The sequence below is a fragment of the Cellulomonas sp. URHD0024 genome, from assembly GCF_000426185.1.
Classification (GTDB): Bacteria; Actinomycetota; Actinomycetes; order Actinomycetales; family Cellulomonadaceae; genus Cellulomonas.
This window is the reverse complement of sequence record NZ_AUEW01000001.1, coordinates 1-230,686: the sequence shown is the minus strand read 5'-3', so window position 1 is coordinate 230,686 and position 230,686 is coordinate 1. Positions and strand designations below refer to the sequence as shown.

The following is a 230,686-nucleotide window of genomic DNA, read 5'->3' as shown; positions in this document are numbered from 1 at the left end:
CGGCGTGCAGCAGGGAACGCAGCGAGTCGCTCATGCGCCCTCACCGTCGAGCGACGCACCTTCCTCGATGTGGCGACGCAGCCGTTCGGCGACCGGGTCCTGCCGCGTGTTGGCCCAGTGTGCGTAGATCATCGTGATCGCGAACGTGCTCACGAACTGGCCGAGCCCGAGCAGCAGGCCGACCGTGATGTTGCCCCAGACCTTCTGGGACATGAAGTCGTGCGCGTAGTCCGCCAGCAGCACGTACAGGAAGTACCAGGCAAGGAACAAGGCGGTCATGGGGAACACGAAGCGACGGAACCGCCGTTTGAGCGCCTGGAACTCCGCGCTGTTCTGTACTCGTTCGTAGTCGGTCTCTGCCTGTCCGAGCATGTCGGTCACGAGTGGCTCCCCGAAAGGCCCCGCGGCTCCGTCGCCGCTGCGTGACGGCAGCTCCTTTGCCGTCGGTGGGCCACACTTTTGCGCACATCACCTCACCCCGCACGGCGGGAGCGAACAGAAGCACGCGCGTCACGCTCGGCGCGGTTCAGTGCCCGGCTTCGTGCCAGGAGCCTCCGACTCCCACCGTCACATCGAGCGGCACGTCCAGCGGTCCGTCGGTCGCTCCGTCGCCGGCCGCAGCCATCTGCTCCCGGACCAGCGCCTCTACCTCGTCACGCTCCCCCGGGGCGACCTCGAGCACGAGCTCGTCGTGCACCTGGAGCACCATGCGCGACGACAGTCCGCGTCGGGTGATCTCCCGGTCCACGCCGAGCATCGCCACCTTGATCAGGTCGGCAGCGCTGCCCTGGATCGGTGCGTTCAAGGCCATCCGCTCGGCCATGTCGCGACGCTGCCGGTTGTCGCTGGTCAGGTCCGGCAGGTAGCGGCGGCGGCCCAGGATCGTGGCCGTGTAGCCGGTCGTCCGCGCGACCTTGACCACGCCCTCCAGGTAGTCGCGGACGCCACCGAACCGCTCGAAGTAGTCGCGCATGAGCGACGAGGCCTCGGAGACCTCGATGGAGAGCTGCTGAGACAAGCCGTACGCCGACAGCCCGTACGCCAGGCCGTAGCTCATCGCCTTGATCTTGGAACGCATCGCGGGAGTGACCTCGCTGGTGGGCACGCCGAACACGTGCGCGCCGACGAAACAGTGCAGGTCCTCGCCGGACCGGAACGCCTCGATCAGGCCTTCGTCGCCCGACAGGTGCGCCATGATCCGCATCTCGATCTGCGAGTAGTCGGCGGTCAGCAGCGTCTCGTACCCGGAGCCGACGACGAAGGCGCGCCGGATCTGACGGCCGGCCTCCGTGCGGATCGGGATGTTCTGGAGGTTGGGGTCCGCCGACGACAGCCGACCGGTCGCAGCGATCGTCTGCTGGAACGTCGTATGGATCCGCCCGTCCGGCGCGATCGACCGCAGCAGCCCCTCGACGGTCTGGCGCAGGCGGATCGCGTCACGGTGGGCGAGCAGGTGCTCGAGGAACGGGTGCTGGGTGCGCGCGAACAGGTCCGTCAGGGCGTTGGCGTCGGTGGTGTAGCCCGTCTTGTTCTTCTTGGTCTTCGGCATGCCGAGCTGGTCGAACAGGACCTCCTGGAGCTGCTTGGGCGAGCCCAGGTTCACCTCGCGACCGATCACCGCGTACGCGTCGGCGGCCGCTTCCTGCACCTGCGCGTCGAACGACTTCTCCAGGCTGCTCAGGTAGGGCTGGTCGATCGCGATCCCCGTGCTCTCCATGCGCGCGAGCACATCGACGAGCGGCAGCTCGAGGTCGGCGAGCAGCCTCGTCGCGCCGCGGTCGGCGATCTCGCCGCCCAGCACGTCGTACAGGTCGCGAACGGCCGCAGCGCGCACTGCGGCCCGCCGACCCTCGTCGGTGCCGTCGATCTCGAGGTCGAGGAGCCCCTGCCCGCCGTCGTTGGCGTCGGTGGCCCCGAGCTCGCGGCGCAGGTACCCGATCGCGAGGTCCGCCAGGTCGTACGCGCGCCGGTCCGGCTGGCACAGGTAGGCGGCGAGCTCTGTGTCGAACACGATGCCGGCGACCGGGAGCCCGCGGCCCGCCAAGGCGTGCCAGGCGTCCTTCGACGCGTGCACGACCTTCGGCGCAGACGCGTCGACGAGCCAGGCCGCAAGCGCAACCTCGTCGACGGGGTCGATCTGCTGCAGGTCGAACGCGGCGGCGTCCCCATCCAGGTCCGCGAGGGCCACACCCCAGGCGTCCCCGCGCGCCGGCGCACCCGAACCGCGGATGTCGAGCCCGAGCGGCTGACCGGTCCGGGCGGACAGCCACGAGCCGAGCTCCCCGACGCCGAGCACGGTGAGGTTCAGGTCGGCAGCCGCGACAGCGGTCGCCGAGTTCTCGCCCTCGTCGGGAAGCATCGCGAACAGCCGGTCCCGGATCGCGCGGAACTCGAGCTCTTCGAGGATCGCGTGCAGCGCGTGCCGGTCCCACGGGCGGGCGGCGAGGTCCTCGGGACCCAACGGCAGCTCGACGTCGGTGAGCAGCTTGTTGATCCGGCGGTTCAGTGCCACCTGCTCGAGGTTGTCCCGCAAGGACTCGCCTGCCTTGCCCGGCACCTCGGCGGCGTTCGCCAGGATCCCCGGCAGCCCGTCGTACTGTCCGATCCACTTGGCCGCAGTCTTGGGCCCCACCCCGGGGATGCCGGGCAGGTTGTCGCTCGACTCCCCCACCAGGGCGGCAAGGTCGGGGTACCGCTCGGGCGGCACGCCGTACTTGGCCTCGACCGCCGCGGGCGTCATGCGCGCGAGCTCCGAGACACCCTTGACCGGGTACAGGACCGTGACGTCCTCGTTGACGAGCTGGAAGGCGTCCCGGTCACCCGAGCAGATGAGCACCTGCATGCCCTGCGCGCGTGCCTGGACCGACAACGTCGCGAGGATGTCGTCGGCCTCGAACTGCGGCTTGGACAGGTACGGGATGTGCATGGTGTCGAGCACGCGCTGGATCACGTCGACCTGGCCGCGGAACGGCGCCGGGGTCGCGTCGCGGTTGCCCTTGTACTCCTCGTAGACCTCGGTCCGGAACGTGGTCCGGCCGGCGTCGAACGCCACCGCCACGTGCGTCGGCGCCTCGTCCCGCAGCAGGTTCGCGATCATGGAGAAGAATCCGAAGACGGCATTGGTCGGCTCACCTGCCGACGTCGCGAACTTGTCCACCGGGAGCGCGAAGAACGCCCGGTACGCCATCGAGTGACCGTCGATGAGAAGGAGTCGGGCGGGGGTGACAGGGCTGACCGGCGGGTTCGCTGGCAATACGTCGCTCACGGGTGCCAACCTATCTGGCATGACCGACACCGACGCCCTCGCCTCCACCCCGTCCATCGCGGGCACACTGCTCGAGCGCATGGGCATCGAGGTGACCGAGGTGTCGGCCACCCGTGCGGTCGGCACGATGCCCGTCCAGGGCAACACGCAGCCGTACGGGCTCCTGCACGGCGGCGCCTCGGCGGCCCTCGCCGAGACGCTCGGCTCCTACGCGGCACAGGCGCACGCAGGGCCTGGACGCGCGGCGGTCGGCATCGAGATCAACGCGACGCACCACCGGTCGGCCCGCTCAGGCATCGTGACGGGGACCGCCACCGCGGTCCACCTCGGGGGCCGGCTGGCCACCTACCAGGTCGTGGTCGAGGACGACGGCGGCCGCTTGCTCTGCACCGCGCGGTTGACCTGCATGGTGATCGAGCTGCGCGACTGATCGGCGGCCTTCGCCGCGGGCGCAGGAGCTTCGTCGGCGACCTGCCGTGCACCGCGGACCTGGCGGCGACGGGCGATGAGGTCCTCGAGCCGGCGGGCCGTGCCCGGGACGTGATCCGTCGCCAGCCGGCGCTGCAGCACGGCGGTCGAGACGGCCCGGTGCGATGCGGCAGGTGCGAATCCGATCCTCGCGAGGAACCGCTGCATCCCACGAGCGCCCGGCAGCGGCGACGAGTAGAGCTCGGTGGCACCCGCCTCCTCCGCCATCGCCACCGCGGCGAGCAGCATGGCGCGCCCCAGACCCCGTCGACGGGCATCGGGCCGGACGTAGACGGCTTCGATGTCCATCGCGACGACGTCGGTGAACGGACCAGGTCCGACGATCCGCGCCAGCATCAGCCCGGCCGGTTCGCCGTCCAGCTGCGCGAGCAGGACACGACCGCCCGGCATGCCGAGCAGGGTGCCGAGCTGGTCGTGAAGGCGCGCACTGTCGTCCGTGCAGAGCTGCGATCCGACGCCCGCCTCCTGGCGCGCGGTCAGAACGAGCGCGACAAGGCTGTCGAGGTCGCCCGGTTGGGCTCCACGTACTTGCGCACCGATTCGCACGGCAGTCAGACCTCCGGACGGGACGAGGGGGATCCGGTCGGGGTGACGACATCCCTGCCCGCGATGGCGTCGTTGTCGATCATGGACCACTGCGGACAGCGGTGCCTAGTCCCAGGAGACGTGACGTGTCCCTCGGACGAGTGCATTTCTTGGACATGTGACCAGATCCGGTGTGCTATGGCGAGGGCACCGGTCGTTCAGGGCTCGGACGCCTCCCGTTCAGGAAACCCCGCCCCGTCAGATCGGGCAACCGGGCGCACGGCCTCCCCGAGCCGCTCCTCAGTCGCCGCCCGCACGGCCGGGCTCGACCTCAGACCCGGGCACCAGGCCGACGTCCGTGATGCCCAGCTCGTCGGCCAGGAACAGGAACGCGCGCGCGTACGGATGGTCGGCCACGTCCGAGCGGACCTGGTCCCAGTCGACCTGCTCGCGAAGCCCGCGCACGATGGCCAGCGGGCGGGCGAAGTCGCACGCGTGCTCCCCGAGCACGCGCAGCTTCGCGGAGACGATGTCGGTGGCGCCCAGGACCGGCATGCGCACGGCCAGCACCTCCAGGACGTCACTGCGTGCCAGCAGCTCGGCCGTGACGGGCTCCCCCACCATGCGGAACAGGACGTCCACGAGCTGTCCTTGGTGGTACGCCTTGAACAGCCAGTTCTCGGCAGGCTCGGACACCTGCAGCCCCTTGGCCGCGATCGCCGCCTTCGCTCGGTCGACGTCCCGTTCCATGACCGCGAAGTCGGCGTCGTGGCTGGGCTCGGGCGCTCCGCGCGCCCAGGCCGCGTAGCCGCCGACGAGGGCGAACGGGATCTCGGCGTCCGTGAGCGCGACCGCCGCCAGGCGAAGGCCGTCCTGAAGCGCGGCTCGGTCGTCCCTCGGCGTCATGGCACGCAGGTCTACACCCCGACGCGCGAGCCTGCAGGTCGGCGGGTTGAATCGGCGTCGTGCGCATCGCCACCTTCAACATCCTGCACGGCCGGTCGCTCGACGACGGCCACGTCGACCTGGACCGCTTCGCCCAGGCGGTGCGCGGCCTCGACGCCGACGTGCTCGCGTTGCAAGAGGTCGACCGCGACCAGCCTCGCTCGCACGGCGCAGACCTGACGCACGTCGCGGCCGACGCGATGGGCGCTCCCGAGCACCGGTTCGCGGCCGTCCTGCACGGTGAGCCGGGCCTGTGGTCGGCTCCCACCGGCGACCAGCAGCCCCGGTCCGCCGCCTACGGGATCTCGCTGCTGAGCCGCCTGCCCGTGCTGGGCTGGCAGGTGCTCGACCTACCGCTGCGGCGCCGCCGGGCGCCCGTCCGGTGGCCCGGGAACCGCTGGCCGACCCTCGTGCGCGACGAGCCCCGCGCGGCCCTCGTCGCGACCGTGCAGGCACCGCACGGCGACCTCACCGTCGTCGCGACCCACCTGTCGTTCATCCCCGGTCACAACCTGCGACAGCTCACCTACCTCGCCGGCCGCGCCCGCGAGCTCCCCCGTCCGCTCGTGCTGGTGGGCGACCTGAACCTCGACGCGGAGCAGGCCACTCGCGCGTCGGGCTTCACATCCCTGGCGACCGTCCCGACCTACCCCGTCGCTCGCCCGACGAAACAGCTCGACCACGTGCTCGCCTACGGGGACGTCCGGGCCTCGGGGCTCGCGCGCTCGATCGACACGGGCATCTCCGACCACCGCGCCCTCGTCGTCGACCTGCACACCCCGTAGACGCGACGAAGGCCGACGCAGATCGCTCCGCGCCGGCCCCCGTCGAGCTCACCCCGCGTCAGGCGGAGCCGCCACCGACCTGCTCGATGACCGCGTCGGCCACCTCACGCATGGTCAGGCGGCGGTCCATCGAGGTCTTCTGGATCCATCGGAACGACTCCGGCTCCGTGAGCCCCATCTTGGTCATCAGCAGGCCCTTGGCGCGGTCCACCCGCTTGCGCGTCTCGAACCGCTCGGCCAGGTCTGCGACCTCCGACTCGAGCGCCGCGATCTGCGCGTACCGCGAGATGGCGATCTCGACGGCCGGCAGCAGGTCCGCCGGGCTGAACGGCTTGATGACGTAGGCCATGGCGCCGGCCTCGTTGGCGCGCTCGACGAGCTCCTTCTGCGAGAACGCCGTCAGGAGCACCACCGGCGCCAGGTGCGCCTTGCCGATGCGCTCGGCCGCCGAGATCCCGTCGAGGATCGGCATCTTGACGTCCATCACGACGACATCGGGCTTGAGCTCCGTCACCAGCTGCACCGCGTGCTCACCGTCGCCGGCCTCGCCGACGACATCGAAGCCTGCGTCCCGCAGCGTCTCGACGACGTCCATCCGGATCAGGGCCTCGTCCTCGGCCACCACCGCCCGGCGCGCCGCGCGCTTCGGTGCGGGTGTCCGCTCGGCCTCGGCGTCGGTCGAGCTGAGGTCGAGGGCGGCCTGGGTGGGATCGGGATTGGCGTCGGTGCTCACGGGGACAGAGTAGTGGGAGCAACCCGTGCGTTCGCAGTACCTCGACCTGTGAGCCAGCGCACCTGCGTCCTCACAGTCGTGCGCGGCCGGTATCCTGCTGCACGGCCCCGATAGCCCAACCGGCAGAGGCGTTCGGCTCAAACCCGATCCAGTGTGGGTTCGAATCCCACTCGGGGCACCGCATTTCCGCAGGTCATAGCGTTGCGGTTCCTCGTGGTACCTACGTGGTACATCGGCGCCACGACAAGCGCCACGGCCCCTAGGCAGATCCGGCGGCCTGAACGTTTCCCTGGCCACCCACGGGGCGCGCGAGAGCCTGAGCCCGCAGGGCGGTGCTTGAGGACGGGTGTACTCGGTATGAATCCTTTTGGCATCTTTACTACGGGTTCGCGTCAGGCGAGAAGCTTCCAGGCAGTGCCGGCCGTGCCCGGTGCGACGCCTGCCGTCCACCACTGCGCCTGGTACGTGTGCCCCAGGTAGGCGACCTTCTCACCACCGACGTAGACCGTGTCGGCGCTCCACGCGGGGTTGGTGCCGCCAGCCACGGGCGCCGGCACCTCGGACCACGGGCCGCCGGCGCCGCCCGGCGCCTGGTTGCGGGTCCACCACATCGCGCGGTACTTCTTGCCGTTGTAGACGACCACGTCGCCGACGGTGAACACGCGCGAAGGCGTCCAGAGGGCGGTGCCGTCGGCGGCTGTCGCGAGCTCCTCCCAGGAGCCGTACGCCGTGGAGCCGGGCAATTCGCTCGAGGTCCACCACTGCGCCCGGAACACCCGGGCGCCGTAGGTCACCGTGTCACCCGTGGTGTAGGCCTTCCCGGAGATCCACGCAGCCGGTCCCGGAGGCACGCCCTGCCCGCCGAGTCCCAGGTCACAGCGGATGCGGCCGCTGTACAGCGCGTGGCCCTCGCCGGGCGTGCCCGCGCCTGTGCCCCACAGGCCGTCGTCTGACCAGACGACCTCCTTGGTCCCGCCCACGCAGGTCGAGCTCGGCGCCAGGGCGAAGCCTTCGATGTTGTCGACAGGCAGGCTGGCCGGCTTGCCAAATGCCGTCTCCGGAACGATCGTGCCGGTCGCGCTGACCTTGAGCACCGTCGACACGACGCCGCAGGTGTTGTCGCACGTTGCCCAGATGCGCTGGGCGTCGGCGTCGAACTGCACGTCCATGACGCGCCCCATGCCCGTGTCGACGACCGCGACCCGGTGGAACGTGTGGTCGCTGTTGAGCGCGTAGGCGTAGAGCTTTCCGTCGTTCTCCAACGCCGCGAAGTACAAGCCCGTGCCGTGCAGCGGGTAGGTGCTCGGCTTGTAGGTGAGGCCGGTGGAGGCGTCGACGAACCCGTAGCCGACCAAGTAGCTGTCCGGGACGAAGGTGACGCCCTCGAACCCCAGGTTCGCCTCGGTCTTGCTGCCCGCGTGGAGCTCGGGGAACTCGGTGGTCAGGTTCCACTGGTCGGTCGCGACCAGCCGAGTGCCCGACTGCGTCGGGTCGATACGCAGGACCGAGTTCAGCGGGATCGTGTTCGCCGCGTTGTTGCGCTCGGTCGTGACGTACAGGGCTCCGTCCGGGCCCACGGTCAGTCCTTCGGAGTCGGGCTGGTTCGTCGCCGTGTCCGTGCTTCCGGGGAAGAAGATCTGCTTGCCGGCAGCCCAGCCGTTGGTGGTGTCGGGAACCCAGAGGCCACCCTGCTTCACCAGGCGGTAGACCCAGCTCTTGTTCTTCACCGAGTAGAGGACATCGGCGTTGCTGGGGTCGAAGACCAGGCCGCTGATGTCACGGCCTTCCGGACCGGTCGACGTGATCCACGCGCACTGCGTGTCCGCGATGGTCACGTCGCCGGAACCGGGCCACGCGCCGGGGACGAGCGCGCCCGCCGGCAGGGCACCCGCCGGGTCCGGAGCCTCGGGCTGGCACAGCAGCGTCGTCCCGCCGCCGGGGCCGGGGCCCGGGTCGGTCACCGGCGTCTGGCAGGCCGTCGCGTTCGACGCGCCGAAGCTCTTGGTGGTCAGGGAGACGAACACGCCCGAGCCGTCGGGGCACCGCGCGTACGAGGCGGCGCCCAGGGGGTTCGTCTCGTCGGTGCCGGCCTGCCCGGCCGTGTAGGTGACGGAGTCGACGAGCGTCCCGGCCGTCCCGTTCGGGCCGTCCGGCAGGTAGACCTTCACGCCGTCACCGCCGCTGCCCAGGCCCTTGGTCGACCCGAGGTAGACGAAGCCGCGCGCCGGGATGGTCGTCGTCGGGCTGCCGTCGGGCAGCTTCGCCGAGAGGGCGGTCGCCGCGGTGGCCAGACCGCTGTCGATCTGGAGCCAGCCGGCGATGCTGACATCAGCCGCGCCGCTGTTGTACAGCTCGACCGCGTCACCGACGGGCGTGGCGCCGTTGTCCGACGAGACCTCGTTGATCCGCACCTGGGTCCAGCTCGCGACCGGCGGCGCCGCCGGTGCGAAGCGGCTGCTGCCGGGCGATCCGATGTCGCCGGTCGTCGACGCGCGGGAACCCTCGACGTCACCGACGGCCGAGAGCTGCCACTGTGACGCGTCGTTGGCGCCCAGAGCGGCCTGGCTGGCCGGCACGCCTGCGGCGCCCGCCGTGCGCGGACCCTTGACGGCCCCTGTCCCCTGGTCGTTGTAGGTCAGTCGGTCGGCGAGGTCGGCGACGGCGTCCGGGCCGTCGAAGATGTTGATCTCGTCTGCGCGGCCCAGGTTCGTGGTGTTCCCGCCGAGGATCTTCACGCCTGCACCGAGACCCCAGTCAGCGCGGAAGGTCGAGTCCGCGGACTCGGTGAGGATCGCGGACTCACCGACCGCGAGCGTGCCCAGTGCACCGAGGGGCACGGTCCCGGGCGCCTTGCTGTCGTCGTCGAACGACCAGCCGGCGAGGCTCACGGGGGCCGCGCCGAGGTTCGTGATCTCGACGTACTCGCCCGAGGACAGGACCGGGCTGTACATCCACTCGGTGACCCTGACGTTCGGCGGTGCGTCCGCCTGTGCGGCGGTGGGAACCGCGACGGCCAGTGCGCTCACGGGGGCCAGCAGAGCGAGGGTCGCGACGACGCGCGAGATGCCAGGTTTCACGGTGCAGAGTGTGACGACGGCCCGTATACGGACGACGACCGCACGGCCAACGAGGGACGAACACGGGTCGTCACCAGTTTGTTCGTCGCTCGCCGGCGCAACTGCCGAGGGCGAAGTCGCCCGTCCGCGCCCGACTCGGACGCGGACGGGCGACGGCGCCCAGCCGGACGTCGCTTCAGCGGTTGGTGATGGTGATGGGGACGAGCTTCTCGGTCGTCTGACCATCGATGCCTACGGCGTCGATCTTCAGCTGGTAGGACCCGTTGGGGTAGTCACGGGTGTCCAGCACGAGCGTGGGTCGCTTGCCGTGCTGGCTGCTGCCGGGTGCCTGGGAGTTGTCGGTGATCCAGGTACCGCCCTGGTTGAGCTCGATGGAGGTGTAGCGCGGCTCGGTGTCGAGTGTGACCCGGACCGTCTGACGGCCTCGCAGGATGGCGCCGTCCGTGATGTTGACGTTCTGGATGACCGGCGCGGCGGGCGATGGTGCTGCCGGGTCGAGCCGAAGCGCGTCCCGGATGGTGAAGAAGAGGTCGGTCTGGTCCGTCAGCCCCACGACGTTCCCGGCCCGCGGACCGTACGCGGCGATCCGCACCTGCGTGCCCGTGTGATCCTGCGACCCGCCGGTGTCAGCCGTGCCGTAGGCGACGGTCATCGGCTTGCCGTCGGCGGTGAGCAGCGTCCGGGTCAGGCCGGGGGTCAGGGTGTTCGGGTAGACGATCTGGCTGGAGTGACCGTGGTCGGCGGTGACGACGACGAGGGTGTTGCCGTCGTGCTTCGCGTAGTTGAGTGCGACCTGCACGGCCTCGTCGAGGTCCACGGTCTCGCCGATCTGACCGCAGGGGTTGGCGGCGTGATCCTGCTTGTCGATGCTCGCGCCCTCCACCTGCAGGAAGAAGCCCTTCTTTCCACCCTTGAGCAGGTCGATCGCCTTGGTCGTCATCGCGGCGAGGGTGGGCGACGTGGCGACGTAGGCAGGGTTCGGCGTGCAGGTGACCGCGGGCTCGGTGCCACCGGTGTGGGTCGCCAGCGGACCCACCCAGCGCGTCGCCATGTTGCCCGGCGCGAAGAGGCCGAGTACGGGCGCGGACTGGTCGGCCCGGGTGACGCCCGCGAGCGCGCCGGCGTCCGTGACCACCTGGTAGCCACGGTCCTTCGCCTGCTGGAGCAGGGTCCTGCCCGCCCACGGTCCGGCGATTGCCGACTCGTTGAAGGACGTCGCGCCGCCGCCGAGGGTGACGTCGGCGCGGTTGCCGATGAGCTGCTCGGTGATCGAGCCGAGCCCGCCGTTCTGCAGGGCGTTGGTGGGGCACTGGGCGCTCGTCTGTGAGGGCGCGTAACAGCTGCGGCTGGTCACGTGAGCGATCTGGACCGCGGGCGTCGCGTCCTGGAGCTCTGCCGTGGACACGTTGCCCGTACGCAGGCCGTTGGCCCGGGCGATCTCGATCAGCGTCCGCTGCGGGGCTCCGGCGATGTCGACGGAGATGGCGCCGTTGTACGTCTTGGTTCCGGTCGCCCACCCGGAGCCCGAGGCTGCCGAGTCGGTCACGTAGTCCGGCTTGCCGTCCGTCTTGTCCAGCGCGTACGTCGTGTACTGGCCCGTCAAGGGCAGGGCGTCGATGCCCGCGAACCTTCCCGCGGCGCCGAGCGCGTAGTTCCGGGCGACGGTGATCTCCGAGTCGCCCATGCCGTCGCCGATCAGCAGGATGACGTTCTTCGCCGGTCCGCCGCGCAGCTCGCTCCTCACGGCGGACGTCTGGTCGCCGGTCAACCGTCGCGCGTCACCGTTCGCGGTCAGGCCACCCCCGGCAGCCCACGCGCCCGCAGCGCCCAGCACCAGCGCACCCGCGACGACGGCGACACCAAACGGTCGAACTGCTCGTGTTCTCCCCATCGAGCTCTCTCCTTGTCTGCTCCCTGAACGGCGATACGCCGCACTGCCAGTGCACAAGGCAGAGATGGCCAGCAGGTGAGAACCGGGTGAAAAGTCCGGATGCCGTCGGTACGGCGTGTCTTTCAGCAGCGAGCGTGCCGACGTGATCCGCGACCTGGCCGGCAGACGGACTCTGTCCGCCGTAGCCCGACGTGGCGAGCGCGGTGCGTCTCGTGCACACCGGGCAGCCCTGCTGCGCCCGGCCGTCTGGCGCATGGTCGACGGCTCGAGGAAGACCCGTGTTCGTCATGGCCTCGCGACGTCCTGCGTCGAACCCGGTCGCCCGCCCTGTTCGCGCGGTTGGAGAGGCGCGGCCAACGGATCAATGCCGGCTGGCACACCTCAGGACCGTCGTCGAGCCGCTTCTTGCAGAACCCCGGCAGACCAACGCGTCAGGCGACGTAGGCGAGCAAGACCGGCGACTCGAGGCCCGACCAGGTTCCCGTCAGGGTGTTCCGATGATCGGCGGCAGTCGCCCGCCGGACGAGACGACGGCAGACCACGATGCGTAGGGCCCCGGACAGGTCCATGACGGTCGTCGAGCCGTCCGAGGAGACGCTCAGGTCGAAGGTCGTCGGGATGTCGCCCGAGCGGGAGCCGCTGGCCGTCACGCGCACCGTCGGTTCCCGTGGGGCGTCGGCGCCCTCGACGAACTCTTCGGCTTGGTCGACACCGGCCAGCAGGACCGATGCGAGCACGCCGGCGTAGACGGGGTCCCCGGTCGCGTCATAGATCCAGCGTCGGCCCAGCACCGAGTGCTCCATGGTGCAGACGAGGAACTGTTCAGCGCCCTCCAGCGGGGCGCCGCGATACGTCAGCGGAACCTGAAGGAGGTGCCCGTCGGCGGTCGACAGGACATGCGTCTCAAGACCCACCTCGCCGTCCGGGTCGTCGAACCGGTACGCACCGACCAGCGCGAGATCCGGCTCCCCCCACGGCCGAGCAGGAACCCAGTCGGCGAGCAGCTCCGCCTTGGTCGGACGAATGGTCGCGCGGTGGATCAGGGCCATCGGGCGACCTTAACGTGACGCGTCGTAGAGACGGGACGCCCAAGGGTGTCGACTGCCGGCCACGAGGTGCGGCGGGGAAGGTCGACGTGACCGCAAGGAGTCCGAGAGGCGCCCGGCGCTGCACGGTGGCAGGCTCTGTTGAGCGTTCAGCAGCGCGGCGCCCCTGGCCCTCCCCGAGGTGGTGAGCCCGTGCGAGCGATGGTCTATCGAGGTCCGTACAAGGTCCGCGTCGAGGACAAGGACGTCCCGCGCATCGAACACCCGAACGACGCGATCGTCCGCGTCACCCTGGCCGCGATCTGCGGCTCCGACCTGCACCTCTACCACGGCATGATGCCCGACACCCGCGTCGGGCACACGTTCGGGCACGAGTTCATCGGCGTCGTCGACAAGGTCGGCCCGTCCGTGCAGAACCTGTCGGTCGGCGACCGTGTCATGGTCCCCTTCAACGTGTACTGCGGGTCGTGCTTCTTCTGCGCACGCGGCCTGTACTCCAACTGCCACAACGTCAACCCCAACGCGACCGCCGTGGGCGGCATCTACGGCTACTCGCACTCGACGGGCGGCTACGACGGCGGACAGGCCGAATACGTACGGGTGCCGTTCGCCGACGTCGGGCCTCAGCGCATCCCGGAGTGGATGGACGACGAGGACGCGGTGCTTCTGACCGACGCGCTCTCCACCGGGTACTTCGGGGCGCAGCTCGGCGACATCCACGAGGGTGATGTCGTCGTCGTCCTGGGTTCCGGTCCCGTCGGCCTGTTCGCCGCGAGATCGGCGTGGCTCATGGGAGCCGGGCGGGTCATCGTCGTCGACCACCTCGACTACCGGCTGGAGAAGGCCAGGACCTTCGCGTACGCCGAGACGATCAACTTCGCCGAGCACGACGACCTGGTCGTCCTGCTCAAGAAGATGACGGACCACCTCGGCGCCGACGTCGTCATCGACGCGGTCGGCGCCGAGGCGGACGGGAACCTGCTGCAGCACGTCACCAGCGCGAAGCTCAAGCTGCAGGGCGGCTCGCCGGTCGCGCTCAACTGGGCCATCGACTCGGTGCGCAAGGGCGGCACGGTTTCGGTGATGGGCGCCTACGGCCCGATGTTCAGCGCCGTGAAGTTCGGTGACGCCATGAACAAGGGGCTCACGATCCGCACGAACCAGGCGCCGGTGAAGCGGCAGTGGCCGCGACTCTTCGAACACATCCGCAACGGCTACCTCAAGCCGTCCGACATCGTCACCCATCGGATCCCGCTCGAGCACATCGCCGAGGGATACCACATGTTCTCCGCCAAGCTCGACGGCTGCATCAAGACGCTCGTCGTCCCGGACGCGGCCTGAGGAGGGACGCCATGACCTACACATCGCAGAAGCCGCCCCTGGCGGAGTCGACCGAGCAGCTGCGGGCGCGCATCCCCGGCTGGGGCGCGGACCTCGCCCCCGCCGACCGCCCGGCCGTGCCGCGCGAGAGGTTCGACCTGGACACCGGTGCCCATTGGGACTTCCCGGACGCGCAGGAAGAACTCATCCCCCGGGAGCGGTCGATCGAGCACGCGTTCCTGACGCCCGTGTTCGGCACGGCCCAACCCCTGCGAGGACTGTCCGGCGCCGTGCGCGCTCACGCGTACAAGCGGTACAGCGAGGCCCGCGCAGCCCACTGGCTGCTGCTGGTGCTCGCGGACCGGATCGACGCCATGGAGCACCACGCGTCCTCGCTGCTCACCCTGCGCCCCGACAACCCGATCACCGAGACCGGGGTGCTCAGCGAGTTCCGTCGGCACGGGCTGCGCTCTCGCAGGGAGGGCCACCGCGTCGATCGCGTGCACCAGCCACTCGACCCCGTCCTCGTCGGCGGCCCATGGGTGGTCGCCGTCATCGGAGGCGTTGCCGCCGCGACACTCGTGGGGCGAGCCGTCCGGGCTCGGGTACGTCAGTGAACCCGGAGGCGGGACGACCCCGTGGTTCGGTGGACGGGACCGCGGAGATGTACCCGACGCTCGCTGCAGGTCCACCTACCGGCCTGGTGGAGCTGACCCTGCAGGCTCCGCCATGACGTGAGCAGCCTCTCCCCGGCCCGATCACGCGCGCAGCGGACGCGGCGTCGGCCGTCGCCGTGACGGGGGTGGTCGGCAGCGACGCAGCACGAGGTCGCGTCGCTGCCGACCCGGTGCGTCAGGCACCCTCCGCGACGGAGTAGATCTCGTCCGCGACGAGGCCATGGGCCTCGCGGTGCACGGCCGAGGCCGTCTCGGCATCCGGGGCCTCGACGAGGCAGAAGATCTTGCCCGCCGCCTCGTCGACCCAGTACCGCACGTAGTTGACGCCGTACGCCTCCTGAGTCGCCAGGTCGGCCTGGTGGGCGGACGCGACGTCGCCTGCCGAGACTCCGCCCTCGATGGTGTGGGCGTCCATGAACAGTGCCATTGAGTTCACCTTCCGGTGCTCGTTCTCGCGAGCCCACGGTGAGCTCGACATGAGTTGAGACGAGACCTCGGGCCGACCGGTTCACCCTTTTTGTGTCGAGACCAACGAGTTCACCCGTCCCGCCGGGCACGACGTGGTCCGCCTTCTTGCTCTCGACGAGACGCCGGGCGCGGTCGTCGACATCCGGCGGCGGACCGAATCGCCCCGAACGAGTGGTGTCGATTGCGCCACGACCAGCGCCCTTACTCGGTACGGTCGTCGCACGAGGGGTGGGACGCAGGACGCCCCGAGGTCCGCTCGCGCCGCTCGCCACCAGGGGGACAGATGCTCGGCAGCACGCAGGAGCCGGGACACGGGAACCGTGCAAGGCGGAGCGCCCTGATTGCTGTCGCAGTGGTGGTCCCGCTCTGCCTCGTCGGCGCCGCCGCCTACCGTGTCACGAGCGTGACGGGCGCGAAGGGCGACTTGACGCAGGACCAGACGGTGCGACCGGCCGATCTCGCTCACGAGGCGACCGTGGCGTGTCCTCGGGGTGGGGCGGCAGCCGCATCGGCAGCCGAACTGGTGCGCCGGGGGCTTGCGTTCCCACTGACGATGAACGTTCCGCCGGCACGGTCCGTCGAGGACCCGATCAGCGCCTCGGACATCGCGTCGCTGCAAGCGAGCGGGACGAAGGAGATCGCCGAGCTGTTCACCGGAGCCGAGGCGACCGTGCACCAGGGTCTGCTCGAGGAGTCCTTGAAGAGCGCTACCGCTGGCGACACGAACTTTCGAGCGCTCGGCGGCGACATCTCACAGTTCACCTGCACGGCGTTCACGACGGACGGCGATGGGGCCACGCTCAAGGGCACGGCGGTGGGGTGGTCCAAGATGGCGAACATCTCGCCCTCCGGGGTCCCGATCTACAACCAGCCCAGCAACAAGCTCCTCGTCCGCGCAACGGTGACCACCGACGCCACAGGGAAGCAGCGGATCTCCGAGATGGCGTGGGACTTCGCGCCGGGCAGCGAGCCCTGACCCAGTCAGACGCGGCGCCTGGCCGTCGTCGCGATCGACGACTTCGTCAGCGGGTCGGCGGGGCATGCACCTGTCGGTCCGCCTGAGCTCTCGGGTCCGTCGGGTGAAGGGCCGACAGGAGCCCGGTGAGCTCGACGCCCCAGGCATGAGCGCGCTCGGTCTCGCCTTCCCGCAGCGGGCCCTTGGTCCCCATGACCCAGAAGCACTCGGCCTCGGCCGTCAGCTGGAACCCGGCGCGGCGCAGTGCCCGCATCGCGCCGATGGCCGCGGAACCAGGGACGTGGGGCGAGTGGATACGGGTGTCGAACGTCGCTGCGTACACCGCGCGCTCGGGGCGCTCGAGGGACGCGACCCACTCGCGCACACCCGTCGTCGACTCTGCGGGGGTCACGCCGGACTGCGCCTGGGCGTCAGCTCGGGTGGCTGGCCTGCTCATGCCGAACGCCTGCGTCGGTCCTCCGACCACGAGCAGGTCGAGCTCGGGAGGCACCCGGTGCGGGGCCCCCGCGACGTCGAGCAGGGCGACGTCCGGCATACGGCTGAACATCCCCTCCCACACCGCGCGGGCGATCTCCGCCGTGTTACCGAAGGACGACTCGTACACCACGAGTGCTCGCATCGTCGACACCTCCCCTAGCTGGACCTGGCCCCCACAATTCGCCCATCTCGGACGACAGCAAAGGGCCGAAAGGCCCGGAAATCGACGCCGAGGGCCAGGTGCTCACAGGACGCCCCTGGCGTGCGCGGGCAGCCGTTCCCGTCGCCGTCGAGATGGGCGTCGCCATGAAGGACCCCGTCCCCACCGAGGGCGTGTCGCGCGCACGCACCGACGCGCCCTCGCCCCGACGAATCGACACGCCGAGTAGGACCGGGCCGTGATGCGGTGACGGCCGTCGACCTCCTCGGCACCGGCGACCCTCAGGTTCGGTGCGAGGGCTGCTGGACGTCTGACCCGAGCGCTTCGTCCGTTCGACGGCGGCGATGGCAGAATTGCGCACTTCCGACGAAGGGTAGGGCGTGAGCGGTCAGTCGGGTGCCTCCCGAGCGGTCTTCGTCGACCCCTCCGGCCGTCGTGGACGGACGGTCCGGCGGATCATGTGGACCCTCGGCGCGCTCGCCGCCGCCTATGCCGTTCTGGTCGTCGCGGCGCTGGTGATCCCGGTCGGGATGAACCGCCTGGCCGTGCCCGGTCTCGGTCCCCTGCTCCCTGGCCCTGCGGCCCCCGCTCTCGGCGGACCGGCAGGGGGCGACGAGGGTTCCCTCGTGCCCGCTTCGCCGCCGCCGACAGTCACGCCGAGCCCGTCGGCATCGGTACCGGCGCGGGCCCCAGCGGGGACGGCGCGGACCGTCGTCGGGACCCCCGCGCCCCCGCCTCCAGCCATCCCCGCTGCCGACGCTGCGACCGCCCCCGCACCGACTCCCGTCCAGGCTTCCACTCCCGGTTCGTCCGCCGCCGCGCCCGGTTCGTCCGGCACGGCGCCCGGGCAGAGCGGCCACCGGCCAGGAAACGCACCGACCGCCAAGCCTGAACCCGCGTCGACACACGCCGCCACGCCGACCCCCCGACCGAACAAGCGCTGACGGCATGTTGGACCAGGACATGAGCATGGCCTCGTCGCCCGTGCGCCGGCGCGGGGCCCACGTCCACTACGTGACGCGCCACCCGGCCGTGGCGCACTGGGTGCTGCTGGCGGCGATGCTCGCCACGCTGCTGCTGGCGCTCGGACTCCAGACGCTCTCCTCGAGCACGTGGCAGCCGGGCACGGCAACGACGCCCCCGGCACGCGTTGTCGGTTCGACGCCGTCGGGCGGGCCGGTCCTCGTCGCCGACGACGGCACCCTGGTCGGCGTGCCGCTGCAGGAGCGGACCGTCGCGTTGACGTTCGACGACGGTCCGGACCCTCGTTGGACCCCGCAGATCCTCGACATCCTCGCCCGAGAGCACGTCCCCGCGACGTTCTTCATCGTCGGTTCACGTGCGGTCGAGGAGTCCGAGCTGCTTCATCAGGTCGTCGCTGCCGGGCACGAGCTCGGTGAACACACGTGGTCGCACGCCGACCTCGCCAAGGTGCCCTCCTGGCGGGCCAACCTCGAGCTCTCCCTCGGGCAGCTCGGCGTCGCCGGCGGGGCCGGGATCAGCACGTCACTCCTGCGCCCGCCGTACTCCTCGTCGCCTCAAGCACTCGACGCCCCCGAGCTGAAGGCCGCCCAGCACGCGGCCGACGCCGGCTACCTGGTCGTGCTCGCGGACCGAGACACCAAGGACTGGGCTCGGCCCGGCGTGGCTCAGATCGTCGCCGCCGGCTCCCCCAAGGGAACCGGGGGCCACATCGTCCTGCTGCACGACGGCGGCGGGAACCGGTCTCAGACAGTGGCTGCCCTCCCGGCGCTCATCGAGAGCTACCGCGCTGCTGGCTACCGCTTCACGACTGTCTCTGAAGGGCTGGGCCTCCCCGTCGGCGCGACCCGTCCCGCCGCGGCGATCCCCGCTCTGCAGGGGCAGGTGCTCGGTTTCGCGGTGCACGCGTCGGGCTGGTTGGTGACGGCGGTGAGCTGGGCCGTTCTCGGGTTCGGGATCCTGTCGCTCCTGCGGACGGTCCTCGTCGTCGGCCTCGCGCCCCGACACGTCCGGTTGTCCGCCCTTCGCGTCGCCGGAGAGCCTTGGCTGCCACCGGTGACGGTGCTGGTCCCCGCGTACAACGAGGCAGTAGGGATCGAGCGGGCTGTGCGCTCGCTCGTCGCGTCCGACCATCCCCAGCTCGAGGTGGTGGTCATCGACGACGGGTCCACGGACGGGACCGGGGACGTCGTCGAACACCTGGGCCTGCCTGGCGTCCGGCTCATCCGACAAGCCAATGCCGGCAAGGCGGCCGCCCTGCGAACAGGCACCCGATCGGCGTCGCACGACATCCTGGTGATGCTCGACGGGGACACCGTGTTCGAGCCGGACACCATCCGCCTGCTCATCCAGCCGTTGCGGGACCCGGCGGTCGGAGCGGTGAGCGGCAATACCAAGGTGGGCAACCGGACGGGCCTGCTCGGGCGCTGGCAGCACCTCGAATACGTCACGGGCTTCAACCTGGATCGCCGCCTGCAGGACATGCTCGGCTGCATCACGACCGTGCCGGGGGCTGCGGGAGCGTTCCGCCGCCAGGCGGTCGAGTCGGCTGGCGAACTCAGCTCGGAGACGCTCGCCGAGGACACCGACCTCACGATGGGCGTGCTGCGGGCCGGGTACCGGGTGGTCCACGAGGAGCGAGCACGCGCCTGGACCGAGGCGCCGAGCAGCGTCAACGACCTGTGGCGCCAGCGGTACCGCTGGAGCTACGGGACGATGCAGTGCATCTGGAAGCACCGCCGCGCCGCATGGGACTCCACCAGCGGCGGGCGCAGGCTGGGGCTGGTGGGGATCCCGTACATGCTGCTCTTCCAGGTCCTGCTACCGCTGCTGGCCCCTGCGATCGACCTCTTCGCGCTCTACGGGCTCCTCACCGGAGACGCCGGAAAAGTGCTGACGGTGTGGCTCGCGTTCGCCCTGCTCCAGCTGGCTACGACCGCCTACGCGCTCCGCCTGGACCATGAGAGCCTCAAGCCGCTGTGGAGCCTGCCGCTCCAGCAGGTGTTCTACCGACAGCTCATCTACCTGGTCGTCATCCAGTCGATCGCCAGTGCTGTCGCGGGCGCGCGGCTGCCCTGGCACAAGCTGCACCGTTCCGGCGACGTCGTCGTGCCGTCCTGACAACCGGATCCTCAGACGCGTGCCCCGGGCTGTCCCCGCCTACAGCCGCACGGCCGACGGTGGCGACGGGCGCTCTCGATCACGGTGCGGTGAAGCCGATCGCCTTGTGCGTGCCGTCGCAGTAGGGCTTGATCGCGGATGCGCCGCAGCGGCACAGTGCGACGGTCTCGCGACGTCGCGGAAGGGCCACACCGTCCGCGTCCGCGATCGTCACCTCACCGCGCACGAGCAGCGGACCGTCCGGGCACGCCTCGATGGTGGGGAGCCGCCGTCGGCCGTCGGGGCGGCCGTCCGCCGATGTCATGCGGTCCGCAGCGAGCTGACGCCCGCTTCCCACGCCGACAGGAGGTGGTGGCCGACGAGGTCGTCCAGGTACAGGCAGGTCGCGGCTCCGAAGAGGATGTCGTGCAGCAGCTCGGGTTCGAGCTGGGCCAGCGAACCTGCGAGGTCGCGTCCCGCGATCTGCTCGTGCACGGCGTCCGCCTCGACGTGTTCGTCGAAGTACCACGTCGTGTCCTGGTCGAACCCGTGCCGCCGGAACCCGTCGCCGTAGAGCCGGTTCGGCAGGGACGACGTCATCTCGAACGCCGCGAGGTGACCGGCGGTCGCGCCACGCCACCTGCGGTGCATGCCGAACAGCGACATCACGTTGACCGCTGCCAGGGTGACGGCCGGGATCTGCTCGACGTACGTCCCGTAGTCGGCGTCGAGGCCCGCACCCCGCATCGTCCGCGCGAACAGCTCGCAGTGCATCCGTCCGGCGTCTCCGCCGCCGTACTCGTCGGCCTGGATCTCGACGAGGGCTGCCTTCGAACGACCCACCAGGCGCGGGATCGCCCAGGTGTGCGGGTCCGCCTCCTTCAGCTGGTACACCGAGCGTTGCACCAGGAGCTCGCGAAGCTGTTCCAGCGTCGCCCGACGTGCGACGTACCTGGCCACGCTCGGACCCGGGCCCGGCGCCGTGAGTGTGAACAGCGCGGCGGCCACTGCCGAGCGCTCGGGCGAGACGTCCGACGGCACGGCGACGCGCGACGCGAGGTCCTCCTCCATGGCTCGCTCGACGACTCCCCGTGCGAGCAGCACGTCGGGGTGCCACTCCCAGTCGTCGTCGACTCCCTCGAAGCCCCGGTAGAAGAGCTCGTACATGATGTAGAGCGCGAGCTGGACATCCTCGTCCGCCAGCACGTCCGTGGAGCGCTCGATCGCCGATCTCGCCGGGGCGGCGAGGTCACAGCCCACGTTCTCGCGCACTTGAGAGGACAGGAGCTCGATCACTGCGAGGCTCAGCGGCCCCCGGGGGCTAGGTAGTTTCACGACGGCCTCTCACATGCCGCGTCCGCCCGCCCCGTCGCTGGAGGGGTGACGCCCTTCGTCCAGGGTCACACGTGCGGCAGACGGCGCAACCCGGCACGTTCCGCCAGGGCGAGGCGCCGATCCGGGCGCGAAGGGGGCAGGCCGGGCTGGGGGCGCGCGCCGTGGCAACGAAATCTAGGATGGTGGCGAGTCGAGGAGCGGCCGCCACCACCGCGGGGACCCGGGTCGAACGCATCGGGACCACGCCGGCGCACCGAGGAGCGACGCGATGCCGCAACGAGATCCTGGACCGAGCGTGAAGGACAAGAGGCTCTACGAGTCCCTGCGCGACGAGGGCAACAGCAAGGAGAAGTCGGCGCGGATCGCCAACGCCGCCGCGGCGTCGAGCCGCAGTGAGGTCGGGAAGAAGGGCGGCACCTCCGGCTCCTACGACGACTGGTCCGTGCAGGACCTGCGCAAGCGCGCGGCGGAGATCGGGATCAGCGGGCGGTCGTCCATGAAGAAGGCGGAGCTGGTCAGGGCGCTCCGCTCCCACTGACCGCCGGAGGTTCGGCGTGACCCGACCCTGACCTTCCAACGACCCGGGAGAACCATGACCACCGACGCCCAACGACCGAACGACGACGACACTCCTCCCCTGCCGGAGTCCAAGCCCTCGGAGGGCGGCGAGCCTCCGCCCGGCGACAACCAGGACGTCGCGGCCGAGAAGATCTACCCGACGGACCCCACCGGCGCGGATCCACGCGACGCCGACGGCGACGGCGACTGACCAAAGCGCGCAGTCGTTCTGCGCACCTGTGTGCGGCGGCCTCCCTCGTGCGATAGACATTCCCCGACCGCGGTTGCTGGCCGGCGGAGACGTCGAGCCACGTCCGGGACGCCGAGGGGCGTCCTGGCCGAGTGACGAACAGTGCCGCGAACCCCTCGATGGAGGTCCGCCATGACTACCCCTGTGCGACGCCTGGCCGTCGCCTTCCTGAGCGCTGCTCTCCTGGTCGGCGTGTGCGCGTCGGCCGGATCGGCCGCGTCCTACGCGCTGCCCCCGGCGAACGGGCAGTTCGACTACCAGATCGGCGGCGCCTACACGCCGTCGTCGACCGTCAAGATCGTCGACCGCGACCGGCTCGACGCGCCCGCGGCCGGCAAGTACAACGTCTGCTATGTCAACGCCTTCCAGACCCAGCCCGACGACGCGAACTGGTGGAAGACGAACCACAACGACCTGCTCCTGAAGAAGGCGAACGGGTCGTACGTCGTCGACAGCGCCTGGAACGAGATGCTGCTCGACACCTCGACGGCTGCCAAGCGCACGGCGCTGCTGGCGGTCGTCGGCGGCTGGATCGACGGCTGCAAGGCGAGCGGGTTCAACGCGATCGAGCCCGACAACCTCGACAGCTACGACCGCAGCGGCAAGCGGCTGACCCAGCAGAACAACATCGACTTCGTCAAGCTCTTGGCGACTCGGGCGCACGCCGACGGCCTGGCGATCGCACAGAAGAACGACTCGTCGATCGCGCCCAAGGGCAGGTCCATCGGGTTCGACTTCGCGATCGTCGAGGAGTGCCAGGTCTACGACGAGTGCGGCGACTTCACCGGCGTGTACGGCACCCAGGTGTACGAGATCGAGTACACCGACAACGGCGGCACGTCGAACTTCACCACGGCGTGCAACGCCCGTGGCGCGACGACGAGCGTGATCTACCGCGACCGCGACGTCGTGCCCAAGGGCACGAGCGGGTACGTGTACAAGTACTGCTGACGCTCCTGAGGCGGGCGGGTCACGACGACCCGCCCGCTGGAGCGCATGGACTACGGGTGACGACTCACCCGTAGTCGCGACGGTAGCGCGCGTCGACCTGGCGCGACAGCTGCTGACGCACGTCCTCGAGCGCTACGCCGTGCTTGTGCGCGATGGCCACCAGGATGCCTTCGCAGATCGCGTCGAACTCGCCGCCGAACGAGCGACCGCTCGCCGTCAGCCAGCGCTGGTCGGCGGCGTGCCGGACGTACTCGCCCACGGCGGCGTCCTCGGTGCGCAGGACGGTGCCGCCGTCGCCGAGGAGTGGAGTGCCGTCCGGGTTCTCGATCCCGGGGCCGGTCTGCCTTGCCCGGGGTGCGGCCGGCGCGACAGGCGGCTGCGCGACCGGGGCCGGGCCGACAGGAGGCTGCGCGACCGGAGGCTGCGCGACCGGACGCTGCGCGATCGGAGGCTGCGGAACCTGAGGCTGGGCGACCGGGGCCTGCGCGACCGGGGGCGCGACCTGGGTCCACGGCATCGCGGGCTGGTACGGCGGCTCGGCACTGGGCAGCGTCGGCTGCTGGGGAGCCGGTGCCGGCGGGACCGTCCCGGCCTCGTGCTGACGAAGCTGCTCGGTCGCGACGTCGAGCCTGGCCCGGTAGCTCTCGATGATGGCGAGCTGCTCGTCGAGCGGCACCTCGGGGTCGCCACTGAGGAAGTCCTGGTTGTACGACTCCCCAGCACGCACCAGCCGCTGCGAGAGTCGATGGATCTCGTCGCGCAGCTTCGCGGGGTTGACCGCCGTGCTCAAGTGCGCGGGCGACGTGTCGGACCTGAGTTCCATAGCCACCCTCCTTGATCGCTGACCGTGTCTCTCCGGTACATCGACGGATAGGACGGACAACATGAGCAGTGCCGCCGTGGTAATTCGGGTAGTTCTCGAATCAATCGTTCGGACAGCGCTTGCCGGAGCTCGGGACGCTGATCAGCACCTCGCGCGACCCGCGCAACGCCCGCCGATTACCGCGAACACGACGTCGACCAGCGCATCCACCAGTAACCTCGTCGCTGAACGCGCACGGTTCCGCGCGGGTGTCGAGGCACGTCGCCTCGAGTCCCTGACGCTTGGCGCCAGCGACGTGCCGTCGCTGACCCCGAGGAGGCTCTGTGGCCGTCAGACCGGACCGGCCCGGTCTCGTCCGGGTGTGGTCGTCGTCGGCCGACGCCCCGCGGATGCGACAGCCCACCGACGTGCTCCTGCTCGTCGCCGCGCTCGCCGTGGTAGGGCTGCTCACCCTGGCGGCGCCGGGGCCGTCAGGTGCGGACCGCGCGTTCGACGAGCTGCTCGCCTGGCTCGAGCCGGTGTTCGGCTGGCTGTGGAGCATCGCCTATGCCCTTCTGGCGGTGTGGGCGGTGTTCGTCGTCCTCCTCGCACTGTTGAGTCGCGGTCGGCGTCGCCTGCTCGTCGACCAGGCCACGGCCTCCGCCATCGCGTTCGCAGGTGCGGTCGGGGTCGGTGCCCTGGCCGGCACCGACGCCTCCGACTCCGTGGACGCACTCGGGTCGTCAGGTCCGCCCGTGATCTACCTCGCCACCCGGGTCGCGGTCCTCACGGCGGTGCTTGTGACCGCCTCACCGCATCTCGCGCGGCCCTGGCGGTGGGCGGGACGCATCGTCGTCGGCCTCGGCGCCGTGGCGGCCGTCGGCCTGGAGACGACGCACCTGCTCGGGGCGAGCGCGGCCATCGCCGTCGGGATCGCTGCCGCCGCGATCGCCCATCTCCTGCTCGGTTCCCCCCAGGGACGTCTGACCACGGCACAGGTGGAGGTCGCGCTCGCGGACCTCGGCGTGCACGCGACCGAGGTGACGTCGGTCGCGAGCATGGACACCGGGACGTACCTGCTCGTCGGGCGTACCGACGCCGGTGCCCAGATCATGGTCCGGGTCTACGGGCGGGACGCGTGGGACAGCCAGGTCGTCGGGTCGCTGTGGGCCGCCCTGACCCGTCGTGGCGAACGCGCCCATGTGGGGAGCAGCCGACGGTCCCGGGTCGAGCACGAGGCTCTGATGACCCTCCTCGCCGCGCAGGCGGGCGTCGCGACCCTCGACGTGGTCGCGGTCGGCCTCGCGGAGCAGGGCGACGCGCTGCTGGTCTCGCGAGCACCCCGCGCGTCGCTCGCCGAGCTCGGTGCGCACCAGCCGGACCTCCTCGACGACGAGCTGCTCGGTTCGATGTGGCGCGCCGTGCTCACACTGAACGACGCGGGGATCGCCCACGGACGGATCGACGGCCGGCGGGTCGTCCTACGTTCCGACGGAACGGTCGCCCTCGCGGACTTCGACGCCGCAGAGTCCGCGGCCGACGCCGGGGACCTGCGCACCGACCGAGCCCAGCTGCTCGTGGCGACAGCCCTGGCGGTCGGTCCGGACCGCGCGATCGCGGCGGCCGTCGCCGCCCTGGGTACCGACGGTCTTGCTGCGGTCCTGCCCTACCTGCAGCCGGCCGCGCTCGAGCGCGGGACACGGGCCGAGGTTCGGGCGGGCACCTGGTCGCTCGACGAGCTGCGCGGGGCCGCCGTCGCCGTAGCAGGGATCGAGGAGCCGCCGCTGGAGCGCCTGCGGCGAGTGACGCCCCGGTCGATCGGCTCGCTCCTCCTCGTCGCCCTCGCGGTCTACGTGGTGATCACGCTGCTCGCGGGAGCCGACCTCGCAAGCGTGGCAGCAGCGCTCAAGTCGGCGGAGGTCGGGTGGGTCGTCGCTGCGCTCGCGCTCTCCCCGTTCATCCAGACGGCGTCCGCTGTGTCGACCATCGGGGCGGCCGCCGCCCGGCTGCGCTACTTCCCGGTGCTGATGCTGCAGTACGCCGTCCAGTTCTTCGCCTTGGTGCTCCCGGCGACCGCCGCCCGGCTCGCGCTGCTCGTGCGCTTCTTCCAGAAGTTCGGGGTTCCCGCCGCCGCAGCACTGTCGTTCAGTCTGCTCGACAGCGTCAGCGGGTTCGTCGTGCAGGTCGCGCTCATCGTGATCATCCTCGTCAGCGGCCTGCCGGGGTTCACCTCGAGCATCGTGACGGGGTCCAGGAGCTCGGGCAGCGACTCGGACGGCACGTCGCTGCTCGCCGTCCTGGTGGCGTTGGTCCTGGTCGGAGTGGTCGTCGTCCTGGTCGTGCCTCGGTTGCGACGCCGCCTCGCCGAGCTGATCCCGCGGCTCCGCGCGGGGCTCGTCGGCCAGGTGCAGGGGGTGCGTGGCGCGGTCGGTGTCCTGCGCAAGCCGGTCAAGGTCGCGGAGATGTTCGGCGGGAACCTGGGCGCGCAGCTCCTGCAGGCGGGCGTCCTCGGCCTGTGCCTGCACGCGTACGGGCAGAGCGCCCACTTCTCCCAGCTGATCCTCATCAACACGGCTGTGAGCCTGTTCGCGGGCCTGATGCCGATCCCCGGCGGGATGGGCGTCGCCGAGGCTGGCTTCACCGTCGGACTGCAGGCCATCGGCATCCCGAGCCCGATCGCCATCTCGACGGCCATCACCTACCGGCTCGTCACCTTCTACCTTCCGCCGATCTGGGGGGCGGCAGCGATGCGGTGGCTGCGCCGCCAGGACTACGTCTGAGTGCTCTGCGACCGCAGGGGTGTTTCCGACCTTGCGCCCGCGGTCGGTTGGGGTGCATACCTGACAGGACGGGCGTCGGGAGGCGACATGGTCGAGTCGGTGGACGCACCCGAGACGACCCCGACACGGCAGTGGGCGCTCGCAGCGGTCGGCGTCCTGGCCCTCGCCGTCGCGGCCGGGCTCGCGGCCTATGCCCGCGTCCACCCCGGGAACGGTGCGGCCCTGACGACGTTCGGATTCAGCGGCATGCTGCAGATGAAGGTGTGGCTGTCGACCGCGGCGGTGCTCCTCGTGGTGGTCCAGGTGCTCAGCGCGCTCGCGATGTGGGGGCGCCTGCCCGGGGTGCCTGCGTCGGCGGCGTGGCCGGCACCGGTGCACCGCTGGACGGGTACGGCGGCATTCCTGCTGACCCTGCCGGTGATGTTCCACTGCGTGTGGTCGCTCGGCTTCGCTGAGGGCGACGCTCGTACCGTTGTCCACTCGGTCGCGGGCTGTGCGCTGTACGGGGTCTTCGCGGCGAAGATGCTCGCGCTGCGGCTCCCTTCGCTGCCCCGCGGGACGGTCCCGGTGCTCGGCGGCCTGCTCGTGGCCCTCGTCCTCGTCGTGTGGTTCACCTCGGCGCTGTGGTTCTTCACCAGCTCCGGTTACGCGCTGGTCTGAGGGGGACGACCGTGGACGGACCGACGCGACGGGCGGTGCTGGAGGGCACCGGCGTGGTGGTCGCCGCGGGAGTCGTCGGCTTCGTCGGGTTCCAGGCCGCCGCTCCGGCGGTCGGCACCGGACCCGTGGGATACCCGGGATCGACCAACGACCAGGGTCGCGACGACCACGCGGGCGGCTCGGGTCCCGGCTCCGCGGGCGCCCTGGCCGAACTGTCCGACGTCCCGGACGGGGGCGGCCTCGTGGTCACCGACGAGAAGGTGGTCCTCACGCGCGACGGTTCGACCGTGCACGCGTTCACAGCCGTGTGCACCCACCAGGGCTGCCTCGTCCGGGAGGTGCGCGGCGGCGAGATCCACTGCCCGTGCCACGGCAGCACGTTCGACGCCACGACCGGGGTGGTCGTCCAGGGACCGGCCACACGCGCGCTGGAGGCCGTCGACGTCGTCGTGCGTGACGAGAAGGTGATCAGGACATGAGGCGACGCCTCGCCGACCGCCTGCCGACGCTGCTCTGGCTCGCCGGGGTGGGCCTCGTCCTCGGCGCGCTGCTCGCCGGCCTGCACGGCTGATCGGCAACGACCTCGACGTGCATCCGGTCGAGGGCGGTGCCACGCTCGATGCACCACGGTCGGCTCGAGACGGGGGCACGGACCGGGCACTGCCGCCGGAGCCCGCATTCGACCGACGGGACGTGGAGGGCAACGTGGCTGACGTCGAGCACCTGGTAGTCATGGGCGTCGCGGGATCGGGCAAGACGACCGTCGCGCGGATCCTCGCCGATCGCCTGCACCGGCCCCTGGGCGAGGCCGACGAGTTCCATCCCCCGGCGAACGTCGCGAAGATGGCCGCCGGCACACCGCTCGTCGACGAGGACCGGTGGCCCTGGCTGCGCGCCATCCGCGACTGGCTCACAGCGCACGCCCGCGACGGGCAGAGCACGGTCGTCACGTGCTCCGCGCTCAAGGTGGCGTATCGCGACGTGCTGCGGGAGGCCGAGGGACACGTGCGCTTCGCCCACCTCGTGGCCCCCGAGGCTCTGATCGAGGACCGCATGGAGGCTCGCACCGGCCACTTCATGCCGCCCGAGCTGCTGCCCTCGCAGTACCGGACGCTGGAGCCCCTCAGCGACGCGGAGGACGGGTTCGTCGTCCCGGTCGACGCGCCGCCCGACGACGTGGCGCAGCGGGTGCTGGGCGCGCTCGCCCTCCAGCGCGAGGTCCGGCCGTGATCGCCGTGGGTGCCGGCGCCCTCGCCGCGAAGGCACCCGACGTCAGCGAGACCCGGCTCATCATCGCCGCGCTCATCGGGATCGCGACGATCGTCCTGCTCATCGTCGTGCTGAAGCTCCACCCCTTCCTGGCCCTGACGATCGGGTCGGGCGTCCTCGCCGTCGCGGCGGGGATCCCCTACCCGGACGCGTTCACCAGCTTCAGCGCGGGGCTGGGGACGACCGTCGCGGGGGTCGGCGTCCTCATCGCGCTCGGCGCGATCATCGGCAAGCTGCTGATCGACAGCGGCGGGGCCGACGAGATCGTCGACACGATCCTCGGGCACACCACGGTGGGACGCCTGCCGTGGGCGATGGCGCTCATCGCCTTCATCATCGGCATCCCGTTGTTCTTCGAGGTCGGCGTGGTGCTGCTCATCCCGATCGTCATGCTCGTCGCACGACGGTCGAGGGTCTCGGTCATCCTGGTCGGCATCCCCGCGCTCGCCGGGCTGTCCGCGCTGCACGGTCTGGTCCCGCCCCACCCCGGCCCGCTCATCGCGATCGACGCGCTCAACGCCAACCTGGGCCTCACCCTCGGCCTCGGGCTGCTCGTCGCGATCCCCACGGTCGCGATCAGCGGGCCACTCCTCGCCAAGCCGATGAACCGTTGGGTCCCGCTGCCCCCACCCGAGTCGATCCTCGGCGAGGCCCGCCAGGACGAGGGGACGCGCCGACCGGCGTTCGCGACGGCGCTCATGGTCGTGCTGCTTCCCGTGGTGCTCATGCTCTCCCGGACGATCGCGGAGAGCCTCGGAGCGGACAAGACCGGCACCGGGAAGGTGTTCGTGTTCCTCGGCACGCCGCTCGTCGCGCTGCTGATCACGTCATTGGTGGCGCTCGTCGCCTTCGGGACCGCGCTCGGACGCAGCCGCGAGGAGGTCAGCGTGCTGGTCGGGGCTTCGTTCATGCCGATCGCGGGAATCCTGCTCATCGTCGGCGCGGGCGGCGGGTTCAAGCAGACCCTCGTCGACTCCGGCATCGGCGACGTCCTCGGCCAGAAGCTTGCCGACGCCCCCATCTCCCCGCTGCTGGCGGGCTGGCTCGTGGCCGTCCTCATCCGCCTGGCCACCGGGTCGGCGACGGTCGCCACCATCACCGCCGCCGGCATCGTCGCACCGCTGGCCGCCGACCTGTCCGCGACCCACGTCGCGCTTCTCGTGCTCGCCATCGGTGCTGGTTCGGTGTTCTTCAGCCACGTCAACGACGCCGGGTTCTGGCTCGTCAAGGAGTACTTCGGCATGACGGTCGGCCAGACGTTCCGCACGTGGTCCGTGATGGAGACCGTCCTGTCCGTGACCGCGCTCATCCTGGTGCTGCTGCTGGGACTCGTGGTGTGATCCCGGGAGCCTGACGGTCGAACGACCGGCTGGCCCTGGCCGACGTCCGCGCGTCGGGTTGGGCCGCAAACCGGCGGCTGCGAGCATGTCGCCGTGACGAACGTCGAACGCTGGGAGCGCGCAGCCGAGTGGCCTCTCGTCGGGGCGGCGCTCCTGTTTCTCGTCGCCTATGCGATGCCGGTTGTCGACCCAGGCCTCTCGGCACAGGTACTCGGGGCCTGCTCGCTCGTGGTGAAGGTGACGTGGGCGGTCTTCGTCGTCGACTACGTGGCCCGGTTGGTGCTCAGCACCGAGAGGCGTGCGTTCGTCCGACACAACCTTCTCGACCTGGCTGTGCTGGCTCTGCCCGTTCTGCGTCCCCTACGCCTCCTACGCCTTCTGGCCTTCCTGGCGATCCTGAACCGCGCCGGGGCGAACAGCCTGCGCGGTCGGGTGGTCGTCTACGTTCTCGGCGGGACCGTCCTGCTGGTCGTCTGCGGCGCGCTCGCAATCACGGATGCCGAGCGGAACCAGCCCGGCGCCACCATCGAGCACATCGGGGACGGGCTGTGGTGGGCAGTCTCGACCATGACAACCGTCGGCTACGGCGACCGCTACCCCGTGACGACGACCGGACGGTTCATCGCGGTGGCGCTGATGGTCGGCGGGATCGCCCTCCTCGGCGTGGTCACGGCGACACTTGCCACCTGGCTCGTCCAGCGCGTCGCCGAGGTCAGCGACGAGGAGCAGGCGGCAACGCGCGCCCAGGTCGATGCTCTTGTCACGGAGGTCAGAGAACTGCGCGAGCTCCTGACGAACGGCGCGCCAGCGACGACGTCGACGACCAGCGAAGATCGGGCCTCCGGCTGAGCCGTGCAGCGGCCACGTCAGATCCGGCCGCCTGAGGCCGACTCCCCCGCGACCTTCTGGCTGAGGTAGATCGGGAAGATCGAGGCCAGAACCAGCACGGCGGCGACCACGTTGACCACAGGCCCCTGGTTCGGGCGCGAGAGGTTCTGGAAGATCCAGATCGGCAGTGTCGTGACGCCCGGCGGGGCGGTGAACAGCGTGACGACGATCTCGTCGAAGGACAGGCCGAACGCCAGCAGCGCGCCGGCGACCAGGGCCCCGCGCATCAGCGGGAAGGTCACCAACCGGAACGTCGTGAAGGTGTCGGCGCCGAGGTCCATCGACGCCTCCTCCGGGCTTGTGCCCATCCGACGCAGCCGGGCCAGGACGTTGTTGTAGACGACCACGATGCAGAACGTCGCGTGCGCGATGACGATGGTCCAGAACGACAGCTCCAGGCCGAGGAACGTGCGGAACCCCGTACGGAAGGCGAGAGCGGTGACGATGCCGGGCAGGGCGATCGGCAGCACGACCAGGAGCGACACCGTGTGCCGGCCGAAGAACGTGTACCGACCCAGCGCGAACGCGAGCAGCATGCCCAGCACCAGCGCGACGGACGTGGCGACGATGCCCACCTCGATCGAGGTCAGGACGGCCGACCGGACGCTGTGGTTGCCGAAGGTGAGCGACCACCAGTGGGTGGTGAACGACGTGGGGGGCCAGGCGAACACCGTGCTGGCGTTGAACGAGTTGATGACGATGACGCCCAGGGGCACGTAGATGAACGCCAGCCCGAACAGCATCATGAGGCCGAAGGTCCAGCGCGCGCGGCGGGAGTTCCTCACAGGTTGTCCAAGGCGCCGGTGCGACGGACCAGCATCAGGTAGATCACCATGATCACCACGGGGATCAGGGCGATGGCAGCCGCGAACGGCAGGCTGCTCGTGTAGTTCTGGTAGACGATGTTGCCGAGCATCTGGGTGCGCCCGCCGACGATCTGCACGGTGATGTAGTCCCCCAGGCTCAGCGAGAAGGTAAAGACCGAGCCGGCGACGATCGACGGGTAGACCAGCGGGACGACGACGCTGCGGACGGTGCGGGCCGGGTGGGCGCCGAGGTCGCCGGATGCGTCGATCAGGCTGTCGGGCAACCGGTCGAGGCCCGCGTAGACGGGCAGGATCATGTAGGGCAGCCACAGGTACGTGAGCGTGAGGATCGTCGCCGTGACGCCGTAGCCGGGCCCGTCCAGCCCGACCGGCTGGAGCATCCACGCGAGGACCCCGGTGTCCGGCTGGACCATGGCCTGCCACGCGTAGATCTTCACCAGATAGGACGCCCACAGCGGCGTCACGACGAGCGCGACGAGCAGCCCTCGCCAGCGCGGTTGGGCCACCTTGGCCATGAAGAACGCCATCGGGAAGCCCAGCAGCGTGCAGAGCACGGTCACCGCCACCGCGATGCCGACGGTCCTGATCGTCGCGTACCGGTAGGCAGGGTCGGCCAGGACGTCCTGGACGTTCTGCAGCGTGAACGTGCGGACGACCTCGTTGGTGAACTCGTCGACCGAGAAGAACGCGGTGGCCAGCAGCGCCAGCAGCGCCGAGAGGTAGACCAGGACGAGCCAGGTCGTCGGCAGGACCAGGAGCCCGAGCAGGCGCAGCCGCGGCCGCCGGAAGAGCGCGGCCGAGAGCCGGCGTCCGCCCGAGGACGCCGGCTTCTCGAGAGTGCTGGTCACGCTCCGCGCCGCCAGGTCAGCCGTTCTTGACGCTGCTCCACGCCTTGCCCCACTCGGAGTACGGGATGCACTTCGCATCCGTGCGGCCGTCCAGGCAGTCGCTCTGCGGCGTCGACCAGAACCAGATCTTCTTGAAGTAGCTCTCGTCCTGCGCGTGGAACGTGTCGCAGTGCGTCGGCTCGGTGGTCAGCGCGCACGCCTTGACGTTGGCCGGAGCCTCGCCGAACCACTCCGCGATCTGCGCCTGGACGTCGGGGTTGGTCACCCAGTTCATCCACTGGTAGGCGCAGTTCGGGTGCGGCGACTTCGCGTCGACCATCCACGTGTCGGCCCAGCCGGTCGCGCCCTCCTTGGGCAGGACCGACTCGACCGGGGCGTTGTCGGCCTTCGCCAGGTTGATGATGATCTGCCAGGTCGAGCCGACCTCGGTGCTGCCGTTCTCGAGCGCCTTCTGCGCGTCGGCGTAGCTTGCCCAGTAGCTGCCGACGTGCGGCTGCTGCGCGGTGAGCAGCGCGACGGCGGCGTCGAACTGCGTCTTGTCGAGCGCGTACGGGTTGGTGATCTTGAGGTCGGGCTGCGTCGACATCAGGTAGACGGCCGCGGCGGCGATCCCGTCGGTCGGCGAGTCGTAGTCGGTGATCTTGCCGGAGTACGGCGACGTCGGGTCGAACACGACGCTCCACGAGTCGGGTGCCGGCGTCGCCTTGTCCGTGCGGTAGCCGAGCAGCTGGGCGCCCCAGCCGTGCGGCATCCCGTACGCGACGTCGTTCACGGAGTTCCAGGTCTGCATCTTCTGGAAGTCCGGCACGTCCGCGTAGTTGGTGAGCAGCTCGGTGTTCACGGGCGCGACCTTGCCCGCGTAGATCATCCGCAGCGACGAGTCCCCCGACGCCGACACGACGTCGAAGTCGCCCGTGCCCATCTTCTCGAACATGGTGTCCGACGTGTCCGCCACCTGCACGTTCGCCGTGCACCCGGTCGTCGACTCGAAGGGCGTGACCCAGTCGACCGCCGGGTCCGTGGATCCGTCCTCGGCGTAGCCCGCCCAGGCGAGGATGTTGACCTCGCCCTCCCCGTCGCCGAGCGAGGCCATGGCCTGCATCGCCGGTGGTGTCGCCCGACCGGATCCGGTGCCGCTCGAGCCGCCGCTCGAGCATGCGGCCAGGGACAGGCCGACAACCGCGCCGGCGGCCGCCAGCGTCAGCAGACGTGTGTGCCTCATCGTCGTCTCCTTCGATCTCACAGGCTCACGGCAGGGGGGCCTCTGCCGCGGTGGTCACCACCTCGAACTCGTGCTCCCGGCTCCAGACGAGCTGGACGCGGGCGCCGCGCATCTCCTGGACCTCCATGGAGGTGCTCCGCTCGTTCTGCTGCAGCGCAACGAGGGTCGTGCCGGCGTCCAGGTCCACGAGGAGCCTCGTCGCCGAGCCGACGTACACCACCTCGCGGACCGTGCCCGGTGCGCAGTGCTCGCCGGGGCCGGGCTGCGCGCCCGCTGCGACGATGCGGATCTTCTCGGGACGCACCGACCAGGTGCCGTCGCGGCCCAGCACCTGCGCGGCCACGCCGCCCTGCAACAGGTTCGAGGTGCCGACGAAGCCCGCGACGAATTTCGTGGCGGGCTTCTCGTAGACCTCGGCCGGCGACCCGACCTGCTCGATCCGCCCGCCCGCGAAGACGGCGATCCGGTCGGACATCGTCAGCGCCTCCTCCTGGTCGTGCGTGACGAAGAGGAACGTGATCCCGACCTGGCGCTGGATGGCCTTGAGCTCGACCTGCATCTGCTCGCGCAGCTTGAGGTCCAGCGCGCCGAGGGGCTCGTCCAGAAGGAGCACCCGAGGCCGGTTGACCAGCGCACGGGCGAGCGCGACACGCTGCCGCTGACCGCCCGAGAGCTGCGCCGGCTTGCGGGCGCCGTAGCCGCCGAGCTGCACGCTCTCCAGCGCCTCGAGCGCCCGGGCGTTGCGCTCCTTGCGCGCGACCTTCTTGACCCGGAGCCCGTACGCGACGTTGTCCTGAACCGTCATGTGCGGGAAGAGCGCGTAGTCCTGGAAGACCGTGTTCACGTCCCGCTCGAACGGTGGCCGCCGGGTCACGTCGACGCCCGCAAGCTCGACGGTGCCACCGCTCGGCAGCTCGAACCCGGCAATCATGCGCAGGACCGTCGTCTTGCCCGAGCCGGAAGGCCCGAGCAGCGTCATGAACTCCCCGTCGCGCACGTCGAGGTCGACGCCGTCCACGGCGACCACCTCGCCGAACTCCTTGCGCACTCCGCGCAGCCGTACCGCGACCTCTGCCGTAGCGGTCGTGTCCGTCATCGACCAGCCCCTCTCCCGGTGGCTGATACCTGCGCTGACCGCTGATATCGCGGCCGTTTGGTCGGAACATAGCGGAAATCCGTTGCGCAAGCGGGAATCTGCATTGCAAATCTGTTGCAGTCCCGTCGGGGACTGGGCGCCCGGGGGCTGAGCGGTCCGGTCGACGTCAGGCCGACCCGCGCTCCACGAGCACGCCCGTCTGCGTCAGCTGCCCGCGTGACCGGGGGGTGTCACGACGCGACGGCCTGCTGTTCGTCGTCCAGCGGTCCCGCCTGGCGCGGCCGGAAGCCGAGCAGCGCCTCCGCCCGGCTCGTGTCGATCGGGACGCTCAACCCGGGGAACTCGCGGTCGCGCGGCACGTTCGGCGCGTAGCGGTCGAGAAGGTCCTCGGTGGGGGTCGAGAGCACGGTGTGCGCCGCGGCGAGCTGCAGCACGTGCGCGCCCGTGTACTCGCCGACCACCGCGAGCCGGAACGCCTCGGCGCCGTCGACCGTGCTGAGCCAGCCCCAGCCCTCGCCCGCTCCACGGTCGACGAACTCGGCCGCCCTGGCCGCCATCACCGGTCCCTGTCCGGGCGCGATCATCAGCGGAAGCCGTAGGGCGGCCCCGGACGCCCCGAACCGTCGGCAGACCGTCCGCACGGTGATCTCGTCGACGTGCTTCGACAACGAGTACGGGTCGGCGAGGTCCGCGGCGGTGTCCTCGTCGAGCGGGTAGCGCGCGGGACGAGGGCGGTCCGGGTGGAAGATCAGGCCGGTCGCGTTGATGCTTCCTGCGACGACCAGTCGTCGGACGCCCGCCTCGGCCGCCGTCCAGAGCACCGTGAACGTGGCGAGGGTGTTGTTGCCGAACAGGTCTGTCGCCGACGGGTACAGCGGATCGGCGATCGCCGCGAGGTGCACGACCGCCTCGACGTCCTCGAGGGCGCCCGCGACGTCGTGCCGGACGCACGCATCGCCCCGGACCACCCGGACACCCTCGTGCGGCGTCGCATCCGGAAGCGTGAGCGTGGTGACGTCGAGGCCGTGGGCCAGCAGGTGCGGCACCACCGCAGAGCCCACCTTCCCCTCGGCTCCCGTGACCAGGACGCGGGTCATCGACGACGCTCCTCGGGCCACGGCGACCCTTGCCCCGACGGTGCCCGGCGGTGGCGCGCGGGGTCTGAGGCGGCCCGCGACCAGGACAGGTGCACGCCGGGCGGGTCGTCGGCCTCGCGGGACAGCGGCGCGGCCTCATCCGCGACTGTGAACCGGTTCACCTGCCTAGGACTACAGCGCGCCGCTCGCGCTGTCCACGCGACGCGACGTGCCCCCGACGCGTTCGTCGTCGGCCCTGCAGCTCGACGACCGAGTCCGTGTCCAGACGTCACATCGTGGTGAGCAGTCGTGCGCAGAACTCGATGAGGTCGTGGTTGCCGTCCAGGACGTCGCGCTCGGTCATGGTGTACGGCTCCTCGCCCGGCACACCGACGTCCTCGATCGCCAGCCCCGCGGCTGTCCCTGACCGCGCGGCGCGTCGTACGGCGATGGAGTACCCGATCCCAGGTGGCCGAGGTGGCAGCGGCACTCCGGCGACGTGGTGCGCGTACTCGATGTCGTCGTGGGTCCAGACGTTGGCTCCCCCCGCGCCCGTCGCCGCGCCGATCGACACGACCTGGCCGATGCCGTGGTCGGCGATCCCCGCGGTGAAGATGTCGCCGCTGGAGAACGTGGTCGGGTCGACGACGACCACCACCGGGCCGCGGTAGGCCACGGGACGGCCGTTGCACCGCTCGGGGTCCGAGATGGGCAGGTGCTGCGAGTACACCTCGCCCAGGTCGATCGCGGTCCGCACCGACGCCGCCCAGTCGGCGAGGTCCGCACCGTTGCCGTCGGCGTCGGCGAGCGCGGCGATCGTCGCAGTGGCACGCAGCGCGAAGCGGACGGGCTCGACCGTCTTCGTCGTGAACAGCTGCAGGAGGCGTTCCGCGACCTCGATCACCCCGCCGGGGTTGGAGCGGACGTCGATGATCAGGCCTCGGCTCGGCAGTGCGCGCACGACCCGGTCGATCTCGTCGAGGAACTCGTCGCTGTGGCCGACGTCGAACGTCCACAGGCGCAGGTAGCCGACGACTCCGTGGCTGGTCGGGACCTCGCGGGCAGAGATCGCGTCCGGCAGCGCGGTCGGCATCCAGGACGACGCCCGAGCGACGAGGTCGGGCCCGGCCAGGTCCTGCTGCCAGAGCCCCGGCTGGAAGAGCAGCTTGCGCGCCCGTCGCGCGGTCTCGCTGGTGGAGTCGACCGCGCGGCGCGTGCGCAGCTCCACCGCGTCGGGCGCGGTCGACGCCGTCGCCGGCGCGATCGCGTGCCACTCGAACCGGATCGTCCGGTCCGCTGCGTCCCCTGCGGCGGGGTCTCGGTAGCCGATGTCCACCCACAGCTCGTCGGGTCGAGGCAGGAACCCGAGGGGACGTTGCGTCATGGTCTCCAGGGCACGGGCGCGTCGGGCGTCGGGCCGGCCGCCGGTCAGGGTGTCGGCGTACAGGTCCACGGCGCGCGAGAAGGGGACGCCGTTCCACGTCGTCACGCGGACTCCGGGCGCGAAGCCGTCGCAGGGCTCGCTGACCTTGGTCACCACGTACGTCGGCGTGCGGTAGTCGCCGTAGACCTCGACGAGGAACGGCAGGGTCGCCACCAACGACGGCCGTCGGAGGTCCGTGCCCCGCACGTAGAGCTGGGTGTGCTGGTCGCGGAGCCGGTTGATCGCGAGCGTGAGCTCGCGCAGGAACTCGGCCGGGCCGAGGTACGGGATCTGGCGACGCAACGCCAGCAGGGCACGCACGGGGTCGTACCCGTACAGCGCCTTCTTCTGGTCGTAGTGGACGTAGACGTCGGTCAGGAGCCGGCTCCACAGGTCGACCAGGTCGTGCCGCTGCGGGACGGTCAGCTCGACGGGCGGCTCGGACCGATCGTCGGCCAGACCCGGCACCTGCCGGAGCGGGCGGCCCCGCCGAGCCTGCCGGGTCATCTCGGGCAGCTCATTCACAGCCCGAACTCCTGCCTCAGGTGCGAGAGGATCCCCTTCTGGATCGGGTTGGCGTCGAGTGCGTCGAAGTAGGCGCCGTCGTGCTCGATCGGCGGCACGGGCGGGATGTGCACCGACCCGGGGTCCTTGGGCGGCCCTGCCCGTCCGGTGCGCCGCGCGTCGGGCATGTCGAGGAACAGCTCGAGGGTGGCGTCGTCGGCGAACCGTGGACCCGCCATGGCTCGTGCGGAGGCGTCGGCGATCGCACCCGACGGGTCGGCCTGCACGGTGGTGAGCGCGCCCATGATGGCGTCCCACGACCAGGCGCGGGTGGCGTCGGTCGGGTCCGGCACCGCCACGAGCTTGCGGCGCCGCCGGACCGTCATCGAGAAGCTGCCCGGTGCGCCGGCGGCGAGCATCAGGTCCTCGTCGCCGTACCGCGGCACCCCACCCACGACGACGAGCTCGACGTGCTGCTCCGTCGCCGCGAGGATCTGGCTCCAGGCATCGCCGGGACCGTGTCCGCGCAGGACGGTGACGTCGGCGTAGCTGCCGGGGGCCAGCCGTCCGATCTGCCTCCCCCAGCACCGCGCGAGGAGGTCGCCGGGGTTGGACGTGACCATCTGGACGATGTCACGGTCGCTGAGGGAGTAGCCGAAGTGGTGGGCGGCGACCCGCGCGACCTTCATCTCCCCCAGCAGGTTGCGGGTGCCCGACGGGCCCCAGTCGGAGCCGAGACACACGCGCACCCCGCGGGACCTGGCATCGTCGATCAGGGTGGTGTCCCGGTACAGGACGAGATTCGACAGCGGCGACCAGACGACTCCCCCGGCCTCCGGCTGCGGCCACTGGAGCCAGTCCTCCGGTGTCAGGGCGCAGCAGTGGATGCCGATGAACGTCGGCAGGAGCCCGTCGTCGCCTCCGAGGTCCGTGAAGTCGCGGCGGACGCGGGAGTCCTTCTGGCCTTCGGCACAGTGGTAGATGAACCCGGCGCCGCTCTCCATCCGGCGCACCGCCGTGACCAGGGCGTCGCCGGTCTTGGTCACGACCGAGGTGTAGATCAGGTCGTCCCCGACCTTGCCGTCCCGCCCGGCCCGTTCGTCGTCGACGCTCCGCATGACGATCTGGTAGCCGCGGTTCGACGACGGCCACCCCTGAGCGGACGTCGCCCCACCGGCCATCTCGCGCACCTGCACGTAGCCCAGGAGGGCTTCCGGACACGCCTTGGCGTACGTCCAGGCCGGTTCGGTCACGGACTCGGTGTACGTGTCGGCCTGCGTCCAGTGCTTGTTGTGCAACCACGGTTCTGTCCGATGCGGCTCCGACCACAGCGGGAGGACGTTGTAGGCCAGGTGGTTGTGCATGTCGATGAAGCCCGGCAGCACGAACGAGTCGCCCACGTCGACGCGCGGCGCATCGGCGAAGCCGTCGATCTCCCGGTCGTCGAACGTCACGTCGGCGACGGCGTCGTCGCGGATCCAGACCCGGCCGCGGCGTGGCGGCGCCGGCACGTCGCCCACCATCGGGGCGACCTGACCAGAGATCACGAGCTGTGACACCGGCCGCCCCCTAGAGCACGGGCCAGGTGCGGAACCGGGTCGGCACCGTGACGGTGATCGTCGCCCGCTTGTGCTGAGCGTCCACGCCGGTCCGGGCCGCCCACGCGTCGAGGTCGCCCATCCAGGCAGGCAGTCCGGGTGGCAGGTCGACGTCGGGGATGGGCGCCAGGTCCTCGGGCGTGATCGTCGACCCGTAGTGCCGCAGCGGTACTGGGACGTCCGGCGTGACGACCCCGTGCAGGGCGTCCAGGCCCTCGTTCCACGACCGGCAGAGCCGGAGGAACGCCTCTGCCTTCGTGATCGACCCGGACGCGCTGGCGGACTCGGGATACGTCGGGTGCTTGATGGTGATGTACGCAGCCTGGCTGGACGCTCCGGTCGGGGTCGCCCGCCAGGCCTGGTACGCCTGGTCGGCCAGCTGACCGAGGGTGATGATCGCCTCGACCTGCTGACCCTTCACGATCGCGTCGATCCACCGATTCCGGTAGCGCGTGATCCCCGGGTCCCCGATGTGCCGCGCCCCGCCGCCCTGGCCGTACACCGAGTACAGGAACGTGTTGACGAAGACGTAGCTGCGCGTGATGCCGAGCCGCGCCAGGAATCCCTGGGCGCGCTGGCCCGCCTCGCCGACCAGGATCCTGCGCGTGATCGTCTCGTGGGCGGCCGGATCCTGGCCGATCACCAGGACACGCGCGGATCCGTCCGTGCGGCCGCGATGGAAGATCGGGCCCCACTCGACCCGGAAGGAGTCGGCCGGGTACACCGACTCGCCCGGATAGCTCAGCACCAGCGACCGGAAGCGGCCTCGATATCCCGGGTCGAACTCGCGCGTCATCGCACTCTCCTCCCGCTGTGCCCATGATCGCCCTGTGGGTCATCGGTCCACCAGACCCGGGCGTTCAAGGTGAAGAACGGGGAGGACGGCCCGAAATACCCGACCACGTCACGTCGTCGACGCGGGCGGGACCTCCCATGCTCGAGGGCTCAGATCCGGTCGCGCGTTCTCGTAGTCGCTCGCGAGGAGAGGCGACGAGATGATCATGTCCGCCGTGGCGACGTTGCACGCCATCGGGACGTTCCACACGGTCGCGATGCGGAGCAACGCCTTGACGTCGGGGTCGTGCGGCTGCGGCTCGAGCGGGTCCCAGAAGAAGATCAGCATGGAGATGCCGCCCTCGGCGATCCGAGCGCCGATCTGCTGGTCGCCGCCCACCGGCCCGGACAGGAACCGGTGCACGGGGAGCCCGAGCTCGTACTCGAGCATCGTGCCGGTCGTACCCGTGGCGTAGAGCGTGTGCTGCGAGAGCGTTCCGCGGTTGTACTCCGCCCACCGCAGCAGCTCCACCTTCTTGTTGTCGTGCGCGACGAGCGCGATGTGGTGCTGAGTGCTGATTCCGTCCATGCCGGCCTCCGTGGTCGAGACCAGTCTGCCCGCACGGTCCACCGCCCGTCGCGGGGGGGCCCTTCGGCCCTGTCGGCCGGTGCGCGCCGGGCGAACGCTGGAGGGAACCCCGCATCGTCGCGGGGTGCCCGTCACCGGGCGACTACTCAGCGAGGAGTGCGCACCATGGAGACCATGAGGGCCGGCGTCGTCCGGTCGTTCACCACGGATCTCGACGTCGCGGAGGTCGCCATCCCGGCGATCGAACCGCACGAGGCACTCGTCCGGGTCGACTACTCAGGGGTGTGCCACACCGACCTGCACGCCGCCCGTGGAGACTGGCCGGTCAAGCCCACGCCGCCGTTCATCCCAGGGCATGAGGGCGTCGGGCACGTCGTAGCGGTCGGTGACCTCGTCACGCGGGTCGCCGTCGGGGACCGGGTGGGGAACGCCTGGCTCTGGTCGGCCTGTGGCGAGTGCGAGTACTGCGAGACCGGGTGGGAGACCTTGTGCCCGAACCAGCGCAACAGCGGGTACTCGGTCGACGGGTCGTTCGGTCAGTACATGGTCGTGGACTCGCGGTACTGCCCGATCATCCCGGCGGGCGTCGACCCGGCGGGCGCGGCGCCCGTCCTGTGCGCGGGGGTCACGGTCTACAAGGGGCTCAAGATGACCGACACGCACCCCGGTGAGTGGGTGCTGATCTCGGGGATCGGCGGGCTCGGTCACCTCGCGGTGCAGTACGCGGTCGCCATGGGTCGCCGCGTCGCGGCCATCGACATCGACGACACCAAGCTGGCGCTGGCCACCAAGCACGGCGCCGAGGTCGTCGTGAACGCCGCCCTCGAGGCGGACCCGGCTGCACGGTTGCAGGAGCTCACGGGTGGCGTGCACGGCGCACTGGTGACCGCGGTCAACGCCCACGCTTTCCCGCAGGCGGTCGGTGCCCTGCGGCGAGGCGGCACGGTGTCGCTCGTCGGCCTGCCGCCGGACCAGTTCCCGCTCGACATCTTCACGACGGTGCTGCTCGGGCTGACGGTGCGTGGATCGATCGTCGGGACGCGCAAGGACATGACCGAGGCGCTCGACTTCTACGCCCGTGGCCTGATCCACCCGACGTACGCGATCCGACCGCTCGACGACATCAACGGCATCTTCGCGGAGATGCTGCGCGGTGAGATCGACGGCCGCGTCGTGATGGACCTGCGCTCGTGAGGTTGCGCCGGGGGCCGTCGCGCCCCCGGCAGCACCGCACCGAACCGCGGACGCCGGGAGGTCCCGCAGTCAGGTGTCGACGGCGGTGAGCCGTGGTGGCATGCCGAGCGCGACGCTAGTGCGACTCCCGGGAGACCTTGCTTCCGCTCGAACCCTGCAGGAAGTCGAGGTCCGCGCCGGTGTCCGCGCCCATGACGTGGTCGACGTACAGGCGCTCCCAGCCTCGCTTCGGGTTCGCGTACCCCGCGGTCGTCGCCGCGTTCGGCGTGCGACGGTCGAGCACCTCCTGGGGCACGTCCAGGACGAGCCGACGGTTCGGGACGTCCAGGACGATGAAGTCGCCGGTCTCGACGATGCCTAGCGCACCGCCTGCCGCGGCCTCGGGCGTCACGTGCAGCACCACGGTGCCGTACGCGGTACCGCTCATGCGCCCGTCGCAGACGCGGACCATGTCGCGCACCCCCTGGGCGAGGAGCTTCTTCGGGAGCGGCATGTTGGCCACCTCCGGCATGCCGGGATAGCCCCTCGGCCCACAGCCGCGCAGCACGAGCACCGAGCTCTCGTCGACGTCCAGGTCAGGGTCGTCGATGCGCGCGTGCATGTCCTCGATCGTGTCGAAGACGACGGCCCTGCCGCGGTGCGTGAGCAGGTGGGGGGAGGCGGCGGCCGGCTTGATGATCGCGCCGCCCGGCGCGAGGTTGCCACGCAGCACGGCGATCCCGGCGTCCGGGATCAGCGGCTGGTCGCGCGCCGCGATGACGTCGTGGTCCCAGACCCGCGCCGAGTCCAGGTGCTCGACCAGCGGGCGTCCGGTGACGGTCAGCGCGGACGGGTCGAGGAGGTCCCTGACCTCGCGCAGGACCGACAGCAGCCCCCCGGCGCGCTGGAAGTCGTCCACCAGGAAGCGGCCGGCAGGCTGGAGGTTGACCAGCAGCGGCACGCCGGACCCGATCCTGTCGAAGTCGTCGAGCGTCAGGTCGATGCCGAGGCGGCCGGCGATCGCGAGCAGGTGCACGACCGCGTTGGTGGAGCCGCCGAGCGCGGCCAGCGCGACGATCGCGTTGTGGAACGAGGCCTCGGTGAGGATGCTGCTCGGACCGCGCCCGGCCAGGATCATCTCGACGACGAGGCGTCCGGACGCGTGCGCGCTCTCGAGCAGGCGGCTGTCGACGGCGCTGGTTCCGGCCAGACCCGGAATCGACATGCCCAGTGCCTCGGTGACGAGCGCCATCGTCGAGGCGGTGCCCATCGTGTTGCAGTGGCCCTTGCTCGAGATCATCGACGACTCGCTCTTCAGGAACTGCTCCTGGCTGAGGGTGCCGGCGCGCACCTCCTCGCTCAGACGCCACACGTCCGTGCCGCAGCCCAGGGCAACGCCCTGGAACGTGCCGGTCTTCATCGGGCCGCCGGGTACGACGAGCGCGGGAAGGTCGACGGAGGCCGCGGCCATCAGGAGCGCGGGGATCGTCTTGTCGCAGCCACCGAGGAGCACGACGCCGTCGATCGGGTTCGCCCGGATCATCTCCTCGGTCGCCATCGCGGCCATGTTGCGCCACAGCATCGCGGTCGGACGCACCTGGGTCTCGCCGAGAGACACCACGGGGAGGTTCAGCGGGATGCCGCCAGCCTCGAAGATGCCGGCTTTCACGCTCTGCATGACCTCGTCGAGGTGTGCGTTGCAGGGCGTGAGGTCGGAGGCGGAGTTGGCGATCGCGATGTGGGGCCGACCGTCGAAGGCGTTGTCGGGGAGGCCGCGGCGCATCCACGCCCGGTGGATGTACGCGTTGCGGTCCGACCCCGCGTACCACTCGGCACTTCGGCGCGGCGAGCCGGACTCCGCATGGGTTGACGTTGCCACGGCGCCTTCTTCCGCTTAATGGAACATACGTCTAGCATGTGGAACCTCATGCACGGTACACGCCCGGCCCCCAGTGCGGAACAGACCGGCGACGACAAGCTCGTCGGCTCCGATCGTGTCCTCGCCGTGCTCGTCGAGCTTGCCCGGCATCCCGACGGCGCAAGCCTTGACGAACTCGCCCGTGCTGTCGCGAGCGCCAAACCGACGGTCCATCGCGCGCTCGCCTCGCTGTGCAAGGCGGGCCTGGCCGGGAAGGACGGACGCGGCCGGTATCTCCTCGGCGACGAGTTCCTGCGCATGGCTTTCGCGAACCATGAGGCACGGCCTGATCATGTCCGTGTTCAGCCGATCCTGCACCGCCTCACGGAACGCTTCGGTGAGACCTCGCACTACGCGGTGCTCGACGGAGAGCACGTCGTCTACCGCGCGAAGGTCGACCCCCCGATGGGCGCGATGCGCCTGACCTCGACGGTCGGCGGTCGCAACCCCGCTCACGCGACCGCGGTCGGCAAGATGCTGCTGGCGATCCGGCTGCGCGACCTCCGTGCTGTCACGGAGTGGGTCGGCGATCGCGAGCTCGCTCGGCCGACGCCGCGGACCGCGACCACGGCCAGCGAGCTGAACGAGCACCTCGAGCTCGTGCGGCGGCGCGGCTACAGCGTCGACGACCAGGAGAACGAGCCAGGCGTCACCTGTGTCGCCCTTCCGGTCTACCTCTCGTCGCCGAGCGAGCCGTCCGGCGCGATCAGCATCAGCGGCCTGGCCTACCGCACGCCGCTTGCGGCCCTGGTCGGGGGTCTGCCCGAGATCCGTCGCATCATCGACGGCCGGTTCGACGAGGTGGGAGCGTGACAGCCTTCACCGCGCACCCCGCGACCGTCGGCCACTATGTGCTCGCCGAAGGCCCCGTCTGGTCTGCCGAGTCGCGCGCGCTGATCTGGGTCGATGTCGAGCGCGGTGAGGTCTTCGAGGGGGCAATCGCCGGAGACGAGGTCGTCGAACGCCGCCGACTGACGTTCGACGGCACCGTGGGCGCCGCGGTTCCCGGTCCCGACGGCAGCCTGCTCGTCGCCGCCCACGATCGCCTCGTCGTCGTGGAGTCCGACGGAACGCGGACCGCGGGGCCGCTCGTCGTCGACGACCCAGCCAGTCGCACCAACGACGGAGCCTGCGATCCCGGGGGCCGCTTCCTCGTCGGCACGATGCGCTACGACGAGGTCGGTGGCGGAGACCGGCTGCTTCGCATCGAGGACGACGGCGCAACACTGACCCTGGACACCGACCTGAGCATCTCGAACGGCATCGCCTGGTCGCCCGACGGCAGCGCGATGTACAACGCCGACACGATGCGCGGCACCATCTGGACGCGGCGCTACGACGCAGCAACCGGCACCGTCGGCGAGCGCCGCGAGCTCGTGACGATCGACGGGTATCCCGACGGGATCTGTGTGGACGCCGGTGGCAACATCTGGGTCGCGATGTGGGGTGCCGGCGAGGTGCACTCCTACTCGCCGGCAGGTGCGCGGCGCGACACCGTCCGGCTCCCCGCCCCGCACGTGTCCAGCGTCGCGTTCGCCGGCAGCGCGCTGGACCGACTGGTCATCACCACGGCGTCCCGCGACCTCGACGACATCGGCAGGGCGCAGTTTCCCCATGCCGGGCGCATCTTCCTCGCGGACGTCGGCGTTGCCGGCGCTCCCACCCATCGCTGGTCGGGCTCATGGAGCCCCTACCGCCCTCAATCCCCGCTCTGAACCGGAGAAGCTGTGCACCTCATGCGAATCGGCGCCGTCGGCGCGAAAGAGCCTGTCGCCCGTATCGACGGGGGTACCTACGTCGACCTGTCCGACGTCGTCGGCGCGCCGATCGCGAGGCCGCACCAGATGCTTTGCCTCATCGACGGGCTGGGCATCCAGCGCCGGACCGTCCTCGGACCACGCTGACCGTGCGCGCCTTCGTTCTCACCGGGCCTCGCGAGTTCGAGGTGCAGGACGTTCCGCCGCCCGTCGCCGGGCCCGGAGGCGTCGTCGTCGACGTGCAACGAGCGGGGGTCTGCGGCACCGACGTCGAGTTCTTCACCGGCGAGATGCAGTACCTGCACGAAGGCCTCGCGGAGTTTCCCCTTCGGCTCGGCCACGAGTGGATGGGCACCGTCTCGGCCGTCGGCGACGGCGTCGACCGACGCTGGCTGGGCCGCCGGGTCACCGGCGACACGATGCTCGGCTGCGACTCGTGCCGCCGGTGTCGCGCCGGGCACCAGCACGTCTGCGCGTCCCGGTTCGAGGTCGGCATCCGGGGTGGCTTCGCCGGGGCGCTCGCCGAGCAGCTCGCCGTACCGGCCACGTCGCTGCACGCCCTGCCCGACTCGGTGGACGACACGCTCGGCGCGCTCGTCGAGCCGGGTGGCAACGCGCTGCGCTCGGTGTGGGGCGCGGACCTGTCCGAGGGCGACCGGCTCCTCGTGCTCGGTCCGGGCACGATCGGGCTGCTCGCCGCGACGTTCGCCCGCTCCGTCGGCGCCGAGGTGCACCTCATGGGCCGATCGGGGCGATCGATCGAGTACGCCCGCACTCTCGGCTTCGACGGCGTCTGGACCGAGGACGCACTCCCTGACCTTCCCTGGGACGCCGTCATCGACTGCTCGAACGCCCCATCGCTTCCGGCCCGCGCGCTCGAGCTGGTGGAGCCCGCCGGACGCGTCGTCTACGTCGGACTGGCCGGCAGCCCTAGCCTCATCGACACCCGGACCCTGGCCCTGGCGGACGTCACTGCCGTCGGCGTGCTCAGCGCCTCACCGGGGCTCGCGGGCACCATCGAGCTCTACGCCGACGGTTCCGCCGACCCCAGGCACCTCGTCGCAGCGACCGTCGGTATGGACGGAGTCGGGGCCGTTCTGGCGGGGAATCGGCCCCAGGGGGCCGGCCTCGGCCCGAAGATCCACGTCGATCCGCGTCTCTGACTCTCGAGCGAAGGGAAGGGTGCTCGACGCCAACGTCGTGGCGCTGGTTCGCGTGAGCCGGGCGACACTGCCGCACCCGCGGAGGTCGCAGCATGCGGCCTCCGCGAACACGTCCGGCGTGGTCGCCACCGTCGGTGTCCCGGGTGCGGCCTCTCCCCCGTCGTAGTTCGTGGCGTGCAGCACCGTGACACCGTCGCGGGGCGCGGCGTCGCGATCGACCCGTTCGTTGTCAGCACCTCCGTCGAGACGGCAATCGTCAGCCTCGAGACGACCGCCGGCACAGGGCCGGACGGCCCTGGTACCGCAGGTCAGCGAGCCGACAACCTTCGTGGTGTAGCACCACGCCAAGAGAATCGGGGAACCCCGTGCTGACCGCCGTGACCGCCTGGACCATCCTCTCGTCGACGGAGTCGCCGCCCGGACCAGGCTCCGGGGGTGAGGCGAACCTCGTCCTCCCGGACCTCGGCTCGGTGAGCGTGATGGGCGGGGTCTCGGGACGGCTGCTGCTGGGTCTCGGCCTTGTCGTCTGCCTGCTCGGCCTGGGCTTCGGGATGCTCGCGTTCGTCCAGCTGCGTCGGCTTCCCGTGCACCGCTCGATGCTCGAGGTGTCGGAGCTGATCTACTCGACGTGCAAGGCGTACCTCGCCAAGCAGGGTCGGTTCCTCATGATGCTGTGGGCGTTCATCGCCGCGGTGATCGTCGTCTACTACCGGTTCCTCATCGACTTCCCCTGGGGCCGGGTCGCGATCGTCATCGCGTTCAGCCTCCTGGGCATGGCCGGCTCCTACGCGGTCGCGTGGTTCGGCATCCGGGTCAACACGTTCGCCAACTCGCGCACCGCGTTCGCCGCGCTGCGGGGCGGCCCGCTGCCCGTGCACCGGATCCCACTGAAGTCCGGCATGTCGATCGGCATGGTGCTGATCAGCCTCGAGCTGCTCATGATGCTGGTCATCCTGGTGTTCCTCCCCCGGGAGATCGCGGGCGCCTGCTTCATCGGCTTCGCGATCGGCGAGTCGCTGGGTGCGGCGGCACTGCGCATCGCCGGCGGCATCTTCACCAAGATCGCGGACATCGGCTCCGACCTCATGAAGATCGCGTTCAAGATCAAGGAGGACGACGCCCGCAACCCCGGCGTCATCGCCGACTGCACGGGCGACAACGCGGGCGACTCCGTCGGTCCGAGCGCCGACGGCTTCGAGACGTACGGCGTGACCGGCGTCGCCCTGGTGACGTTCGTGCTGCTGGGCGTCCACGACCCCGCCGTCCAGGCGACGCTCCTCGTGTGGATGTTCGTGATGCGGGCGGTCATGATCATCGCGTCCGCGGTGTCCTACCTGGTCAACGACGCCTGGGTGCGGCGCCAGTACCGGAACGCGACCCGCATGAACTTCGAGACGCCCCTGACGTCCCTGGTGTGGGTCACGTCGGGGGTCTGCATCGCGGCGACCTACGCGACGACCTACCTGATCCTCGGCTCGGGCCCCACCGCCGGCCACTGGTGGGTCTTCGCGACGATCGTCGCGTGCGGCACGCTCGCCGGTGCCGTCATCCCGGAGCTGGTCAAGGCGTTCACGTCGACCGGCAGCCGCCACGTCCGCGAGGTCGTGATGAGCTCGCGCGAAGGTGGGCCGTCGCTCAACATCCTCTCGGGCCTCGTCGCGGGCAACTTCTCGGCGTACTGGCTCGGCGTCACGATCGTCGGCCTGATGGGCGGCGCCTACCTGCTGTCCGGGATCGGGTTGTCGACGCTCATGCTCGCGCCCGCGGTCTTCGCGTTCGGCCTGCTCGCCTTCGGCTTCCTGGGCATGGGACCGGTGACGATCGCCGTCGACTCGTACGGCCCCGTGACCGACAACGCGCAGAGCGTGTACGAGCTGTCGATGATCGAGGAGATCGACGGCATCGAGGAGTCGCTGGCCACGGACCACGCCTTCCTCCCGCAGTGGGACCGCGCCAAGACGATGCTCGAGGAGAACGACGGCGCCGGGAACACGTTCAAGGCCACCGCCAAGCCGGTGCTCATCGGCACGGCGGTGGTCGGTGCCACGACCATGATCTTCTCGATCATCATGGGCCTCACCGACGGCCTGACCACGGGTCTGCAGAACCTGTCCCTGCTGCATCCCCCGTTCCTGCTCGGACTGGTCATGGGCGGCGCGGTGATCTTCTGGTTCACCGGAGCCTCGATCCAGGCCGTGACCACGGGCGCCTACCGGGCCGTCGAGTTCATCCGCACCACGATCCGGCTCGACGGCGTGACGAAGGCCAGCGAAGCGGACTCCAGACGCGTCGTCGAGATCTGCACGCAGTACGCGCAGCAGGGGATGCTGACGATGTTCCTGGGCGTGTTCTTCGCGACGCTTGCCTTCGCGTTCGTCGAGCCGTACTTCTTCATCGGCTACCTGATCTCGATCGCGATCTTCGGGCTCTACCAGGCGTTCTTCATGGCGAACGCCGGCGGGGCGTGGGACAACGCGAAGAAGATCGTCGAGATCGACCTGCACGCCAAGGGCACTGCGCTGCACGAGGCGACGATCATCGGCGACACGGTCGGCGACCCGTTCAAGGACACCTCCTCGGTCGCCCTGAACCCCGTGATCAAGTTCACGACGCTGTTCGGCCTGCTCGCGGTGCAGCTCTCGGTCCAGCTGGCCGACGACGGACGGCACACCCTCGTCACGTGGCTGGCCGCACTCTTCTTCGTGGCCTCTCTCGTCTTCGTCTACCGGTCGTTCTACGGCATGCGGATCCAGGCGACGCTCTCGGACGGCGAGCTGCCTGCCGAGCCCACCGACGACGGCGACGAGACGCCCGACGCCGCGCCTGCGACGACCGGCGCGCAGCGGCTCGTCGAGACGACGACGGGTGGTGACCGGTGAAGATCGCGATCAACTACCCGGACGCCCACGTCGGTTCCGACGGGCACGTGTCGGACCACGACGCCGGCTCGACGCTCGTTCGACGGCTCCTGCGGATCTTCCCCGGCTCGCTCCTGATCGGCGACGTGCCCCGCAGCTGCGTGGGCTTCGCCGTCCGTCCGCTCGAGCTCGTCGATCCTGCGGAGCACGTCGTGGTCAACATGGCGGCGCTGGAGTCGATGAGCATCTGGCGTGCGCTCGCCCGTTCGGGGCGCGAGCCGCGGGTGATGAACTTCGTCTGGAAGAACACGTCGAGCATCACCCATCCCGTCGAGCGGGCCGCGGTCGCGCTCTCGTGCGCGCTCTTCCCCACGTTCGCCAACTCCGAGCGCACCGCCGGGGAGGTGCACGAGATCGTCGATCGCTGGACCATCCCGGCCCTGGCCGAGAAGGCGGACGTGGCGTGGGTGAACCTCGGCATCCGCCTCGACCACGTGCTGCCGCGTCGCGACGCGGACGTCCCCGTGGTCCTCTACCCGGCGATCTACCTCTCCGAGCGCAAGCAGCCACAGGTGTTCCTCGACGTGGTCGAACGCCTCGCCCGACGCACTCCCCTGCGCGTCGAGGCACGACTGCACGAGTCGCACCTCGCGTCGGAGACGGCCATGCGGCTGTCGCTGCGCGACTGGGCCTGGGTCGGCCCGCTGACCGCGACCCGGGAGGACTACTGGGCCGCCCTGGCGCGGACCACCGCCTTCCTTGCGACGGCGACCGAGGAGTCCTACGGCCTGGAGTACATCGAGGCGCTCGTCGCGGGTGCGGTCGGCGTGCTCCCGGACCGCCCGTGGGCGAGGGCGATCCTGCCGACGTCCTACCCGTTCCTCTACCGCACGACCGCGGAGGCCGAGGCGATGCTGTACCGCGCCGTCACCGAGCCCGACGCCTGTCGCCGGGAGGCCGACGTGGCCGCCGGCGGCAGCTTCGCGCAGTGGCTGCGCGCACGGCACAGCGACGACCAGTTCGACGCGGCCGTGGTGGACCAGGTGGAGCGTTGGTTCGGCGCGTGAGCGCCGCGCAGGATCAGGCCTGAGCCTCGACCAGCTCACCGGCCTCGTCGGTGAGCTGGTCGTCCGAGGAGCGCGTCGGGCGGCCGGCCACGAGCGCGTAGGCGGCGCCGACGACGAGCGCGCCGCCCACGAGGTTGCCAAGACCGACGAACAGCAGGTTGTGGCCGAACGCTGCGGCCGTCGCACCGGGGACGCCACCGAGCAGGCCGAGCGAGAAGGTCGTCATGTTGGCGACCACGTGCTCGAAGCCTGACGTGATGAAGGCGAGCAGGCACCAGAAGATCACGATGAGCTTGGCGGTCTCGCTGCGCAGGCGCGCTGCCGACCAGATCGCGAGGCAGACGAGCATGTTGCAGAGCACCCCCCGCCAGAACAGCTCGCTGCTCGACTCGTGGCTCTTCGCCTCGATCATCCCGGCGAGCATCCTGCCGCCAGGCGTCTCGCTCGAGAGCACCCCGGACGCGTGCACCATCGCCGCGAAGGCCACCGCACCGACGAGGTTGCCGACGAACGAGAAGGCGAGCGTCCGTCCCCCGGCGACCCAGCCGATGGTCTTGCGGATCGCGCCCTGCGTGAGCGTCATCATGTTGGAGGTGGCCAGCTCACCGCCCGCGGCGAACACGAGCGTGAGCGCCACGCCGAACACCAGACCCTGGACCAGCTTCGTCACCGGCGACCCGGCGAGGGCGAGCCCCCCGGCGGCCGAGAACATCAGGACCACGGCAACCCCGATGAAGGCGCCCGCCAGAGCGGCCTGCACGAGATACGCCCACGGCCGGCGGGTCATCCCCACCTTGGCGGCGGCGTAGTCCGCCTGGTGGTCCATGGCTTCGTCGATTGTCAGCACCCTTGAACCGTGCCATGCAGGGGCGGACCGGCGGCAGGGACCATCGGTACCCGTTCGGCGGGAATCGTGGCGCCCACAGATCCCCAGCAACCAGGCCGGACCACCGTCAGCCGCTCTTGACCGCGAGGCTCAGGGAGCGCGAGTAGCTCCCCCAGGGGTTCGCGGCCTTGATGGTCACGGAGGTGGTTCCGACCGTCGTCGCCGTCCCTGAGATCACGCCCGTCGACGAGCTCAACGTCAGGCCGGGCGGCAGCGCACCGGCCGCGACGGAGAACGTCAGCGGAGCGGTTCCCGTGGTGGCCAGCTTGAAGGAGTACGGGACCGAGACGACCGGTGCCGTCAGGGCGGTCGTGGTGATCGTCGGGACGGTGCCCGCGGTGACGGCCATGGTGTAGCCGACGGTGGACGACCCCCACGGGTTGGCCACCTTCAGGGTGAAGGTGGCCGTCCCGGCAGTCGTCGGGGTCCCGGCGAGGACGCCGGTGGTGGCGCTCAGGGTCAGTCCTGCAGGCAGGGCGCCCGCGGCGACCGAGAAGGTGATCGGCCCCGTGCCCGAGGCGGTGACGGGGAACGAGTACGCGATCTTGGTCAACGCAGCCTTGGGTGCTGCCGACGTGATCTTGGGGCTCACGCCGGCGGTCACGGCCACCGAGTACGCGGCGGAGCGGGACCCGAAAGCGTTCGACGCCTGGATCGAGAACGCGCTCGTCTGGACGGTCGTCGGCGTGCCGGAGATGACTCCGGTGGCGGCGTTCAGCGTCAGCCCGGCCGGAAGCGAACCGGCGGAGACGGAGAACGTCACGGGTCCCGTTCCCGTGGCCTTCACGGTGAACGAGTACGGCACCTTCGTCAGGGCAGCCGGCGGGTTCCCGCTCGTGAGGGTCGGCGCGATCCCGTAGGTGTAGGCGCCGCTGAATCGCAAGGCGGGTCCCGGAGCGCCGTCCGGGCGGGTCGAGCTGACGACGACGTCCACGACACCGGGTGAGTGCGCGGGCGTCAGGACGTTCACCTTCCCGTTGCCGGCGGGTCCGACGAGCTTGGCTGTGGACGTGTCGAACGTGACTCCGGTGACGGCGAACGGAGCGCGGCTGAGAGTCGGGGACTCCAGCCACGCCGTCGTGCCGTCACCGAGCTGCCCGTTCACGTTCTTGCCCCAGGCCCACACCCTGCCGTCAGTCGTGAGAGCCAGCCCGCACTGGGTGCACGCCGTCCCGGCGACCGCGTCGACGTCCACCGGTGCGGGGACGCGGGTGGGGGCCTCGTACACTCCCCCGTCGTCGAAGCGGCCGCAGTCCTCGACCCCGAGTCCTCGTCCGCACTCGCGCCGGCCCCACCGGTACACGTCCCCGTTCGACAGGGTCGCGACGCCACCTTCCTTGGCGAGGGAGGCGGTCCTCACCGTCTCGCCGGCAGCCAACGGAATCGGGACGCGGGCGACCCCGGCACCGTGGGTCGTCTCGCCGTACAGGTCGTCACCCCAGGACCACAGGGTGCCGTCCCTGGCGATGGCCAACGCTGCCAACGGTCCCGCGGCGACGCTGGCCGCACTGAAGCCGGCTGGGGTCGCGAGGCGCTTCGGGGTCGAGTTCTGCGGGCGCACACACTCCTCCCAGAACTCGCAGAGTGTCGTCACGTCGACTCCCCACGACCACACGGCCCCGGTGCTGTCCACCGCGAGCGACGTGTCGCCCGCGGCACTGACGTTGACGATGCTGGTCCCGGTCGGGAAGGGGACGGCGACGGGTACGGCCCGGTCGATGGTGGTGCCGTCGCCGAGCTGGTTCTTCGCGTTCGTCCCCCAGGCCCACACGGTTCCGTTGGTCGCCAGCGCCAGGGTGTGACCGGTGCCTGCTCCGGCGCTGCGAACGGTGACACCGGCAGGCAGGGGAACAGCCACCTTGGTCGAGCGGACACCGGACGTCGTCGCCGGGTCGGCGGCGACCTGCCAGACGGCGCCGTCCGTCCCGACGAACGAGGTCAGCGAACCAGGAACCAGGTGGGCAACCTTGACCCCGGCGGGCAACGAGAGGGCGACACGCGACGGCACCAGCGGGTCGACGTCGGTCCCTCGGTCGGACAGGACGTCCCGAGCCCCGGTCCCCCACGCCCAGACGTACCCGTCGGCTGTCATCCCGAGGCTCCCAGCCCCCGTCGTGGTCAGCTCGACGAATCTGGGTGACGGCGTGCTGACGGTGGTGTTCACGCCACCCTCCTGCACGCCCACGGACGGCGTGGTGGGTGCGGACAAGCCGGTCCCGTTGACCCGCAGGACGACGTCGACCGTCTCGGTCGCGTAGGCGTTCTTCGTCGCGAGGACGATGTCGAAGCGACCGGTCGCCGTCGGGGTCCCGGTGAGCGTGCCCGTCGTCGCGTCCAGCGCCAACCCCGGCGGCAGCGACCCGGATGCGACCCCATACGTCACAGGGGCGGACCCGGCTGCCAGGAAGGTGTAGCCGTACGGCACACCGACGGCCGCCGAGGGCGGTGCGGGCGTCGAGATCCGCGGCGCGACGCCCACGACGTACCCGAACGACCGGGTGGCCGAACCGCCGGGACCGGTGACCGTCAGCGCGAACGACCCCGTGCCTGGCGTCGTCGGCGTCCCTCGGACCTCGACGTACCCCGAGTCAGACCAGGTCTCGGGCTGGACGACCCCGACGGTCAGCCCGTCGGGCAGCGTCCCGCCGTGGACTGAGACGTCGACGGTGCCGCCCGAGGTCAGGGCGATCCGGTCGCTGTACCCGCGCCCCGCCGCAGCGGGTGCGAGAGACTTCGCCTCCAGTGTCGGGGGCACCAGCGTCACGACGCTCGTCGCGAAGGTGACGCTGCCGTTCGCGTTCGTCGCCGTGACGGTGCCGGACCCGCCCCCCGCGGCAGTCGCCGTCCCCGAGAAGGTGCCGGTCGAGCTGCTGAACGTGATGCCCGGCGGCAGATCGTCGGCGAGCTGCAGCGTGAACGTGACCGGTGTGGTGCTGATCGTCGGGATCGTGTACGAGAACGGCGTCCCGACGGTCACCGGTGGCACGACGGTCGATGTCACGTCCGGCGGTGGGGTGCTCGTGTAGGTGTAGGCACTCGGGACCACGCCTGCGGGGCCGGAAGCACCGGTGGCGGTCCTCGTGTCGAGACGCAGGTCAGCCGTCCCGGTCCGTCCGATGCTCGGCGCCTTGCCCGTGAACCGGGTCGGGCTCACCTGAGTCAGGTTCTGCACGACGGCCCCGCCGAGGCTGACCTGCGCGAGCTGCAGAGGGGCTCGGACGGCGACCGGCGACGTCCGTGAGACGGTCGTGCCGTCGCCCAGCTGACCGGCGTCGTTCGCACCCCATCCGGAGGCTGACCCGTCTCCGGAGACGACGGTCGTGGTGCCCGTACCCGCGCCGACCTGCGCGTCCGGGACGTTCCGCAGCACGGCCGTCGGTGTCGCCGAGCGGGCGATCCCCGGGCGGCCCAGCTGGCCGGACCGGTTGTCTCCCCACGTCCACAGGTCGCCGTTGGTCATGAGCGCGACGATGTGGCTGCCACTTCCGACGAGCTGGGACGGCTGCAGCCGTCCCTCGGTGAACGGGATGCTCGTGGCGACCGACGATCGGGTGTAGGTCCCGAGCCCGAGCTGGCCCTGGTCGTTGCGGCCCAGCGCCCAGACGTTGGGGGTGGTCACGATGAAGGTGCTGTCCCCGGCGACGAACACGTCGTCGTATCCACCCCGTGGGCTGCCGGCGAAGAGGATCGTCGCCGTGGACTCCTGCGCTCCGACGGCCGTCCCGAGCTGCCCGAAGGAGTTGTCGCCCCAGCCGTAGACGAGGTACGGGAAGGAGAGTGCGATCACGTGGCGTGATCCGGCGACGATCTTGTCGAACGGGCCGTAGGGCCGGACGGCCGTCACCACGGTCGGCGCTCCCCGGAGCTCTCGGTCGCCGAGTCCGAGCTGGCCCGCGCCGTTCGCACCCCAGGAGAACACGTCGTCGACCGTGCCGGCGACGGCGAACTGGTCGCCGGCCGTGATCTGGGTGACGCCGGTGAGCTGCGGGATCATCTGGGGACTGCTGACGGCCGGCCCGATCGAGCCGAGCCCGAGCTGGCCGGACTCGTCGGCACCCCAGGACCACACGGTCCCGTCCTCGGCCAGCGCCATCGAGAAGCTCAGGCCGGCGGCGACAGCCTTGAACCGGAGGCCGGCGGGCAGGCCGACCCGCACCGGGAGCGTCGTGTCGGCGTTCGTGCCGGTACCGAGCTGGCCGAGATCGTTCTTGCCCCAGGCGTAGACCGTCCCGTCCTGCGCGAGCCCGAGGGTGTGCCGACCGCCGGAGTCGATCGCCTTCCAGCCGAATGCCGGTGCGTCGATCTGAAGGGTCGTGCCACCGGTCACCGCGCCGCTCGCCGGGGTGATCGTCACCGGGTCGATCAGGGTGTCCGCCGCGGACGCCGGCGGTGGCGCGACGAGTCCCACGATCGCGAGCAGAGCAACGGCCAGAACCCACGTCAGCTTTGCTCGCACGGCTGCCCCCGAGTCATCAGCGAATGCTGCGACCCTACTGAGGATGCAGGGTCGACAGGTCCGAGATGTCCGATTTCACCCCCTGCGGAATCCTGACTGCCCTGGATGAGCTGCCGTGCCGCGGGCTCTCAGCCGGCCTCCTCAGGGCGGTCCGCGATGGCGAGCTCGTCGGCGTGCGGGACGTAGCCCTCGACGTGCCGCTCGTCCGGGCCGACGTACTCCGAGAGCGGACGGATGAGTGCGTTGGAGGCCGCCTGCTCGAGGATGTGGGCGGTCCAGCCGGTGATCCGCGACGCGACGAAGATCGGCGTGAAAGTGGGCGTGTCGAAGCCGATCAGGTCGTAGGCCGGCCCGGAGGGGTAGTCGAGGTTCGGGTAGATCCCCTTGCGCGCGACGAACTCGTCCTCCAACGCCGTGTAGAGGTCGAGGACGTCCTGGCGGCCGAAGTGCGACACGAGGCTGTCGAGGGCGGCCTTCATGGTGGGGACCCGGGAGTCGCCGCGCTTGTAGACGCGGTGCCCGAAGCCCATGATCTTGCGCTTCTCTCCCAGGGCCGCGTCGAGCCACGCGGGGACGGCCGCGGCGTCGCCGATCTCCTCGAACGTGCGCATGACCGCCTCGTTGGCGCCGCCGTGCAGCGGGCCCTTGAGCGCACCGATCGCGGCGACGACCGCGGAGTAGAGGTCGCTGAGCGTCGAGGTGACCACCCGGGCGGTGAACGTCGAGGCGTTGAACGAGTGCTCGGCGTACAGGATCATCGACCGGTTGAAGGCGTCGACGACGGTCTCGTCGGACTCCGCTCCGAAGGTCATCCACAGGAAGTTCGCCGCGTAGTCCAGGTCGTCGCGCGGCTCCACGAGGTCCAGGCCGCGCCGCCGACGCTGGCCGTAGGCGACGATCGCGGGCAGCGCCGCGAACAGCTGCAGGGAGCGCGTCAGGTTGTCGTCGGCGCTCCCGCCGGCGTCGAGCACCGAGCCCGAGCCGGCCAGGTCGACGGCGCCCAGGAGGCTCACGGCCGTGCGCAGGTCGTCCATGGGGTGCGCGTCGAGCGGCAGCATGTCGAGCACCGTCCGGACGTCGGGATCGAGGCTGCGCAGCCGGCGCTCCGCCGACTTCAGGCCCGCGAGCTGGTCGGCATCAGGGAGCTCGCCGTGCCACAGCAGGTACGCGACGGCCTCGAACGGCTGCGTGGAGGCCAGCTCCTGCACCGGATATCCCCGATACAGCAACGAGTTGGTCTCGGGGTTGACCTTCGAGACGGCGGTGACGTCAGCGACGACCCCGGCCAGCCCCTTCCGGACGTCGCTCATGCCCCGCTCCTGTTGTTGTCCAGGTCGAACGAGTAGATGCCGGTGTCGAAGGCCGAGTAGCTCTCGTAGTCGAGCAGCTCGTAGAGACGTGCACGGGTCTGCATCTCGGGCACCTTCGAGGCCAGGGAGCCCTCCGCGAGGACCGCCTCCAGGCCGCGTTCGGCCGCGCCCATCGCCAGCCGCAACAGCGACACCGGAAAGATGACGATGTTCACGCCGACGTCCGCGAGCTGTGCCGTGGTGAACAGCTCGCTCTTGCCGAACTCCGTCATGTTGGCCAGGATCGGCACGCTCACGGCGGCCCGGACGGCCGCGAACTCCTCCAGCGATGCCATTGCCTCGGGGAAGATGGCGTCCGCACCGGCGTCCTGCAGGGCCTTGGCCCGGTCGACCGCCGCCCGCAGACCCTCGACGCCGCGGATGTCGGTCCGGGCCATGACGAGGAAGTTGGGGTCGCGACGACCTTCGACGGCCGCGCGGATGCGCTTGAGGGCCGTGGCCTCGTCGACGACCTCCTTGCCGTCGAGGTGGCCGCACCGTTTCGGGTTCACCTGGTCCTCGAGGTGCATCCCGGAGATCCCGGCGTCCTCCAGCACCTGCACGGTGCGGGCCACGTTCATGGGCTCACCGAAGCCGGTGTCCGCGTCGATGAGGGTCGGCAGGTCCGTGACCCGCGCGATCTGGCCGCCACGAGCCGAGACCTCGGTGAGCGTGGTCAGGCCGATGTCCGGCAGGCCGAGGTCGGCCGAGAGCACCGCACCCGAGATGTAGACGCCCTCGAATCCCTTGTCCTGGATCAACGCGGCGCTCAACGGGTTGAACGCGCCGGGCATCCGGAGCAGGTCGCCGTCGTCCAGGCGAGCGCGGAGACGAGAACGCTTCTCCGCCGCGGTCACCGTCGAGTGCAGCATCAGAGCAGTCCCTTCGGCGCCTCGGGGAGCCCGCCGACGAGCACGTTCAGGTCCCCTACCTCGGCGGCGGTCAGCGACGGCAGTCGCTCGGCAAGACCGAGGAAGTCGTCGATCTGGTCGTCGGTCAGCACCGGTCCCGCGAGCGTGCGGAACTTGCGGACGTAGTCGGGTCGCCGGAACGGGCGGGCGCCCAGCGGGTGGGCGTCGGCCAGGGCGATCTGGTCGACGATCCGCTCCCCGTTCACCAGGTCGATCTCCACGCGGCCGCCGAACGCCTTCTGCGCGAGGTCGTTCGAGTGGTATCGCCTGGTCCACTCCGCGTCCTCGACCGTGCTGATCTTGTGCCAGAGCTCGACGGTGTCGGGCCGCGTGGCCCGCGACCGCGCGTACGAGTCCTCGTGGTCCCACGACCCGTCCTGCAGGGCTACCGCGAAGATGTACGCGATCGAGTGGTCGAGGGTCTCGCGGCTGGCCGTGGGGTCGAACTTCTGGGGGTCGTCCGCGCCCGTGCCGATCACGTAGTGGGTGTGGTGGCTGGTGGCCAGCACGATCCGTTCGACGTTCGCGGGGTCGCGGATCTCCGGGTGCCTCGCGCCCAGGGAACGGGCGAGGTCGATCCACGCCTGAGCCTGGTACTCGGCCGAGTGCTCCTTGGTGTACGTGTCGAGGATCGCGCGCTTCGGCTCCCCCTGCTCCGGGAGCGGCACCTCGTAGCGGCCCTCGGGCCCGTCGAGCAGCCACGCGATCACGCCGTCCTCGCCCTCCCAGATCGGCGACGGGCTGGTCTGGCCGCGCATCGCCCGGTCCACCGCCTCGATCGCCATCTTTCCTGCGAAGGCGGGGGCGGAGGCCTTCCAGGTGGAGATCTCGCCCTTGCGCGACTGCCGTGTGGCCGTCGTGGTGTGCAGCGCCTGGCCGATCGCCTGGTAGATCGTCTCGACCGGCAGCCCGAGCAGCGTGCCGATGCCCGCCGCCGCGCTGGGCCCGAGGTGGGCCACGTGGTCGATCTTGTGCGCGTGCAACGAGATCGACTTCACGAGGTCGACCTGGATCTCGTACCCGGTCGCGATGCCGCGCAGCAGCGCCGCACCGTCGGCGCCCGTGTGCTGCGCCACCGCGAGGACCGGTGGGATGTTGTCGCCCGGGTGCGAGTACTCGGCCGACAGGAACGTGTCGTGATAGTCCAGCTCGCGCACGGCGACCCCGTTGGCGTAGGCGGCCCACTCCGGCCCGTACCGCCCCTCGATGCCGAACACCGTGGCCCCGGCTCCCCCGGAGGCCGGACCGACCGGATGCGCCTGCGCCTGACCACGGGCCGCGACGACCGGCGCCCGGCGGAGCGAGGCCACCGCGACCGACGCGTTGTCGATGAACCTGTTCACGATCATCTCGGACACGTCCGGGTCGACCGCGACCGGGTCCACCGCGACCTCGGCGATCTTCCACGCCAGCTGCTCCTCGCGCGGTAGCGGCTCGGAGCTCTTGTAGGTACGCAGGGGGTGCAGCTTCATGGGGTGCCTTTCTGGGCCGTGGTGCCGTCGCCTCACGTGGTGGGGCGTCGAAGATCGGGGCTGTGGTCGTGGCGTCGCACCCTCGCGCAGTCGACCAGCACCTCGTCCCCGTCGAGCAGCCTCCATCGTCGCCGTGAGGTACCCGTGGAGCAACACGGCGCGCAGCAGCACGGCAGGGCGTGCCGATCCTCGGCAGACTCGGGCCATGGGCCCCTCGCCGACCTGGGTGCTGCACGTCGACCTCGACCAGTTCGTCGCGGCCGTCGAGGTGCTGCGCCACCCGGAGCTGGCCGGCAAGCCGGTCGTGGTCGGCGGCCGCGGCGACCCGACAGAACGCGGCGTCGTCTCGACCGCGTCCTACGAGGCCCGTGCGTTCGGCGTGCACTCCGGGCTCCCGCTGCGGGTCGCGGCACGCAAGCTTCCCGACGCGGTGTTCCTTGCGGTCGACGCCCCGGCGTACGAGGCCGCCTCGGAGCAGGTCATGGCCGCGCTGCGGTCGCTGGGTGTCGTCGTCGAGGTCCTCGGGTGGGACGAGGCCTTCCTCGGGGTGACGACGGACGAGCCCGAAGCGGTCGCGCTCAGGGCCCAGGAGGTAGTCCTGCGCGAGACGCAGCTGCACTGCTCGGTGGGCATCGGTGACAACAAGGTCCGCGCCAAGATCGCGACGGACCTCGGCAAGCCCGCCGGCGTGTTCCGGCTGACGGCCGAGAACTGGTTCGAGGTGCTGGGGCACCGCCCGACCAGGGAGCTGTGGGGGGTGGGCTCGAAGGTGTCGGGCCGCCTGACCGCTCTCGGCATCACCACCGTGCGGGAGCTGGCCGACGCGGATCCCGCCGTCCTGGTCGCAGAGTTCGGACCGAAGATGGGCCTCTGGTACCACGGGCTCGGGCAGGGGCTCGGGCCCGCGACGGTCGACGACACCCCGTGGGTGCCACGCGGGCACAGTCGGGAGACGACGTTCCAGCAGAACCTGACGACACAGCACGAGGTTCGCGAGGCCCTCCGGACGCTCACCCATGACGTGCTCGAGGACGTCGCCCAGGATGGTCGACCCGTCGTGCGGGTCGCACTCAAGGTGCGCTACGCGCCCTTCGTGACGCGCTCCATGGCTCGCAAGCTCCAGGAGCCGACGAACGAGCCCGCGACGGTGATCGAGGCGGTGCTGGCGCTCGCCGACAGCCTCGAGGACCGGGAGATCCGACTCCTCGGCGTCCGCGCCGAGATGTCGATGCCCGACGACCCGACCGAGCGCACGCCCGTGCGGGGCAGGATCTGAGCAGGACCACCCTCCCGGTGCGCCGAGCGGGCGGGTGCGCCGCGAGTCAGCCGGCCAGCGCCGCCTTCAGGAAAGCGATGTCGGCGGCCTGCCCTTCCGGCGGCGTCTCGACGAGGGCGTCGCCGCCCGCCTCCCGCACCACGTGCGCGATGAGCTCCGGCGGGATCGTTCCGGTCGCGTAGTTGGCGTGCCGGTCCCTGCTCGATCCCGCCTCGTCGCGCGAGCTGTTGGCGTGCACCAGGTCCACTCGCCCGGTGATCGCGCGCAGGCGATCGACGATCGTCTCGAGGTCCTCGCCGGCGGCCCACGCGTGACACGTGTCCAGGCAGAACCCCACGTCGTACTGGCCGATCGCGTCCCAGAGCATCGCGATCCGGTCCAAGGTCCGCGCACACGCGTTGTCTCCGCCGGCCGTGTTCTCCACCAGCACCCGCACGGGGAACGTCGCGCGCTCGAACGTCTTGCGCCAGTTGTCGATGCCGACGGCGATGTCGTCGCCGTCGCCGACGTGCCCGCCGTGCACGACCAGCCCGCGTGCGCCCAGGTCGGCTGCGGCCGCGGCGTGCTGCGCGATCATGTTCCGGCTCGGGATGCGGATCCGGTTGTTGGTCGACGCGACGTTCACCAGGTACGGCGCGTGCGCGTAGATCCCCAGCCCCGACGCGACGAGGGCGTCCGCGTCGGCACGGCGCACCGGCTTCTTCCAGCCCTGCGGGTCCGCCAGGAACACCTGCACGCACTGCGCGTCCACCGCGGCGGCGGTGGCCACCGGGTCCTCACCGTGGGTGTGCGCACCGATCAGGGTCACGTCGTTCTCCGTTCGCTCGGGCACGCGCCAGGCTAGACCGTCGCGCCGACATGCCGCATGCGCCGCTCAGCCGATCAGCGGGCGCCCCTCGGGCCGTCGGAACAGCCGTTGGCGCTCCCGCAGCACCAACGCCGAGGCGAACGTCACCGGGCCTAGGCGGCCGGCGAACATCAGCAGGACGAGGACGAGCTGCTGCCCGGTGTGCAGGTGCGGAGTGATGCCGGTGGTGAGCCCGACCGTCGCGAACGCGGAGACCGCCTCGTAGAGGACCTGGTCCAAGGTGTACGGGGTCGTCATGGCGATGCCGAGCGTGGCCGAGACGACGGCCGCGACGCTGAGCAGCGCGACCGAGAGGGCTTGACGGATGGTGGACGTCCGGAGGCGCCGGTCGTACAGGTTGGCGTCCGGGTCGCCACGCAGCTCGGCGACGATCACGAGCAGCAGCACGGCGAACGTGCCCACCTTGATGCCGCCGGCCGTGCTGGCGCTCCCGCCGCCGATGAACATCAGGACGTCGACCCCGAGGAGCGTCCCGGTGTTCATCTCGCCGGGGTTCACGCTGTTGAACCCGGCCGTGCGCGGCATGACGGCCTGGAAGAACCCTGCGAGCGTCTTGCCCGCTGGATCGAACGCTCCCAAGGTCCCCGGGTTGTTCCACTCGGCGATCGTCACGAAGAGCGTCCCGCCGACGAGCAGGATCGCCGTCATCGTCAGGGTGAGTCGGGTGTGGGCGCTCCAGCCGCGTCGCCGACGACGCAACAGCTCGAGGATGACCGGGAACCCGAGCCCACCGATGATCACCGCGAAGGCGATGGGCAGACAGATCCAGGCATCGGTGGCGAACCCGATCAGGTTGTCGCTGAACAGGGAGAAGCCGGCGTTGTTGAACGCCGAGATCGCGTGAAAGACGCCGTACCAGAGGGCTTTCGGCCACGGGAAGTCGTAGGTCGTCGCGAACCTCACGGTCAGGATGGCCGCCGTGATCACCTCCACCGTGAGGCTGATCCGCAGGACGCCGAGCAGCACCGTGCGTATGCTGCCCAGCCCGATGCTCTTGGTCTCCGTGGCCGCGAGCAGCCGGTTACCCAGCCCGAGCCGGCGAGTGATCAGCAGCCCGAGCAGGGATGCGAGGGTCATGACCCCGAATCCCCCGATCTGGATCAGGGCGAGGATGGTCACCTGCCCGAACGTCGACCAGTACGTCGCGGTGTCGACGACGGTCAGACCGGTGACGCACAGGGCCGAGGTCGCGGTGAACAGTGCCTGCAGAGGGCCCGCACCGCCGGGCGCCACCGTGGCGACGGGCAGCAGCAGCAGGACGGTCCCTGCCGCGACGCCCAACGCGAAGGCGGCGACGATCCGGCGCCCCGGTCGACGCGGGCGCCGGCGCGGGCCGCGGCGCCCCAGGTAGATGCGCACCCGACCGCTGCGGGAAGGGGTCACGACCATGATGCCGGCGGCCCGGACTCAGGGCTCTGCGCGCGAGACGTCCTGCCGCCCGATGCCGTCAGACACGCGCGCGCGCCGGGCTGACCGCCTCCTGCGGCGCCAGGACCACCGGGGCTGCCAGTCGGCGGCGCATGATGAGCTTGTCGAGCTCCCCGACGATCGGCAGCGCCAGTGCGAGGCAGATGCTGATCAACCACTGCTCCCCGGTCAGCGACTGGGTGGTCAGCCAGCCCTGCAGGAAGTTCAGCTCGGTCGCGAGGATGACGAGGACCGTCGGGACCGAGAGCACCTTGACGGCAGTCAGCAGCGGTGCGGCCAGACCGGAGTCGGGCTCACGCCGCAGCACGAGGCCCGACATGATCGAGCCGAGACCCATGACGACGAACGTCATCGTCATCGACGCCGTCGCGTGGTTGGGGTCCGGGGTGTCCGGTCCGAGCACCAGCGGGATGCCGGACGAGATGCAGAGCACGGACCCGTACAGGATCCAGCGCCGCACGGCCTTGCCGTTGCTGATGCCCACGTTGGGGTCGCGCGGCAAGCGGTCCATGATCCCGGGCCCGACCGGGTCGAGCATGATGGCGATCACCGGTGCCACAGCGACGAAGAAGTTCAGGAACAGCACCATCATCGGCGTCATGGCCACGCCGCTCGCGATGTCGAAGATGCTCGCCGCCAGGAAGAGCAGCACGAGCCCGATGAGCTGGCTCATCTGGAACCGGATGTACGCCGTGATCTTCTGGTAGATGCTGCGGCCCAGCTCGACGGCGTGCACCAACGTGCTGAAGTTGTCGTCGGTGAGCACCAGGCGCGCGGCCTGCTTGGTGACCTCGCTGCCGGAGCCCATCGCGACGCCGATGTCCGCCTGCTTGATCGCGGCCGCGTCGTTCACGGCGTCGCCCGTCATGGCGACGACCAGCCCTTCCTTCTGCATCAGCTGGACGAGCCGGAGCTTGTCCTCGGGGGTCACCCGCCCGAACACGTGCAGGTTCGGCAGCTGCTCGAGCAGCTCCTCGTCCGTGAGCTTGGCCAGCTCCGGACCGCTGATCGCGCCCGGGCCGAGCCCCAGCTGGGCGCCGATGGCGCTCGCCGTGACGGCATGGTCGCCGGTGATCATGCGGACCTCGATGCCGGCCTTCAGCGCGATCTCGACGGCGACCTTGGCCGTGGGGCGCAGCGGGTCGACGATCCCCACGAGTCCGACGAAGACCAGGTCCTCGACGAAGGACATCGGGTCCGCCACGAGCGGCACCTCGTCGGCGGGTGTCAGGAACCGGACCGCGAACGCCAGCGTGCGCAGGCCCTGCTTCGCCAGCCGGTCCATCTCGGCCTCGATGCCGGGGCGCATCGTCTCGAGGTCGACGAACTCTCCCGGTCCGGCGAGCGCCCTCGTGCACCGCTGCAGCACGACGTCCGGGCCGCCCTTGACCACCTCGACGAGGGTGCGGTCGCCGCGCCAGGGCAGCCACTGTGCGGTGGCCATGAACTTGTACGCCGAGTCGAACGGCACCGACGCGACGCGCGGGTACGTCCGGCGACTTTCCTCGGCGTCGACCCCGATCTTCGCGGCGAGCACGACGAGCGCGGCCTCCGTCGGGTCGCCGATCACGTCGCCCGAGTCCGAGACCGTCGCGTCGCTGGCCAGCACCAGGCCGTACGCCAGGGGCGTCAGGTCGGGCACCGTCCCGCCGGCCGCCTGCAGGATGTTGCCCGTCTTGCCGTACCCGCTGCCCTCGACGACGAAGTGCTGGCCCACGGTGTACAGCGCGGTGACCGTCATCTCGTTGAGCGTCAGGGTGCCGGTCTTGTCGGAGTTGATCGAGCTGGTGGCCCCGAGGGTCTCGACGTCGTTGAGGTTCGCGACGACCGCCTTCGCGTCGGCCAGCTGCCGGGCGCCGTACGCGAGCATCGCCTGGACGAACGTCGGGAGGCCGGTCGGGATCGCCGAGATCGCCACGGCGGTCGCCAGGAAGAGCAGGTCGCTGGCGGACTCTCCGCGCAGGACGCCGATGACGACGATGACGGCGACGGCACTCCAGGCGATCGCGCCCAGCACCTTGGTCAGCCGGTCGAGCTCCTTCTGCAACGGCGACTTCGTCTTCTCGACCGACGAGAGCAGCGTCGCGATGTTGCCGATCTGGGTGGTCATCCCGGTCGCCGTGACGAGCATCGTGCCCGTGCCGCGTGTCACGGAGGTGTTCTGGAACGCCATGTTGGCCCGGTCGCCCAGGGAGACGTCGTCGTCGGCCAGCGGCGTGACGTCCTTCCCGATGGGCGCGCTCTCCCCCGTGAGGGCCGCCTCCTGCGTCTCCATCGTGGCCGTCCGGACGAGCCGGCCGTCCGCGGGCACGATGTCGCCCGCCTCGAGCTCGACGACGTCACCGGGCACGAGGTCGTGCGCCGGGATCTGCACGAGCACGCCATCCCGGCGCACGCGCGTCTGCGGCTCCTGCATCGTCGCCAGCGCGTCCACGCTCTTGCGGGCCTGCATCTCCTGGCGCGCACCGATGAGCACGTTGAGGACCACCAGGAACCCGACGATCACCGCGGTGGACCCCTGCCCGATCGCCGCGCTGATGACGGCGACGGCGACGAGCATGAGGTTCATCGGGTCGCGCACCTGCTGGAGCACCACGGACCACAGCGAGGGTGGCGCCGATGCGGTCAGGGTGTTCGGGCCGAACCGGGCCCGACGCTCCTCGACCTCCGCGGCGGTGAGTCCCGTCTCGAGGTTGGTGCCGAGCTCGGCGGTGGTCTCCTCGAGGGTCCGAGCCCACCACCGAGTCGGCCGGCTCTCCGGCGTCGCGATCGACGTCGTCGTAGAAGTGGTCACAGAGGACTCCCATCGATCGCAAAATCGGTTCGACTCATGGCCACGCTAGCGCGACGAAGTCGACATTCGGTGCACGTGCGGAGTCAGCTGGTGATGTCCCGGCCGTGAACACTGAGCGCCCAGATCACGAAGACGTCCAGCGCGATGACGATGACGCCCCACACCGGGTAGTACGGCAGCCACGCGAAGTTGACGACGGCGCTGAAGGTCGCCACGATCACGCCGACGACCCGGGCCCAGACCTGGCCCATGAGGACGAAGATGCCCGCGAGCGCGATGAGGATCCCCAGCAGGAGGTGGATCCAGCCCCAGGTCGTGACGTCGAACTCGAAGACCCACTTCGACCCGGCGACGTAGAACGTGTCGTTCACCAGCGCCACGAGCCCTTGGATGCCCTGGAAGAAGCCGATCACGATCATCATGGTCGCCGCGAACATCGTCATTCCGATGGCAAGACCGCTGCGCTGCTCACTCATGTGGGTCCCTCTCACGAGTCCGGTCGTGGTGAAGCGCCCGGCGCTCCCACGATCGTCGATCAACCAGGGCGATTGCCCTGAAACGGATCATCGCTGAAACCGCAGGTCAAAGCCAGAGGAACGAGCCTCAGAGTGCTCGTAGCACGAGCAGGAACTGGCCGCCACCCGGTTCGACGCTCGCCGCGACCCGCAGGCTCGGCGCGAATCGGGAGAGTCGATCCTCCAGCCAGGCTGCCGCCTCGTCTCCGTCGGCGCGGGTGGGACACCGGCCGACGACCTCACGGCCACCCTTGCGGGTGAGGCGCTCGACCGTCGACACGATCGGCGCGGGCTCGACGACGAAGAGCGACGGCGACCAGGCCACCACCGGTGTCACGGCGCCCTTGCGGGTGTTGCAGGCCCGGTGCGCGAGCCGCTCGGACCCCGGCGTCGGCTTCTTGCCCTTCGGCGTCGCTCCCCCGTCGAGGCTCGGGCCACGGTCGGCGTTCACGGACGCGTCCGGGTCGACCGGCTCGTCGCACAACCAGCATCGCCAGACGTCACGCTCGCCGACCTCGTCAAGGGTGCTCATGCCCGGAGGCTACGGGATGCTTCGCGCACATCCACCCCGGGATCGTGCAGGACGTGGTGGACTGGCGCTGTCCCGAGTGGAAGGCAGCCCCGTGACCGAGTCGCCGGCGCCGTACCCGACCGTCGGCACCCGGCTCGCGCCCTTGAGCGCCGTCGCCGTCGCCGTGCTCTCGCAGGTGCTGATGCGCGACCGCATCGCCGTCGGGGGCCGCTTCGTCGTGCCCATGATCGAGCTGGTCCTCGCGATCACGCTCATCGCCGTCGACGGCGTCGTGCCCGCGGAGCGACGTCGCGCGGGCATCGTGCGGTACGCCCTCGCGATCACGCTCTGCGTCTCCGCGACCTCGTCGGCGGCGCTCATGATCGCCGACGTGCTCGAGGTCAAGCCCGTGAGCGTGCAGCAGATGTTCGCCGAGGGGTCGCAGATCCTCGTCGTCCTCGCCGTGGGGTTCGGGCTCCTGTTCTGGCAGCTCGACCGCGGCGGCCCGAACGGTCGGATCCTGCCGGAACCCGAGCTGATGTCGTTCTGGTTCACGCAGGACGCGATCCGCGAGTACTCGGACCAGTTCGACAGCTGGCAGCCGCGGTTCCTCGACTACCTCTACGTCGGCATCACCAACCTCGTCGCGTTCTCGCCGACCGACACGATGCCGCTGACCCGCACCGCGAAGGCGTTGATGACCTGGGAGTCATTCGTCTCGATCGCCACGTTCGCGGTGGTCCTGTCCCGCGCCGTCAACGTCATGAAGTGAGTCGTTCGAGGTCCACCGCAGCCGGCGCGGCGAGGAGGAGACCCCGACCCCGGCGACGGTCAGACCCGGGCGGCTCGGGCCTGCTCGAAAGGGAGCCGGTCGAACACGATCCGCAGCTCGGTGATCAGCCCGTCCACGACGGTGTGCCGCTCGGCAGCGGGAGCCGACGCGACGACCTCGGTCGAGGTGTCGTAGTAGAGGAGCGCGGTGTCGTCGTCGCCGAAGCCCGAGACCACCGCCGACGTGATGACCGTGCGCGAGAACGGCTCCATGAATCGACGAAGCTCGTCCGCGCCCTCGAACCGGCCCGGCGGCGCGATGACGACGACGTCCGGGCTGACGTGCCTCAGTGCGGCGTCCATGTCGCCGCCGGACCAGGCCGTGAAGTAGGCGAGCGACGTCTCCAGTGCTTTCTGTGCTGTGCGCATGCTGACCTCCCGCTGACGTGATCGTGCCGACGTAGGGATAGACACCGGGCGCGTGTCAGACGGAACGCGGATACTGCCGCCATGCCGCCGACCGTCGAGGTGAGCCCGGAACAGGATGCCGACTTCACTGCGCTCGTCCAGCCGCACCTGGGCGAGCTGCGGCTGCACTGCTACCGGATCCTCGGGTCGTCGACCGACGCCGAGGACGCGCTGCAGGACGTCCTGGTCGCTGCGTGGCGAGGCCTGCCACTGTTCGAGGGACGGTCGTCGGTCCGCACCTGGCTGTACACCATCGCGACGCGGACCTGCCTGAACCTGCTGCGCGCCGGGCGTCGTCGGCCGGCCGCGCCGGTCCCGCCCTTCGACGTGCCTGAGCCGACGAGGCGCGGCGAGATCACGTGGCTGCAGCCGTGCCCGACGGACTGGCTCGATGCCGACCCGACCAGCCGGCAGGACGCTCGAGACGACGTCTCGCTCGCCTTCGTGACCGCGCTGCAGCACCTTCCACCGCGACAGCTGGCCGGCGTCGTGCTCTGCGACGTGCTCGACTTCTCGCCGGACGAGGTAGCCGACATCCTCGGAGCGACGCCGCTGGCTGTGAAAGGACTGCTGCAGCGCGGGCGCGCACGCCTGGCGTCCAGGACCCCGGTCACGGTCGCGCCGTCGCCGGACCTCGTGGACCGGTTCGCCGACGCCTTCGTCGCGCGGGACATCCCTCGGGTCGTCGCGCTGCTCGCGGAGCACGCGACCTGGTCGATGCCACCGGCCCCCCACGAGTACGAGGGCCTCGCCGACATCAGCGCCTTCTTGAGCGCGAGCTGGACCTGGCACGGCAACAGCGAGCTCAGCCTGGAACCCACGAGCGCGAACGGCCAGCCGGCGTTCGGCTGCTACCTCGGCGGCGCCTGGGGCGGGCTGCTCGTCGTCACCCTGGCCGGCGACCGGGTCGGGGCCGTCACCCGCTTTCTCGACGACGACCTCTGGCGGCCGTTCGGGCTTCCAGCGTTCATCGAATGCTTGTAGCATCAAGTAATCGTTAGGCTCCGGTCGTGGACGACGACCGCTGGCTCACTGACCAGCAGCTGCACGCCTGGAAGCAGCTCGCCGCCGTGGTCGAGCTCCTGCCGGGCGCACTGGAGACTCAGCTGAAGCGCGACTCCGACCTGAGCCACTTCGAGTACTTCACGCTGGCGATGCTCTCCGAGGCGCCCGAGCACACCTTGCGCATGACGGCTCTCGCCGCCCGGACGAACGCGACCCTCGCTCGGCTGTCGCACGTCGTCTCGCGCCTGGCGCAGCGCGGCCTCGTCCAGCGCGTTCCCTGCCCGACCGACCGGCGTGCCACGAACGCGGTCCTCACGGCCGAGGGTCGGCGCACGGTCGTCGCCGCGGCGCCGGGGCACGTCTCACTGGTCAAGGATCTGGTGATCGGCCCGTTGAGCGACTCGGACATCGCCGACCTCGACCGCATCACGGCCCGGATCCTGAAAAGGCTCGACCCTGCCGGCCACCTGGCCACGGGCATCGACGCGCGATAAGGGCGTCATGGGTGTTTTCACCCGCCTCGAACCGACCCGTCGCGCGGCCGGGACACCCCTCTCGATTGACGGCTCGACGCGTGGCGCTCCTGGCACGCGCCCTGCCGGGCTGCGGGCGACCGCCCGCAGCACGTCGAGAGGGGAATGCAGATGCCTGACGTCGTCGTCGAGCCGGCACGATCGCAGTTCCGCCGGTTCATCACCGCGAACCCGAACCACTTCGGGACGCTCACCGACAAGGTCCTCGCCGAGCTGCTCCCGGTCATCGAACCGAAGCAGGGCGACACCGCGTACGAAGAGATCGGGTGCGTCTCCTACAGCCCCGAGCTGGACAGGCTCGAGGCCACGATCGTCATCAAGCGGGAGTACGGCTACTCCGGCGGACCGTGTACACACGGCTCCGTCGAGTGGGTTCGGTTCTTCGTCGACTTCGGGTCGGGATGGGTCGACGCCGGGGCCTCCGCGGCCCGCGTCTTCGACGTCCCGCTGGGCCGCGAGTGCACGGGTGCGCCCGACCACCCGTACATCGCCGTCGCCGGCGTGGACCTCAAACCGCTGCGCAAGTTCTGCCTGACGCCCGTGCTGCCGCGGGTGCGGGCGATCCTGTCGTGGGAGCACCAGCCCACGCCCGGCGACCCGAGCTACCCGCCGGTCTGGGGCGAGGTCCAGGACGACACGATCCAGATCCGGCCGCGCCGGATCTTCCACCTGCCCGACGTGGTCGACGTCGGACCGGCTCTGCAGATCGACCCCAAGGTCCTGGCTGAGCTCGTCGACCAGGAGTTCGTGCCCGTCCCCATCCCGGAGCCGGACCCGGTCGGGCCCGTGGCGCTCAACCCGCAGCCGCTACCGCCCGTGGGACCCGACCCCGTGCCGCTGTCGGTGAACGTGCTGTCGCGCCTCTACTCCCCCGACAAGCTCAAGGTCCTCGCGGAGAAGGCCGTCGACAAGCGCGTCGCCCGGCTGGCACTCGAGCCGGTGCCGCCGCACCGGTTCGCCGCGGCAGAGTCGTCGTCGGCCCTCAGCAGCGCGATGACCCAGAACACCGTGGCCACCACCTCTCTCGCCTACACGAAGATCCAGCTCGACTGGGGCGACATCCTCGCGAAGCTCTCCGACGGCAAAGGTGACACGACGTACGAGGAGCTGGAGTGCCTCGGCCTCGACGACGCGGCACGCACGCTCGTCGCGACCTACCGGGTCAAGCGACCCACCGGGTTCTCCGGTCCGCCCTGCTCCGCCGGGTCGACCGAGTACGTCTCGTTCTGGGGGGACTTCGACGACGACTGCGCGTACACGTATCTGGGCACCGTGAAGGTCGGCGCTCACGACTACATCTCGATGCCCGGCGGCGGGCTGTCGTACGCAGCCATCCTTCCGCTCGACGTCGACCGGTACCGGCGGCTGTGCACCGAGCCCGGGCTGCACAAGGTGCGCGCGGTGCTCTCCTGGAACACACCTCCGTCGACCACCAACCCGGACGACGTCCCGCACTGGGGCAACCGGCTCGACTCGATCGTGCACGTCCTGCCCGGACCGGGCTACGACGGCACCGCTCGGATGACGATCGTCGGCGGCGTGGCGACCACCGAGATCAACCCGGTCACCGGCGTCACCGAACCTGTCGCGCACATCGCCTACAACGGCGCTGTGCTCGACTCGCGCGGCTGCCCGTTCGCCGGACGCGTCACCGTGCACGGCCCGACGGACCCTGCGCTGTACGGGACCAAGTACCGGCTCCTGGTCCACAACGCGACTGTCGGCGGCATGCCCACACCGGTCATGGCCCCGTTCTTCGTCGTGAACTCGGCCGCCGTCGGCAGCTGGGTCACGCCGGGTCTGGACGGCTGGACCGAGTGGCCGGCCTGGAACGCCAACACGCTCGGCACCCTCGGGTACATCAACACCTCGGGCGACGACGTGTGGCAGGTCGAGCTCGAGCTGCAGAGCACGAGCACAGTGGTCGACTCCCAGCTGTTCCAGCTGGACAACACGCTGGCCACGGCGTCCGCGGACCCGGACAACTCGGCACACCTTGCCGTCGACCCCGGTCAGCTGTCGGCTCAGGGCTGCGGCAAGTTCACGCAGGGGATGACGATCCACGGGACGTTCGACGCGCACGACACCTGGTTCTCCCAGTGGTGGTTCGACCTCCTGCCGACCGCGCTGCCCGCGAACGATCTGTCCACGTCGGTATCGATCCCGACCTCGCAGGCCCCGTTCGGTTCGACGTGGTCGCTCGACACCCAGCACCTCACACCGTGCGGGTACGTCCTGCAGCTGTGGACGTCCGACCGGGCGATCATCGACTCGGTCACGACGGGCCGCGCGCTGTCCGTCAACATCGGGTTCTGCATCGAGTGAGCTCCTGAACGGACGATGCCCCGGGCCACGGCCCGGGGCATCGTCCGTCGCCTCGAAGCGGGCTAGGCCTCCGCGTCCTTGGCCGCAGCCTTGATGTCCTTGGCGACGACGTCCTCGATGGCACCCTCGACGATCCGTTCGGCCTTGTCCAACGCCTTGCGGATCTCGACCTCGCCGGGGTCGGAGACGAGTGCCACCAGACCGGAGTGACCGGGAAGGACCGCGTCCTCGAGCTGCTTGGCCAGCTCGTTCTTGTTCCGCAGCTCGCGCACCTTGCCGACCCCGGCACCGGCACCACCGAGGACCGCGGCGCTGGCGAGGATCGAGGGCGGGAAGATCACGCCCAGCGCGATCCCACCCACGACACCCCACTTCAGGCCCGACTTCGTGCTGTGGTCGGTCGCCTTCTGGACCTCGAGCTTGCCGTCCTCCTCGCGCTTGACCACGACGACGCCTTCGATCTCGACGGTGCGTCCGTCCTCGATCGACTTGAGGATCTCGTACGCCTCCCAGGCGGTGTCGATGCTCGCGAAATCGGCCACGAGGAGCGTGTACGCCCCATCGCTCACGGCCGCGAAGGCCTCGATGTCGTTGTCAGCGTCCTCAGACATGTGTGCTCCTTCGTGTGACTGCACGTTCCGGGCAAAGCCGACTGTAGCGGCCGGCCCCCGGTCCGGGCGCTCGTCCGGATGGCCTCGTCACGGAACTCGTCGCACCTGCACGCGACCCGTTCTCGCGGCGGCAGATCAGGGAGGTGTGCGGCCGGCATGGTTGCTCACTGCGATCGACCTGAGATCCACAACCTGGGGGTTGTGCAACGTGCGAGTTGTGAATATCCTCGACGCATGACCGTGCTGGAGGACGACCTGAGCCTGGTGTTCACAGCCCTAGCGGACCCCACCCGCCGCGCGATCCTCGAACGCCTCTCCCGCGGCGACGCGACGGTGCACCAGCTGGCCGAACCCTTCGCGATGTCGCAGCAGGCGGTGTCGAAGCACCTCCTGGTGCTCGAACGGGCCCAGCTCATATCGCGGTCGCGGATCGGGCAGTCACGGCCGTGCTCGCTGGACGCCGAGCGCCTGGCCGAGGCGGTGGGCTGGATCGAGACCAACCGGCGGGTCTGGGCCGACCGGCACGACCGCCTCGCCGAGCACCTGGAGACGCTGTGACCGAGCTGACCTTCCGACGGATCCACCGGGCGACGCCCGGGCTGCTGTTCGACTGCCTGACCACGCCCGAGCACCTCACCCGCTTCTGGGGCCCGAAGGGCACGACAACCCCGATCGAGAACATCACGGTCGACCTGCGCCCAGGCGGCGTGTTCGAGACGACGATGGTCGACGATGCCGACGGCGGCAGGTACACGATGCGTGCCGTGTACGTCGTGGTCCAGCGCCCCGACCGGCTCGTGTGGCAGGACGCCGACAACGGGATGCTGACCACGATCACCTTCGTCGACCTGCACGACGGCCGCACCGAGGTGGTCACCCACCAGGAGAAGGTGCCCGCCCCCATCGCGAGCCCCGCGGCGCAGTCCGGGTTCGTCACCAGCCTGGACCGGTTCGACGCCTACATCATCGACGGAGCACGAACGTGAGCACACTGACCTCCCCGGACGGCACGACGATCGCCTACACGCGCGCCGGAGACGGCCCGCCGCTCGTCCTCGTCGACGGCGCGATGTGCTTCCGCGGCGCGGGACCGATGGACCCGCTGGCCGCCCTGCTGGAGGACGCGTTCACCGTCTACACCTACGATCGCCGCGGCCGCGGCGAGAGCACCGACACGCTTCCCTACGCGGTCGAGCGCGAGGTCGAGGACCTGGCCGCCCTGGTCGACGTCGCCGGAGGCTCGGCCGGCGTCTACGCGATGTCGTCGGGCGGCGCACTTGCCCTCGCGATCGCCGCCACCAGACCCGGCATCCCCCGCCTGGCGCTGTACGAGCCGCCGTACGTGGCCGAGGCGGGCCTCCGGGAGCGCGCCGAGGAGTACACGGCCGAGCTGACGGCCGCGCTCGCCGAGCACCGTCGCGGAGACGCGGTCGCGGCGTTCATGTCGTTCGTCGGCGTCCCGGCTCCGGTTGTGGCCGGCATGAGGGCACAGCCCGGCTGGGAACGCTTCGAGGCCATCGCGCCGACCCTCGGGTACGACAACGCGCTCATGGCAGGCAGCCGGGTCCCACGAGAGCTGACGCGGTCGATCCTCGCGCCGGCTCTCGTCGTGACGGGTGGAGCCAGCCCCTCGATCCTGCAGACCGCCGGCCAGGCCGTCGCCGAGCTGTTGCCGGCCTGCGAGCGCACGACGCTCGACGGTCAGACGCACGACGTCGAGGCAGCCGTGCTGGCGCCCGTGCTGCGCGAGTTCTTCCTCCGCAGACGGTCCTGACCTGTCTTCATCACCTGCGGATGATGACGGGCGCGCCCTGGGCGGCGAGTCTGCAGGGGTGAGTCGTCGAACCGGAGGCCCTCGCATGCGTCTGTCCGTCCGCAGGTCCGCGCTCGGTCTGGTGGTCGTCGCGATGCTGGCGCTCGCCGGCTGCTCGTCCAGCGAGCCCGATGCGAAACCGGCGCCGACGCCCACACCGACGCCCACACCGACCCCGACGGGTCTGACGGCTTCGGCCTGGGCCGACAACGTCTGCAGCTCGTTGGGCGACCTCACCACCGACATCAGCGCGGTCGCCGAGGGGCTGAGCGTCCAGCTCGGCTCCGGTGACGCGCTCGATCAGCTCAAGTCGCAGCTCAAGACGAACATCGCTACGGCAGGAACCTCGCTGGACGAGCTCAAGGCGGCGATCGCCGACGCACCGGACACCGAGGAGGCCACCACCCTCAAGGAGAGCCTGCAGAGCAGCGCGAGCGACGTGAGCGCCGCGACGCAGCAGGCCCGGGAGGCCGCCCAAGAGGCTGCCGACGCGAAGAACGCCGCGGGGTTCCTCGGCTCGGCGGGCACCGCGCTGACCGCGACGTCGACTGCCCTGGCGGCCGCGAAGGAGTACGCGACGACGCTGCAGGCCGCCGCCTCGAACGTCGGCGGGGCGATCCGCTCGGCCTTCGACGGCTCCGCGAGCTGCACGGCGCTGAACGAGAACTCCTGACGTGGGCGCGGAGCGGGACAGGGTCGACTCCTTCGGAAAGCTCGAGGACGGCCTGCTGCACGCCAGCGACTGGTACCTGTGGGGCCCCTACCTGAGCGAGCGCCAGTGGGGCACGGTGCGGGAGGACTACAGCCCCGACGGCGAGGCGTGGAGGCACTTTCCGCACGAGCACGCGCGGTCGCGGGCGTACCGCTGGGGCGAGGACGGCATGGCCGGCTTCAGTGACATCCGGCAGCGCCTGTGCCTGTCGCTCGCGCTCTGGAACGGCCAGGACCCGATCCTCAAGGAACGGATGTTCGGCCTCACCGGCGACGAGGGAAACCACGGTGAGGACGTCAAGGAGTGGTGGTGGTTCACCGACGCGCTCCCGAGCCACGCCCTCAACCGTTGGCGCTACCACTACCCGCAGAGCGCGTTCCCGTACGACGACCTGGTCACGGAGAACCGTCGACGCGACAAGCACCAGCCCGAGTACGAGCTCCTGGACACGGGGGCCTTCGACGAGGACCGGTTCTGGGTGGTCGAGGTCGAGTACACGAAGGACGGCCCCCACGACGTCCTGATGACCATCCAGGTCACCAACGCCGGGCCGGACACCGAGACGCTGCACGTCCTGCCGACGGTCTGGTTCCGGAACACCTGGTCCTGGGGCGACGACGAGGCGGCTCCGCAGCTACGCGCCGGCACCGGGTCGATCGACATCGACCACCCGCTGTTCGGGGACCTGGAGCTGGTCGTCGGCCCGGGCCCCGACGGCATCGCACCGACGCTGCTCTTCTGCGAGAACGAGACCAACGCCGCCAAGCTCTTCGGTGCCGCTGAGAGCCCGACGTATCCGAAGGACGGGATCAACGACCACGTCCTGCACGATGCGCCCACGGTCAACCCGGCCCGCGAGGGCACGAAGGCGGCGGCCTGGTACCAGGTGTCGGTCGCGTCGCAGCAGACGGTCGAGCTCCGGCTGCGACTGCGCCCCAGGGGCGGGGCGGCCGACGCGGTCGGTCCGTCGTTCGACGAGGTCGCCACCCGCCGTCGTGCCGAGGCCGACGAGTTCTACGCGGAGCTGACGCCCGCCGGCTCCACGGCCGACGAGGCACTGGTGATGCGCCAGGCCTTCGCCGGGATGCTCTGGTCCAAGCAGCTCTACAGCTACGAGGTGGCGCGCTGGCTCGACGGCGACCCCGGCCAGCCGGTGCCGCCCGCGTCCCGCAAGACCGGCCGGAACAGCCGATGGCGCAACTTCGACGCGTTCGACATCATGTCGATGCCCGACACGTGGGAGTACCCATGGTTCGCGGCGTGGGACCTGGCGTTCCACTGCGTCTCGCTCGCGCACGTCGATCCCGCGTTCGCCAAGTACCAGCTGATCCTCATCTGCCGCGAGTGGTTCCAGCACCCCAGCGGAGCGCTGCCGGCGTACGAGTGGTCGTTCGACGACCTGAACCCTCCGGTACAGGCGTGGGCCGCGCTCGAGGTGTTCGCGATCGACGGTGCCAGGGACCTCGACTTCCTGCGCCGCGTCTTCGACAAGCTGCTGGTCAACTTCACCTGGTGGATCAACCGCGAGGACGCGGACGGCTCCAACCTGTTCGAGGGCGGCTTCCTCGGGCTGGACAACATCGGCCCGATCGATCGCGACAAGCTGCCCGTCGCCGGCCGCCTGGAGCAGTCGGACGCGACAGCCTGGATGGCCCTGTACTCGATGCACATGGCGACGATGTCGTTCGTGCTGCACCGCAAGGGCAACCAGCCGACGCAGGACCTGACCATCAAGTTCCTCGAGCACTTCGCCCTCATCAAGGGCGCGCTCGACGACCAGGACCTCTGGGACGAGGCGGACGGGTTCTTCTACGACCGCATCGTGCTCCCCGACGGCGAGCGCATCCCGGTCAAGGTGCGCTCGATGGTCGGCGTGCTGCCGGTGCTCGCCTCTCTGGTGATCGACGAGCCCCTGATCGCCGAGGTCGCCGTCCTGGGCAAGGGCTTCGCCAGCCTCCTGGGCGACGCGCTCGACCCGTCGAACCTCGCACCGGACAGCGGCGCCGTCCGCGGCACGACAGGAGAGCGCCGGATCCTCGTCGGGGTCGTCGGCGTGGACCGCATCCGACGGCTCTTCGCCCGCCTGTTCGACGAGGACGAGTTCTTGTCCACCTACGGCCTGCGAGCCCTCTCGGCCGCGCACCGCGACCACCCCTACGTGCTCGACATCGGCGAGCTGTCGGCGAGCATCGACTACGAGCCGGCCGAGTCGACGACCGCGATGTTCGGCGGCAACTCGAACTGGCGCGGCCCGATCTGGTTCCCGCTGAACTACCTGCTGGCCACCTCGATCAAGCTCTACGGAACGTTCTTCGGCGACGACGCGACGGTCGAGTTCCCGACGGGCTCCGGCGTGCACCGGCCGTTGACGGGCGTCGCCGAGGACCTGCGCACCCGGCTGGTCTCCCTGTTCCTCGTCGGCGACGACGGGCGGCGGCCCTGCTACGGGTACGTGAGCCGGTTCGTCGACGACGGGCAGAACCCGCACTGGCAGGGACTCGTACAGTTCAACGAGTACTTCCACGGTGACAACGGGGCCGGCCTGGGCGCCGCGCACCAGACCGGCTGGACCGGCCTCGTCGCCGACCTGATCCGGCGCAGACCCGGCTCGGGCGTCGCGTCCCTGAGCGACCTCGTGCACCTCGACCCCGCACCGACCCGACCGAGCCCACCTCCGCCGAGCCCAGTCCCACCCGTCCGATAGCTTCCATGGCACCGCGCTCGAGTCACGGGTCGTCGACGGCTCGCCTCGGGCTCGGCGCCGCCCGTCCGGTGTCACCACCCACCGGCCCCCACCCTGCGAGGACCACCGCATGAGCGCCACCGTCACCGTTCCCGCGACCGTTCGGTCCACCCCGGGCTCGGCGTTCCCGCTGGGGGCGACGCTGCTCCCCGGCGGCACCAACTTCGCGGTGGCGTCGGACGTCGCCGTCGGCATGATCCTGTGCCTGTTCGACGCCGACGGCACCGAGCACCAGGTCCCGCTCGTCGACAACGACGCCGGGGTCTGGCACGCGTTCGTTCCCGGCGTCGTGGCGGGCACGCCGTATGGATTCCGCGCCGGCGGACCGTGGGACCCGTCGCGCGGTCTGCGCTGCAACCCGGCCAAGCTGCTGCTCGACCCGTACGCGCGCGCGATCAGCGGCGACGTCCAGTTCGGTCCGGAGGTCCTGGGCTACGTCGTCGGCGACGCCGACGCGCCCAGCGCGCTGGACTCGGCGCACCACATGCCCCGGAGCATCGTCGTCGACCAGGGCTTCGACTGGGAGGGGGACGTCCACCCGGGGACCGACTACGCCGACACCGTCTTCTACGAGGCCCACCTCAAGGGGCTCACTGCGCTGCACCCCGACGTCCCCGCCGAGCTGCGGGGCACGTACGCGGGCCTCGGTCATCCCGCGGTGATCCAGCACCTCCTGGACCTCGGCGTGACCGCGGTCGAGCTGCTTCCCGTGCACCACAGCGTCCCGGAGGCGTTCCTCGTCGAGAGCGGCCGGACGAACTACTGGGGCTACAACACGATCGGCTACCTCGCACCCCACGAGAAGTACTCCGCGCACGCCCGCGCCGGCCTCGTCGGTGGCCAGGTCGACGAGTTCAAGACGATGGTCAAGCGACTGCACGCCGCCGGCCTGGAGGTCATCCTCGACGTGGTCTTCAACCACACCGCCGAGGGCGGCTCGGGCGGCCCGACGCTGTGCCACCGCGGCATCGACAACCCCTCGTACTACCGGCTGAGCCCGACGGACCCACGCTCCTACTACGACACGACGGGCACGGGAAACTCCCTCAACGTCGACCACGCGACCACGCTGCGGCTGATCATGGACTCGCTGCGGTACTGGATCCTCGAGATGCACGTCGACGGGTTCCGGTTCGACCTGGCGACCACGCTGGCGCGCGAGGACGGCAGCTTCGAGAAGACCGCGTCGTTCTTCGACCTCATCACGCAGGACCCCGTCGTCGGGCGGACCAAGCTCATCGCGGAGCCGTGGGACGTGGGCCAGCTGGACAGCTACAGCCTTGGGCGTTTCCCTCCGCTGTGGAGCGAGTGGAACGGCAGGTACCGCGACAGCGTGCGGGACTTCTGGCGCGGGACCGACGGGATGCTCGCGGAGCTCGCCACCCGGCTCGCCGGGTCGTCGGACCTGTTCGGCGGCTCGGTCAGGCGGCCGTCGGCGTCGGTCAACCTGGTGACGGTCCACGACGGGTTCACGCTGCGCGACCTCGTCAGCTACGACGAGAAGCACAACGAGGCCAACGGCGAGCAGAACCGCGACGGGTCGACCGACAACCGTTCCTGGAACAGCGGCGCGGAAGGCCCCACCGACGAACCTGCGGTCATCGCCCTGCGCGGGCTACGCACCCGAGCGATACTCACCACGCTCCTGACCTCCCTGGGTGCACCGCTGCTGCTGGGTGGCGACGAGCTGGGCCGGACCCAGCTCGGCAACAACAACGCCTACTGCCAGGACGGCCCGATCACCTGGGTGGACTGGGAGAACGCCGACCAGGAGCTCCTCACCTTCACGCGACGGCTGATCGGGCTGCGCCGCCGGCACCCGGTCCTGCGACGGAGACGGTTCCTGACCGGTGCGCAGACGGAGGAGATCGGGTGGTACTCCCCCACCGGGCAGTTCATGGCCAGCGCCGACTGGGCCGATCCCCGGGCGCGGTCCGTCGCGATGTACCTGGATGGCTCGGACGCGCCCGACCGGGACGACGCCGGTCAGCCGATCATCGACACCGACCTCCTCCTGCTGGTCAACGGCTGGTCGGGCGCGGTGGAGTTCACGGTCCCGGACGCACGCCCCGGCAACGTGTGGACGGTCGCGCTCGACTCGTCGGTACCGACCGGCGAGTCGACGGACGTCACCCCGCGCGGCGCCGGAGACCAGGTCTGGGTGCCGGGCTGGTCGGTCCTGGTCCTCACGAGTCCCCCGCCCGGCGTGTGACGCGCCGGCACCCGGCAAGTCTCAAATTCCGACCTGCTTAGTCCAATATTCGAGACGCGGGTGTTGCCTGCGCCCGCGGACCGTCATCCTCTTCACATGCAGACCTGCCGCGCCGCCTCGACGTGTTGTCACGTCGCCACGGCTCCCGCGCGTCCCTGCTGTCCGCGGACCATCTGAACCTCGGCCCCGTCCCCCTCGGCCGCGCGTTCTTCGCCAGGCCCCGTCCCGGACGACGGCCCGGCAGAACCGCGACCATCCCCGTCCCCCGCGGAGGAAGCGCCCTCATGGCGTCCACCTTGTTCGTCCGAGTCCTCAACCGTGCCGCAGCGCACGCCCCGGTCCGCGCTCTCGCGCGATGTCGGCGATGTCCGGCACCCGCTCGCAGCCCGCGTTGACCGACCGACTCGAACCCAAGGACCTGACATGACTGCTCGACCCGCGCACCGCGCGCGCCGCCTTGCCGCCACCTTCACCGCCCTGCTCACCGCTGGCGTCCTCTCGTCCCTCGCCGCGTGCTCCTCGGGTTCCGACGCCGCAGCCGAGCCGTCCCCGACGGCCTCGCAGGGCGGCGCGTCTGCGACGCTGGCCGAGGCGGACGAGGTGCGCCTCGGCTACTTCGCCAACGTCACGCACGCGATTCCCCTGATCGGTGTCGAGGACGGCACGTACCAGAAGTCCCTCGGCGACACGAAGCTGACGACGCAGATCTTCAACGCCGGGCCCGCCGCCGTCGAGGCCCTGTTCGGCGGGGCGATCGACGCCGCGTACGTCGGCCCGAACCCTGCCATCAACGCGTTCGCCAAGTCGGACGGCAAGGCCATCCGGATCGTCTCCGGTGCGACGTCGGGTGGTGCGCAGCTGGTCGTCAGCGCCGCCATCAAGACGCCGGCCGACCTCAAGGGCAAGTCGGTGGCCACCCCCCAGCTCGGCAACACCCAGGACGTCGCTCTGCGCGCCTGGCTGGCCGACCAGAAGCTGACCAGCTCGCTCACCGGGGCCCAGTCCGACGTGAACGTCGTCCCGCAGGAGAACGCGCAGACGCTCGACGCCTTCAAGGCCGGCCAGGTGGACGGTGCGTGGCTCCCGGAGCCGTGGGCGTCCCGCCTCGTCGACGCCGGCGCGCACGTCCTCGTGGACGAGAAGGACCTGTGGCCGGACGGCGACTTCGTCACCACCCAGCTCATCGTCAACACCGACTTCCTCGACAAGTACCCCGGCACGGTGAAGAAGCTCATCGAGGCGGAGTACGCGACGAACGAGTGGATCACCGCGAACCCCGACGAGGCCAAGACGGCGGCGAACGCCAACATCGAGAAGCTCACGGGCAAGCCGCTGGCAGACGGCGTGCTCGACCGCGCGTGGGGCAACCTGCGTCTCACCCTCGACCCGATCGCCTCGAGCCTGCAGACGTCGGCGGACCACGCCGTCACCGTCGGCACCTCCAAGAAGACCGACCTCGAGGGCATCTACGACCTCGCCCTCCTCAACGAGGTGCTGAAGGCCAACGGCCAGGACACGGTCGACGACGCCGGACTAGGAGCAGACGGAAAGTGACCACCACCGCGACGGCGGCCGGCGGCCCGGGCACCTTGGGTGCCCCGGCCGCCGTTGCGGCGCGTCTGACAGACGTCACCCAGCACTTCGGCGAGGCCTCGCGGCCGCCGGTGCTCGAGCACATCGACCTGACGGTCCAGCCCGGCGAGTTCGTCTGCCTGCTCGGAGCCTCGGGGTGCGGAAAGTCGACCCTCCTGTCGCTGATCGCCGGGCTCGACCAGCCCGTGTCCGGTCAGGTCGAGGTCACCGGCGGACGGCCGGCGCTCATGTTCCAGGAGCCCGCGCTCTACCCGTGGCTGTCCGCGGGCGCGAACGTCGAGCTCGCCCTGCGCCTGCGCGGCGTACCGCGCAAGGAGCGCAAGGCCGAGGCCCAGCGGCTGCTGTCGCTCGTCCGGCTCGACGGCGCGGCGCCCAAGCGGGTGCACGAGCTGTCCGGCGGCATGCGGCAGCGCGTCGCGCTCGCCCGGGCGCTCGCCCAGGAGGGCGATCTGCTCCTCATGGACGAGCCGTTCGCGGCGCTCGACGCCATCACGCGCGACGTCCTGCACGAGGAGCTCACCCGCATCTGGTCGGAGACCGGTCGGGCGGTGATCTTCGTGACCCACAACGTCCGCGAGGCCGTCCGGCTCGGTCAGCGTGTGGTCCTGCTCTCGTCGCGACCCGGGCGGGTGGTGCGCGAGTGGCGCATCGACATCCCGCAGCCGCGGCGCATCGAGGACGCCGACGTGTCCGCGCTCAGTGCAGAGATCACCGAGCACCTGCGTGAGGAGATCGCCCGCCATGGCCACTGAGACCACCGCCCCCGTCACCGGACCGGCACACGAGCGCCCCTCGGACAGCGCACTGGCCGCAGGCCTCGATGCGCTCGAGACGCCGATCACCAACCCGCGCCCGTCGTTCCTGGTCCAGGTGTGGCGTTCAGCCTGGCCCGTGCTCTCGGCGCTCGTGGCGATCGTCGTCGTCTGGCAGATCGCCTACATGCTCGAGCTGAAGCCGCCCTACGCGCTGCCGAGCCCCGCCGACACGTGGCAGACGTTCCTGTCCACGGTCGAGGACGGCACGGCATGGCTCGCGATGAGCACGAGCGTCCGGCGCGCGGCGGTCGGCTTCCTGCTGTCCGTCGTCGTCGGGGTCGCGATCGGCACGGCGCTGGCGGCCTCGCCGCTGCTGCGTCGCGCCTTCGGCCCGATCATCACGGGGCTGCAGTCCCTGCCGTCGGTCGCGTGGGTGCCCGCCGCGGTCATCTGGTTCGGCCTGACCGACGCGACGATGTACGCCGTGGTCCTGCTGGGCGCGGTGCCGTCGATCGTGAACGGCCTGCTCGCCGGCACCGACCAGGTGCCGCCGCTGTTCCTGCGGGTGGGCCAGGTGCTCGGCGCCCGCGGCTGGACCCGGATCCGCTACGTGCTCCTGCCGGCAGCGCTCCCCGGGTTCCTCGGTGGCCTCAAGCAGGGCTGGGCATTCGCCTGGCGCTCCCTCATGGCAGCCGAGCTCATCACGGTGGCGATCGGGGGCGGTCTCGGCCAGCTCCTGGACACCGGCCGCAGCCTCAGCGACATGTCGCTCGTCATCGTCTCGATCTTCCTCATCTTCCTCGTGGGCATCGCGATCGAGCTGATCGTCTTCTCGCCGCTCGAGCGGGCGGTGCTGAACTCGCGTGGCCTGACCGGTCAGACGTCCAACACGGGACGCCGCAAGTAGCGTCGATCGGCCGTTCGTCTCGATCTACGTCGCCCTCTCTGTCACGATCAGCACGTGACGAGCAGCGACGCGATCTGGACCCAGACCTACCTCACGGCCGGCGCGCACCAGATATTCATCCGGCGCAGCCCTGATGTCGAGGGCGGCGTCCCGGTCGTGCACATCCACGGCTTCGGCATCTCGGGCTCGTACCTGATGCCGACGGCCCGGCTCCTCACCGACCGTGGCGCGAACCTGGTGCCCGACCTGCCGGGCTACGGCCGCAGCGAGCGACCCGGGCACACCCTCGGCATCCCCGCGCTCGCCCACACCCTGCTCGACATCCTCGACGCCCTCGGCTTCGAGAAGGTCATCCTCGTCGGCAACTCGATGGGTGCCGTCGTGAGCCTCGAGGTCGCGCACGCGGCGCCGGAGAGGGTGCACCGGCTCGTGCTCGTCTCCCCGGCAGGCGGCGTGCACAACCAGCCCCTGCGCCGCGCGCTCCGGCAGCTGGCCACCGACGGGGTGCGCGAGAGCCCCAAGATGGCGCGCGTCGCGGTGCCCGACTACCTGAAGTTCGGGCCGATCAACACCTTGAACCTGCTCAGCGAGCTCACCCGCTTCCCCTCGCTGGAGCGGCTCCTGCAGGTCCCGGTGCCCTCCCTGGCGGTCATCGGGTCGAAGGATCCGCTCATGCCCGGACCGAAGCGTGTGCGGGAGGTCGGCACCAGCTCCCCCGACCACGTCACCGTCGTGCTCATCGAGGGTGCCGCGCACGCGATCAACTTCAGCCACCCGGGTGAGCTCGCGCACGTGATCACGTCGTGGCTGGACGACAAGGAGATCGTCGACGACCCGGACCAGCCCGGCCTCACCCGGGTGCTCCGGCTGCCGCGCGGCTGATCAGGCGGTCAGCCGGTCCAGCAGGATCGCCCGGAGCTGCGGGTCGGCGAGCGGTCGGAAGTGTCCGGGCGTCGCCAGCACGACCTCGTGCGCGCCGTCGAGGTGGCTGCCGCCGGGGATGTGCGGGTCCCAGAAGGCATGGGCCGACGTGATCCGATGGTTCACCTCGACCTCGGCGGCGAGCGCCACGATCGTCTCGTCCGAGGGGATGAACGCCCGGACGGAACGCAGCGGAATCCAGCGCGCGTACGTCGAGCCCGAGAACGGCGTGTTCACCGCGACCATCGAGGAGATCCTGCCGTCCGCGTCGTGCTCCAGCATGGCCAGCTTCCCGATCAGGCCGCCCTTGCTGTGGGCGACGAGCACGACCTCACGCAGGTCGTGCTCCTCGAGGTACCGGGCGAGCACCTGCGCCGCGTCGGCGACCGGTCGCCGGTTGTACCCGAGGGCCGGGACCGTGTGCACCCGGACACCGTGCGCGTAGAGCACCTCGGCCACCGGTCGCAGGAACTGCCACGGCTCCCACACGCCGGGGACGAGGACGACGGGCGGGCCGACCAGCGCCTGCGGTGCGAGGTAGGCGTCCCACCCGCGCGAGCTGGCCAGCTGCCAGCGAAGCACGCTGGCGTAGTCCCGGACCCGCCACCACAGGTGGCGCACGGCGCCCGGGGTCGGGAAAACGTCGGCGTCCGGCATGCGGCCATAGTGCCGCATGCCGGACGTCCACTCAGACGCGTGCGGGCTCACGCACGCGCGCCGGCACCGGGAGGCCGAGGTTGTCGCGCAGCGTGGTGCCTGTGTAGTCGGCGCGCAGCGAGCCACGCTCCTGCAGCAACGGCACGACCTTGTCGACGAACTCGTCGAGGCCGGTGGGCACGAGGTGCGACCCGACGATGAACCCGTCCGACCCGTCGTCCTGCACGAACTCGTCGATCTGGTCGGCCACCTGCTGCGCCGTCCCGACGAACTCGGCCCGCGTGAACTGGTCGATCACGACCTCTCGGGCGGACAGCTTCTTCTCGGCTGCCACCGCACGCAACCGGTCGGCCCAGACCTGCAGGTCGGACTCGAGCCGGGCGCGGCCCTGGATGAACGCCGGCGCGGCGACGTCCGGCTCGATCGAGGGCAGCGGGCCGTCCGGGTCGAGGTCGGACAGGTCGCGGTTCCAGACCAGCTCGAGCAGCACCCGCGCGGTCTGCGGCGTGACCTGCTGCTCGCGCACCCAGATCGCCTTCTCCTGCGCCTCGGACTCGGTGTCCCCGAGCACGAACGAGCCGCTGGGCAGGAGCTTGACGTCCTGCGGTGCCCGCCCGAACGCGACGGCCCGCCGCTTGATGTCCGCGTAGTACTGCTTCGCCTCGGGCAGGTGGGTGAACGGCGAGAAGATCGCATCGGAGCTCGCCGCCGCGAAGTCACGGCCCTGGGGCGAGACCCCGGCCTGCAGGATCACCGGTTGGCCCTGCGGCGAGCGCGGGACGGTGAACCGGCCGCGGACGTCGAACTGCGGCCCGGAGTGCCAGAACGCGCCGACGTCGCCGGAGCGCACGAACTGCCCGCTCGCCTTGTCGGCCACGACCTCGTCGTCGGCCCACGAGTCCCACAGCTCACGGACCAGGGCCAACGACTCAGCGGCACGCTCGTACCGCTGCGACCGGTCCAGGAAGCCGCCGCGGCGGAAGTTCTGCCCGGTGAACGCGTCGAACGACGTCACGATGTTCCACGCCGCCCGGCCACCCGAGAGGTGGTCCAGCGACGCCAGCTGGCGAGCGAGCTCGTACGGCTCGTTGAACGTCGCGTTGATGGTGCCCGCGAGCCCGAGGTGCTCGGTCACCGCGGCCAGCGACGCCAGCACCGTGAACGTGTCGGGGCGGCCGATGATGTCCTGGTCGAAGATCTTCCCGCCCCGCTCGCGCAGCGCGAGGCCCTCGGCGAGGAAGAAGAAGTCGAACTTTCCGCGCTCGGCGGTCCTCGCCGTGTGCTCGAAGCTCGAGAAGTCGATCTGGCTCCCGGACTCGGGCAGTCCCCAGAGTGTCTGGTGGTTCACGCCGCCCAGGTAGGCGCCGAGGATGATCTGCTTGCGTGTCGTCATGGTCGTGGTCCTCGTCTCAGCGGGCGGTCGCGTAGCGGTTGGGCACGTCGGTCGGCAGGCCGAGCAGGCCCCGCAGCGAGTCGGCGTCGTAGGCGGGACGCGTCAGTCCGCGCCGGCGCAGCTCAGGCGCGAGGTCCCTGGCGACGAGCGTCAGGTCGTCCGGCAGGGTGGCCGGCCGAAGTCGCACCCCGGCGTAGCCGAGCTGATGCCAGGCGGCGATCTGGTCGGCGACGACCGACGCGCTGCCCGCGACGACGACCGCGTCCGTGAACCACGGCTCCCCCGTCGCCGCGTCCAGCCGAGCCTTGCGGTCCGCTCCCGACTCCTCGGGCGTGTCCAGCACCACTACCAGGTCGGCCCACACCTGCAGGGGCAGGCCCGAGCGCCCGACGCGGACCTCCGCGTCGCGCACCTCGGCCAGGGTCTGCCGTGCACCCTCGTCGTCGTGCGGCGTGACGAACACGACGTCGGCCGCCTGCGCCGCGAGCTCGTACGGGATCGTGGAGTGTGCCAGGACGGTGACCACCGGCTGTCCCTGGGGCGGCCGAGGCGTGATCGAGGGACCACGGACCGAGAACTGCGCGCCCTCGAAGTCGACGTGGTGGACCTTGTCGCGGTCGATGAACCTGCTCGTCGCCACGTCGCGGATCTCCGCGTCGTCCTCCCAGCTGTCCCAGAGCCGCCGCACCACCTCGACCGCGTCGGCGGCCTCCTCGAACGTCTCGCGGACGTGCGGTGCGATGGCGGGGTCGTCGAGGTCGATGGGCGGTGCGAAGCTCGGGAACTCGCGCCGGCCGAACAGCTCGGCCTGCGAGGCCCCTGCAGAGACGCGCACCTGCCAGCCGGCCCGTCCTCGACTGGTGTGGTCGAGAGTCGCGAGAGCCTTGGAGACGTGGAACGGCTCCGTGTGGGTGACCGTCACCACCGGCACCAGCCCGATGCCCCGGGTGACCGGCGCCAGCCGCGCCGCCACGAGCTCGGCGTCGAGTCGACCACGCACCTGGTCCGTGCGCTCGTCGGGACCCTCGAACCGGCTCGACTGGAGCGCGAACGTGTCCTCGATGGTGACCAGGTCGGCCAGCGCGTCCTGCGCGGTGCGGACCAGGTCCGCCCAGTAGCCGGCCGTGAACAGCTCGGAGGGCCGTGCGTGCGGCTCGCGCCACGCGGCGGGATGCCAACCCGCGCCGTCGAGGGCGATCGCAAGGTGGAGACGGGCGGTGTCGGACATGGAGACGACCTCTCCGGGGCGCTCGGGGCCCCGCATCGCGCTTGCCGGACGCGGTCCGCCCGGCCAGGTCTGCACCTGGAGGCACCCACCGTGCGGAGGGGTTGCCGACCGGCGAGCCAGGGCCCTCGCGCCGGTCTCGTGACCTTGGCCGGGAAGGTAGCAGCGCGGTCGGCGGGCGCAAGGTCCGCGGGGTGCCGTCTCGCTCCGCGGACGCGACCCTGTCAGGTCAGGGCGTCGCCTCGTTCAGGAGGCTGCGGCGCAGGCGGCCACGAGCAGCTCGGCAGCGCTCCGGACCTGCTCGATCTGCGCGGGATCCAGGGCGAGGCGCTCGACCATCGTCGCCGGGATCGGCACGGCGAGGCTGCGCAGGTCGCGGCCGGCCTCTGTGAGCACGAGGAGCAGTGCCCGCTCGTCGGCGTCGTCCCGCTCGCGACGCAACAGGCCCATGGCCTCGAGGCGGCGTACCAGCGGCGAGGTGGTGGCGGGTTCGAGGTGCAGGTGGCCGCTCAGCTGGGTGAGCGAGATGGGGCCGTACTGCCACAGCGCCAGCATCGCGAGGTACTGCGGGTGGGTCAGCCCGAGCGGCTCGAGCAACGGCCGGTAGAAGCCGACGAGGCTTCGCGCGGCGGCGGAGATGGTCAGGCAGACCTGGGCCTCCACGGCGAGCGGGTCCGGTGCGTCGTCCGTCACGGGCACTCCTCAGATATGATTAGTGCACTAAGCATAGGAGGTCCTGTGACCGAGAAGCACCGCCGCACTGCCACCGAGTGGCTCCTGACCTACCTCGGCCCCGCGGAGGTCGGGAACATCCGGGGCCGACGACGCGCCCTCACGGCCGCCGAGCGCGCGCGCGATGCGCAGCTGCGGCACGAGTTCGTCCGCGTGGTCGGATTCGACGGTCGGGCGTTTCTGGTCGAGCGAGACGCCTCGCCTGACGCGCGTTCGTGAGCGCCTGACCGGCGCAGACCCCGCTCAGGACGGGATCAGGTGCATGGCGCGCGCACGGCGTACGGCCTCGTTGCGACGCGAGACGCCCAGCTTGCGCAAGATGTTGCGCACGTGGGTGCGCACCGTGTTGACGGAGACGAACATCGCGGCAGCGATCTCGTCGGTGGAGAGCATCGCGGCCAGGTGCCCGAGCACCTCACGTTCCTTCTCGGTCAGCTGCTCGACAGGGTCGTGTTCCGCGGTCCGGGCATCGGGCCTCGCGGAGGGTCGCCGGGACGGCACGCGGATCGCCGGGTCCACCTGCAGGAGCCGCTTGACGTCGGCGGGAGCCTCACGGAACGGGCGTCGCAGCTTCTCCGGCGCCGCCAGGCCCAGTGCGCGCTGCACGGCCCGGCGGGCCGCCGCGGGCTCCCCCAGGCTCAGGCGCCGCGATGCCTCGAGCAGCCAGCCCTCGACCTGAGCGGTCAGGGAGGCGTCCGCGTCCGGCAGCGCGGTCGTCGAACCGCCACCCCACTCGGCGAGCCTCACCTGCCAGAGCAGACGCTGCGCCCCGGCGCTCGTCGGGTCGGCGAGCGCCACGTGCCGGTGCAGGGCCGTCGACGGTCTGCTCGCCGCCAGATCGAGCGCCGCGTCCTCGAGCAGCCGCAGGTCCGCGAGCCAGGCCGGTACGTCGGGCAGCCCGGCCAGCACCTCGCGAGCCCCCTCCAGATCGCCGACGACCCGCAGCAGCCGGGCGCCCAGGAGAACGCGCAAGGTGCCAGGTACAGGGTCGGCCACGGTCACGGACACGGCGCCCGCCAGCCGCAGGTGCGCGGCGGCGTCGTCGAGCTCGTCGCTCTCGGCATCCACCCAGGCCAACGCGATCAGCGCGGCGGGATCGGCCGGCCCAAGGCCGGCCAGCGCCCTCTCCGCGAGCGACCGGGCCGTCCGCAGCCGGCCCTCGAGCGCCTCGACGAGCGCGAGCCGACCGAACCGCCCTCCGCTCGCGCGGTAGGACGTCCCGGCGTCCTGGAGCCGGCCCAGAAGCAGCAGCGCGTCAGCGCGCCGCGCGTCGACCGCCGCCGCCAGATCGGACCTGCGGACGGCGGTCGCTACGACCCGGTCGGCAGCCGCAAGGACGGCGACGGCGTCGCCGGTCCCGGACGCGATGACCAGCTCGAGCACGTCGACGGCCGCGTCGTTCCCGCCGTCCGTGCGAGCACTGGCGACCTGCGACGCCGCCTCCCGAAGGTCTCCGGCGCTCACCGCTGCGACGGCCCGCACGATCGCCGGGCCCGCGCCCTGTGCGCCGACGGGCATCGCGGCGAGCACGGTCATCAGGTCGGCCGGCGGTGAACCGAGCAGCACCTCGGCGACCACGCCGGCCTCGATGCCGTACCGTGCGGCGCTCTGCCAGTCCCCACCTCGCGCCGCGTGCGCGGTGGCCTCAGCCGGTCGGCCTGCCGTCGCCAGCCAGTGCGCCGCACGGCGATGCAGCTCCACAGAGCGGTCGAGATCCTCGAGGACGAGCTGGGCGTACAGCGCCTCCCGGAGGAGCGGTGGTACGCCGAACGACCCCGGCTGCTCCTCCATGGACGCCCAGCCCAGCTGCTCGAGTCGCTGGCCGGCGAGCCGGCCGCCCAGCACTTCCACCAGGCCCGGCCGCAGGACGTCGACCACGCTGCAGTCCAGGAGCAGGCGGCTGTCGCCGGCAGATGCCGCGCCGAGCACCCCGGCCCGCACGTACTCGGCCACCGGTCCACCGCTGCCCGTGACGTCGCGGATCGCCGCCTCGGCATCGCTGCGACCCCTGGCGGCGAGAACGGCGAACCGCAACCCCGCTGCCCAGCCGTGCGTCCGCAGGTACAACGCCCGGGCCGATGCTCGCGACACGTCCAGCCCGGCACCGTCGAGCAGGGCGGCGACCTCGTCCGCGCGGAAGGCGAGGTCGGCTGCGCGGATCTCGCTCACCGTCCCGTCCAACCGATGGCGCAGCAAGGGCATCGGCGGGTCGGTGTGGCTCAGGATCACGAGGCGGAGCAGTCCGCGGGCCTGCCGGAGGAGCCGCTCGAGCCCGTCTGCGAGCTCGGCCGGAACGGGACCGTCGCAGTCGAGCACCACGACGACCGCCTCGGCGTGCGCAGCGACGTGGGCACCGAGCATCGTCGGAAAGGCTCGGGGCCCCTCGACCGGGTCGCCCAGCGACACGAGCGACGGCACCCGCACCCCGCACTCCCGCAGCGCCGCAGCCACGGCGACCCAGGGCGCGGTCCCGGTCAGGTCCGGCCGGTCGAGGGTTACCCAGGCGACCGGCCCGGGCACCTGCGCCGCCCAGACGGACACCGCGACGGTCTTGCCCGAGCCTGCCGGTCCGACGACCAGCGTGAGGGGGACGTCGACCGCGAGCGCGTCGTCCAGCCGCGGTCGGTGCAGGATGTGCGCCGCCGGCAGCGGGATCGCCGAGCGGGCGCCCGTCTGCCGAGCAGGGTTGGCTGTGCCGTCCTGGAGAACGCTGCTCATCGCTGCTCGTCCCTTCGCACGCCCCACCAGGGGCATGCACTGTCGGTTCCCCCCCGGCGAGACCTGCCCGCGATCAGTCAAGCCCCTGGCGGGGACCGGAACAAGGGCTCCGACGCCTCAGTGCTCCGGCCCGTGGTCGGTCGGCCCCCGGTCGTGCTCGGCACCCGTCGAGCTCGACTCACCACCTCACGGTGGCGAACGCGACGACGCGCTCAAGGTGATGACGGTGATCACCCTGGTGTTCTTCCCGCTGGTGCGCGCTACCCGGGCTGCACCTACCACGCGTTCCGCGCCCGGGTACGGACGCAGGACTTCAGCCGACGAAGCGGGAGGCGTCCGGCGTAGCCGCGGACCGCTGCCGCCCTGTGCGACCGGCCGCGAACATCGCCCTGTGAAATGTGGCGTCACCCTGGGCGAACACCCCTAAATCGCCCTAAGGTCGCAAGGACGCACCTCCTCACCCAGGGCGGGTGAGGCGGGCTTGCACGGTGCACCTCATCCCACAGGGGTGAGGCCGGCGGACAAGCCCGGGGCACAAGGTGGGTCGCCCCGGGCGAACAGCACGCCCGGTACGAGAGCGTGAGGAAAGGACTGGCCCCATGACGGACGAATTCGCCCGCACGGCAAGCCTCGACGAGACAGGTCCGATCGACTACCTGGTCGTGGAGTTCCCCGGAAGCAAGTTCAACGGCGAAGCGTTCCCGTTGCTCCTGGACCTGGTCGACAAGGGCCTGATCCGGATCCTCGACCTCGTGTTCATCTCCAAGGACGACGCCGGCAACGTCGGCGCTCTGACGCTGGACCAGCTCGACGGCGGTGGCTTCGACCTGACGATCTTCTCGGGCATCCAGTCCGGGCTGATCGGTGAGGACGACATCACCGAGGCCGGGGTCGCGCTCGACCCGGGCAGCGCGGCAGGCGTGCTCGTCTACGAGAACGTCTGGGCCGCGCCGTTCGCCGCCGCTCTGCGCCGCACCGGTGGGCAGCTGGTCGCCAGCGGCCGCATCCCCGTCCAGGCGATCCTCGCGTCCTTGGACGCGCTCGACGCCGAGTGACCGACCCCGACAACCCGAGAAAGGCCAGAACATGCCAGGACTGATCCGCGGGGTCGCCCGCACAGCCGTCGTCGCCGGCACCGCAACTGCCGTGTCCAACCGTGTGTCGCGCCGTCAGGCGGGCCGCTGGAACGACCAGGCCCAGCAGCAGGCCGCACCGCCGCCGCCGCAGTACGCGGAGCCGCAGTACGCGCCCCCGCCCCCGCCGCCGCCCGTCTACGCTGCCCCGGCAGCGGCAGCGCCGGCGGACATGGACGCGAAGCTCGCGCAGCTCTCCCAGCTCGGCGCCCTGCGCGACGCGGGCGTCCTGAGCGACATCGAGTTCGAGGTGCAGAAGAACAAGATCCTCTCCGCCTGAGGACGCTGCAGGCGCGCCCGGGGACGCCACGTCCCCGGGCGCGCGTGTGCCTGACGTACGACGAAGGAGCTCGGTTGTGGACGACCAGACTGCCCCTGCGGCTACGCCGCCCTTGTGGCACAGGCACCTCGAGCTCGTCGCGACGATCATGCTGGCCGTCGCCACCGTCATGACGGCGTGGTCGGCGTTCCAGGCCAACAAGTGGAACGCCGTGCAGACCCGGTCCTACAGCGCGGCCGCCGCGCACCGCACCGAGTCCACCAAGGCCTCGGCCCAGGCCGGCCAGCAGCAGACCATCGACGTCCTCCTGTTCACCGACTGGCTCCAGTCCATGTCGCAGGAGAACGACGGACGGCTGCCCACCTCGTACGTCCCGGACCCAGGCACGTACTCGACGTTCCTGTACAAGCGGTTCCGACCCGAGTTCGAGCCGGCGTTGCAGGCCTGGCTCGCCGACGACCCGGGCACCAACCCCGCGGCCCCCTCGAGCCCGTTCGTGATGCCGGAGTACACGCTGAAGGCCGCCGAGAAGTCGCACGCGCTGGAGAAGGCCGCCGACGCCTCCGCCGCGCAGGCTCGCCAGGCGACGGCTCGTTCGGGCAACTACGTGCTCGCCACGGTGCTGTGCGCGTCGATCCTGTTCTTCTGCGGCATCGGGCTCAAGCTCAGCTCACCCGGACCACGAGGGGCGATGGTCGGGTGTGCGGGCGTCCTGCTGATCGCGACCGTCGTCGTCCTGGCCACCTTCCCGGTGCGGCTCTAAGACCTCCGGCCGTTCCGTGGCGTCGAGCCGCGCACGACGACGAGAGGCCCGGAGGTGTCCTCCGGGCCTCTCGCACATCCTGATCGTCAGGCGACGCGGCCGTTCGCCCGCTCGTCGTCACCGATCTTGTGCACCACGATCGAGTTGGTGGACCCCACGACGCCCACCGGCGCACCCGCGACGACGACGACGTAGTCGCCGACCTCCGCGAGACCGTTCGCGCGCAGGGTCGAGTCCACCTGGTTCACCATCTCGTCCGTGCTCTCGACCGCCGGCGACCGGTACGTCTGCACGCCCCAGCTCAGCGAGAGGGTGTTGCGGACACCCTCGATCGGCGTGAAGGCGAGCAGCGGGATCGCCGAGCGAAGGCGTGACATGCGACGCGCCGAGTCACCCGACTGGGTGAAGGTCACGAGGTACTTCACGTCGAGCGTCTCGCCGATCTCGGCGGCGGCCCGGGTGATCGCGCCACCGCGCGTGTGCGGCGTGGAGCCGAGGGGGGCGATCCGCTCGCGGCCCAGCTCCTCGGTCGCCTCGATGATCCGCGCCATCGTGCGCACGGTCTCGATCGGGTAGTCGCCCACGGACGTCTCGCCCGAGAGCATGACCGCGTCGGCTCCGTCGAGCACGGCGTTGGCGCAGTCCGAGGTCTCGGCCCGCGTCGGACGCGGGTTGTTGGTCATGGACTCGAGCACCTGCGTGGCGACGATGACGGGCTTCGCGGCGCGGCGGGCCAGCTCGACCGCGCGCTTCTGCACGAGCGGAACCTGCTCGAGCGGCAGCTCGACGCCGAGGTCGCCGCGGGCGACCATGATGCCGTCGAACGCCGCGATGATCTCGGGCAGGTTCTCGACCGCCTGCGGCTTCTCGATCTTGGCGATGACCGGGACGACGCGGTTCTCCTCCTCCATGATCCGGCGCACGTCGGCATAGTCCTCGGCGGACCGCACGAACGACAGGGCGATGATGTCCGCCCCGACACGCAGGGCCCAGCGCAGGTCGTCCTCGTCCTTGTCGCTCATCGCGGGCACGGAGACGGCGACGCCGGGCAGGTTGAGGCCCTTGTTGTTCGACACCGGACCGGGGACCTCGACACGGGTCACGACGTCCGAGCCCTCGACGGCCGTGACGCGCACGAGCACCTTGCCGTCGTCGATGAGGATCGGGTCGCCGACGCGGGCGTCACCGGTCAGGCCCTTGTGCGTCGTCGAGACGCGGTCCTTGGTGCCCTCGACGTCGTCGGTCGTGATGGTGAACACGTCACCCACGGCGAGGCTGTGCTTGCCCTCGATGAAGCGGCCGAGACGGATCTTCGGGCCCTGCAGGTCGACGAGGACCGCGACCGAGCGGCCCGACGCCTGCGCGGCAGCGCGCACGTTGTCGTAGACCCGCTGGTGGACCTCGGTGTCGCCGTGGCTGCGGTTGAGCCGCGCCACGTCCATCCCGGCGTCGACGAGGGCCTGGATCTGCTCAGCAGACTCCGTGGCGGGACCGATGGTGCAGACGATTTTTGCTCTACGCATGGGGACGAGCCTATGCCTTCCTGGTTTTCTGTTGTCGGGCCGAACGTCCCGACAGACCCCCAGGGCCGGCCGGTTGGCGACGACGGTCGATCGGGTGGTCTAGGGCCGCAGCGCCACGGTGGACGCGGTCACGGGCGCGGGCAGCTCGGTGCTGCCCGAGAGATAGGTGTCGACCGCCGCGGCAGCGGCACGGCCCTCGGCGATCGCCCAGACGATGAGCGACTGGCCGCGACCTGCGTCACCGGCGACGAACACGCCCGGCACGGACGTGGCGAAGTCGTCGGTCCGGGTGACGAGCCCACGCGAGGTCAGCTCGATACCGATCTGCTCGCTCAGGGGTGTGCTCTCCGGTCCGGAGAAGCCCATCGCGACGAGCACCAGGTCGGCCGGGACCTCCCGCTCGGTGCCGGCCTTCGGGACGCGCCTGCCGTCGGAGAGATACTCCGTCGTGGCGAGCCTGAGCCGGTTCACCGCGCCGCTGTCGTCACCGAGGAACTCGACGGTCGAGGCGAGGTACTCGCGGTCACCGCCTTCGGCGTGGGAGGAGGAGACCTCGAACAGGATCGGGTCCGTCGGCCACGGCTGGTGCTCGGGGCGCTCCTGCGGCGGGCGCTTGCCGATCGCCAGCGTGGTCACCGAGGCGGCGCCCTGCCGCAGCGCTGTACCGAGGCAGTCCGAACCCGTGTCGCCGCCGCCGATGATGATCACGTGCTTGCCGGCCGCGGAGATCTGGTCGGGGACGGGCTTGCCCGCCGCGACCGCGTTCGCCTGGTGGAGGTACTCCATGGCGACGTGCACTCCGCTGAGCTCCTTGCCGGGCACCGTCAGCTCACGAGGGACGGTAGCGCCCGTCGCGATGACGATCGCGTCGTACCGCGCCTGCAGCTGCGGCCACGTCACGTCCCGACCGACCTCGACGCCCGGCCGGAACCGCGTGCCCTCGGCCTCCATCTGCGCGAGCCGGCGGTCGATGTGGACCTTCTCCAGCTTGAAGTCGGGGACGCCGTACCGCAGCAGTCCGCCGATCGCGTCGTCCCGCTCGTAGACCGCGACCGTGTGGCCGGCCCGCGTGAGCTGCTGCGCGGCGGCCAGGCCGGCCGGGCCGGAGCCGACGACGGCGACCGTGTGGCCGGTGAGCCGCTGCGGCACCTGCGGGCTGACCAGTCCCCGCGCGAAGGCCTCGTCGATGATCGAGACCTCGATGTTCTTGATGGTCACGGCGGGCTGGTTGATACCGAGCACACAGCTCGACTCGCACGGCGCCGGGCAGATCCGGCCGGTGAACTCCGGGAAGTTGTTCGTCGCGTGCAGCCGGTCGATCGCGTCCGACCACTGCCCGCGCCACACCAGGTCGTTCCACTCGGGGATCAGGTTCCCGAGCGGACAGCCGTTGTGGCAGAACGGGATCCCGCAGTCCATGCAGCGTCCGGCCTGCTCCTTGAGGTAGGGCTGGCCCTCCTGCAGGTGCTCGTGCACGTCCGACCAGTCGCGCAGGCGGATCTCCACGGGCCGGTTCGGCGGGAGCTCACGGTCGCGGACGCGGAGGAAGCCACGAGGATCAGCCACGCGCGACCTCCAGGATCGAGTCCCAGACACCGGGCGCTGCCGGGTCGAGGCCGTCGGCCTCCGCCTGCGCGAGCGCGCGACGGACCCGCGCGTACTCGGTGGGCAGCAGACGCGTGAACCGCGCCCGCGACTGCGGGAAGTCCTCGAGCAGCTGGGCCGCGATGGGCGACCACGTCTCCTCGCGGTGAGCGCGCAGGAGCTGCTCGACGAGCGCCGCGTCCTCGTCGTCCAGGGGGTCCAGCGCGAGCTCGTTCGTACGCAGCGCGTCGACGTTCACCAGCGCCGGCACCAGGTCCAGCACGTACGCCGTACCGCCGGACATGCCGGCGCCGAAGTTGCGACCCGTGCGACCCAGCACCAGGACGGTGCCACCGGTCATGTACTCGCACCCGTGGTCGCCCACGCCCTCGACCACCAGCGTCGCGCCGGAGTTGCGGACGCCGAAGCGCTCGCCGACGATTCCGCGCAGGAAGATCTGGCCGGTGGTGGCGCCGTAGCCGATGACGTTGCCCGCGACGACGTTGAGCTCGGAGGCGAGCTGGGCGTTGCGGTCGGGGCGGATCGCGATGCGCCCACCCGACAGGCCCTTGCCGACGTAGTCGTTGGCGTCACCGAACAGGCGCAGCGTGATGCCACGCGGCAGGAACGCACCGAACGACTGCCCCGCGGAGCCCGTGAGCGTGACGTCGATCGTGTCGTCGGCGAGGCCCTCGCCACCGAACCGCTTGGTCACCTCGTGCCCCAGCATCGTGCCGACGGTCCGGTTCACGTTGCGCACGGGCAGCGCGATCCGGACGGGCTCACGACGCTCGAGCGCGTCCGCGGCCAGCGCGATCAGCCTGTTGTCGAGCGCCCGGTCCAGACCATGGTCCTGGAGCTTCGTCTGGTGCAGCTCCGTGCCAGGGACCGGCGACGGGACCGCGAGCACGGGGGCCAGGTCGAGGCCCTCGGCCTTCCAGTGGTCGATCGCGGCACGGGTGTCGAGCAGCTCGACGTGACCGACGGCCTCGAGCAGCGTGCGGAAGCCCAGCTGCGCGAGCAGCTCGCGGACCTCCTGCGCGATGAACTCCATGAACGTGACGACGAACTCCGGCTTGCCGGTGAACCGCGCCCGAAGCTCAGGGTTCTGCGTGGCGACGCCGACGGGACAGGTGTCGAGGTGGCAGACGCGCATCATGATGCACCCGGACACCACCAGCGGAGCGGTCGCGAAACCGAACTCCTCGGCGCCGAGCAGCGCACCGATGACGACGTCGCGCCCCGTCTTGAGCTGGCCGTCGACCTGGACGACGACGCGGTCACGCAGGTTGTTCAGGACGAGCGTCTGCTGGGTCTCGGCCAGGCCGATCTCCCAGGGCGTGCCCGCGTGCTTGAGGGACGTCAGCGGGGAGGCCCCCGTGCCGCCGTCGTGACCGGAGATGAGCACGACGTCCGAGTGCGCCTTCGCCACGCCCGCCGCGATGGTCCCCACGCCGAACTCGCTGACGAGCTTGGTGTGGATGCGCGCCTTCGGGTTCGCGTTCTTGGCGTCGTGGATCAGCTGCGCCAGGTCCTCGATCGAGTAGATGTCGTGGTGCGGCGGCGGCGAGATGAGCCCGACGCCTGGCGTCGAGTGCCGGGTCTTGGCCACCCACGGGTACACCTTGTGACCGGGCAGCTGCCCGCCCTCGCCCGGCTTGGCACCCTGGGCGAGCTTGATCTGGATGTCGTCCGCATTGGTCAGGTACTCGCTGGTCACGCCGAAGCGGCCCGACGCGATCTGCTTGATCGCCGAACGACGCACCGGGTCGTTCAGACGGTCGGAGTCCTCGCCGCCCTCGCCGGTGTTCGACTTGGCGCCGATGCTGTTCATCGCGAGCGCCAGCGTCTCGTGCGCCTCCATCGAGATGGATCCGTACGACATCGCGCCCGTGCTGAACCGCTTGACGATCTCGCTGACCGGCTCGACCTCGTCGATCGGCAGCGGCGTGCGCTCGCCGTCCTTGAACGTGAGCAGGCCGCGCAGCGTCATGAGCCGCGACGACTGCTCGTCGACCCGGCGCGTGTACTGCTGGAAGATGTCGAACTGCCGCGTGCGCGTCGAGTGCTGCAGCCGGAAGACGGTCTCGGGGTCGAACAGGTGGTCCTCACCGTCGCGACGCCACTGGTACTCCCCGCCGACCGCGAGCCGCAGGTGCGCCTGACGGTTGCCGCTGGCCGGGTAGGCGTCCGCGTGCCGGGCGGCCACCTCAGCCGCGATGACGTCCAGACCGATACCGCCGAGGCGGCTCGTCGTGCCGGTGAAGTACCGGTCGACCAGCGGCTGCGACAGGCCGATGGCCTCGAACACCTGCGCGCCGCGGTACGACGCGATCGTCGAGATGCCCATCTTGGACATGACCTTCAGGACGCCCTTGCCGAGCGCCTTGATGAGGTTGGCGACGGCCTTCGCCTCGTCGACGCCGGGCAGGTAGCCCGAACGCGCGAGGTCCTCGACGGTCTCCATGGCGAGATACGGGTTCACAGCGGCCGCGCCGTAGCCGATCAGCAGCGCGACGTGGTGCACCTCGCGAACGTCACCGGCCTCGACGACGAGCGAGATCATCGTGCGCGTGTGCCGACGCAGCGTGTGGTGGTGGACCGCGCTCAGCAGCAGCAACGACGGGATCGGCGCCAGGTCGGCGTCCGAGTTCCGGTCCGACAGCACGAGGAAGCTCACACCGTCGGCCACCGCGGCGTCGACCTCGGCGAAGATCTCCTCGAGGCGCGCCTCGAGAGCCTCTCCCCCGCCGCTGACCTTGTAGAGGCCGCGGATCGTCGTCGAACGGAAGCCGAGGGACGGCTCCTTGGCCACGTGCACGATCTTGGCCAGCTGGTCGTTGTCGATCACCGGGAACGGCAGGATCAGCTTGCGGGCGTGCCCGGGGCCGTCCTCGAGCAGGTTGGGCTCGGGGCCGATCGCTCCGCCGATGGCGGTGACGAGCTCCTCGCGGATCGCGTCCAGCGGCGGGTTGGTGACCTGAGCGAACATCTGCGTGAAGTAGTCGAAGAGCATCCGCGGACGGCTCGACAGCACCGCGACGGGCGTGTCGGAGCCCATCGCTCCGAGCGGCTCCGCACCCGCGGCGGCCATCGGGCTGAGCAGGATCTTGAGCTCTTCCTCGGTGTACCCGAAGGCGCGCTGGCGACGACGGACCGACGCAGCGGAGTGCGCCACGTGCTCGCGCTCCGGCAGCTGGGCCAGGTAGACCGAGTTCTCCCGGACCCACTCCGCGTAGGGCTTCTGCGCGGCGAGCGTGGACTTGATCTCCTGGTCGTCGATGATCCGGCCCTTGCCGGTGTCGACGAGGAACATCCGGCCGGGCTCGAGGCGGCCCTTGGCGACGACGGTCGCGGGGTCGATGTCCAGGACACCGGCCTCGGACGCGCACACGACCAGACCGTCCTCGGTGACCCAGTACCGACCGGGACGCAGGCCGTTGCGGTCCTGCACCGAACCGATCAGGGTGCCGTCGGTGAACGTCATCGCCGCCGGGCCGTCCCACGGCTCCATGAGCGTCGAGTGGTACTCGTAGAACGCGCGGCGCGCGGGATCCATCTGGGCGTGGTTCTCCCACGCCTCCGGGATCATCATCATGACCGCGTGCGGCAGGGACCGGCCGGACAGGTGCAGCAGCTCGAGCACCTCGTCGAAGCTGCCGGAGTCCGACCCGCCCGGGGTACAGACCGGCAGGAGCGGACCGAGGTCGCCCAGCTCGTCGCTGGCCAGCGTGCCCTCGCGGGCGGCCATCCAGTTGCGGTTGCCGCGCACCGTGTTGATCTCACCGTTGTGGGCGATCATGCGGAACGGCTGCGCGAGCGGCCACGACGGGAACGTGTTGGTGGAGAAGCGCGAGTGGACGAGCGCGATCTCGGACGCGTACCGAGGGTCCGACAGGTCCGCGAAGAACGGCTCCAGCTGGCCCGTGGTGAGCATGCCCTTGTAGGCCAGCGTCCGAGCCGACAACGACGCGAAGTACAGGCCGTGCTCGCGCTCGGCGCGCTTGCGCAGGCGGTACGCGCGGCGGTCGAGGTCGATCCCCGACAGCTCACGGGACGGGTCGGCGACCACCAGCTGTCGGAACACCGGCATGGAGGCGCGCGCGGTCGGGCCGACGAGGTCGGCGGTCACGACGACCTCGCGCCACGCCAGCACGTCGAGCTTCTCCTCGGCCGCGATCGCGTCGATCGCGGACATGGCGATGCGCTGCTCGTCCTCGTCGACCGGCAGGAAGGCCATGCCGATCGCGTAGAAGCCGGCCGGCGGCAGCTCGGCGTCCACGACGTCGCGCAGGAACGCGTCCGGGATCTGCGTCAGGATGCCCGCGCCGTCACCGCTGTCCTCCTCGGCGCCGACGGCACCGCGGTGGTCCAGGTTGAGCAGCGCGGTCAGCCCGGCATCGACGATGTCCCTGCCGGGCGTCCCGCGCAGGGTGGCGACGAACGCGAAACCGCACGCGTCGTGCTCGGCGGCGGGGTCGTAGAGACCCTGCGGCAGTGGTGCACCGAATGCACCAGGGCTCACCGGCGACGTCGACATCAGCACCGTCCTCACGGTCCCCGGGGTCGGGGAAATAGCACGAACAAGGGGGAACGCGGGACGTCGTCGGCCCAGGCGTGGCGAACGATACAGCGCGGTCGGCTGACCACACGCATCGTCAGAGCTGAGAAGCGCTTCCGGCTTCCCGCGGGTCAGCGGGTGGGTCGGTCGCTGTCTTCTCGTCGTCCTGCGCGGTCGGGGATGCCAGCAGGAGGGTCGTGTCACGTCCTGGGTGCCGGCGCCCGACCACCACGAACGCTACCAGCGCACCGACGCCGACGATGATCGACGTCCAGACGTTGAGGCGCAGTCCGAGGATGTGGGTGGCCGGGTCGATGCGCAAGAGCTCGATCCAGAGGCGACCGGTCGTGTAGATCACGACGTACAGCCAGAACACCCGGCCGTAGCCGAGCTTGTACCGGCGGTCGATCCAGATCAGCAACGCGGCACCGGCGAAGTTCCAGAGCATCTCGTAGAGGAACGTCGGGTGGTAGATGCCGCCGGCCTCTCCCGTCTCCGGGTTCGGGTCGATCCGCAGCCCCCACGGCACGCTCGTCGCCCGGCCGTACAGCTCCTGGTTGAACCAGTTGCCGAGCCGGCCGATTCCCTGCGCCACCAGCAGACCCGGTGCCAAGGCGTCCGCGAAGGGCGCGAGCCGGACGCCCTGACGTCGGCACCCGATCCAGGCGCCGACGGCACCGAACGCGACCGCTCCCCAGATCCCGAGCCCGCCCCGCCAGATGTACAGCGCCGCCACCGGGTCCCCACCCGGGCCGAAGTACGCCTCCGGTGAGGTGATCACGTGGTAGATCCGGCCACCGACGATCCCGAACGGGACGGCCCAGAACGAGATCTCCAGGACCGTGTCGGCGTCGCCGCCACGCTCGACCCAGCGTCTCCGGGTCATCCAGAGCGCGGCCACGATGCCCAGCAGGATCGCGAACGCGTAGGCGCGGATCGGGAAGGGACCGAGGTGCCAGACGCCCTGCGGCGGGCTCGGGATGACGGCGATCACCTCGCCGACCTCACACCCTCTGCGAGGGCCGACGTGAGCCGTGCGAGGTCCGCACGACCCGTCGCGGCGTCGGGAGCGTCGACCAACGTGCGGACGAGGGCCGTCCCGACGATCACCCCGTCGGCGTACCCGGCCACCTCCGCGGCCTGCTCCGGGCGGGCGACGCCGACGCCGACGCAGACCCTCTCGGCTCCGGCGGCGCGAGTGTCCGCGACGAGCTGCTCGGCGCGGTTGCCGAGCGTCGCTCGCTCGCCCGTCACGCCCATGGTCGATGCCGCGTACACGAAGCCACGCGAGGCAGCACTGGTCGAGGCGAGCCGTTCGGGAGTGCTGCTCGGGGCCACGAGGAAGACCCGGTCCAGGCCGTGCGCGTCGGAAGCGGCAAGCCAGTCGGCGGCCTCGTCGGGGATGAGGTCGGGCGTGATGAGGCCCGCACCGCCCGCCGACGCCAGGTCGCGGGCGAACGCGTCGACGCCGTAGCGCAGGACGAGGTTCCAGTACGTCATGATCAGGATCGGCGCCCCACGACCCGAGACCTGCTCGACCGCCCGGATCGTGTCACGGACCTTGGTCCCCCGGGCGAGCGCCGCGTCGACCGCCGTCTGGATCAGCGGGCCATCCATGACGGGGTCGGTGTACGGCATGCCGAGCTCGATCACGTCCGCACCCGCGTCGATCATCGTGCGGACGGCGTCCACCGAGTCGTCGACGCTCGGGTAACCGACCGGCAGGTACCCGATGAGGGCGGGCCGACCGAGACCGTCGAGGAACTCCCCCACCTGCGACCGGACGTCCAGCACGCTCACAACTGTTCTCCCTGGTCGGCGAGCACGACAGGCTCGTCGTCGATGAGGTCGAACCACGCCGCTGCCGTGGCCACGTCCTTGTCGCCGCGACCGGACAGGTTCACCAGCAGCACCGGCTCGTGACCGTCGTCGCCGGTCCAGCCCGCCAGCTCGTCGCCGAGTGCGATCGCACCCGCGAGGGCGTGGGCGGACTCGATCGCGGGGATGATGCCCTCCGTGCGGCACAGGATGCGGAACGCGTCCATGGCCTCGACGTCGGTGACCGGGCGGTAGTCGGCGCGGCCGATGTCGTGCAGCCACGCGTGCTCAGGCCCGACGCTCGGGTAGTCCAGGCCGGCCGACACCGAGTGGCTGGGCAGCGTCTGGCCGTCGTCGTCCTGCAGCAGGTAGGACTTCGCACCGTGCAGCACGCCAGGCTCACCACCCGAGAACCGGGCCGCATGGCGACCGGACGAGATGCCCTCGCCTCCCGCCTCGAACCCGAAGAGCCGGACCTCGGGATCGTCGAGGAACGCGTTGAAGATACCCATCGCGTTCGAGCCGCCGCCGACGCACGCTGCCACGGCGTCGGGCAGCCGGCCGATCTCCTCGAGGAGCTGAGCCTTGGCCTCCTCGCCGATGATCTTGTGGAAGTCGCGGACCATCTCGGGGAACGGGTGCGGTCCGGTGACCGTGCCGAGCAGGTAGTGCGTCGTCTCGACGTTGGCCACCCAGTCGCGCAGAGCCTCGTTGATCGCGTCCTTCAGCGTGCGCGACCCGATGGTCACCGGGATCACCTCGGCACCGAGCAGACGCATCCGCGCGACGTTGAGCGCCTGCCGCTGCGTGTCCTCCTCGCCCATGTACACGACGCACTCGAGGTCCAGCAGCGCGGCGGCGGTCGCGGTCGCCACGCCGTGCTGACCCGCGCCGGTCTCGGCGATCACCCGGGTCTTGCCCATGCGCTTGACCAGGAGCGCCTGCCCCAGGACGTTGTTGATCTTGTGCGAGCCGGTGTGGTTCAGGTCCTCGCGCTTGAGGAACACCCGCACGCCGCCGGCCACGTGCTTCGCGAAGCGCGGGACCTCGGTCAGCGGGCTCGGGCGCCCGGTGTAGGTGCGGTGCAACCGGGCCAGCTCGCGTCCGAACGCGGGGTCGGTCAGCGCCTTGTGGTACTCGGTGTCGAGCTCGTCGAGCGCCGCGATGAGCGCCTCAGGCACGAACCGGCCGCCGAACTCCCCGAAGTACGGGCCCGCGTGGGTGGACAGCGGGCCGTCGGACACGGCCTCCAGCATCTTCGCGGAGACAGGCCGACCGCTCACTGGCGCACCGCTCGCAACGACGGGTGGGATCCGGCAGCCACGAGGTCCGCGACCGACTCCCGGGGGGCGTCGTCCGTCACGAGGGCCTCGCCGACGAGGACCGCGTCCGCTCCTGCGCGGGCGTAGTCCATGACGTCGTGCGGGCCGCGGACGCCCGACTCGGCGATCTTGATGATGTGCGAAGGGATCGCCGGGGCGACGCGCGAGAACGTCGTGCGGTCCACCTCGAGCGAGCGCAGGTCGCGGGCGTTGACGCCGATGACGCGCGCACCGGCGTCGGCGGCGCGAGCGACCTCCTCGACGTCGTGCACCTCGACCAGAGCGGTCATGCCCAGCGAGTGCACCCGTTCCACCAGCGACTCGAGCACGGTCTGCTCGAGGGCGGCGACGATCAGCAGGACGAGGTCCGCACCGTGCGCCCGCGCCTCCCAGACCTGGTACGGCGTGACGACGAAGTCCTTGCGCAGCACGGGGATGTCGACCCGCGCGCGCACCGCGTCCAGGTCCGCGAGCGAGCCGTGGAACCGGCGCTCCTCGGTGAGCACGGAGATGACGGCAGCGCCGCCCTTCTCGTACTCGGCTGCCAGGGCGGCCGGGTCCTTGATCGTCGCGAGAGCGCCCTTGCTCGGGCTCGAACGCTTCACCTCGGCGATCACCCGGACCGCGTCCTCGGCGCGCAGCCTGTTGAGGCAGTCGAGCGCGGACTCCCGGCGGTCCGCCTGCTCCTTGACCAGCGCGAGCGGCGTGGCTTCCTCGCGGACGGCAAGGTCCTGCCTGACGCCGGCGATGATGTCGTCCAGCACGGTCATCGAAGACTCACCCTCTCCCTTGTCGGCTCAGCCCGCACACCGGTGTGAGTGGCTTGGGACCCGGGCTCCATCGTAGGGGCGCCGAACGGGTGACCCGGACCACAGCCGAGTGCTGGGACGCCTCGTGCGCCTGCCGGACCAGGCGACCGGTGGACGCCTCACGCGTGGCCGCGTGATTCAGGGGGCCAGCCAGGGTGCCAGCGCGGGGATGTTCCGCGCGACCCAGTAGACGAGCACGAGCACGAGCAGGGCCCAGATCCATCCGGGGCGGGCCAGGGTGCGCCGAGGCCGGCCCGTGACCGAGCGCCGGGTCCAGGCGATCCAGCTGCCGACGACGAACGGCAGCGCGAGCATCATGAGCGGGTTCATGCCCCACGCACCCGAGACGTCGAGCAGCGCGAGGTCGTGCAGGGCCCGCAGGGAGCCGCACCCCGGGCAGTACAGGCCCGTCAGCCAGAGGAACGGGCAGGTGGGGTAGTGACCCGGTCGGTTCGGGTCGACGAGCGCGAGCGTCGCGAGGCCCACACCGGCGACTACCGCGACGGCGACCGGCCCTGCGACGCGCCCCACCAGTCGCTGCCGAGCAGGCGGGGGCGGCGCCGACGTGTGGTCGTCGACGCCCCCGCCCAGCTCGAGCGGAGTCATCTACCTCAGTAGCCCGAGTTCGATGACGCGAGGGACCCGATGACGACGAGGCCGACGTAGGCGGCGATCAGGATGCCCCCGACGATCGCGCTCCACATGGCGAACTGGCGGGCCTTCACCGAGGAGGCCTGCGCGCCGGCGACGTCGCCCTGCGCCCACTTCGAGTTGACCTGCGACGCGAAGACGATCGAGGGGATGCCGAGAGCGATGCAGCAGAAGACCGTCGTCAGGATCGACCACACGAGGTAGTTGTTCGGCGGCGCTCCCACGGGCGCGCCGTACTGCGGCGCGTAGGGGGCGCCGCCGTACTGCGGGGCTGCTCCGTACTGCGGGCTGCCGTACTGCGGCGCGGGCGGCGCCGTCGGCGGCGGGGGCGGCGGGGTGCCGTACGGAGACGGGTACTGAGGCGCCGAGGGATCCTGCGGGACGCCGGGCTGCTGGGGCTCCTCCGGGTTCCCGCCGTACGGGTTCGGGGGGTCGTTCGGAGTCGACATGTGTTCTCCTCGGTCGGGCCGCGTCCGGCCCCTTGCCGGTCGTCGGTCTGGCTGTGGTACCCGCGCGGGGCGGGCGTTGAAGAGAGAGCGGTCAGTGTCCGCCGTGGCTCGCCTGGCGTGCCCGGGTCTTGGCGCCACCCTGGCCGTAGCCGGCCGAGACGAGAAGCCTCGCGACCACCAGGCTGACGGCGATGAGACCGATGCCGACCCAGAAGAGCCACTCGAGCGCGAACGCGACCCCCAGACCTGCCACCGTGAAGGCGATGACGACCGCGTAGGTGGTGAACCAGGCAGCGACCGTCTTGCCGTGGTTCGTCGGCGCCGCCGTCGGCGGCAGGTTCAGCTTCTCGGTGACGGTGACGTTCTGCGCGCGGTGCGCGAGGGTGCGGTCTGCCATGGTGTGGTGCCCTTCGTGCTCGGTTCTGCGGCACACCCTAGCGGACCGGCACTCTGCATCGGGCGCTCGTTCGGCTCCAGGTCAGGACGGATCGTCGCCGCGGCTGAGTGCGTCCCAGTCCGCCCGCTCGTCTGCCGCCCCGGCGGGGGCGGCGGGGTCCGGCGTCGCCTGGTAGCGGCGTGTCGGACCGGACCACTGTCGCGACGCCACGAGGAGCCAGGCGGCGGCCAGGACGTCGACGGCACCGACGACCAGCGAGACAGTCGGCCACGCGCTCGTGGCGACCGGACCGGACAGATGTCCGACGCCGGTGTGCGCGGCGACCACGGGCGCCACAGCGGCGGCCGGGTCGGAGAGCGCGGACGCCGTCGTCGCGACGACGAGCACCCCACAGCCGGCCACGACGAGGGCGACGACCCAGCGCCCGACACGTCCGACGAGCGAGATCGCCGCTGCAGCAGCGAGCATCGCCACCGCCGCGGCGAGGATCCCGGGGGCCACGTCAGTGCCGTGGACCGCGATCTCGACCGTCCCTTCGAGCGCCGTCGAGCCGCTGGTGGTGAACCAGACAGGGACAGCCGCGAGCGCCGTGACCCCGGCCAGGACGAGCAGCAGCGCGGCCGCACGGCCGCGGCCGCGGCGCCGGGTCGCCCGTTCCGTCACGCGCCCGCGCGACGCAGGCGGGACGCCACCTGGACGGCGCGCACAGCCGCGGCGGCCTTGTTCCGGGACTCCTCGTACTCCAGCGCCGGGACCGAGTCCGCGACGATCCCGCCACCGGCCTGCACGCTCGCCCGACCCTCGCGGATGAGCGCCGTCCGGATCGCGATCGCCATGTCCATGTCACCCGCGAAGTCGAAGTAGCCGACCGTGCCGCCGTAGATGCCGCGCCGGGACGGCTCGATCTGGTCGATCAGCGCGATCGCCCGCGGCTTCGGCGCGCCGGAGAGCGTGCCGGCCGGGAAGGTCGCGACCAGCGTCTGGAGCGCGGTGGCGCCCTCGCGGAGCCGGCCGACCACGGTCGAGCAGATGTGCATGATGTGCGAGTACCGCTTGACCGCCATGAACTCGACGACCTCGACGCTGGTCGGCTCGCAGACCTTGACGAGGTCGTTGCGCGAGAGGTCGACCAACATGATGTGCTCGGCACGCTCCTTGGGGTCCGCCAGCACCTCGTCCTGCAGCGCCAGGTCCTCCTCCGGCGTCGCGCCGCGGGGCCGTGACCCGGCGATCGGGAACGTCACCACCCGGCCGGAGGTCACCTTGACCAGGGTCTCCGGGCTCGAGCCGACGACCGCGAAGTCCCCGCCGTCCGCGTCCTGCAGCTGCAGGTAGTACATGTACGGGCTGGGGTTGATCGTGCGCAGGACCCGGTAGACGTCGAGCGGGTCGGCCGGGCAGTCCAGGTCGAGACGCTGCGAGAGGACGACCTGGAACACTTCGCCGTCGCGGATCGCCTCCTGCCCCGTACGGACGGAGTCCTCGAACTCGGCGCGCGTCGACCGGAAGCTCAGCGGCGGCTCGTCGACGTCGGCGAGCACCCCCAGACCCGGGTCCGCCGGCTGCAGCAGGGCGGCCTGCATCGCGTCGAGCCGGGCGACGGCGTCCGCGTGCGCGTCGTCGACCCGCTCGTCCGTGTCGTCGAAGTTGATCGCGTTCGCCACCAGCCACACCGAGCCGTCGTGGTGGTCGACGACGGCGAGGTCGGTGGCCAGCAACAGCGTCAGCTCTGGCACCCCGAGCTCGTCGGGTGCTTTCGCGGGCAGCGTCGGCTCCCAGTGCCGCACGATGTCCCACCCGAGCGCGCCGACCAGACCGCTCGTCAGGGGCGGCAGGCCGCCGATCGCCGGCGTGCGCAGCGCGTCCAGGGTCCCCGCGAGCACGTCGAGGGCGTCACCCTCGGTGGGCACGCCCACCGGCACGTCGCCGATCCAGACCGGGGCGCCGTCGCGCACGGTCAGCGTCGCGCGGGCGCGCACCCCGACGAACGAGTAGCGGTCCCAGGTCCCGTCGGCCTCCGCCGACTCGAGGATGAACGTGCCCGGACGGCCGGCCGCGAGCGTGCGGTAGAGGCCGACCGGCGTGACGTCGTCGGCCAGCAGGCGCCGCACCACCGGGATCACGCGGCGCTCGGCGGCCAGCTCACGGAACGTCTCCAGCGACGGCCAGGTGCCTCCCCAGGGGACCTCCGCCGCGGCGACGGGGGTGGGCAGGTGAACGGGCGCCGGCGGCGCGCTCTGCGCTGTCACTGGAGGGCCTCGGATTCCTCGACGGGACGGGTGCCGACGACGGCAGGCAGCGGGCCGCCGGCGTCGAAGCAGGTGCGGGTGCCCGTGTGGCACGCGGCGCCGACCTGGTCGACCTCCACGAGGAGCGCGTCCCCGTCGCAGTCCAGGCTGACGGCCTTGACGTACTGGGCGTGCCCGGACGTGTCGCCCTTGCGCCAGTACTCCTGACGCGAACGGCTCCAGAACACCACGCGGCCGGTGGTCAGCGTGCGGTGCAGGGCCTCGTCGTCCATCCAACCGAGCATGAGCACCTCGCGGGTGTCGTGCTGCTGCACGATCGCGGCGACGAGCCCCTGCGGGTCGTGGCGGAGTCGCGTTGCGACGGCGGGATCGAGCGTGGGGACGGGTGCGGACGACACCCCACGAATCCTGCCATGCGCCAGGCCAGGGTCCGGCTGGCGTCTTACCGGGTCTGCGAGACCCAGGCGGAGTGGAGTGCGGCGTAGTGCCCCTCCCGGGCCACCAGGTCGTCGTGGTGCCCGACCTCGACCACGCGCCCGGCGTCGACGACGACGACCGAGTCGGCGGCTTCCGCGGTGGAGAGCCGGTGGGCGATCGTCACCGTGCTGCGCCCGCGCGTCAGCGACTCCAGGGCACGCGCGATGCGCACCTCGGTCGCCGGGTCGACGGCCGACGTCGCCTCGTCGAGGAGCAGGAGGTCGGCGTCCGCGAGGTACGCGCGGGTCAGCGCGACCAGCTGCCGCTCCCCCGCGGACAACGACTCGCCGCGCTGCCCCACGGCGGTGCCCAACCCGGCGGCCAGGTCGTCGACCCAGTCCGCGAGCCCGAGGGCCTCGACCGCTGCGCGGACGCGCGCGTCGTCGGCCGGCGCCCCCGCCGCGTCGTCGTCGGAACGCAGGCCGTAGGCGATGTTCTCCGCCAGCGTGCCGTCGAACAGGAACCCCTCCTGGGGCACCAGGACGACCCGACGGCGCAGCTGGTCGACGGGGATGTCCCGCAGGTCCACGCCGTCGAGCAGGACGGAACCGGCAGTCGGGTCCATGAACCGGGCGACGAGCTTGGCGATCGTGGTCTTGCCCGACCCGGTCGCGCCGACCACGGCGACCGACGACCCGGCAGGAACGGACAGGTCCACGTCGACGAGCACCGGCGGGCCGTCCGGGTAGCGGTAGGCGACGTCGCGCAGCTCGAGAGTCGCCGGACCGGGCGGGCTGGGCACGCCGTCGGCGCCGGCGTCGACCACCTCGATCGGCGTCTCGAGCACGCCGAGCACCCGGCGCCAGCCCGCGACGGCGTTCTGCAGCTCGTTGAGCACCTCGGTGGCCATCTGGACGGGACCCGTGAACAGCTGGACGAGGAACAGGAAGGCGAGCAGCTTGCCCACCGACAGCTGTCCCGCGATCCCGAGGTAGGTGCCCGCGACGACCACGACCGCGAGCACGAGGTTCGCGACGAGGACACCGCTGGAGAAGACCGCGCCCACCAGGTTCTGCGCCCGGACCATCGCCGCCCGGGTGGAGGCGACCGACTCGTCGATCCGACGTTGGGTGCGCTCGCCGACGCCGTACGCGCGGATGGTCTCCGCACCGACGACGGACTCGGAGATCGCACCGAGCATCGCGCCGACCCGCTCGCGCACGACCGTGTACCGCCCGTTGACGCGCTTCTGCAGCGGACGCAGCGCGAGGAACAGCGGAACGAAGCCCGCCCACACGATCAGGGTCAGCTGCCAGGAGTAGACGGCCATGAGGATGGTGGCCACGCCGATCTGCAGCACGGAGACGAGCAGCATGATGCCGCCCCACTGCACGAACAGCGAGATGGTGTCGACGTCCGAGGTGACGCGCGAGACGAGCGATCCGCGGCGCTCGGTGTTCTGCGTGAGCACGGACAGCTCGTGGACGTGGCGGAAGGCCTGCGTGCGCAGCGAGAACAGGCCGCTCTCGCTGGAGCGGAACAGTCGGACGTTGACGGCCGCAGAGCACGCGGCGCCGACGAGCAGACCGACCGCGGCCACGCTCGTGAGGATGACCACACGCCGCACGTCCGGGCCGCCGGGCGCCTGGATCCCGGTGTCCACGGTCTGCTGCACGGCGATCGGCACGAGGACCCGGCCGAACGACGCGACGACGGCCAGCAGGAACGTGACCTTCCACCCGGCGACGAGCTGCGGGGAGACCGCGACGCCGCGCCTGAGCGTGGCGAGGACGCCGAGCGAGCTCGCCGGTGCGAACGCGCTCACGCCGGGTCCTTCAGGAACGAGTCCACGACCTCGTCGAGCGCGAGCTCGTCGTCGACCTCCGCGGCGCGGCGGGCGCTCTCCTGCTCGTACGCGGTCGCCAGGTCGCGGTACCCGAGGTCGCGCGCCAGCAGCTCCTCGTGCGTGCCGCGATCCACCACGCGGCCGCCGTCGATGTGGACGACCTCGTCGGCGAGCAGCACCGACGACATCCGGTAGGCCACGAGCAGGACCGTCGGCCCTGTGCCCCCGCGCAGACCCCGCAGGATCGCCTGCTCGATGCGAGGGTCGACCGCAGACGTCGCGTCGTCGAGGATCAGGACGGCAGGTCCGCTTACCAGCGCGCGGGCGAGCGCCAGGCGCTGACGCTGCCCGCCTGACAGGTTCGCGCCGCGCTCGCCGAGCGGTGCGTCCAGACCGCCCGGCAGGGCACGGGCCACGTCGTCGACGCGCGCGACCCGCAGCGCGTCCCACACCGCCTCGTCGTCTGGGGCTCCGGGCTCACCCGCGTCGGCGAGCGTCACGTTTCCGCGCACGGTGTCCTCGAACACGAAGGTGGTCTGCGAGACGAGGGCGACGTGCCGGGCGAGGTCCGTCGGGCGCACCTCCCGCAGGTCGATGCCGTCGACCAGCACGGCACCGGCCGTCGGGTCGGTCAGCCGGCTCACGAGAGAGACGAGCGTGGTCTTGCCGGAGCCGGTCGGTCCCACGACCGCGACGGTCCGACCGGGTGCGACGTCCAGGTCCACGTCGCGCAGCAGCGCCAGGTCGCCGCCCCCGGGCAGCCCCACGCTCACTCCGACGCCCTGCAGCTGGACCCGCACGCCGCCTGTGGCCGGGGCCCAGGACCGGTCGCCGGGTGGGAGCGAGCTGCGCGCATCGAGGACCCGGGCTATGCGGTCGTACCCGACGAGCGCGCGTGGGACCTCGCCGAGCACCCACCCGAACGCCCGCACGGGGATGGCGAGCAGGGTCAGCAGGTAGGCGGCAGCGACGACGTCACCGGTCTGGACGTTCCCCGCGCTGACCTGCACCGTGCCCACGGCGAGCACGAGGAGCGTGCCCAGGCCGGGTAGGACGTCGATCACCGGGTCGAACATCGCTCGGACGGTCCCGACGCGGACGTTCGCGGCCCGCAGCTGGGTCGCCCGACCCGCGAACCGGGCCTCTTCGCGCGCGGCAGTGCCCAGCGACGTCACCAGGACCGCGGCTTCGAAGCTCTCGTGCGCGATGTCCGCGACCTCCGCCCGCAGCTGCTGGGCGCGGATCGCCGCGGGCGACATCCGACGTTGGAACACCACGTTCGCGACCACGGCGAGCGGGAGGACGACGAGGGCGGCCAGCGCCAGCCACACGTCGGTCCGGAACAGGGCGACCGTCGCCACGACGAGCATCACCGCGACGCCGAGCGCGAACGGCAGCGGGTTGAAGATGCCGGTCGCCGCCTCGACGTCCGCGCTCGCGTTGGACAGGAGCTGGCCGGTCGGGTGTCTGCGGTGCCAGCTCATCGGCAGGTGCAGGTACTGGCGGGTCACGCCGGCGCGGTGGTCCTCCTGGATGAGGGCGAACCCGCGGCCCGCGAAGATCCGACGCAGCGCGACCGTCACCGCGAGCGAGACGGCGACGAGGGCGATGGCCGCACCCGCTCGCCAGATCTCGCCGCACGCGTGCTCCGAACCGGAGATCGCCGGGACCACCACCTGATCGGTGATCGTGCCGAGCACCCGGCTGACGCCGACCGTGAGCACGCCGAAGACCGCGGACGTGCCGACGGCCACGACGTAGGTGCCCGGGTGGTCCCGCATCCCGCGCCACACGAGCTGCGCGGCGCGACGCGGCACCGAACCTGTGAGCGCCATGGATCGAGGTGGCGCTGCTGGCGTGGGCACGACAAGACCTTCCAAGGGGCGGGCTGGGACTGCCAGCCAGTTTCTCACGGGCGGGAGGACGGCCCGCTCGACGGGTCCGGACGCCCGCATCGTGCGAGCACGCGGGATGTCGTGGCACCGGATCGAGCGCGAGCAGCGCCCTCGCGGCCGCCGCACCTGCGACGGGTGGAGGCGCGCCACCTCGCGGCTCACGTCGTGCTGCGCGAACGTTCCCCGGTCGTCGGTCGCGCCCTCGTCGTTCCCGCCGCTGTCCGGACGGGCCGACGCAGCCATCGACAGGCTCGCGGACACGGCGATGACGCCGAGCGGGTACCAGTCACTCGTCGACCGCGTGGCCGCCGGACCCTCGCGGCTGCAGCCGACCGCGTGGGCCCCGGAGCTCGTCAACCTGCTGGCCGGCACGTCCTGCACCCCGCCCGGGACGGCGACGGCACGGCCGTGGTCCGCGGCGAGGTGAGCGAGCTGGCCCTCTACCTCGTCGGACGCGGTCGGGCGGCGGACGTCGACGGGCAGGGTTCGCCCGAGGACCTCGTCGCGCTGGGGCGCCCCCTGCCGGTTCGATCAGCCTGATGCTGCGCCGGCCGGGTGGCCCGTGTCGAGGATGTCGACCACGTAGACCACCGTCTGCCCGGCCATCTCCTCGCTGTCGGTGATACCGAGCGCGTAGGAAGGCGGCACCACGAGCATCACCTGGCTGCCCACCGGCTGGTCGACCAACCCCTCGGAGAAGGCCTGGACGTCCTGCAACGAGAACGAGACGGGCAGGCCGGTGTGCGACCAGCTCGAGTCGAACGGCTCGCCGGTCGTCCAGGAGAACCCCGTGTACTGGACGGTCACGACGTCGTCGGCCTCGACCTGGTCGCCGGTTCCCCGGATCAGCGGCTGGGCGCCGAGCGTTGTCGGAGGATCTGTACCGGTCGGCTTCATCGTCGGCGCACCGGACTGGTCGCGAGTCACGACCGGCTTACCGGCCACCGGCGGGACGACCTTCCCCGACGCCCGGGTCGGCAGGACGTCGATCACGGTGACCGTCGGGTAGTCCGTGGCGTCCGTCCCGCTGCCAGGGCTGATCTGCAGCAGGCGGGCGCCGACCTTCTGACCGCGCAGGGTCTTGAAGAGGTCCTTGCCCAGGTCGACCTCGGTAAGCATCTTGGCCATCGGCTTGGTGGAGTAGCTCTCCCTGACCAGCGACGCATCCGTCGCGTCCTCCAGCCAGTAGTCGATGAGGACGGCGTCGCCGTTCACCAGCGTGGGACCGGTGCCGGGCCAGAGCTGCTCCCGGTGCGTCTCCTTGACGTCGAGCGGCGTCAGGTAGGTGATCGTCGGCGCCTCCCCCGGCTCACCGGTCACCGTGACGTCCGGCACGGCGTCCTCGGGCGTGGTGCACCCGGCGACCCCGACGAGGGACAGCACGAGGGCGGCTGCCGCTGCCAGGGCGCGCAGTCGGCGCACGTCGGTCCTCCTCGTGGTCGCTGGGCCCGTGGCACGGGACACCTCGCCGACCGGACGACCGGCCGACGCACCGGGACACTGTACGGTCCCGACCTGGGTCGCCCGACAGGTTGCCGGCCCGTCAGCGACCCCTCACATCGACTCGATGAGCCGATCGACCCGCTCGTCGACGCTCCGGAACGGGTCCTTGCACAGGACCGTGCGCTGCGCCTGGTCGTTGAGCTTGAGGTGCACCCAGTCCACGGTGTAGTCCCGCCGGGCGTCCTGCGCGGCGCGCACGAAGTCGCCGCGGAGCTTCGCGCGGGTGGTCTGCGGCGGGACCGCGGTGGCCTCGAAGATCTCGAGGTCGGTGGTGACCCGCTCGACCATGCCCCGGGCCGCGAGCAGGTTGTACAGGCCCTCGGTCCGCGAGATGTCGTGGTAGGCGAGGTCGAGGCGTTGGACGCGCACGTCCGACAGCTCGAGGTTGTGCTTGGCCTGGTACCGCTCGATGAGCTTGTACTTGATCACCCAGTCCAGCTCGCGGTCCACGAGGGACAGGTCACCGGTGCGCAGTGCACGCAGGCCGCGCTCCCACAGGTCCAGCACCTGCTTGTTCTCCGGGGTCGGCCCACCCTCCGACGCAAGGAAGTCGCTGACCCGCGTCAGGTACTCCTCCTGCAGGTCGACCGCCGTGACGGTCCGCCCGTTCGCCATCGTGATCGGGTGCATGCCCGTCATGTCGTGGCTGATCTCACGGATCGCCCGGATCGGGTTCTCCAGCGCCATCTCCCGCATGGGCACGCCGGCCTCGATCATGCGCAGCAGCAGGTCGGTCGTGCCGACCTTGAGCATCGTCGTCGTCTCCGACATGGACGAGTCTCCGACGATGACGTGCAGGCGCCGGTAGTGCTCGGCGTCGGCGTGCGGCTCGTCGCGCGTGTTGATGATCGGCCGAGAACGGGTGGTCGCGCTGGAGACTGCCTCCCAGATGTGGTCGGCGCGCTGCGACAAGCAGTAGACGGCTCCCCGCGGCGTCGAGAGCACCTTGCCCGCCCCCGTGAGGATCTGGCGCGTGATGAGGAACGGCACCAGCACGTCCGAGAGCCGCGAGAAGTCGCCCTGCCGGCGTACCAGGTAGTTCTCGTGGCAGCCGTAGGAGTTGCCCGCCGAGTCTGTGTTGTTCTTGAACAGGTGGATCGTGCCCGGCAGCCCCTCGTGCTCGAGCCGCTGCTGGGCGTCCGCCACGAGACCTTCGAGGATGCGCTCGCCGGCTCGGTCGTGCGTGACCAGCTGGCGGACGTCGTCGCACTCCGCCGTCGCGTACTCGGGGTGCGACCCCACATCCAGGTAGAGCCTGGAGCCGTTGCGCAGGAACACGTTCGACGAGCGTCCCCACGCGACGACCTTGCGGAAGAGGTACCGCGCGACCTCGTCGGCCGACAGCCCGCGCCCGTCCTGGGCGGCGCACGTCACCCCGTACTCGGTCTCCAGGCCGAAGATCCGCCTGTCCATCGCCATACCTCCCTGGTGTCGTGCAAGGCCGGTCAGTCGAGCAGGTCCTCCAGCAGGGCACCCGCGAGCCGACGGAACGTCCGACGCGGCCGCGTCCGGTCCAAGACGGCCACCTCCAGCTGCGAGGCCGGGATCGCCCGGTGCTCACCGCCGTCCTCCGCGGGCGCTCCGAGCGTCCGGACCGCCAGTCCGAGCACCTCGGGCAGCGTCATCCCGGCGCGCCACTCCTCCGTGACGAGCGTGCCCAGCCGCTCGGCCTGCCCACCCATGACGACGTAGCCGTGCTCGTCCGTGACCGAACCGTCGTACGCGAGCCGGTAGATCTGGTCCCCGGACGCCTGCTGGCCCACCTCGGCCACCACGATCTCCACCTCGAGCGGCTTGGACTCGGTGGTGAACACGGTCCCGAGCGTCTGGGCGTAGGCGTTGGCGAGCCCGCGAGCCGTGACGTCCACCCGGTCGTAGGAGTAGCCGCGCAGGTCGGCGTAGCGCACCCCGGCGACCCGGAGGTTCTCGAACTCGTTGTACTTGCCGACGGCTCCGAAGCCGATCCGGTCGTAGATCTCCGAGATCTTGTGCAGCGCTCGCGACGCGTTCTCCGTGGCGAACGCGATCCCGTCGTCGTACTGCAGGACCACGACCGACCGACCGCGCGCGATGCCCTTGCGCGCGTAGTCGGCCCGGTCCTTCATCAGCTGTTCGGGCGAGACGTAGAAGGGCATGCTCATCGCTGGCCACCTCCCCGGGCCCGGTGAGCCCCTCGCCGCTGGTCCTCGACCTGCTCGACGATCGCCGCGAGCTGGTCGTCGGAGGCCCGTAGGTAACCGGACTCGGTCACCGTCGCGACGACGGGCCAGATCCCCCGCGTGCGGTCCGGACCGCCGGTGGCCGAGTCGTCGTCGGCCGCGTCCCAGAGTGCCTCGACAGCCACGCGGACGGCGCCCTGTGCGTCGAGGTCGTGCTTCCACAGCTTCTTGAGCGAGCCCCGCGCGAACACCGAACCGGATCCCACGGCGTGGTGGTCGTGCTCCTCGTACCGACCGCCCGTGACGTCGTAGGAGAAGATCCGGCCCGTCCGCTTGTCGAGGTCGTAGCCACCGAACAACGGCACGACGGCGAGCCCCTGCATCGCGAGCCCGAGGTTCCCCCGGATCATCGTCGCGAGCCGGTTCGCCTTGCCGTCGAGAGAGAGGATCGAGCCCTCGATCTTCTCGTAGTGCTCGAGCTCGAGCTGGAACAGCCGGACCAGCTCGATGGCGAGGCCCGCGGTACCGGCGATGCCGACCGCCGAGTACTCGTCGGCCGGGAAGACCTTCTCGATGTCGCGGCTCGCGATCATCGACCCCATGGTCGCGCGCCGGTCCCCCGCCATGACGATGCCGCCGTCGAACGTGAGCGACACGATCGTCGTGCCGTGCGGCGCCTGCACCTCCCCGGCGGGTCGGCTGCCCGGCAGCAGGTGCGGTGCGTGACTGGACAGGAACTCCACGAACGACGACGAGCCGGGCGTCGTGAACGCGTGCGGCAGCCGCCCAGAGGCGGACGTGTCGTACCGGTTCACTGGCCGCCCTTCTGGACGAACCCGCGGACGAACTGCTCCGCGTTGGACTCCAGGACGTCGTCGATCTCGTCGAGCAGGGCGTCGACGTCCGCGTCACGTGACTGCGCACTGGGCGCCGAGGGCGCGGGGGTGTCCGGACCGTCCTCCGGCTCCTCGTCCTCGCGACGTGGGCGTACGTGTTCCTGACCAGCCATCGTGACCTCCCGGTGTGCCAGCTGACGTGCTCAGCTCCACCCTAGGCCCATCCTCCGACGGTCCTGGCTCACGTGCTCGCTGTTCGGACGACCGGACGGGCGAACGTTGTCCACACACAGGCCGATCCGCTGACCCGCGGTCAATTGCACTGACAGGATCTCCCGATGACCGAGCCGGAGATCCACCTGACGCCTCCCATGGCCCATGCCCGGCGCGTCCTCCTGGACACCGCGCTGTGCCCGGCGTGTGGCAGCCGGGTCGTGACGACGACCTGTGGCACGTGCTGGCTCGACCTCTCGGGCGATGCGGGACGGCAGATCTGGCAGTCGTCGCTCGACGCCGTGGCCACGATCGAGGCACGGGCCGAGCTGGCCGCACGGTTCAGGGCCGCCCAGGCGGTCTCGGCGCCGCACGCGGCCCAGCCCACCTTCGTGCCCGCCGGCCCGGCCCCTGCCCCGGTCCCGTCCCCTGCTCCGGTCCCGCGCTTCGCACCCCCGTCGCACGTACCGCCGCCCCGGGTCGCGAAGCCGCGGGTCCCGTGGCGGGTGCAGACCGTCCTGCAGATCCTCGGCGTGGCGCTCCTGGCCATGGCCAGCCTCGTGTTCCTGGTGTTCAGCTGGGACGTCATGGACGTCGCCCAGCGGGGGGCCGTCATCGCCTTGGGCACGATCGTCGTCCTGGGCCTCGCGGTCGTCCTCGAGCGCCGCGAGCTGCACGGGTCGGCGCAGGCGGTCGGTGTGCTCGGAGCCGTGCTCGTCGTCCTCGACGCGTGGGCGGTGTACGCGATCGGTCTCGTCCCTGACGCCGACCCCGCGGTGTACGCGGCTGTCGCCTGCCTCATCTGCGCGACCCTGCTCGGGGCGTACGGCGTCCTGGCCAGGATCCGGGCCGGGACGGTCAGTGCCGCGGTGCTGCTCCCGCTCGCTCCGCTGATGCTGCTGGGGACGGCTGGGTCGGTGGCCGGCGTGGCCACGCTCCTGCTCGCCGTCGTGGCGGTCGCCACGCTCCGCTTCGTCCCGTGGGCCCGCGGGACGAACCTGTCCGCCGAGCGCGCCGTCCTCGACGTCTTCGCATTCGCCGCGATGGGGCTGGCGTGGTTCACCGCAGTCGTCGGGACGCTGAGCACCTCAGGCGACGATCGCGGGGCATGGTCCTGCGTCGCCGTACTCCTCTCCGGCGCACTCGTCGGCACCCTCCAGTCGGTGCTGGCCGCGCTCCAGGATCGTGCCGCCGGGGCGCTTCGGGCTTCGTCGTGGGCCGTCTGGGTCGGCGTGTCGACCGCGACCGCGGCGACCATCACCTCGGTGCTCGCAGGGTTCGACGCCGTGCTGCTGCCTGCAGCCACCGCGGTCGCCGGTGTGCTCGTGGTCGCTCGCTGGCCTCGCGGACTACGTGGACGGCGGCTGGCCGGACGCTGCGCCGACGCAGCGACGATCGGCACGCTCGCAGTCGGCGTACCGACCCTCGGACGGCTCGTGCTGGTGGGCGCAGACACGGTCGCGAACCCCGCCGTCACGAGCTGGACCCTCGAGCGGGCCACCGGAGAGCTCGGTGGATCCGTGGCGCTGGTGGCGCTCCTCCTGGTCGTCGCCCGGTGGCGCGGCGGCCATGCCGCACCCGCGGCTCGGCACGGCGCCGCGGCAGTGACCACCACGCTCGTGCTCGTCGCGACCGCGCTCGTCGGCGGCGGGCACGCGAACGCTGCGCTCGTGGTGGCCAGCTCCGCCGCCGCCGTGACAGGGCTCCTGCGAGTCGGGTGGCTCCGCTGGTACCTGCGCGTCGGGGCGACGGTCGGTCTGGTCGCGGCCCTCGTCGCGAGCGCCGGGCAGTCGTGGTGGATCGGGGTGGTCCTGGCCGCCGGGGCTGCCGTGGCGTTCTCGTCGCGCTGGTGGAGCCGCTCCGAGCTCGCTCGGGCGGTCTCGACGCTTGCCACCTCCGTCCTCGGATGGGGAGCACTGGCACAGCTTCTGACCGCGGGCGACGTCGCCGAGGCCCTCACTGTCGCGGCCGCGACATCGGTTGCCGTCCTGACGGCCGTCGCCCTGTGGTGGGCGCGCACCGTGCCGGAGCGGCACGTCGCACTCACCGTCGGCGGCATCGTGGGCGGCGTGACCTGGGCCGTCGCAGCTCCGCTCTCGCCTGCGGTCGCCGGTCCCATGGTCGCCCTCTGTGCGGTCACGGTCCTCGCCGAGCTCGCGGTCGCCGTGTGGGGACCCGGGAGGCTGCTGGCGCCGGTGGTCATCGGGGCGACCGCGGTCGCTGCCCCGACGACCGTCCTCGCACTCGTCACGGCGCGCGCACTGACCGGCTGGCCGGACGCCGTCGCACTCTGCCTCGTCATCGTGACGATCGGCGGGGTAGCGGCAGTGATCGCCGGAGCGCTGCCCGTCCGACTCGCCGACCGGCGGGTCCCGCTGGAGGTCTCCGGCTGGGCCGTCGTCGCCGTCGGAGTTCTCGCGTCGGGCGGCTACAGCACCTCCGTCGCCGCCTTGAGCCTCGTGCTCGCCGCGCTCGTGGCCGGCGTGTGCTCGGTTCGCCTGGACCGGCGCGCCGAGCTCTGGGCAGCGCTCGGGCTGCTCGTCGCGGCGTCGTGGTGCGCCCTCGTCGTCCGGGACGTCGGGGTCCCGGAGGCGTACCTGGCTCCGCTCGGGGCGGTGCTCACCGTCGTCGGGCTCGTGCGCTGGCGATACGGCGGCGCCCAGGCCGCCGTCCTGCTCGGGAGCGGGCTCGCCCTGGCCACCGTTCCGACCGCGGTGGTCTCCGACCCACTCGTGCTCTGGGGTGCAAGTCTCGACCGCACCCTCCTCGCCACCGCCGCGTCCACCGTCCTCGTCCTCGCAGCCCATGTGGTCGTGCGCCGACGCCCGGCACCCCACGCTGCCGACGTCGTCGACCCGGTCCTCGCGCTCGCCGCCGTCGGCGGGGCTCTCGCCCTGCTCGGTCCGACGCGGCGCGCCGTGGTGCTCGCCGCGCAGAGCTGGCCCGATCACCAGCAGCCCGCCATCGAGGCGTGGGCGTTGCCCGCGGCCGCCCTGCTCGCCGGGGCCTGCGTCGCCTGGCTGCTCGCCCGGCCCGGTCGGGACCCGCTGCTGCGGAGGGCGACGCCGTGGCTCGTCGTGCTCGTGGCCTGCGCGCCCGCGCTGCTCGCCCGCGACGACGGACCCGTGGGGGTCGTGCGGTTCGGCGTCGGCGCCGCGCTCGGCACCTACCTGGCAGCCCGGGGTGCAGCCCGCACGACCCTGCTGCCCGGCGGGCGTGGAGCTCGCTGGACCGCGCCGCCGGCCGACCTGTTCTGGATGGGCGCGCTCGTTCTCGCTCTCAGCACGAACGCTGCCCTGCACCACGAGTCCGGGGTCCCGCAGGACGCCATCGTCGTCGGGCTCGGTCTGCTCGCCCTGGTGGTCGGTGCGGTCCGTCTGCGTGCGGTCCCGGAGACGCAGTCCTGGCTCGCGCTGGGCCCCGGGCTCGTCGGTGCTCTGGCGGTCCCTACGCTGACCGCGCTCGCCACGGGTGCCGGCTGGCGCGTCGGCCTCGTCATCGCGGGAGGGCTGCTCGCCGTCTGGGTGGGTGCCGCGCGGCGCTGGCAGGCGCCGTTCGTCGTCGGATCGCTGGCTCTCCTGGTCCAGCTGCTCGTCCAGCTCGCTCCTGTGACGCGCCAGGCGATCGGCGGGCTGGGCTGGTGGCCGATCCTCGCCGTGGGAGGGGCGGCCCTCCTCGGGCTCGGGCTCACCTACGAACGTCGGCTCCGTGACGCCAAGGAGGCGGTCCGCTACGTCGCCGCGATGAGCTGACGTCAGGCTCCGAGCGCCTCCAGCAGCGACGCCGCGTCCGGGCTCCGGTCCAGCAGGTCGGCGACATGTGCTGCGGTGCCACGCAGCGGGTCGCGCATGGGCACGCGCTGCAAGGTGGCTGCCCCGGGGACGTCGAACACGACCGAGTCCCAGCTCGCGGCCGAGATCTCCGCGCCGTAGCGGGCGACCGCCTCACCGCGGAAGTACGCGCGGGTGTCCCGCGGCGGGTGCAGGACCGCCTCGCTCACCTGCTCCGGCGTGACGAGCAGCTCCACGGCGCCCGCGCTCACGAGCCGGTGGTACAGGCCGCGCTCGGGCCGCACGTCCGACCACTGCAGGTCCATCGCGGCCAGTCGCGGGTGGTCCCAGGCCAGGTGGTCTCGGCGACGCATTCCCTCGAGCAGGCGGAGCTTGGCGAGCCACTCCACCTCGCGGGCGCAGCTGGCCGGGTCGGTCGCGAGCCGGTCGAGCACGGATGCCCACCGGTCCAGCACGTCCTCGCTCTGCTCGTCGAGCTCGTCGCCGGTGTGTGCGAGCGCGCTCCGTACAGCGGTCAGGTACTCCCGCTGGATCTCGAGCGCCGTCAGCCGGCGCCCGTCCACGAGCTCGACGCGGGCGGTCAGGGTCACGTCGTGGCTGATCAGGTGGACCGCCTGCACCGGGTCGCGCAGCGTCAGTCGGTCGACGACGGACAGCGCACCGCCTGCTCCACCCTCGGCCACCGCCCGTTCGATGAGCCACAGGACGAGCGACGTGGTGCCCAGCCGCAGGTAGGTGGAGACCTCGAGCATGGTCGCGTCACCGATGATCACGTGCAGCCGGCGCCAGCGGTCGGGATCGGCGTGCGGCTCGTCCCGGGTGTTGATGATCGGACGCCGCAGGGTCGTCTCGAGACCGATCTCGGCCTCCATGTAGTCGGCCCGCTGCGATATCTGGAAGCCCGCCGCCTCGCCGCGCTGGCCCACCCCGACCCGCCCCGCGCCGGTGAAGACCTGGCGGGAGACGAAGAAGGGGATGAGTCGTGCCGCGAGGTCGTTGAACGGCACCGCGCGGTCGACGAGGTAGTTCTCGTGCATGCCGTAGGTGGCGCCCTTGCCGTCCACGTTGTTCTTGTACAGGGCCACGTCGGGGAGGGCTTGCGTCGAGGCGAGGGCCCGCACCGACGCCAGCATCACGCGCTCACCGGCCCGGTCCCAGCGCACGGCGTCGAGCGGGTTGGTGACCTCCGGCGAGGAGTACTCGGGATGCGCGTGGTCGACGTAGAGGCGTGCGCCGTTCGTGAGGATGACGTTGGCCGCACCTGGGTCCTCGTACTCGTCGGTGGACGCGCGCGGCAGGGCCTGCGGCCCGTCGCCCGAGGGTGCAGGCGCCTCCGGGTCGTCGGTCAGCAGCGACGGGTGGGCCGACGCGCGCTGCAGGTGGAACCCGCGGGCGTCGTGCAGCGGGTCCTCGTCGTCGTAGTCCCACCGCGCACGCGTGCGCGCACCGTCCCGCGCGGCTGCGTGCACGGCGACGACGTGCGACGACAGCAGCATCGGGTTGGCAAGCGGTCGGCCGGGCTGGAGGATCCCGTACTCGGTCTCGATCCCCATCACGCGGCGCACAGTCACGGGACCACCCTAGGGTCGTCCCGCGACCGCGCGCCGGTCTGTCCGTCGCCAGACGGGCTACAGGTACTGCCCCGTGCTCGTCACCGTCTCGATGGTGCGCGAACCCTCCGCACCCTTCTTGCCCTGCACGATCGTCCGGATGAAGACGATGCGCTCGCCCTTCTTCCCGGAGATGCGCGCCCAGTCGTCGGGGTTGGTCGTGTTGGGCAGATCCTCGTTCTCGCGGAACTCGTCGACGCACGCCGTCAGCAGGTGGTCCACCCGGATCCCCCGCTGCCCGCTGGCCAGGAAGTCCTTGATCGCCGACTTCTTGGCGCGGTCGACGACGTTCTGGATCATCGCGCCCGAGTTGAAGTCCTTGAAGTAGAGGACCTCCTTGTCGCCGCTCGCGTAGGTGACCTCGAGGAAGCGGTTCTCGTCGCTCTCGGTGTACATGCGCTCGACGACGCGGCTGATCATCGCCTCGACCGCCTCCGACTGGGACCCGCCGTGCTCGGCCAGGTCGTCGGGGTGGATCGGCAGGCTGGCAACCAGGTACTTGGCGAAGATCTCGCGCGCCCCCTCGGCGTCCGGCCGCTCGATCTTGATCTTCACGTCCAGCCGGCCGGGTCGCAGGATGGCGGGGTCGATCATGTCCTCGCGGTTGGAGGCGCCGATGACGATGACGTTCTCGAGCCGCTCGACCCCGTCGATCTCCGACAGCAGCTGCGGCACGATCGTGGTCTCCACGTCGCTCGAGACGCCCGTCCCACGGGTGCGGAACAGTGACTCCATCTCGTCGAAGAACACGACGACCGGGTGCCCCTGCGACGCCTTCTCCCGGGCGCGCGCGAAGATCAGGCGGATGTGCCGCTCGGTCTCGCCGACGTACTTGTTGAGGAGCTCGGGGCCCTTGACGTTCAGGAAGAAGCTCTTGGTGTCGGCGGTGTCCTCACCTCGGGCAGCAGCCGCCGTCGCCGCGAGCGAGTGGGCGACAGCCTTGGCGATCAGCGTCTTGCCGCAACCGGGCGGGCCGTACAGGAGGACACCCTTCGGCGGCTTGAGCCCGTGCTCTCGGAACAGCTCGGGGTGCAGGAACGGCAGCTCGACGGCATCGCGGATCGCCTCGATCTGCGGGCCGAGACCCCCGATGTCCTTGTAGTCGATGTCCGGCACCTCTTCGAGGACCAGGTCCTCGACCTCGGCGCGAGGGATGACCTCGAAGACGAAGCCGCTGCGCGAGTCGATGGTCAGCGCGTCGCCGATCCGGACGTGCGCGTCGCGGACCTGGCCCGCGAAGCGGACCACGCGCTCCTCGTCGCCACGACCCACCACCAGCGCACGGTCGGTGCCGAGCAGCTCCTTGACGGTGACGAGCTCGCCGACCTCCTCGTAGCCGCCGGCCTCGACGACCGTGAGCGCCTCGTTGAGCATGACCTCCTGGCCCGGGCGCAGGGTCGCGACGTCGAGCGACGGGCTGGCACCCACGTGCATCTTGCGGCCGGCGGAGATGATGTCGACGCTTCCGTCGACCCGAGACCCGAGGAACGTGGCGTACGTGCCGGGCGGCTTGGCCAGGTCGTCCACCTGGCGTTTCAGGTCGATGATCTGCTCACGTGCCGCCACGAGCGCGTCACTGAGGCGCTCGTTCTTGGCCGCCAGGACACTGAGCTCTCGGTGCAGGTCCCGCCCAGGGGCGCCCGGATCAGTCATGTCGGCCTCCGTTCCGCTTGCGCGTAGCTCTCCGTCGTCAGGGCTCCGTCTCCATCGTGCACCGCGTTGTGCCTGCTGGTCCGACGACCCTAACCACAGATGTCAACACCCGGCCGCCCGACGCCCCCGACTCGTCCGGAAGTTCCCGAACTGTGACCCGTCGGTCAGATCGTCGGCGCCTGGCCGACATCGCGGCGCGCGCGACGCAGCTTCTTGTCGGACACCGCACGCTCGCCCATGGCCTCAGGCGACCACAGCTCGGAGTCGTCGACGGCGGGCGCGCCGTCCGCCGCCACGGGGTACGCACCCTTGGCGGGCCGGCGACGACGCTGCGGGGCGTCGACCCCGTCGGCCAGCCGTCGGGTGGTGAGCAGGAAGCCGGTGTGGCCGATCATCCGGTGCTGCGGGCGGACGGCGAGGCCCTCGAGGTGCCAGCCACGGACCATCGACTCCCAGGCCTCGGGCTCGGTGTATCGGCCGTCGCTCCGGATGTCCTCCGCGAGCCGGGACAGCTGCGTCGTCGTCGCGACGTAGGCGATGAGGACCCCGCCGGGTGCGAGCGCGTCGGCGACGGCCTCGAGGTTCTCCCACGGCGCGAGCATGTCGAGCACGACCCGGTCGACGCTGCCTGGCACTGCGACGGTCGGCAGGACGTCGGACAGGTCCCCGACCGAGAGCTCCCACGCCGGGTGCGGTCCGCCGAAGAAGCCATCGACGTTCCCGCGCGCGATCGCCGCGAAGTCCTCACGCCGCTCGATCGAGTGCAGCGAGCCCCCGTCGCCGACAGCGCGCAGCAGCGACATGGTCAAGGCACCGGATCCGACACCGGCCTCGATCACGCGGGCACCCGGGTAGATGTCGGCCATGGCGACGATCTGGCCCGAGTCCTTCGGGTAGACGACCGCGGCGCCGCGCGGCATCGAGAGCACGTAGTCGGCGAGCAGCGGACGCACGGCGAGGTACTCGATCCCCGACGTGTTCCGCACGACCGTCCCCTCGGGAGCACCGAGCAACGAGTCGTGCGTCAGGTAGCCACGGTGCGTGTGGAACGACCCACCCTCGGCCAGCGTGATCGTGTGCAGGCGCCCTCGGGGGTCGGTCAGCTGCACGCGGTCGCCCGCTCGGAAAGGACCGCGACGTTGCGCGGCACCGGTGGACGTCTGGTCGGGGGTCACGGTCCCCGAGTCTAGGAGCGGATCGCCGCGACGACGTCCATCGCGCGGATCAGCCCGACGACCCTCCCGTCGACGAGCGCCGCGACCACGGGCGAGTGCCTCGTGGCCTCCCCGATCGCCGTCACGAGAGCCTGGCCCTCCAGCGCACCGTCGACGGACGCCCCGACCGGCAGCGGGATCGCCACGGCCGTGACCGGCGTGCTGGCGGCGACCGCGGCCGGGACGGAGGCAGCCGCCGCGCGGTCCACGTACGCCGCCGGGCGGCCGTCGGGCGAGAGGATGACGACCTCGTCGGCACCGGCGGCGGCGGCGACGGTGCCCGCGTGGGCCAGCGAGTCGGTGTGGCCGACCGAGACCGCACGACGACCGACCGTCGCCAAGGTGATCTGTGTCACGGCCTTCTGCGAGCGGCCGCCACGGACCGCCGCCGAGGCGCCCGACCACAGGAACGAGCCGATCAGGGCGGACCACACGACCGTGCTGATGTCGGGCTGCCGACCGGTCATGAGCGGCACGAGCAGCGCCCAGGCCAGCACGCCGACCGCGACCAGCCGGCCTGCCCAGCCCGCGACGACCGTGCCGGTGTGCCGGTTCTTCGTGATGCCCCAGATGACCGCCTCGAGCACCCAGCCACCGTCGAGGGGCAGGCCCGGGATCAGGTTGAACGCCCCGAGGAACCCGTTGGACACCGCTCCCGACCACAGGAGCAGCCCACCGACGCTGTCCGTGCCGACCTGGTCCGCGGCGAACGCGAAGATCCCGGCGAACAGGAGGTTCGACAGCGGTCCGACGACGGCGACGAGAACACTGGTCAGCGGCGTCGGGGACACGCCACCGAAGCTCGTGTGACCGCCCCACAGCGTGAGCACGAACTCGCGCGGGTGCTGGCCGCGGGCCCGCGCCATCAGCCCGTGCGCGAGCTCGTGGACGAGCACCGAGGCGAACAGCAGGACGACGAAACCGAGGGCCACGACATAGATCCGCGGTCCGAGGTCACCGCCGAGCCAGCGGCGCACGCTCGGTGCGATGAAGAACGTCAGCAGGACGGCGGCGAGAACCCAGCTCGGGGCCAGGATGATCGGGGCGCCGACGACGCGGCCGATCACCCAGCCTGGCGTGCGACGTTCCGGGGGCCGGTTGGTGCTCACGTGCACAGCGTAGGTGTGCGTCGATCCGGCCCGGTGTCGGTGGGGGCGCCTACTGTCGGAGTCGTGCACATCCCCCACCGGACATCCTCCGCATGAGCAGCGACGCTCTCGAGCTCGAGGTCGTCGACGAGGCGGTCGAGGACGCGGTCGAACAGCTCGTCACCGCCGACCGGCCGCCCTCCCGTCCGGGTCTGTCGCCGTCGCGTGCCAACGACTTCCTGCAGTGCCCGCAGCTGTTCCGGTTCCGGGTGATCGACCGGCTCCCTGAGCCGCCGAGCCCCGCCGCGGCCCGCGGCACCCTCGTGCACGCGGTGCTGGAGCACCTGTTCGACCTGCCGGCCCTCGAACGCACGGTCGAGGCCGCCCAGGCGCTCCTGCCGGTCCAGTGGGAGATGCTGCTCGAACGTGACCCGTCGATCGGCGAGCTGTTCACGGAGCCGGCCGACCTCACCGAGTGGTTGACGAGCGCCGAGGCGCTGCTCGCGACCTACTTCACGCTCGAGGACCCGACTCGGCTGGAACCCCGTGAGCGCGAGCTCATGGTGTCCACCGAGCTGGACGAGAACGGTCCCCAGCTGCGCGGGATCATCGACCGTGTCGACGTCGCTCCCAACGGCTGGGTGCGCGTGGTCGACTACAAGACCGGCAAGTCGCCTCGGGCGGGGTTCGAGAGCTCGGCCCTCTTCCAGATGCGGTTCTACGCCTACGTGATCTGGCGGACCCGCGGGATCCTGCCCAAGCGGCTGCAGCTCGAGTACCTCGGCGACGGCGTCGTCCTCACGCACGAGCCGTCGGAGTCGGAGATGGCCACGATCGAGGCGCGCGTGCGGTCGATCTGGGGCGGCATCGAGGACGCCGCCCGGTCGGGCGACTGGCGCCCCCGGCCGTCGAGGCTCTGCGACTGGTGCTCGTTCAAGGCGCTGTGCCCGGCGTTCGGCGGGACGCCGCCCGAGGTGCCCGCGGGCGCGGTGGAACGGTCGATCGGTGTGGCACCCGCGGCCTGACTAGCTCGCGACCCGCAGGTCCAGCACCTCGCCGGCGGCCACCCGGAGCAGGTCCTCCACGGAGACGTCGACCAGCGACGAGACACGGCTCAGGCCCGGGCGCTCTGCCACGGAGTGGTGCACCTCGATCGCGATCGTCGACGCGCCGGACGCGACGGCCGAGGCGATGCCCGAGCGCGAGTCCTCGACGGCGATGCAGGACCCGATGTCGACGCCGAGACGTCGTGCGGCGAGCTCGTACGGCTCCGGGTCCGGCTTGGGTCGGCTCACCTCGTCGCCGCTGACGACGACGTCGAACAGCCCCACCGCCGCGGCGAAGGGGTCGGCGAGAACGGCGAACGACGACGTCACGAGCGCCATCGGCACACCGGCAGCACGGACGGCCCCCAGGAGCTCTCGCGCGCCCGGCTGCCACGGGATGCCCGCCGCGACCGCGGCGGCGACCCGCGCGTTGAGGAAGTCGATGATCTCGGCGTGCGGCAGGTCGACGCCGCGGGCGGCGAGCGTCTGGGCTCCGACGATCATGGGCTTGCCCACCATCGCGAGACCGTCCTCGTACGTCCAGACACCTCCGTGCGCCTCGACGAGCTCCGTCTCGGCAGCCATCCAGAACGGCTCGGTGTCGATGAGGGTGCCGTCCATGTCCCAGAGGACCGCGGCGAGAGGGGGGTTCACCGAGCCATCCTACGAGCGCGTCCGACGCGCTCACGTGCTTCCCGTCCGGCGTCACTGCTGCCACGCGCCCTAGGCTGGACGGATGAGCACGCCTGCCGCGGACCTGCCTGCCCACGAGACGGTGCTGCTCGCGGCCTTCGAGGGGTGGAACGACGCCGGCTCGGCGGCCACCCAGGCGCTGGAGCACCTTCACGAGGTCTGGGACGCCGAGCACGTCGACGAGCTCGACCCGGAGGAGTACCACGACTTCCAGGTGAACCGGCCGATCGTCGGGCACGGCCCCGACGGGCGCCGCGAGATCACCTGGCCGACCACCGCGGTCGCGGTCGCCACCGCGCCCATCAGCGGACGCCGGGTCGTGCTCGTGCACGGCATCGAGCCGTCGATGCGCTGGCGTCGTTACTGCACCGAGCTTCTCGACATCGCGGCCGGGCTCGGCGTGAACACCGTGGTGACCCTCGGCGCCCTCCTCGCCGACGTCCCGCACACCAGGCCCATACCCGTGAACGCCACCAGCGAGGACGCCGAGGTCCGCGACATCTTCGGGCTCGAGCCCAACAGCTACGAGGGTCCGACGGGCATCGTCGGGGTGCTCCAGCACGAGGCCGCGAGTCGCGGGCTGCGCTCGCTGTCCCTGTGGGCCGCTGTGCCGCACTACGTCGCGCACCCGCCGTCGCCCAAGGCCACCCTCGCGCTCCTGCACCGGATCGAGCAGCTGCTCGGGGAGCCGGTATCTCTGGGCGAGCTTCCCGACGACGCGGCCGCCTGGCAGCACGGCGTCGACGAGCTCGCCGCGGAGGACGCAGAGATCGGCGAGTACGTGCAGCAGCTCGAGGAGGCGAAGGACACCGCCGACCTCCCGGAGGCCAGCGGCGAGGCGATCGCGCAGGAGTTCGAGCGCTATCTCCGTCGGCGCGACAAGGGCACCGGCGGCTGATCCACCCGCCGCCGAGGCGACCCCGGACGTCCGTGCTCGTGGGTGCTATGGGCCCCACATGTGCGGACGTTGTTGAAGGCCCTCGACGAACGTCCGCACTCGTGGGGGCTATAGCGCCCACATGTGCGGACGTTGCGGGCTGTTACAGGCGGATGCCCAGGAGGGCGTCGACCGTGCGGGCGATGATGCCCGGGGCGCCCTCGACGGGTGTAGCTGTGCCGGCCAGGGACACGGTCGCCCACGCGTCGACCGCGGCCAGCGCTGCGGGGGTGTCCAGGTCGTCCGCGACCGCCGCGCGGACCGCCGCGAGCGTCGCGTCCGGGTCGGGTCCGCCGTTGCCGGACACAGCCGCGCGCCAGTGCTCGAGCCGCGCCTGAGCGTCGGCCAGGCCGGCAGCTGTCCAGTCCCAGTCGTCGCGGTAGCGGTGGGCGAGGATGGCCAGCCGGATCGCCATCGGGTCCACACCCTGCTCGCGCAGCTTCGAGACGAGCACCAGGTTTCCCAGCGACTTGCTCATCTTGTGCCCGTCGAGCCCGACCATCCCCGCGTGCACGTGCACGCGTGCACCGTGTCCGGCGTCGAGCAGGCGCGCGTGCGAGGTGCTCATCTCGTGGTGCGGGAAGAGCAGGTCGGAGCCGCCCCCCTCGACGTCGAACGGCAGTCCGAGGCCGTCGCGCGCGATCACGGCACACTCGATGTGCCAGCCGGGCCGACCGTTCCCGAGCGACCCGCCGTCCCAGGAGGGTTCGCCCGGCCGGGAGCGTCGCCAGAGCAGCGGGTCGAGGGGTGCGCGCTTGCCGGGCCGGGCCGGGTCGCCGCCACGCTCGGCGGACAGGGTCCGCATCAGGTCGTCCTCGAGGCCCGCGACCGTGCCGAAGGAGACGTCGAGGGACAGGTCCGCGTAGACGTCACCCAGGTCGTGGCCGTCGGTGGGCACCCGGTAGGCGGCGCCCGCCGCGAGCAGCTTCTCGACGGCCTCGACGACCGCGGGGATGGCCTCGACGACGCCTGAGTACACGTCCGGCGGGATCACGGCCAACGCCGCCATGTCCTCGGCGTAGAGGGCCGTCTGGGACTCCGCGAGATCGCGCCAGTCGACGCCGGTGGCGGCGGCACGCTCCAGCAGGGGGTCGTCGACGTCCGTGACGTTCGAGGCGTACCGCACTGTGTGCCCGGCATCGCGCCACGCCCGGCCGAGCACGTCGAACGCGACGTAGGTGGCGGCGTGGCCCATGTGCGTGGCGTCGTAGGGCGTGATGCCGCAGACGTAGAGCGTGGCGTGCGTCCGTTGCGCCGCCAGGACGACCTGTCCGGTCGACGAGTCGAGCACCCGTACCGGATCACCGTGACCGGGAAGCGCGGGAACATGCGGTGACGGCCAGGTGAGCACGGCGGAAGCCTAACCGCGTCCCGGCGGGACACGGCGCCCGGGTCCACAATGCCGAGGTGACCGAACAGCCCACGCGTCTGCAGGACCTCGCTCCGAACAGCGACGGCGAACGCGTCGTCGCGCGGACGCCGACCGGGTGGGGCGACCCCGGTCTGGCCCTCAAGCGGGGCGGGACCCTCTGGGTGATCGTCGCGGCACGCTCCGACCTGGCTGCAGCATGCAGACGTCACGGCATCGGCGAGACGGCGCTGGCCCTCCTGGAGCACCGTGGCCCGGGCGCGCACCCCTCGGCGGCGAACCATCCGCTCCGTGCGCGGCTCGACCGCTCCCCTGACGGCGAGATCGTGCTCACGGTCCCGACGTTGTCCTACGTCGAGCAGACCAAGGACGTGCACACGGGCGCACTGGTGAGCGTCGTCGGCAACGGCGTCGTGCTGATGTGCGAGCTGGGCGACGCGGACGTGGTCGGCCGTGCGCTCGAGAAGCTCACGGGCGGCATCCCGATCCCTGACGAGGGGGTCCACCAGGTGCTGGCTGCGGTGCTGATGTCGCTGGTCGCGGAGGCGTCGGACGTGGAGGTCGGTCTCGGCGACGCGGTCGCCGACGTCGAGAACGCGGTCTTCTCCAGCAACCGGCGCAACCCGGTCGAGCAGATCTACGACCTCAAGCGCGAGATCGCCGAGGCGCGGCGCGCGCTCAGCCCCGTCACCACAGTCCTGCCCGAGCTCGTCGCCGAGGCCGAGGAGGCCGAGCACCGCCGACACTCGCAGCCGTGGCTGCAACGGCTGACCGCCTGGGTCGAGAGGCTCGACCAGCACCTCGGCTCCTACGACGACCTGCTGTCGGACATGCTCTCGGCACACCTGTCACAGGTCTCGGTGCGGCAGAACGAGGATGTCCGGAAGATCTCCTCGTGGGCGGCGATCGCGGCAGCACCGACGTTGCTCGCGAGCATCTACGGCATGAACTTCGAGCACATGCCCGAGCTCGACTGGACCTACGGGTACCCCATCGCGCTGCTCGCGATGGCCGCGATCTGCGGGTCCCTCTACGCGCTGTTCCGCCGGTCCGGCTGGCTCTAGCAGGACGTGGGTACTGCCACGTCGGGGTGCAGGACGTGCGTGAGCAGGAGCAGCGCCACCAGGGCGGCCAGCCCGAGCCGGTAGTACACGAACGGCTTGTAGCTGAAGGTCGAGACGATCTTCAGGAACACGATGATCACGAGGTAGCCGACGACGAACGCGACGAGTGTCGCGACGAGCGTCGCACCGAAACCGGCACTGCCCGCCGTCGGGCACGAGCTGCCGGTCTGCTTGGCCAGCTCGAAGAGTCCGGAGCCGAACACGGCCGGTATGGCGAGCAGGAACGAGTACCGGGCAGCAGCCTCCCGGGTGTAGCCCATGAGGAGGCCACCGGTGATGGTGCCACCGGACCGCGACACACCGGGCACGAGCGCAAGGGACTGCCAGAGGCCGAACTGGACGGCGTTCCGACCGGTCATCTCCTCGAGGCCGCGTCGCTTGACGCCCACCTTGTCCGCCCAGCCGAGAAGCAGGCCGAAGACGGCGAGCGTCACGACGATGAGCCACAGGTTGCGGAACTTCTGCTCGATCGCGTGCTGGAAGAGCACGCCGAACACGATGATCGGCAGCGACCCGAGGACGATGAACCACGCCATGAGGGCGTCGTGGTCGGCCGGCTCGCCGACCGGCGCGCCGAGCCGTGCCCGCCAGGTGGTCCCCAACGACCCACGCAGGGCGGCCCACCACGCTCGCACGATCCGGACGATGTCGTGCCGGAAGTAGAGCAGCACGGCGGTCTCCGTGCCGAGCTGGATGATCGCCGTGAACGCTGCACCGGGGTCCTCGGACCCGATGAGCTGCCCGACGATCGCCAGGTGCGCGCTCGACGAGATCGGCAAGAACTCCGTCAACCCCTGGACGAGCCCTAGGAGGATCGCCTCGCCCACACCCATTCCCGATGTCACGAGCCGAACCATATCCGTGCCGTGTTACCGCTGAGGTGCGCACCGCGCCGATTAGTGTTGCGCCTCATGGAACAGCGCCACCTGGGTCGGACCGGTCTGCGGGTCTCCCGTCTCGGGCTCGGCACGATGACGTGGAGCCGGGACACCGACGCCCACGACGCCTCGGAGCAGCTGCGGGACTTCGCCGACGCAGGCGGCACGCTGATCGACACGTCGGCCTCCTACGCGGACGGCGGTGCCGAGGAGCTGCTGGGTGCGCTGCTCGGCGACGTCGTCCCGCGCGACGAGATGGTCCTGTGCACCAAGGCGGGCATCCGGCAGACGAGCGCCGGTGGTGTCATCGACGCCTCCCGTGGAGGTCTGCTCGGCTCCCTCGACGCCTCGCTGCGACGTCTGCGCACCGACCACGTCGACCTGTGGCTCGTGCAGACTCCCGACCCCCGCACGCCGCTCGACGAGACGGTCTCGGCGCTGCGACTCGCCGTCACGAGCGGTCGCGCGCGGTACGTGGGCCTGTCCAACCACGCCGGCTGGCAGGTCGCCCGCGCCGCGACGCTGCTCGAGCGCGAGATCGGCCTGACGGCCGTCGAGGCCGAGTACTCGTTGCTGCAGCGCGGGATCGAGCGGGAGGTCCTGCCCGCCTCGACGGTGCTCGGCGTCGGTGTGCTCGCCTGGTCACCGCTCGGGCGCGGAGTGCTGACCGGCAAGTACCGACGAACCATCCCGGCAGACTCCCGTGCGGCGTCCCCGCACCTGGCAGGATTCGTCGAGCCCTACCTGGCGCGGTCGTCGGCCGCCGTCGTGGAGGCCGTGGCGACCGCCGCCAAGGGTCTGGAGCGCACCGCGCTGGACGTCGCGCTCGCCTGGGTGCTCAGCCGCGGGATCTCGTCGGCGATCGTCGGTGCCCGGACGGCCGTGCAGCTGCGTGCCTCGTTGGCTGCGGAGGAGCTCGAGCTTCCCGACGAGCTGCGCCGCGCACTGAGCGAGATCAGCGCTCCGGCCCTCGGCTACCCCGAGAGGTTCTAGGCCTCCGCGAGGTCGTCGACGTCCGCGTCGACCTCCGGGTCGTCGTACTCCTCGTCCTCGTCGTCCTCGTCCTCGTCGTCGTCCTCTTCGGCGAGGTAGAACGGCGTGGCCTCGCCGTGCACGGTGCCGAGTGCGTCGTCGTAGACCTCGAAGGCGTCGGCCAGGATGTCGTACGCGTCGTCGACGGCCGGGTCGTCCTCACCGTGAGGAGAGGCGACGGCTGTGTAGTGGGCCTCGAGGGCTGCGATCAGGCGGTCCAGGGCGGCACGCGGGTCGACGGTCATGCGACGACGTTAGCCTCCTGCGCGGCACAATGGCAGCGCGTAGGGTGTCTCGGCACCGGCAGGACTTCGAGTTGCGGCGTGGGCCCGACGACGGCGAGGACGGGGTGACGGATGGCAAACGGTCAGACACGGACGAAGCGCCCCGACTGGGTCGCGCAAGGCGGTCAGTACGAGTACCGCGTGCTCCGGATCCCCCCGACGGTCTCCCGCAACGACGCGCGGCGCATGCTGACCGAGCAGGCCGAGCTGGGCCGCTGGGAGCTGTCGCGGACGCTCCTGTTCGCGGGCGGCGAGCGCAAGGTCTGGCTGCGGCGCAAGATCATCCGGGTGCGCTCGACGCTGGCGGAGACCACCGTCGACGACTGAGCCGCCTCAGGCAGTGGCGCGGCGGTGGACGGTGGGCAGGCGGCGGCGCTCGCGGAACTGGGCCACGGTCATGGCGGGTGCGCGGTTCCGGATCCAGCCCTGGACCTCGATGAGGTTCGCCACGTCCCCGGCCGTCGACTCCGGCTCGTCGTCGTCGGCCGCCTCGAGCGTCTCGTCGTGGGACACCGTGATGCCGAGCGCAGTCAGGAACGCCGTCGCGCGGTAGACGTTCAGGGTCCGGTCCGCGAGATCAAGCCGCTCCATGGCGAGGCGGACCTCGCGCTCGGCGACACGGTGCACGGTCGCATCGTCGGATCCGTGCGTGCGCTCATCCATGGCCGACTCCTTCGTCGCGGCACTGCCTTGTCCTCTCCATCGACAGGCGAACCGCGGTTGAGAAGCAAAACGGCGTCAGCAGTCGCGCAGCAACCGGTCGAGGACGCGCGTGCCGAACCGCAGGGCGTCGCTGGGCACGCGCTCGTCGACGCCGTGGAACATGCCGGCGAAGTCGAGCTCCGGCGACAGCCGCAGCGGCGCGAAGCCGTAGCCACGGATCCCGAGGCGCGCGAGCGACTTGTTGTCGGTGCCGCCCGAGAGCGTGTACGGCAGCACCACGGCGTCCGGGTCCTCGGCGACCAGGGCGTCGACCATGCGGTCCACCAGAGCGCCGGAGAACGGCACCTCGAGCGCCTGGTCGTGGTGCAGCGGCGTGACGGTGACGTGCTCCCCCGCCAGCTCGCGGACCTTCGACAGGAACTCGTCCTCGTGGCCCGGCAGGAAGCGCCCGTCGACGGTCGCCTCGGCAGACCCGGGGATGACGTTGGCCTTGTAGCCGGCGGTCAGCTGCGTCGGGTTGGTGGTGTTGCGCAGGGTCGCGCCGACGAACTTGGACGCCGGCCCCAGCGCGGCGACGAGGGCCTCGACCGCCGCGGGGTCCTCCGCGTCGTAGGTCAGCCCGGTCAGCTCGGCGACACCGTCCAGCAGGGCGCGCACGGTCGGGGTGAGCTGGAGCGGCCACGGGTGCCGGCCGAGGCGCGCAACGGCCTCGGCCAGGTGCGTGACCGCGTTGTCGGAGTTGACCTGGCTGCCGTGACCGGCGCGCCCGTCGGCGACCAGCCGCAGCCACGACAAACCCTTCTCGGCGGTCTGCAGCAGGTAGGCACGGCGACCGTCCACGTCCACCGAGAAGCCGCCGACCTCGCTGATCGCCTCGGTCGCGCCCTCGAACAGCTCCGGGCGGTGGTCGACCGCCCACCGCGCACCCTTGGCGCCGCCGGCCTCCTCGTCGGCGAACATGGCGACGACGACGTCCCGGGCGGGCCGTCGTCCCTCGCGGGCCATCTGCCGCACCACCGCCAGGATCATGGCGTCCATGTCCTTCATGTCCACGGCGCCGCGACCCCAGACCAGGCCGTCGACCTCCTCGGCGCCGAAGGGGTCGACCGACCAGTCCTCGGCGCGCGCCGGCACGACGTCGAGGTGCCCGTGCAGGACCAGCGCCGGCCGCGACCGGTCCGAACCTTCGAGGCGCACGACGACGCTCGACCGGCCCGGCTCGCTCTCGAACAGCTCCGGGTCGAGCCCGACCTCCGTCAGCAGCCCCATCACGTGCTCGGCCGCGACCCGCTCGCCCGGACCCGAGTCGTCGCCGTAGTTCGAGGTGTCGATCCGGATGAGGTCACGGCAGATCGCCACGACCTCGTCCTGCGCGGTCACGGACGAGGACGGTGAGGTGACGGGCATGGCGACCAACCTACCGGGACGGTCGGGATTACGAGGCCGGTACCAGACCGCGACGCACGAGGAGCGGTCCGATCTCCGGGTCGCGTCCCCGAAGGTCACGGAACAGCGCCATCGCGTCGAGGGAACCACCCCGGGACAGCAGCTTCGTCCGGAACGCGTCGCCGTTCTCGCGTCGCAGGCCGCCGTTCTCGCGGAACCACTCGACGGTGTCCGCGTCGAGCACCTCGGACCAGATGTACGAGTAGTAGCCCGCCGAGTAACCACCGCCGAAGATGTGGTTGAAGTAGGTCGTCCGGTAGCGCGGTGGCACCGGCGCGAACGCGACACCGGCCTTCTCCAGCGCAGCCGCCTCGAAGGCCTCGACGTCCTCGACGTCCGTCGGGACCTCGTCGGGCGACAGCCGGTACCAGGCCTGGTCGAGCAGGGCAGCGGCCAGGTACTCGGTCGTCGCGAATCCCTCCCCGTCCTGCCGGGCCGCGAGGAGCGTGTCCACCCAGCCGCTCGGCATGGGTTCGCCGGTCTCGTGGTGCAGCGCGAAGGCTCGCAGGATGGACGGCTCCCAGGCCCAGATCTCGTTGACCTGCGACGGGTACTCGACGAAGTCACGCGGCACCTCGGTGCCCGACTGCGAGGGCCACCGCACGGCGGAGAACAGTGCGTGCAGCGCGTGCCCGAACTCGTGGAAGAGCGTGATGACGTTGTCCCAGGTCAGAAGCGTGGGCTCCCCCGGCGGCGGCTTCGGGATGTTGAGGTTGTTCACGACGACCACCCGTTCGTCCAGGAGCGTCGACTGGTCGACCAGGTTGTTCATCCAGGCACCTCCGCGCTTCGACTCCCGCGTCCAGAAGTCGCCCAGGAACAGCCCGATCCCCGTGCCGTCGTCGTCGAACACCTCGAAGACACGCACGTCCGGGTGGTACCCCACCAGATCGTGCCGCTCCGCGAACGTCAGGCCGTACAGCTCGTTCGCCGCCCGGAAGACGCCGTCGGCCAGCACCCGCTCGAGCTCGAGATAGGGACGGACCTGGTCCTCGCTGAGCGAGCGCTTCGCCTTCTTGACCTGCTCGGCGTAGAACGCCCAGTCCCACGGCTCGAGGTTCGCGTCGGGGTGGTCGTGCGCGAGCGCCTCGGCGAGCTCCGCGGCCTCGGCGTGCGCGTTCGCGACCGCCGCCGGCGCCAGCTGCTCGAGGATGGCCGCGACGGCCTCGGCGGTCTTCGCCGTCGCATCGGCAGCGACGTACTCCGCGTGGTGCGCGTAGCCGAGCAGCTGGGCGCGTTCGGCGCGCTTGCGCGCGAGCCCGAGCAGCGTCGCCCGCGTGTCGTGCTCGTCGCCCGCCGCGCCGCGGCCCATCGAGGCGCGGAACACCCGCTCGCGGACCTCTCGATCGGTCAGGGACGTCAGCGGTGCCTGCTGCGTCGGCAGCTCGAGCTCGATCAGCCAGCCGTTCGTGTGGCCCCGGTCCCTGGCGGCCTTCGCGGCCGCTACCCGGGCGTCCTCGGGCAGCCCGTCGAGCTCACGCTCGTGCGTCAGCAGGACCGCTGCGGCGTTCGTGGCGGCGAGCAGGTCTCGGCCGAACGCGGTCTCGAGAGAGTTGATCTCCGCGTTCAGGACGCGGAGGCGGTCCTGCGACGCCGGCTCGAGACCGACGCCCGAGCGGACGAACTGGGTGTGGGTGCGCTCGAGCAGCCACGCGGTGTCAGGTTCCAGGTCCTCCGCGGATGCCCTGAGGGCCTCGACGCGGGCGAACAGGCGCGGATCCAGGTAGATCGCGTCGTGGTGCGCCGCCAGCAACGGGGAGATCTCCTCCTCGATCGCGTCGAGGCCGGCCGAGGAGTCCGAGCTGGACTGGTTGAAGAACGACGTGGCCGCGCGGTGCAGCAGGCGACCGGATCGCTCGAGGGCCTCGAGCGTGTTCTCGACGGTCGGCTCGGCGGGGTCGGTGGCGATCGCCTCGATCTCGGCGCGCTGCTCGGCCATCCCCGCCAGCAGCGCAGGACGGTAGTGCTCCTCGCGGATGCGCGCGTGGTCCGGGAGACCGTACGGCAGCGTCGACGGGGTCGCGAAGGGGTTGTCAGCGGCGAGGTCGGTCGTCATGACGTTCATCATGGCCGACGCCCGAAAGGAATTCGTCCTCGGCGTCGTACGCGAAGAAGTCCCCCATGGCCTCCATACGTCCGAAGCCCGGGAACGCCTGGCGCCAGTCCCCCCGCGCTGCCTGCTCGACCAGCCACTCGATGCACGACCCGACGGTGTCCTCGTAGCCCCCGGGCGCCTGGTAGCCGAGCTCACGCTCCGCCGACCGCATGTCCAGGACAAGCGGACGGGGCACGGCCCACGGCGTGAGCCCGACGCCCCCGACCGGTTCGCCCGCGACGCGCACGACGCGCGAGGTCACGCCCATCACAGAGTCGACGGTCCGCGCGATCTCGGCGACCGTGAGGGCGTCCGGGTCGGCCGCGTTGAGCACACGGTCGCCCGGTCGCGCCACCGCGAGCCGTGCCAGCTCGGCGATGACGGCCGTCGACGTCGTGTGGAAGCGGCTCTCGCCGTCGTAGGCGAGCACACGCACGTCGCGCCCGTCGAGCACCCTCTTCACGAAGGTCCACTCCCGCGGCTGCCGGCAACCGCGGCCGTGGATCGCGCCGGGGCGCAGGATCGTCGTCGGGACCTCCGAGGAGAGCCAGGCGTTCTCGAGGGCGACCTTGCCCGTCGCGTACGACTCCCGGCCCGGTGCGACCGTGCGCTGCGCCTCGGCGACCGGCACGGGGAAGGCTCCGAAGTCGTCGGTCTCGAAGCCCATCCCGTGCTCGTCGACGTAGACGGCTGCGCTGGAGACGACGACCGCGGACCCGATGCGATCCCGCCGTTCGAGGAGCGGCACGGCCTGGCGGTCGTCGTAGGCCACGACGTCGATCACCGCGTCGACACCCGTGCCGAGCGCACGATCGAGGACGCCGCCGTCGTCTCGATCCCCCACCACGGCCTCGACCCCGTCGACAGCCGGCGCGTGCCGTGCGAGCACCCGCACGTCCCAGCCGTGCCCGAGCAGCACGGGGATCACGGCCCGGCCGATCTGACCGCCACCACCGATCACCAGAGCCGTCGCCATGGTCGCCGACGCTACGTCAGCGCGCCGACAGCGCCACCTCGTAGCCGTGCGCCTCCGCGACGGCGCTGTTGCGGAGCACGCCCGCCTGCGTCGTCAGACCCCGCGCGAGCGACGGCAGCGCAGCGGAGGCGCCCTCCCAGCCGAGGTCCGCGAGCGCCGAGAGGTACGGCAAGGTCGCGTTGGTCAGCGCCCGTGTGGACGTCACGGGCACCGCACCGGGCATGTTCGCGACGCAGTAGAAGACCGAGCCGTGCACGGCGAACGTGGGGTCGTCGTGGGTCGTTGCGCGGGTGTCCTCGAAGCAGCCGCCCTGGTCCACGGCGACGTCGACGAGCACGGATCCCGGCTTCATCCGCGAGACCAGGTCGTTGGTGACCAGCCGCGGCGCCCGGGCACCGGTGACCAGGACGGCGCCGATCACGAGGTCCGCGTCGAGCACCTCGCGCTCGACCGCGTACGCGCTGGAAGCCACGGTCCGCACGCGTCCGCCGAACACCGTGTCGATCTCCCGCAGGCGCGGCAGCGACAGGTCGAGGACGGAGACGTCGGCGCGCATCCCGACGGCGATCTCCGCGGCGTGCCGCCCGACCACGCCCGCGCCCAGGACCACGACCTTCGCCGCGTCCACACCGGGCACCCCGCCGAGCAGGACGCCCGAGCCGCCCTCGTTCTTCATGAGGTGGTACGCGCCGACCTGGGTGGACAGCCGGCCCGCGACCTCGCTCATCGGCGCCAGCAACGGCAGCGACCCGTCGGGGAGCTGGACCGTCTCGTAGGCGATCGACGTGGTCCCTGCGGCCAGCAACGCGTCCGTCGCGGGGCGGTCGGCCGCGAGGTGCAGATAGGTGAACAGCACGAGGTCGTCGCGCAGATACCCGTACTCCGAGGGCACCGGCTCCTTGACCTTGCAGACGAGGTCCGCGCGGGCCCAGACGTCGGCGGCGTCTCCGACAACCTCCGCACCGGCCGAGAGGTAGTCCTCGTCGCTGATCGCAGAACCAAGCCCGGCTCCGGCCTGGACGACGACCTCGTGACCAGACAGGACGAGGTGGTGCACACCGGCGGGCGTGATGGCCACCCGGTACTCGCGGTTCTTGACCTCGCTGGGGATTCCGACCTTCATCGGTGGAGCTCCGTCCGGGTGCGTCGATGCTGACGCTCACAGTCTGAACTTCTTGTGTCCCAGACGCATGACTTCAGCAGATGATTCGCTAGATTCGATCCATGTCCGCGTCAGATTCCACCTCGGGGCGTGTGGCCGATTCCGACCGAACGACGTTCGGCGCCGGCGCAGCTCTCGACGACATCGATCGGGACATCCTGCGTGAGCTCGAACGGGACGGGCGGATCTCCAACAAGGCGCTCGCCGCGATCGTGGGCGTCGCACCCTCCACCTGCCACGCACGAGTCCGGGCGCTGCGTGAGTCCGGCGTGCTGCGCGGCTTCCACGCCCAGGTGAACCCTGAGGCGGTCGGACGAGGCCTCCAGGCGATGATCGCGGTCCGACTGCAGGCCGCCGCACGGGCGAGGCTGTCGGACGTCGCGCACCGGCTGGCTCAGCGCCCGGAGGTGCGCGACGTGTATGTCCTCGCCGGCGTCGACGACGTGCTCGTGCACGTCGCCGTGCGCGACTCCCCCGAGCTGCGCCGGTTCGTGCTGGAGCACCTCAGCACCCGCCCCGAGGTCGCGCACACCCAGACGAGCCTGGTGTTCGAGCACGTCCACGCGCCGGGCACCACCGCGCTCTGACCTACCCCCGACCGGCCATCCGCTCCCACGTCCGCGCCCGGTCGAGCCCGGCACGGGCAGCGGGCTCGTCGCCCAGCACGTCCCAGGTCCACAGAGCAGCCTCGGTGGCGCGCGCCGTCCCCCAGGCCGCGATCCGCAACGGATCGGCCCGCAGGGTCTCGGCGACGAGATCGACCCGCTCCGCGAGCACGCCGTCGTCCTGGCCGGACCCGTCGTCCACCTGCTCCAGGAGCGGCCACGGATCGTACGCGGGGTCACCGCGCATCGGCTTGGGGTCGATCGCGACCCACCGACCAGCACCGGCGCGCAGGACGTTCCCCGGGTTGAGGTCACCGTGCACGACGACCCCCGGGACCTCACCCGGGAGCGTCCGGAGCAGGTGTGCCGCGGTGCGCACGTCGACGCCATACCGCTTTCCCCGCTGGTCGAGGACGTCCGCCCATCCCCGACAGACCTCCGCCATCGACGCCACGGCCAGGGACGCGGACGCGGGGGCCTCGTGCAACGTCCGAGCGAGGAGCGCCCCTGCCACGAGCTGCTCGGTCGGGCTCCCGCTCAGAGGGGTCCCCGGGAGCACCCGCTCGAGGAGCAGCGCCCAGTCGTCTGCGTCGTGCTCGAGCAGCGCCGGGGCACCGACGCCGTGCCAGGCGTGCAGGGCGGCGACCTCGTCACGCGCCTCGTCGTGCGGGAAGACGATCTTGAGGACCACGTCGCGGCCGGTCGCGTCTCGACCGGGCGCCGTCCAACCGGAGGCCCCGGCCTCGAACGGCCGGCCCAGGACCAGGCCCCACCGTTGCGCCGAACGAGTGATGAGGGCGGGCAGCCGGGCCAGCCAGGCCGAGCCCTCGGGGGTGCGACCGATGCCGTTCCGCACGTTCGCGGGGATGTCGACCGACGGCACCAGGCGAGGCTACCGACGGCGACCGGCCATGTCCCGAGCAGTCGCGGTGGGTTCCGCCCGTGTGCGATCCTCTGCGGGACCGGTGCGCTCGATGCAGACGCCTCCGGGGCCATGGACCGGAGGCACACGGTGAGCGGTGGAGACCCCTACGGGTTGAACCCGTGGGTCGACGCGCGCGGGACCGGTCCGCAGACGTCCGTCGTCCCCAGCCCGCGGTACCCGCCCGAGGACCAGTACGGCATCAGGTTCCTCGGACCACCGGTGCGGGTTCGACGCGGCCCGCGACCGGGGTTCGTCCTCGTCATGACGCTCTTCGTCGCCGCCTCCGCGCTCGTGGGCGGAAAGTGGTGGCTGGTCCAGCAGAGCTCCGTGGCGCCGGCAGGCTTCGAGGAGTCGTCGACGCCGCTCGGGACTCCCCCGCCCGAGACCCTCGCCGCGACGGGAAACCACGCGTTCGCGGCCATGCAGCCTGACGGCAGCGGTCCCGTCGCGTGGAGCCCGTGCCGGCCGATCCACTACGTCGTCCGCCCCGACGGGGGACCGGCGAACGGCGCCGACCTGATCGCGACGGCGGTCGCACGCATGTCGGCTGCGAGCGGACTGGTGTTCGTCGACGACGGGCTCACCGACGAAGCACCCAGCATGGATCGCCCCGCCTACGAGCCGGAGCGGTACGGCAAGCGCTGGGCTCCTGTCCTCGTCTCGTGGTCGACGCCCGAGGAGACGCCGGCACTCGAGGGCAACACCGTCGGGATCGGCGGCTCAGCGCCCGTCACCCGGGTGGGCCGGTCCGTCTACGTGACCGGCTCGGTGACCCTCGACGGACCCGGCATGGTGGATCTCGTGACCATGCCGAACGGGATCAACGACGCCTTGGGCGTCATCACGCACGAGCTCGGTCACGTCGTCGGCCTCGACCATGTCGACGACCCCTCGCAGCTGATGAACCCGCAGGCGAGCGATTCGGTCTACACCCTCCAGCAAGGCGATCTCGCCGGCCTCGCGGTTCTCGGCACCGGCTCCTGCGCGCCCCACATCTGACGTTCTCTCACGAAACTCACAGGGCCGCCGATTACGCTGGTACAGCCTTGACCGTCCGGTCGGCCCCCAGAGCTCAGGAGCACGCCATCCACCGTCGTCCGATCGTCCTCGTCCACGGCACGCGGACGTCGTCGGCCATCTGGCGGCGACAGGTGGACGCGCTGGAGCACTCCGGGCACCGGACGATCGCCATCGACCTCCCCGGGCACGGCACGCGCACGCACGAACGGTTCAGCCTCCCCGGGGCGATCGAGGCGATCGACCGCGCGGTCGAGAGCTGTACCGAGCCACCGCTGCTGGTCGGGCTGTCGTTGGGCGGCTACGCGAGCCTGGCGTACACCCGCGAGCACGAGACCAAGATCGCCGGTGTCGTCCTCGCGGGCTGCTCCACCGAGATCAAGGGCAAGCCGGTCAGCGCCTACCGTCGGGTTGCCGACCTCGTGGCCCGCACCCTGCGACCCGGCGGCGGCACCTGGCACGTCGTCACGGACATGCTGGAGTCGCTGGACGGCTACTCCCCGCTCGACGACCTGCGCCGCACGGACGTCCCCGTCTGGTTGGTCAACGGCAGCCGCGACCCTCTGCGCCTCGACGAGCGTCGCTACCTGGTCGCGCGCCCCGGCGCTCGGCTGACCGTCGTCCCTCGCGCCGGCCACGACGTGAACGCGCACGCGCCCGTCGCGTTCAACCGGGTGCTCCTGAACGCGCTGCACGACCTGCGACCACGCGACTCGCTCGTCGTCGCCTGACGCACGTCGCCGTCCACGACGTCGGTGCAGGACGGGGCGGCCTCGACGGTGGGCCCGTCAAGGCAGAGTAGGAGCGTGGCCGACCGCACCCGCACGCGCGCGACGGTGCTGCACGCCGATGCGGACTCGTTCTTCGCCGCCGTCGAGCAGCGGGACAAGCCGTCGCTGCGTGGCAGGCCCGTGCTCGTCGGCGGCACCGGTCCGCGAGGCGTCGTCTCGACGGCGTCGTACGAGGCACGTCTGACCGGCGCCCGGTCGGCGATGCCGATGAGCCGCGCCAGGCGCCTCACACCTGCGGCGGCCGTCCTGTATCCCCGGTTCGAGGCCTACAGCGCATACTCGCGGGCCATCATGGCCGAGCTCCGCACCCTGTCGCCCCTGGTCGAGCAGCTGAGCATCGACGAGGCGTTCGTCGACCTCCAGGAGGGGCCGTTCGCCGACGACCCGGCGGCCGCGGCGGCCGCCGTCCGCGCGCGGATACGTTCTCTCACCGGCCTCGCCGTGTCCGTCGGCATCGGCAGGACCAAGCTGGTCGCGAAGCTCGCCTCGGACGCAGCGAAGCCGGACGGCCTGCTGCTGGTCGAGCCGCCCGACGAGGATGCGTTCCTGCTGCCGTTGCCGGTGCGCGCCGTCCCCGGCATCGGACCCGCGACGGCCGCGGCGCTCGAACGGCTCGATGCCCGGACGGTCGCCGACCTGCGACGGCAGCCGCTCGACGTGCTGACGATGACCGTCGGCGAGTCCTCGGGCGCGAACCTCTACCGCCTGGCCCGCGGCATCGACCCGCGGCCGGTGTCACCGGGCGCCGAACGCAAGTCGGTGGGTGCCGAGCGGACGTTCGCTGCCGACATCTTCGGCCGTGACGCGATCTCGACCGCGATCGACGCGGTCACGGACGAGGCCCTGCGACGGCTGACCGCGCACGGCGGCGGCGCGCGGACCGTCGTCGCCAAGGTGCGGTTCGCGGACTTCACCACGCTGACGCGCTCGGTCACCCTTCCCCAGCCGTCTGCCGAACCTGCCGAGCTGCGCGCCGCAGCCCACCAGGCCGCGCTCGCTGCCGGTCTCACTGACTCGGTGCGTCTCCTGGGCGTCTCGTTCCACAACCTGTCCGCGCACGCCCAGCTGACGCTCCCCTGGGACGACGACGAGGTCCAAGCCGAACCGCTCGTCCTGCCGCCCGAGGACCCGACCCAGGCCCGCCCGCTCACCGAGGAGAACGCGCGGCCGGGCCTCGACATCGAGCACGCGACGCTCGGCCGGGGTTGGGTCGTGCACGTGCGAGGTCGTGCGGCGACGGTCCGGTTCGAGTCCGTCGACACCCCGCCTGCGCGCTCCCAGGTGCTCGATCTCGACGTGGATCCGCTCCTGCTCGTCCCGCCGCTCGTCGCGCTGGAGCCCTCCTAGGCTCGGCGGCGGGCGGCGGGACGACCCGTCAGGCCCCTGCGCTGCAGGAAACGCGCGCGTCCGTGATCGTCTGGGCGACGCCCTCGATCACCCGGACCGAGCCGACGGCTCCCACGAACGGCGCGGCTCCCCCGAACGCCTGCCCGACCCGGAACGGGCCGGACGCGGACCAGGGCGTCGTGAATGCGACGGGACCGCTCGCGACGGGCCGCAGGGTGCCCGGCTTCGTCGCAGAACCGATCGGGCACACGAACAGCGACACCGAACCGGTCGCGGCGTCGTGCACGCCCGTGAGCTGGACCCACGAGCCCGGCTCGACGGCACCGGCGGAGCGCACGACCGCCTGCGGAGCGGCCGCTGAGTCGGCCGTCGGCAGCGCGAAGCTCCAGCAGGCGGTGATCCCTGCAGCGCAGCCCTGTGCGGTGTAGCCGAGCGTGAACGCGCTCGTGCTGGAGCCGTCCTGGCTCAGGACCGTACCGGCGGAGCCGGACGCGTCCAGCCGGGCGAACGCGATCACGGTGAACGAACCGACCGTGTTCACGACGGAACCCGCCGTCTGTGCGCCGTCGGCCGGCGAGTCGAGGAGCAGCGCGCGGTCGGTGGGACGACCTGAGACCTCGGCCAGCGGGCCTGCGGCCCAACCGGTGCTCGGCGTCAGAGCCAGCGGAGCTCCACCGGCGACCTCGGCGCCGACCGCTCCGGAGCCCTCGTCGAGGAGCCAGCGACCGCCGCCGGTAGCGACCGGAAACGCGACGCTGAACCTGTAGAGGCGCGTCGGGCTGACGTTCCCCGCCGCGTCGACAGCCTGCACGCTCAGGGTGTGCGGTCCGGGCGCGGTCGGCGTGTAGGCGATCGTCGGCGCGGCTGCCGGGACCGAACCCGCGGGTCCGGCGTCGAACGCGTAGGCGTAGGAGGCGACGTCCGTCGAGGTGTCGCTCAGCGTGAACGAGCCGCGCAGGCCCGTGCCGCCCGAGGTGGCGTCCTCCACATAGACGGCCGGCTCAGCCGCGACCGGCGAGACGCCCGGAACCGCGGGCGCGGCGCTGTCGACGGTGAACTGGCAGAACGTGGGCGAAGCCCAGCGATGCGACGCGTCACGACCGCTCACGACCCACGTGTAGGTGCCACCGTCGACGAGCTTGCCCGCAGGCACCTTGACCGAGTGGGCGGTGCCGGAGCCCTGCGCGGTCGTACGGGCCGGGCCCCACAGGACACGCCCGCGAGAGTCGAGCACCGCGAACGCCGCCGAGACGCTCTGGTTCTCGGGATCTGTCAGCACCGCACGCAGGGTCGGAGTCGTCGAGCGGATGGCGGGGCGGGTGCCCACGGCGCACGACGAGGTCGGGTCCAGCGTGCCGGCCTCGGACACCACGGGCGGTCGGTTGGGCAACCGCCCCGCCGCCGACGCGGAGACCGCCGGGATCACCACGGCGGCTGCGGCGACGATCGCGACCGCAGCAGATCGCATTCTGACAAGACGCATGTGTGTACGGCCCCCTGTGTCTGCGCCGACGACCCGTGCCCCGGCGTGCAGCAGGAACCTATCGGTCAGGTCCGACACTTCGGGCAGGATTCGTGGTCGGACATTCGGGCAATTCACCGCCTCATCGACGGAGGCCTACCGTGCGCGACATCCGGACCGCCGCCGACACGATGGGGCGGCCCTGGCAGCGCCACCGGTTCGCGACGGACGATGACGTCACGGTGGTCGAGCGCCTGATCCGTCGCGCACGACGTGTCCGGCCCCACGAGCTGGTCCATGACCACGGTGCTCGACCCAGCCATCGGCTCACCCAGCGACAGACACGCCGCCCAGATCGCCCCGAAGCGCCGCAGCGACAGTCACGGAGCGCGTCGGCTCCGTCGGTCGTTCTCCTTCTCGATGGCGTCGACGAGCTCGGACTTGCTCATCGTCGAGCGCCCCGCGATGTCCAGCTCCTTGGCGACGTCGTACAGGTGCGCCTTGGACGCGTTCGCGTCGACACCGCCGGCGGTCGGGGCCGTCGAGCCGTAGCCCTCCTGGGACCGCTGGTCGCTCGGGCCGTTGCGCTCCTTCGGGCGCCAGCTGTCACCGACCTTCTCGTGCGTGTGCTTGAGCGCCGCGAACGCCACCCGGTGCGCGGCCTCCTCGTCGCCGTCGTACTGCTCGATGGCGGCGTCGTAGGCGTGGGCGTAGGTGCGCTGGGCCTTCTCGTCGGATCGCTGCAGCGTCCCCGGCAGCTCGCTCTGCTTGGCCGATCCAGATCGCGTGGTCTTGGGCATGTCGCCTCCTCGGGTCACCTCCGATGGTCACAGCGGTGTCCACGCACCGCGAACGGTGAACCAGCGGGCACCTCGGTAGCGTGGCTCCGAGCATCCGGCGCACCTCGGAGGACACCCATGGCCACGATCGTCTCCACCTTGTTCAGCTCGCTCGACGGCGTGGTCGAGATCGACCCGACGTGGCACTTCCCTTACTACGACGCGGCCATGGGCGCGGCTGTGGGCGACGACTACGCCGACGTCGACATCCTGCTGTTCGGCCGCGTGACCTACGAGAGCTTCGCCGGCGCCTGGCCGGAGCGGGAGAGCGCCGGCGACGTCGACGCGACCTTCGCGGCTCAGATCGGCGACCTGCGCAAGCTCGTCGCGACGAGTGGCTCTGCGGACCTCGGCTGGCGGAACGCCGAGCGGTTGGAGGGGGAGCTCGTCGCGACCGTCGCCGCGCTGCGCGCCGACCCGGGCGTCGGCAAGGTCCTCGTCGCTGGATCCATCTCCGTCGTCCGTCAGCTGCTCGCCGCAGGGCTTGTCGACGAGCTGCGCCTGCTGGTCCACCCGGTCGCCGCCCGCCACGGCGAGCGGCTCTTCGACGAGGGCGAGCCGATCTACCCGCTCACGCTGCTGCGGTCCGAGGTCTTCCCGACCGGCGTCGTCCGCCTGATCTATGCGCAGAGCGAGCTGCCGACCGCCGCCGGGTACCAGGACGTGACCGACAAGCTGCCCGGAGCCGACGCCGACTAGGGAGTCGGCTGGAGCGCTGCCCGACCGACCGACCGGGCGCGGGACGGACGCGCCGGCGCGGCCGACCCCGCAGGGCCGGCCGCGCCGCACCGAGCGTCACGACGACGCGATGCCCTCCCCGCCGATCGTCCCGGGGACCACTACCGAGCCCACGCTGGTCAGCGTGCCGCCGGCGCCGATGGCGTAGGTGTCCACGGTCCCCTGGGCGCCGGTCTGCACGTCGAGGAACCGGCCGTCGGAGCTGACGGTCGCGTCGACCGTGCCGGGGTGGGTCGAGGTGACGCCGGTGGCCGTCAGGGCGCCCGCGTCGTCGGTGCGGAAGCCTGAGACGGTCGCGCTGCCCGCGTTCGAGACCCAGACGTCCGACCCGCGGGAGGCGATCCAGCACGTCGCGGCCTGGCCCGTCGCCTGCTCGGAGAGCTGGGTCAGCGTCCCGCCGGCCCCGAGGGCGAACGTGGCGACCACGTTGGCCGCCTCGGCGACCACGACGTGGCCGCTCGGGTCGAGCACCAGGCCGAACGGGACGCGGCCAGGCAGCGTGGTCACGGTCGGGGTGGCAGACGGGCGGCCGAACCGGCCGAAGGTGAAGACGTCGATCGCGTTGCTCCCCGCCTTGGTGGTGACGAGCAGGCTGCGGCCGCCGGGACCGAACGCGACCTGGCCAGGCGTGTGCGTGAACTCGGGGGTCGCCGTCGGGTCGAGGCCCAGATCCCGGTGCCACGAGCGGACCGGGACCAGGTGGTCGCCGAGGCGGACGTAGCCCTGCACCGAGCCGCCACCGCGGGCGTTCAGCACGTACACCCGGCCGTCGTGGACGGCGACGCTCACCGGGAAGTCGCCGCGGCTCGGCACGACGTCGCGCAGCTGCAGCTGCGCGCCGACGACGCGGAACACGCTCAGGGTGTCGGAGCCGGCGTTGACGACGTAGAGGAGGCCGGCCGGGCGGTCGAGGACGACGGAGCCCTGCGAGGCGAGGCGGTCGACGACAGCGCCGGTCAGGGCACCGCCCGTGCCGCCCGTCGCATACGAGCCGGCGGCGTTCAGGGTGCCGTCGGCAGCGCGGGTCAGCACGCGGACCTGGTTGCCGGTGGCGTCGTTGGTCGGGACGTACACGACGGACGACGGGCGGTGCGCGGCGCCCGAAGGCGTCGAGGCGAATGCCGGTGCGGCGGCGAGGACCGAGGCGGCGGCGACGGCGACGACCGCGCCAAGACGGGTGAGGCGGTGCATGAGAAGGCCTTTCACTCGTGGAGAGCTGGACCTTCCATTCGCGTCGGGCCGAACGCGGTTCTTACCTCGCGACCCTCACGAGTTTCGCGCGCGCCCCCGGGCGGTGCGCCTCAGGCGTCCGCCACGTCCGCCACCAGGGCCCTCAGCAGCCCCGCGAGGTCCTCCGCGCAGGGGCCGCACTGCGACAGGTGCACCGCGACACCGGGGTACCGCACCCGCGCCGAGGCAGGGTCGGCGTGCGTGAGCTCGGCGTAGATCTCGAGCACGGCCATGGCCTCGTCGCACCCGACGTCGGCAGGGTCGGTGTGCAGGAAGTGCTCTACCCGCGACCAGTCCGTCATGCCGCACCTCCCCCGGCGAGCATCCCGTGCTCCACCAGCGCTGCCCGCACCTTGCGGCGCGCGTCGAACAGGGCCTTGTAGACGGTGTTGCGGCTGACACCCAAGCCCTGCGCGACGGCTTCGAGCGGCACCCCGTCCACGAGCACGGAGACGAACACGCGTCGCTGGTGCTCGGTGAGGTCCTCCTCGACGGCTCGGGAGACCGCCCGCACCAGGTCCCGCTGCACCGCGTGCTCCTCGGGACCCAGGCCCATGCGGTCGGGCAGCCGGTCCCAGTCCACGTCCGACGACGTCGGCGCGACCCGCTGCCACTGATGGCGCCCCACCTTGGCCGACACCTCGAACATCACGAACTTGTAGACCCACGTGGTGAACCGGCTCTCGCCGCGGAACTCCTCGAGCTTGGCCAGCACTGCGAGCATCGCGTCGCCCGAGGCCTGGACGGCCAGGTCGTCGAGCTCGGGTCCGGCGACAGCCAGCTGCCCGGAGCGCCGAGCCAGCTCCCGCCGGGCGACGCGCGTCATCAGCTCGTGCAGGCGCGCGAGGCAGCCGTCACGGTCCGGCGCCGCCGCCTCCAGGCAGCCGAGCCACCCCGCCGAGGCGGAGTCGAGAGTGGCGCGGTCGGCCGAGGTCACGGTCGGATCGTACGTCGGGTCGACCGCCGGAACCTCCGAGACTCGTTGCCGTGCGTCGTCTCGGCCCGACCTCGGCGAGCGCCGTGCGACGGGCGAGTCAGCCGTCTCGCTCGGCGCGGAACGCGTCGGCGATCTGCTGCGCCTGAGCCCGCATGAGCTGCCGCAGACCTTCGTAGAGGCGCGCGATGCGGATCTCGTCGGGCAAGGGCGCGTCGCGTGCCGCCAACCAGGCACGCCGGGCAGACCGGATGTCCGTGTCGGTCACTTCGACTCGCCACGGGTCGCCCGGCTCTTCGTCATCCACCTGGTCATCCTGGATCGTGCGAGCCGTCAGAACACCCGTTGCTCCCGAGATTCACCCCGGGCTGTCACCCACACAGCCGTCCGGCCGCGCAGAAGCCACCGGAACTCCCCTCGGCTCGGGTCCTGACGGATCCACGGAGCCGTGACCCGCATCTCTGCTGGTCAGGGGCGCGTCGTCGCGGTCTCGACGACCGCTCCCGAGCCCGCACCAAGGTCACGGCGAGCAAGGCCGGCTACTCCACCGCATCAGCCACGTCACACGCGACCGCGGCGGTCAGAGCCGGCACGATCACAGTCTCCGTGGCGTCGAAGATCACCGGCACTGCGACGGTCGGCAGGACGCTCACTGCCGTCAAACCCGAGGTCTCCGTCACCGGCGCGAGCTATTCCTACCAGTGGCTGCGCAACGGCAGGACGATCTCAGCTGCCACGAAGTCGACCTGCACGCTCAGGTCCGCGGACAAGGGCACGACGGTCAGCGTCGAGGTCACGATCAGGAAGACCGGGTACACCACGACCAGTTCCACGTCGAACAAGGTCGGCCCCATCAAGGGCGCATAGTCGGCCAACACCGCACGAACCAGGGAAGGCGGACCCGCGCGGGGCCCAGCGGTCGGGAGCAGGTCCTTGTGGACCAGACGACCGCGCCATGCGCCGCGACGACCGGCGTCCCGCTCGTCGCCAGCAGCATCGACGCAGCGGGCACAGTGACGGTCGCGGGGGTACCCCCAGCTGAGCGCTCGCGCGCAGCGGGCGTCGCCGCCGCCCGGCTGCAGGCGAATTCCCGTGTCCGTACGGTCCTCGGGTCCTCGACTGCAACGAAGAAGCCCCCGACCGCATTGCTGCTGGTCAGGGGCTCATCCGTCGCTGTCTCAACGAGTGTCCGGAGGGGGACTTGAACCCCCACGCCCGTTAGGGCACTAGCACCTCAAGCTAGCGCGTCTGCCATTCCGCCACCCGGACAGGTGGACCGTGAGACACCCGGAGGCGCCCACAGGTGCGGCAGAAAAGATAGCACGGCGCGGCTGGCAGGCATGCATCGGGCGGCCGGTGCAGACTGTGCGCGAGGCCAGGCCACGGGTCTCGACGACGCATAGGAGCCTGATGACGGACGGGAACCAGACGCCGGGCCGCATACCTGGACCGGCTGCGCGCAAGGTCGCGGGTGCCCGACGCAACCCGAGCGTGTACGGCGTCGAGCACACCGCACCGCGCTGGCTGCGGAACTCGGCAGGCGTCTCCTGGCGGCTCCTCGTCGTCATCTTCATGGTGGGCCTGATCTTCTACGCCACGTCGCAGGTCCAGCTGGTCTTCATCGCTCTGTTCATCGCACTCGTCTTCACCGCCGTCCTGCGGCCGATCGTCGACGTCCTCTCGCGCTTCCTGCCACGAGGGCTGGCCACGGCGCTGTCGATCATCGGCGGGTTCGTCGTGTTCATCGGCCTGATCGCGTACGTGGCGTACTCCATCGCCAACAAGTGGACGGACCTGACCAAGCAGTTCGGTGACGGCCTCAACCAGATCACCGAATACCTGGAGAGCGGCAAGCTGCCGTTCAGGATCACCAACGACCAGATCGCCACCTGGATCAGCAACGGGCAGAAGTGGGTGCAGGACCACGCGGGCGACCTCGCAGGTCAGGCGGCCGCGGGTGCCGGGTCCGTCGTGGAGGTCTTCGGGGCTCTCGCACTGGCGATCTTCTGCACGGCGTTCTTCCTCTCGCGGGGCCGCGACATGTGGACGTGGTTCCTGAACCAGCTGCCCGCTCGTGTCCGCCCGACCTGGAAGGAGGCCGCCGGGGCCGGCTGGTACACCTTCTCCGGCTACACGCGTGGCACGGTCCTCGTCGCCCTGACCGACGGCGTGCTCGCGTTCATCGCCCTGCTGATCCTGGGCGTGCCGCTCGCCGCGCCCCTGGCGGTGCTCGTCATCATCGGCGCGTTCATCCCGCTGATCGGAGCGCCCCTGGCGATGGTCATCGCGATGGTGGTCGCCCTGGCCGCCAACGGGGTCCTGAACGCGGCGCTCGTGGGCGCCTGCATCGCCCTGATCGGACAGCTGGAGGGGCACGTCTTCCAGCCGTTCATCATGGGCCGGCAGGTCCGACTGCATCCCGTGGTCATCGCGTTGTCGGTGACCTCCGGGACGCTGATCGCCGGGCTCCTGGGGGCAGTGATCGCCGTGCCGCTGGTGGCGGTCTGCTGGGCGATCTTCTCGCGGTTGCGGACCCTCGATCCCCCGATGGACGAGGAGGACGCCTCGGCCGATGTCCAGCCCGTCGACGAGGTGGAGCAGATCGAGGACGACGAGCCGGTGCACGAAGGCTGAGGGGCTCAGCGGAAGTCGCGAGAGCTCGTCCTGACCCGGAGCGACATGGGTGCCAGGTGCTCGGCGACCAGGTTGGTCGCGCCGTCGGAACGTTCCAGCCGTCCCCGGACCACCAGCGCACGGGACGTGCGCGCCACCTTGCGGAACCGTTGCCACAAACCCGCCGAGCAGATGATGTTGAGCAGCCCGGTCTCGTCCTCCAACGACAGGAACGTGATCCCGCCGGCCGTGCCCGGACGCTGCCGGTGCGTGACGACACCCGCCACGGCCACCCGCCGGCCGAGCTCGTACGTGTACGCCTGCTCGACCCGAAGCACCCCGGCAGCGTCCAGCCCGTCGCGGACGAACTGCGTGGGGTAGGAGTCGACGGACACGCCCGTCGCCCAGACGTCGGCGGTCGCGACCTCGACCTCGCTCAGTCCCGGCAACGTCGGTGCGCTCACCCCGACCGAGACTCCCGGCAGCGTGTCCGGCCCCTCCTGCGCGAGCGCGCCCGCCGCCCACAGCGCCTCCCTGCGCGTGACCCCCAGGCTGTCGAGCGCCCCCGCCGTGGACAGCGCCTCGAGCTGCGCGGTGGAGAGCTGGACGCGCCTGACCAGCTGGCGCAGGTCGGCGAACGGGCCGTGCGCCCGGCGTTCGTCGACCACCCGCTGGGCGACGTCCTCCCCCACCGACCGCACCGACGAGAGCCCGAGCCGGACCGCGAGCGAACGCCGGCCGTCCCCTGTCCGCACGCCGGGCGCCGTCACGGGACCGGTCCCGCTCGGCGTCGGCACGAGCAGTGGCTCGCCTCCGTCCGGCGTCGGCGCCAGACGCTCGACGCACGCCTGCACGTCGGACGACTGGATGTCCGGTCGCAGCACCTCCAGACCGTGCCGACGAGCATCGGCGGCGAGCGACTGCGGTGAGTAGAACCCCATCGGTTGCGCCGCGAGCAGCCCTGCGTAGAACGCTGCCGGGTGGTACACCTTCAGCCACGCGCTGGCGTAGACGAGGAACGCGAACGAGTACGCGTGCGACTCCGGGAACCCGAAGTCCGCGAACGCCTTGAGCTTGTCGAAGATCTGCTCGCCGGTCTCCGCGTCGATCCCGTGCCCGGCCATCCCGTCGAGCAGCCGCCCTTTGAGCGCCTCCATCCGCTCGGTCGACCGCTTGGACCCCATCGCGCGCCGCAGCTGGTCCGCCTCGGCCGGTGTGAAGTCGGCGACGTCGATGGCCATCTGCATGAGCTGCTCCTGGAACAGCGGGACGCCCTTGGTCTTGGCCAGCGACTTCTCCAGCAGCGGGTGCAGGTAGGTGACCGGTTGCCGCCCGTGCGCACGCTCGATGTACGGGTGCACCGAGCCGCCCTGGATGGGACCGGGGCGGATGAGGGCGACCTCGATGACGATGTCGTAGAACGTGCGCGGCTGCAGCCGCGGCAGCGTGCCCATCTGCGCCCGCGACTCCACCTGGAACACCCCGACCGTGTCCGCCGCGCTGAGCAGGTCGTACACCCGTGAGTCCTCCGCGGGCAGCCCGTGCAGGTCGAGCACCTTCCCCTCGTGCTCCTTGACCGACGTGAACCCGATGCGCAGCGCGGTGAGCATGCCCAGCCCGAGCAGGTCGAACTTCACCAGCCCGGCGTCGGCACAGTCCTCCTTGTCCCACTGCAGCACCGTGCGGCCCGGCATCCGCGCCCACTCCACCGGGCACACCTCGATCACCGGGCGGTCGCACATGACCATGCCGCCGGAGTGGATGCCCAGGTGCCGTGGCAGGCGCAGGAACCGGTCCGCCAGGTCGATGACCTGCTCGGGGATCTCGTCCAGGTCGCTCGCCGACGGCGGCAGGACCGCCGGGACGACGTCGTGCCCGTCCGCGGTGGCCAGCCCGGGTGTGTCATGTCCTCTCGCGGCGCGCAGGACCTGGGTGACCGGTCCGGTCGCGTGGAGCACCGAAGGGGGCTCCCACGTGTTGCCCCACATCGAGGCGCGGGTTCGCCAGCGCTCCTCACGGGGGGTGACGACCGTGGTCGGCTGCTCCGGGACCGGACCGGCGTGACCGACGTGCGGCCGCACGGGGCGCGCGGCCGGAGAGGGGGCGACCGGGCGGCCCGACCCCGGCACGGACCAGGACGGGTCGACCTGCCGCCCCGATGCGGGCACGGACGGCGACTGCTGCACCGACGTCGGCAGACGACCGCTCGTGTGCGGGCGCTCCGCGGGGACCGGCGCCGGCTCGGCGGGTGGCCGCAGACTCCCCCAGCGCTCGATCGAGGACGCCCACGCGTCCTGCTGCCCGGCGTCGTACCCGAGCGCCCGGGCCGCGTCACGAACCGCCGACCGTGGCCGGTAGGAGATGACGTTGGCCACCTGCGCCGCGTGCGACCGACCGTGCTTCTCGTAGACGTACTGGATGACCTCCTCTCGCCGCGCCGACTCGATGTCGACGTCGATGTCCGGCGGACCGTCGCGCTCCGGGGCGAGGAAGCGCTCGAACAGCAGCCCGTGCCGGACCGCGTCGACGGCGGTGACCCGCAGCGCGTAGCAGACCGCCGAGTTGGCCGCCGACCCACGCCCCTGCGCCATGATCCCGTTCCGTCGGCAGAAGTCGACGAGGTCGTAGACCACCAGGAAGTAGCCGGGAAAACCCAGGTCCTCGATCACCCGTAGCTCGTGCGCCAGCTGTGCGTACGCACCGGGCACACGCTCCTTCTCGGGCGGTCCGTACAGCTCCATGGCGCCTTGTCGTACAAGTTCTCGCAGCCAGGTGGCCTCGGTGTGGCCGGGCGGTACCGGGTAGGGCGGCAGGTTCGGCGCGACGAGGGACAGGTCGAACGCACACTCGTCGGCCAGGTCCGCCGCGGTGCCGACGGCCGACGGGTGCCGGCGGTGCAGCGCGAGCATCTCCGCCGCCGACCGCAGGTGCGCAGCTGGTCCCCCGGGCAGCCAGCCGTCGAGGTCCTCCAGGGAGGACCTGGCGCGAACGGCGGCGAGCGCAGCCGCGAGATCCGCGTCGCGTGGCGTGGCGTAGTGGACGTTGCCGGTGGCCACGAGCGGGAGGCCGGCCTCGGCTGCGAGGTAGGCCAGGGCGTCGGCACGCTCGGCGTCGTACGGGTCCCCCACCGTCGTCGTCTCGACCGCCACGTTGTCCCGTCCGAACAGGACGACGAGCCGGTCCAGCTCCTTGCGCGCTGCGTCGACACCCGACGCGCTGACGCCCACGACCCCCGACGGGTCACCGCCCGCGAGAGCCCGTCGGACCGCCCCCTTGCGGCAGCCGGTGAGCACGAGCCACTGGCCGGCTGCCGTCGCGGCGAGCTCCTCGAGCCGGTAGTCGGCCGCACCCTTCTTGCCCGTCCGCAGGTGAGCCTCCGCGATCGCGCGTGACAGCGCGCGGTACCCGTCAGCACCTCGGGCGAGCACCAGCAGGTGCGACGCCCGCGGGTCCGGGACACCCGTCGGCAGGTCCAGCACCGGCGGCCCCGGGCTCACCCGTGTCTCCCGGTGGTGTCGACGACCGTCGGGTGCCGGCAGGTGCAGCTCGGCCCCGAACACGGTCGGCAGCCCGACCGCCTTGGCCGCCTGCGCGAACCGGACCACGCCGTACAGCCCGTCGTGGTCGGTGACCGCCAGCGCCCGCAGGCCGAGCCGGGATGCCTCCGCGGCCAGCTCCTCGGGCTGGCTGGCACCGTCCAGGAAGCTGAACGCCGAGTGCGCGTGCAGCTCGGCGTAGCGCAGCGGGGTGCCGCCGGGCTGCACCGCGGTGTCCTGCACGGTGCCGAACGGTGTGTCAGTCATACGTCGCCTCGCACGTCCAACCCGCCGCCGTGCAGGCGAGGAGCACCGCGCGGCCGTCGTCGAACGTCACCTGCAGGTGTGCACGCAACCCCGGGCGGTCGTCGGTCCACCAGCGCTCGCTCAGCAGCCACGGCCCTGCCCAGCCGACGACGGACCGCACCTCGGCATCGGCGGACCGCACGGAGGGGCGACCACCTGTGCCACGGACCTCGCGCGACCTCCGAGCAGCAGCACCGTCCAGGACATCCTCCTCCCGGGGGAGCCACCGGACCGAGGCGGGTTCCCCCGTCATCCCTGCGCGCACGTCGAGCACCACCGGCGCTCCCGCGGCATCACGCACCTCGATGCGCTCGGGTGGGTCGAGGACTGTCGCCGGCGCGGGATCGGGCAGCCGACCCGGCCAGGGCCGGTCCACCGGACGTGCCGGTTCGGTCTGCTCCCCCCACGGGCGCAGGTGCACCTGGTCGCGGACGTCACGACCGCCCTGCAGCGTCGCGACGAGGATCCCCGAACCGCCGACGATCCCCTGCACACGGTCCAGCGCGCGGTGTGCACGCAGATCACCACCCGACGGTCCACCCCAGAGCCGCCCCTGCTCGGCGCCAGCCGGTGCGACGTCCAGTGCGGTGACCGCGAGGTGCACGAGCGCGACGGGACGGGAGTCCTCGGGCCACGGGTCCACGGGCAGGTCGTCATGTGCCCACGGGTCCTTCCCGGACGCGACGGCCGCTCGCGCGCCCGCCGAACGCGCGCGTGCCGCCGGGTCGTCGATGGCACGGCCCCGTGCGGTCTCCACCGCGGTCGTGGCCAGCCAGCCCTCCAGCTGCCAACGGATCCGGTCGGTGATGCGCGCCGGTGTCAGGCCTCCCCAGCCGCCGAGGTCGGTACGCCAGGTCCGCACCAGGTCCTCACCCTCGTCGGTGCGCGCGGCGATCTGCAGTCGTCCGCAGGTCACGGAGTGCTGCACCAGGAGCTCGTGCAGCTCTTCAGCCAACCGTCGACCGGCGAAGGTGGCCGAGTCGACCCGGTCGAGGGGTGGGTCCAGCTCGGTGGACACCTCGAGGTCCGCCTCCGGGCGCCGGCGGGCCGGAGGGCGCTCGTCGTCCCCCCGTGCGAGCAGCTGCGCCCAGGCGCCCAGGCGCCCGAACCGGGCGTGCACGTCGGTGGGCGGCAGTGCGGCGAGCTGGCCGAGCGTGCGCAGCCCGAGCCGGTGCAGCAGGTCCACCAGGTCCGCCACCGCGGACGCTGCCTCGTCGGTGACCGCGGCGTGCACCAGCTCAGTCACCCCGTGCCGGGCCAGGTAGGTCGGTGACTGCCCGGGAGGCACGACGGTCCCTGACCGGGTGGCAAGGACCGCGGCCAGCAACCCGTCCGCGGTGCCGACCGCGCACTCGTGCCCCGACCGGTCGGCCACCGCATCGACCAGCAGCTCCGCGAGCGCCTCCTCGGACCCGTGATACCGGCTCGCGCCGCCCGCAGGCAGCAGGAGCATCCCCGCGCGCACCACCTCGATGCCCGCCACGACGGTCTCCGCCGCCGACGCGACGGGTTCGAACATCCGCACGTCGCGGGTGTCGTCGGCGGGCAGCAGGACCAGCTCGGGGCAGACCCCTTGCGCCTGTCTGCGCCGCATCCCGCGCCGGACCCCTTCGGCGCGCGCGAGCGCCGACACCGCGGTGAGCCGTTGCCCGTCGTGCACCGCCATGGGCAGGTGGGCGGGCACCTCCTCGGTGGCCGCTGCGGCCACCACCGGCCAGTCGGGCACCCACAGCACCGTGGTCCGCGTGCTCATCCGACGAGCCTCAGGCCGACCGTGGGCTCCCCAGCCGGCACGACGACCGGCGCATCCACCCCGAGCGGCAACGTCAGGTCGAGCGACTGCGGCACGGCCGCGCCGCCCCGCCCGGTACGCGCGACCCGGATCTCATGGGTCCGCAGCCGTCCCTCGCCCGCGTCCACACCGGTCCACCGCCCCTGCTGAACGGTGAGCACCACGCTCGCGCCGGGCCAGTCGGTGGTCGACAGCAGCACGGATCCCCGGTCACGCGCGCGGGCGGACAGCCGTCTGCGGTCCGTGTCGGTGAGCACGACCTGCGGCCCGACGACCACCACGTCCACCCCGTCGAGCAGCGCCGCCAGGACGGTGGGCGACTCGAGCCCAGGCCGAGGCACCACAGCCAACCGCTCGAGCGACACACCCGCCTGCGCGGCGGCGAGCAGCCCGACGGTCGGCTGCCCGACGACGGCGGCCCACGCACCACCGGCACACGCGTGCGCGAGCACGGCGAGCACGAGCGAGGTGGACCCGTTCACCACGGTCGTCGCACCACGGCGCAGCCCCTCGGGCAGGAGCGGGACGAGCGCCGGTGGCACAGCCATGGGCGGACGCTCGGTGGTGAGGATCCCGGCGGGGACCACAGGCTCCGGCTCGGCGGGCACCAGCGCCAACGCGACTGGCGCATCGGGTCTGCCACCGATCGGGAGAACGCTGCGCGCACCGGTCCGTTCCTCGGCGCGCGCAAGGGTCGCGCGAGCGAGCCGGACCCGGTCCTGCTGACTCACAGGGACGGGCAAGGTTCCGGTGGTCATGTGTGCGCACCTCCCTCGTCACGTTGCCGCAGTCGCGATGCGGTTGAGCTGGAGCATCTGGCACCAGTCGTCCTTCGAACCAGTCATCGAACAACGGTCATCGAACCGGCCATCGAACCCCGGTCATCGAACCCGTCATCGAACCGGCCGTCGTCGAACAACTGTTCGAAGTATCTCAGTAGACGCTGACATCGACGGCAGTGTCAATCCGCTGACGGCGTACCCGGGACGATGTACGTTTCGCGGACCGGCAGCGTCGCCGGTCGGGCGGAGAGGGCAGTCATGGGAGTGGTCGTCGGGGTCTATCGCCTCGCACTGGCAGCAGTCACGTTCGTCGCGTTGTTCTGGTCGCCGAGCAGCGGCCTCAGCTTCCACATCGAGGACTACGTCTACTTCACCGACCAGTCGAACCTGCTGCTGGCGGTGGTGATGCTGTGGGGCGGTGTCGCCGTCCTGACCCGACGGACCGAGCCGGAACCGTGGCTGTGGGGTGCCGTCACCCTCTTCATGCTCATCACCGGGCTCGTCTCGTACCTGATCCTCGACCCGGCCCCACCCGGCCAGGAGGTCATCGCCCTCGGCCTGACGCACGACCAGCTGGTGCACCGGTTCACGCCGATCGCCGCGTTCGTGCACTTCCTGCTGATGGTCCCCCACCGCAGGCTGCACATCCGGACCGCCGCCTGGTGGCTCACCTACCCGGTGGCGTACTGCGCGTTCGCCACCGTCCGTGGCGTCGTCAGCCTGGGCAGCGCCTATCCGTACGGGTTCATCGACGTCTCCGTGCTCGGCTACGGCGGGCTGCTGAAGAACGTCGTGATCTACGCCGTCGGGTTCTTCGTGCTCGGCCTGGCGCTCGTCGGCATCGACCGGCTGCTGCCCACGAACCCGGTCCTCGGGCGTCGCGACGAGGCGGGACCGGCGACGTCGACCGACCCGGTGGCGAGCACCCCGGCCTCCCCCACGACATGATGGCGCCATGGCCGTGAACCTCACCCGCCCCGTCGCCCCCGACCCCTACTCGCTGCTGCCCAAGGTCCCCGACTTCAGGCTGGCCAGTGAGGACATCGCCCCCGGCGCCCGCGTGCCCGACCTGCACACCAACACCGGCGACGACCGCAACGTGTCGCCGCAGCTGTCCTGGTCCGGCTTCCCAGCCGCGACGGCGTCGTTCCTGGTCACCTGCTTCGACCCGGACGCCCCGGGCCCGGCGGGCTGGTGGCACTGGACCCTGGCGGACGTCCCTGCCGACGTCACGTCCCTCGCTCGCGGCGCGGGCAACCCGGACGGCTCCAGGCTCCCGCCGGGCGCGCTCCAGCTCAGGGGCGACGACGGGGTCGCCGGATATGTCGGGGCGGCGCCGCCTCCCGGCGACCAGGTGCACCGCTACTTCTTCGTCGTCCACGCCCTCGACACACCGTCCCTCGGCCTCACCCCCGAGAGCATGCCGGGCGCCGCGAACACGGCGGTCATCTTCCACACCCTCGCGCGCGCGATCCTCGTCGGGACCTATCAGCGATGACGCTGGGCACGCTGACCTGGACCCGCGCGCTCGACCACCCCGACCTCCTCGCCCCGTCCACCCTCGCGACGATCACCGCGTGGGCGGCCGGTGACGCGGCGGTAGCCGACGCCGTCCTGGTCACCGAGATCGACCCCGACCTGGCCGACACCGCGACCCTGACCGAGTCGTTCGCCCTGCCTCCGGCCGCGTCCGCGAACTGCGTGCTCGTGGCTGGTCGCCGCGAGGGCGAGGAGCGCGTGGCTGCGTGCGTCGTGCGGGCCACGACGCGCGCGGACGTCAACAACGCCGTCAAGCGCCTGCTCGACGTCCGCAAGGCGTCGTTCCTGCCGATGGACCGCGCAGTCGAGGAGTCGGGCATGGAGTACGGCGGCATCACCCCGCTCGGCCTGCCGGGACGCTATCGCGTGCTGGTGGACGCCCGTGTGGCGCTCGACGACCCAGCCGCCGGGCCGACGGTGATCATCGGCAGCGGCCTTCGTCGCTCCAAGATCGCCCTGCCCGGTGCACTGCTCGCCGGCGCCCCCGGGGTCGAGGTCATCGAGGGTCTGGCGCTGGGATGAGCAGGCGGTAGAACCGCAGCACGTCGAGCTCGACCGGCAGGACCTCGATCCCCGCGAACCCGGCCGCGCGCGCGTAGCGCTCGAGCGTTGCGGGCCGCATCACGGTGCCCGTGGCGACGCTCGGCGACGTCGCGCGTCCGCTCGGCAGGCAGATGGTGAGCGACCAGCCGTAGAACAGCCGCTCGACAGCGTCGGCGGGGGCCGTGAACGATTCCTGGGTCCGCTCGTCGGCGACGAGCACGTACCCGTCGTCACGGACCATGGCACGTGCCGCCGCGAGCACCGCGACCGGGTCGGGCAGGTCGTGCACGCACTCGAAGAACGTGATGGCGTCGAACTTCTCGCCGTGGACCGACGCCGCATCGGCCAGCTCGAACGTGACGTCGACGGCGCCGGCGTTGGACCGGGCCGCCTCGATCGACGACGCATCGATGTCGATGCCGACCACGGACGTCTCCGGGTAGGCCTGGGCGATCGCGATCGAGGACCAGCCCTCCCCGCACCCGAGGTCCGCGAGCCGCGCACCGCCCCGGAGCAGCGCGTGCAGCGACGGGATCCCGGGCAGCACCTCGTCGACGAGCGGACCGAGGTACAGCGGTCGGTTGAGGTCGGCCTGCGCGGTACGCGCGTCGTCGCCCATCCGCTCCCACGGGACACCGTCACCGCTCCGGTACGCGTCGACCAGGTCGTCGACGATCCGTCCCGTGGCCGCCTGCAGGCGACCGAGCGGTGTCAGGAACGACGGCGACTCGGCGTCGGTGAGCACCTCGCGTGCTCCGTCGGTCAGCGCGAAGCGGTGCTCGTCGTCGACCGTGACGAATCCCGCGGCGGCTTGGTGCTCGAGCCACTCGCGTGCGTACCGCTCGTCGGTCGCGGTTCGCTGGGCCAGCTCCTCCGACGTCGACGCGCCGTGCGCGGCGAGCGAGGTGTACCAGCCGAGGCGGTCACCGGCGTAGACGGCGAACAGCTCCTGGGCACCGAGCAGCGCGGCGAGCAGGCGACTCTCGACCTCGTCGGAGCTCGACCCGACCGGCTCGAACAGGTCAGTGGTCATCGGCCCAGCATCCTCCGAGCCACGGGGCGTCAGGTAGGTGGCTCAACCTCGACATGACCCGCCCGTACCGAAGGGTCCGTCGGAGCACCGCCGAGTCGGCGTCCGGACGCGGCCGAGCGGGGACCGGAGCAACCCGGTCCCCGCTCGGTCGACGATCACCTGCGCTGGGCGAGCGCCACGCCTCCGGTACCCAGCAGGAGGACCAGCAGGGCGATGCCGGCCATGGCCAGCGTCCCGTTGCTGCCCGTGGCGGCCAGCGTCGGACCCGACGCCAGGACCTCGGAGGTCACCGGGGTCGCGCTGGTGGTCGGTGCCGGGTCGTCCGGCAGCACCTCCGTGACCTCGGTCGGCGTCGGAGTCGGGGTCGCCGTCTGCTGCTGGAAGCACGGTGCCTCGCTGTCCGAGCTCTGGAAGCCGATCGTGTGCCCCAGCGTGATGACGCGATAGGCGAACACGCCGTCGTCGCTCACCGTCCACGCCTCACTCAGGCCCTCGAGGGAGGTGCCGTCGTCGGCGTAGACGAACAGGCCGACCAGGCCCGGGACGGTGCGGTCGACGAGCAGGGTCAGGTGCTCGAACTCGTAGACGAGGTCGCCGTCCTCGTCCAGGCCCTGAGCCTGCGCGCCGGCCGTGAGCGCGTCCGTGTCGAGTGCGCCGGGAGCGGTGCACGTCGGAGGCGTCGGGTCGGCGTTGAGCTGCGTCGGCACAGGGAAGACGCACGGCTCGTCGGTGAAGTCGTCGTCGTTGCCCAGGTGCACGGCGTCCCCAGCCTCGTTCAGCTTCCAGTCGCCCGGCAGATCGTTCCACTCGGTGTTCTCCGCCGTGATGGTGGCCAGGACCTGACCGTCCTCGTCGTACGAGTACGCGATCCCGTCGCCGTTCGGCGGCAGCAGGTACGTGTCGTCGTCCGTGCCGCACTCGTCCTGGACGGACGGGGTGGCCGGAACCACGTAGGCCACCTGCGGGGGTGCGTAGCACTCCTCGTCGTCGGCAGCCAGCTGGTCCAGGTTGGGCACGGAGAACTGCGTCTGGACATCGGCGGGGAACGCGTACCCCGGTGCCGGGGCGGCGGTGAAGACGATCGAGCCAGGCTCGTTGCCGTCCACCGCACTCCAGAGCACACCCGACTCAGGGGACAGGGTGAACGAGCCCTCCGCGTCGCAGGTGGGCGGCGTGACGATCACGGCGGGCGTCACGGTGATCGTGTCCTCGTACGGCGACGGGCAGGTCACGGGCGGGGTCGCCGGGTGGTGCACGACGTGCGTCACAGCATCGTGGTGCTGCCCGGGGATCGCCGGGTGGTGCTCCCAGTGCCCGGCCTCGGCGTGGTGGACGACGTGCGTCGCAGCGGGCACCCACTCCAGGTAGAACCAGTCCGCGTGACCGGGCTTGCCCTGGTCGTACGCGCCGGCGTGGCCGATCTTGTTCGGGTCGCCTGCCGTGTTCGCCTGCCAGCTCGGGTCGGCCGGGCCGGACCACGACGGCGTGACGCCCTCGGCGATCGGGCCACCCACCCAGGAGTAGCGCTGCCAGTGCGCCTCGTGGTCGACGAGGGTCTCCTCGGAAGCGGCAGTGTCGACCACCCAGGTGTCGGGCACGACGGTGTCCGGGTCGGTGTACGCCACGTGGTCGACGATCGTCTCGTCCCAGGCGGCGGCGCCCGGCGACGGGGAGCAGGTCGGGGACGGGCTCGGGCTCGGGTGGCTTCCTCCGGCTGACGCAGGTCCGGCGACGGCGATCACCACCGCTCCGACCAGAGCGACAGCCCCGAGCGCCGCTGCGAACCGCGTGAATCTCATCCCGAGCTCCCTATGGGTCGAAACGGCCCAGTGCGAGGAAAGCCCGGTTCTCGCGTCACGCGGAGGCGTGGATGTGAGGGACTCGAACTCGGGGACGGGGGTCCCCAGACCGTTGTCGATTTCCGACGAACCGGACATTACGGCACCAATTGACGCCTGGTCAGAGACAATGCTGTGGCATTTGGGTGATGTGCCGTGCGCAGGGGGTGACTTTTCGGGCGCAGCCCTGTCCGTTCACGCCTGTGGACGCTGGATGGTCCGTTCACGCCTGTGGACGCTGGATGGTCCGGAGCGGCGCGGAGCGAGCAGCCGTCAGGACGTGCGCGTCGCCCAGAACGCCACAGCAGCAGCAGACGCGACGTTGAGCGAGTCCACGCCACCGGCCATCGGGATGCGGACGACGAGGTCCGACCCGGCGATCGTCTGCGGCTTGAGCCCGTCGCCCTCCGCACCGAGGATCAGTGCGAGCTTGTCGGGCGGGTCCGCCGCCAACGCGTCGAGCGAGATCGAGTCGTCGGTGAGCGCCAGCGATGCGCTCACGAACCCGAGCGAGCGCAGCAGGTCCAGTCCGGACGGCCACGGGTCGATGCGGGTCCACGGCACCTGGAACACCGTCCCCATGGAGACGCGGACGGAGCGCCGGTAGAGCGGGTCGGCGCAGCGCGGCGTGATGAGCACGGCGTCGAGGCCGAACGCAGCGCACGCCCGCATGGCGGCGCCGACGTTGGTGTGGTCGACGATGTCCTCGAGCACGGCGACGCGGTGTGCACCTGCGAGAACGGACTCGACGCGTGCCAGCGGCGGGCGGTGCATGGCGGCGAGCGCCCCGCGGTGGACATGGAACCCGGTGATCGCCTCGAGGACGGGCTCGTCGGCCACGTAGACGGGGACGACGACGTCGTCGGAGGGCAGCGCGGCGAGCATCCGCTCGAGGTCAGGCACCCAGCGCGGTGCGAGCAGGACGGACCGCGGACGGTGGCCGGCGGAGAGCGCCCGGCCGAGGACGGTCGAGCTCTCGGCGATGTAGAGGCCCTTCGCCGGCTCGAGCCTGGAGCGCAGCGCGACGTCCGTCAGCGAGACGTAGTCGGTGAGGCGTTCGTCGTCGGACGAGGTGACGGGCTGCAGGTCCGGGCGGGGCACGCGGTCATCCTCCCAGGGCGACGACGTCGGCCTGGGAGGTGACCGCCAGCCGTACGGCTCGACCGCCCAGGGCTGCGGCCACCGCACCGGCGACGGCGACGACCGGGACGAGGATGAATGCCTGGTGGGTGCCGAACTGGTCGGCGAGGGCACCGAGTGCGAACGGTGCCACCCCGACCGCCAGGCCCGCCGCCAAGGTCGCGCGGCCCTGGATCGCGTCCGGCCGGTGGGGGGCGGTGGCCAGCAGGAGGGCCACCGAGAGCGGGTACTGCGCGCCGTAGCCGAGCCCGGAGACGACGAGCCCCAGCATCGCGACCGCGGGGGTGGTCGCCGTCCACAGGATCGCCCAGCCGCCGATCGCCAGCACGAAGGCTCCCGTGAGCAGGCGGGCGGGCGCGATCCGCAGCGACAAGGGTCCGACGACGAAGCGGATCACCGACATCCCGAGGACCAGGCCGGCGGTCGTGGCCGCGGCGATGCCGGCACCGGCGTCGGTGTGCTCGATCACGAGGCCCGTCGCCCAGTAGGTCGTCGCGAACTCCATGCCGACGGCGGCGACGAGCGTGGCCAGGAAGCACCAGACCGGCAGCGCGCTGCGCCGAACGGGCGTGTCCGAGACCGCGGGTTCGGGGGCGGGCGCCTGGTGCGCGGGCGTCATCGCCCCGCCGACGGGGATCCGCGCGAGCATCAGGGCGCAGACCACGGCGAGAGCAGCGGTCACCAGCACCGCGGGACGCCAGCCCCACCCGATCGCGACGCACGCGCCGACCGCGAGCGGGCCGACGAGCCCGATGGACGACCCGACGCCGTTCGCCTCGGTCAGCGCGGCGGACGACGCGCGTCCGTGCCGGAGCGCCAGCCCGGGCTGCGTGGCGGTGAGCGCGGCATTGCCCCCGACCGAGACGACGAAGATCGCGGTGAGGCTCCAGGCGAGCGTCGGCGCGAGGACGAGGGCCACGACGCCGAGGGCGATGAGCGCGACCGACGCGACGACGGCTGTTCGCCGACCACGGCCCCGGACCAGTCGGGGGGTGACGAACGCCGCGAGTATCGCGCCGACCGCCATCGCCGTCCCGTGCAGACCCGCCTGGGCGTCCGAGATGCCGAGGTCGTCCGCCAGCAGCGGGACGCTCGGGTTGAAGCTGTACAGCAGCCAGCCCCAGACGGCGAACACCCCGTAGAACGCGACGGTGATCCGGTCACGGCGAAAGCCGGTCCGCTCGGCACCGGGGAGCGTGACCATGCGCAGAGCGTACGGCTCGCACGAGGCCGCCGATCGCCGCCCATCGGTCCCCCAGCCAGACGCACCGCGTGACGTTCCGCTCTGTCACCCCTTGTGCGGAATTGTCCGGGTGCGCTATCCATGACACGGCACTCGTCTAGAAACAGGCAGGGACAGCCACGGCAGCCTGAGGGGGCGTCGTGCGTGGTCGTTGGGGTTTCGTCGTCGGAGTATCCGCGGTCGCGCTCGTCGGGGCGGCCCTTCCTGCGGTCGCGGCATCGCCCGCGGTGCCGACCGGTCTGGCCGTCGAACGAGCGGTGACGTACGCCCCGGTCCTCGCTGCGACGGTCAGCGATCCCGACGGTGGCGTGGTCAGCGCCCAGTTCTTCGCACGTCGGCTGGGGTCGGCCACCTGGAACCTGGCGAACGGCACGGCGGTGGCCGTGACGTCGGGGCAGGTCGCCCGACTGGCGCTCCCCACGATCCCGTCCGGCACGACCGTCGAGTGGCAGGTCAAGGGCTGCGATGCGGGATCGTGCTCCGCGTTGACCGCGCTGCAGACGGCGACGGTCTCCCCGATGCTCGGTGCGGGTGGCCGCAAGAACGCGACTGCGCTGCCTTTCCAGGTCGGTGACCGCACGTCGGCGAAGGTCGACGTCGGGACGGGGAACCTGCTGGTCTCGGCGGACGGGCTGACCGTCCCGGGTGTGAACACGGACATCCCGGTGCAGCTCGCCTACAACTCGCTCTCGCTGGGTGCGGGCGTGCCGCAGGCCTCCAGCTCGAACGCCACCGGCTTCGGCTGGACCGTGAGCTTCGCCGCCCGCCTCGAGTTCGCTGCGGACGGTTCGGTCGTGTTCTGGGGTCCGTCGGGGCTCTCGGGGACCTTCGTGCCGAAGACGGGAGGCGGCTACACACCGCCGGGCGGCCTCACCGCCGACCTCACTCATCTCGGAGCGACGTGGACGGTGACGGATCACCAGTCCGCCCAGGTCCTGACGTTCAACGCGGCCGGGGTGATCCTGTCGATCGCCGACCGCAACGGCAACACCAGCACGATCACCTACGACCCGTACGTCACGACGCGGCCGACCGCTATCAGCGCCACGCGAGGCACGTCGGGTCTCGGCGTCTCCCTCGGCTACACCTCGAACCGGCTCACCAAGCTCTCCCAGGGCCCGGCCGGCTCGGTACGCAGCGTCGCACTCGCGTACGACGGGTACGGCGACCTGGCGACGCTGACCGACGCGGCGGGGCGCGTCACGACCTTCTCGTACTCGGCGCACCAGCTGACCAAGATCGCGGCGCCCGGCGGCATCGACACGCGGTTCACTTTCGACGCGCGCAACCGGGTCACCTCGATCCGGCAGGTGAACAGCACCGCCGGCTCACCCGGTGACACCTGGACGCGGCTCGCCTATGTGAGCGACTCCCAGGTGCTGGTCTCCGACGGCAGCCAGGAGCAGGCCGGCTCACCCGCGACGGGGCCGCACACCACGTACACCCTGTCGCCGGAGCAGACAGGGCGGGTCGCGTCGGCACAGGATGCCCAGGGCCGGAGCCGCTCGGCGACGTTCACGGCGAACTTCGATCCGCTGACCACGACCCAGGGCGCGTCCGCGACCACGACGTACACCTATGGCGCGAACGGCGGCGAGTCGCTGACCGGGCAGACCGCCCCGACCGGCTCGGCACGCGGCTGGGGCTACAGCGCGACCCCGCGCTACCTGCCGACGTCGAGCACCGTGGACGGTGGTGCACCATCGACCTACACCTACAACGGTGCCGGCAACCCGCTGACATCTGCCGACGCGACCGCCGCGAAGGCTGTCCTGACACGCAACATCCCCGACGGCACCGTCGCGACGGCCACGGCACCCGGCAACGGCACCAACTCGACCAAGTACACCTACACGAACGCACAGCTGACCAAGATCACCCCGGTGACCGGGTCGAACCTCGGGGTGCGTGACTTCACCTACGACACCTACGGTCGGCTCAAGACCTCCACCGACGGGCGGGCGGTGACCACCACGTACAGCTACGACGTACTCGACCGGGTGACCGGCACCGACTACTCCGGTACCGCCGCCAACCCCGACGTCTCGTTCACCTATGACAGCGCTGGGCGGCTGTCCACGCGCACCGACGCCGCTGGGACCACGACGACGACGTACGACCAGGTCTCCAACGTGCGCACCCGGAAGAACACGTTCGACAACAAGACCATCACCTACACCTACGACAAGGCCGGCCGACTGGCCTCCACGACCGACACCGGTGGCCCGACGAACTACACCTACGACACCGCCGGAGCCCTCGTCTCCATGCAGTACCCCGCGCCCGCCGGGTGGCCGGAAGACGGTCTGCGCGGCCTGACCGTGTTCGCGGTGGACTCCAACGGTCGACGCACCGACACCTGGATGCGCGCGGATGCCGCGCACACCCGCTGGGCCGTGCACTCGCACACCGACTTCGACGCCTCCGGGCGCGCCACCCGCATCCTCGGGGAGCGCAAGCATGCGGCCGCAGTCCCGGGGGCACCGGCGACCACGGTCGTCGACCTGTCGTACTGCTACGCGGCCGGGTCGACCTACCCCACCTGCCCCACCACACGGTCCGCGGACCGGTCGCTCGTGCAGTGGAGCCGCAACAACGTCACCGGCCAGCTCACCACCTACACGTACGACTCGAACCGCCGCCTGACCGGCGCCGCCACCACGGCGGGCACCGGCCCCGGCGGAACGCCGATCCCCGCGGCTGGCTACACCTACGCCTACGACGTGCGCGGGAACCGCACGAGCGCCGTCGTCACGGGCGCCAGCCCATCCACCCAGACCCGCACGTTCAACGCCGCCAACCAGACCACCACGGCCGGGTTCGCCTACGACGGCGCCGGGAACCTGACCGCCGACCCGACCGCCGGGACCATCGCCTACACCGCCGGGGACCAGATGGCCTCCGTCACCCGCGCCGGCAAGACCTACACCTACACCTACGCCGGGACGGGCAACGACGAGCTCCTCTCGCAGACCGTCCCGAGCGGCGGCACGTACTCCTACACCTACGGTGCCGGTGGCTCCGCCAAGCGGCCGGTGATCCAGGAGATCAAGGTTTCCAACGGCACCGCACACCTGGACAACGACCCGACCGGGCAGCCGATCCAGATCCGCACCTCCACCGGCCAGGACGCCATGTACATCTACGACGCCCTCGGCTCCCCTGTCGCTCTGATCACCAACTTCGACGTCAACGCCTTCCAGTACGCCTTCGACCCGTACGGCATCTCCACCCTCACCGAGACCTCCGGCGGCAACGGCGTCCCGCAGACCCCGTTCCTCTACACCGGCGGCCTCGTCGACCGCACGACAGGCTGGATCAAGAACTCCGCCCGCTACTACAACCCGGCCGAAGGACGCTGGACCCAGGGCGACGCTCGCGACACCCCGCTCGATCCCGCGAACGCCAACCACTATGCGTACGCGGCCGACAACCCCATCAACTACGTCGATCCGTCCGGCGCCGACGCCTGCTCCCTCGCTGCCGGCCTGACAGGCGTGGGCGTCGCGGGGGTCCTGGGCACCGGGAGCGGCTTCCTCCTCGAGGGTGCCGTCTTCGGAGCGGCAACGATCAGCACGGCGGGCGCGACGTTGATCGGTGCAGGTATCGCCGCCGCCGTGGGCGTCGGTTTCGTCTTGCTCGCCGAAGCGGCGTGCGAATGAACAGGGACACGCGCAACGGTGCGGATTCCTCGGCGCTCGTCATCGTGACGGGAGTGTTCGGCGCTCTGTCCCTCGTCGGGCTCGCCCTCGTCGCGTGGCAGATCGCCCGAGACGTCCCCGCGGTCCGCCCGGACGATGTCGCCAGTCGGGTATTCGCCGCCGGTGCCATCGCCACGTTCGCCGCGATCGTCACGTACCGCGGATTTCTCACTCGATTCGCTCGGCCCGTCGCGGTCGTCGCTGGGATCGTCGTTCTCCTCGGGATCGGTGTGCTCGTCTTCGGCCTGGCGTCGATCGCGTGGAACGCCCAGTAGCTGGTGGCCCCGTCGTCGGTCCTGGGCGTGTACCCGAGACACGGCGAGGAATCGCGACGGCAGTCCCGTCAGTCGACCGGCGCCACCGCAGCAGCGAACTGGCTCGCGTACAGGCGGGCGTAAGCACCCTCGGCCTCGAGCAGCTCGTCGTGCGAGCCCTGTTCGACGATCGCGCCGTCCTCCATCACCAGGATGGTGTCGGCATCGCGGATGGTGGAGAGCCGGTGCGCGATGACGAACGAGGTCCGCCCGTGCCGGAGCGCGTTCATGGCGTGCTGCACGAGCACCTCGGTGCGGGTGTCCACCGACGACGTCGCCTCGTCCAGGATGAGTATCGCCGGGTCGGCCAGGAAGGCGCGGGCGATCGTTAGCAGCTGCTTCTCCCCCGCCGAGACGTTCGCGCCCTCGTCGTCGACCACCGTGTCGTAGCCGTCGGGGAGCGTCCGCACGAACCGGTCGACATGGGTGGCCACGGCCGCCTCGACGATCTCGTCCTGCGTGGCGTGCTCGACGCCGTAGGCGATGTTCTCGGCCAGCGTCCCGCCGAACAGCCAGGTGTCCTGCAGGACCATCCCGATCTCGGAGCGCAGCGCGTCCCGGGTCATGTCGCGCACGTCGACGCCGTCCAGCGTGATCCGCCCGTCGTCGACCTCGTAGAACCGCATGAGCAGGTTGACCAAGGTCGTCTTGCCGGCACCGGTCGGGCCGACGATCGCGATCGTCTGTCCCGGCTCGGCCACCAGGGACAGGTCCCGGATGAGCGGCTTGTCCGGCGAGTAGCTGAACGCGACGTTCTCGAACGCGACCCGGCCCTGCAGAGGCTGGTCGGGCTGGACCGGCGTGGCCGGGTCCGGTTCCTGCTCGTCGGCGTCGAGCAGCTCGAACACCCGCTCGACGGACGCGACGCCCGACTGCAGCAGGTTCGCCATGGACGCGATCTGCGTGATCGGCTGGGTGAACTGGCGGCTGTACTGGATGAACGCCTGCACGCTGCCGAGCGACAGGGCACCTGAAGCCACCTGCAGGCCGCCGACGACCGCGACGATGACGTAGTTGAGGTTGGAGACGAAGCCGAGCGCCGGCTGGATGATCCCCGAGATGAACTGCGCCTTGAAGCTCGTCTCGTAGAGCTTCTCGTTGCGCTCCTTGAACGTCTCGGCCGCCTCCTTCTGGCGCCCGAAGACCGTGACCAGAGCGTGGCCCGTGTACATCTCCTCGATGTGGGCGTTGAGCTGGCCGGTCCAGGCCCACTGCTGCATGAACTGCGGCCGGGACCGCTTCGCGATCATCCCCGCGATCCACACCGACAGCGGCACGGTGATGAGCGCGATCACCGCGAGCAGCGGCGAGATGAGGAACATCATCACGAGCACGCCGACGACGGTGAGCACGGAGGTGATGAGCTGCGAGAGCGTCTGCTGCAGCGTCTGCGCGACGTTGTCGATGTCGTTGGTGACGCGGCTGAGCAGCTCACCGCGCGGCTGTCCGTCGTGGTACTTCAGCGGCAGCCGGGACAGCTTCGCCTCGACGCGCTGACGCATCTGGTACACCACGCGCTGCACGACGACCGCCGTCATGCGGCCCTGGAACCACCCGAACAGGAACGACCCCAGGTAGATCACCAGGACCACCAGCAGGATGTTGCGCAGCTCTGTGAAGTCGATGCCGACCCCGGGCACGGCTCCCGACGTCTCGACGATGTTCGCCTGCGACGTCTTGCCGGCGTCGCGCAGAGCCTTGACCGCCTGGGCGTTGGTCGCGCCCGCCGGGATGCTCTTGCCGATGATGCCGGCGAAGATGACGTTCGTCGCCCGGCCCAGGATCTTGGGGCCGATGACTGCCAGGAAGACGGACGCGGTGCCCATCGCGACGATCGCGAGCATCGGCCACCGCTCGCCGCGCATCTCGCGCAGGAACCTGGCGGCCGAGCCACGGAAGTTCATCGACTTCTCGCCCGGCATCCCCATGTTCATCATCGGGCCGCCCGGACCGCGGCGCTGGGGCATCCGCTGGACCGGGGCGGGACGCTGTTCCGTGCTCATGCTGTCGCCTCCTCGACGCTGACCTGCGAGTACACGATCTCCCGGTAGGTCTCCGACGACTCCAGCAGCTCGGCGTGGGTACCGACGCCCACCACCAGCCCGTCCTCCATCACGACGATCGAGTCCGCGTGCCGGATGGTCGCCACGCGTTGCGCGACGACGAGCACGGTCGCGTCCCGGGTCTCAGGGACGAGCGCCGCGCGCAGCGCAGCGTCTGTGGCGTAGTCGAGCGCGGAGAACGAGTCGTCGAACAGGTACACCGACGGCTTCCTGACGAGCGCGCGGGCTATCGCGAGGCGTTGCCTCTGGCCACCCGACACGTTCGTGCCGCCCTGCGAGATCGGCGCGTCCAGCCCTTCGGGCAGCGCCTCCACGAACGGGCGGGCCTGTGCGACCTCGAGCGCGTGCCACAGCTCCTCGTCGGACGCGCCAGGCTTGCCGTACTCGAGGTTCGTCCGCACGGTGCCCGCGAAAAGGTACGGCTTCTGGGGGACCAGGCCGATCTGGGTCCACAGCTGGTCCGGGTCGAGCTCACGGACGTCGACGCCGTCCAGCAGCACGGAGCCGCCGGTCACGTCGAACAACCGCGGGATGAGGTTGACGAGCGTCGTCTTGCCGGCACCGGTGGATCCGATGACGGCCGTCGTCCGGCCGGGCTCCGCGAGGAGGTCGACGCCGTGCAGCACCGAGCGCTCGGCACCCGGGTAGCGGAACTCGACACCGCGCAGCTCGAGCAGCCCGGAACGGGTGCCCGGCAGGCTCTGCGGGTTCGCCGACGGCACCACGGAGGTCTCCGTCTCCAGCACCTCGCCGATGCGCTCCGAGGACACGACGGCCCGCGGCACCATCACGAACATCATCGTCGACATCATGACCGCGATGAGGATGTAGGCGATGTACGACAGGAACGCGGTCAGCTGGCCGATCTGCATCGCGCCGGAGTCCACGCGGTACGCGCCGAACCACAGGACGGCCACGCTGGTGATGTTGAGCACCACCATGACCGACGGGAACATCAGGGCCATGAGCTTGCCGACCCGCAGCGACGTCTCGTAGAGGTCGGCGTTCGCGCCGTCGAACCGCTGCGACTCGCGACGCTCCCGCACGAACGCGCGGACCACGCGGACGCCGGCGATCTGCTCCCGGAGCACCCGGTTGATCCCGTCGATGCGCTTCTGCATCACCCGGAAGTAGGGCACCATCCGCGAGATGATCACGCCGATGATGACGCCGAGCACCGGCACGGAGACCAGCAGGATGCCGGAGAGGACCACGTCCTCGCGCATCGCCATGATCACGCCGCCGACCAGCATGATCGGCGCCATGATCAACATCGTGAAGGTCATCATGGTGACCATCTGGACCTGCTGGACGTCGTTGGTCGTGCGGGTGATCAACGTCGGTGCGCCGAACTTGGCCACCTCCTGCGCCGAGAACGTCTGCACCTGGCCGAACAGTCGTTCGCGCACGTCACGCCCGAACGCCATGGCGGTCCGTGAGCCGTAGTAGACCGCGATGATCGCGGCGACGACCTGCACGAAGCTCACGGCGAGCATCACGCCACCGAGACGCAGGATCTCCGCGGTGTCGCCCTTGACGACGCCGTCGTCGATGATCCGGGCGTTGAGGCTGGGCAGGTAGAGCGTGGCCATGGTCTGCACCAGCTGCAGCAGGACCACGGCGATCACAGCGCCCTGGTACGGCTTCAAGTGCACCTTGAGCAGCTTGATGAGCATCAGGCGCTCCTCTCGGGGGACTGGGGGTTTCGCAGGACGCCGTGCAGGAGGAGATCGACCAGGCGTTCGGGATCGGGCGCCGCGGGCGTCATTCCACGTCGTCGTTGGTCGACCGCCCGCATGGTGGTGCCGAGGATGACGGTCAGGAACAGCTCCTCGACGTCCTCGACGGGGAGTCGCAGGGCGTCGGCGTCCGGGGCAAGGACCGCGAGGACCGCCTCCCGGACCGCGTCGTTTCCCGGCTCCGTGCGCCGCGCCCACGCACGCATCTCCGCGTGCCGGTCGCCCGATGCGGGCTCCTCCCGCGAGACCTCGTGCAGGAGCTGCATCCAGCGCATCCCCGCTTCGGCACGGGCGAATCCGAGCTGCGTGAGCACCACCAGACGCTCACGCAGCGGCAGGCTCATGTCCACCGCATTGATCTCGGGCACGCCGGCGGCGGGGTCGACGGCAGCCATGACCGCCTCGTACACGAGCGTGCGCTTGTCCGTGAACACGCGGAAGAGCGTGCCCTCGGCGACACCGGCGGCCTCGGCGAGCTCGCGAGTGGTGACGGCGGCGCCGCGTTCCAGGAGCACCGGGCGGACGGCCGTCAGGATCGCGGCCCGGCGCTCGTCCGGTGGCAGCGGAGCGGCTCGAACCTTGGCAGGCGGCGCAACGATCTCCATGCGGCCGACACTAACTGAGTGAGCACTCACTCCGCTACCCGTTCGCTGTGAGCGAACGACGACGCCGTGGCCGACGAAGACGAAGGGCCGGGCCCAGCGGCCCGGCCCCTCGTCCCGTCAGGCGCCTGTTGCCGGCTGCTCAGGGGCTCGCGGTGGAACCGCCCCGGAACCCGGCTTCTGTCCCAGCTCGGCTGCGGGGTCGAACGGCACCCCGCTGAGCGTGCCGGAGCTTGTCGCGTCCGCGGTCGCGGCTGCCGACTCACGCCGCGCCTCGGCGAGCGCCTCGGCGGGGTCCGTCAGGGTCGTCGCCGGCAGGTCGTCGCCCAGCGGCGACGTGCCCGCGGGCCGCGTCGACTCCTCGGTGAACGGTCCGCCGAAGCCCTTGGCGAAGGTGCCCAGCGCGCTGGTCAGCTCGGACGGAAGGAACCACATCTTGTTGGACGGGTACGCCGCGATCTTCGGCAGCGTCTGCAGGTACTGGTACGCCAGCAGCTTCGGGTCGGCGTCGCCACGGTGGACGGCGTCGAACACCTGCAGGATCGCTCGGGCCTCACCCTCGGCGTTGAGGATCGCCGCCTGGGCGTTGCCCTCGGCGCGCAGGATCGCCGACTGCTTCTCGCCCTCCGCGGTCAGGATCTGCGACTGCTTGATGCCCTCCGCGGTGAGGATCGTGGCGCGACGGTCACGCTCGGCGCGCATCTGCTGCTCCATCGAGCCCTTGATGCTCTCGGGCGGGTCGATCGACTTGAGCTCGACGCGGTTGACGCGCACACCCCACTTGCCGGTCGCCTCGTCCAGCACGCCACGGAGCTGCCCGTTGATCTGGTCACGGCTCGTCAGCGTCTGCTCGAGGTCCATCGACCCGACGACGTTGCGCAGGGTGGTGACGGTGAGCTGCTCGATGCCCTGGATGTAGTTGGCGATCTCGTACACCGCCGACTTCGGCTCGGTGACCTGGAAGTAGATGACCGTGTCGATGCTCACCACGAGGTTGTCGGAGGTGATCACCGGCTGCGGCGGGAACGACACCACCTGCTCGCGCAGGTCGACACCGGCACGGACCCGGTCGATGAACGGGATCAGCAGGTGCAGACCGGCGTCCAGCGTCCGCGAGTAACGGCCGAGCCGCTCGACGACGACCGCAGTGGCCTGCGGCACGATCCGCACCGCGCGCACGAGCGCGATGATCACGAACAGCAGGATCAGGCCGCCGACGATGTAGGCAGCGATCGTTTGAGGGTCGTCCATCTATGTCCTCCAGGAGGTCACTCGCCGGCACCCTGCCCACGAGTAGTACGCACGATCAGGAAGGGCTCAGCCGCCGACGAGGGGTGCGACGACCGCCGTGGCGCCGTCGATGCGCGCGACGCGCACCTCCGTACCGGGCGGGATCGCCAACGCGTCGTCGACGCGGGCGCTCCAGACCTCCCCGTTGAGCTTCACGCGCCCACCCTCGACGGTCACGGTCGAGACGACGACGGCTTCCTTGCCGACGAGGGCCGCAGCATTGGTCTCCACCAGCACCGTGCGCTCACGCAGGCGCTTGAGCAGGAAGGGGCGCAGCGTCGCCAGCAGCACGACGGACGTCAGCGCTGCGACCAGGAACTGGACGCCGACCGGGGCATCCAGCCCCGCGGCGACGGCGCCGGCCAGGCACCCGCCCGCGAACATGACGAGGACGAGGTCGAGGGAGAGCATCTCGAGGATGCCGAACAGCACTGCCCCGCCGACCCACCACAGCCAATCCATCGGGCTCACTCCCCTGCACCTGGCGGTCTCCGACGTCGGATCCGTCCTTCGATACTAGGGCGCGGACGACGTCAGCGTGGGCCACTCGCGCGGGCAGACCAGCGCCCGTCGATCTTGTCGACCACGAGCTCCAGATCGAATGCACCGGAGAGCGTCTGGGCGGTGAGCACCTCGTCCACGGGACCCGCGGCGAACACCTTCCCCTGCCGGAGCAGGAGCACGTGGGTGAAACCCTGCGGGATCTCCTCGACGTGGTGCGTGACGAGCACCAGCACGGGCGACTTCCGGTCCGCGGCCAGCTCGGCGAGCGCGGCGACCAGCTCTTCGCGTCCGCCGAGGTCGAGGCCGGCGGCCGGCTCGTCGAGCAGCAGGAGCTCCGGGTCGGTCATCAGGGAGCGAGCGATCTGGACGCGCTTGCGCTCCCCTTCGCTGAGGGTGCCGAAGTACCGGTCGCTCAGGTGCGCCACCCCGAACGCGCCGAGCAGATCGGTCGCGCGTGCCTCGTCGAGCGACTCGTAGCTCTCGCGCCATCGGCCGGTGACCCCGTAGGCGGCAGTCAGGACCACGTCACGCACCGTCTCACCCGCGGGGATCTTGTCCGCCAGCGCGGCACTCGACAGGCCGATGCGCGGACGCAGCTCGAACACGTCGACACGGCCGAGCCGTGATCCCAGCAGGTCGGCGGTGCCTGTCGTCGGGTGCATGCGCCCGGAGGCGACCTGCACCAGGGTCGTCTTGCCCGCACCGTTGCGGCCGAGCACCACCCAGCGCTCACCGTCCCGGACCGTCCACGACACGTCGTCCAGGATGGTCGTGGTCCCGCGGCGGATGCTCACGGCCTGCAGGTCGAGCACGTCGGTCATGGGCATGACCCTAATAGCCCTGCACGACGACATGGTGCCGGGAGGGTCGGCGACGACGTGCGTTCCGTCACCAGCGTCGTCACGTCCTACCTTTGTCGAGTGGACATCGCCCTGGAGCTCCCGCGCTCCGTGCTGCTCGCCCTGTGGCTCGGGGGCGACGGCGTCGGTCGCGGACCCCTGCTGAGCGCGGTCCAGTCGGACGACGAGCCGCACACGGTCCGCTACGAGCCGGGCTCGAACGACCCGGTCCGTGACGACGTCACGACCGAGCCGCTCTCGTCGCTCCTCGACGCCGTCGAGCCCGGCCCGCGCGAGACCGCGACGGTCCTTCCCGCACCCGGGGACCTGGGCGCGACCCCCGCCGCAGTGAGCGCAGCAGCGACCGACGCGGGAGAGGCGGTCCTGGTGCGGTCGGGACACACGTGCCTCGTCGCGGTGCCGCTGGTCGAGCGGTTCGGGTCGCACCTCGAACCCGGGCACCTGGTGACGTGGGAGGTCACCGAGGTGGCCGACTGGAGGCATGCGGTGCACGCGCGCACCGGTTCGCTGGCCGAGGCCGAGCGCGACCTGCAGCAAGGGCTGCTGCAGGTGACCGACGCGCTGCAGCGGCTCGACGTGGCGCGCTGGCGACCGGACGCCGCCGAGTCGATCGTGGCGCTGCGCGACATCGGGCTGCCCACGTGGCGGCTGCCCGACGGCCTCGACGGGCGGACGGTGCGGGTGCTGACGAGTGCCGCCCGGCTGCGCGCGATCGTCACCCTGGCAGCCCAGGACGACGGTGCCGCGGTCAACCTCTGGCAGGCCGACCAGCGGTCGACCGCGCTGCGCGACGTGGACCGGCTGGCCCGCCGCGCCATGAGCGCGGCCGCGACGATGCTGGCGGTCTGAGGCTGGTCCGATCGAGTGGAGAACATCGCCAACCTCTACGGCGGTTCGGCGGAATAGATCGATCGAGCCCGGCCGCGTCGTGCCGCTCAGGCCAGGGCTGCGCGGTACACGTCCAGGGTGCGGTCGGCGACGGCCTCCCAGGAGAAGTGGTCCTCGACGCGCTGCCGCGAGGCGAGGCCCCACCGCGCGGTCCGAGCGGCGTCGCTGACGGCGTCGGCGAGCGCCGCACCCAGGTCGGCGACGAACGCGGCGGGGTCCACGGGCGTACCGGTGCCGTCCTGCAGCTGGTCGATCGGGACGAGCAGCCCGGTGACCCCGTCGTCGATGACCTCCGGGATGCCACCGGTGGCGGTGCCGACGACCGGCAGACCGACCGCCATCGCCTCGAGGTTGACGATGCCGAGCGGCTCGTACACGGAGGGGCACGCGAACACCGTGCCGTGCGAGAGGACGGCGATCAGGTCGTCCCGCGGCAGCATCTGCTCGATCCAGACGATCCCGGTGCGACGCGTGCGCAGCTCGTCGACCAGGCCGGTCACCTCCGCGAGGATCTCCGGGGTGTCGGGTGCGCCGGCGCAGAGCACCACCTGGACGTCGGCGGGAAGCAGCTCGACCGCCCGCAGGAAGTACGGCAGGCCCTTCTGCCGGGTGATCCGGCCGACGAACACCACGGACGGCCGTGACGGGTCGATGCCGAGGGCACGCACCGTCGCGTCGGCGCGGGCGAGCACCTCCTCGCCCGTCGGTCGCTGCCACTGGTCGAGGTCGATGCCGTTGTGGACGACCTTGACCAGGTCCGGGTCCACCGACGGGTAGGACCGAAGGATGTCCTCGCGCATGCCGCCGCTCACGGCGATCACAGCGGCCGCGCCCTCGTAGGCCGTCTTCTCCGCCCAGCTCGACAACGCGTAGCCGCCACCGAGCTGTTCGGCCTTCCACGGCCGAAGGGGCTCGAGACTGTGCGCGGTGACCACGTGCGGGATGCCGTTCAACAGCCCGGCGAGGTGGCCACCCAGGTTGGCGTACCAGGTGTGGGAGTGCACGAGGTCGGACGCCACTCCGTCAAGGCCCACCCGCCCCACCGCGTCGGCGATCTCCAGGTCGACGCCGAACGTCTGGAGCGCCGCGTTCGCACCGGCGAGGTCCACGGGTACCGCGTATCCCGAGACCCCGGTCTCGTCGCGCGGACCGTCGAAGCAGTGCACCCGCACGTCGATCGAGCGGGCGAGCACGCGGGTGAGCCCGACGACGTGCACGCCGGCCCCGCCGTAGACGTGCGGGGGGTACTCCCGGGTCAGCAGATCGACACGCACGCGAATCATCCCCTCAGCGACCGGCTCCGACGACCGGCTCTTCCGCGACACGCTAGCGCGTGGCGGCTCTGACCTCGCCCGGACCGCGCGAGGGGCCTAGGGTCGACTCATGGCAGCGCCGCGCGTCCTCGCTATCGTCCTCGCAGGTGGGGAAGGCAAACGCCTGATGCCCCTGACCGCCCACCGAGCAAAGCCGGCGGTGCCCTTCGGGGGCCTGTACCGGCTGATCGACTTCGCGTTGTCGAACGTCATCAACTCCCGGTACCTGCATGTGATCGTGCTCACGCAGTACAAGTCGCACAGCCTCGACCGGCACGTCTCCAAGACGTGGCGCATGAGCTCGCTGCTGGGCAACTACGTGGCGGCCGTCCCGGCGCAGCAGCGCGTCGGCAAGCACTGGTACCTGGGCAGCGCCGACGCCATCTACCAGTGCCTCAACATCATCGACGACGAGCGCCCGGACATCGTCGTCGTCGTGGGCGCCGACCACGTCTACCGCATGGACTTCTCCCAGATGGTCGACGCGCACATCGCGTCGGGCGCCGAGTTCACGGTGGCCGCCATCAGGCAGCCGATCGAGGAGTCCGACCAGTTCGGCGTCATCGAGGTGGACCCGAACGACCCCAGCCGGATCGCGCGTTTCCGCGAGAAGCCGACCGACCCGGTCGGGCTGGCGGACTCCCCGGGCGAGATCCTGGCCTCGATGGGCAACTACGTGGCCAACGCGGACGCCCTGGTCGCCGCGGTGACCGCGGACGCCGAGGACGTCAACTCGCGGCACGACATGGGTGGCGACATCGCGCCGTGGTTCGTGGAGCGCGGCACGGCGGGCGTGTACGACTTCATCCGCAACGACGTGCCAGGCTCGACACCGCGAGACCGCAACTACTGGCGCGACGTCGGGACGATCGACGCGTTCTACGAGGCGAACATCGACCTCATCTCCATCGAGCCGGTGTTCAACCTGTACAACAACGCGTGGCCGCTCTACACCGGCTACACGTCTCTGGCACCCGCCAAGTTCGTGCACGCCGGGGCGGGACGTCTGGGGCACGCGGCGGACTCGATCGTGTCCCCCGGCGTGCTGATCTCGGGTGCGACCGTCAGCGGGTCGGTGCTGTCGCCGGGCATCCGGCTGCACTCGTGGGCGCAGGTGACCGACTCGGTGCTCATGGACGACATCGAGGTAGGCCGGTACGCCCAGATCCACCGCGCGATCATCGACAAGAACGTCGAGATCCCCGAACGCGTGCGGATCGGGCTCGACCACGAGCACGACCTCGCCCGCGGGTTCACGGTCACCGAGTCCGGCATCACGGTCGTCCCGAAGGGCGCGGTCATCGAGGCGGACTGAGCGGACGGTCACGGGCCGGAACCGACTACTCTCCCGTCCCGTGACCTCCCCCGATCACCTCGACCTGTCCCCCGGCCGCCGGCTGCTCGTCATGGACGTGGACTCCACGCTCATCACGGGCGAGGTGATCGAGATGCTCGCGGCCCGCGCCGGCTCCGAGGCGCTGGTCACCGAGATCACCGAGCGAGCCATGCGCGGCGAGCTCGACTTCGCGTCGTCGCTGCACGAGCGCGTCGCGACGCTGGCCGGCCTGCCGGTGTCGGTCTTCGACGACGTGCTCGCGGAGGTCGTGCTCTCGCCGGGTGCGGTCGAGCTGATCGCCGAGATGGCGGACCGTGGCTGGCCTGTCGGGCTGGTCTCCGGCGGCTTCGTCGAGATCGTCGGGCCGCTCGCCGCGCGGCTCGGCATCACGCTGACGCACGCGAACCAGCTGGAGGTTCTCGACGGGCGCCTCACGGGCAGGGTCAGCGGGGACGTCGTCGACCGTGCCGCCAAGGCCGTGACCCTGCGGGACTACGCCTCCCGCGTCGACGTGCCGATCGCCCGCACGATCGCGATCGGCGACGGAGCGAACGACATCGACATGGTGACCACGGCCGGCTTCGGGATCGCCTACAACGCCAAGCCGCTGCTGTGCGCCGCCGCGGACGCCGTGATCAGGGACCGTCTCGACGCGGTGCTGGCCCTGCCGGTCTTCACCGCCTGACGGCCGGCCGGGCGCGCAAGGCCGCCGAGTTCGTGCATTCCTACCGAGTTCGTCTGTTGGAACGAACGACCTCGGTTCAGACGCACGAACTCACCGGACCGCCGACCGCCGACCGGACCGCCGACCGCCGACCGGACCGACGACCGCCGATCCGCCGGCTTCGTCGTCACTCGGCGAGCGTGAGCCGGCGCAGGCCGGCGTCGCCTGGTTCCAGCGCGCCCCAGGGCGTCGCGACGGTCAGCAGGGACCAGCTGGCCGTCGGAACGCCGACCCGGACACGGGCGAGGGTCGTCGGATCGGAGTCCGGACCTGCCAGACCGACCGCAAGGTGCGACATGGTCGGTTCGTGACCCACGACGAGCAACGTGCGCACGTCGTCCGAGATCGTCTGAACGATCTCCAGCACCTCGCGGACCCCCGCGTAGTAGAGCGCCTCGTCGAACCGGACCTCCGGCGCTGCGCCGAGCGTCGCCCGGGCGAGCTCCCACGTCTGGCGCGTGCGCACGCTCGACGAGCAGAGCACCAGGTCAGGGACCAGAGCATCGGCCGCCAGGGCGGTGCCCACACGGCCTGCCTGGCGTCTGCCGACCAGTGACAGGGGACGCTGGATGTCCTCCATGTGCTCCGGATGCTCCGCCTTGGCGTGGCGGAGCAGGATCAGGTTCCGGGTGCCGGGATCGAGCGTCACCGGCTCAGGGTCCCATCAATGCGAGGTCGACCGCACGCTTCGGGACTCACAGACCCATCGCGTGGACGCCGCCGTCGACGTGCACGATCTCGCCCGTCGTCGCCGGGAACCAGTCGGAGAGCAGTGCGGCGACCGCGCGCGCGGTCGGCTCCGGGTCGCTCACGTCCCAGCCCAGGGGTGCGCGCTCCGACCAGCCCTCCTCCATGGTGTTGAAGCCCGGGATCGACTTGGCGGCGGTGGTCCGGATCGGGCCTGCCGAGACGAGGTTCACGCGGATGCCGTCTGCTCCGAGGTCACGGGCCAGGTAGCGCGCGGTCGACTCGAACGCGGCCTTGGCGACGCCCATCCAGTCGTAGACCGGCCAGGCGTAGCGCGCGTCGAACGTCAGCCCGACCACCGCGGAGCCGCGGGTGAGCAGCGGCTTCGTCGCGACGGCCAGCGATTTCAGGGAGTAGGCACTGACCTCGAGCGCCGTCGCCACGTCCGCCCACTCCCCCGCCAGGAAGTTGCCGCCCATGACCGACTGCGGCGCGAAACCGATGGAGTGCACGGCACCGTCGAGGTGGTCGGCATGCTCGCGCACGCGCTCCTGCAGCGCCTCGAGGTCCTCCGCCGACGTGACGTCGAGCTGGAGAACGGGCGCCGGCTTGGGCAGGCGGCGAGAGATCGCCTGCGTGAGGCGGAACTGCCGGCCGAACGACGTCAGCAGCACCTCCGCGCCCTCTTCCTGCGCGAGGCGCGCCACGTGGAAGGCGATCGAACCGTCGGTGAGGACGCCGGTGACCAGGAGTGTCTTGCCGTCGAGCAGACCCATCAGTGTTCCGTTCTCTAGTTCCGTACGAAGTGTCAGTGACCCATGCCGAGACCGCCGTCTACCGGGATCACCGCACCGGAGATATAGGCAGCGGCGTCGGAGGCGAGGAACTCCACGACTCCGGCGACCTCGTCGGGTGTCGCGAAGCGGCCCGCCGGGATGGCCTCTCGGTAGGCCTTCTGCTTGTCGTCGGGCAGGGCCCGCGTCATGTCCGTGTCGATGAAGCCCGGCGCGACGACGTTCGCGGTGATCGCGCGCCCGCCCAGCTCGCGGGTGATCGAGCGCGCCATGCCGACGAGGGCAGCCTTCGACGCCGCGTAGTTGACCTGGCCCGCGCCGCCGTACAGGCCGACCACCGACGAGATGAAGATGATCCGTCCGCGGCGCAGACGGATCATGCCCTTGCTCGCGCGGCGCGCGCAGCGGAACGAGCCCGTGAGGTTGACGTCGATGACGTCGGCGAACTCCTCGTCGGACATCCGCATGAGGAGCTGGTCGCGCGTGACACCGGCATTGGCGACGAGCACCTCGACCGGACCGTTCGCGGCCTCGATCTCGGCGAACGCCGCGTCGACGCTGGCCGAGTCCCGTACGTCCCCGACGACTCCGAGGACGCCTGCGGGCAGGTCACCGGAGCGGTAGATGGTGGCCACCTTGTCGCCGTTCGCCACGAAGCGCTCGGCGATCGATCGGCCGATCCCGCGGTTCGCGCCCGTCACCAGGACGCTGCGGGCGGATGGGGTCGTGTTGTCGGATGTCTCAGGCACGGGACACGACGCTATCCGACGTCCGCCCCACGTCACGGCACCGCCCGCCCACAGGTTCGTCGGGCCGTGTTGTGGGACCTGCACAAGAGCACCCCCTCGCCGACTCCGGACTACCATCAGGTGGTGAGCAGCAACCGTCGACGGAACGACCCCCGCGAGGGCGAGGTGCAGAGGATCACCACCGCCCCGGAGCCGCTCGCCGACGACATGTCCCGCCGCCAGAGCCGCTACCTGATCCAGATGTCGATCCGCGTCGTGGCCTTCCTGGTCGCCGTGCTCACCTGGAACCACATCCCGATGTGGGCCTCCCTCGTCTTCATCGTCGCGGCGGTCGTCCTGCCCTATGTCGCCGTCCTGTTCGCCAACGCCGGTCGGGAGCGCGACGACGACGGCGTCGACTACCTGGTGGCGCGCGAGATCGGCCCGGGTCTCGAGCCGGGCGGTCTGGGTCCCGCACCGACGGCGGGCCGGGGTCCGGAGTCGGACGCGTGAGCCTGCTCGGACCGACGCCGGACGCGGTCGACGACCTGATCTGCAGCGCCCGCGCTTGTCGCGCGGCGGCGACCTGGGGGCTGCTCTGGAACAACCCGAAGCTGCACACACCGGACCGTCGCAAGGTCTGGCTCGCCTGCGACGACCACCGAGAACCGCTCTCGCAGTTCCTGGGAGTCCGAGACTTCCTGCGTGACGTCGTGCCGGCGTCGACGCTCGAGCGGGTCGACGTGCCATGAGCCCGGCGGTCCGCCGCTCAGTCGGCCTCGTCGTCGTCGCGCTCGTCGTCGCCGTCGCGTGCACGCTCCTCGGGCGCTGGCAGTGGAACCGCCACGTCTGGCGCGACCACGCCATCGCGGTGGTCACGTCCAGCGCGAAGGCGGCGCCGGTCCCGCTCGACCAGATCCTGTCGACCACCGACGGCTCGCTGCCCCCGCAGGACGTCTGGCGTCGGGTCGAGGTGACCGGACACTACGAGCCCGACGCGACCGTGCTGCTGCGCAACCGTCCTGTGGACGGCAACGCCGCCTACCACGTGCTCGTCCCGTTCGTGGTGGAGGACGCGTCCGCCGGGACTGCTTCACGACCCACTGATCCGGGTGCCGTGCTCGTCGTCGACCGGGGCTGGGTGCCCACCGGTGAGACGTCTGCCGCGGAGGTCCATCCGCCGGCGCCGCCGACCGGCTCGGTCACGGTGACCGTCAAGCTGCGCGCGACCGAGCCCGCCTCCACACGCTCAGCCCCGGCCGGTCAGGTTCAGGCGATCGCCGTCGACCAGGTCCTGGACGCGGCGGACATGGCCGGCGCGACGACGTTCCCGGCGTACGGCGGCCTCACGGCGGAGACACCCGCTCCCGCCGTCGCCCTCGGTCCGCTCCCCGCGCCGAGCACGGACCCCGGGTCTCACCTGTCGTACGCGTTCCAGTGGTGGGTGTTCGCGCTCGGCGGCCTCGTGGCCTTCCTCGTCATGGCTCGTCGTGAGCTGCTGGAGGCGCGTGTCGAGGCCCAGGACGACGGTGCACGGCCGGACGCCGTGTCGCCCAGCGGTGACGGTCCGGCGCTCTGGCCCACCCGCGACGACCCACGACCCGCCCGTCGCAGGCCTGAACCGAGACGTCGTCCCGACCCGAACGTGCCGCACCGCCGAGGTGGTCGCGACGAGGACGCCGAGGACGCCCTGATCGACGCTCAGCTCGCAGCGGCAGACGACCGGTCCTGACCGGCTACGCGCTCACCGGCTGACTCTGCTCGATCCACTGCTGTGCCGTCGCGTGCGCGACGGCCGCGTCGCCGCGGTACCGCCACGGCCAGTCCGACAGGTGCTCACGGGTCTCGGCGAGGTGCACCGCGGCCCGTGCCGGCTCGTCGGCGAGCCAGTAGGCGAACGCCAGGACGTTGTGGGCCCACGGCTTGTCGATCGGCGAGGGCCCGTCCGCTCCGGCACGCCAGCGCCCCTCCGCGGCCGCGATCGCCGCTCGCACCTCGGGCGTGGACATGTACTCCCCGGGCTCTTCGAGGTCCTGCTCGAGGTGAGCGGCGACGATCATCAGCGTCGCGGCGGAGCCGGCCGGCGCGTTCGCGGAGACGTCCTGCGCGAACGCGAACATCTCCTCCCTGCTGCCGAACCACTTCGCAGCCTTGAACTGCAGGGCCTCCTGCAGCCCCGCCCGGTGGAACGGAACCAGGGCACGGAGCGAGGCGAGCCGTGCCTCGTGCTCGTCGGCACCGAGCTGGAGACCTCGCGCGAGGGTGAGGCGTGTCACCCGCGGTGACGGGTCGTCGGGAGCGACCACCACGGCCTGGTGCGCCCGACGTTCGGCAACCCGCAGCTTCGCGAGGAAGCCGTCGACGTCGTCGACGCGCGAGTAGCCTCCTCGGTGCACCCACGCACGCACCACGTCGGTCTCCGCTTGCAGCACGAGCGCATCCGCGTCGTCGGGCTCAGCGTTGCGCCAGGCCGCCAGCCAGCCGGGGCTCTCCGCCGCCGCCTTCGCCAGGACCCACACGCGCTGGAACCGGACCTCGGGGTCGGTCGAGGCGCGGATCAACGCCGCCGCCGGCTCCCATCGGCCCTCCAGCGCCGTCGCGCGGGCTGCGACCAGGTCCGCGTCGCCCAGAGCCTCGTCGACGGTGACCTCGACCGTCACGGTCGGTCCACCGGACCTCTTCGCGGACCTCCTGCCGGAACGACCGCCGGACCTCGCGCGGGGCCTCCAGCCGGACCTCCTGAGTGGGACGGCGATCGCGACGGCGAGACAGGCGACGACGAGAAGGACGATACCGACGACGACGGCGACCGCGATGGGATCCACGCGCGGATGGTTCCACAGGGCGCGCCCGACGCGAAAGACCTGTATCGGGGAAACGCGCGCTTGTCGGCCCCATCGCACTTTTTCGAGCGAAGACGACGTAACTTGCAGTCGATTATCGACATCTTGCACCAATGTGTCTGGATCGCTACGGTCTATCCGTCGGTCACGCGACCGATGACAACCCGCACGGACCAAGCGCTCTCCACGGACGCGTGGAGTCTGCGAGGCAGCGTCGCCTCCGCCCGACCCGAGTCCTCTCGGAGACACACCCCCGCGCCAACGGCGGCCGAGGGTCGATCGGCGGTCCCAAGACCCGCGTTTCCCATCGGTACTGTCGAGAGTGAGAAACCCCTATGTTCGCCATGCGAACCTCGCGAGGGCGTCGCCATGTCGGCGCCCTCGCGGCCAGCTCGGTCGTGATCGCCGCCGGCCTCGTCGCCCTCACCGGATCGGCGGCGTCGGCCGCAGCGACCGGCGGCGTCGGAGCGACCCTGCCGTACGTCGAGGTACAGGCAGAGAACGCCAGCACGAACGGCACGATCATCGGTCCGTCGGCGGCGTACAACACGCTCCCCGGAGAGGCCTCCTACCGCAAGGCCGTCACGCTGACGGGCCAGGGCAAGTACGTCGAGTTCACGACGCCCACGGCGACGAACTCGATCGACTTCCGCTACTCGATCCCCGACTCGGGCAGCGGCTCGGTCTACACGTCGCCGCTGTCGCTCTACATCAACGGGGTCAAGCAACCGAGCTTCACGCTGACCAACGCCTACAGCTGGTACTACTCGAGCTACCCGTTCAGCAACCAGCCCGGATCGAACGCGCACCACTTCTACGACGAGCTGAACCGCCTGTTCCCGACGACCTACCCGGCCGGCACCACGTTCCGGCTGCAGGTCGACTCGGATGCCACGGCGTCGTCGTCCACGATCGACTTCGCCGACTTCGAGAACGTGGCCGCGCCCCTCACGCAGCCGTCCGGGTCGACCTCGATCACGACCTTCGGCGCGGACCCCACCGGCGTGGCCGACTCGACGAACGCGATGAAGCAGGCCATCGCCGCGGCGGGAACGGGCGGAACCGTGTGGATCCCGGTCGGCACGTTCAAGATCGTCGACCACATCATCGTCAACAACGTGACGATCAAGGGCGCCGGCATGTGGTACTCCCGCACCACGGGTGACCGCATCGGGTTCTACGGCAACTACGCGCCGAACCCGAGCACCAACGTCCACCTGTCCGACTTCGCGATCTTCGGCAACGTGCAGGAGCGCAACGACGCCGACCAGGTCAACGGCATCGGCGGGGCGCTCACCAACTCGACGGTCGACCGGGTGTGGATCGAGCACACCAAGGTGGGCGCGTGGATGGACGGGCCGTTCGACAACCTCGTGATCAGCGGGCTCCGGCTGCGCAACTTCACCGCCGACGGCGTGAACTTCCACAACGGCGTGACGAACAGCCGGGTCACCAACAGCGACGTCCGCAACGCGGGCGACGACGGCCTGGCGACGTGGGCCGAGCAGAACGCCGACGTCAACGACTCGTTCGACCACAACACGGTGCAGTACCCGATCCTGGCCAACGGCATCGCGATCTACGGCGGTCACGACAACTTCGTCACCGACAACCGCGTGATCGACTCCGGCCTCACCCAGGGCGGCGGCATCCACGTCGCACAGCGCTTCGCCTCCACGACGCTCGGCCGCACCGACGTCCTGCGCAACACGCTCATCCGGGACGGCAACATCGACCCGAACTGGCAGTTCGGTGTCGGCGCCCTCTGGTTCGACGCGCGCGACGGCTCGATGACGGGCCTGACCAACGTCGACAACATCCTCATCCAGCAGAGCCCGTTCGAGGCGATCCAGTTCGTCTCGGGCTCGAACATCTCCAACGTCAAGATCAACAACGCGACCATCCAGAACACCGGCACGTTCGTCGTGCAGGAGCAGGTCGCGGGTGCGGCGACGATCACCAACACGACGGCCACCGGCACGCAGGGGCCGTCCTCGATCTACAGCTGCAGCAACCAGTTCGTGCTCACCGACGGCGGCGGCAACTCCGGCGTCTTCGGGACCCCGTTCTGCGGTCCGTGGCCGACGCCGACCCTCCCGCCGTACCTGCCCGACACCATCTCGGGCGTGAGCGTGAGCCCGGCGGCCGTGTCGTTCGGGTCGGTGGCCACCGGCGCGACGAGCGCGGCACAGGCCGTCACGGTCACCAACACCGGCACGACGTCGGCCGCGGTCGGCGCGATCGCCGTCACGGGTGACTTCAGCCAGACGAACGCCTGTGGTTCGTCACTGGCCGCCGGTGCATCCTGCACGGTGTCGGTGAAGTTCAGCCCGACCGCCGCCGGCGCGCGGTCCGGCAACCTCTCCGTGACTGCGAACGGGTCGGCCAACACGGTCCCCCTGTCCGGTACGGGCGTCGCACCCGGACCGATCCTGGGCGCCAACCCCGGCTCGCTCACGTTCGGCAGCACGATCGTCGGTGCCACGAGCCCGACGCAGACCGTGACGGTGACCAACACCGGCACCTCCGCGGCGACCGTCTCCGGCGTGACCGTGACGGGCGACTACACGCAGACGAACACCTGCTCCTCGGTGGCCGTCGGCTCCTCGTGCACGGTGACGGTGGCCTTCAAGCCCACGGCGGCCGGCTCGCGCACGGGAACCCTCACGGTGGCCAGCAACGCGAACAACAGCCCGACCACGGTCGCCCTCTCCGGGCCTGCGGTCGACTCCACCACCAACATCGCGCAGGGCAAGACCGCGAGCGCGAGCTCCCAGGTCAACAGCACGCAGGCGGCTGCCACAGCGGTCGACGGCGACGCGAACACCTACTGGGAGAGCAACAACAACGCGTTCCCGCAGTGGCTCCAGGTCGACCTCGGCGCCGCCACGAGCATCGGCAAGGTCACCCTCAGGCTCCCGCCGGCCTCGGCGTGGGCGACACGGACGCAGACGCTCTCGGTGCAGACGAGCACCGACGGCACGACGTTCGGCACGGTCGCGTCCGGGACCTACACGTTCAACCCGGCCGACGCGACGCCCAACACCGCCGCGATCACCATCCCGGCGACGAACGCCCGGTACGTGCGCGTGAACATCACGGCGAACTCGGGATGGCCCGCGGGGCAGATCTCCGAGCTGCAGGTGTTCCCGAGCGGCACCGTCACCCCGACGGCCGTGCTGGGCACCAACCCTGGCTCGCTCACGTTCGCGAGCCAGACCGTGAGCACCTCGAGCGCGGCACAGACGGTCACCGTCACCAACACGGGCACGGCGGCGGCAACGCTGTCCGGCATCCTGCTCAGCGGTGACTTCTCGCAGACGAACACCTGCGGGGCGACCCTGGCGGCCGGTGCCTCGTGCGCGGTCTCGGTCAAGTTCGCGCCGGCCGCGACCGGCAACCGCACCGGCACGCTGACGGTCACGAGCAACGCGTCGAACAGCCCGACCACGGTCGCGCTGAGCGGCACCGGGATCTCGGCGGCGACCGCGTCGCTGTCGGCCAGCCCGTCGTCGCTCACGTTCGGCTCGACCACGGTCGGCACGCCCAGCGCCGTCCAGAGCGTGACGATCACGAACACGGGCGGCGCCGCTGCCACGGTCTCGGGAGTCGCCACCACCGGTGACTTCTCGCAGACCAGCACCTGCGGGTCGACGCTGGCGGCCGGTGCCACCTGCGCCGTCGCCGTGACGTTCCAGCCGACAGCCACCGGTGCCCGCACCGGGTCGGTCACCGTCACCAGCAACGCCACCAACAGCCCCACGACCGTGGCCCTCTCGGGCACCGGCGCCGGCACCGCGACCGGCAACCTGGCGCTGAACAAGCCCACCGGCGAGCAGTCTCACAACGACGTCTACGCGTCCGTCAACGCCACGGACGGAAACCAGGCCACCTACTGGGAGAGCGCGAACAACGCGTTCCCGCAGTGGGTCCAGGTGGACCTCGGCTCGGCCCAGTCGGTCAACAAGGTCACGCTCAAGCTGCCGGCCAGCTGGGGCGACCGGGACCAGACCCTGACGATCCAGGGCAGCACGAACGGCTCCACGTGGGCGACGCTGTCGCCGTCCGGCGTGGCGCAGTTCCGGCAGGCCAGTGCGAACACGGTGAACCTCACGTTCGCGACGGCCACCGCCCGGTACGTGCGGGTCACGGTCAGCGCGAACACGGGCTGGATCGCCGGCCAGATCTCCGAGCTCGAGGTCTACGGTCCCGGAGGCTCCGGCACGGCCACCCTGGCCGCGTCCCCGGCGAGCCTCTCCTACGGCGCCACCACCCTCGGCGCGACGAGCGCGGCGCAGTCCGTGACGATCACCAACACCGGCGGCGCCTCGGCGAACCTCTCGGGCGTCACCGTCAACGGTGACTTCGCCGACACGACCACCTGCGGCGCCACCCTGGCCGCAGGTGCGTCGTGCACGGCGAGCGTCACCTTCCGGCCAACTGCCGCCGGTGTGCGCACCGGCACGCTCACGGTGGCCAGCAACGCCAGCAACCCGTCCCTGACGGTCGCGCTCAGCGGCACGGGCGTCGCGCCCACCTCAGCGACGCTCACCGCCAACCCGACGAGCCTGACGTTCGCCGGCACCGCGGTCGGCTCGGCCTCCCCGACGCAGGATGTGACGATCGCGAACACCGGCAGCGCCGCCGCGACCCTCAGCGGGGTCTCGGTCAGCGGTGAGTACTCGGACACGACCACCTGCGGCGCCTCGCTGGCCGCCGGCGCCTCGTGCACCGTCACCGTGACGTTCCGACCGACCGGGACGGGAACCCGCACGGGAACCCTCACGGTCGCGAGCAACGCCACCAACCCGGCCCTGGCCGTCGGTCTGACCGGGACGGGATCCCCCGTCTCGACCCCGACGATCACCGCCAACCCGTCGAGCCTGACCTACGGCAGCACCGCCGTGGGCTCGTCGAGCGCGACCCAGACCGTCGTGTTCACCAACACCGGGGGGGCGTCCGCGAACCTCTTCGGTGTGACGGCGAGTGGTGACTTCAGCCGGACCACCACCTGCGGCACCACGCTCGGTGCGGGCAACGCGTGCTCGGCGACCGTGACGTTCTCGCCCACGGCGGCAGGCACCCGCACCGGCAGCCTGACGTTCTCCAGCTCCGCGACCAACAGCACCCTGACCGTGCCGCTGTCGGGCACGGGCGGCACGACCACGGCAACGGACCAGGCGCCGGGCAAGACGATGACCTCGTCGTCCGACACCTTCACGTTCGTCGCCGCCAACGCCAACGACGGCAACCTCACCACCTACTGGGAGGGTGCGCTCCCGTCCTGGCTGAACGTGGCCATGAGGGCGAACGTGTCCGTCTCGTCGGTCGTCGTCAAGCTCAACCCGGACCCGGCCTGGGGCACGCGCACCCAGACCTTCTCCATCGAGGGCAGGGACCAGGCGGGCGGCAGCTACACGACCATCAAGCCGTCGGCGACGTACACGTTCAGCCAGGGGAACAACGTCGTCACGATCCCGGTGAGCGCCACGGCGGCGGACGTCCGCCTGTCGTTCACCACCAACTCGGGCGCGTCCGGCGGTCAGGTGGCCGAGCTCCAGGTGCTGGGCGTCCCCGCTCCGAACCCGGACCTCGCCGTCAGCAACGTCGCGTCGACGCCCGCCAGCCCGCTGGAGACGGACGCCGTCACGCTGAGCGCGAAGATCACCAACGTCGGCACGGCGTCCGCCGCGGCGAGTGCGGTGAGCTTCTACCTCGGCACGACGAAGGTGGGGACGGCCAACGTGGCTGCCCTCGCCGCGGGCGGCTCCGCCACGGTGACGCTCAACGCCGGACCGCAGTCGGCCGGCACGTACGCCACCTCGGCGGTCGTCGACGAGACGAACGCGATCGTCGAGCAGAGCGAGGCGAACAACAGCGCGACGGGCCCGGCACTGACCGTGTCCCCCGTGCAGAGCGCAGACCTCGTCGCGACGACCGGCTGGTCGCCCACCTCGCCCTCGGGTGGGCAGACGGTCACGTTCACCACGACGGTCCGCAACCAGGGCAACCAGCCGTCGAGCGCGTCCGCGCACGGCGTCACGGTGACGATCAAGGACCAGACGGGTGCCGTCGTCAAGACGCTCACCCCGACCGCTCCTTCCGGAGTCGTCGCGGCGGGTGCGAGCGTCAACGTGACCGCCGGGACGTGGACCGCCGTGAACGGCAAGTTCACGGTGACCACCACGGTCGCCGCCGACTCGGCCGAGCTGTCCGTCAAGCAGGCCAACAACACCACGGTGCAGTCGCTGTCGGCCGGTCGTGGCGCGTCGATGCCGTACGACTCCTACGAGGCGGAGGACGGCACGCCCGCGGGCGGGGCGACCACGGTCGGACCCAACCGCACGATCGGCGACCTCGCGGGTGAGGCGTCGGGCCGCAAGGCCGTGCGGTTGAACGCGACCGGCAAGGCGGTCTCCTGGACCACGCGGGCGGCGACCAACACGATCGACGTCCGCTACTCGATCCCGGACGGCACCACGACGACGCTCGGGGTGTTCGACGGCTCCACGCAGGTGGGCACCGTGAACCTCGTGTCCAAGTACGCGTGGCTGTACGGGGCCGAGGCCTCGCCGCAGAACTCAGGCACGGGCCCGCGGCACATCTACGACGAGGCGAACGTGGTCCTGTCCACGACCGTCCCGGCGGGCTCCACGCTCTCGGTGCGCAACACCACCGGTGCGGACATCACGGTCGACTTCGTCCAGCTCGAGCTGGCGACGCCGATCGCGAATCCCGACCCGACGCACCTCGTCACGGTCAACGGCCTCGACGGCTCGGCGATCCAGACGGCCCTGAACACGGCCAACCAGAGCGCCACGGCCACCGGCATCTACCTGCCCGCGGGCGACTACCAGGTGTCGCAGAAGTTCCAGATCGGCCAGAAGCCGCTGCAGGTCGTCGGCGCCGGGCCGTGGTTCACACGGCTCTACGCACCGCAGGGCCAGGAGAACACCGACGTCGGCTTCACTCCCAACGGGGCCGGCGCCACGGGTTCGCAGTTCCGGAACTTCGCGGTCTTCGGCAACACCACCAGCCGGACCGACGGCTCCGGCCAGGTGTTCGCGCTGACCAACGTCACCAACATCACGATCGACAACGTGTGGGTCGCCCACACGGTCGTGATGGTGTGGGGCCAGAACGTGGACAGCTCGACGTTCACCAACAACCGGATCGACGACACGTTCGCCGACGGCATCACGCTGGCGAACGACAGCTCGAACAACGTCCTGCGCAACATGGCGGCGCACGCCACGGGTGACGACAGCTTCGCGCTGTTCAACGCCCAGGACGTGCACGCCGGCACGGTGTCGAACAACCTCGAGGAGAACCTCACGGCGATCCTCACGTGGCGCGCGAGCGGCTTCGCGGTCTACGGCGGCTCCGGGAACACGTTCCGGAACCTCTACGCGGCAGACCAGCTGACGTACCCCGGGTTGACCATCTCGTCGATCAACTTCGGGATCCCGTTCGTCGGGTTCAGCGGGACGACGACGTTCGACAGCATCTCGATCGTCCGGTCGGGCGGCCACTTCTGGGGTCAGCAGCTCTTCCCCGGTCTGTGGCTCAACTCCGGTGACGGGGCGTTCACGGGCATCCGCGTCAGCAACGTCGACATCGTCGACCCCACGTACGACGGGGTCATGTTCCAGACGAAGTACGTCGGGTCGAGTGCCACCAACCCGGTCGCCGACACCGTGCTGACGAACGTCACCGTCGACCGGGCGAACGAGCCCCGGCCGGACGGCAGCAACGTCGACGCGACCGCGTCGTCGTTCAACCTCACCGGCCGCACGGGTATCGCGGTCTGGTGCAACGCCCTCCCGGAGCCCGGTCAGGGACCGGCCATCGGGGCGGCGACGTTCACCAACCTGGTGATGACGAACAACTCGCACGACGTCGTCAACACCTGCCCCGGCTTCACCATCACGAGGAACTAGGTAAGGACGCGGACGGCCGGTGCCCTGCGGAGGGCACCGGCCGTCTCGTCGTTCCCCGGCTCAGGCGAGCGCGATCAGGTCGAGGTACGACGGGTTCCACAGGTCCTCGTCGCCGTCGGGCAGCAGCAGCACGCGCTCGGGGTCGAGGGCCGCGACGGCGCCCTCGTCGTGCGAGACGAGGACGACCGCGCCCGAGTACCCGCGCAGGGCCGCGAGGATCTCCTCGCGGGAGGCCGGGTCGAGGTTGTTCGTGGGCTCGTCGAGCAGCAGGACGTTGGCCGACGAGACGACGAGGGCTGCGAGCGCGAGGCGCGTCTTCTCGCCACCGGACAGGACCTTCGCGGGCTTGTCGGCGTCGTCGCCCGAGAACAGGAACGACCCCAGGACGGAACGCACCTGGGTCTCCGTCAGGTCCGGTGCCGCAGTCTTCAGGTTCTCGACGACGGTGCGGTCGAGGTCGAGCGTCTCGTGCTCCTGCGCGTAGTAGCCGAGCTTGAGGCCGTGGCCGGGTCGCACCTCCCCGGTGTCCGACTTCTCGACGCCGCCCAGGATGCGCAGCAGGGTCGTCTTGCCGGCGCCGTTGAGGCCGAGGACCACGACCTTGCTGCCCCGGTCGATCGCCAGGTCGACGCCGGTGAAGACCTCTTGGGAGCCGTACGTCTTGGACAGGTCGGCGGCCGTCAGCGGCGTCTTGCCGCAAGCAGCGGGCTCCGGGAAGCGCAGGTGCGCGACCTTGTCCGACGCACGGACGGCCTCGAGGCCGGACAGGAGGCGCTCGGCGCGGCGGGCCATGTTCTGCGCCGCGACGGTCTTGGTGGCCTTGGCACGCATCTTGTCGGCCTGCGCCATGAGCGTCGAGGCCTTCTTCTCGGCGTTGGCCCGCTCACGCCGGCGGCGCTTCTCGTCCGTCTCGCGCTGCTGCAGGTACGCGTCCCAGCCGAGGGCGTACTGGTCCAGCTGCGAGCGGTTGGCGTCCAGGTGGAACACCTTGTTCACCACCGCGCGCAGCAGGTCGGCGTCGTGCGAGATGACGATCAGCCCGCCGGAGTACGACTTGAGGTAGTCGCGCAGCCACATGATCGAGTCGGCGTCGAGGTGGTTGGTCGGCTCGTCGAGAAGCAACGTCTCCACGCCGGAGAACAGGATGCGAGCGAGCTCGACCCGGCGGCGCTGGCCACCCGAGAGCGTCCCGATGGTCTGGCCGAGCACGCGCTCGTCGAGGCCCAGGTTCGACGCGATCCGGTGCGCCTCGCTCTCGGCCGCGTAGCCGCCGGCCGCGTTGAAACGGGCGTCGAGCCGCGAGTACTTGTCCATCGCCTTCTCGCGGACGGCGTCGTCCTCGCTCGCCATCGCCGCCTCGGTGGCGCGCAGCGAGCGCACGATCTCGTCGAGACCCCGGGCGCTGAGCACGCGGTCCATGGCGAGCTGCTCGAGGTCGCCGGTGCGCGGGTCCTGCGGGAGGTAGCCGACCTCGCCGGAGCGGACGATCTGGCCGCCGGTCGGCTGCGTCTCGCCCGCGAGTGTCTTGGTGAGGGTCGTCTTGCCGGCGCCGTTGCGACCGACCAGACCGATCCGGTCGCCGGCCGCGATGCGGAACGACGACTCCTCGAGCAGCACACGTGCGCCGATGCGCAGCTCGACAGCCTGGGCAGTGATCACTTGACGGTTTCCTCCGATATAGCCGTGCGGCTCTTGGTCGCCGGCACAAACGCCAGCAAGTCTACGTGCGGCTAGCGTTGTCGGCGGTCGCTGGGTCTGCAGGACGCACCCGTCACCAGCGGGAGCTCCCGCGCCACACCACGACGACTAAGGGGTTAGTCATGGCCAACGCAGCCGAGAACGCCGCACCCGCTGTCACCGACGCAGCCACTCTGCCTGCTCCGGTCGCCCGCTCCTCCGTGGCCACCGACATCGCACTGATCGCGTCCTTCGCAGCGTTCATCGCCGTCTGCGCGATCCTGCCCGGCATCCCGACGGGGACCTCCGTGCCGATCACTCTCCAGACGTTCGGCGTCACCCTCGCCGGGCTCGTGCTCGGCTGGCGCCGAGGCGGCCTCGCGGTGCTGCTCTACCTCGTGCTCGGTCTTGCGGGCCTGCCGATCTTCTCCGGCGGCGCCGGCGGCGTGGCGGTGCTGCAGGGGGCATCTGCCGGGTACCTGCTGGCCTTCCCTGTTGGTGCGGTGGTCGCCGGCCTGCTCGCCGGCCGGGGTCTGTCAGGCGCCGACCGATTCGTGGCCTCCACGACGGCATCGGCGCTCGCGGCTCGGTTCGACCGACTCGGCGAGGGCCTCGTGCCCGCGAGGAGGCACCCGACCCGGCTGGTCGGCTCGGTCGGCAGCCGCATCTTCCGTTCGACCGCGACCTGGCGCTACGTCGCGCTGTTCGTGTCGGGCCTGGGGGCCAGCTTCCTGGTCATCCATCCGGCGGGAATCGTCGGGCTGATGCACAAGTTCGACATCTCCTTCCATGAGGCGCTCCTGGGCGACCTCCCCTTCTGGCCCGGCGACATCATCAAGAACCTCGCCGCCGCCGGCGTCGCGCTCGCGATCTTCCGGGCGTTCCCCGACATGCTGCGCAACCGCCGCTGACGTGATCGCGCTGGCCGGCGTCCAGGTCACCGCCTACAGCCCCGATGCTGCTGGCGGTGCGGACCGCATCGTGCGCCTGCTGGGCCCGGTCAGCCTGGCGCTCGGCGAGCACCGCATCGCGATCGTCGGCGCAAACGGCTCGGGCAAGTCCACGCTCGCGCGGCTGCTCAACGGCCTCGTCCTGCCCTCGTCGGGCACCGTCCAGGTGGACGGTCTCGACACCGCGCGGGACGGGGCCGCGGTGCGTCGGCGGGTCGGTTTCATGTTCACCGACCCCGATGCGCAGCTCGTGATGCCGACGCCGGTCGAGGACGTCGCGCTCTCCCTGCGCCGGCTGCCCCTCGATGCCGCCGCCCGCGACGCCGCAGCTCGCGCGGCACTGGCCAGGTTCGGTCTGGCCGATCGGGCCGAGGTACCCGTGCACTCGCTCTCCGGCGGCCAGCGACAGCTTCTCGCCCTCGCCTCCGTCCTCGCCACGGAGCCGCAGATCCTGGTGTGCGACGAGCCGACCACCCTGCTCGACCTGCGCTGGCGGCGGATCGTCGACGAGCTGCTCGCAGGACTGGACCAGCAGGTCGTCGTCGTCACGCACGACCTGGACGCCGCGCTGCAGGCGGACCGGGTCCTCGTCGTCGACGACGGTGCCGTCGCGTTCGACGGCGACCCGGTGCCGGCGGTCCAGTTCTACCGGGACCTCATGACGGCTGCCCACCCATGAGCACCGGACCGCTGCGGGCGCCCTGGACCGGGCCGCTCGGCCTCTACCACCCGGGCACCAGCCCGCTGCACCGCGCACGCGCGGGCCTCAAGCTGGCGATCCTGGCGTTGTTCACGCTCGCGGTCGCCCTCGCCCACGGTCCTCGCTCCGCTCTCGTCGCGCTCGGCATCGCGCTGCTCCTGCAGCTCGTGTCGCGCGTTCCGTGGCACCGGACCACTCGCGGCCTGCTGCCCACGCTGGTGGTCGCCGCGATGATCGGCGCCTACCAGTGGTGGGCCCGCGGCTGGGCGACAGCGGTGGAGGTCTCGGTCAACCTGGTCGCGCTCGTGCTGATCAGCACGCTCCTCACCGCCACCACGCGCGCCGACGCCCTGCTCGACGTCCTGGCGCGGATCGCTCGCCCCTTGCGACACGTCGGGCTGTCCCCCGAGGTGTTCGGGCTCACCGTCGGCCTGTTCCTGCGCACCATCCCCGTGCTCGTGCGGACCACGTCGGAGACCCGCGACGCGGCCCGCGCGCGCGGGCTGGAACGCCATCCCCGCGCCGTTCTCGTACCCGCAGCCGTCCGCATGGTCGCCCACGCTCGAGCGACCGGCGACGCACTCGCCGCACGGGGGTTGGGCGAGGACTGAAACGCCCTCGGGTGTCGGGACGCTGCGGTAGGTTCTCGTCGTCGGCGCCGGTGGTCGGGCGGCACGCGTCGGCGCTCGAACCGCTGCCCCTCATCGAGCCGGAGCCCATGTGAGCGACCCCCGTTCCGACGCGCCGGGCCCCTACCCGGCGGAGCCTCCGTACGGCCCGGGCCCCTACCCGCCCGGACCGGGACCGTACGCCCCGGGCCCGTACCCACCCGCAGGCTCCTACGACCCGTACGCGAAGTCCAAGGTGGTCGCCGGGATCCTGGGCATCCTGCTCGGCACGTACGGCGTCCATCGGTTCTACCTCGGCTACACGCGCGAGGGCCTGACGATGCTCCTCATCGCGATCGTCGGCGGCATCGTCACGTGCGGGATCGCGACCATCGTGGTGGGCGTCTGGGGGTTCGTGGAAGGCATCCTCTACCTCGTGGGTACGCCGGGGTCGCAGTGGACGCACGACGCGACGGGTCGTCCCCTGAGCGGTTGACGGCCCGCACGGCTACCTTTCCAGGATGACTTTCCAAGAGGGTGGCAATTTCGACGCAGGCCGCGTGCGCAGGCGCGGCCCCGGCAAGGGCGGCGTCGCCGTGGGAGGCGGCATCGGGGGGATCGCGGTCGTCGCGCTCATCCTGATCCTCAACGCGACCGGCAACCCCGAGCTCGCGAACGTCGTCAACCAGGTGGCGGGCGGTGGGGGCGGCGGCCAGCAGGCGGAGAGCACGCTCCCGGCGTGCACTGCGGCGGAGGCCAACAGCGACCGCGAGTGCCGGCTCGAGGGGACCATCGAGTCGCTCGACACCTACTGGGCGGCTACGGTCCCGACCGCATTCAGCCAGCCGGGCGTGCTCTCGTTCCAGAAGGCGGTGGACACCGGCTGTGGCAGCGCCTCCAGCGCGAGCGGCCCGTTCTACTGCCCGCCCGACAAGACGATCTATCTCGACGTCAGCTTCTACGACGACCTGGAGTCGCAGCTGGGTGCCGACGACGGTCCTCTCGCCGAGGAGTACGTGACCGCGCACGAGTACGGCCACCACATCCAGGCGCTCACCGGCGTGATGGACAAGGCCGACCGGCAGGGCACCGGCGCGGACTCCGACTCGGTGCGCACGGAGCTGCAGGCCGACTGCTACGCGGGCCTGTGGGTGGGCGCCGCGACGGAGACGATCGACCCCGACACCGGCAAGCCGTTCCTCGAGCCGATCACCCAGGAGCAGCTCCAGAACGCCCTCGGTGCCGCAGCCGCCGTGGGCGACGACCACATCCAGAAGCAGTCGGGCGGCGGGGTGAACCCGGACGCCTTCACCCACGGCACCAGTGCCCAGCGCGAGCGGTGGTTCACGACCGGCTACGAGAAGGGCACGCTGGACGCGTGCGACACGTTCGCGGCAGACACCCTGTGAGGCTGACGACGCCGGCATGGCGCCGACGCCGCTCACCCTGGACGCCGGAGCACGAGGCCGGACAGCGCAACTGCGTGCCGGTCGCGACGATCTGAACGACGAAGGCCCCGGTCTCCCGGGGCCTTCGGTCGCTCAGATGTTGAAGCCGAGCGCCCGCATCTGCTCGCGGCCGTCGGGCGTGATCTTCTCCGGGCCCCACGGCGGCATCCAGACCCAGTTGATCCGGAAGCCGTCGACGATGCCGTCGAGGGCGCTCGCGGACTGGTCCTCGATCACGTCGGTCAGCGGGCAGGCCGCGGACGTCAAGGTCATGTCGATGATCGCGGTGTTGGTCTGGTCGATGACCACGCCGTAGATGAGGCCGAGGTCGACGACGTTGATCCCGAGCTCGGGGTCGATGACGTCGCGCAGGGCCTCCTCGACGTCGGCGACCGTGGTCGGTGAGTCTGGCGTGACAGTCATGAGTCCTCCGTGGGACGGGCGCCGGTCTTGATGAGTGCGTCGGTGAGCGCGGACCAGCCGAGCAGGGCGCACTTGATGCGGGCGGGGTACTTGGCCACCCCGGTGAACGCGGTCGCGTCGCCGAGGCTGTCCTCGGCGGCGTCGTCGTCGAGACCCGCGCCGCGGGCCGACATGAGCGCGCGGAAGGTGCCGCCGATCTGGTCGACCGTGGCCAGGTCGTTGCCGACAACGAGGTCGTGCAGGACCGAGACGGAGGCCTGCGAGATGCTGCAGCCCTGGCCCTCCCAGCGCACGTCACGCACGACGCCGTCGGCGAGGTCGACCTGGAGCGTGACCTCGTCGCCACACGTCGGGTTGACCTGGTGCGACTCGCCCACGTGCGACCCGACGAGGCCCAGTCCGCGGCCGTGCGGGAACTTGGCGTGGTCGAGGATGACCTGCTGGTAGAGCTGCTCCATCGAGGAACTCATGACACCTCCAGACCGAAGAACGCCCGGACCCCCGCGAGTGCTTCCCGGAAGACCTCGATCTCCTCGTCCGTCGTGTAGACGGCCGCGCTCGCTCGCGAGGTCGACGCTACGCCGAACCGGCGGTGCAGGGGCTGGGCGCAGTGGTGGCCCACGCGGACGGCCACGCCCGAGTCGTCGAGCACCTGGCCGACGTCGTGCGCGTGCACGCCGTCGACGACGAAGGACACCGTGGCCAGCCGGTCGCGGGTGTCGGTCGGACCGATGACGCGCACACCCGGCACGGAGGCGACGGCATCGAGCAGCAGCCCGGCGAGGTGGTGCTCGTGCGCGGCGACCGCGTCCATGCCCAGCTCAGCCAGGTACGACGCAGCCGCGCCCATCCCGATCGTCTGCGACACCATCTGCGTGCCGGCCTCGAACCGTTGCGGGGGCGGCGCGTAGGTCGTCTGCTCCATCGTGACGACCTCGACCATCGACCCACCGGTGGTGACCGGAGGCATGGCCTCGAGGAGCTCCCGCCGACCGTACAGCGCGCCGACACCGGTCGGTCCGAGCATCTTGTGCCCGGAGAACGCGGCGAAGTCGACGCCCAGCGCCGTGAGGTCCACGGGCAGGTGCGGCACCGACTGGCAGGCGTCCAGGACGGTCAGGGCACCCTCCTCGCGTGCGCGAGCCACGAACCGCGCGACCGGCGTGATCGCGCCGGTCACGTTCGAGGCGTGCGTGAACGCCAGCACCTTGGTCCGCGACGTGACGACCGTGTCCAGCTCGTCGACCCGGATCCGCCCGTCGTCGTCGACCCCGATCCACCGCAAGGTCGCCCCGGTGCGGGCGGCGAGCTCCTGCCACGGGACCAGGTTCGCGTGGTGCTCGGCCTCGGTCACCACGATCTCGTCGCCGGGCGACAGAGCGAATCGCTGGGCGGCCGCTCCCCCGCGCCCGAGCGACGCGTTCGACATCGCATACGCGACGAGGTTGATCCCGGCGGTCGCGTTCGACGTCCAGACCAGGGACCCCGGCGAGACGCCGACGAACGAGGCGACGCGGTTCCGCGCGTCCTCGAAGGCCTCGGTGGCTTCCTCGGCCAGCTGGTGCGCGCCGCGGTGCACGGCGGCGTTGCGCTGGACGTAGAAGTCCTGCTCGGCGTCGAGCACCACCTCGGGCTTCTGCGAGGTGGCACCCGAGTCGAGGTACACCAGCGGGCGACCACCGCGCAGGGTCCGCGCGAGCAGCGGGAAGTCCGCGCGCACTGCTGCCAGCTCGGACGCGTTCAGCGTCCGGGCCGGAACCTCGAGGGTGCTGGTCATGGCGTGCTTCAGATGACTGTCGCGGTCGTCAGGAAACGGTCGTAGCCCTCGTTCTCGAGGCGGTCGGCCAGCTCCGGGCCACCCTCCTCGGCAACCTTGCCGTCCACGAAGACGTGCACGAAGTCGGGCTTGATGTAGCGCAGGATCCGCGTGTAGTGCGTGATGAGCAGGACGCCGACGTCGGGGTTCTCCTTCACGCGGTTCACGCCCTCGGACACGACGCGCAGCGCGTCGACGTCCAGGCCCGAGTCGGTCTCGTCGAGGATGGCGAACTTCGGCTTGAGGAGCTCCATCTGGAGGATCTCGTGGCGCTTCTTCTCGCCACCCGAGAAGCCCTCGTTGACCGAGCGCTCGGCGAACGCCGGGTCCATGCGCAGGTCGTCCATCGCCTTGCGGACGTCCTTGACCCACGTGCGCAGCGGCGGCGCCTGGCCGTCGATCGCGGTCTTCGCGGTGCGCAGGAAGTTGCTGACGCTGACGCCCGGGACCTCGACCGGGTACTGCATCGCGAGGAAGAGGCCGGCGCGGGCACGAGCGTCGACCGACAGCGCGAGCACGTCCTCGCCGTCGAGCGTCACGGTGCCGCTGGTGACGTGGTACTTCGGGTGACCGGCCAGCGAGTACGCGAGCGTGGACTTGCCAGAGCCGTTCGGGCCCATGATGGCGTGCGTCTCGCCGCTCGCGACGGTCAGGTCGACCCCGCGCAGGATCTGCTTGGGGCCTTCCTTGGTCTCGACGCTGACGTGCAGGTCGCGGATCTCCAGGGTGGACATGCGGTGATTCCTTCGTTCAGAGGGGGGAGTCGACGTCGACCAGCACGCGCTGGCCGTCGACGGTCACGGGGTAGACAGGGACGGCGCGCACGGCGGGCGGGCCGGTGGGCTTGCCGGTGCGCAGGTCGAAACGGGAGCCGTGGAGCCAGCACTCGATCGTGCAGTCCTCCACCTCGCCGTCGGACAGCGAGACGGCACCGTGCGAGCAGATGTCGCTGATCGCGTGCAGCTCGCCGGCCGCGTCACGGACGACGGCGACCTCGACAGGGCCGTTCTCGCCCTCGAGCTCGACGCGCAACGTGCCCTCGACGGGCACGTCCTCGTCGTAGCAGGCGAGCTGGGCGCTCATGCACCCTCCGTCGTCAGGCCCACCTCGGAACCCTCGACGTGGGCGGTCGTCCCATCCAGCACGGACATCGACTTCTCGAGCTCGCGCTCGATGGACTCGATGAGGCGTTCCTCGACCGACGGGACGCCGATCTCGTGGATGAGCTCGGCGAAGAAGCCGCGCACCACGAGTCGACGGGCGTCCGGCTCCGGGATGCCGCGGGCGCGCAGGTAGAACAGCTGCTCGTCGTCGAACCGGCCGGTAGCGCTCGCGTGGCCGGCACCCTCGATGAGACCGGTCTCGATCTCGAGGTTGGGCACCGAGTCGGCACGAGCGCCGTCGGACAGGACCAGGTTGCGGTTGAGCTCGTAGGTGTCCGTACCTTCGGCGGCCGCGCGGATGAGCACGTCACCGACCCACACCGTGTGCGCCCCCTCGCCCTGCAGCGCACCCTTGTAGGCGACGCGCGAGACGCAGTTGGGCACCGCGTGGTCGACGAAGAGCCGCTGCTCCTGGTGCTGGCCGGCGTCCGCGAAGTACAGGCCGAGCATCTTGACGTTCGCGCCCTCGCCGACGAACTCGGCGTCAGGCGTGATGCGCACGACGTCGCCGCCGAGAGTCACGGCGATGTGCTTGACGGTCGCGTCCCGGCCGATCCGCAGGCGGTGGCTGGTGGCGTGGACCGATCCCTCGGCCCAGTCGTGCACCGTGACGACGGTCAGGTGCGCCCCCTCGTCGGCGACGATCTCGACCGTCTCGGTGAGTGCGGCGTGCCCGATGTGGTCGATGACCACGACGGACTGGGACAGCGCCTCGGCGTGCACGAGCAGGTGCGTGCCGCTCGGCTCCAGGGCCTGGACGCCACCCTCGACACCCTCCACCCGGATGGACGTCACCTCGGTGGCGACGGCCTCCTTGGGGATCGTCACGACCGTCGCCCGCGGGTACGAGGCCCAGGCGACGGCGGCGGTCCGGTCGCCCGGCTTGCCGGCCCTGCCCAGGCGAGCGTCACCGCGGTCGACGATCTCGACCTTGACCTCGGGTGCCTCGACGACGGTCGTCAGCACGCCGTGACCCGACAGCACACCGTCGGTCGCACCGGCGAACAGCGGCGCGAGCCGGTCGACCGGCGAGAAGCGCCACTCCTCCTCCCGCCCGTTGGGCACGGGGAAGTCGGCCACGTCGAAGGACGTCGGACGCGACGCACGCGAGGACTCGGGAGTCCCGCCGACGCCGTGGGTGTGGCTCCCGTCGGCGACCGCCTTGGAGTGGTCGGTCGACAGGGAGTCTGTGGTGGTCGTCATCAGCCGACGGCCCCTTCCATCTGCAGCTCGATGAGGCGGTTCAGCTCGAGGGCGTACTCCATGGGCAGCTCACGCGCGATGGGCTCGACGAACCCGCGCACGATCATCGCCATGGCCTCGGTCTCGGCCATGCCTCGGGACATCAGGTAGAACAGCTGGTCCTCGCTCACGCGCGACACGGTCGCCTCGTGGCCCATCGACACGTCGTCCTCGCGGACGTCGACGTACGGGTAGGTGTCGGAGCGGGAGATCTGGTCGACCAGCAGCGCGTCGCAGAGCACGTTCGACGCGGAGTGGTGGGCGCCCTCGAGCACCTGCACGAGTCCGCGGTAGGACGTGCGGCCACCGCCGCGCGCGACGGACTTGGAGACGATCGAGCTGGACGTGTGCGGGGCGGCGTGCACCATCTTGGCGCCCGCGTCCTGGTGCTGACCGGCACCGGCGAACGCGATCGACAGGGTCTCGCCGCGAGCGTGCTCGCCCATGAGGTAGATCGCCGGGTACTTCATGGTGACCTTCGAGCCGATGTTGCCGTCGACCCACTCCATGGTGGCGCCCTCGGCGGCGGTCGCCCGCTTGGTGACGAGGTTGTACACGTTGTTCGACCAGTTCTGGATGGTCGTGTACCGCACGCGGGCGTTCTTCTTCACGATGATCTCGACGACCGCGGAGTGCAGCGAGTCGCTGGAGTACACCGGAGCGGTACAACCCTCGACGTAGTGCACGTACGAACCCTCGTCGGCGATGATCAGCGTCCGCTCGAACTGGCCCATGTTCTCGGTGTTGATCCGGAAGTAGGCCTGCAGCGGGATCTCGACGTGCACGCCCGGCGGGACGTAGACGAACGAGCCACCGGACCAGACGGCCGTGTTCAGCGACGCGAACTTGTTGTCGCCGGGCGGGATGACCGAGCCGAAGTACTGCTCGAAGATCTCCGGGTGCTCGCGCAGCGCGGTGTCGGTGTCGAGGAAGATGACGCCCTGCTCCTCGAGCGACTCCTGGATCTGGTGGTAGACCACCTCGGACTCGTACTGCGCGGCGACGCCGGCGACGAGCCGCTGCTTCTCGGCCTCCGGGATGCCCAGGCGGTCGTACGTGCTCTTGATGTCCTCGGGCAGGTCCTCCCAGCTGGTGGCCTGCTTCTCGGTGGAGCGCACGAAGTACTTGATGTTGTCGAAGTCGATGCCCGACAGGTCGGAGCCCCACCAGGGCATGGGCTTCTTGTCGAACAGGCGCAGCGACTTCAGGCGCGTCTTGAGCATCCACTCGGGCTCGTTCTTGAGCGCGGAGATCTCCCGCACCTTCGCCTCGGACAGGCCACGCGTAGCCACCGATCCGGCGGTGTCGGCGTCGTGCCAGCCGTAGTTGTAGTTCCCGATCGAGGCGATGGCCTCGTCCTGGGTCATCTGCGGCGCGGCGGCTGCAGACGTGCTGTCGGTCTGTGCACTCATGCTGGGTGTCCTTCCACGGAGAGCACGATCTGGTGGGGGGCAGTCGAGACGGGTATGTGGGTGGTGCAGACGTGGCCGCCGCCGGCCAGCGTCGCGAGGCGCTGCACGTGCACGCCGAGCATCCGGGAGAACGCCCGGGCCTCGGCCTCGCACAGCTGCGGGAACTCGTGAGCGACGTCCTGCACCGGGCAGTGGCCCTGGCAGAGCTGCATCGCGGTGCCACCGGGCGCCGGTCGGGCGGAGGCGGCGTAGCCGTCGGCGGCGAGCCCGTCGGCGAGGACGCGGACACGTTCGGCGACGTCGTCGCCGGCCGCCCGCACTGCTGCGCCGTGCCGCTCCTCGATCTCGCGGACGCGCAGCTCGGCAAATCCCAGGACGGCCTGCGGCCCCGCCGTCTCGGCGAGGAAGCGCAGCGCCTGGGTCGCCAGGTCGGAGTAGCGGTGCGAGAGCGCATCCTGGCCGTGCGCGGTCACGACGTAGTGGCGGGCGGGCCGACCGCGACCTTTCGGCGCGGAGACCGAGCCGGCGTCGTGGACGGCGATCTGGTTGCTGTCCTCGAGCACCCCGAGGTGACGACGGATACCGGCAGGCGCGAGATCGAGCTGCGCTGCGAGCTCGGCCGCGGAGACAGGGCCGGCGGAGGCGACCAGCTGCAGGACGCGTTGGCGGGTGCCGGCATCGGAGGTGTCCGTGTGCTCGACGGGCAGCGTCGCGCTCATGCACACCTCCTCAAGGGCCCGGAAGCACCCTGACGCGGGCGCTCTTCGATATTGACAACATCCTTGTTGCCAATATCCATCCGTGCAAGCAAGGAGACCCTTCGCGGGCCTGACTGTGAGGGACCGCACGACGGTGTCGACGGCACCGGAGACGGCGCCCGGACACCTAGACTGCGCTCTCGTGCCCGACTCCCCCGCGCTCGAGATCTCCGGGCTCGTCAAGCGCTACGGCTCGCGCGCCGTCGTCGACGGCATCGACCTCGTCGCACGGCAGGGCCAGGTCACGGCGGTGCTGGGCCCCAACGGTGCCGGGAAGACGACCACCATCGAGTGCTGCGAGGGACTGCGGGAGCCCGACGCGGGCACGGTTCGGGTCCTGGGTCTTGATCCCCTGGCCGACGCGCGAGCCCTTCGGCCCCGCGTCGGGGTGATGCTGCAGGACGGCGGGCTGCCCACCGCGATCAAGGCACGGGAGATGCTCGCGCACGTCGCGACGATGTACGCCGACCCACGCGACATCGGCGAGCTGAGCGAGCGCCTCGGCGTCGACTCGTTCGCCGGCACCACGGTGCGCCGGCTGTCCGGCGGCCAGCGTCAGCGTCTGGCCCTCGCCGCGGCCGTCGTCGGCAAGCCCGATCTCGTGTTCCTCGACGAGCCGAGCGCAGGGATGGACCCGCAGTCCCGGCACGCGGTCTGGGACCTGGTCCGGGAGCTGCGCGACGACGGGGTCGCCGTGGTCCTGACCACGCACCTGATGGACGAGGCGGAGGACCTCGCCGACCACGTCGTGGTCATCGACCACGGGAGGGTCATCGCCTCGGGCACCGTTGCCTCGCTCGTGGCGTCGTCGACCGACCGGACGTTGCGCTTCGACTCGACGCCCGACCTCCCGCTGTCCGCGCTGAGCGCGGCCCTCCGGCTCACCGTGAGCGAGCCGAGCCGCGGCTCGTACATGGTGACCGGGGCCGTGGATCCGTCGACGGTCGCGACCCTCACCGCATGGCTCGCCGACGAGGACGCGTTGGTCACGCGCCTGACCGTGGGTCGGCGGACGCTCGAGGACGTGTTCCTCGACCTGACCGGACGGAGCCTGCGATGAGCACCTCGGCACCCGCGCGCCGGCGGGTGCTCGCTCAGACGGCGTTCGAGGCGCGCGCGATCCTGCGCAACGGCGAACAGCTGCTCGTCACCATCGTCGTGCCGGTCCTGGTGCTGGTCGGGCTGACCAAGGCCACCGGGATCACCATCGACACGGACGGCATGAGCCGCATCGACTTCTTCACGCCCGGGGTCCTCGCTCTGGCGATCATGACGTCGTCGTTCACCTCGCAGGCGATCGCGACCGCGTTCGACCGACGCAACGGGGTGCTCCGCCTCCTGTCCACCACGCCGCTGGGTCGCAGCGGGCTGCTGGCGGGCAAGGTCCTCGGGGTCCTGGCCGTCGAGGTCGTGCAGGTCGCGGTGATCGTGACGACGGCCCTGCTGCTCGGCTGGCACCCGTCCTCCGCCGGGCTCCTGCTCGCGGTGGTCGCCGTGGTCCTCGGGACCGCAGCGTTCACGTCGCTGGCGCTGTTGATCGCCGGCACCCTGCGCGCTGAGGCCGTGCTCGCCGTCGCCAACCTGCTGCTCCTGCTGCTCGCCGTGGCCGGTGGCGTGATCGTGCCCGCCGATCGTCTCCCTGGCCCGATGGCCCACGTCGCCCTGCTGCTGCCGTCCGGGGCGCTCGGTCACGCCATGCGCGAGACCCTCTGGCACGGACCCTTGCCCGTCTGGTCGGTCGTCGTGCTCGTCGGCTGGACGGCCGCGCTCGGCTGGGGCGCGTCGCGGCTGTTCCGCTGGCACTGACTGTGACCAGCCTCGCGGTCCTCACGGCCGAGGCCACGCAGGACCGGACCGTACGCTTGTCGACGTGAGCATGTCCCCCGCCGTCGAGGTCCGACCGCCGCTGCTCGAGCGGCTGCGCGACCGGTGGGCGTGGACCGCCGTCGTGGCCAACCTGGTCGGCCAGATCGTGATCATCGTGACCGGCGGAGCGGTCCGGCTCACCAGCTCGGGGCTCGGCTGCTCGTCCTGGCCGCAGTGCGAGCCCGGCGAGTTCACCCCGGCGCTGCACGCACAGTCGTCCTTCCACCCGTACGTCGAGTTCGGCAACCGGATGGTCGCGCCGGTCCTTGTCGTGATCGGCCTCGTCGTCGCCGTGCTGGTGGTGAGCGAGAACCGCCGGCCGTGGTCCTATCGGGCGCTCGGCGTCGTGCCGGTCCTCGGCGTGGTGGTGCAGGCGGTCATCGGCGGCCTGTCCGTGATCTACGACCTGAACCCGGCGATCGTCGGCAGCCACCTGCTCATCTCGATGGCGCTCGTCGCCTTCTCCGCATGGCTCGTGGTGCGTACGGGAGAGGGCGACGCCCCGGCCGTGCGCCTCGTCGACGGCACCCTGCGCATCCTGACCCGGGTGCTCGTGGCACTGACCGCCGTCGTGCTGACCCTCGGCGTCGTGGTCACCGGCGCCGGGCCGCACTCGGGTGACTCCGAGGTCGGCTACCGGTTCGACGTCGACCCGTGGCTCATGGCCAAGGCGCACGCTGCCTCGGTCTGGGCGTTCGTGGCGGTCCTCGTCGCCATCCTCGTCCTCCTGCGGCGCTCGGGGTTCCGTCGCCGGCCGTGGACCGCCGCGCTGGTCGTGCTCGCCGTGGCGCTGGGCCAGGGGCTCATCGGCTACGTGCAGCTGTTCACCGGCCTGCCGATCGCGCTGGTGAACCTGCACATGCTGGGCGCCGCCCTGCTGACCACCGCGGTCACGTTCTTCGTCGGGACGACCCGCACCCGGGGGCCCGCCGAGAGATCGTCGACGACCCCCGCGCGGGCGGTCGGCGCGCAGCGATAGGGCAGATCGCCTACCGCGTGTCAGAGGGTGCTCCTAGCCTCGACGCATGGACCCCGCGATCTCCGCACGTGGACTCGTCAAGACGTACGGCACCGTCACCGCGCTCGACGGCGTCGACCTCACCGTGCCCAAGGGCACCGTGCTCGGCCTGCTCGGCCCCAACGGCGCAGGCAAGACCACCATTGTCCGGGTGCTCAGCACCCTCCTGAAGCCTGATTCCGGCTCCGCCGAGGTCGCCGGCATCGACGTGCTCGCGCACCCCCGCGCGGTCCGGCGACGCATCGGCCTGTCGGGCCAGTACGCCGCGGTCGACGAGTACCTCACCGGGTACGAGAACCTCGACATGATCGGGCGGCTCTACCACCTGGGTCGCAAGAAGTCCCGGGAGCGGGCCCGTGAGCTGCTGGCCGCCTTCCGCCTCGAGGACGCCGGTGACCGGCCCAGCAAGACCTACTCGGGCGGCATGCGTCGTCGTCTGGACCTGGCGGGCGCGCTGGTGGCCGATCCCCCGGTGCTGTTCCTCGACGAGCCCACCACGGGCCTGGACCCGCGTGGCCGCACCGACATGTGGGAGGTCATCCAGGGGCTGGTCGCCGGGGGCACGACGCTCCTGCTGACCACGCAGTACCTCGAGGAGGCCGACCTGCTCGCCGACGAGATCGTGGTCATCGACCACGGCAGGATCATCGCCCAGGGCACCTCGGACCAGCTGAAGAGCCAGGTCGGCGGCGAAAGGCTCGAGCTCACGGTCAAGGACGGCGCCCGGCTCGCCGAGGCGCGTGACCTGCTCGAGCCTCGAGGGGTCGGCAAGGCGGTTCTCGACGACCGCAGCCGGCAGCTCGTGATGCCGGTGGCCGGCGGTGCGGAGGTGCTGACGGAGGCACTCCGACTGCTCGACTCGGCGTCGATCGGGCTCGACGACGTCGGGCTGCGCAGACCGACGCTCGACGACGTGTTCCTGTCCCTCACGGGACGCGCGACCGCGCAGGACGAGGACGCGGACGAGAGCGCCAAGGTCAAGGAAGGAGCACGCGCATGAGCATCCCCTACGTGTTCGCGGACGCTGCTGTGGTCGCCAAGCGCAACCTCATCAAGATCAAGCGCGTCCCCGACCTGCTGGTGTTCACCACCATCCAGCCCATCATGTTCGTCCTGCTGTTCTCGTTCGTGTTCGGCGGGGCGATCGGAGGCGGCAACGGCCAGTCGTACCGCGAGTTCCTGATGGCCGGGATCTTCGCCCAGACGGTCATCTTCGGCGCCACGATCACGGGCGCCGGCCTGGCCGACGACGTGAAGAAGGGCATCATCGACCGGTTCCGGTCGCTCCCCATGGCGCCGTCCGCGGTGCTGGCCGGGCGCACCGTCTCGGACGTCCTCAACAACGTCCTGGTGCTGATCGTCATGTCGTTGACCGGCCTGCTCGTCGGCTGGCGGATCCACACCAACGCAGCCGAGGCGATCGGTGGGTTCGCGCTCCTGCTCGCGTTCGCCTACGCCATCTCCTGGATCATGGCGTGGATCGGCATGCTGGTGCCCAGCCCCGAGGTGGTCAACAACGCGGCGTTCATCGTGATCTTCCCCATCACCTTCGTCGCCAACACCTTCGTGCCGCTCGACACCCTGCCGCCCGTCCTGCAGACGATCGCAGCGTGGAACCCGGTCTCGACCGTGACCCAAGCGGCCCGCGAGCTGTTCGGCAACATCCCCCCGGCCGTTCCCGAGCCGACGCAGTGGTCGCTGCAGAACCCGGTGCTCTACACGTCCCTCTGGATCGCGATCATCCTGGTGATCTTCGTCCCGCTGGCCAACCTGCAGTACCGGAAGTCGACGAGCCGCTGACCGCCGGGGACGACGACGCCGCCTGTCCCAGGAGGGGCAGGCGGCGTCGGCCGGGAGATCGTCGACTCAGGAGGCGTCCGGGTCCTCGACCGGCCACGGGACCGACTCGAGCGTCGACCAACCACGTGCGCGGGCGGCCGCTGCCGCGAGGACACCGGTGACCGCCGTCGGGCTGTGCAGGCGGCCGCCCAGGGCCGCGTCCACGGCCTCGTCGAGGGGCACCCAGACGGGGACCATGCCGGCCTCCTCGTCCGTCCGTGCGAACAGGTCCGACTCGGGCACGGCCGACAGGTCGCGGGCGAGGAAGACGCGGATCCGCTCGTTCGATCCGCCCGGCGTCGTGAAGAAGTCCACGAGCCGCCACCAGGACGCGGCGTGCAGGTCCGCCTCCTCTGCGAGCTCGCGGGCAGCGGCGACCACCAGCAGCTCGTCGGGCACGTCGCGCAGGCCGGCCGGCGGTTCCCAGAGCTCGAAGCGCACGGGATGCCGGTACTGCGAGAGCAGCAGCACCCGGTCGTCGTCGTCGAGCGCGATCACCGCGACCGCACCGGGATGCGCGACGTACTCACGCAGCACCTGGGTGTCCCCCAGGTCCACCACGTCGGCGTCGAGGTCGAAGACCTTGCCCTGGTGGACCCGACGGTGCTCCAGGACCGGGCGCGAAGCTTCGAGGTCCTCCAGCGGCATCAGGACTCGTCACCGCGCTGGGCGAGCGCAGCACCGATGAGACCGGCGAACAGAGGGTGCGCTCGCGTCGGACGCGACTTGAACTCGGGGTGCGCCTGCGTCGCGACGAAGTACGGGTGCACCTCACGCGGCAGCTCGACGAACTCCACGAGCGACGTGTCGGGCGAGACGCCCGAGATGACCAGTCCGGCCGCCTCGAGCTTGTCGCGGTAGGCGTTGTTCACCTCGTAGCGGTGCCGGTGGCGCTCCGAGACCTTGGTCGCGCCGTACGTCTCGGCGATGACGGATCCCGGCGTCAGCAGCGCGTCGTACGCGCCCAGACGCATGGTGCCGCCGAGGTCGCCCGCACCGCCGACGAACGCGTGCTGCTCGGCCATCGTCGCGATGACCGGGTGCGCCGGGTCGGTGTCGAACTCGGAGGAGGAGGCGCCGTCCAGACCGAGGATGGTGCGCGAGTACTCGATGACCATGCACTGCAGGCCGAGGCAGATGCCGAGAGTCGGGACGAGGTTCTCCCGCGACCAGCGCAGGGCTCCGAGCTTGCCCTCGATGCCCCGGACGCCGAACCCGCCGGGGATGAGGACCGCGTCGACCCCCTCGAGCGCGAGGCGGGCACCCTCGGGCGTCTGGCAGTCGTCGGACGTGACCCAGCGGATGACCACCTTGGCATCGTGGTGGAAGCCACCGGCCCGCAGGGCCTCCGTCACGGACAGGTAGGCGTCGGGCAGGTCGATGTACTTGCCGACGAGGGCGACCTCGACCCTGTGGGCGGGCTGGTGCACGCGGCGCAGCAGCTCGTCCCAGCCCTTCCACTCGACGTCGCGGAACGGCAGGGCCAGCCGCTGCACGACGAAGGCGTCGAGGCCCTCGGCGTGCAGCACGCGCGGGATGTCGTAGATGCTCGGCGCGTCCTTCGCCGTCACGACGCCCTCGACGTCGACGTCGCACATGAGCGCGATCTTGCGCTTGGTGGCCTCGGGCACGTCGCGGTCGGCGCGCAGGACGATCGCGTCCGGCTGGATGCCGATGCTGCGCAGCGCAGCGACCGAGTGCTGCGTCGGCTTCGTCTTGAGCTCGCCGGATGGGCCGATGTACGGCACCAGCGACACGTGCAGGAAGAAGACGTTCGCGCGGCCGAGGTCGTGCCGCACCTGGCGGGCCGCCTCGAGGAACGGCAGCGACTCGATGTCGCCTACTGTGCCACCGATCTCGGTGATGATGACGTCGATGTCCTCGCCGGCCTGCTCACGCATGCGCGACTTGATCTCGTCGGTGATGTGCGGGATCACCTGCACCGTGTCACCGAGGTACTCGCCGCGCCGCTCCTTCGCGATCACCTGCGAGTACACGCCACCGGTGGTCACGTTGGCCGAACCGACCAGGTCGACGTCGAGGAACCGCTCGTAATGACCGACGTCCAGGTCCGTCTCGGCGCCGTCCTCGGTGACGAAGACCTCGCCGTGCTGGAACGGGTTCATGGTGCCGGGATCGACGTTGAGGTACGGATCCAGCTTTTGCATCGTGACCTTCAGGCCACGGGAGCGAAGGAGTCGACCGAGGCTGCTGGCCGTCAGACCCTTACCGAGGGAGGAGGCAACACCCCCAGTGACGAAGATGTGCCGGGTCGTGGATTCCGACCGCCCGGAGAGTCGATGCGCGCGCTCTGTCACGGGATTCCAGACTACCCGACGAACGCCCGTCGCCGGGGCCCCGAGCACGGTGAGTCCCGACACCTCGGATGTCAGAAGATCGGGCCGTCGAGGTTCGCAGGATCCGGGACACGGTCCTCGGCGGGTCGGCGAGGTTGCGACTCGAGCCGACGGAAGTCCTGCAGCGTCGTACGGTCGAGAGCGACCATCGCACCGAGCACCACGAGCGCGGCGAGGATGCCACCACCGGCAGCGGCGGCGATCGCGGTCATCGCATCGTGGCCGACGAGCGACGTGACGGCGTCGACCACCCCCCGGCCCAGCACGGCGCCGACCACGCCGCCGCCGACCACGACGATCGCCGTCCGCGCCAGCCCGGCAGTGGCGGCACGGCCGGTCGCGCGTCGCAGGAGCAGGACGGCCACGACACCGCCCACCAGCATGCCGACAGATCCGGCGATCGCGACGGCAGCCAGCGCCGCGCCGGAATCGGTGCCGTCCGGCACCAGGAGCGCGCCGAGGACCGGGGCGGCCACGACGACCGTGCCCCAGCCGGCCACATTGGCCGCGATGGCGGATCGTCCGCGCTCGAGCGCGTAGAGGGCACGGGAGGCATGGAACATCACCGCGAAGCCGAGCAGCCCGGGGAGCATGAGCGTGACCGTGGGGGCCAGGGTCGGGAAGCTCTCCGGATTGCCGGTGACGGCCCCGAAGATGTCGCCCACGGCCGGCGACGCCGCCGCCAGCGCAGCCCCGCCGAGGGCGGCGGCCACCAGCACGGCACGCGTCGTCCCCGAAGCCATCCGTGCGAACGCGGGGATGTCGCCGGACGCTGCGCGCGTGGAGAGCCGAGGGAACGTCGACGTCGCCAGCGGCACCACGAGGACCGCGTACGGCAGCAGGTACACCTGCTGCGACCACACGTAGATCGAGTAGGCACCGCCGCCCCCGCGAGCGAAGGCGACGAGCATGATGACCACGACCGAGAGCTGCTGCGCGACCAGCGACCCGACCCCGGCGAACGCGAGCGCAGCCAACCGACGCCCCACCCCGGTCGGGAACCTCAGCGTCGGCCGGATCCGCACGCCGAGCCGACGCACGGGCACGAGCATCGGGAAGCACATGGCCGCGACGCCGAGCGTCGTCCCCCAGGCCAGCCACGCGAGGGCACCAGAGCCGACCGCCGCGGGGTCGTCCAGCTCGCCGTCGGACAGCGCGATGTACAGCACGTACGTCCCGATGACGACGACGGACGAGAGCACCGGGGCGAACGCGGGCCAGAAGAACCGCTTGTGCGCCTGCAGCACCGCGTACAGCAGGACTGCGATGCCGTACATGGGCACCTGGACGGCGAAGACGGCGATGAAGAACTGGAGGAGGCCGCGCTGGGAGTCGTCGAGGTTGGGCCAGACTGCCGAGATCGGTCCGCTCAGCGCTGCGAGCAGCCCACCGAGCGGCACCAGCACGAGCAGTGTCCAGCCGACGGTCGCCGAGACGATCGCGTCGACGTCCTTGCCCAGCGCCCGGGAGATCGGCAGGGCGAGCACGGGGATGAGCGCGCCGGCGAGCGCGCCGCCCGCAGCCACCTCGAAGAGCACGTTGGGCAGCGTGTTCGCCGCGAGGTACGCGGCACCGATCTCGCCGTCGTGGAAGGCGCGCGCCTGGAACAGGTACCGCGCGAACCCGAGGACGCGGCTGAGCACCGTGACCGCCGCGATCATCGCGGCGGCGCCACCGAGCCCGGCGAGCGTGCGCCGGGCGGCCGGGCTCACGCGGACCAGTCCACCGGGGTGTCGGCGGGACGCCGGCCCCATGCGTCGAGATCGCGGAGCACCGGCGTGCGCTCGATGACCTTGGTGAAGCTGACCTTCTCGCTGGCGACCGTCAGACCGACGACCACGGCGAGCACCGCGAGCCGGACAGATCGGGGCGCCGACAGGACGAGCGCCGTCCCCAGCGTCGCCCCGATCGCGTTGGCACCGCCGTCGCCGAGCATGTCGGCCTCGGCGAGGTCCTGGTCGATCGCGGAACCCGAGGCCCCGAGGACCGCGGCGGCCGCGCCGGCGCCCGCACCCGGACCGAGAGCCAGCGGAGCAGCGACGATGCCGACAGCCTTGAGCGCACGGCCCGGACGCAGGTCGAGCAGGTTGACCAGGTTCGCGCTCGACGCGATGAGCGCACCGGAGGACCCGACATCGCCCAGCCAGCCGACGGCCGACCGGCGGGTGCCGTCGGGCCCATGACCAGGGGTGGCGAGCGCAGCTGCCACGAGGGCACCCGCTCCGATGCCGAGCACCTTGAGGCCGCCCGTCGTCACCCTCCCGTGGGCGAGCGCACCGAGATGGCCTCGCAGCCCTTTGCGCCGGTCCCCGGCGTCCTCGCCGAGGTCGTCCGCGAGGCCGAAGGCCGACCCCGCGGCCGTCGCGACCGTCAGGGCCGCGCCTGCACGTGCCGAGGACGCACCGACCAGACCGCCGACAAGAAGCCCGGCCGCGACCGAGGGGCCTTCGAGCAGGCTCACCGGCTCACCGCGATGGTTCGTGCGCGTCCACTGCGCCTGGCCGCCCGGCGCCTGACCGTCGAAGACACCGCGAACCACCGAGGTGACGACGCCCGCGACGACAGCCGCGGCGGCCCTGCGGAGCACGGACGTCACGGGGCGGACCCGGCGCCGGCGTTCTCCGGGACCGCGGCCGCGCGACTGACGGGCGGCAGCTCGATGGCAGGCGGCAGCACCGTCTCGCCCTCATCGAACCCGTAGTGGCCGTTCTTCCCGCCGATCCGGTTGGCCAGCGCGAGAGGGACGTTGATCTGGCCGGTCACCGCGTCGGTGCCGGACACGGTCGTCAGTGCCGCGGAGAGGTCGCCGTCGGCGAGGACCGCATCCGTCAGAGCGCCCTTGCCGCGGGGACCGTCCGCGAGCACCGCGCCCGAGGAGAGCTCCTGTGCCGCCGTCAGCACGGCGATCTGCGCCGCGACCACGGACGCGGCCGGCTCGGGCGACGGCGTCGCCCCCGCCGCGACCGGTTCGAGCGGGACCGCGACGACGACGATCGCGTCGGCCGGCATCGTCACGTCCTCCGCGATCGTGACGAGGGGGTTGTCCTTGTTCTCCGACGAGGACAGCACGTCGAGCAGCGTCCCGGCGTCGTTCGACAGCACGTCCGGGTTGGCCGGGTCCGCGGTCACGAGCGCCTGCACGAGCGCGGACGCGAGGTCCGCCTCCGCCCCCGCATCCGCCGGTGGGGTCGGGTCGAGGTACTGGGTCAGCTGGCTGACGAGTGCCTGTCGGAACGTGCGGACGTCCGGGTCGGTCCACATGTCGGTGAGCGTCACGTGGGCGGTCACTGTCGCACCCGACTGGTCGAGACGCTGGTCAAGCGCGGTCCGGCTCTTCTCGGGGACGTCGCCGAGCGCGATGATCGCGACGCGACGGTCGGTGAGCGAGCCGTCCAGCAGCTGCGGACCCGACGCGTCGATGTAGGCCTCGGAGTCCTTGACGGCACTCGCGTTGGTGTCCAGCTCGGCGCGCAGCGCGTCCTTCTCCGTGCGCAGCTGCTGGACCTGGCCCGTGAGCGTGTCCCCGATCGTCTCCTTGAGGGGACCCGCGCCGAGCGCGATGCCGACAGCGAGGGCCAGGAACACCGAGATCAGTGAGACGACGTGGTAGCGGAAGTCGATCATCGTGCGCAGTCTCCGTCGGGTACAGGCCCGGCGGTGGTCGCCGGATACAGGTGCAGGGGGACGTGGTCCTCGAGAGTCGAGTGCATCGTCACAAGCCGTCGAACAGCCCGCGGACCCACGAGGTCAGGTCGTCGATGCGCGCACCGAGAAGGCCGATCATCGTCTGCCCTGCCGCCGTCGACGCCAGGGCGACGCCGAGAGCGAGCAGTCCGGCGAGGACGAGCAGCGTGAGCTGGACGTTCGAGATCCGGTTCCGGTAGAGCCTCGACACGCCCTTGGCGTCCACGAGCTTGCTGCCCACCCGGAGCCGCGTGAGGAATGTGCTCGCCATCCCCGAGCGGCCCTTGTCGAGGAACTCGACGAGCGTCGCGTGCGTACCGACCGCCACGATGAGCTCGGCGCCCTTGTCGTCGGCCAGGAGCATCGCGACGTCCTCGCTGGTGCCCGTGGCGGGAAAGACGACGTGCGGGACGTCGAGCTGCTCGACCCGCGCCAGGCCCGGTGCGCGCCCGTCGCGGTAGGCGTGCACGATCACCTCGGCTCCGCAGGTCAGCGCTCGGTCGGAGACGGAGTCCATGTCGCCGACGATCATGTCCGGCCGCCAGCCGGCGTCCAGGATCGCGTCCGCTCCCCCGTCGACCCCGATGAGCACCGGGCGGTACTCGCGGATGTAAGGGCGGAGCGTGACGAGGTCTTCCTTGTAGTGGTAGCCGCGCACCACGATCAGGACCTGACGGCCGTCGATGTGCGTGCGGATGTCCGGGACACCGACGCCGTCCAGCAGCAGGTCCCGCTCCCGGCGCAGGTAGTCCATGGTGTTCGCCGCGAAGGACTCGAGCTGGACCGACAACCCGGCGCGAGCCTCTTCCATCGCGGCCGTGACCGTCTCGGTGGTCTGGGTGACACCCTCGGCCACCAGAGTCTCGCCGTCGTAGACGGAGCCGTCGACGACGCGCAGGCGGTGACCCTCGGTGAGCGACATGACGTCGGCGCCCAGGTCGTCCACGAGCGGGATGCCGGCGGCGACGAGGATCTCCGGGCCGAGGTTGGGGTAGCGCCCCGAGGTCGAGCGCGCCGCGTTCAGGACCGCCGCGGGCTGGCACGCGACCAGCGCCTCGGCCGAGACGCGGTCGAGGTCGAGGTGATCGATGACAGCGATGTCACCCGGACGCAGACGCTTGGTCAGACCCTTCGTGCGTGGGTCGACCCGGGCCGGGCCGTTGACGACGCCGGCTTCGGGCACAGCGGTGCGTTTGCGCAGGGATGCTCTCATCGTCGTTCATCGTCCCACGGACGAGAGCTCGAGAAGCTCAGCCGCGTGGGTGCGCGCGGCATTCGAGTCCTCCTGGCCCGACAGCATGCGGGCGAGCTCGCGCACACGGTCGTCGTTCGTGACCAAGCGCACGTCCGACTCGGTGACCACGTCGACACCGTCTGCGGTCGACTTGGTCACCACCAGGTGCCGGTCCGCGAAGGCGGCGACCTGCGCGAGGTGCGTCACCACGAGGACCTGGGTGCCGTGAGCGAGCTCCGCCAGCCGGCGCCCCACCTCGATCGCCGCGCGGCCGCCGACCCCTGCGTCGACCTCGTCGAAGACGAACGTGCCCGGCCTCGTCGCGCCCGAGTCGGGTGCCGTGGCCAGAGCGACCTCGATGGCAAGCATGACCCTGGAGAGCTCGCCGCCCGACGCGCCCTTCCCGAGCGGTCGTGCCGGCGCACCGGCGTGCGGGACCAGCAGCATCTCGACGCGGTCGGCGCCGTGCGGTCCGGGCTCGTCGAGGGGCTCGACGAGGATCCGCAGCTCCGCCCCAGCCATCGCCAGACCCGAGAGCTCCTCCGAGACGACCGCTGCCAGCCGGGTCGCACCGTCGCCGCGGCCGGTCGAGACCCGGTCCGCCAGCGCGACGAGCTCCGCCCCCAGAGCCGCGCGCGCAGACTGCAGAGCGTCGATCCGCTGGTCGCCCCCGTCGAGCTCGAGCAACCGCCGTCCCGCGGTATCCGCCCACTGCAGCACCTCGTCGACCGTCGAGCCGTAGCTGCGGGTCAGGGAGGCGAGCTCGGCCCGCCGACGCTGCGCGGCATCGAGCCGCAACGGGTCTGCCTGCAGGTCCTCGAGGTAGGCCGCGAGGTCGGTCCCGGCGTCGACGAGGAGGTAGCCGGCCTCGGCGATCCGGGTGGCGAGGGCGGCAAGGGCGGGGTCGTGTGCACCCTCGTGCTCGAGCAGCCGTCGCGCCAGCTCGATCGTCGCGACCGCCCCGACCACCTCGTCGACCTCTCCGCCGACGAGGGCCGAGTGCGCCCCGTTCGCTGCCGCGCGGAGGTCCTCGGCGTGGGCGAGCCGCTCGACCTCCTCGGCGAGGGCGACATCCTCGCCGGCCTGGGGGTCCACCCGCTCGACCTCGGCGAGCCCCAGCCGCAGGAGCTCTGCCTCGCGTGCCCGGTCGCGTGCGCGCTCGACCAGCTCGGTCAGCTCAGCCTCGACGCGCGCCCGCTCGGCCCAGGCACGGCGGTATCGCCCGAGAGCGTCGACGTGGTCGGCACCGACGAACGCGTCGAGCGCCTCACGCTGGTGGGACGGCGATCGCAGCCGTGCCTGATCAGCCTGGCCGTGGACGGTCACGAGCTCGTCGGCGAGCTCGGCCAGCACGGTCTGCGGCACGGAGCGGCCGCCGAGGAACGCACGGGACCTGCCGGTCGACCCGGCACCGACGGTCCGCACGAGCACGAGGCTGCCGTCGTCGTCGAGCTCGGCGCCCGCCTCCCCGGCCCGGTCGAGTGCTGCCGAACCCGGCTCGAGCGAGACACGCCCTTCCACCGCGGCCGAGGGCGCTCCGATGCGCACGGTAGCCGAGTCCGCCTTGCCCCCCAGGAGCAGGCCGAGCGCGGTGAGCACCATCGTCTTGCCCGCGCCCGTCTCGCCGGTGATGACCGTCAGCCCTGGCCCGAGCTCGAGCTGGGCGCGGCCGATGACGCCGAGGTTCTCGATCCGGATCTCCTCGATCATCCGTTTACCTCGTCGTCGTTCCGTCGTCGATGCTGCGCGGCCGTCCGGTCCCGTTCGGCCGACCCCGCCAGCCGTCGACCGGCAGCGCGAACTTGTTCACCAGACGCGTCGTGAACGGCGCCAGCGTGAGGCGCGCCAGGCGTACGGGGACGTCGCTGCGCTGGACCTCGACGCGCGAACCGACGGGCACCTCGAGACGTCGTCGCCCGTCCAGCGTGACCTGGCCGGCGGCCGGCGAGCGCTCCAGCACCTCGACCGCGAGCCTGCTCCGGGGACCCACCACGAGGGGGCGCGCGAACAGCGCGTGCGCCGCGATGGGCACGAGGATCATCCCGTCGACGTCCGGCCAGACGACCGGGCCGCCTGCGGAGAACGCGTGGGCCGTCGAACCGGTGGCGGTCGCCGCGACGATCCCGTCGCAACCGAACGAGGAGAGCGGGCGCCCGTCGACCTCGATGAGCACCTCCAGCATGCGTGAGCGGTCGACCTTCTCCAGGGCGGCCTCGTTGAGCGCCCAGCCGGAGCCGATGGAACCGTCGCGCGCCAGCACCCGCACGTCCAGCGTGCCGCGCTCCTCGACCTCGAACTCCCCCGCCGTCAGCCGCCGCACGGCCTCCCCGATGTCGTCCCGCTCGCTCTCCGCCAGGAACCCGACATGGCCCAGGTTGACCCCGAGCAGCGGGACCGCCGTGCCTCGCGTCAGCTCGGCCGCACGCAGGATCGTCCCGTCGCCGCCCAGCACGATCGCGAGCTCGAACGACGGCAGGTCGGAGGCAACCGCGTCCTCGGCCGCCAGCACCGGTTCGACGCCCGCGTGCTCCAGCGCCGCGACGGCGTCCAGGGTGGCCGACCGAGCCTCCTCGCGGCCGCCGTGCGTCACCACCAGCGCACGACGGCTCATCGCTCCCCCTCGGCAAGTACCGCAGCGCGGATGCCCTCGACGTCCACGTGGACAGGCGGGTCTGCCACGACGCCGTCCGCCGCCTCGCCCCGGCGGAACCAGACGAAGAACTCCACGTTCCCGCTCGGCCCCGGCAGGGGACTGCGCACGACCGCCCGGACGCCCAGACCCAGCGCGGCTGCGGTGTGCGCAACCCCGACGACCGCGTCGACCCACAACGCGGGCAGGCGGACCACACCGCCCGATCCCAGGCGCTCGCGACCGACCTCGAACTGCGGCTTGACCATCAGGAGAAGGTCGGCGTCCGGTGCCGCCACGTCGGCCAGAGCCGGGAGCACGATCGACAGCGAGATGAAGGAGAGGTCCGCGACGACGAGCGTCGGCGCCGGATCGATGGCGCCACGGCCCAGCGTCCGCACGTTGACGCCCTCTCGGACCTCTACCCGGGGCTCCGCCCGGAGACTGTCGACGATCTGGTCGTGGCCGACGTCGACCGCCACGACGTGCGCGGCACCGCGGCGCAGCAGGACGTCGGTGAAGCCCCCCGTGCTCGCACCCGCATCGAGGCACCGGCGCCCGCGCACCTCGATCCCGTCCAGGGCGTCGAGCGCGCCGGCGAGCTTGTGCCCAGCCCGCGACGCGTACCCAGGATCGTCGTCGTCCGGCTGCACGGTCACGGCGCGCTCGTCCGTCACCTGGAGCGCGCTGCGGACGACGGCCTCGCCGTCGACGGTGACGCGTCCCGCGACGATCAGGTCGACGGCGTGCTTGCGCGAGCGGGCCAGGCCGCGGCGCACGAGCTCGGTGTCGAGGCGAGTGGTCACGGCGGTCTCAGCCCTCGGCGTCGGCGAGCCGGTCCTGCAGCGCACCGTGGACCGCGTCGAACACGGCGACGTGGGCCCGCAACGGTTGGGCCTCCAGACCGGTGAGCCGCGACAACGCCTCATCGACGGCTGCGTCAGCCGTCGAGCCGTACCCGTCCTCGGCACCCGTCGATGCGTCGACCATCTCGCTCACTGCAGTGCCTCCCTCTGGTTGGTCGGGTGCGTCCGCACGTCGATCCGAGCCTGGCCCTCACGAGCGACCGCACCCGGAGAAGACCCCGTCCTCACATGATCCCGTCCGGACATGATCCCGCCGAGCCAAGCCGCTCCGAGCGCTGTCCGTCCCGGCTCGACCGCGCGAGCTGGAACCGCCCGTGCTCGGACGCGCCCACGCTACCTGGCAACTCCGACGCATCCCGTCCGGCACGCACCGGGTCGTCAGCTCGTTGCCATCTCCGGGACTGTGGTCGCATCGATCTCCACGCCGCCGTCGGCAGCAGCCCACGCCGCCGCACAGGCCGCGCGCACGACGTCGACCCGGTCCTCGACCCCGGTCGCGTCATGGCGGCCCAGCTCGAGCGCACCGTCGACGATCCGCGCCGACGCCGCACGGCACGTCCACCACCCGTCGCCCACCTGCACCGGCTCCGGGTGCGCGACGAGCAGCGAGAGCAGATCGGCCCCGATGAGGTGCGGACGCTCACCGGGCCTGGCGAGCACGTCGTCGCGGGCGGAATTGACCCCCGTCAGCACGTGCAGGCCGACGAAGCCGCCCGCGCGCGCACCGGCGAGGTCCGTGTCGAGACGATCACCGACGACGAGCGTCTCGCGCGCGCCGGCCCGCTCGACGGCCATGTGGTACATCGTCGGCGACGGCTTGCCCGCGCTGTCCGGCTCGACGCCGGTGGCAGCCCGAACGGCACCGACGAGCGAGCCGTTCCCGGGGGCGAAGCCGCGCGCGGTGGGCAGGCTGAGGTCCAAGTTCGACGCCACGTGCCAGGCACCCCGCTCGATCGCGTAGGCCGCCTCGGCGAGCTGCGCCCAGCCGACCTCCGGCGCGAATCCCTGCGCCACCGCAGCGGGCTCGTCGTCGGCGGAGAACACCACCTGGTAGCCGGCCGCTCGTACCGCGGTCACGAGTCCCGCGCCGCCGACGACCAGGACCTTCTCGCCCGCGGGCAGGCGGGACGCGAGGAGCTGCGCCGCCGCCTGGGCCGCGGTCATGACGTCCGAGGGCTCCGTCGCGATTCCCAGCCCGGTCAGCTGCTCGGCCACCGACTCCGGTTCACGGGAGGCGTTGTTGGTGACGAACACCAGGCGCATGCCGCGACCGCGAGCAGCCGAGAGCCCCTTCGCGGCACCCTCGATCGGGTCATGACCCTTGTACGCGACACCGTCGAGGTCGACGAGCGCCAGGTCGAACCGGTCCGCCAGGGGCGTGGCCGACCCGATCAAGGTCGCAGCGTCCGTCACCGATCGTCCTCGCTGTCGCCGTTGCTGCTGTCGTCGGCGCTCGTCGAATCGGCCGCGACCACGTGCTCAGCCGAACCGGACTCCGACTCGTCAGCGACGTCTTCGCCATCGTCGGACCCGGCCTCGTCGGGCCCGCCCACGGGCCCGGACTCGTCGTCGGACCCGCCGACAGGCCCGGACTCGTCGGACCCGCCGACGGGCTCGGACTCGTCGTCGACCAGAAGGGCTTCAGCCTCGGCGAGCGCATCGTCGTCGTCGTCCACGTCGTCGAGCTCAGCAGCGGCCAGCTCCGACGTTCCGGGGTCCCCGGACGCCTCGACGGGGTAGTCCTCGTAGTCACCCTCGTCGTCGAACTCGCTGAGGTCGAACGCCACGAACTCCTCGTCGGGCTCGACGTCGCCGGCGGCCTCGTCGAGCTGCTCCTGCGTGTACGGCGCGAGCTCTGCGGCAGCCTCGTCGACCTGGCCCGCCGCCTCGAGAGCCGTCGACCGTGCCTGCGCGACCCGGATCGCGACGATCCCCGAACCGGCACGGACGGCGTCGGTCGAGAGTGCGGCCAGAGCGGCCTCCGGTTGCCCCAGATCAAGGCGGGCGCCGCTCACGACGATGGCGAGCTCGATCTGCGCATCGGAGTCCAGCGTCGACGCCTCGGGCTCCTGTGCGAGCGCCAGCGCGCGCTCCGGACGACCGAGACCGCGTTCGCAGTCCGCCATGATCGCCAGGTGCTCCGACGACCCGTTCAGCCGACGCACGGTGCGCAGCTCACGGAGGGCCTCGGCGTACCGCTCGGTGCGATAAGCGGCCAGCCCGGCCGCCTCCCGGACCACGTCGACCCGACCGGCGCGACGCACGGCGGCCTGAGCGTGCTCGTAGGCGAGCTCCGGGTCGGTGTCCAGCAGCCGGCCCACCATCACCAGGTGCCGACCGACACCGTCGGCGTTGTCCTTGCTGAGCGTCCGCAGACGCCCGCGCACGGAACGGTCGAGGTCGGCGAACACGACGTCCTCGGGGATCTCCGGTGCCTGGACGCGCTCTTCCTGAGGCGGACGGGTCAGCCTCTTGTCGTCGTCACGGCGGTCGCCCGAGCCCTGTGCTCCACGCACGCCCGCAACGGCTGGCGCACCGTACGCCGGGCGCCCTCGATCTCCGGACGGAGGCCGACGGTCGCTCGTCGCCGGTCGGTCGCTGCGCCCAGCGGACGGGCGCTCGGTACGAGGCCGGTCGCTCGACGGCGTCCGGCCCGTCGACGAGCGGTCGGTGCGCGGCCGCTCTCCGGACGGCCGGTCGCCGTACGACGGGCGGTCAGAACGCGGCCGGTCCCCCGTGGGCCGGTCGCTGCGGTCACCGTAGGAGGGTCGCTCGGTGCGCGGGCGGTCGCTCGTGCTCCGGTCACCGTACGAGGCCCGGTCGTCGCGCGGCCGATCGTTGCGGTCACCGTACGGCGGGCGCTCGGCACGATCACTCGACGATCGGCCGCTCCGGTCACCGTAGGTCGGCCGATCAGAGCGCGGCCGATCGGACCGATCACCGTAAGGCGGCCGATCGGTCCGGGCGCGGTCGCCCGCCGGCCGGTCCCCGTAGGGCCGAGAGGTGCGTGAGCGGTCGCCGGTGGGACGACGGTCGGACGAGCTGCGGTCGAGGTGCGAACGGTCTCCGTAGGTACCGCGGTCGCTCGCCCCGGCGGACCCGAACGACGAGCGGTCGCCCGTCGGTCGCCGGTCGTCGCGGGGACGGCTGCCCGAGCCCGAACGGTCTGCCTGGGAACGGTCGCCGTACGCAGGCCGACCGGTCGACGACGGGCGGTCGTTGCGGTCGCCGTACGCAGGCCTACCCGTCGACGACGGGCGGTCGTTGCGGTCGCCGTACGCTGGCCGACCCGTCGACGAGGGGCGGTCGTTCCGGTCACCGTACGCAGGCCGACCTCCGGACGACGGACGATCACTCCGTGAGCCAGCACCGTATGCCGGCTTCCCCGACGCCGAAGGACGGTCGCCGCGCGAACGGTCGCCGTAGGACGGGCGATCGGTCCGTGAACGGTCGCTCGCCGACGGACGGTCGCCATAGGAGGGACGGTCCGTGCGGGGCCGGTCGCCGTACGACGAGCGGTCGCTCTGCGGACGAGCGCCTGACGCCGCGCCTCCGCGGTCACCGTACGACGAGCGCTGACCCGAACCCCGCGCGCCGGACGAGGGCTCTCCGGTGCGGGGCCGATCGCCGTACGAACGGTCTGACGTTCCGGAGCGGTCCCCGCGGGGGCGGTCGCTGAACGGTGGACGGTCGGTGCGACCGGAGTAGGTGGGACGCTCACCGCGAGACGCTCCGCCGTACGGCGGGCGGCCTTCCCGGGAGCCAGAGGACGGACGGTCGGGGCGTTCGGCGCCGCGCGCGCCGCCGTACGAAGGCCGGTCACCTCGACCGGCGGACGACCGGCTCTCGTATCCCCCGCGCTCGCCGGAAGAGGGCCGATCTCCGTAGGACGAACGACCGCCGCCGGACGAACCACCCGCACCCGCGGGACGACCACCCGAAGAACTGCCGCGCGATCCGCCGTCACGGGAACCGCCGTACGGGGCTCCACCGGAACGGCCACGATCGCCGCCAGACGCGCCACGGTTCCCGTAGCCCGCCGAGCCGCGCTGGGAGCTCGAGCCGCTGCCGGATCGGCCGCCGCCGGCACCGCCCGACCGACCACGGTCGTCGGGTGTGCTCTTCGGACGGTCATCGCTGTTCATCTGTGTGCTCTCCTCGTCGGGTACGACGACACCATCGTCTCATCCCCGCTCTCGACACCGGACCCCCGCTCGAAGCGTGGCACGGCAGTAGTGCGTGACATGGCGTGGTGCGTCAAGAAACGGTTCAGGATGCGCCCGACGCTGCGCGCACAGTGGTACTGGAAACAGGAAAAGCCACCCCCGGAGGGGTGGCTTTCCTGAATGATGTCCGGCGGCGTCCTACTCTCCCACACCCTGGCGAGTGCAGTACCATCGGCGCTGAAGGGCTTAGCTTCCGGGTTCGGAATGGGACCGGGCGTTTCCCCTTCGCTATGACCGCCGTAACGTTGTCGAGTTGTCAAACGGGTTCCCGTTCGTCTCTCGGGAACCGCACAGTGGACGCGTAGCACATTGACTTGAATGAATGTGATGAAGTTGTCGGCTTATTAGTACCGGTCAGCTGCGAGGGTCTTTCGTCCCCTCTTCCACATCCGGCCTATCTACCCAGTGGTCTAGCTGGGAGCCTCTCGGGGATCAAGTCCCCATGGAAACCTCATCTTGAAGCAGGCTTCCCGCTTAGATGCTTTCAGCGGTTATCCCTTCCGAACGTAGCCAACCAGCCGTGCTCCTGGCGGAACAACTGGCACACCAGAGGTTCGTCCGTCCCGGTCCTCTCGTACTAGGGACAGCCCTTCTCAAGTTTCCTGCGCGCGCAGCGGATAGGGACCGAACTGTCTCACGACGTTCTAAACCCAGCTCGCGTACCGCTTTAATGGGCGAACAGCCCAACCCTTGGGACCTACTCCAGCCCCAGGATGCGACGAGCCGACATCGAGGTGCCAAACCATGCCGTCGATATGGACTCTTGGGCAAGATCAGCCTGTTATCCCCGGGGTACCTTTTATCCGTTGAGCGACGGCGCTTCCACAAGCCACCGCCGGATCACTAGTTCCGACTTTCGTCCCTGCTCGACCTGTCAGTCTCACAGTCAAGCTCCCTTGTGCACTTGCACTCGCCACCTGATTGCCAACCAGGCTGAGGGAACCTTTGAGCGCCTCCGTTACATTTTAGGAGGCAACCGCCCCAGTTAAACTACCCACCAGGCACTGTCCCTAGTCCGGATCACGGACCGAGGTTAGATATCCAGAGCGACCAGAGTGGTATTTCAACGTTGACTCCACCGACACTGGCGTGCCGGCTTCACAGTCTCCCACCTATCCTACACAAGCCGCACCGAACACCAATACCAAGCTATAGTAAAGGTCCCGGGGTCTTTCCGTCCTGCTGCGCGTAACGAGCATCTTTACTCGTAGTGCAATTTCGCCGAGTTCGCGGTTGAGACAGCGGAGAAGTCGTTACGCCATTCGTGCAGGTCGGAACTTACCCGACAAGGAATTTCGCTACCTTAGGATGGTTATAGTTACCACCGCCGTTTACTGGGGCTTAAATTCTGAGCTTCGCCTTGCGGCTGACCCGTCCTCTTAACCTTCCAGCACCGGGCAGGCGTCAGTCCGTATACATCGTCTTGCGACTTCGCACGGACCTGTGTTTTTAGTAAACAGTCGCTTCTCCCTGGTCTCTGCGGCCCTTCACGCTCCCCGAGCAAGTCGGTTCACGCTTCAGGCCCCCCTTCTCCCGAAGTTACGGGGGCATTTTGCCGAGTTCCTTAACCACGATTCTCTCGATCGCCTTGGTATTCTCTACCTGACCACCTGAGTCGGTTTGGGGTACGGGCGGCTAGAACCTCGCGTCGAGGCTTTTCTTGGCAGCATAGGATCACCGAATTCCCGCATTCGCGGTCACTGTCAGCTCTCAGGCTATATGAGGTGCGGATTTGCCTACACCTCGCCCTACGACCTTAGACGTGGACTACCATCGCCACGCTCGGCTACCTTCCTGCGTCACCCCTGTTAATACGCTTACCTACTACCGGTTCGGGTCACGCGCTCCATCAACCGGTGTCCCCGAAGGGACGATGGCTGATCTCGGGCGTTTAGCATCACCGGGCTCGGTATGGGCGGTTCTTCGCCGGTACGGGAATATCAACCCGTTGTCCATCGACTACGCCTGTCGGCCTCGCCTTAGGTCCCGACTTACCCAGGGCGGATTAGCCTGGCCCTGGAACCCTTGGTCATTCGGCGGACGGGTTTCTCACCCGTCATTCGCTACTCATGCCTGCATTCTCACTCGTGTAGGCTCCACCGCTGGGTTCCCCCGCGACTTCACTGCCCACACGACGCTCCCCTACCCATCCACACGCCTGAACCACGAAGGCTTAGCGCTTGTGTGAATGCCACAGCTTCGGCGGTATACTTGAGCCCCGCTACATTGTCGGCGCGGAATCACTTGACCAGTGAGCTATTACGCACTCTTTCAAGGGTGGCTGCTTCTAAGCCAACCTCCTGGTTGTCTGTGCAACTCCACATCCTTTCCCACTTAGCATACGCTTAGGGGCCTTAGCTGGTGGTCTGGGCTGTTTCCCTCTCGACTACGGAGCTTATCCCCCGCAGTCTCACTGCCACGCTCTGGCTTACCGGCATTCGGAGTTTGGCTAACGTCAGTAACCTGGTGGGGCCCATCGGCTATCCAGTAGCTCTACCTCCGGCAAGAAACACGTGACGCTGCACCTAAATGCATTTCGGGGAGAACCAGCTATCACGGAGTTTGATTGGCCTTTCACCCCTAACCACAGGTCATCCCCCAGGTTTTCAACCCTGGTGGGTTCGGTCCTCCACGCGGTCTTACCCGCGCTTCAACCTGCCCATGGCTAGATCACTCCGCTTCGGGTCTAGAGCACGCGACTGAATCGCCCTATTCGGACTCGCTTTCGCTACGGCTTCCCCACACGGGTTAACCTCGCCACGTACCACTAACTCGCAGGCTCATTCTTCAAAAGGCACGCTGTCACCCCTGCTAGGGAGGCTCCAACGGATTGTAGGCACACGGTTTCAGGTACTATTTCACTCCCCTCCCGGGGTACTTTTCACCTTTCCCTCACGGTACTTGTCCGCTATCGGTCACTAGGTAGTATTTAGGCTTACACAGTGGTCTGTGCAGATTCACTCCAGGTTTCTCGGGCCCGGAGCTACTTGGGATCCCCTTCGGGAGGCCACGCCATTTCGTCTACGGGGGTCACACCCTCTGTGCCGGGCCTTTCAATGCCCTTCGACTATGACGCGACTTTCTGACTCCCTGTCGGATCGGCAGATCCAACGGAAAGGTCCCACAACCCCGTGCACGCAACGCCTGCCGGCTTGAACACGTACACGGTTTGGCCTGATCCGCTTTCGCTCGCCACTACTCACGGAATATCTCTTCCTGGCGGTACTGAGATGTTTCACTTCCCGCCGTTCCCTCCACACACCCTATATATTCAGGTGCGGGTCACACGACATGACTCGTGCGGGGTTTCCCCATTCGGACATCCTCGGATCACGGTTCGTTTGCCAACTCCCCGAGGCTTATCGCAGGCTACAACGTCCTTCTTCGGCTCCTAGTGCCAAGGCATCCACCCTGTGCCCTTATAAACTTGACCACAAAGATCATTCAAAAAGATGCTCGCGTCCACTGTGCAGTTCTCAAGCTACGACCGGCTCCGGCACCCTCACCCCAGCGCCTACCCA

General features: G+C 71.0%; 198 protein-coding genes, 2 tRNA genes, 2 rRNA genes and 1 riboswitch (1 of these 203 cut by a window edge). Of the genes, 78 read left to right on the top strand and 124 right to left on the bottom strand.

The window, feature by feature from the left end:
• From I847_RS0101030 to polA, 3 genes are all read right to left on the bottom strand, one after another.
• Positions 1-34: the 5' end (the start) of a cation acetate symporter gene (locus I847_RS0101030; protein WP_028048194.1), read on the bottom strand. The gene continues 1,625 nt to the left of window position 1, outside the view; only the first 34 of its 1,659 coding nucleotides appear in the window; it begins with the start codon at positions 32-34; the stop codon falls past the left edge of the window.
• Positions 31-372 carry a DUF485 domain-containing protein gene (locus I847_RS0101025; protein ID WP_034608946.1) on the bottom strand — a complete coding sequence of 114 codons (342 nt, stop codon included), beginning with the start codon at positions 370-372 and terminating at the stop codon, positions 31-33. The genes I847_RS0101030 and I847_RS0101025 overlap by 4 nt, the downstream gene beginning before the upstream one ends.
• A gap of 154 nt (positions 373-526) precedes the next feature.
• Entirely contained in the window at positions 527-3,286 is a 2,760-nt protein-coding gene (gene polA / locus I847_RS0101020; RefSeq protein ID WP_028048192.1) for a DNA polymerase I, read from the bottom strand.
• Here polA and I847_RS0101015 point away from each other — a divergent pair.
• Positions 3,285-3,695: a PaaI family thioesterase gene (locus I847_RS0101015; RefSeq protein ID WP_028048191.1), complete on the top strand. Its 411-nt coding sequence runs from the start codon at positions 3,285-3,287 to the stop codon at positions 3,693-3,695. The two genes, polA and I847_RS0101015, sit on opposite strands and share 2 nt — an antisense overlap.
• Here I847_RS0101015 and I847_RS0101010 read toward each other — a convergent pair.
• Together I847_RS0101010 and I847_RS21285 are read right to left on the bottom strand one after the other, a co-directional pair.
• A complete protein-coding gene (locus tag I847_RS0101010; protein WP_028048190.1) occupies positions 3,611-4,300 on the bottom strand; it encodes a GNAT family N-acetyltransferase in 690 nt (229 codons plus the stop codon). The genes I847_RS0101015 and I847_RS0101010 overlap by 85 nt on opposite strands.
• 279 nt (positions 4,301-4,579) lie before the next feature.
• Positions 4,580-5,185 carry a hypothetical protein gene (locus I847_RS21285; protein WP_034608677.1) on the bottom strand — a complete coding sequence of 202 codons (606 nt, stop codon included), beginning with the start codon at positions 5,183-5,185 and terminating at the stop codon, positions 4,580-4,582.
• Positions 5,186-5,244: 59 nt separating this feature from the next.
• On the opposite strand from I847_RS21285, the gene I847_RS0101000 reads away from it, so the two are divergent.
• Positions 5,245-6,009: an endonuclease/exonuclease/phosphatase family protein gene (locus I847_RS0101000; RefSeq protein ID WP_028048189.1), complete on the top strand. Its 765-nt coding sequence runs from the start codon at positions 5,245-5,247 to the stop codon at positions 6,007-6,009.
• Positions 6,010-6,067: 58 nt separating this feature from the next.
• Here the strand turns inward: I847_RS0101000 and I847_RS0100995 are convergent, their stop codons facing one another.
• A complete protein-coding gene (locus tag I847_RS0100995) occupies positions 6,068-6,742 on the bottom strand; it encodes an ANTAR domain-containing response regulator (protein WP_028048188.1) in 675 nt (224 codons plus the stop codon).
• 104 nt (positions 6,743-6,846) lie between these two features.
• Between I847_RS0100995 and I847_RS0100990 the strand changes: the two genes are divergently transcribed.
• Positions 6,847-6,920, top strand: a tRNA-Leu gene (locus I847_RS0100990).
• A gap of 214 nt (positions 6,921-7,134) precedes the next feature.
• Here I847_RS0100990 and I847_RS26045 read toward each other — a convergent pair.
• The 3 genes from I847_RS26045 to I847_RS0100975 form a co-directional block, all read right to left on the bottom strand.
• Positions 7,135-9,819: a lamin tail domain-containing protein gene (locus I847_RS26045; protein ID WP_231384026.1), complete on the bottom strand. Its 2,685-nt coding sequence runs from the start codon at positions 9,817-9,819 to the stop codon at positions 7,135-7,137.
• A 175-nt stretch (positions 9,820-9,994) separates the two neighbouring features.
• On the bottom strand, positions 9,995-11,710 hold the full coding sequence (gene phoA / locus I847_RS21275; RefSeq protein WP_081680315.1) for an alkaline phosphatase: 1,716 nt from the start codon (positions 11,708-11,710) through the stop codon (positions 9,995-9,997).
• A 431-nt stretch (positions 11,711-12,141) separates the two neighbouring features.
• Positions 12,142-12,759: a hypothetical protein gene (locus I847_RS0100975; RefSeq protein WP_028048187.1), complete on the bottom strand. Its 618-nt coding sequence runs from the start codon at positions 12,757-12,759 to the stop codon at positions 12,142-12,144.
• A gap of 189 nt (positions 12,760-12,948) precedes the next feature.
• Here I847_RS0100975 and I847_RS0100970 point away from each other — a divergent pair, with 189 nt between their 5' ends.
• Together I847_RS0100970 and I847_RS0100965 are read left to right on the top strand one after the other, a co-directional pair.
• Positions 12,949-14,097 carry a zinc-dependent alcohol dehydrogenase gene (locus I847_RS0100970; protein WP_028048186.1) on the top strand — a complete coding sequence of 383 codons (1,149 nt, stop codon included), beginning with the start codon at positions 12,949-12,951 and terminating at the stop codon, positions 14,095-14,097.
• An 11-nt stretch (positions 14,098-14,108) separates the two neighbouring features.
• Complete coding sequence (locus I847_RS0100965) at positions 14,109-14,693, top strand: hypothetical protein (RefSeq protein ID WP_028048185.1); 585 nt, start codon at positions 14,109-14,111, stop codon at positions 14,691-14,693.
• Between the two features lie 235 nt (positions 14,694-14,928).
• Here the strand turns inward: I847_RS0100965 and I847_RS0100960 are convergent, their stop codons facing one another.
• Entirely contained in the window at positions 14,929-15,180 is a 252-nt protein-coding gene (locus I847_RS0100960) for a DUF4242 domain-containing protein (protein ID WP_028048184.1), read from the bottom strand.
• A gap of 594 nt (positions 15,181-15,774) precedes the next feature.
• Between I847_RS0100960 and I847_RS0100955 the strand changes: the two genes are divergently transcribed.
• Entirely contained in the window at positions 15,775-16,197 is a 423-nt protein-coding gene (locus tag I847_RS0100955; RefSeq protein ID WP_155855934.1) for a hypothetical protein, read from the top strand.
• Positions 16,198-16,243: 46 nt separating this feature from the next.
• Here the strand turns inward: I847_RS0100955 and I847_RS21270 are convergent, their stop codons facing one another.
• The gene (locus I847_RS21270; protein ID WP_081680443.1) at positions 16,244-16,816 is read right to left on the bottom strand and encodes a hypothetical protein; all 573 of its coding nucleotides are present in this window, start codon (positions 16,814-16,816) and stop codon (positions 16,244-16,246) included.
• Positions 16,817-17,214: 398 nt separating this feature from the next.
• On the opposite strand from I847_RS21270, the gene I847_RS0100945 reads away from it, so the two are divergent.
• Positions 17,215-17,778: a hypothetical protein gene (locus tag I847_RS0100945; RefSeq protein ID WP_028048182.1), complete on the top strand. Its 564-nt coding sequence runs from the start codon at positions 17,215-17,217 to the stop codon at positions 17,776-17,778.
• Positions 17,779-17,803: 25 nt separating this feature from the next.
• Positions 17,804-19,936, top strand: coding sequence for a glycosyltransferase (locus I847_RS0100940; protein WP_155855933.1), 2,133 nt, complete (start codon positions 17,804-17,806; stop codon positions 19,934-19,936).
• Between the two features lie 79 nt (positions 19,937-20,015).
• Here the strand turns inward: I847_RS0100940 and I847_RS21265 are convergent, their stop codons facing one another.
• Both I847_RS21265 and I847_RS0100930 read right to left on the bottom strand, forming a co-directional pair.
• Positions 20,016-20,240 carry a CDGSH iron-sulfur domain-containing protein gene (locus I847_RS21265; protein WP_051274462.1) on the bottom strand — a complete coding sequence of 75 codons (225 nt, stop codon included), beginning with the start codon at positions 20,238-20,240 and terminating at the stop codon, positions 20,016-20,018.
• The gene (locus I847_RS0100930) at positions 20,237-21,211 is read right to left on the bottom strand and encodes an iron-containing redox enzyme family protein (RefSeq protein WP_231384025.1); all 975 of its coding nucleotides are present in this window, start codon (positions 21,209-21,211) and stop codon (positions 20,237-20,239) included. Before I847_RS0100930 ends, I847_RS21265 begins: the two co-directional genes overlap by 4 nt.
• A 307-nt stretch (positions 21,212-21,518) precedes the next feature.
• Here I847_RS0100930 and I847_RS0100925 point away from each other — a divergent pair, with 307 nt between their 5' ends.
• From I847_RS0100925 to I847_RS0100915, 3 genes are all read left to right on the top strand, one after another.
• Complete coding sequence (locus I847_RS0100925; protein WP_028048179.1) at positions 21,519-21,788, top strand: Rho termination factor N-terminal domain-containing protein; 270 nt, start codon at positions 21,519-21,521, stop codon at positions 21,786-21,788.
• A gap of 54 nt (positions 21,789-21,842) precedes the next feature.
• Positions 21,843-22,019, top strand: a complete 177-nt coding sequence (locus I847_RS26440; protein WP_155855932.1) for a hypothetical protein — start codon at positions 21,843-21,845, stop codon at positions 22,017-22,019.
• 171 nt (positions 22,020-22,190) lie between these two features.
• On the top strand, positions 22,191-23,009 hold the full coding sequence (locus I847_RS0100915; RefSeq protein WP_028048178.1) for an endo alpha-1,4 polygalactosaminidase: 819 nt from the start codon (positions 22,191-22,193) through the stop codon (positions 23,007-23,009).
• 64 nt (positions 23,010-23,073) lie between these two features.
• On the opposite strand, the gene I847_RS0100910 is transcribed toward I847_RS0100915, so the two are convergent.
• On the bottom strand, positions 23,074-23,832 hold the full coding sequence (locus I847_RS0100910) for a hypothetical protein (protein ID WP_028048177.1): 759 nt from the start codon (positions 23,830-23,832) through the stop codon (positions 23,074-23,076).
• A 323-nt stretch (positions 23,833-24,155) separates the two neighbouring features.
• Between I847_RS0100910 and I847_RS0100905 the strand changes: the two genes are divergently transcribed.
• The 6 genes from I847_RS0100905 (at position 24,156) to I847_RS21255 (ending at position 30,709) form a co-directional block, all read left to right on the top strand.
• A complete protein-coding gene (locus I847_RS0100905) occupies positions 24,156-26,591 on the top strand; it encodes a lysylphosphatidylglycerol synthase transmembrane domain-containing protein (protein WP_028048176.1) in 2,436 nt (811 codons plus the stop codon).
• Between the two features lie 87 nt (positions 26,592-26,678).
• Positions 26,679-27,251, top strand: a complete 573-nt coding sequence (locus I847_RS0100900; RefSeq protein ID WP_051274348.1) for a DUF6529 family protein — start codon at positions 26,679-26,681, stop codon at positions 27,249-27,251.
• Positions 27,252-27,262: 11 nt separating this feature from the next.
• Positions 27,263-27,730, top strand: coding sequence for a Rieske (2Fe-2S) protein (locus I847_RS21260; protein ID WP_051274347.1), 468 nt, complete (start codon positions 27,263-27,265; stop codon positions 27,728-27,730).
• 226 nt (positions 27,731-27,956) lie between these two features.
• Positions 27,957-28,481, top strand: a complete 525-nt coding sequence (locus I847_RS0100885; RefSeq protein ID WP_369751692.1) for a gluconokinase — start codon at positions 27,957-27,959, stop codon at positions 28,479-28,481.
• Positions 28,478-29,860 carry a GntP family permease gene (locus I847_RS0100880; RefSeq protein ID WP_051274346.1) on the top strand — a complete coding sequence of 461 codons (1,383 nt, stop codon included), beginning with the start codon at positions 28,478-28,480 and terminating at the stop codon, positions 29,858-29,860. The genes I847_RS0100885 and I847_RS0100880 overlap by 4 nt, the downstream gene beginning before the upstream one ends.
• A gap of 93 nt (positions 29,861-29,953) precedes the next feature.
• The gene (locus I847_RS21255; protein ID WP_051274345.1) at positions 29,954-30,709 is read left to right on the top strand and encodes a potassium channel family protein; all 756 of its coding nucleotides are present in this window, start codon (positions 29,954-29,956) and stop codon (positions 30,707-30,709) included.
• Positions 30,710-30,726: 17 nt separating this feature from the next.
• Here I847_RS21255 and I847_RS0100870 read toward each other — a convergent pair whose 3' ends face one another.
• The 9 genes from I847_RS0100870 to I847_RS21230 all read right to left on the bottom strand — a co-directional run bounded on the left by I847_RS0100870 (position 30,727) and on the right by I847_RS21230 (position 40,705).
• The gene (locus I847_RS0100870) at positions 30,727-31,533 is read right to left on the bottom strand and encodes an ABC transporter permease (protein WP_028048172.1); all 807 of its coding nucleotides are present in this window, start codon (positions 31,531-31,533) and stop codon (positions 30,727-30,729) included.
• On the bottom strand, positions 31,530-32,423 hold the full coding sequence (locus I847_RS0100865; protein WP_028048171.1) for an ABC transporter permease: 894 nt from the start codon (positions 32,421-32,423) through the stop codon (positions 31,530-31,532). The genes I847_RS0100870 and I847_RS0100865 overlap by 4 nt, the downstream gene beginning before the upstream one ends.
• Before the next feature lie 16 nt (positions 32,424-32,439).
• Positions 32,440-33,645, bottom strand: coding sequence for an extracellular solute-binding protein (locus I847_RS0100860; RefSeq protein ID WP_028048170.1), 1,206 nt, complete (start codon positions 33,643-33,645; stop codon positions 32,440-32,442).
• Positions 33,646-33,670: 25 nt separating this feature from the next.
• Positions 33,671-34,741 carry an ABC transporter ATP-binding protein gene (locus I847_RS21250; protein WP_034608671.1) on the bottom strand — a complete coding sequence of 357 codons (1,071 nt, stop codon included), beginning with the start codon at positions 34,739-34,741 and terminating at the stop codon, positions 33,671-33,673.
• Between the two features lie 230 nt (positions 34,742-34,971).
• Positions 34,972-35,838 (bottom strand): NAD(P)-dependent oxidoreductase, encoded by an 867-nt coding sequence (locus I847_RS21245; RefSeq protein WP_051274344.1) that lies wholly within the window; start codon positions 35,836-35,838, stop codon positions 34,972-34,974.
• 268 nt (positions 35,839-36,106) lie between these two features.
• Positions 36,107-37,765 (bottom strand): S41 family peptidase, encoded by a 1,659-nt coding sequence (locus I847_RS21240; protein WP_051274343.1) that lies wholly within the window; start codon positions 37,763-37,765, stop codon positions 36,107-36,109.
• Entirely contained in the window at positions 37,762-39,303 is a 1,542-nt protein-coding gene (locus tag I847_RS21235; RefSeq protein ID WP_155855931.1) for an amidohydrolase family protein, read from the bottom strand. The genes I847_RS21240 and I847_RS21235 overlap by 4 nt, the downstream gene beginning before the upstream one ends.
• A gap of 10 nt (positions 39,304-39,313) precedes the next feature.
• On the bottom strand, positions 39,314-40,138 hold the full coding sequence (locus tag I847_RS0100835) for a uracil-DNA glycosylase family protein (RefSeq protein WP_028048169.1): 825 nt from the start codon (positions 40,136-40,138) through the stop codon (positions 39,314-39,316).
• 108 nt (positions 40,139-40,246) lie between these two features.
• On the bottom strand, positions 40,247-40,705 hold the full coding sequence (locus I847_RS21230) for a methylglyoxal synthase (RefSeq protein WP_034608911.1): 459 nt from the start codon (positions 40,703-40,705) through the stop codon (positions 40,247-40,249).
• 174 nt (positions 40,706-40,879) lie between these two features.
• On the opposite strand from I847_RS21230, the gene adhP reads away from it, so the two are divergent.
• Entirely contained in the window at positions 40,880-41,899 is a 1,020-nt protein-coding gene (gene adhP / locus I847_RS0100825) for an alcohol dehydrogenase AdhP (RefSeq protein WP_196804475.1), read from the top strand.
• Between the two features lie 115 nt (positions 41,900-42,014).
• Here the strand turns inward: adhP and I847_RS0100820 are convergent, their stop codons facing one another.
• The gene (locus I847_RS0100820) at positions 42,015-43,757 is read right to left on the bottom strand and encodes an IlvD/Edd family dehydratase (RefSeq protein ID WP_028048167.1); all 1,743 of its coding nucleotides are present in this window, start codon (positions 43,755-43,757) and stop codon (positions 42,015-42,017) included.
• A gap of 48 nt (positions 43,758-43,805) precedes the next feature.
• Between I847_RS0100820 and I847_RS21225 the strand changes: the two genes are divergently transcribed.
• The 6 genes from I847_RS21225 to I847_RS0100785 all read left to right on the top strand — a co-directional run bounded on the left by I847_RS21225 (position 43,806) and on the right by I847_RS0100785 (position 50,641).
• A complete protein-coding gene (locus I847_RS21225) occupies positions 43,806-44,609 on the top strand; it encodes an IclR family transcriptional regulator (RefSeq protein ID WP_051274461.1) in 804 nt (267 codons plus the stop codon).
• Entirely contained in the window at positions 44,606-45,511 is a 906-nt protein-coding gene (locus tag I847_RS0100810; protein WP_028048166.1) for an SMP-30/gluconolactonase/LRE family protein, read from the top strand. Before I847_RS21225 ends, I847_RS0100810 begins: the two co-directional genes overlap by 4 nt.
• A gap of 21 nt (positions 45,512-45,532) precedes the next feature.
• Positions 45,533-45,700 (top strand): hypothetical protein, encoded by a 168-nt coding sequence (locus tag I847_RS27285; protein WP_231384024.1) that lies wholly within the window; start codon positions 45,533-45,535, stop codon positions 45,698-45,700.
• A gap of 2 nt (positions 45,701-45,702) precedes the next feature.
• Positions 45,703-46,716, top strand: a complete 1,014-nt coding sequence (locus I847_RS0100800; protein ID WP_028048165.1) for a zinc-binding dehydrogenase — start codon at positions 45,703-45,705, stop codon at positions 46,714-46,716.
• 377 nt (positions 46,717-47,093) lie between these two features.
• Entirely contained in the window at positions 47,094-49,595 is a 2,502-nt protein-coding gene (locus I847_RS21220) for a sodium-translocating pyrophosphatase (protein WP_051274460.1), read from the top strand.
• Complete coding sequence (locus I847_RS0100785; RefSeq protein WP_028048164.1) at positions 49,592-50,641, top strand: hypothetical protein; 1,050 nt, start codon at positions 49,592-49,594, stop codon at positions 50,639-50,641. The genes I847_RS21220 and I847_RS0100785 overlap by 4 nt, the downstream gene beginning before the upstream one ends.
• A gap of 13 nt (positions 50,642-50,654) precedes the next feature.
• On the opposite strand, the gene I847_RS0100780 is transcribed toward I847_RS0100785, so the two are convergent.
• From I847_RS0100780 to I847_RS0100760, 5 genes are all read right to left on the bottom strand, one after another.
• On the bottom strand, positions 50,655-51,488 hold the full coding sequence (locus I847_RS0100780; RefSeq protein ID WP_028048163.1) for a formate/nitrite transporter family protein: 834 nt from the start codon (positions 51,486-51,488) through the stop codon (positions 50,655-50,657).
• 106 nt (positions 51,489-51,594) lie between these two features.
• Positions 51,595-55,983, bottom strand: coding sequence for a putative Ig domain-containing protein (locus I847_RS0100775; protein ID WP_028048162.1), 4,389 nt, complete (start codon positions 55,981-55,983; stop codon positions 51,595-51,597).
• 128 nt (positions 55,984-56,111) lie between these two features.
• A complete protein-coding gene (locus I847_RS0100770; protein ID WP_028048161.1) occupies positions 56,112-57,293 on the bottom strand; it encodes a bifunctional 2-methylcitrate synthase/citrate synthase in 1,182 nt (393 codons plus the stop codon).
• Positions 57,290-58,204 carry a methylisocitrate lyase gene (prpB, locus tag I847_RS0100765; protein WP_028048160.1) on the bottom strand — a complete coding sequence of 305 codons (915 nt, stop codon included), beginning with the start codon at positions 58,202-58,204 and terminating at the stop codon, positions 57,290-57,292. The genes I847_RS0100770 and prpB overlap by 4 nt, the downstream gene beginning before the upstream one ends.
• Positions 58,204-59,715 (bottom strand): MmgE/PrpD family protein, encoded by a 1,512-nt coding sequence (locus I847_RS0100760; RefSeq protein WP_028048159.1) that lies wholly within the window; start codon positions 59,713-59,715, stop codon positions 58,204-58,206. The genes prpB and I847_RS0100760 overlap by 1 nt, the downstream gene beginning before the upstream one ends.
• Positions 59,716-59,920: 205 nt before the next feature.
• On the opposite strand from I847_RS0100760, the gene I847_RS0100755 reads away from it, so the two are divergent.
• Entirely contained in the window at positions 59,921-60,991 is a 1,071-nt protein-coding gene (locus tag I847_RS0100755; RefSeq protein WP_028048158.1) for a DNA polymerase IV, read from the top strand.
• Between the two features lie 46 nt (positions 60,992-61,037).
• Here I847_RS0100755 and I847_RS0100750 read toward each other — a convergent pair whose 3' ends face one another.
• The 5 genes from I847_RS0100750 to I847_RS0100730 all read right to left on the bottom strand — a co-directional run bounded on the left by I847_RS0100750 (position 61,038) and on the right by I847_RS0100730 (position 67,128).
• Entirely contained in the window at positions 61,038-61,799 is a 762-nt protein-coding gene (locus tag I847_RS0100750; protein ID WP_028048157.1) for a deoxyribonuclease IV, read from the bottom strand.
• Positions 61,800-61,865: 66 nt separating this feature from the next.
• Positions 61,866-63,242, bottom strand: a complete 1,377-nt coding sequence (locus I847_RS0100745) for a TrkH family potassium uptake protein (protein ID WP_231384023.1) — start codon at positions 63,240-63,242, stop codon at positions 61,866-61,868.
• A 64-nt stretch (positions 63,243-63,306) separates the two neighbouring features.
• Positions 63,307-66,081, bottom strand: coding sequence for a cation-transporting P-type ATPase (locus tag I847_RS0100740; RefSeq protein WP_081680306.1), 2,775 nt, complete (start codon positions 66,079-66,081; stop codon positions 63,307-63,309).
• Positions 66,082-66,164: 83 nt separating this feature from the next.
• Positions 66,165-66,557 (bottom strand): hypothetical protein, encoded by a 393-nt coding sequence (locus I847_RS0100735; RefSeq protein WP_028048154.1) that lies wholly within the window; start codon positions 66,555-66,557, stop codon positions 66,165-66,167.
• 127 nt (positions 66,558-66,684) lie between these two features.
• Positions 66,685-67,128, bottom strand: coding sequence for a hypothetical protein (locus tag I847_RS0100730; RefSeq protein WP_028048153.1), 444 nt, complete (start codon positions 67,126-67,128; stop codon positions 66,685-66,687).
• A 91-nt stretch (positions 67,129-67,219) separates the two neighbouring features.
• Between I847_RS0100730 and I847_RS25255 the strand changes: the two genes are divergently transcribed.
• The gene (locus tag I847_RS25255) at positions 67,220-67,879 is read left to right on the top strand and encodes a hypothetical protein (protein ID WP_051274340.1); all 660 of its coding nucleotides are present in this window, start codon (positions 67,220-67,222) and stop codon (positions 67,877-67,879) included.
• A gap of 59 nt (positions 67,880-67,938) precedes the next feature.
• Here the strand turns inward: I847_RS25255 and I847_RS0100720 are convergent, their stop codons facing one another.
• The gene (locus I847_RS0100720) at positions 67,939-68,307 is read right to left on the bottom strand and encodes a nuclear transport factor 2 family protein (protein WP_028048152.1); all 369 of its coding nucleotides are present in this window, start codon (positions 68,305-68,307) and stop codon (positions 67,939-67,941) included.
• A gap of 81 nt (positions 68,308-68,388) precedes the next feature.
• On the opposite strand from I847_RS0100720, the gene I847_RS0100715 reads away from it, so the two are divergent.
• From I847_RS0100715 to I847_RS0100705, 3 genes are all read left to right on the top strand, one after another.
• Entirely contained in the window at positions 68,389-69,330 is a 942-nt protein-coding gene (locus I847_RS0100715; protein ID WP_034608665.1) for an RNA polymerase subunit sigma-70, read from the top strand.
• Between the two features lie 26 nt (positions 69,331-69,356).
• Positions 69,357-69,845 carry a MarR family winged helix-turn-helix transcriptional regulator gene (locus I847_RS0100710; protein ID WP_034608663.1) on the top strand — a complete coding sequence of 163 codons (489 nt, stop codon included), beginning with the start codon at positions 69,357-69,359 and terminating at the stop codon, positions 69,843-69,845.
• Positions 69,846-69,995: 150 nt separating this feature from the next.
• Positions 69,996-72,209 (top strand): hypothetical protein, encoded by a 2,214-nt coding sequence (locus tag I847_RS0100705; RefSeq protein ID WP_155855930.1) that lies wholly within the window; start codon positions 69,996-69,998, stop codon positions 72,207-72,209.
• Positions 72,210-72,271: 62 nt separating this feature from the next.
• Here I847_RS0100705 and I847_RS0100700 read toward each other — a convergent pair whose 3' ends face one another.
• Positions 72,272-72,820, bottom strand: coding sequence for a DUF1269 domain-containing protein (locus I847_RS0100700; RefSeq protein ID WP_028048148.1), 549 nt, complete (start codon positions 72,818-72,820; stop codon positions 72,272-72,274).
• 234 nt (positions 72,821-73,054) lie between these two features.
• Here I847_RS0100700 and I847_RS0100695 point away from each other — a divergent pair, with 234 nt between their 5' ends.
• The 10 genes from I847_RS0100695 to I847_RS0100650 all read left to right on the top strand — a co-directional run bounded on the left by I847_RS0100695 (position 73,055) and on the right by I847_RS0100650 (position 84,437).
• Positions 73,055-73,378: a helix-turn-helix transcriptional regulator gene (locus tag I847_RS0100695; RefSeq protein WP_034608661.1), complete on the top strand. Its 324-nt coding sequence runs from the start codon at positions 73,055-73,057 to the stop codon at positions 73,376-73,378.
• Positions 73,375-73,806 (top strand): SRPBCC domain-containing protein, encoded by a 432-nt coding sequence (locus tag I847_RS21210; RefSeq protein ID WP_051274339.1) that lies wholly within the window; start codon positions 73,375-73,377, stop codon positions 73,804-73,806. Before I847_RS0100695 ends, I847_RS21210 begins: the two co-directional genes overlap by 4 nt.
• A complete protein-coding gene (locus I847_RS0100685) occupies positions 73,803-74,594 on the top strand; it encodes an alpha/beta fold hydrolase (RefSeq protein WP_028048146.1) in 792 nt (263 codons plus the stop codon). Before I847_RS21210 ends, I847_RS0100685 begins: the two co-directional genes overlap by 4 nt.
• 85 nt (positions 74,595-74,679) lie before the next feature.
• The gene (locus I847_RS0100680; protein ID WP_028048145.1) at positions 74,680-75,306 is read left to right on the top strand and encodes a hypothetical protein; all 627 of its coding nucleotides are present in this window, start codon (positions 74,680-74,682) and stop codon (positions 75,304-75,306) included.
• Between the two features lies 1 nt (position 75,307).
• Complete coding sequence (locus I847_RS21205; protein ID WP_081680302.1) at positions 75,308-78,049, top strand: glucosidase; 2,742 nt, start codon at positions 75,308-75,310, stop codon at positions 78,047-78,049.
• Positions 78,050-78,158: 109 nt separating this feature from the next.
• Positions 78,159-80,300: a glycogen debranching protein GlgX gene (gene glgX, locus I847_RS0100670; RefSeq protein ID WP_034608660.1), complete on the top strand. Its 2,142-nt coding sequence runs from the start codon at positions 78,159-78,161 to the stop codon at positions 80,298-80,300.
• A 423-nt stretch (positions 80,301-80,723) separates the two neighbouring features.
• Positions 80,724-81,854 (top strand): ABC transporter substrate-binding protein, encoded by a 1,131-nt coding sequence (locus I847_RS0100665; protein WP_034608658.1) that lies wholly within the window; start codon positions 80,724-80,726, stop codon positions 81,852-81,854.
• Positions 81,855-81,919: 65 nt separating this feature from the next.
• A complete protein-coding gene (locus I847_RS0100660; protein ID WP_196804474.1) occupies positions 81,920-82,645 on the top strand; it encodes an ABC transporter ATP-binding protein in 726 nt (241 codons plus the stop codon).
• A complete protein-coding gene (locus I847_RS0100655; RefSeq protein WP_028048141.1) occupies positions 82,635-83,555 on the top strand; it encodes an ABC transporter permease in 921 nt (306 codons plus the stop codon). The genes I847_RS0100660 and I847_RS0100655 overlap by 11 nt, the downstream gene beginning before the upstream one ends.
• A gap of 54 nt (positions 83,556-83,609) precedes the next feature.
• Positions 83,610-84,437 (top strand): alpha/beta fold hydrolase, encoded by an 828-nt coding sequence (locus I847_RS0100650; protein WP_028048140.1) that lies wholly within the window; start codon positions 83,610-83,612, stop codon positions 84,435-84,437.
• Here the strand turns inward: I847_RS0100650 and I847_RS0100645 are convergent, their stop codons facing one another.
• The 4 genes from I847_RS0100645 to I847_RS0100630 all read right to left on the bottom strand — a co-directional run bounded on the left by I847_RS0100645 (position 84,438) and on the right by I847_RS0100630 (position 88,444).
• Positions 84,438-85,133 carry a triacylglycerol lipase gene (locus I847_RS0100645; RefSeq protein ID WP_028048139.1) on the bottom strand — a complete coding sequence of 232 codons (696 nt, stop codon included), beginning with the start codon at positions 85,131-85,133 and terminating at the stop codon, positions 84,438-84,440.
• 31 nt (positions 85,134-85,164) lie between these two features.
• Positions 85,165-86,526 carry an NtaA/DmoA family FMN-dependent monooxygenase gene (locus I847_RS0100640; protein ID WP_028048138.1) on the bottom strand — a complete coding sequence of 454 codons (1,362 nt, stop codon included), beginning with the start codon at positions 86,524-86,526 and terminating at the stop codon, positions 85,165-85,167.
• A gap of 16 nt (positions 86,527-86,542) precedes the next feature.
• Positions 86,543-87,754, bottom strand: coding sequence for an LLM class flavin-dependent oxidoreductase (locus I847_RS0100635; RefSeq protein ID WP_028048137.1), 1,212 nt, complete (start codon positions 87,752-87,754; stop codon positions 86,543-86,545).
• A 32-nt stretch (positions 87,755-87,786) separates the two neighbouring features.
• Positions 87,787-87,898: riboswitch (SAM riboswitch) on the bottom strand.
• A 99-nt stretch (positions 87,899-87,997) separates the two neighbouring features.
• Complete coding sequence (locus I847_RS0100630; protein ID WP_034608897.1) at positions 87,998-88,444, bottom strand: MarR family winged helix-turn-helix transcriptional regulator; 447 nt, start codon at positions 88,442-88,444, stop codon at positions 87,998-88,000.
• Positions 88,445-88,489: 45 nt separating this feature from the next.
• Between I847_RS0100630 and I847_RS0100625 the strand changes: the two genes are divergently transcribed.
• Complete coding sequence (locus I847_RS0100625; RefSeq protein ID WP_028048135.1) at positions 88,490-88,702, top strand: hypothetical protein; 213 nt, start codon at positions 88,490-88,492, stop codon at positions 88,700-88,702.
• Between the two features lie 24 nt (positions 88,703-88,726).
• Here I847_RS0100625 and I847_RS0100620 read toward each other — a convergent pair whose 3' ends face one another.
• Positions 88,727-91,201: a LuxR C-terminal-related transcriptional regulator gene (locus I847_RS0100620; protein WP_028048134.1), complete on the bottom strand. Its 2,475-nt coding sequence runs from the start codon at positions 91,199-91,201 to the stop codon at positions 88,727-88,729.
• Positions 91,202-91,800: 599 nt separating this feature from the next.
• On the opposite strand from I847_RS0100620, the gene I847_RS21200 reads away from it, so the two are divergent.
• From I847_RS21200 to I847_RS0100605, 3 genes are all read left to right on the top strand, one after another.
• On the top strand, positions 91,801-92,256 hold the full coding sequence (locus I847_RS21200; protein WP_051274338.1) for a DUF6325 family protein: 456 nt from the start codon (positions 91,801-91,803) through the stop codon (positions 92,254-92,256).
• Between the two features lie 31 nt (positions 92,257-92,287).
• Positions 92,288-92,614 (top strand): SHOCT domain-containing protein, encoded by a 327-nt coding sequence (locus tag I847_RS0100610; protein ID WP_028048133.1) that lies wholly within the window; start codon positions 92,288-92,290, stop codon positions 92,612-92,614.
• Positions 92,615-92,690: 76 nt separating this feature from the next.
• Positions 92,691-93,377, top strand: a complete 687-nt coding sequence (locus tag I847_RS0100605) for a hypothetical protein (RefSeq protein ID WP_155855928.1) — start codon at positions 92,691-92,693, stop codon at positions 93,375-93,377.
• A gap of 86 nt (positions 93,378-93,463) precedes the next feature.
• Here the strand turns inward: I847_RS0100605 and pyk are convergent, their stop codons facing one another.
• The 15 genes from pyk to I847_RS21185 all read right to left on the bottom strand — a co-directional run bounded on the left by pyk (position 93,464) and on the right by I847_RS21185 (position 112,838).
• Positions 93,464-94,900 carry a pyruvate kinase gene (gene pyk / locus I847_RS0100600; RefSeq protein ID WP_028048131.1) on the bottom strand — a complete coding sequence of 479 codons (1,437 nt, stop codon included), beginning with the start codon at positions 94,898-94,900 and terminating at the stop codon, positions 93,464-93,466.
• Positions 94,901-94,999: 99 nt separating this feature from the next.
• On the bottom strand, positions 95,000-96,466 hold the full coding sequence (locus tag I847_RS0100595; protein WP_028048130.1) for a glutamate synthase subunit beta: 1,467 nt from the start codon (positions 96,464-96,466) through the stop codon (positions 95,000-95,002).
• Positions 96,459-101,024 (bottom strand): glutamate synthase large subunit, encoded by a 4,566-nt coding sequence (gene gltB / locus I847_RS0100590; RefSeq protein WP_034608655.1) that lies wholly within the window; start codon positions 101,022-101,024, stop codon positions 96,459-96,461. The genes I847_RS0100595 and gltB overlap by 8 nt, the downstream gene beginning before the upstream one ends.
• 118 nt (positions 101,025-101,142) lie before the next feature.
• Entirely contained in the window at positions 101,143-102,039 is an 897-nt protein-coding gene (gene lgt, locus I847_RS21195; protein ID WP_034608654.1) for a prolipoprotein diacylglyceryl transferase, read from the bottom strand.
• Entirely contained in the window at positions 102,036-102,845 is an 810-nt protein-coding gene (gene trpA, locus I847_RS0100580; protein ID WP_028048128.1) for a tryptophan synthase subunit alpha, read from the bottom strand. Before trpA ends, lgt begins: the two co-directional genes overlap by 4 nt.
• Entirely contained in the window at positions 102,842-104,119 is a 1,278-nt protein-coding gene (gene trpB / locus I847_RS0100575) for a tryptophan synthase subunit beta (RefSeq protein ID WP_034608893.1), read from the bottom strand. The genes trpA and trpB overlap by 4 nt, the downstream gene beginning before the upstream one ends.
• Positions 104,120-104,142: 23 nt before the next feature.
• Complete coding sequence (gene trpC / locus I847_RS0100570) at positions 104,143-104,955, bottom strand: indole-3-glycerol phosphate synthase TrpC (protein WP_028048126.1); 813 nt, start codon at positions 104,953-104,955, stop codon at positions 104,143-104,145.
• A 177-nt stretch (positions 104,956-105,132) separates the two neighbouring features.
• The gene (locus tag I847_RS0100565) at positions 105,133-105,600 is read right to left on the bottom strand and encodes a DUF2752 domain-containing protein (RefSeq protein WP_028048125.1); all 468 of its coding nucleotides are present in this window, start codon (positions 105,598-105,600) and stop codon (positions 105,133-105,135) included.
• A gap of 5 nt (positions 105,601-105,605) precedes the next feature.
• Positions 105,606-106,094, bottom strand: a complete 489-nt coding sequence (locus I847_RS26040; RefSeq protein WP_028048124.1) for a CD225/dispanin family protein — start codon at positions 106,092-106,094, stop codon at positions 105,606-105,608.
• Between the two features lie 91 nt (positions 106,095-106,185).
• Complete coding sequence (locus I847_RS0100555) at positions 106,186-106,491, bottom strand: HGxxPAAW family protein (protein ID WP_028048123.1); 306 nt, start codon at positions 106,489-106,491, stop codon at positions 106,186-106,188.
• An 81-nt stretch (positions 106,492-106,572) separates the two neighbouring features.
• Positions 106,573-107,154, bottom strand: coding sequence for a Trp biosynthesis-associated membrane protein (locus I847_RS21190; protein ID WP_051274337.1), 582 nt, complete (start codon positions 107,152-107,154; stop codon positions 106,573-106,575).
• Positions 107,151-108,740 (bottom strand): anthranilate synthase component I, encoded by a 1,590-nt coding sequence (locus I847_RS0100545; RefSeq protein ID WP_231384022.1) that lies wholly within the window; start codon positions 108,738-108,740, stop codon positions 107,151-107,153. Before I847_RS0100545 ends, I847_RS21190 begins: the two co-directional genes overlap by 4 nt.
• Positions 108,737-109,138: a phosphoribosyl-AMP cyclohydrolase gene (gene hisI / locus I847_RS0100540; RefSeq protein WP_034608652.1), complete on the bottom strand. Its 402-nt coding sequence runs from the start codon at positions 109,136-109,138 to the stop codon at positions 108,737-108,739. The genes I847_RS0100545 and hisI overlap by 4 nt, the downstream gene beginning before the upstream one ends.
• Before the next feature lie 44 nt (positions 109,139-109,182).
• Positions 109,183-110,982, bottom strand: coding sequence for an ABC transporter ATP-binding protein (locus tag I847_RS0100535; RefSeq protein WP_028048121.1), 1,800 nt, complete (start codon positions 110,980-110,982; stop codon positions 109,183-109,185).
• Positions 110,979-112,838 carry an ABC transporter ATP-binding protein gene (locus I847_RS21185; RefSeq protein ID WP_051274336.1) on the bottom strand — a complete coding sequence of 620 codons (1,860 nt, stop codon included), beginning with the start codon at positions 112,836-112,838 and terminating at the stop codon, positions 110,979-110,981. Before I847_RS21185 ends, I847_RS0100535 begins: the two co-directional genes overlap by 4 nt.
• A gap of 136 nt (positions 112,839-112,974) precedes the next feature.
• Here I847_RS21185 and I847_RS26430 point away from each other — a divergent pair, with 136 nt between their 5' ends.
• Positions 112,975-113,325, top strand: coding sequence for a hypothetical protein (locus tag I847_RS26430; protein ID WP_034608649.1), 351 nt, complete (start codon positions 112,975-112,977; stop codon positions 113,323-113,325).
• Between the two features lie 104 nt (positions 113,326-113,429).
• Here I847_RS26430 and I847_RS0100515 read toward each other — a convergent pair whose 3' ends face one another.
• From I847_RS0100515 to I847_RS0100495, 5 genes are all read right to left on the bottom strand, one after another.
• Complete coding sequence (locus tag I847_RS0100515) at positions 113,430-114,320, bottom strand: FKBP-type peptidyl-prolyl cis-trans isomerase (protein ID WP_028048120.1); 891 nt, start codon at positions 114,318-114,320, stop codon at positions 113,430-113,432.
• A 132-nt stretch (positions 114,321-114,452) separates the two neighbouring features.
• On the bottom strand, positions 114,453-115,814 hold the full coding sequence (gene pafA / locus I847_RS0100510) for a Pup--protein ligase (protein ID WP_028048119.1): 1,362 nt from the start codon (positions 115,812-115,814) through the stop codon (positions 114,453-114,455).
• A gap of 32 nt (positions 115,815-115,846) precedes the next feature.
• Entirely contained in the window at positions 115,847-116,542 is a 696-nt protein-coding gene (gene prcA, locus I847_RS0100505) for a proteasome subunit alpha (protein WP_028048118.1), read from the bottom strand.
• Entirely contained in the window at positions 116,539-117,375 is an 837-nt protein-coding gene (gene prcB, locus I847_RS0100500; RefSeq protein WP_028048117.1) for a proteasome subunit beta, read from the bottom strand. Before prcB ends, prcA begins: the two co-directional genes overlap by 4 nt.
• Complete coding sequence (locus I847_RS0100495; protein ID WP_028048116.1) at positions 117,372-117,569, bottom strand: ubiquitin-like protein Pup; 198 nt, start codon at positions 117,567-117,569, stop codon at positions 117,372-117,374. Before I847_RS0100495 ends, prcB begins: the two co-directional genes overlap by 4 nt.
• Positions 117,570-117,734: 165 nt before the next feature.
• On the opposite strand from I847_RS0100495, the gene I847_RS0100490 reads away from it, so the two are divergent.
• Positions 117,735-121,361 carry an SCO7613 C-terminal domain-containing membrane protein gene (locus I847_RS0100490; protein WP_028048115.1) on the top strand — a complete coding sequence of 1,209 codons (3,627 nt, stop codon included), beginning with the start codon at positions 117,735-117,737 and terminating at the stop codon, positions 121,359-121,361.
• Between the two features lie 2 nt (positions 121,362-121,363).
• Here the strand turns inward: I847_RS0100490 and dop are convergent, their stop codons facing one another.
• From dop to I847_RS0100470, 4 genes are all read right to left on the bottom strand, one after another.
• On the bottom strand, positions 121,364-122,971 hold the full coding sequence (gene dop, locus I847_RS0100485; RefSeq protein WP_028048114.1) for a depupylase/deamidase Dop: 1,608 nt from the start codon (positions 122,969-122,971) through the stop codon (positions 121,364-121,366).
• A gap of 57 nt (positions 122,972-123,028) precedes the next feature.
• Complete coding sequence (arc, locus tag I847_RS0100480; protein ID WP_028048113.1) at positions 123,029-124,663, bottom strand: proteasome ATPase; 1,635 nt, start codon at positions 124,661-124,663, stop codon at positions 123,029-123,031.
• Positions 124,664-124,827: 164 nt separating this feature from the next.
• The gene (locus tag I847_RS0100475; protein WP_028048112.1) at positions 124,828-125,838 is read right to left on the bottom strand and encodes a tRNA (adenine-N1)-methyltransferase; all 1,011 of its coding nucleotides are present in this window, start codon (positions 125,836-125,838) and stop codon (positions 124,828-124,830) included.
• An 11-nt stretch (positions 125,839-125,849) separates the two neighbouring features.
• Positions 125,850-126,986: a site-2 protease family protein gene (locus I847_RS0100470; RefSeq protein WP_028048111.1), complete on the bottom strand. Its 1,137-nt coding sequence runs from the start codon at positions 126,984-126,986 to the stop codon at positions 125,850-125,852.
• Positions 126,987-127,078: 92 nt separating this feature from the next.
• Between I847_RS0100470 and I847_RS0100465 the strand changes: the two genes are divergently transcribed.
• Positions 127,079-127,990 (top strand): PD-(D/E)XK nuclease family protein, encoded by a 912-nt coding sequence (locus tag I847_RS0100465; RefSeq protein ID WP_028048110.1) that lies wholly within the window; start codon positions 127,079-127,081, stop codon positions 127,988-127,990.
• Here I847_RS0100465 and I847_RS0100460 read toward each other — a convergent pair whose 3' ends face one another.
• Positions 127,991-128,665, bottom strand: a complete 675-nt coding sequence (locus I847_RS0100460; protein WP_028048109.1) for an HAD family phosphatase — start codon at positions 128,663-128,665, stop codon at positions 127,991-127,993.
• Between the two features lie 82 nt (positions 128,666-128,747).
• Between I847_RS0100460 and I847_RS0100455 the strand changes: the two genes are divergently transcribed.
• Positions 128,748-129,602 carry a PAC2 family protein gene (locus tag I847_RS0100455; RefSeq protein WP_028048108.1) on the top strand — a complete coding sequence of 285 codons (855 nt, stop codon included), beginning with the start codon at positions 128,748-128,750 and terminating at the stop codon, positions 129,600-129,602.
• 142 nt (positions 129,603-129,744) lie between these two features.
• Here I847_RS0100455 and mshC read toward each other — a convergent pair whose 3' ends face one another.
• A complete protein-coding gene (mshC, locus tag I847_RS0100450) occupies positions 129,745-130,992 on the bottom strand; it encodes a cysteine--1-D-myo-inosityl 2-amino-2-deoxy-alpha-D-glucopyranoside ligase (RefSeq protein ID WP_028048107.1) in 1,248 nt (415 codons plus the stop codon).
• Between the two features lie 56 nt (positions 130,993-131,048).
• Here mshC and I847_RS21175 point away from each other — a divergent pair, with 56 nt between their 5' ends.
• Positions 131,049-132,074 carry a magnesium and cobalt transport protein CorA gene (locus I847_RS21175; RefSeq protein WP_231384021.1) on the top strand — a complete coding sequence of 342 codons (1,026 nt, stop codon included), beginning with the start codon at positions 131,049-131,051 and terminating at the stop codon, positions 132,072-132,074.
• On the opposite strand, the gene uppP is transcribed toward I847_RS21175, so the two are convergent.
• Positions 132,071-132,967, bottom strand: a complete 897-nt coding sequence (gene uppP / locus I847_RS0100440; protein WP_034608647.1) for an undecaprenyl-diphosphatase UppP — start codon at positions 132,965-132,967, stop codon at positions 132,071-132,073. The genes I847_RS21175 and uppP overlap by 4 nt on opposite strands.
• Before the next feature lie 78 nt (positions 132,968-133,045).
• Between uppP and I847_RS0100435 the strand changes: the two genes are divergently transcribed.
• Entirely contained in the window at positions 133,046-134,005 is a 960-nt protein-coding gene (locus I847_RS0100435; protein WP_028048105.1) for an aldo/keto reductase, read from the top strand.
• Here I847_RS0100435 and I847_RS0100430 read toward each other — a convergent pair.
• Complete coding sequence (locus tag I847_RS0100430; RefSeq protein ID WP_028048104.1) at positions 134,002-134,289, bottom strand: hypothetical protein; 288 nt, start codon at positions 134,287-134,289, stop codon at positions 134,002-134,004. The two genes, I847_RS0100435 and I847_RS0100430, sit on opposite strands and share 4 nt — an antisense overlap.
• Before the next feature lie 111 nt (positions 134,290-134,400).
• Here I847_RS0100430 and I847_RS0100425 point away from each other — a divergent pair, with 111 nt between their 5' ends.
• Complete coding sequence (locus I847_RS0100425) at positions 134,401-134,655, top strand: DUF5703 family protein (RefSeq protein WP_028048103.1); 255 nt, start codon at positions 134,401-134,403, stop codon at positions 134,653-134,655.
• Between the two features lie 6 nt (positions 134,656-134,661).
• On the opposite strand, the gene I847_RS0100420 is transcribed toward I847_RS0100425, so the two are convergent.
• The 5 genes from I847_RS0100420 to ald all read right to left on the bottom strand — a co-directional run bounded on the left by I847_RS0100420 (position 134,662) and on the right by ald (position 140,631).
• A complete protein-coding gene (locus I847_RS0100420; RefSeq protein ID WP_028048102.1) occupies positions 134,662-134,991 on the bottom strand; it encodes a hypothetical protein in 330 nt (109 codons plus the stop codon).
• A 75-nt stretch (positions 134,992-135,066) separates the two neighbouring features.
• Positions 135,067-136,398, bottom strand: coding sequence for a M20/M25/M40 family metallo-hydrolase (locus I847_RS0100415; RefSeq protein WP_028048101.1), 1,332 nt, complete (start codon positions 136,396-136,398; stop codon positions 135,067-135,069).
• Between the two features lie 28 nt (positions 136,399-136,426).
• A complete protein-coding gene (locus tag I847_RS0100410) occupies positions 136,427-138,493 on the bottom strand; it encodes a M3 family metallopeptidase (RefSeq protein WP_028048100.1) in 2,067 nt (688 codons plus the stop codon).
• On the bottom strand, positions 138,471-139,508 hold the full coding sequence (locus I847_RS21170) for an NAD(P)-dependent oxidoreductase (RefSeq protein WP_155855927.1): 1,038 nt from the start codon (positions 139,506-139,508) through the stop codon (positions 138,471-138,473). Before I847_RS21170 ends, I847_RS0100410 begins: the two co-directional genes overlap by 23 nt.
• Before the next feature lie 16 nt (positions 139,509-139,524).
• Positions 139,525-140,631 carry an alanine dehydrogenase gene (ald, locus tag I847_RS0100400; protein ID WP_028048099.1) on the bottom strand — a complete coding sequence of 369 codons (1,107 nt, stop codon included), beginning with the start codon at positions 140,629-140,631 and terminating at the stop codon, positions 139,525-139,527.
• Positions 140,632-140,732: 101 nt separating this feature from the next.
• On the opposite strand from ald, the gene I847_RS0100395 reads away from it, so the two are divergent.
• Entirely contained in the window at positions 140,733-141,257 is a 525-nt protein-coding gene (locus I847_RS0100395) for an Lrp/AsnC family transcriptional regulator (RefSeq protein ID WP_028048098.1), read from the top strand.
• Between the two features lies 1 nt (position 141,258).
• Here I847_RS0100395 and I847_RS21165 read toward each other — a convergent pair whose 3' ends face one another.
• Positions 141,259-142,158: an aminoglycoside phosphotransferase family protein gene (locus tag I847_RS21165; protein WP_051274335.1), complete on the bottom strand. Its 900-nt coding sequence runs from the start codon at positions 142,156-142,158 to the stop codon at positions 141,259-141,261.
• 129 nt (positions 142,159-142,287) lie between these two features.
• On the opposite strand from I847_RS21165, the gene I847_RS21160 reads away from it, so the two are divergent.
• From I847_RS21160 to I847_RS0100375, 3 genes are all read left to right on the top strand, one after another.
• Entirely contained in the window at positions 142,288-143,199 is a 912-nt protein-coding gene (locus tag I847_RS21160; protein WP_196804442.1) for a matrixin family metalloprotease, read from the top strand.
• Positions 143,200-143,246: 47 nt separating this feature from the next.
• A complete protein-coding gene (locus I847_RS0100380) occupies positions 143,247-143,948 on the top strand; it encodes an alpha/beta fold hydrolase (RefSeq protein WP_231384020.1) in 702 nt (233 codons plus the stop codon).
• Between the two features lie 75 nt (positions 143,949-144,023).
• Positions 144,024-145,355: a DNA polymerase IV gene (locus tag I847_RS0100375; protein WP_028048096.1), complete on the top strand. Its 1,332-nt coding sequence runs from the start codon at positions 144,024-144,026 to the stop codon at positions 145,353-145,355.
• 28 nt (positions 145,356-145,383) lie between these two features.
• On the opposite strand, the gene I847_RS0100370 is transcribed toward I847_RS0100375, so the two are convergent.
• Positions 145,384-146,823 carry a LamG-like jellyroll fold domain-containing protein gene (locus tag I847_RS0100370; RefSeq protein WP_028048095.1) on the bottom strand — a complete coding sequence of 480 codons (1,440 nt, stop codon included), beginning with the start codon at positions 146,821-146,823 and terminating at the stop codon, positions 145,384-145,386.
• A gap of 374 nt (positions 146,824-147,197) precedes the next feature.
• Entirely contained in the window at positions 147,198-147,617 is a 420-nt protein-coding gene (locus I847_RS0100365) for a ChaB family protein (protein ID WP_028048094.1), read from the bottom strand.
• A 117-nt stretch (positions 147,618-147,734) separates the two neighbouring features.
• On the opposite strand from I847_RS0100365, the gene I847_RS0100360 reads away from it, so the two are divergent.
• The gene (locus tag I847_RS0100360; RefSeq protein ID WP_028048093.1) at positions 147,735-148,355 is read left to right on the top strand and encodes a dihydrofolate reductase family protein; all 621 of its coding nucleotides are present in this window, start codon (positions 147,735-147,737) and stop codon (positions 148,353-148,355) included.
• A 96-nt stretch (positions 148,356-148,451) separates the two neighbouring features.
• On the opposite strand, the gene I847_RS0100355 is transcribed toward I847_RS0100360, so the two are convergent.
• The 6 genes from I847_RS0100355 to I847_RS0100325 form a co-directional block, all read right to left on the bottom strand.
• The gene (locus I847_RS0100355; RefSeq protein WP_028048092.1) at positions 148,452-149,585 is read right to left on the bottom strand and encodes a hypothetical protein; all 1,134 of its coding nucleotides are present in this window, start codon (positions 149,583-149,585) and stop codon (positions 148,452-148,454) included.
• A 110-nt stretch (positions 149,586-149,695) separates the two neighbouring features.
• Positions 149,696-149,926, bottom strand: coding sequence for a hypothetical protein (locus I847_RS0100350; RefSeq protein ID WP_028048091.1), 231 nt, complete (start codon positions 149,924-149,926; stop codon positions 149,696-149,698).
• Positions 149,923-150,561 carry an RNA polymerase sigma factor gene (locus I847_RS0100345; protein WP_028048090.1) on the bottom strand — a complete coding sequence of 213 codons (639 nt, stop codon included), beginning with the start codon at positions 150,559-150,561 and terminating at the stop codon, positions 149,923-149,925. The genes I847_RS0100350 and I847_RS0100345 overlap by 4 nt, the downstream gene beginning before the upstream one ends.
• Before the next feature lie 97 nt (positions 150,562-150,658).
• Entirely contained in the window at positions 150,659-150,865 is a 207-nt protein-coding gene (locus I847_RS26425) for a hypothetical protein (RefSeq protein WP_155855926.1), read from the bottom strand.
• Positions 150,866-151,253: 388 nt separating this feature from the next.
• Positions 151,254-151,391, bottom strand: coding sequence for a hypothetical protein (locus I847_RS26420; protein ID WP_155855925.1), 138 nt, complete (start codon positions 151,389-151,391; stop codon positions 151,254-151,256).
• 353 nt (positions 151,392-151,744) lie between these two features.
• Positions 151,745-151,827: transfer RNA gene (locus I847_RS0100325), tRNA-Leu, on the bottom strand.
• A gap of 141 nt (positions 151,828-151,968) precedes the next feature.
• On the opposite strand from I847_RS0100325, the gene I847_RS0100320 reads away from it, so the two are divergent.
• Positions 151,969-153,192 (top strand): AI-2E family transporter, encoded by a 1,224-nt coding sequence (locus I847_RS0100320; RefSeq protein WP_028048089.1) that lies wholly within the window; start codon positions 151,969-151,971, stop codon positions 153,190-153,192.
• A 5-nt stretch (positions 153,193-153,197) separates the two neighbouring features.
• Here the strand turns inward: I847_RS0100320 and I847_RS0100315 are convergent, their stop codons facing one another.
• The 3 genes from I847_RS0100315 to I847_RS21155 are packed head-to-tail and all read right to left on the bottom strand — an operon-like array spanning position 153,198 to position 159,563.
• Complete coding sequence (locus I847_RS0100315) at positions 153,198-156,974, bottom strand: PHP domain-containing protein (RefSeq protein ID WP_051274333.1); 3,777 nt, start codon at positions 156,972-156,974, stop codon at positions 153,198-153,200.
• On the bottom strand, positions 156,967-158,766 hold the full coding sequence (locus tag I847_RS0100310; RefSeq protein WP_028048087.1) for a DNA polymerase Y family protein: 1,800 nt from the start codon (positions 158,764-158,766) through the stop codon (positions 156,967-156,969). Before I847_RS0100310 ends, I847_RS0100315 begins: the two co-directional genes overlap by 8 nt.
• Complete coding sequence (locus tag I847_RS21155; protein WP_051274332.1) at positions 158,763-159,563, bottom strand: hypothetical protein; 801 nt, start codon at positions 159,561-159,563, stop codon at positions 158,763-158,765. Before I847_RS21155 ends, I847_RS0100310 begins: the two co-directional genes overlap by 4 nt.
• 282 nt (positions 159,564-159,845) lie before the next feature.
• Between I847_RS21155 and I847_RS21150 the strand changes: the two genes are divergently transcribed.
• From I847_RS21150 to I847_RS0100290, 3 genes are read left to right on the top strand one after another with little or no spacing between them, the layout of a single operon-like run.
• Entirely contained in the window at positions 159,846-160,535 is a 690-nt protein-coding gene (locus I847_RS21150) for a Pr6Pr family membrane protein (RefSeq protein WP_051274331.1), read from the top strand.
• Between the two features lie 7 nt (positions 160,536-160,542).
• Positions 160,543-161,085 (top strand): YbhB/YbcL family Raf kinase inhibitor-like protein, encoded by a 543-nt coding sequence (locus I847_RS0100295; RefSeq protein ID WP_034608645.1) that lies wholly within the window; start codon positions 160,543-160,545, stop codon positions 161,083-161,085.
• Entirely contained in the window at positions 161,082-161,648 is a 567-nt protein-coding gene (locus tag I847_RS0100290) for a YbaK/EbsC family protein (RefSeq protein WP_028048085.1), read from the top strand. Before I847_RS0100295 ends, I847_RS0100290 begins: the two co-directional genes overlap by 4 nt.
• Here I847_RS0100290 and I847_RS0100285 read toward each other — a convergent pair.
• The 4 genes from I847_RS0100285 to I847_RS0100270 all read right to left on the bottom strand — a co-directional run bounded on the left by I847_RS0100285 (position 161,623) and on the right by I847_RS0100270 (position 166,884).
• Positions 161,623-162,702 carry a bifunctional 2-polyprenyl-6-hydroxyphenol methylase/3-demethylubiquinol 3-O-methyltransferase UbiG gene (locus I847_RS0100285; RefSeq protein WP_028048084.1) on the bottom strand — a complete coding sequence of 360 codons (1,080 nt, stop codon included), beginning with the start codon at positions 162,700-162,702 and terminating at the stop codon, positions 161,623-161,625. The two genes, I847_RS0100290 and I847_RS0100285, sit on opposite strands and share 26 nt — an antisense overlap.
• 155 nt (positions 162,703-162,857) lie before the next feature.
• A complete protein-coding gene (locus I847_RS0100280) occupies positions 162,858-164,501 on the bottom strand; it encodes a hypothetical protein (RefSeq protein ID WP_028048083.1) in 1,644 nt (547 codons plus the stop codon).
• 312 nt (positions 164,502-164,813) lie between these two features.
• Positions 164,814-165,641: an RNA methyltransferase gene (locus I847_RS0100275; RefSeq protein ID WP_028048082.1), complete on the bottom strand. Its 828-nt coding sequence runs from the start codon at positions 165,639-165,641 to the stop codon at positions 164,814-164,816.
• A 4-nt stretch (positions 165,642-165,645) separates the two neighbouring features.
• Positions 165,646-166,884, bottom strand: a complete 1,239-nt coding sequence (locus tag I847_RS0100270; RefSeq protein WP_028048081.1) for a sugar MFS transporter — start codon at positions 166,882-166,884, stop codon at positions 165,646-165,648.
• 179 nt (positions 166,885-167,063) lie between these two features.
• Here I847_RS0100270 and I847_RS0100265 point away from each other — a divergent pair, with 179 nt between their 5' ends.
• Both I847_RS0100265 and I847_RS0100260 read left to right on the top strand, forming a co-directional pair.
• Positions 167,064-170,585 carry an RHS repeat domain-containing protein gene (locus I847_RS0100265; RefSeq protein ID WP_155855924.1) on the top strand — a complete coding sequence of 1,174 codons (3,522 nt, stop codon included), beginning with the start codon at positions 167,064-167,066 and terminating at the stop codon, positions 170,583-170,585.
• Positions 170,582-170,899 carry a hypothetical protein gene (locus I847_RS0100260; RefSeq protein ID WP_028048079.1) on the top strand — a complete coding sequence of 106 codons (318 nt, stop codon included), beginning with the start codon at positions 170,582-170,584 and terminating at the stop codon, positions 170,897-170,899. Before I847_RS0100265 ends, I847_RS0100260 begins: the two co-directional genes overlap by 4 nt.
• A 68-nt stretch (positions 170,900-170,967) precedes the next feature.
• Here I847_RS0100260 and I847_RS0100255 read toward each other — a convergent pair whose 3' ends face one another.
• The 6 genes from I847_RS0100255 to I847_RS0100230 form a co-directional block, all read right to left on the bottom strand.
• Positions 170,968-172,941 carry an ABC transporter ATP-binding protein gene (locus tag I847_RS0100255; protein ID WP_028048078.1) on the bottom strand — a complete coding sequence of 658 codons (1,974 nt, stop codon included), beginning with the start codon at positions 172,939-172,941 and terminating at the stop codon, positions 170,968-170,970.
• On the bottom strand, positions 172,938-174,677 hold the full coding sequence (locus I847_RS0100250) for an ABC transporter ATP-binding protein (RefSeq protein ID WP_028048077.1): 1,740 nt from the start codon (positions 174,675-174,677) through the stop codon (positions 172,938-172,940). Before I847_RS0100250 ends, I847_RS0100255 begins: the two co-directional genes overlap by 4 nt.
• Positions 174,677-175,345, bottom strand: a complete 669-nt coding sequence (locus tag I847_RS21145; protein ID WP_034608643.1) for a TetR/AcrR family transcriptional regulator — start codon at positions 175,343-175,345, stop codon at positions 174,677-174,679. The genes I847_RS0100250 and I847_RS21145 overlap by 1 nt, the downstream gene beginning before the upstream one ends.
• Positions 175,346-175,462: 117 nt before the next feature.
• Complete coding sequence (locus I847_RS0100240) at positions 175,463-176,593, bottom strand: SPFH domain-containing protein (protein WP_028048076.1); 1,131 nt, start codon at positions 176,591-176,593, stop codon at positions 175,463-175,465.
• Between the two features lie 66 nt (positions 176,594-176,659).
• On the bottom strand, positions 176,660-177,094 hold the full coding sequence (locus I847_RS0100235; protein WP_028048075.1) for an NfeD family protein: 435 nt from the start codon (positions 177,092-177,094) through the stop codon (positions 176,660-176,662).
• A gap of 71 nt (positions 177,095-177,165) precedes the next feature.
• Positions 177,166-177,957, bottom strand: a complete 792-nt coding sequence (locus tag I847_RS0100230) for an ABC transporter ATP-binding protein (protein ID WP_028048074.1) — start codon at positions 177,955-177,957, stop codon at positions 177,166-177,168.
• Between the two features lie 99 nt (positions 177,958-178,056).
• Between I847_RS0100230 and I847_RS0100225 the strand changes: the two genes are divergently transcribed.
• Positions 178,057-178,845 carry a hypothetical protein gene (locus I847_RS0100225; protein ID WP_196804441.1) on the top strand — a complete coding sequence of 263 codons (789 nt, stop codon included), beginning with the start codon at positions 178,057-178,059 and terminating at the stop codon, positions 178,843-178,845.
• A gap of 86 nt (positions 178,846-178,931) precedes the next feature.
• Here the strand turns inward: I847_RS0100225 and glgA are convergent, their stop codons facing one another.
• Positions 178,932-180,158 (bottom strand): glycogen synthase, encoded by a 1,227-nt coding sequence (gene glgA, locus I847_RS0100220; protein ID WP_028048072.1) that lies wholly within the window; start codon positions 180,156-180,158, stop codon positions 178,932-178,934.
• Positions 180,159-180,267: 109 nt separating this feature from the next.
• Here glgA and glgC point away from each other — a divergent pair, with 109 nt between their 5' ends.
• Positions 180,268-181,512, top strand: coding sequence for a glucose-1-phosphate adenylyltransferase (gene glgC, locus I847_RS0100215; protein WP_028048071.1), 1,245 nt, complete (start codon positions 180,268-180,270; stop codon positions 181,510-181,512).
• 40 nt (positions 181,513-181,552) lie between these two features.
• Complete coding sequence (gene serB, locus I847_RS0100210; RefSeq protein WP_255346358.1) at positions 181,553-182,218, top strand: phosphoserine phosphatase SerB; 666 nt, start codon at positions 181,553-181,555, stop codon at positions 182,216-182,218.
• Positions 182,219-182,384: 166 nt separating this feature from the next.
• Here serB and I847_RS0100205 read toward each other — a convergent pair whose 3' ends face one another.
• From I847_RS0100205 to fabG, 3 genes are read right to left on the bottom strand one after another with little or no spacing between them, the layout of a single operon-like run.
• Complete coding sequence (locus I847_RS0100205) at positions 182,385-182,906, bottom strand: histidine phosphatase family protein (protein WP_028048069.1); 522 nt, start codon at positions 182,904-182,906, stop codon at positions 182,385-182,387.
• Positions 182,907-182,952: 46 nt separating this feature from the next.
• Positions 182,953-183,720: an enoyl-ACP reductase FabI gene (gene fabI, locus I847_RS0100200; RefSeq protein WP_028048068.1), complete on the bottom strand. Its 768-nt coding sequence runs from the start codon at positions 183,718-183,720 to the stop codon at positions 182,953-182,955.
• A gap of 32 nt (positions 183,721-183,752) precedes the next feature.
• Entirely contained in the window at positions 183,753-184,487 is a 735-nt protein-coding gene (gene fabG / locus I847_RS0100195) for a 3-oxoacyl-ACP reductase FabG (protein WP_028048067.1), read from the bottom strand.
• A gap of 123 nt (positions 184,488-184,610) precedes the next feature.
• Between fabG and I847_RS21140 the strand changes: the two genes are divergently transcribed.
• From I847_RS21140 to I847_RS0100180, 3 genes are read left to right on the top strand one after another with little or no spacing between them, the layout of a single operon-like run.
• A complete protein-coding gene (locus I847_RS21140) occupies positions 184,611-184,979 on the top strand; it encodes a DUF3099 domain-containing protein (protein WP_231384019.1) in 369 nt (122 codons plus the stop codon).
• Positions 184,976-185,218 (top strand): hypothetical protein, encoded by a 243-nt coding sequence (locus I847_RS0100185; RefSeq protein WP_028048066.1) that lies wholly within the window; start codon positions 184,976-184,978, stop codon positions 185,216-185,218. The genes I847_RS21140 and I847_RS0100185 overlap by 4 nt, the downstream gene beginning before the upstream one ends.
• Positions 185,215-186,198 carry an SURF1 family protein gene (locus I847_RS0100180; protein ID WP_028048065.1) on the top strand — a complete coding sequence of 328 codons (984 nt, stop codon included), beginning with the start codon at positions 185,215-185,217 and terminating at the stop codon, positions 186,196-186,198. The genes I847_RS0100185 and I847_RS0100180 overlap by 4 nt, the downstream gene beginning before the upstream one ends.
• A 4-nt stretch (positions 186,199-186,202) precedes the next feature.
• On the opposite strand, the gene I847_RS25245 is transcribed toward I847_RS0100180, so the two are convergent.
• Positions 186,203-187,126: a hypothetical protein gene (locus tag I847_RS25245; RefSeq protein WP_155855922.1), complete on the bottom strand. Its 924-nt coding sequence runs from the start codon at positions 187,124-187,126 to the stop codon at positions 186,203-186,205.
• A gap of 527 nt (positions 187,127-187,653) precedes the next feature.
• Here I847_RS25245 and I847_RS26035 point away from each other — a divergent pair.
• Positions 187,654-195,249 carry a choice-of-anchor D domain-containing protein gene (locus I847_RS26035; protein ID WP_081680434.1) on the top strand — a complete coding sequence of 2,532 codons (7,596 nt, stop codon included), beginning with the start codon at positions 187,654-187,656 and terminating at the stop codon, positions 195,247-195,249.
• A gap of 60 nt (positions 195,250-195,309) precedes the next feature.
• On the opposite strand, the gene abc-f is transcribed toward I847_RS26035, so the two are convergent.
• On the bottom strand, positions 195,310-196,908 hold the full coding sequence (gene abc-f / locus I847_RS0100165; RefSeq protein ID WP_028048064.1) for a ribosomal protection-like ABC-F family protein: 1,599 nt from the start codon (positions 196,906-196,908) through the stop codon (positions 195,310-195,312).
• Between the two features lie 161 nt (positions 196,909-197,069).
• On the opposite strand from abc-f, the gene I847_RS0100160 reads away from it, so the two are divergent.
• The 5 genes from I847_RS0100160 (at position 197,070) to I847_RS0100140 (ending at position 200,593) form a co-directional block, all read left to right on the top strand.
• Positions 197,070-197,837, top strand: coding sequence for a biotin transporter BioY (locus tag I847_RS0100160; protein ID WP_028048063.1), 768 nt, complete (start codon positions 197,070-197,072; stop codon positions 197,835-197,837).
• 1 nt (position 197,838) lies between these two features.
• Entirely contained in the window at positions 197,839-198,555 is a 717-nt protein-coding gene (locus I847_RS0100155; RefSeq protein ID WP_028048062.1) for an energy-coupling factor ABC transporter ATP-binding protein, read from the top strand.
• On the top strand, positions 198,552-199,187 hold the full coding sequence (locus I847_RS0100150; RefSeq protein ID WP_034608641.1) for an energy-coupling factor transporter transmembrane protein EcfT: 636 nt from the start codon (positions 198,552-198,554) through the stop codon (positions 199,185-199,187). Before I847_RS0100155 ends, I847_RS0100150 begins: the two co-directional genes overlap by 4 nt.
• Before the next feature lie 109 nt (positions 199,188-199,296).
• The gene (locus I847_RS26030; RefSeq protein ID WP_081680294.1) at positions 199,297-199,680 is read left to right on the top strand and encodes a TM2 domain-containing protein; all 384 of its coding nucleotides are present in this window, start codon (positions 199,297-199,299) and stop codon (positions 199,678-199,680) included.
• 25 nt (positions 199,681-199,705) lie between these two features.
• Positions 199,706-200,593, top strand: a complete 888-nt coding sequence (locus I847_RS0100140) for a neutral zinc metallopeptidase (RefSeq protein ID WP_028048060.1) — start codon at positions 199,706-199,708, stop codon at positions 200,591-200,593.
• A gap of 132 nt (positions 200,594-200,725) precedes the next feature.
• Here the strand turns inward: I847_RS0100140 and I847_RS0100135 are convergent, their stop codons facing one another.
• From I847_RS0100135 to I847_RS0100100, 8 genes are read right to left on the bottom strand one after another with little or no spacing between them, the layout of a single operon-like run.
• Positions 200,726-201,055: a metal-sulfur cluster assembly factor gene (locus I847_RS0100135; protein ID WP_028048059.1), complete on the bottom strand. Its 330-nt coding sequence runs from the start codon at positions 201,053-201,055 to the stop codon at positions 200,726-200,728.
• Positions 201,052-201,525 carry a Fe-S cluster assembly sulfur transfer protein SufU gene (gene sufU, locus I847_RS0100130; RefSeq protein WP_028048058.1) on the bottom strand — a complete coding sequence of 158 codons (474 nt, stop codon included), beginning with the start codon at positions 201,523-201,525 and terminating at the stop codon, positions 201,052-201,054. The genes I847_RS0100135 and sufU overlap by 4 nt, the downstream gene beginning before the upstream one ends.
• Positions 201,522-202,832, bottom strand: coding sequence for a SufS family cysteine desulfurase (locus tag I847_RS0100125; RefSeq protein ID WP_028048057.1), 1,311 nt, complete (start codon positions 202,830-202,832; stop codon positions 201,522-201,524). Before I847_RS0100125 ends, sufU begins: the two co-directional genes overlap by 4 nt.
• A gap of 8 nt (positions 202,833-202,840) precedes the next feature.
• Positions 202,841-203,605 carry a Fe-S cluster assembly ATPase SufC gene (gene sufC, locus I847_RS0100120; RefSeq protein ID WP_028048056.1) on the bottom strand — a complete coding sequence of 255 codons (765 nt, stop codon included), beginning with the start codon at positions 203,603-203,605 and terminating at the stop codon, positions 202,841-202,843.
• Positions 203,606-203,621: 16 nt separating this feature from the next.
• Positions 203,622-203,954, bottom strand: coding sequence for a non-heme iron oxygenase ferredoxin subunit (locus I847_RS0100115; protein WP_028048055.1), 333 nt, complete (start codon positions 203,952-203,954; stop codon positions 203,622-203,624).
• Positions 203,951-205,237 (bottom strand): Fe-S cluster assembly protein SufD, encoded by a 1,287-nt coding sequence (gene sufD / locus I847_RS0100110; RefSeq protein WP_028048054.1) that lies wholly within the window; start codon positions 205,235-205,237, stop codon positions 203,951-203,953. Before sufD ends, I847_RS0100115 begins: the two co-directional genes overlap by 4 nt.
• Complete coding sequence (gene sufB, locus I847_RS0100105; protein WP_028048053.1) at positions 205,237-206,688, bottom strand: Fe-S cluster assembly protein SufB; 1,452 nt, start codon at positions 206,686-206,688, stop codon at positions 205,237-205,239. Before sufB ends, sufD begins: the two co-directional genes overlap by 1 nt.
• Positions 206,685-207,407 carry a metalloregulator ArsR/SmtB family transcription factor gene (locus tag I847_RS0100100; RefSeq protein WP_028048052.1) on the bottom strand — a complete coding sequence of 241 codons (723 nt, stop codon included), beginning with the start codon at positions 207,405-207,407 and terminating at the stop codon, positions 206,685-206,687. Before I847_RS0100100 ends, sufB begins: the two co-directional genes overlap by 4 nt.
• A gap of 181 nt (positions 207,408-207,588) precedes the next feature.
• On the opposite strand from I847_RS0100100, the gene I847_RS0100095 reads away from it, so the two are divergent.
• From I847_RS0100095 to I847_RS0100075, 5 genes are all read left to right on the top strand, one after another.
• The gene (locus I847_RS0100095) at positions 207,589-208,506 is read left to right on the top strand and encodes an ABC transporter ATP-binding protein (protein WP_028048051.1); all 918 of its coding nucleotides are present in this window, start codon (positions 207,589-207,591) and stop codon (positions 208,504-208,506) included.
• The gene (locus tag I847_RS0100090) at positions 208,503-209,252 is read left to right on the top strand and encodes an ABC transporter permease (protein WP_028048050.1); all 750 of its coding nucleotides are present in this window, start codon (positions 208,503-208,505) and stop codon (positions 209,250-209,252) included. Before I847_RS0100095 ends, I847_RS0100090 begins: the two co-directional genes overlap by 4 nt.
• A gap of 70 nt (positions 209,253-209,322) precedes the next feature.
• Positions 209,323-210,291 carry a heme A synthase gene (locus tag I847_RS0100085; RefSeq protein WP_028048049.1) on the top strand — a complete coding sequence of 323 codons (969 nt, stop codon included), beginning with the start codon at positions 209,323-209,325 and terminating at the stop codon, positions 210,289-210,291.
• A 46-nt stretch (positions 210,292-210,337) separates the two neighbouring features.
• Complete coding sequence (locus tag I847_RS0100080; protein WP_028048048.1) at positions 210,338-211,330, top strand: daunorubicin resistance protein DrrA family ABC transporter ATP-binding protein; 993 nt, start codon at positions 210,338-210,340, stop codon at positions 211,328-211,330.
• Positions 211,327-212,130 carry an ABC transporter permease gene (locus I847_RS0100075; protein ID WP_028048047.1) on the top strand — a complete coding sequence of 268 codons (804 nt, stop codon included), beginning with the start codon at positions 211,327-211,329 and terminating at the stop codon, positions 212,128-212,130. Before I847_RS0100080 ends, I847_RS0100075 begins: the two co-directional genes overlap by 4 nt.
• A gap of 66 nt (positions 212,131-212,196) precedes the next feature.
• Here the strand turns inward: I847_RS0100075 and I847_RS0100070 are convergent, their stop codons facing one another.
• The 14 genes from I847_RS0100070 to I847_RS0100005 form a co-directional block, all read right to left on the bottom strand.
• Complete coding sequence (locus I847_RS0100070) at positions 212,197-212,817, bottom strand: NUDIX domain-containing protein (protein ID WP_028048046.1); 621 nt, start codon at positions 212,815-212,817, stop codon at positions 212,197-212,199.
• Positions 212,817-214,487: a CTP synthase gene (locus I847_RS0100065; RefSeq protein ID WP_028048045.1), complete on the bottom strand. Its 1,671-nt coding sequence runs from the start codon at positions 214,485-214,487 to the stop codon at positions 212,817-212,819. The genes I847_RS0100070 and I847_RS0100065 overlap by 1 nt, the downstream gene beginning before the upstream one ends.
• Before the next feature lie 71 nt (positions 214,488-214,558).
• Positions 214,559-216,238 carry a murein biosynthesis integral membrane protein MurJ gene (gene murJ / locus I847_RS21115; RefSeq protein ID WP_051274450.1) on the bottom strand — a complete coding sequence of 560 codons (1,680 nt, stop codon included), beginning with the start codon at positions 216,236-216,238 and terminating at the stop codon, positions 214,559-214,561.
• Positions 216,235-217,122 carry a hypothetical protein gene (locus I847_RS0100055; protein ID WP_028048044.1) on the bottom strand — a complete coding sequence of 296 codons (888 nt, stop codon included), beginning with the start codon at positions 217,120-217,122 and terminating at the stop codon, positions 216,235-216,237. Before I847_RS0100055 ends, murJ begins: the two co-directional genes overlap by 4 nt.
• On the bottom strand, positions 217,119-218,150 hold the full coding sequence (locus tag I847_RS21110) for a copper transporter (RefSeq protein WP_051274329.1): 1,032 nt from the start codon (positions 218,148-218,150) through the stop codon (positions 217,119-217,121). The genes I847_RS0100055 and I847_RS21110 overlap by 4 nt, the downstream gene beginning before the upstream one ends.
• Positions 218,151-218,238: 88 nt before the next feature.
• Complete coding sequence (gene steA, locus I847_RS0100045) at positions 218,239-219,423, bottom strand: putative cytokinetic ring protein SteA (protein WP_028048043.1); 1,185 nt, start codon at positions 219,421-219,423, stop codon at positions 218,239-218,241.
• Positions 219,424-219,429: 6 nt separating this feature from the next.
• On the bottom strand, positions 219,430-221,154 hold the full coding sequence (gene recN, locus I847_RS0100040; protein WP_028048042.1) for a DNA repair protein RecN: 1,725 nt from the start codon (positions 221,152-221,154) through the stop codon (positions 219,430-219,432).
• Between the two features lie 4 nt (positions 221,155-221,158).
• Positions 221,159-222,055, bottom strand: a complete 897-nt coding sequence (locus tag I847_RS21105) for an NAD kinase (protein WP_051274328.1) — start codon at positions 222,053-222,055, stop codon at positions 221,159-221,161.
• Positions 222,052-222,879, bottom strand: a complete 828-nt coding sequence (locus tag I847_RS0100030) for a TlyA family RNA methyltransferase (RefSeq protein ID WP_028048041.1) — start codon at positions 222,877-222,879, stop codon at positions 222,052-222,054. The genes I847_RS21105 and I847_RS0100030 overlap by 4 nt, the downstream gene beginning before the upstream one ends.
• 7 nt (positions 222,880-222,886) lie before the next feature.
• Positions 222,887-223,072, bottom strand: a complete 186-nt coding sequence (locus I847_RS27280; protein WP_034608637.1) for a hypothetical protein — start codon at positions 223,070-223,072, stop codon at positions 222,887-222,889.
• Between the two features lie 245 nt (positions 223,073-223,317).
• Complete coding sequence (locus tag I847_RS0100020) at positions 223,318-224,352, bottom strand: HAD-IIA family hydrolase (RefSeq protein WP_028048040.1); 1,035 nt, start codon at positions 224,350-224,352, stop codon at positions 223,318-223,320.
• The gene (locus I847_RS27275) at positions 224,349-225,455 is read right to left on the bottom strand and encodes a lipopolysaccharide assembly protein LapB (protein ID WP_231384018.1); all 1,107 of its coding nucleotides are present in this window, start codon (positions 225,453-225,455) and stop codon (positions 224,349-224,351) included. The genes I847_RS0100020 and I847_RS27275 overlap by 4 nt, the downstream gene beginning before the upstream one ends.
• Before the next feature lie 1,835 nt (positions 225,456-227,290).
• Positions 227,291-227,407: ribosomal RNA gene (gene rrf / locus I847_RS0100010) — 5S ribosomal RNA — on the bottom strand.
• A gap of 82 nt (positions 227,408-227,489) precedes the next feature.
• A 23S ribosomal RNA gene (locus tag I847_RS0100005) occupies positions 227,490-230,598 on the bottom strand.
• Positions 230,599-230,686: the final 88 nt, after the last annotated feature.

Excerpts from the sequence above, each read along its gene's own strand:
- I847_RS0101025 (WP_034608946.1), bottom strand. The coding sequence starts at position 372 with ATGCTCGGACAGGCAGAGACCGACTACGAACGAGTACAGAACAGCGCG.
- I847_RS0101015 (WP_028048191.1), top strand. The coding sequence starts at position 3,285 with ATGACCGACACCGACGCCCTCGCCTCCACCCCGTCCATCGCGGGCACA.
- polA (WP_028048192.1), bottom strand. The coding sequence starts at position 3,286 with ATGCCAGATAGGTTGGCACCCGTGAGCGACGTATTGCCAGCGAACCCG.
- I847_RS21285 (WP_034608677.1), bottom strand. The coding sequence starts at position 5,185 with ATGACGCCGAGGGACGACCGAGCCGCGCTTCAGGACGGCCTTCGCCTG.
- phoA (WP_081680315.1), bottom strand. The coding sequence starts at position 11,710 with ATGGGGAGAACACGAGCAGTTCGACCGTTTGGTGTCGCCGTCGTCGCG.
- I847_RS0100975 (WP_028048187.1), bottom strand. The coding sequence starts at position 12,759 with ATGGCCCTGATCCACCGCGCGACCATTCGTCCGACCAAGGCGGAGCTG.
- I847_RS0100965 (WP_028048185.1), top strand. The coding sequence starts at position 14,109 with ATGACCTACACATCGCAGAAGCCGCCCCTGGCGGAGTCGACCGAGCAG.
- I847_RS0100960 (WP_028048184.1), bottom strand. The coding sequence starts at position 15,180 with ATGGCACTGTTCATGGACGCCCACACCATCGAGGGCGGAGTCTCGGCA.
- I847_RS0100955 (WP_155855934.1), top strand. The coding sequence starts at position 15,775 with ATGAACGTTCCGCCGGCACGGTCCGTCGAGGACCCGATCAGCGCCTCG.
- I847_RS21270 (WP_081680443.1), bottom strand. The coding sequence starts at position 16,816 with ATGCGAGCACTCGTGGTGTACGAGTCGTCCTTCGGTAACACGGCGGAG.
- I847_RS0100940 (WP_155855933.1), top strand. The coding sequence starts at position 17,804 with ATGGCCTCGTCGCCCGTGCGCCGGCGCGGGGCCCACGTCCACTACGTG.
- I847_RS21265 (WP_051274462.1), bottom strand. The coding sequence starts at position 20,240 with ATGACATCGGCGGACGGCCGCCCCGACGGCCGACGGCGGCTCCCCACC.
- I847_RS0100925 (WP_028048179.1), top strand. The coding sequence starts at position 21,519 with ATGCCGCAACGAGATCCTGGACCGAGCGTGAAGGACAAGAGGCTCTAC.
- I847_RS26440 (WP_155855932.1), top strand. The coding sequence starts at position 21,843 with ATGACCACCGACGCCCAACGACCGAACGACGACGACACTCCTCCCCTG.
- I847_RS0100915 (WP_028048178.1), top strand. The coding sequence starts at position 22,191 with ATGACTACCCCTGTGCGACGCCTGGCCGTCGCCTTCCTGAGCGCTGCT.
- I847_RS0100910 (WP_028048177.1), bottom strand. The coding sequence starts at position 23,832 with ATGGAACTCAGGTCCGACACGTCGCCCGCGCACTTGAGCACGGCGGTC.
- I847_RS0100900 (WP_051274348.1), top strand. The coding sequence starts at position 26,679 with ATGGTCGAGTCGGTGGACGCACCCGAGACGACCCCGACACGGCAGTGG.
- I847_RS0100860 (WP_028048170.1), bottom strand. The coding sequence starts at position 33,645 with ATGAGGCACACACGTCTGCTGACGCTGGCGGCCGCCGGCGCGGTTGTC.
- I847_RS21250 (WP_034608671.1), bottom strand. The coding sequence starts at position 34,741 with ATGACGGACACGACCGCTACGGCAGAGGTCGCGGTACGGCTGCGCGGA.
- I847_RS21245 (WP_051274344.1), bottom strand. The coding sequence starts at position 35,838 with ATGACCCGCGTCCTGGTCACGGGAGCCGAGGGGAAGGTGGGCTCTGCG.
- I847_RS0100835 (WP_028048169.1), bottom strand. The coding sequence starts at position 40,138 with ATGACGCGCGAGTTCGACCCGGGATATCGAGGCCGCTTCCGGTCGCTG.
- I847_RS21230 (WP_034608911.1), bottom strand. The coding sequence starts at position 40,705 with ATGGACGGAATCAGCACTCAGCACCACATCGCGCTCGTCGCGCACGAC.
- adhP (WP_196804475.1), top strand. The coding sequence starts at position 40,880 with ATGAGGGCCGGCGTCGTCCGGTCGTTCACCACGGATCTCGACGTCGCG.
- I847_RS21225 (WP_051274461.1), top strand. The coding sequence starts at position 43,806 with ATGCACGGTACACGCCCGGCCCCCAGTGCGGAACAGACCGGCGACGAC.
- I847_RS27285 (WP_231384024.1), top strand. The coding sequence starts at position 45,533 with ATGCGAATCGGCGCCGTCGGCGCGAAAGAGCCTGTCGCCCGTATCGAC.
- I847_RS0100770 (WP_028048161.1), bottom strand. The coding sequence starts at position 57,293 with ATGAGCGACGTCCGGAAGGGGCTGGCCGGGGTCGTCGCTGACGTCACC.
- prpB (WP_028048160.1), bottom strand. The coding sequence starts at position 58,204 with ATGCTGCACTCGACGGTGACCGCGGCGGAGAAGCGTTCTCGTCTCCGC.
- I847_RS0100760 (WP_028048159.1), bottom strand. The coding sequence starts at position 59,715 with ATGAAGCTGCACCCCCTGCGTACCTACAAGAGCTCCGAGCCGCTACCG.
- I847_RS0100755 (WP_028048158.1), top strand. The coding sequence starts at position 59,921 with ATGGGCCCCTCGCCGACCTGGGTGCTGCACGTCGACCTCGACCAGTTC.
- I847_RS0100735 (WP_028048154.1), bottom strand. The coding sequence starts at position 66,557 with ATGAGTGAGCAGCGCAGCGGTCTTGCCATCGGAATGACGATGTTCGCG.
- I847_RS0100730 (WP_028048153.1), bottom strand. The coding sequence starts at position 67,128 with ATGAGCACCCTTGACGAGGTCGGCGAGCGTGACGTCTGGCGATGCTGG.
- I847_RS0100720 (WP_028048152.1), bottom strand. The coding sequence starts at position 68,307 with ATGCGCACAGCACAGAAAGCACTGGAGACGTCGCTCGCCTACTTCACG.
- I847_RS0100715 (WP_034608665.1), top strand. The coding sequence starts at position 68,389 with ATGCCGCCGACCGTCGAGGTGAGCCCGGAACAGGATGCCGACTTCACT.
- I847_RS0100705 (WP_155855930.1), top strand. The coding sequence starts at position 69,996 with ATGCCTGACGTCGTCGTCGAGCCGGCACGATCGCAGTTCCGCCGGTTC.
- I847_RS0100700 (WP_028048148.1), bottom strand. The coding sequence starts at position 72,820 with ATGTCTGAGGACGCTGACAACGACATCGAGGCCTTCGCGGCCGTGAGC.
- I847_RS0100695 (WP_034608661.1), top strand. The coding sequence starts at position 73,055 with ATGACCGTGCTGGAGGACGACCTGAGCCTGGTGTTCACAGCCCTAGCG.
- I847_RS0100680 (WP_028048145.1), top strand. The coding sequence starts at position 74,680 with ATGCGTCTGTCCGTCCGCAGGTCCGCGCTCGGTCTGGTGGTCGTCGCG.
- glgX (WP_034608660.1), top strand. The coding sequence starts at position 78,159 with ATGAGCGCCACCGTCACCGTTCCCGCGACCGTTCGGTCCACCCCGGGC.
- I847_RS0100665 (WP_034608658.1), top strand. The coding sequence starts at position 80,724 with ATGACTGCTCGACCCGCGCACCGCGCGCGCCGCCTTGCCGCCACCTTC.
- I847_RS0100655 (WP_028048141.1), top strand. The coding sequence starts at position 82,635 with ATGGCCACTGAGACCACCGCCCCCGTCACCGGACCGGCACACGAGCGC.
- I847_RS0100645 (WP_028048139.1), bottom strand. The coding sequence starts at position 85,133 with ATGCCGGACGCCGACGTTTTCCCGACCCCGGGCGCCGTGCGCCACCTG.
- I847_RS0100640 (WP_028048138.1), bottom strand. The coding sequence starts at position 86,526 with ATGACGACACGCAAGCAGATCATCCTCGGCGCCTACCTGGGCGGCGTG.
- I847_RS0100635 (WP_028048137.1), bottom strand. The coding sequence starts at position 87,754 with ATGTCCGACACCGCCCGTCTCCACCTTGCGATCGCCCTCGACGGCGCG.
- I847_RS0100620 (WP_028048134.1), bottom strand. The coding sequence starts at position 91,201 with ATGAGCAGCGTTCTCCAGGACGGCACAGCCAACCCTGCTCGGCAGACG.
- I847_RS21200 (WP_051274338.1), top strand. The coding sequence starts at position 91,801 with ATGACGGACGAATTCGCCCGCACGGCAAGCCTCGACGAGACAGGTCCG.
- I847_RS0100610 (WP_028048133.1), top strand. The coding sequence starts at position 92,288 with ATGCCAGGACTGATCCGCGGGGTCGCCCGCACAGCCGTCGTCGCCGGC.
- pyk (WP_028048131.1), bottom strand. The coding sequence starts at position 94,900 with ATGCGTAGAGCAAAAATCGTCTGCACCATCGGTCCCGCCACGGAGTCT.
- gltB (WP_034608655.1), bottom strand. The coding sequence starts at position 101,024 with ATGTCGACGTCGCCGGTGAGCCCTGGTGCATTCGGTGCACCACTGCCG.
- trpB (WP_034608893.1), bottom strand. The coding sequence starts at position 104,119 with ATGCTGGAGGCCGTGTCCGACGGCCCGCTGTCCACCCACGCGGGCCCG.
- trpC (WP_028048126.1), bottom strand. The coding sequence starts at position 104,955 with ATGACCGTGCTGGACGACATCATCGCCGGCGTCAGGCAGGACCTTGCC.
- I847_RS0100565 (WP_028048125.1), bottom strand. The coding sequence starts at position 105,600 with ATGACTCCGCTCGAGCTGGGCGGGGGCGTCGACGACCACACGTCGGCG.
- I847_RS26040 (WP_028048124.1), bottom strand. The coding sequence starts at position 106,094 with ATGTCGACTCCGAACGACCCCCCGAACCCGTACGGCGGGAACCCGGAG.
- I847_RS0100555 (WP_028048123.1), bottom strand. The coding sequence starts at position 106,491 with ATGGCAGACCGCACCCTCGCGCACCGCGCGCAGAACGTCACCGTCACC.
- I847_RS21185 (WP_051274336.1), bottom strand. The coding sequence starts at position 112,838 with ATGGCGCTCACAGGTTCGGTGCCGCGTCGCGCCGCGCAGCTCGTGTGG.
- I847_RS26430 (WP_034608649.1), top strand. The coding sequence starts at position 112,975 with ATGTCGTGGCACCGGATCGAGCGCGAGCAGCGCCCTCGCGGCCGCCGC.
- pafA (WP_028048119.1), bottom strand. The coding sequence starts at position 115,814 with ATGGACAGGCGGATCTTCGGCCTGGAGACCGAGTACGGGGTGACGTGC.
- prcA (WP_028048118.1), bottom strand. The coding sequence starts at position 116,542 with ATGAGCATGCCCTTCTACGTCTCGCCCGAACAGCTGATGAAGGACCGG.
- I847_RS0100495 (WP_028048116.1), bottom strand. The coding sequence starts at position 117,569 with ATGGCTGGTCAGGAACACGTACGCCCACGTCGCGAGGACGAGGAGCCG.
- I847_RS0100490 (WP_028048115.1), top strand. The coding sequence starts at position 117,735 with ATGACCGAGCCGGAGATCCACCTGACGCCTCCCATGGCCCATGCCCGG.
- arc (WP_028048113.1), bottom strand. The coding sequence starts at position 124,663 with ATGACTGATCCGGGCGCCCCTGGGCGGGACCTGCACCGAGAGCTCAGT.
- I847_RS0100465 (WP_028048110.1), top strand. The coding sequence starts at position 127,079 with ATGAGCAGCGACGCTCTCGAGCTCGAGGTCGTCGACGAGGCGGTCGAG.
- I847_RS0100455 (WP_028048108.1), top strand. The coding sequence starts at position 128,748 with ATGAGCACGCCTGCCGCGGACCTGCCTGCCCACGAGACGGTGCTGCTC.
- uppP (WP_034608647.1), bottom strand. The coding sequence starts at position 132,967 with ATGGGTGTGGGCGAGGCGATCCTCCTAGGGCTCGTCCAGGGGTTGACG.
- I847_RS0100435 (WP_028048105.1), top strand. The coding sequence starts at position 133,046 with ATGGAACAGCGCCACCTGGGTCGGACCGGTCTGCGGGTCTCCCGTCTC.
- I847_RS0100430 (WP_028048104.1), bottom strand. The coding sequence starts at position 134,289 with ATGACCGTCGACCCGCGTGCCGCCCTGGACCGCCTGATCGCAGCCCTC.
- I847_RS0100425 (WP_028048103.1), top strand. The coding sequence starts at position 134,401 with ATGGCAAACGGTCAGACACGGACGAAGCGCCCCGACTGGGTCGCGCAA.
- I847_RS0100420 (WP_028048102.1), bottom strand. The coding sequence starts at position 134,991 with ATGGATGAGCGCACGCACGGATCCGACGATGCGACCGTGCACCGTGTC.
- I847_RS0100415 (WP_028048101.1), bottom strand. The coding sequence starts at position 136,398 with ATGCCCGTCACCTCACCGTCCTCGTCCGTGACCGCGCAGGACGAGGTC.
- I847_RS0100410 (WP_028048100.1), bottom strand. The coding sequence starts at position 138,493 with ATGACGACCGACCTCGCCGCTGACAACCCCTTCGCGACCCCGTCGACG.
- I847_RS21170 (WP_155855927.1), bottom strand. The coding sequence starts at position 139,508 with ATGGCGACGGCTCTGGTGATCGGTGGTGGCGGTCAGATCGGCCGGGCC.
- ald (WP_028048099.1), bottom strand. The coding sequence starts at position 140,631 with ATGAAGGTCGGAATCCCCAGCGAGGTCAAGAACCGCGAGTACCGGGTG.
- I847_RS0100395 (WP_028048098.1), top strand. The coding sequence starts at position 140,733 with ATGTCCGCGTCAGATTCCACCTCGGGGCGTGTGGCCGATTCCGACCGA.
- I847_RS0100370 (WP_028048095.1), bottom strand. The coding sequence starts at position 146,823 with ATGCGATCTGCTGCGGTCGCGATCGTCGCCGCAGCCGCCGTGGTGATC.
- I847_RS0100365 (WP_028048094.1), bottom strand. The coding sequence starts at position 147,617 with ATGCCCAAGACCACGCGATCTGGATCGGCCAAGCAGAGCGAGCTGCCG.
- I847_RS0100360 (WP_028048093.1), top strand. The coding sequence starts at position 147,735 with ATGGCCACGATCGTCTCCACCTTGTTCAGCTCGCTCGACGGCGTGGTC.
- I847_RS0100355 (WP_028048092.1), bottom strand. The coding sequence starts at position 149,585 with ATGCACCGCCTCACCCGTCTTGGCGCGGTCGTCGCCGTCGCCGCCGCC.
- I847_RS0100350 (WP_028048091.1), bottom strand. The coding sequence starts at position 149,926 with ATGACGGACTGGTCGCGGGTAGAGCACTTCCTGCACACCGACCCTGCC.
- I847_RS0100320 (WP_028048089.1), top strand. The coding sequence starts at position 151,969 with ATGACGGACGGGAACCAGACGCCGGGCCGCATACCTGGACCGGCTGCG.
- I847_RS0100315 (WP_051274333.1), bottom strand. The coding sequence starts at position 156,974 with ATGACTGACACACCGTTCGGCACCGTGCAGGACACCGCGGTGCAGCCC.
- I847_RS0100310 (WP_028048087.1), bottom strand. The coding sequence starts at position 158,766 with ATGAGCACGCGGACCACGGTGCTGTGGGTGCCCGACTGGCCGGTGGTG.
- I847_RS21155 (WP_051274332.1), bottom strand. The coding sequence starts at position 159,563 with ATGACCACCGGAACCTTGCCCGTCCCTGTGAGTCAGCAGGACCGGGTC.
- I847_RS21150 (WP_051274331.1), top strand. The coding sequence starts at position 159,846 with ATGGGAGTGGTCGTCGGGGTCTATCGCCTCGCACTGGCAGCAGTCACG.
- I847_RS0100295 (WP_034608645.1), top strand. The coding sequence starts at position 160,543 with ATGGCCGTGAACCTCACCCGCCCCGTCGCCCCCGACCCCTACTCGCTG.
- I847_RS0100290 (WP_028048085.1), top strand. The coding sequence starts at position 161,082 with ATGACGCTGGGCACGCTGACCTGGACCCGCGCGCTCGACCACCCCGAC.
- I847_RS0100285 (WP_028048084.1), bottom strand. The coding sequence starts at position 162,702 with ATGACCACTGACCTGTTCGAGCCGGTCGGGTCGAGCTCCGACGAGGTC.
- I847_RS0100280 (WP_028048083.1), bottom strand. The coding sequence starts at position 164,501 with ATGAGATTCACGCGGTTCGCAGCGGCGCTCGGGGCTGTCGCTCTGGTC.
- I847_RS0100270 (WP_028048081.1), bottom strand. The coding sequence starts at position 166,884 with ATGGTCACGCTCCCCGGTGCCGAGCGGACCGGCTTTCGCCGTGACCGG.
- I847_RS0100260 (WP_028048079.1), top strand. The coding sequence starts at position 170,582 with ATGAACAGGGACACGCGCAACGGTGCGGATTCCTCGGCGCTCGTCATC.
- I847_RS0100255 (WP_028048078.1), bottom strand. The coding sequence starts at position 172,941 with ATGAGCACGGAACAGCGTCCCGCCCCGGTCCAGCGGATGCCCCAGCGC.
- I847_RS0100250 (WP_028048077.1), bottom strand. The coding sequence starts at position 174,677 with ATGCTCATCAAGCTGCTCAAGGTGCACTTGAAGCCGTACCAGGGCGCT.
- I847_RS21145 (WP_034608643.1), bottom strand. The coding sequence starts at position 175,345 with ATGGAGATCGTTGCGCCGCCTGCCAAGGTTCGAGCCGCTCCGCTGCCA.
- I847_RS0100240 (WP_028048076.1), bottom strand. The coding sequence starts at position 176,593 with ATGGACGACCCTCAAACGATCGCTGCCTACATCGTCGGCGGCCTGATC.
- I847_RS0100235 (WP_028048075.1), bottom strand. The coding sequence starts at position 177,094 with ATGGATTGGCTGTGGTGGGTCGGCGGGGCAGTGCTGTTCGGCATCCTC.
- I847_RS0100230 (WP_028048074.1), bottom strand. The coding sequence starts at position 177,957 with ATGACCGACGTGCTCGACCTGCAGGCCGTGAGCATCCGCCGCGGGACC.
- glgC (WP_028048071.1), top strand. The coding sequence starts at position 180,268 with ATGGCAGCGCCGCGCGTCCTCGCTATCGTCCTCGCAGGTGGGGAAGGC.
- fabI (WP_028048068.1), bottom strand. The coding sequence starts at position 183,720 with ATGGGTCTGCTCGACGGCAAGACACTCCTGGTCACCGGCGTCCTCACC.
- I847_RS0100180 (WP_028048065.1), top strand. The coding sequence starts at position 185,215 with ATGAGCCCGGCGGTCCGCCGCTCAGTCGGCCTCGTCGTCGTCGCGCTC.
- I847_RS26035 (WP_081680434.1), top strand. The coding sequence starts at position 187,654 with ATGCGAACCTCGCGAGGGCGTCGCCATGTCGGCGCCCTCGCGGCCAGC.
- I847_RS0100160 (WP_028048063.1), top strand. The coding sequence starts at position 197,070 with ATGGCCAACGCAGCCGAGAACGCCGCACCCGCTGTCACCGACGCAGCC.
- I847_RS0100150 (WP_034608641.1), top strand. The coding sequence starts at position 198,552 with ATGAGCACCGGACCGCTGCGGGCGCCCTGGACCGGGCCGCTCGGCCTC.
- I847_RS0100140 (WP_028048060.1), top strand. The coding sequence starts at position 199,706 with ATGACTTTCCAAGAGGGTGGCAATTTCGACGCAGGCCGCGTGCGCAGG.
- I847_RS0100135 (WP_028048059.1), bottom strand. The coding sequence starts at position 201,055 with ATGACTGTCACGCCAGACTCACCGACCACGGTCGCCGACGTCGAGGAG.
- sufU (WP_028048058.1), bottom strand. The coding sequence starts at position 201,525 with ATGAGTTCCTCGATGGAGCAGCTCTACCAGCAGGTCATCCTCGACCAC.
- I847_RS0100125 (WP_028048057.1), bottom strand. The coding sequence starts at position 202,832 with ATGACCAGCACCCTCGAGGTTCCGGCCCGGACGCTGAACGCGTCCGAG.
- sufC (WP_028048056.1), bottom strand. The coding sequence starts at position 203,605 with ATGTCCACCCTGGAGATCCGCGACCTGCACGTCAGCGTCGAGACCAAG.
- I847_RS0100115 (WP_028048055.1), bottom strand. The coding sequence starts at position 203,954 with ATGAGCGCCCAGCTCGCCTGCTACGACGAGGACGTGCCCGTCGAGGGC.
- sufD (WP_028048054.1), bottom strand. The coding sequence starts at position 205,237 with ATGACGACCACCACAGACTCCCTGTCGACCGACCACTCCAAGGCGGTC.
- sufB (WP_028048053.1), bottom strand. The coding sequence starts at position 206,688 with ATGAGTGCACAGACCGACAGCACGTCTGCAGCCGCCGCGCCGCAGATG.
- I847_RS0100100 (WP_028048052.1), bottom strand. The coding sequence starts at position 207,407 with ATGAGCGCGACGCTGCCCGTCGAGCACACGGACACCTCCGATGCCGGC.
- I847_RS0100090 (WP_028048050.1), top strand. The coding sequence starts at position 208,503 with ATGAGCACCTCGGCACCCGCGCGCCGGCGGGTGCTCGCTCAGACGGCG.
- I847_RS0100085 (WP_028048049.1), top strand. The coding sequence starts at position 209,323 with ATGTCCCCCGCCGTCGAGGTCCGACCGCCGCTGCTCGAGCGGCTGCGC.
- I847_RS0100080 (WP_028048048.1), top strand. The coding sequence starts at position 210,338 with ATGGACCCCGCGATCTCCGCACGTGGACTCGTCAAGACGTACGGCACC.
- I847_RS0100075 (WP_028048047.1), top strand. The coding sequence starts at position 211,327 with ATGAGCATCCCCTACGTGTTCGCGGACGCTGCTGTGGTCGCCAAGCGC.
- I847_RS0100070 (WP_028048046.1), bottom strand. The coding sequence starts at position 212,817 with ATGCCGCTGGAGGACCTCGAAGCTTCGCGCCCGGTCCTGGAGCACCGT.
- I847_RS21110 (WP_051274329.1), bottom strand. The coding sequence starts at position 218,150 with ATGATCGACTTCCGCTACCACGTCGTCTCACTGATCTCGGTGTTCCTG.
- steA (WP_028048043.1), bottom strand. The coding sequence starts at position 219,423 with ATGAGAGCATCCCTGCGCAAACGCACCGCTGTGCCCGAAGCCGGCGTC.
- recN (WP_028048042.1), bottom strand. The coding sequence starts at position 221,154 with ATGATCGAGGAGATCCGGATCGAGAACCTCGGCGTCATCGGCCGCGCC.
- I847_RS21105 (WP_051274328.1), bottom strand. The coding sequence starts at position 222,055 with ATGAGCCGTCGTGCGCTGGTGGTGACGCACGGCGGCCGCGAGGAGGCT.